Raw genomic sequence first — 230,686 nt, 5'->3', positions numbered from 1 at the left:
TGCATGGCGGGCATCGGGCACCGGTATCCTCAATAAGGAAATAGGTGTACAGGTATACCCTGACGGCCTTCAGTTTGAACTGTCGTTCAACTACCACATAGCCGCAATACAGATTTTCTGCCGGGCGCTGGAAATATTGCAGATCAACGGTATTGATGACCAGTTCCCTGCATCCTATAAAGCTACTGTAGAGAATATGATCATGGCCGTGACGGAATTCACCTTTCCGGACTACACCTATCCCATGTTCAGCGATGCCAAGCTGGAAAAAAAATCAGGCTTGCTGAGAAACTTTAAGGGCTGGGCCAAAGTATTCCCCCATAATGAAGTGATCCGTTATTTTGCGACCGGCTTCAAAAAAGGAATGCCGCCGGCACATGAGTCGAATGCCTTAAAAGACGGCGGTATCTACATCTTCCGCAACGGCTGGACACCCGATGCCACCATGATGGTACTCAAAGCCAGCCCGCCGGCCTTCTGGCACAGCCAGCCGGACAACGGCACCTTTGAACTGTACATACACGGCCGCAATTTCTTCCCGGACGCCGGGTGTTATGTCTACGGCGGCGACGAAGCCGTGATGAAGGAACGTAACTGGTTTCGCCAAACGAAGGTACACAATACCCTCACGCTGAACAACGCCGATATGGAAGTCAATGCAAAACGCCTGCAATGGAGCACTTCCCCCAAACTGGACCAGCTGGTGTATGAAAATCCAAGCTACAAAGGACTCACTCATCGCCGTTCCGTTTACTTCGTGGAGAAACGTTTCTTCGTGATCATCGATGAAGCTATCGGAGATGCCACCGGCGAGGTGGCACTCCACTACGGCTTCAAAGAAGGGCCTACAACCGCGGACCAGCAAACGCTGAAAGTGACGACAAACTTCAACGATCATAACAATGTGCTGCTACAGTGTTTTCCGGCACAACCTGCTACCATGGCCAAAGAAGACAGCTATGTATCCTATGCTTACCGGCAGAAAGAATCGCGGGACGCGTATGCTTTCCAATCTGCCAAACAAGATGGAAAGACGCTGCGTTTCATTACCGTGATATACCCGGTGAGCGGCAAGGCACCTGTTATCCAGGCTGCATTGAAGACCGCTGACGAAAACCGTGTAAGCGCTACCGTTACTATTGATCACCAATCCTACGAACTCGGATATAACCTGAAACCATAAACGAAACATATGCGATCAACGCTCCTTCGCAACGCCCTTGGCGCTTGTGCCGGGCTTGCCATGCTATGCAGTTGTCAGCCCAAAAAGCCGGCGAAACGGCCCAATATCATTTTTATCATGACAGACGACCACACCACGCGGGCAATGAGCTGTTATGACACCTCGCTGATCCGCACACCCAACCTGGACCGTCTGGCCCGCGAGGGCATGTTGTTCCGGAACTGCTTTGTGACCAACGCCGTTTGCGGCCCTTCCAGAGCCACTATTCTTACGGGCAAGTACAACCATATCAACGGGCTGACCGACAATGCCAAAATTTTCGATAGCAGCCAGGTAATTTATCCGCAGCTGTTGCACCAGGCAGGTTATCAGACAGCGATGATTGGCAAATGGCACCTGGGCTCTCTTCCGGTAGGGTTTGACTACTACAGCATCCTGCCGAACCAGGGGGAATATTATCAACCTGATTTTATAGAGAACGGCGATACTGTCCGGGAGCAAGGTTATGTGACGGACGTGATCACCGACAAGGCCATACGGTTCCTGGAGCACCGCGACAAAGAAAAGCCGTATCTGCTGATCTATCAGCATAAGGCCCCTCACCGCAACTGGATGCCTGCCATCCGTGACCTGGGCATATTTGACAGCGTCACCTTTCCTGAACCGCCTAACCTGCTGGACGATTTCCGCGATCGCGGCCGCGCATCCAGGGAACAGCTGATGAATATCAGTACTGATATGTGGGATGCCTGGGACCTCAAGGTGGCTGCAGCAGACACGTTACGTGCCGTGGAACAGCGGCCCGCACGCCGCACCTTCAAAGACTCCAAAGGCGATGACTACAAACAGGCGAACAATAAGGCGGAAGACCTGCATCGTTTTTTCCAGGTGTACAACCGGTTAACACCGGTCGAAAAAGAACAGTGGAACAAAGCCTACGCCGGCCGTGTAGCGGAATATAACCGGCTGAAGCCCCGCGGCGCTGACCTCTTACGCTGGAAATACCAGCAATACATGCGGGATTATCTCTCCTGTGTAAAAGCGGTAGATGACAATGTAGGGCGCTTGCTGAAGCACCTGGAAGCTACCGGGGAGCTGGACAATACGATCATCGTGTATACTTCTGACCAGGGTTTCTTTCTGGGAGAGCATGGCTTTTTCGATAAGCGGATGATGTATGAAGAATGTTACCGTATGCCGCTGCTGGTGCGTTATCCGCCGGGCATCCGGCCGGGCAGTGCCAGCGATGCATTTGCTATGAACGTAGATTTTGCGCCTACCCTGCTGGACTATGCAGGTGTGCGTGTCCCGGCAGACATGCAAGGCAGGTCCTTAAAACCGGTGCTGGCCAACAACGGCCAGGCGCCTGCCGGCTGGCGTACCGCCACTTACTACCACTATTACGAATACCCGTCGTGGCATATGGTCAAACGGCATTACGGTATCCGTACGGCACGTTACAAGCTGATTCATTTCTACAACGATATCGATGAGTGGGAACTGTACGATTTACAACAGGACCCGCATGAAATGAAAAACCAATATGGCAACCCGGCCTATGCGCCGGTGACCGACAGCCTGAAACAACAGCTGCTGGCTTTACAGCAGCAATACAAAGACACTAATCCCTCAGAAAAATGAACAGGATCTTTCAGCAATGGTTATGGTGCCTGGGAGTTGTCTGGGGCCTGCATGCCACCGGGCAAACGGTCACGCCTGCACGCCCCAACATCCTTTGGATCATCACCGACCAGCAGACCGCGCAAGCCATGAGTATTGCCGGCAACAAGGAGCTGCATACGCCGGCGATGGACCGTCTCGCTGCCAGAGGCGTGCGTTTCACCCGTGCCTATTGCGCACAGCCGCTTTGCACACCATCGCGCATCAGTATGTTCAGCGGCCGTATGCCACACCAGATGCGGATCACCACCAACGCGTCCGATAAAGAAAACCGTTGGCCCGACACCGTAATAATGGCCGGCCGGCTGATGAAAGCAGCTGGCTACCGCACGGGTTATGTCGGCAAATGGCATATCCCGCTGCTGACAACCGACAGCGCACGACACGGCTTTCAGTATATGAAAAACATCCGGATGCGCGACTGGATGGATGCTGCCACGCCCGCTGACTGTGCCGCATTTATCAAACAGAACAGCCGTCAGCCTTTCTTCCTTGTAGCCTCTTTTGTAAATCCGCATGACATCTGCGAATGGGCGCGGGGCGACGACATGAAAATGGACATGCTGCCCCCTCTGCCCGACAGCAGCCATTGGCCGGCCCTACCCGCAAATTTCAATATCCCTGCACAAGAGCCGCCCGTTGTACGGGAACAGCAGCATTCCAACTACCGTACCTATCCCACCCTTCAATGGCAGCCGGAACAATGGCGCGCATACCGCTGGGCCTATAACCGGTTGACCGAACAGGTGGACCAGTATGTGGGCATGGTACTGGAAACGCTCCGTAAATACAAGCTGGAAGACAATACCATCGTGATCTTTACCAGCGACCACGGAGACGGCTATGCGGCGCACCGCTGGAACCAGAAGCAGGTGCTGTACGAAGAATCTGCCAGCGTGCCCCTGATCATTGCCGGACCGGGTGTTCGCAGCCGCATTCTCAACGATCAACTGGTATGCAATGGTACCGATATCATCCCTACGCTCTGCGATTATGCCGGTGCGGCCAAACCTGCCTACCTGGCGGGCCGCAGCCTGCAACCACTGCTCAGCGGCCGGCAACAACAGTTCCGTGACACGCTCGTCATCGCCACCACCTTCGCCGACAATGAAAAGTCGCTCGATATTGACGGCAGGGCCGTTATCACCGCCCGCTACAAATACATTGTGTATGACAAAGGCCCTATCCGGGAGCAGTTGTTTGACTTACAGCAGGACCCGGGAGAGATGCACAGTCTTTCCGTTGACAAACGTTTCCGGCAGGTACAGGAACAGTTCCGGCGTTACCTCCGTCAGTGGTGCCTCGCAGCCGATGATCCTTTCACCCCCTTAAAACCATAAGATGCACCGTTCTTTTCGCTGGCCGGCCTTTTTTGCCGTGATGCTCTCCCTGAGCGCTACCGCGCAGCAGCTGCCCGATGCCAATCAGAATATCACCGCACCTTTTCTGCATATGCGGGAGCGCAGCTGGCCATTTCCCGCCAATGGCGCTACCGATCCGCAGGCGTTATTATGGCCAGCCGTAGCCGGCAGGAACACCCGCTATGTGGTCCGATACAGCCAGGACAGCCTCTTCCCTGCCGGCCGTACCCAACTGAGCGACACGCTTCCATGGGCGATGTACGCCCTGCACACACCGCTGCCTGCCGGCAAATGGTACTGGCAATATGCCTCCCGCGCATACGACAAAGATGAATGGCGCTGGTGGCCACGGCAATACTTTTTTGTGTCCGCTCCTACGGCAACGCCTACACTACCGCAAATGATGGAGAAAGCACGCAAGCCGCATCCCCGTTTGTGGAACATGCAGGCGCAGCTGACCGGTTTCCGTCATGCCAACCGCAACGATGCGGAAGCCATCGCCCTGCTGCGCTCCGCAGACAAACTGCTCAACGCCCCTCTCCCGGAAGAAAAGCCTACCCGGCCGCGTGATACCACCGGCATGACCACCCGGCAGCAGGAAAAAATGATAGAATTTATGTACCACGGCTTCGGTGAAAAAGTGGCGCAGCCTGTCCGTCAGCTCTGCATTGCCTACTGGCTCAGCGGCGATGCCCGTTACGCCACGGAGGCCGTTCGCCGTGCAATGCACCTGGCCAGCCTGGACCCTGCCGGCTACGGCACCCGCGATGATTTCAACAACGGCAACGTCATGGAAGGCATGGCCTGGGCCTATGATATGGCATACGACCGCCTCACCGCCGCACAACGGACAACGCTGCAACAAGCGATCCTCCGCCGGGGCAGCGGCATCTATCGCAACCTGACCAACCGCTTCGAGCTACAGCTCTGCGATAACCATATATGGCAACATATCCTGCGTAATTTCACCATCTCAGCGATAGCGCTGGCGCATGACGCGCCCCCGGCCAATCAGTGGCTGCAATACGCCTACGAAGTGTGGAGCGCCCGCTTCCCGGTGCTGGGCACCACCGATGGAGGCTGGCATGAAAGCAACGGCTACTTCCGGGTCAATTTCGTATCGCTCGCCTATCTCTCACTGCTGTTCGGCGACCTGAGCGGGGTGGACTATTTCACTGCCCCCTGGATGCAGAACCTGCCTTACTACCTGTTATATTCCTACCCGCCGGCATCCGCTTCCGTAGCTATGGGCGACATGCATGAAAATCTGTCCACTACCGCCCGCACACCGGCGGTATTTGCAGAAGCCCTGTCCCGCAAAGTGCATAACCCATATTTTAACTGGTACGTACATACGATACAGCAGCAATTCCCCGACTACTTCCGCAGAGACAAAGACTTTGTGCTGTTCCGACTGCTGGTGAAAAATACGCCGCGACCCGAAATCATCTCTCCGGCTGCCTTACCGGCCTCCCGTACTTTCCCGGATATAGGGCTGACCATGATGCACTCGCATATCGATGATGCCCGTAAAGACCTGATGGCCTCCCTCAGTGCCAATCCCTTCGGATCTTCCGGTCACGGCCATGCCAGCCAAAACGCTTTCAACGTCAACTACGGCGGTAAGCTGATCTTCGGTGGCAGCGGCTTTTACAGCAACTTCAGCGATGCCCACAACCTGCTGCATTACCGCAACACCCGCGCTTACTGTACCATACTGGCCGACAGCCTCGGACAACGGATCGGAGAAAACGGCTATGGCTGGATGCCGCGGCACATTGCCGGCAAACGGATACAGTACACGCTGGGCGATGCCTCCAACGCGTATGGCCCGGTAACGGCCCCGTTCTGGTTAGGACATTTCGAACTCAATCACCTGCAGCCTAACCGGCAAAACGGATTTGGCGACGCCGGCGTCACCCGCTACCGTCGTCATATGCTGATGCTCGACAGCAATATTATCGTGCTGTATGATGAGCTGGCGGCCAAACAGCCCGTTAAATGGACCTGGCAGGCCCATAGCCCATACACTATCCGGCAGGGCGACGGCAATACCTTCTCCGTCAACGAACCGAATGTAAAAGCCGGCGTACACGTATACGCCCATACGAAAACCAGTATGATCGTGCACCAGCGTTTTAACGCACCGGCCATTAACTGGAAAGGCAAGACAGACGACGAAGGCAACATCGTACCGTTTACCGATCAATGGCATTGCGGCATCACCACAGCACCAAGCCGGCAGGCACGCCTGCTGACTGTAATGCAGGTAGGCGCTCCCGACGTGGCCACCCTCTCCGTTACGCAACAAAACGGCGAATGGCGGGTAGGCCCATGGCACATCGTAGCGGAACTGGACGACAACAAAGCGCCACTGCTCTATATTTTCAACGACGATCAAACCACTGCCCTGCATTATGGCAGCGGACATTTCCCACAGGGTCAGCACCGCTACCAACACAGCACCGTGCTTACCGAAAACGGGCAGTCTGCCGAAACTATCGACGTACTGCCAGCTATTATAAAAACCCGATAACATGACGATAACTACGATCCGCAATCTGGCCGCCTGCCTGCTGTTATGTTTGCTCAGCGCCGCCTGCGCTCCCAAAAAAAAGAGGCCCAACATCCTCATGATCATGTCCGACAACCAATCATGGAACCATGCCGGTTGTTATGGCGATAAGACCGTGAGAACGCCCAACATGGACCTGATAGCCCGTCAGGGCGTAAAATTTACCAACGCCTTCTGCAGCTCTCCTTCCTGTTCACCGGCCAGGGCCGCCATGCTCACCGGTCAGGATATCTGGCGCATCGAAGAAGGTGCTAACCTGTGGGGCGTTCTTCCCACCAAACTTAAGCTCTATACCGACCTGCTGGAAGCCTCCGGCTATGAACTCGGCTTCCAGGGCAAAGGCTGGGGACCGGGCAGTTTTACAGCCAACCAACGCAAGCGGAACCCGGCCGGTAACGAATTCAATAACTTCGGCGACTTCCTCTCCGCCCGTAAAGGCGCGCCCTGGTGCTACTGGGTGAGCAGCCACGAGCCGCACCGGCCTTATGAAGTAGGCAGCGGGGAACGGTCAGGCATACACGCCGACAGCGTGCAGGTGCCCGGCTATCTGCCCGACTGCAAAGACGTACGCACGGACATCGCAGACTACTACGCCGCCGTGGAAACTTTCGACCGCGAACTGGGCGGTATCCTGCAACAGCTCCGGGAAAGCGGCGACCTGGAAAACACCGTTATCATCGTGTGCAGCGACAACGGCTGGCAGATGCCACGCGGGCTGGCCAACCTGTATGACTTTGGCACACATGTGCCCCTGATCATTTCCTGGCCCGGCAAATTCAGGGAGAATGAAACCACCGACCACCTGGTGACATTGAATGACCTGGCCCCTACCTTCCTGGAACTGGGACAGGTGGCGGTACCAAAAGAGATGACCGGCCAAAGCCTGTTGCCCGTAGTCACCAAAGGACAGGCAGCCCCCGCACGGGAGTATGTGGTGCTGGGCAGGGAACGCCACGCATTTGTACGGCAGCATGGACTGGGTTATCCCGGCAGGGCTATCCGTACACAGGATTATCTCTATATCCGCAACTACGAGCCAGACAGATGGCCGGCCGGCGACCCACCGCTGTATGGAGACATTGACCCTTACATGCTGCACTACCCCGGACTGGCCAAATGTTATATCATGGCCCATAAAGACAGCGCAGCCATCAAGCCTTTCTTTGAACTGGGTTTTGCTAAAAGACCGGCGGAAGAATTATTCGACATTAAAAACGATCCGGACGAACTGCATAACCTCGCGGCCGATCAACGTTATGCGAAACTGAAAGACTCCCTCGCCGCTAAAATGCAGGCACATCTTGTGGCCACCGGCGACCCGCGCGTTACCGGCGGGCGGCTGATCTGGGACACCACCGGGTATTTCTCGGAGATTGACAAAACGCCGCGGCCCAGCCCGGAAGCGCAACGACAGTTTAAACTGGACTCTGTATACAACTACCTGAAATAACAACGATATGAAAACAGGAAAATGGAGCTGGTGCATGTTGATCTGTTGCACCGCCATGAGTTACAACGGCAAAGCACAAACGAAAAATAGGGTCATGCCGCCTGCGATGAAACAGACCGTAGATTCGGCGCTGTCTTTCTCGGTACGGCAGTACAAACACATGATGACGGCGTTGCCGGACGACAGGTTTCCCCGTACCACCGCCAAAGACGGGACATTGATGACCGCCGAATCCCGCTGGTGGACCAGCGGCTTCTACCCAGGTACGTTATGGTATCTCTACGAATACAGCAAAGATCCGCAGATACTCGCAGAAGCAAATAAGCGCCTGCGACTGCTGGAAAAAGAGCAGTACAACCGGCAAACCCACGACCTCGGGTTTATGATGTACAACAGCTATGGCAACGCCCTGCGTATTGCGCCACAGGCGGCCTACCGGGACATCCTGCTGAACAGCGCCCGTTCACTGGCATCCCGCTTTAATGCCAGGGTGAATTGCATCCGGTCATGGGACCACGGCAACTGGCAGTTTCCCGTCATCATCGATAACATGATGAACCTGGAGTTGCTGACCTGGGCCACCCGTCAAACCGGCGACTCTACGTATTACAACATTGCTGTAAATCACGCCAATACCACGCTGCTGCACCATTTCCGTAAGGATTTCAGCACCTGGCATGTCATCGACTACGATACCCTCACCGGTAAACCTGTGGCCAAAAAGACTTTCCAGGGCGCAGCGGATTCGTCGGCCTGGGCAAGAGGACAAACCTGGGCGCTGTACGGTTACACTATGATGTACCGCGAAACCCGTAACCCACGCTATCTGCAGCAGGCGGTGGCCGTAGCAACTTTTCTGTTGCACCATCCTGCGCTGCCGAAAGACAAAATTCCTTACTGGGATTTTAATGCGGCAGATATCCCGTACGCTTACCGCGACGCTTCCGCGGCGACCGTCATGGCTTCTGCCCTGCTGGAACTGAGTACCCTCACCAAAGGCAAACAGTCGGACACCTATTGGAAAACAGCAGAGCAGATCATCGTCGTCCTTTCGTCCGATACCTACCGCGCAAAAGAAGGAGAGAATAACAACTTTATCCTGATGAAAAGCGTCGGTTCATTGCCGCATGGCGTGGAGATCAATGTGCCGTTGTCGTATGCTGATTATTATTTCGTAGAGGCGTTGATGAGATACCGCCAATATACCCGCCATTGAGAGATACAGCGGAAAGGAAAAGGCCCGGAACAAACTTTCCGGGCCTTTCTGATGCATTGTCAGTCTGTAACAGACACATAATACCCGTCAGGGTCCCTGAGGGAGAATTCATTTCTGTGGGAGTTGGCATTCACATGCGGCGGCTCTTCCACCGTTGCTTTCAGTTGCTGCGCTTTTTTCCAGGCCGCATCCAGGTCCGTCACCCGGAAAAAGAGGATCAATCCATTGCCGGCTGCCGGTGCAGGGTCCAGCATGGTAGGATGTCCGTGAGCGCCCCATTTGTGCAGGCATAACACAACCGTATCGTCTTCGGGATCGGCGAGAATTTCGAATGTACCGCCGCCGTGGCGGCTTTCACAACCCAGCAGTTGCTGATACCAGGCGGAACTTTTCTCCACGTCTTTTACTGCTATGATAATTTCAGGTCTGATCATTGGTATATTTTTTTGCCGGTCAGATTTCCCTGTTCCGTATTTTTTCCTTGTGCCCTATCCCCCACTGCACCAGTTCGTGCATCACATTGCGCAGCGAGTCTGCATAGGCGTTACGGACGTACAGCACGGTGCCGTTGTCGAGCGTTTTCCTCGAAACAAGGCCGTTCAGCTCCAGGTCTTTCAGCTCATTGGACAACACCCTCGCGGAGATGCCCGTCAACGTCCGTTGTAATTCATTAAAACGTTTATCGCCACTGGCCAGTGCTATAATGATACGCACTTTCCACTTTCCGGCGATGATGTATAGCGCGTCTTCCGCCGCCGGCATCACCGTCCGGCATTTGTCTGTGCATGTTGCTGTTTCCATATCTCTGGATTACTAACCCACAGGTTAGTGCTAACCTATGGGTTATGTTGATAATATAGCTTTTAATGACTGGTACATTTGTACCATCAAAAAAATACTCTCTGCAGAACCAAACAAAAATATTCAAAAAAACGGATCATGGGAAACATCTTGCATATCATATCGAGTGCGCGCGGGGAATCATCCAACAGCATACTGCTGGGCAACCGCATTGTAGAAAAACTGCGGCAACGGCACCCCGACAAGGAAGTGGTTGTCAACGACGTCGCCGGCCAGTCCTGGGAATGGTTACATACCAACCTGGTAAATGCCTACAGGACGCCACCCGATGCACTTACCAGCGAACAGCTGACCTTGCTGGAAACTTCTGATATGGCGGTAGCGCAGCTACAGGCGGCCGATATTGTTGTCATCGGCGTGCCGCTTTACAATTTTAACATTCCCGCCCCACTCAAAGCATGGATAGATCACGTGGTAAGACCTGCCAAAACCGTTACCTATAAAGACGGAAGACCTGCAGGGATGCTGTCGGGGAAAAAAGCCTATCTCGCCATTGCCTCCAATGGTATTTATTCCGAAGGGCCGATGGCTGCCTTTGATTTTGCAGCGCCTTACCTGCGGTATATGCTGGAATTTTTAGGCATTCCGGACGTTACCACCTACCGGATAGAGGGCGCCGGCATGACCGCCACCAGGGAAACGGCTGTAGAGAAGGGATTAGCCAGTGTGGAAAGTCTCTGATCTTATCTCTCCTAAAAATAAAGTTGGTTCTTTTTTTGGAGAACCAACTTTATTTATTCAATTTTGTTATGATAAAAGACGTCGGCATTGGAAAATTACAGAGACAGAATAGAGAAACTGAGCACGGCCATGGAAAACCTTGGCCTTACTCCGGTAGCAGCACGGGTGTATGTATACCTGCTGTTATGCGAAGGCCACCAGGCAACGTTCGAACAGATCGTAGAATACTTCGGAGTGAGTAAAAGCGCGGTGTCCAATGCCATTAAGATGCTTGAAGCAACAAAAATGATTTCTGCCAAAACGATGGGTGGGCAACGGAAACGTTATTTCTCCGCGAATGTCGTTAGTATGTTCAACGAGGATACTTTCACCGCGAAGATTAAAGTGTTTTTCCACACCCTGGACGAAATCAGGTCCATCCGCCAAACGGATGACGAACTTAACCAGGAACTGGAAGAGGTGTCCATGCTCTACAAAATGATGCTGGTGGAAATGCCGTTGATATTCGAGAGATGGAAACGGACCATCGCGCTCAACAAAGCCAGCTCTTAAGGCTTTTTTTTGTCGCGCTTGGTTCTTTATGTTCAGAACTAAAAGAATCATAATCACTTAAAATGAAAACAGGTATCCTTTTACTGTTGCTGGCCACTTATATCCGGGTGGCGGACGGACAGACCATGCCTGAAAAAGACACCGGTCAACCTACGACTACCCTGAGTCTGCAACAGTGCCTCGACTATGCCGGCACTCATCATCAGGAATTACTGGCCAAAGCCCAAACCGTCGCTGCCGCCGTGCAGGACCGCAAGGCCGCTATGGCCAAACTACTCCCGGACATTACTGTCACCGCAGCTGTGAACAACTACTGGAAAATACCCGTACAGATATTTCCCGGGGAACTGGCGGGCCAGCCTGCCGGCACTTTTGTACCGGTACGCATGGGCACCCCGTGGATGGGCAACTATGGCGCGGAAGCCTCCCTTCCGCTGGTAGACGTTAAAACATGGCAACAGATCAAACTGGCCAGGCTGCAACAGCAGTCCGGCGCCAGCGAATACCGGTCCCTGCAACGGTCCCTCCTGAAAAACGTACGCATGGCCTATTACAGCGCACAGCTGCAGCAGGACTATCTCACCGTAGCCCGGCAGTTGTACCGCAATTACCAGCAGATCCATGACCTTATCAGACTACAATTTGAAAAAGGCCTGACGGACAAAATTGCCTTTAACCAATCCGCCACCCTGTTAAAAAACAGGCTACAGGCGGCACAACAGGCAGACGTGTCTCTCCGGGAAGCATACCTCGACCTTAAATTCTGGATGGGCTTTCCGCTGGACAGCCAGCTGGCCACACAAGCCACCGACCCGTTGCCGCCGCTGGAAATCAGCCAATACAACAGTTCGCAGCTACCGGACTATGAAACGGAACAGCTGAAAGTGGCGGTCGCCGCACAACAGTACCAGCACACAAAAGCGACCTGGTATCCCAGCCTGCATCTCAAAGGTTCTTACCAGCAACTGGGCTTTGGCGATCAGTTGAATTTCATTACCCGCTCCCCCTGGTTTACTGTAGGCTACGCCGGTGTAGAACTGCGTTTCCCGTTGTCCTGGGCCAACTTCTCCGCCAAACCACGTAGTGCAAAAGCGCAATGGCAGGCAGCTTCCAGCCGGTTCAAACAATACGAATCCGAACAGGAAAAGAAATACAGACAGGAGCAAATGCTGCTGGAAAAAGCATCCGCCGACATACAGTTGCAAAAGGAAAACATCCTGCTGGCACAAGAGAATGAAACCCTGAGCACGCAAAAGATCAACAAAGGCATTATTGATATGGTACAGCTGAAAGAGATACAACAGGACCTTTACGACGCACAGGTCAAACTCAACGATGCCCGCACCGACTTTTACAAACACTTCACTGAACTTAACTATCTGCAACATCAATAAAGATCTGCATGAAAACATTGCTCTCCATCGCAGGGATGACGCTGCTGCTCATTGCCTGCAAATCCAAAACCGCTACCTACACGGTGCAGTCCCGTGTGTTGAATGAAGCGGTATATGCTTCCGGAGAAATCATGCCTGAAGCTTATTATTTCCTGAAAGCCAATTCCGCCGACCTGCTGCTGAACGTACTGGTGAAAGAAGGCGATAATGTCCGTCAAAATGAAGTCCTGGCCGTACTGGGTACCCCCGGTCAGCTGGAACAGGTGGATATCCTGCAACGGCAGGTGGCACTCGCCGGCAGCGATGCACAGGAGCATTCCGCCGCGCTCACAGAACTGAAAAGCCGTATCGCACTGGCAAAAACAAAAAAGGAACAGGACGCCCTTAACGCCGACAGATATACGGAGCTGGCACAAAGCAAAGCCGTGTCTGAAAAAGACGCAGAACAGGCCCGGGTACAGGCTGCCACCAGCGCTACGGAATACAAGACATTACAGGACCAGTACCAGACGCTGCAAAACAACCTGTCCGGCAAACTGCTGGAGGCCAGACAGCAGCTGACAGCCAGCACGCAAGGCCGCGAAGGAAAAGTGCTGAAAAGCCCTATCAACGGGCAGGTGTACAAAGTATACCTGAAAACCGGTGAGCTGGCGCAACTCAATGATCCGGTGGTGATGGTCGGGCTCCCCGGACAGTTCAAACTCGAACTGCTGGTAGACGAACGCGATATCAGCAAGATAAAAACCGGGCAGAAAGTATATTTCGAAACCGATGTTTACAAAGGCAAACAATTTTCCGCTACCATCAATAAAATCGTTCCCCTGCTGCAAAAGGAAAGCCGCAGTTTCCAGGTGGAAGCGGCCGTGCAGGACACTGTCCGCTTTTATCCGCAATCGTCGGTAGAAGCCAATATCCTTATACGGGAACGCATCAACGCACTGGTAGTGCCCTCCGATTACCTGATGAAAGGCGACAGCGTGTACCTGCAGCAAGGCAGTGAGCTTCGTAAAAGCGCCGTGGTTACAGGTGTCCGCAGTGGCGACTGGGTAGAAATCAAATCCGGTCTGAAAGCAGGCGATGTGATCGCCATAAAAGAAGCACGATGAAAATATTCACCAATATCAAACTGGCAGCGACCATTGCCTTCACGCATATGCGTGCCCGGTTGAAACAAACAGTGATCGCCACGGCAGGCGTCACGTTTGGTATCACGGTGTTCATCTTCATGGTCAGTTTTATACAGGGCTCCAACGATTTCGTACAGGCGGTAGCGTTTGAACAGTCGCCGCACCTTCGCCTGTATAACGAGATACAGACTGCTTCGTCCAATATCCTGGACAGGGCGGAACCTGACGCCATCAACGCCGTGAGTCATGTAAAACCCAAAGACATCCTGCTCAGCCTGAAGGACGGCCCTCAGATAGTACAGGAACTGCAGAAAGACCCGCGCGTGGCCGCTATTTCCGGCTCCGTGAGCTCGCAGGTATTTTACCGGCTTGGCTCCAGCAGTATCAATGGTACGATCAACGGTATCCGCTTTGAGCAGGAAAATGCGCTGTTCAACTTACAGGCAAAACTGGTAGAAGGCAGCTTCAAAGAGCTTTCCACATTGCCCAACAGCATCGTGACAGGCGTTGGGCTGGCCAGGCGGCTCAACGTTAAAACCGGCGACCGGCTGGAAGTGACCACCGAAAAAGGCAACAACTTCTCTGTAAAGGTAGTTGGCATCTTCAAGACCGGCCTTACCGACATCGACAAACAACAGAGTTACGCCAGCCTCAATACTGTGCAGCGTTTCCTCGAAGTGCCCGCCTCCTACATTACCGACATCAAAATAAAATTGCACGATATGGAACTGGCGCCGGCCATGTCCGGGGAATTGCAGGCCAAATACCACTTCCACGGCTCCGACTGGAAACAGGACAACTCCGCGCTGCTGGAGGGCGACGCCCTTCGCAAAATGATCGTATATGGCGTAGCCGTTACTATCCTGCTGGTAGCAGGATTCGGCATCTTCAACATTCTCACCATGATGATTTATGAGAAGATGAAAGACATCGCCATCCTGAAAGCCATGGGCTTTTCCGATACCGATATCCGCTGGGTATTTCTGATACAGGCGCTCATTATCGGGCTGACAGGCGCGCTGATGGGGCTGGTGTTCGGTTTCCTGGCAACGTATGGCATCTCCAAAATGCCTTATAAAAGCGATGTGATGATCACGCTGGACCATTTACCCGTGAGTTTCAGCCCCGTCTATTATGTGACCGGCTTCACCTTCGGTATTCTCACCACTACGCTGGCCGGTTATCTGCCATCCCGCAAAGCGGCCCGTGTAGATCCTATCACGATTTTAAGAGGATAACCATGAACCTGATAGAAGTAAGGAATATCAATAAATATTTTGACCAACCGACCCGGATGCAGGTGCTGACGGACGTGAGCCTCGATATAGAGAAAGGTCATTTTGTTTCCATTACCGGAAAATCCGGTAGCGGAAAATCCACGTTGCTGTACCTGTTGTCCACCATGGACACGGCTTTTGAAGGCAGCATCCGCATCAACGGTGAAGAGATGCAGGGCAAGCGCAACCGGTGGCTGGCGGATTTCCGCAATCATCATATTGGCTTCGTATTCCAGTTCCACTACCTGTTGCCCGAATTCAGTGTGCTCCGCAATGTGATGCTACCGGCGCTGAAACTGGCGCGCTACTCCCCCGCCGAGATTGAACAGAGAGCCATGGACATTTTAAAGTTACTGGGGGTAGATGGGCAGGCCACCAAGCGGGCTTCCCTGCTCTCCGGCGGACAACAGCAGCGGGTGGCCATTGCCCGCGCGCTGATCAACGAACCGCTGATCATTATGGGCGATGAGCCTACCGGGAACCTGGACAGCCAGAACGCCGCCATTGTGTTCGATCTTTTCCGTCAGCTTTCTTCGGAACGGGGACAAACCATCCTGACCGTCACGCACGATGATGATTTTGCCCGCCGTTCTGACAAGGTGATCCACCTGGTGGATGGCAGGATCGCCGGATGACAGGGTCACGCAGCTTTCTGTTGAGAAGAAGGCGTACCCAGGGCCACGCCGCCACCCCCTAATACACGGTCCCGTATCTTCAGTGCCGGCTTTTCAATCAACAGGCGGACCAGCCACGCCGCCAGGATGCAGGTTATCGTGCAACAGAACATCATCCAGCCGCTGTTTTTAGCCATGCCAAGGCCACCCAGCAGATCCTGCGTTACATGTATCACTCCCTTATGGCTCAGGTAGATGGCATAGGAAAGCGCCGCTATCAGCGTAGTGACACGGGATTGGATGCGATATAGCCAGCAACGGGGACAGACCGCCGCTGCGACGATCGCGCCATACCCGGCGGACACTAACGGGAAACCATATACGGTCGATACCGGAGAAAAACTGTTTTCCGTTACAAACCAAGTAGCAGTCAGTAATACCACACCTGCGATGAACAGACCGTTGGCATAACGATTGACCCATTCTTTGGCCAACGGTCTGAACTGAAACAGCGCGGCTATCGCCACGCCGGCAAGCAGCCCGTCCAGCCGGTTGTATACCGGATAATAGATGGCGCGGTACCAGATCACCCAAAAATTGGGGTCGTCGCCTGCAGGCGCTACCTGCCAGGTATATATCGACCAGCGGCAAAGAAAACCTCCTGCAAAAAGCACCGGTATCAGCCAGAAAGCTTTACGGCCAGCCTTCACATACAGCAACAGGGAGAGCAGGCAGGGAAACAAAATGTAAAACTGCTCCTCCACACAGAGCGACCAGGCATGAGAGAAAGTACCGTGTGTTTTGAGGTTTAGTCCGAAGTTCTGTGTAAACGTAAGAAATTTCCACAGGGGCGGCAACATTTCTTTCTCCCTGAAAACAGGTAGAAAAAAATACAAAGTTAGTACTAACAGGTATGGTGGAATGATGCGGAAAAAACGTTTGATATAAAACGGTTTCAGTTTAACCGTCCCCGTATCTGCCACTTCCCTGAACAGCTGGCCGGCAATGAGGTAACCGCTAAGGACGAAAAACAGGTCCACCCCTGTCCAGCCAAAACGAGCCGGCGTGTCCAGCCATTCAGGATGCGGAAAAATGCGGTAGTGATAATAGAAGACAAAGAAAATAGCGAATGCCCGCAGGTGATCGAGTGATGCGATCTTCTGTGGCAACGCGTGAACAGCGTTCCGGAATTGGGTGGACATAAACTTATGTTGGGAGATTTTTTGTATATGCCAAATGTAACAAACGATTTATTCTTTTTATTTTTTTTCTGCGGCAACTATTCCTGTAAATTACAAAGACGAGCCTCCGGTCGTAATTCGTAATTCGTAATTCGTAATTCGTAATTAATTATGCTTTCTACCCACCATCAGGTTTTTATTGAAGTGGCCCGGGAGAAAAGTTTCTCCAAGGCCAGCCAGACCCTGTTTATCTCGCAGCCGGCCATCAGCAAACATGTGAAGTACCTGGAAGAATATTACAGAACGCGATTATTTGAGCGGAAAGGCATCCAGATATCGCTGACAGACGCCGGCAGCTTTTTACTGAAACGGCTGTTGCAGGTCGCTAATATTCAGGCTGATACAGAGTTTGAGATGGCCGCTTTCAGTGACAAGCACCAGGCCAAGGGTTTGCTGAAACTGGGCGCCAGCACTACCGTTGCCTTATACATACTGCCCAAGGTGCTGTCTGCCTTTCAGCAGGAGTATCCGCAGGTGGAGATCAATCTGCTGAACCGTAATGCCGAAATCGTGCTGGCGGCCTTATTAAACCAGGAGATCAACCTGGGTATTATAGAAGGCCGGGGCAAGCTGACCAACGTGGTGTACCACCCTTTTATCAATGACCAGGTCATTGCCGTTTGCGGCAGAAAAAGCGGGTTATCCAAAACGAGACATTATCCGCTCAAAGAAGTATTGCGGATGCCTGTTGCCCTGCGGGAACGTGGCAGTGGCACCCTGGAAGCGCTGAAAGACGCGTTGCAGAAACACAAGACCGGCATTGATGAATTACAGATCAAAGCGCGGTTAGGTGGCACTGAGGCGCTGAAGAACTTCCTGATAGAGTCGGGCTGCATCGGATTCCTGCCCAAACGTTCTGTGTTCAAGGAACTGAAGCAGGGTGACCTGACAGAGATTTCTTTTGAGGGACTTCACATAGAAAGAAGTTTTTACTTCATTCAGCGGAAAGGCGAGACCAGTGAGCTGAATAAAAAACTGATCCGTTACGCCAGAAGCATATATAACCAATAGTTATAGGTTATAACAAAATCGACCATCTGTTTGTTATAGGTCATGCCTACATTTACAAGGAATGACACTCACGAAAAAGAACATATCGCATCTCACCACTTTGTTGTGCCCCCGCTGCGGAAAGTTATACGACGCCACCGTGTTGCAGTCGTACGCCACCTGCTGCCAGCAGCCGCTGACAGCTGCCTACACCTGCGACCTGCCTGCACCTGATTTTATGAAAGGCCGGGACCACAGCATCTGGCGGTACCGCGAAATGCTGCCGGTAGCTGACCCCCGTCATATTGTAAGCCTTGGGGAAGGCGGCACGCCGCTGACCACCCTGCACACGCTCAGCGCACGCGCAGGCGTACAGATATTACTGAAAGATGAAAGCGTAAACCCCACCGGCTCGTTCAAAGCCCGGGGCATCAGCGTGGCGGTATCCAAAGCACAGGAACTGGGTGTCAGCCATTGTATCATCCCCTCCGCCGGGAACGCAGGCGGCGCCTTAAGTGCCTATTGCGCCAAAGCAGGGATGAAAGCGACGGTGATCATGCCGCGGCATACGCCGGCAACCCTGCAGGAAGAGTGCCGCCTGTACGGGGCAGAACTGCTGCTCACCGACGGACTGATAGACAGCTGCGGCCGCAGGGCACGGCAGCTGGTACAGGAAACCGGCGGCTTCGATATGTCCACCTTAAAAGAACCCTACCGTCTGGAAGGAAAAAAAACGATGGGCTATGAAATCGCCGAACAGCTGCACTGGCAGTTGCCCGATGTGATTATTTACCCCACCGGCGGCGGCACCGGCCTGATAGGCATGTGGAAAGCCTTCCGCGAAATGCAGCAGCTGGGGTGGATTACCGGTAAGCTGCCCAGAATGATTATTATTCAATCTCAAAATTGTGCTCCCATGGTACAGTACATCGAAAACGGAAACCTACCGGATGACTTCAGCGGTTATCCGTCCATCGCTTATGGACTGGCTGTTCCACAGCCTTTTGCAAAAGACATGATGCAGGAAGTAATCCGGCAAAGCGACGGGAAAGCGCTGACCGTCACGGAAGAAGAAATGGAAGCCGGCATCTCCGAAATTGCCGAAGCAGAGGGCATATTGTTATCGCCCGAAGGCAGCGCCACCTATATGGGGCTGAAAAAACTGATTGAAAAGGACTGGGTACAGGAAGATGAACAGGCCTTGCTGTTCAATACCGGCTCCTGGTACAAATACCGTTGATCATGGAAGCCTTAGGGCTTTCCTGATCAACTCAGGCCTGGCCTTCTTCCCACCCCTGAAGAAGGTCGCGCAGGAACTTTCTGGATTTGTTGGCTTCATACCCGAAGCTCAGCCTCACCATCAGGTAACCGAATACCAGCATCGGAAAAGGTACCAGTAACTGTGGTTCAAATTTACTTCCCGCACGGACTCCATTAATGATCGCTCCTACGCACAACACCAGGCCCACCACCACAGCCCCAAACCATAGCGCCATAAATATCCGCACGAACAACGCCAGCTGCATGTTGATCCTGACAGCGGTATGTACTACCTCATGGCTGACTTCTCCCCTGATCTCCGGCAGAAAGGAATTACGATAGCTGATAATACGGCTGATGAAAAAACCGTCCATACCAACCGAACCCTGGTAAGGCTTGGCAGCCTTAGGTTTAGACCACCCGATCCGGATCTGCAGGTTGTTACTTTTAGGCTCCACATTCGCCTCCAGGCGTGTCTTTATTTCCCCCGGGGAGAGTTTGGTTAACAACGTATAACGTTCTATCGGTAAGAATTTCATGAATGATTATTGAGCTTGACTAATCTAATATTGTTGGCAGCCAGTTCATCCGTCTAAAGTAAGATTTTCACCCGATGTCGCAAATACCCCTTTACAAAGTCGCCTCATCCCCCCAGCGGAGCGGCAGGAGCGTTTTACCTTTGGGATGTTATCAAACATCTTCCATCCTTCGTTGTTAAAAAATAAATACTATGGCAAACAAAATCATCACCCAGAGAATTTCACCACACCTGTGGTTTGAGAACCAGGCTGAAGAAGCGGCCAGGTTCTATACGGCTATCTTTAAAAATTCTTCCATAGGCAACATCACCCATTACACCGAAGCCGGTCACGATATACACGGAATGCCGGCCGGCGCTGTGCTGACGGTTGACTTTACGCTGGACGGGCAGCATTTTATAGCGCTCAATGGCGGCCCGTATTTTAAATTCAACGAGGCCGTCTCCTTTATGGTCAACTGTGAATCACAGGAAGAGATAGACTACTACTGGGAAAAACTGCGTGCCGGCGGCGACCCCAAAGCTGATCAATGCGGCTGGCTCAAAGATAAATTCGGCCTGTCCTGGCAGGTAGCACCGGTACAAGTGAGCGAAATGCTCATGGATAAAGACAAAGAACGCCTCAGCCGCGTGATGAACGCTATCTTCAAGATGAAAAAGCTGGACCTTAAAGCAATAGAAGAAGCTTATGGTGCACCGGTCGGCGTCAAATAATCAATTACTTCTATATATCAAAAGCCTGCCGGTGAAAAATACATCGGCAGGCTTTTTTAAATCGTGGCAATACGATAACTTCCCTGTCACTATCGGAAGTAACCTTATGAAATACATCGGTTGCCTCTTTATCGCCCTGTGGCTGCTCCCCCACAGTAGCAATGCACAGCTGCCGGCATTAACCACGAAGCAGCAGGACGCCATCTCGCAGCACTACGTCAATGTCTGCTGCGGCTGCAACACAAAGTGGAAACACAGGCCGTCATGCAGAAAGCCTATGAAGATTTCAGACAGGGTTATACGTTTACGGAAGACAATAAAATATACGAGACGTACCCCTACCAGGTCAGCGCATGGATGTACCCCGCAACATTCAAAAAGTAACTTATCTCCTGGTGATTTTTCTGAAGACAATTTCGCGGCGGGTCGCAAAGCCCATATGCTCATAGAGCCTGATAGCACGCTCATTGGCCACAGACACGTGCAGCATGGAAGTAATCCCTTCCCCGGCATGCTGCCGGCACAAACGGGTAATCAATTGTTGCGCAAGCCCTCTGCCGGTATAGGCCGGATCGGTAACAATAGCACTCAGCTCCGAGAACCCTTTCATGCGCATCCTTTCGCCTGCCATGGCCACCAGACGGCCTTCCTGCCGGATGCCGTAATAGGTGCCGAGCAACGGTGTCCCGGGATTGAAATAACCCGGTTGCACGCGGTTCACCAGGTCGTACATATCAGCACCATCGGCTGCGGTCATCACAGAGATGTCCACCGGTGTTTTCACGGGCACGTCAGCCATGTCCTGCAGCACCATCTGCGCACAGGGCAGTTCATGTACCAGCTGCCAGTTCGCCGGCAGCGGGGGTAACGCTCCGATCAGGTAAAACGATTCGCCTTCGTGTATCCATGGCTGTAACTCGTCCAGCGAATGACCGGCTGCATGATCGCAGGCAATAAAAGAGAGAATTTCCTGCCGGTACCGTTTACAGTGATCGGTACCTTCCGCTAAAGGAGCCTGCACGGTTGTCAGCGCGCTCCAGGCAGGATTGTCCAGTGATTGTTCGGCTGTCGTTTCCAAAGCTGTTTATATTAATCTCTTACAAATTTAGCCATTTAGCCGAAACTCCCGGCAACGATCACATATACATTTTTACGGCTTTGGATAAACCTATCGGTCAAGACGAATACTGGTACCATCTTTCAACCTAACAGCGGATACTGTGTGATAATGATAGATCATAAGTACATCCGTCGCACTCGCTCCATATTAACTTAACGTTAAGATCCTGGCTAAACAGTCTGAATGCACGCAAAAGGCACATCAAGATAATTTAACCAGGATCTTTTTTCGGAGATCAGTGAGGTTCCCGAACAACCCTTTCTTTCAACAATATACTTGACAGACTAGAAGCTGTATCTACAACCGATCTGGAACTGGAAGGGGTTACCGGTGGGCTCTACGGACCCATCGGTATTCACACCGTAGTTAAACCGCTGGTTAACCACGTCAAAGCCTTCTCTTTTGTACAGGCCCTGGTTACCCAGGTTTTTATACGTTCCCCATTTTTTGTTGAAGACGTTGGCTACGTTAAACAAGTCTGCTGAAACTTCGAAGCCCTGCTTTTTGGTTTTTCCGAAAGAGAACTTCTTACTTGCCCGCAGGTCGAACGTACCATAGAATCCATTGATACCACCGTTTCTTTCGGCCATTCTGCCGGCATACCTGCGGATATAGTCCTTGATGCTGGGGCTGGCCTTGGGATTATCCAGCACTGCCTGCAGGCCGTCACGCACGTTCTTGGGCACTGCACTGCTGTTGGGATCGAAGATATATGCGAGATCGTTGGTGCCGTTTACAAAATCGCCGTTACTGTTCACGCCGGACAACAGGCTGTAACGGGTACCGCCTATACCGGAATAACGGATGCCCAGGTTAAACCCTTTCCAGGTGGGCGATACCGCGTAGAACACTACTTTGTGCCTGAACTGGTTATCTGAATAGGTGATATTACTTAGGTTGCGCGGATCATCTTTCACGGGCAGGGAAAGCGTAGCCGAGTTGGCCACGTTTCCATTGAAGGAGGTGTTGTCCTTCGTATCATTCCAGGTATAACTGAAGGACAGTTCACCGTCTTTGTAATAGTTATAGGACACATCCACTACCACTGCCATCTGGTTTACCTTTCCGTCACTGTTCAGTTCCAGCACACGGCCCAGGTTTTTGCTGATACGACCGTCTTTCCAGTTGGGAATTCCGTCTTTGGTCATTGTATTCAGCGGAACGAACACCCCGCGGTTATCTTCGTCTTTCAGGGTAAAGAAAGGTGTTTGCGCCATATTACGGTCTACATAGAAATAGTTGTTTCTTGCCAGCGTGAGGTATCCGGTAATGCCGGCCCTCAATCTTTCGGTAATAAAGCGTGTATAGGAAATGTTGGCTTTATATACGACCGGCACCTTTGCATCAGGGCCGTTCGTATTGATGGTAGGCAACTGGAATTGTGCCAGCGTGGGTTTTGACGCGGGGTTATCGCGGAAACCGATGAAGTCTGCCGCCGGAACATCAGCGCCTCTTACATCCACTGTCCCGAAGTGTTTGCCATCGAAAGTGAGATTATTGATCACTACATAGTTGTTGATGTCTGAAGCAAATACGCCCGCGCCTATACGAATGTAGTCGCGGTGATTTTCCTGCACGTCCCAGGTCAGCTGGAAGCGCGGCTGGATAATAAAGGAGCGCAATTTATGGTCCGTCCGCACCCCCAGTTCATCAAACACCAACTGGTTAAAAGGTGAGGTAGGATAATGTGCGTAATCTCCCCGGAGACCGGCTGTAATTTCCATACCGGTGGCGATTTTCGTCTGCAATTGTCCGTAAAAGCCAATGTTGAAAATATTGGACACCACGCTGGGATCATCCATCAGCGGCACCTCCCGATAGAAGTTGTAAGGTTTGTTGGCCATTAACCCGGAAATGGTGTTATAGTGAAAACGGCCGTTCACTTCACTGCCGTAAAGGGACCTGGCATGTGTGTACATGAAGTCCACCCCGAACGTATAGCGGATGCTGTTAGTATTGTAGTAGAGATTGTTCACCAGTTGAAAAACGTTGTTCCTGAAGAACTCCTGCGCAAAACGATGACCTCCGAACTCAACGTTGGTAGAACGGTTACCGGTAGCGGTAACGGAAGAAATATTTTCTACAATGGCTCTGGGAATATTGGATGCAGGCAGCTGATTGCCTGGTTCGCTGCTCTGGTAAGTGTACAGGTGCTGCACCTTCAGTTCGTTCGTTAATTTGGAATTAACAGAAGAACGAAGCGTTACCAGGAAACTGTTGTCAAAGTTAAAGTCATTCCCTGTCGACTCATAAAGATTGATGGGCGTGTTATCCACGAGTCCCAGCTTGTTATTATCATTGGTGAGATTGTTACGGATCGTCAGCAGGTTGTTTTTGTTGATCTGCCAGTCGAGGCGCAGAAATACGGCATCGGATGTACGTTTTTTATCGAAAGAGCCGTACTGTCGCTGGGTGGGTGAAATGCCATACTTTTCGCGCCCTATTTGCACCACTGAATCGAGTTTAGCCCGGGTGATCTTGAAAAAGTCTTCATCAGCCGCAGTTTGTATATCGGCAATCACCAGGGATCGCTTGTCCACCTGGCGGTCCCAGGTAACGAAAAAGTGCAGCTTATCCTTGATGAGCGGGCCACCCAGCGAGAAACCAAACTGATAGGTGGAATAGTCGTTAGCACGTTTGTTACCTTTGATGTCGTATTTACTGGTCAGCCAGTTGGCCCGGCCAAAGCCAAAGACGAAGCCGGTGAGCGTGTTGGTACCGGACTTGGTCACGGCGCTTACCGTACCGCCGCCACTGCGGCCGTAAGTCACATCGTACTGGTTGGTCACTACTTTAAACTCGCGTACCGCCTCAATGGAAATGGAATAAGGCGCGCCGCTGCGACTGGTAGTCGCGCCCGCAGAAGTAGGGTTCTTGGCCGTCATACCATCGATCGAGAAGTTGGTGGACGAGCCCAGCTGACCGGAAATATTGCCACCTCTGCTCAATGGGGAGAGGTCCATCAGGTTGGCGAAATTCCTGCCGTTAACCGGCATTTTGTTCATCAGCTTGGGGGACACGGACGTCGCAGCGCCGAGGTTCTCTACTTTTCCTTTTGCGTTGGCATTGCCCGTCACCGTGATACCCGCTATTTGTTTTACGCTGGAGCCCAATGTAAAACTGACACCGATCACATCGCCCTGGTTAAGGTTATAACCGTTTTTTTTCAGCTCTTCATAGCCCAGGTAACGCGCCACAATCGAATAAGGTCCTCCGAGTGGCAGCTCCTTAAATACATAGTCGCCTTTGGCATTGGAAACCGTCCGGCTGGTGAAACCGGTAGATTCGTTGCGGATCATCACCGAAGCACCGGGCACCGGTTGCTTGCGCTCATCGGTAATCGTGCCCTGTATGGATGCCTGCGTGGTCTGGGCCGCCAGGGGCTGCAGAAAAAGGCAATATGTCAATAAAGACAATAGAAAAAGAAAGTGACAGATAGGTTTCATATGGTTTTAAATTTTTTCAGGTGGACGAAAATATAGTTGGTATAATGAAAATCATACGCTTACGTCGATTCATAACGTAAAATTCACATTGCCACCTGTCTTCGGCTTTTCAATTTTGGTTGAATATGATTAGAAAAATAAGAAATAAAAACATAAAAAGAAAACAAACAAAACAAATCGAAACAAACTGATCATTAATTTTTTTTTAAAAAAATATAGGGAGATGATCACCGCCTGCTGTTTTACCTCTCTCCTGCTGTCCTAATTTTAAGTGGATTTATAATGATGTTTACTTTAAGCTTATGACAAGAGACTTTTAAACCCAAGCCCGACAAAACATGCTTATTGGCGCGACAGCGCCGTTACAACGAACAAGAAACCCTCAAAAACTATTGAAAATCTTATTTAATGCTGTCACATGTACACATCCACCCAACCCCGCATTACGACCCTCTTAAAGGCGCCCCTGCTGGCAGGTACCGCCGGCCTCACCAGCCCGGAAGAAAGACGCCCCGTGGTCCTCTCCAATTCACTGGCCCTTATCGTTACCCTGATGGTACTGGGCATCGGCTCTTATTTTTATGCATTGCATCCCACACCGTTTATCCTGGTGCCGGTGGTAACAGAAGCCGCCGGCTTTATGATAGTCATCCTGCTGAATCATTACCGGCAGTATTTCAGGGCCAGCCTGATCATGTTGCTGATACACGGCATCTTCGCCGTGTACTGGAGCTGCCTGCTGGAAGACGCCATCCCCACCGACCTGGTAGTCGCTTTCCTGGCGGTGATTGTCTTTCATCTTTGCAGTACCTTTTTTCTTAACAAGGAGCGTAAGGTGTTATTGTCCACACTGGTGATCACCCTGTCTTTGATAGCGCTGGTGCATGTCAACCGCAGGCATCCGGTGATTGTGCCGCTGCAGCTGAGCGACAACGCCGAGTATATGATGCACCTGCTGACATCCGCGGGCTTCGTGACCATGATGGTGCTGGTCATGTCGTTTTATATCGGTAAGATCCATGCCCTGCTGCAGTCGGAAAGAAAGGCTAAAGAGGCGTCCATCGCTAAAAGCACATTCCTGCGGGAAACCTACCACGAGCTACGTACACCCCTCAACGCTATTTATGGTATCGCCCAGTTGCTGCAACTGCGTAAAAGCGACCAGCAGAATACGGAAGAACGCCGCGAGATAGACGACCTGTATTCCGCCTGTTATATCGCGCGCAATATCATCAACAATGTGCTGGACATGTCGCGCATCGATGCGGGCAGGTTTAATACCGTTATCCGGGAATCGCTGGACCTGAAAGAGTGTGTAGGGCATTGTACAGCCATCAGCCGTTATATAGCGCACTCGCGGGGCATTATCATTCGTGAAAGCTTCGACCAGCAACTACCGGCCATTATCCGCAGTGACAAAATCATTCTCACAAAAATCATCAACAACCTCCTCTCCAACGCTGTGAAATTCGCTACCGGAAACAGTATCGTGTCTGTCACCTGCGAACGTCACGGGCAGCAGATTCTCTGTCGGGTCATCAATGAAGGCATTATTCACCCTGAAAAGGCGCAGCATATCTTTGAAGCCTTTGTATCTGAGCGTAACCAGATCACCGAGGCTACCGGGCTGGGACTGTCTATCACCAAACACCTCGTCACCCTGCTGGGTGGCCGTATCTACATAGAACCGGACGAGATGAGCACCCATACCATTATTGCTTTCACGCTGCCGCTGGAAACAGCCCGGGGAAGCAGTCATACCCCCATCAAACAACATTACCGGCGGAATGTATTTCCGGGAGCAACAGCGCTGGTCATAGAAGACGACCCTGTCAGCAGTGCGCTGCTCACCAAAATCCTGGCCCATATGGGCATCATTCCCTCCCTTTGCCACGACGGCGAAGCTGCGCTGCACCGGATACGGCTGGAGCGTCCGGACATTATTATCACCGACCTTCACATGTCCGGTATGAGTGGCCAGGAACTGCTGTGGCAACTGCGCCGCGACAGTTTTCTGAAAGACATACCCGTACTGATAGTATCGGGAGACGCTTTTGTCTCTGTAAAAGAAGAGCTGTTACGCGCAGGCGCCAGTGCCTATATTTCGAAGCCGGTACATTTCAACGAACTCTATCAGGCCTTGTCCGCGCACCTGCCCCGTTTTCAGACACCTGCCTGACAATGCCGTTCTGCCAATGTCCCCTGCCTCTTGCGGAGCCTTCTCCGTGCGTCATATTTTTTTCTGCATCTTCCATTAATTTCGTACTTTTTACGGCCCTCAACGCTTACGGATATAGGAAAAATAAAATTATTCAGCACTAAACACAATACTATGAAAACAGGATTATGGCCCATACGGTCAAACAAGCAGGTTTTCAGGACAGTAGCCCTGGGCCTTTTATTACCGTCTGCCATGCTGGTGCTCCACAGCTGTAACAACAACCCTGTCAAAGAGACGCCTAATGAGCCGGCCGCCGACACCGGGAATGTAGGCCTGGAACTGCCGCAGGGCTTTGGCGCACTTCGTTTTGCCGATAGCACAGGCAATGCCCGGCATCTGACCGTCAGCCCGAACGGGATAGTGTATGTAAAGCTGGAAAACCCGATCAACGGTAACGCCATCGTGGTACTGAAAGATAAAAACGGCGACGGCCGTGCAGACGAACGCTCGGCATTTGCACCTTACGGCGGCACCGGTATCGCCGTTAAAGACGGCTACCTGTACGCATCCTCCAACACCAGCGTATTCCGCTACAAGCTGAACGAGCAGCAGGAAGTTGCTGACCCGCATCATCCGGACACGATCGTCAGCGGCCTGATAGACCGCGGTCAGCACAATTCAAAATCTATTGCCCTGGACAATAACGGCAACCTCTATGTGAACATCGGCGCTCCCTCCAACGCCTGCCAGGAGAAAGACCGCACCAAAGGATCACCGGGCATGCAACCCTGCCCCCTGCTGGATTCCGCCGGCGGCATATGGCTATTCAAAGCCAATGAACTGAACCAGGGATACCATAACGGTAAACGTTATGCTACCGGCCTGCGTAACGTGGTGGGCCTCGACTGGAACAGCCAGGCCAACGCCCTGTTTGTGATGCAGCACGGCCGTGACAACCTGCACGACTTCTTCCCGGAACTATACGACGCCAAACAATCCGCTGAACTGCCTGCCGAAACCATGTACAAACTGCATGACGGCTCCAACGCAGGCTGGCCTTATATCTACTACGACCAGGTGCAGCAGAAAAAAATCGTTTGCCCGGAATACGGCGGCGATGGCAAGAAAGCGGTCACCGACAAATATGACGACCCGGTAGCCACCTTCCCCGGTCACCTGGCGCCTAATGCCCTCTTGTTCTATACCGGCAGCATGTTCCCCGAACGTTATAAAAACGGTGCGTTCATCGCCTTCCACGGCTCCTGGAACAGAGCTCCGGAACCGCAACAAGGTTTCTTCGTGGCTTTTGTGCCGTTTAAAGACGGCGCCCCTTCCGGTAAATGGGAAGTATTCGCCAAAGGCTTTGCCGGCAAAGAAAACATCGCCGCTCCCGGTGACGCTGCACACCGCCCCTGCGGCCTCGCCCAGGGCCCCGATGGTTCCCTGTACGTATCAGATGATAAGATGGGCACCATCTACCGCATCGTTTACAAACCATAACTACGCGCCTTGTCACTATAAAAGAAGAGTAGCTTTAAATGCAGGACCTCAAAAAAGTTAGACACTTTTTTGCGGCCCCGCAAAGAGTTGCTCTTTTTTTATTTCTTTGCCTTATCCAATTCCGTACCTTGCAAAGGTTAATAAAGGTTCTTCGTGTAGCCGCCAAACGTTATACCTATGTACGGCCGATCACTGCTTCCCTTACTGCTGTTACCCTGCCTTTCCATTGCGCAGGCCACCTTACCTGTAAAAGATTTCACCACTACAGACAGCCTCGCCAGGACCATCTCCTACTATGGAGATCTCCGCCAGCTTACCCATGAACCAACCGACGGCCATCGGGACCAGCTGTCAAAAACGAGAGCACTTTTTGTGTGGGTGACACATAACACACTGGCGGGCATTCCGGTATAAAGTCGTTATCGACAGGTCACCGCGACCATCAGCGGGTCAATAACCCTACCTTCCGGTCTTTCATTACCACCGCGATCTTGTTCCGCCCGCGGTGACAGGCAATCTGCGGCGCCTCGATATGGTGGATAATTGACGATACCTGTGCAGTCACCGGCAATTCGGACAACTGGTCTACGACCTCCCCCGTGCGGTAGTTGATGATACGGGGAAATCCTGCCAGGTCCCAGGTATAAGTGTCGTCTATAGGAAAGATATTGCCAAACACTCCCCTGACAGTCACAGGCGCCGACAGCTGATTTGTTTCCAGATTCCAGATGGCCAGTTGACCAGGCCGCAGCGCATCCGCATTTTCCGCTTCATCGTCCATCAGTTCCCCTTCTCCAATGGCGCCTATCAGCACTTCATGATCATTGATAAAGCCCGCCACGCCTACTTCGGCATTTACATCCGGATTTTTCCGGGCGTTGTCCAGCAGTAGCGGGTTTTGTATACAGGCTTCGATATTGAACGCCGCCACCATATCCCAGGGATGCCATACCCAACCCTTGCTGATCAGCCATTGGTTGTTGTCACTGACCTCCAGGCGGGAATAAAAATAATCATCGGGATTGCGGCCCTCGACACGTGTGATCACCTCTCCCGTTTCCACATCTTCAAAGTCAAGCTGGCAGTATGCTTGCGGACAATGAGCGAGGTAAGTTCTGCCGTTGGGCGCCGCAAAGAAAACCGCGGGATATTCGTATACCCCTGCCTGATAGTAAGAGCGGTTCACTTCCCGGAGCATCTGACCATTTTTCAGCAGCAGGCCTTTCGTGCCTTGCTTTGCAAAAAGCAACGCATATTGTCCATCGGCGGAAGTGATGGCTGCATCGAAGTCATAGGCGTAGTGTAACTGCTGCTCCGGCCATTCGCCGGCGCCATCAATCTTTTCTCCCGAAGCCCAGTCTACCAGATCGTTCCGGCGCCAGGATATCGTTTTCGCATATACGTCAATTATCTGGAGTTGCATAGCTGGCTGCTTTGGGGCAGCCAGCAAAGATACCAAAAAACCGTCAGCAGGAAATTACCGGGGGCGCTTACGCTGCAGATAAATACCAGCGGATTCGCTCATGGTGATCAATGCGCCGCCCATGATCACAACATCTTTCAGTACCATTCTCCCACGACCGGAGAGATAAGGGAACCCCCAGTGATGGTCTGTAAGATGCGGTACCCATGTTTCCGGCGTGGTGATTAAAAATGATAAGGTGCCTAACGACATGATAAATACCAATGCACTGCCGACGATACTGGCGAGCGGCGAGATGCGGTATATGGCCAGCAGAACGCCCAGTGTGATCAGGAAAATCCCCAGGCCCCGTGAAAACCCGTAGGTGTTGTTGTTCTCATGCCAGGTGTGGTTGGCTGCAATCAGTTCCCCTTCCTTATTCATATGGGGCTTATACTCGCCGGGCGTACTGTAAAAGAAAGACATAAAAGGGCTATTGGCCACAAAAGGGACGATGCCATCCGCTTCATAGGTCACGAATTTTAAGGCGCCTATCCAGACAAAGACGATAACGATGCCCCAGCGCACTACCTTTTTCCCCGGCCGGTCAAGATGAACGATGGCATGCAGGATTTTGTTCATGGTTTTCATTTGTTCGTTGAAGAATATATGACGATACAAATGTAAACCGGGCGCTGGCGGCAGACCATGGAGGGAAAATGCTATTGCATGGACAAATCTGCCACGATGGAAATGCCGGTACGGCGACGGAACGTCTGCGGCGACACGCCGGTATGTTTTTTAAAAAAGCGGCTGAAATAAAACTCGTCATCGAACCGCAGCGCATGGGCGATTTCCTTGACGCTCTTACGGGTGAGGTGTAGCTGTTTTTTGGCTTCCAGCACCAGCCGGTCCTGGATCAGGCGGGAAGGTGATTTTCCAAAATAGCGGTTACATTTTTTAGTGAAGTGGTTGGGCGAAACCGCCAGCAGTTCAGCATAGTCTGCGGGTTTATGCAGGGTGAGATAGTGCTGGTCCAGCAGTTGCCGGAACTGCTCCATTTGTTCATCCGCCGGAGGACCATCTTGGCCGGCTGCCAGCGTCTTCAGTTTGATAGCGCTGGATTTGGCCAGCAATAGCTGCAGATAAGCTTTGAGTACAATGCCTGAAGGTTCCGGCTGTTTAAATTCCGCCTGTAGCTGGGCTATCAGCTGGGAAAAGTCGCGCGCTTCCGCTGAAGAAAGCTGCACAAAAGGTTGCTGATAAATGTTGTTAAACAACAATCCGTTACAGGCCACTTCCGCGCGATGGTGCTCTATGCAATAAAAGTCGCCATGAAAACGCAGCAACGAAAAAGGCACCTCCTCTTTTGTCTCAAGGCGCAGCAGCTGAAACGGCGTGGCAAACAACAATACCGGCCCGCTGAAAGTAAAAGTGGTAAAGTCCGCATGAAATACACCTTTCCCTGCGGGAACAAACAACACCACATACTCTGCCAGCTGCAACGGTTGCGAAAAAGCAACCGACGACGCCTCTGTCAGGCTGAAAAGCAACTCCTTTGTGTCTGCATGTATAGCTTTCATCTATATTGATTTTATCGCCTGACAACATCTAAATAAAACAAAATCAATTGATTTTAAATAAAATTAAAAATTATTTAAAATTCATGTCCTAAATGGAAATATCAGGTTGTCATCTTATCAAAACAATATTATTCAAAATTAAAACGATAAAAAATGGAAGCAAGAATTTCTTTCGAAGATGTAAACAAAGGATTTATGGACGGGCTGTTTAAAACCGGTGCTTATCTGCGCCAGGGGCTGGACCCCAAGTTGCACGAACTGATCAACACCCGTATGTCCCAGATCAATGGCTGCGCCTATTGCCTGGACATGCATTATAAAGATGCCGTTCATCATGGAGAAAATCCGCAGCGACTATATTCTCTGCCGGCGTGGCGGGAATGCCCCTATTATTCTGAAGCGGAAAGAGCGGCATTGGCTTTTGCAGAAGCGCTAAATGCCAATCAAATGGAGGAGGAGATTTACAACGAACTGGCGCAGCATTTCAGCAAATCACAGATTGCTGACATTGCACTCTCAGTAGCCATGATCGGTACGTGGAATAAGCTCAACATCGCTTTCCATACGGTACCGGGCGGTTACACCGTAGGCCGGCATGGTTGATCCACAGATCGCGCTGTTCCTTGTTCAGCGGGCCGGACAAGGAACAGCGTTGATTTACATATATCCCTGGCCGTTATCCTGCCGGCATGGTCGCCGGCCAGCGCTGCCAGCCGTAATAACCTGCAGCCCCCGCAAAATAGGCGGCCACATCCAGCCAATCGCCGGTGTAACGGGCAGAAAACAGGGGCATAACCCCTTCAAATACGACTGATACATACACCGCAATAAACAGCACATATCCCAGCGGCAACCAGTAATCCTCCCGTTGTATCATCCAGCGCCGTACCACCACCAGGCACACCTGCGCTATCAGGGGTACCACCACCAGGTCGGTGAGGTGCCCGTTGACATAAGGCAGCGGCTGCCCCCACCATCGCGCGATGTGCACCGCCAGCCAAAAAAAGGCGCTGATGCCGGATAGGTACAACAGTCGTTTCATATCACAAGGCGAATGATACCGCAATCGCCAACAGGGCTGTTACCACGCCTGCTACACCCAGAAAAACCCCAAAGCCAAGCTGTTTCATCACTTTCTTCAGAACGGAATCCTCCGGTTTAATCGGCAATACACTGTCCCTCAGGCGTTGAATAAAAGACTTCTTATCATCTTCCTCTTCGTTCATGGTAGTATACTCGTTCATCGTTTTTTATTTTAGGTCAAATGTACTATTTTTTATAACAACTACCATGCTGGGAGAAGATTTTAACAATTGGTGCCCGCGAAGGGAAAGAGGAAACACCTGCGTTTATTTTGCAGGGCCACACGTACGGTCCGCCACGGCTATACCGGGATTTTTCCCGTAGTTGATAATTGTTGCTTCTTTTCCATTGCCATCCCCTTAAAATACCTTTACTTTAAGCCTCGTCCCTTTAACTGTCTCCAAACAACTATCTGTGAACTACAACCCAACATATGAAGGGACTATTCATTATTGCCATTACATTGACCATTTTCACCGGACGCTCTTTTGCCTACAACTATGGGGAGCATAAACTGATCGGCGACGCAGCCTTCCTTCGTTTTCTCCGGTCGCTGCCTGAAAACAACAAAGCACAATTGTTACATTACCTGGACATCCGCAGCGACGAAAAAGGCCGCTATTATTTTGGCGCCTTTTCAGGACCGGGCCAAAGCAGTATCTCCTATGGCATATTGAACGGCCTCAGCGGCGATCACGAACGCAACCCGTTGTTACTGGAGGAGCAGTTGCACTATCAGCATTCCGTAATGGAACAGATCATCCGGTTGCATGATCAATATATTGAAATGGGCTACACGGCAGCGCCGGATGCAAAGCTCTCCAAACTGGATTTCAGCTATGCCCTGAAAGCGGCGGTGAACCTCTCCCATTTTTATGAATACCGTAAAGGTTTTCCCGAGCAGCTACGGCATTTCAGCAAAGCGTCTGTCCGCCTCTGCGAAAAACCGGCACTGGTGGACAGCATCTTTAAAAAGCTGGGACGCACCAACGCCATCAACATGTATGTTACGCTGCATGTGCTGGCCATAGACCTGGCGGAACAAAGCGGATTCCTGTCCCGGCAAAACGAGGCAGCTTCCCGGCAGCTGCTGTTGTATGCTATGTTATTCAACGCGTTCGCAGACCATTTCCTGGAAGACGCTTTCTCCGCGGGACACCTGGTGGTAAACCGTACCGTATTTGAATCCATCACCAACAACAAATCACTGCACGACTTTTACAGCGCCAACGGCGCCACGGTAGTAAACCGCAAAGGCGAAATCTGGCATGCCTATGGCGACGGCCAGTTCAACAATCCACACCATAGCTGGCAGAAAGACACTACGCTGAAGGATATACGTTACGCTACTTTTACCCCCGAAGCAGAACGGATCATTCATGCTGTAACATTATCCCTGCAAGACCTCAGCGAGGCCTTTCAGCGCGGCGCGGCAGGAACAGCCTTCACGCCTTTCCTGGACAGAATTCCCGACAACAGGGCCGATCAGCCGTTGTACCTGATCCGCCATATTCCCAGCCTCACCTGGGTACCCATTCCCTACCGCTCCGATATGAACCCGCTGTTCGATCATCCCGGTACCATCACCGCCGCCATGCGACAAGCCAACGCACCGCTACGCTACCGCGATTTTGTTCGCAGCAGGGTGGGCAACTCCTTTGTGATAGGCCTCACCAGCGGCCCCGCCTTCATCGGTCATTATATACAGGGCCCGGAAATAAGGATCAATGCAGGCAACTTCCTCAAACATTTTGACTACAACAGCGACGGCGGCAAAAAAGGCCTGATGGACTACTGGCTCGGCTATACGGTGTCCGGCAGCTTCGCCAGCCTCAAAGACAGAAACGCGGAAAAGTCCACTACGACAGCGCAGCAGGTAAGGGCTGGCATTAAAGGAAACTTTGACTACTGGGTGAGCAACAAACGATTCATCGGGTTATATACTTACGTGGAAGCCGGCGCACAGTTCACCTCCAGCCGCACCACCTTTGTTTTTGTGCCCTCTCTCGGCATACAATTATCATCACTGTTAAACATTAACGTGGAAAATATGAAAAGCTGGGCCCGTATCCCGTTGCAATTCATCCTTCCGTTGAAACTACGGTACGGCGTGGTAGTTTCCGGACATGAAGTTCCCCGGTATTTCACGTCAGCAGACATAGACATCCTGCTATAACTACCGCGCCACCTTGCGGGCCAGCAAATGCCTGCAGGTGGCCGCTTCCTTCGGCCATATCTTCCCTGCGTCCAGCGAATCGTCTTCAAAACGGTTATGCCCCAACGTCGTATAATCGATCATCTTTTTACCGGAAAAATAATAGCGCCCTTCGAAGTTCCGCTCAAGAGAGTCTGTGCGGAGCTCCCCTTTCTTTTCATCATAAAAGAACAGGTCTGACTGCTCATATACAAACAGCAGTTCGTTGTTCTTAAAGTAAAACTCCACCACTTCCACCCCGCTGGAATAGCCGATCCAGCGAACTGCTTTCACCAGCGTTTTGTTTTTATAGTAGCCGGTCAGGCTGCCACCGCCGTCCGGCATTTCCGTCATCCACTCCTCGTTGGTGAGCGTTACCTGCTTCAACGCAGTATCGCGGTTGATCTCCCGAACCGCTTTTCTTATCGCCGGATGACCGGTCTGCCTGTTCTGAGCCACTATAACACAGGCGGCGAGTAATAGTCCCGCCAGCAGGCACTTTGTTTTATGCATAGCCTGATACAATTTTCCGGAAGATAAATAATTAGGATAACTTGCGGTAATGAATTCCATGCATAACCCGACAACGGAAACGCTGATGCAACTGCATGCCGCCGTACTGTTCACCTATAACACCACGGGCAGGATGCTGCAGGCCAATGAACCCTGGCCTGACCGAGGCCCTGCTCCCCGGTTCTTTTTGGGTGTTCCTGTAACAAGCACGCCTGTCCGCAGATACCGGGAAGATGTACCCGAAGCGCTGGTACAGGCCCTGGAAACCGTGGCAATTCCCGAAGCCACTGCAGGCGCGCCCGACGGCGCACCGCTGCAGGCTACGCCATACCAGCAGTTACTGCAAAGTGATCAATGGGAAGCCGGACCCTCTTTTCTTGTTCCCGCCACTTTCACAGCCGCTACGCCCGCTATTCACCTAACAACGGAGCATATACCAATGATAGGTCCTGAATTTCCGTGGCTGGCGCAGGAACTGGATATTGTACAACCCTGCGCCGCAGTGGTGCAAAACGGACAGGTAGTATCCGTATGCCGCAGCGTACGCATCACCACCGCTGCCCACGAAGCCGGCATCGATACGCTGGCACCTTTCCGGGGTAAAGGTTACGCCGCCGCTGCACTGGCCCTTTGGGCCGTCATGGTGCGCGATATGGGTGCGTTGCCCCTCTACAGCACCTCGTGGAGCAACAACGCCTCCCGCAACCTGGCCCGTAAAGCCGGCCTTATTTGCTACGGCAGCACCTTCTCTGTCAGCTGAGGGGTAACTTTCGTATTTTCGCAACACAATATCACCGCATGGCAAAACAAGACCGGAGAACACTCTCCCCTTTTCAGCAACGCTGGCATAACATTATTTTTGAGGCGGACACACCTGCTGGCCGCGGGTTTGACATCGCCCTGCTGGCAATGATCCTGCTCAGCGTAGCTGTGGTGATGCTGGAAAGTGTGGTCAGCGTACAACAGCGGTACGAACGGCTGTTCACCCTGCTGGAATGGGTGTTTACCATCCTTTTCACCCTGGAATACCTGTTCAGGATATGGTGCAGCTACCGCCCCAAAGCCTATATCACCAGCTTCTACGGTCTGATAGACCTGCTCTGCATCTTACCTACCTACGTGGAGTTTCTCTTCGGAGGCGCCCATTTCCTGCTCACCATCCGGATACTGCGGCTGATGCGGATCTTCCGGATCTTTAAACTGGTGCCTTTTCTCAATGAAAGCAGACAACTGGCACTGGCGCTGGAACACAGCCGCCGCAAAATTGCCGTCTTCCTTTTCTTTATCCTGCTGTTGACAGTAGTACTCGGCTCCCTGATGTATGTGATAGAATCGGGGCATAATTCGGGTTTCACCAGCATCCCTGTCAGCGTTTACTGGGCGGTAGTGACCCTCACCACGGTGGGTTATGGCGACATTGCGCCCATCACCCCTTTGGGACAGGCATTTTCGGCCCTGATCATGATTATGGGCTATGCTATCATTGCGGTGCCTACGGGGATTGTAACGGTGGAAATGAGCAGGCTGCGGGACAAAAACGAGGTGGATCAACGTATATGTCCGCATTGCATGCGTGAAGGCCACGATGCGAATGCGGACTACTGTAAATATTGTGGTACTAAATTGTAGATCAGTTAATGGAGAACAGCGGTTTTACGTCCAGCATCGCTTTGTGATAAGCCGCTTCAAAAACTTCCCATTTACCGGTGATGGCCATACGTATCGTGGAGCCGTCCAGCAGTTCAAACACCGCCACTTTTTTATTGAAGCCTTGTTTGCCCCTGCTGAAGTTGGTAATATCCGTCAATGGGAATTCTTTAATGACTTTTTTCCGGGTCAGCAACCAGCCGATGACGCCAAACAATAAAAATGCAGTCATCGATTTGCCTTCTACAACAATCCTTTCGTTGGTCAGGCACAGGGCTCCGGGTTTTGCCTGCCATTTGCTTTTGAGGTACGAGCCGTCTACTTTGAACAAAACGGTTTCTTGCGGGTTAAGTGCAAACTTTACTTTAATCTGTTTCATTATTATTAATTGGATATGATGATAAGCGCAAAAATATGGTATAATTGTTAATTAAACCGCAGTCTATGAAGCTGAATTCCATCCTGGACAACGATTTCTACAAGTTCACCATGCAGCACTGCGTGATCAAGCTGTTTCCGAAGGCGCGTGCCCGTTATAAATTCATCAACCGCGGCCATCATGCTTTCCCGCCGGGCTTCGACAAACTGTTGCGGCAGGCGGTAGACGATATGCAGTACCTGCAACTCAGCCAGGAGGAAAAAGAATTCCTCTCCGTTACCTGTCCTTATCTGGACCCAACTTACCTTGATTTCCTGCAGGGTTACCGCTACAACCCTTCTGAAATACATATCACCCAGCATGGCGACCAGCTGGAGGTACATGCCGACGGCCACTGGTACCGTACTATCCTCTGGGAGGTGCCGCTGATGTCGCTCATTTGTGAGCTCTACTACGAAGCCACCGGGCAGCAGCGGGTACCGGACGAAGAAGTGATGGCTATCACCCGTGCCAAAATAGAACAATACAAAGAACTGAATATTACCATCGCCGATTTCGGCACCCGGCGCAGGCATTCCCTGGCCGTGCAGAAGTTGGTGGTACAGACCCTCCGCGAGTACGGCGGCCATACTTTCATTGGCACCAGCAATGTGCACCTGGCCATGCGCAATGGCGTAAAACCGGTAGGCACCCATGCCCACGAGTGGTTCATGTTCCATGCCGCCAAATACGGTTTTAAAATGGCTAATATGCTGGGGCTGGAGCACTGGGTCCAGGTGTACCGCGGCGATCTGGGCATTGCTCTGTCCGACACCTATACCACACCGGTGTTCTTTGAACAGTTCGATAAAAAATTCGCCAAGCTGTTTGACGGCGTCCGCCACGATAGTGGCGACCCGCTCCGGTTTGCCGACGACACCATTCTCCACTACAAGGAAAAAGGTATCAACCCGCTCTCTAAGACCATCATCTTCTCCGATGGCCTCAACTACGACAAAGTGGCCGCCATAGCGGCTCACTGCCGGGGAAAAATCGGGATCTCGTTTGGCATTGGCACCAACTTTACCAATGATGTGGGGCTGACGCCGCTGAATATTGTGGTAAAGATGTATGAAGCCCGGCCGGAGGACGCTCCCCGCTGGACACCGGTGGTCAAGCTGTCGGATGAAAAAGGTAAATACACCGGCGATGAACATATGCTCACACTGGCCAGGGAGATGCTGGAACTATAACAAGATAGCCCGGAACGTAGGTCCCGGGCCATCTGCTTTTATGTGCTATTTTAATTATCGTCCTGCCTGTCCCAATCCGATGCCGGTATCTCCCTGTGACAGGTCGCCCGAATCGAATCCTTTTTTAAACCAGAACATTCTTTGCCGGGAAGTGCCATGCGTAAAGGCATCGGGCACTACGCGGCCGGTGGCAGCTTCCTGCAGTTTGTCATCGCCCACGGCGCTGGCTGCATTCAGACCTGATTCAATATCGCCGGCTTCCAGGATGTTACGCATCTGCTGCGCATGGTTAGCCCATAATCCTGCCAGAAAATCGGCCTGCAGTTCCAGCTTCACCGACAATTTATTGTATTCCGTTTCGCTCAGCCTGCTCCGCATCGCCTGTACCTGGCGGCTGATGCCCAACAGGTTCTGTACATGATGCCCGACCTCATGTGCTATCACATAAGCTTTGGCGAAATCGCCTTTCACACCGAAGCGGTCCTCCAGTTCCTTAAAGAAGGTGGCGTCGAGATACACCATCCGGTCGGCCGGGCAATAGAAGGGTCCCATCGCTGATTCGGCAGCGCCACAGCCAGAGGTGGTAGCATCCTCAAACAGCACCATTTTAGGACGCTCATACTCCATATTGAGCCGTCTGAATTCATTGGCCCATACGTCTTCCGTACTGGCCAGCACTTTAGAGGAAAACAATTCGATGGCAGAAGCATTCTCTTTGCTGAGCTGTTCTACCTTTTCAGTGCCGCCCGGGCCCTGCACCTGTTGCAGTACCTGGTTTACCTGGTTGGGGTCCTGTTTAAACAACAGTGCGAGCACAATGACGATGACGCCGCCGATACCGCCGCCAATCAAGGTGCGCTTTCCGCCTCCGGAACGCTTCTCGACATTGTCACTTAATCTTTCATCATCCAAACGCATAGACAGTTAGGGTTTAGTGGTTAATTACGGCCCTAAAATACATTATTACCCGGTAATTCCCATCAGGAGGTGTATATTCAAAATAGCTTAAACAAAAGTTGTTTTTGCCCGTTAAGAAAGATATACCGTCAATCCTTTTTTATGAAAATACAACAGATCCTTTTAAATGAGCGTCCCGAAGGCCTGCCTGCTGCCGATACCTTTAAAACTGTCGATGTGGAGCTTCCTGACCTGCGTAACGGCGAGGTGTTGCTCCAGCCGCTTTATTTTTCGGTAGATCCCTACATGCGCGGCCGCATGAGCGACGCCCGCTCCTACATCCCTCCCTTTAAAGTACAGCAACCGATAGAAAGCGGTGGCGTAGCCACCGTGGTGGAGAGCAAAGATACCCGGTTCGCCGCCGGCGACCTGGTCATGCCCGGTGGCGGCAAAAACTTCTTCCCCTGGGCTACCGGTTTCGTTTTCTCCGGTGACCATCTCCGGAAGATAGACGCCAGCATCCCTCCCAGCTACTACCTCGGCGTGCTGGGCATGCCCGGCCTCACCGCCTATTTCGGACTGATGGACATCGGCAAACCCAAAGCCGGCGAAACCGTCGTGATTTCCGGGGCCGCCGGCGCAGTAGGACTGGTAGCCGGTCAGATCGCCAAAATACTGGGATGCCGGGTGGTAGGCATCGCCGGCGGCGAAGAAAAAGTAAAGCTGCTGACCAGCGATTTTAATTTCGACGCCGCCATCAACTACAAAGGCAACACCCACCTGGCGGAGGCCGTGGCCGCCGCCTGCCCCAACGGCGTGGATATCTATTTCGACAACGTAGGCGGCGAAATTTCAGACGCCGTTATGGAGCACCTGAATTTTTTTGCCCGGATACCGGTATGCGGGCAAATCGCCTTGTACAATAGCACTGAAGTGCCCATAGGGCCTCGGATACAACCTACGCTCATCAAGTTCAGCGTCCTGATGCAGGGCTTCACCATCGGCAACTATGCCCATCGCTACCTGGAGGGCATGCAACAACTGGGGGAATGGATACGCGCCGGCAAGATAAAATATACCGAAACCGTCATCGAAGGGTTTGATCAGCTGCCCACTGCACTACTGGGATTATTTTCCGGGCAAAACAGTGGTAAGATGATCGTGAAAGTGTAATTTTAACTATGACAAATGCTGTTGTTCATACCCGTATTAAAAAAATCACCGCCGCAGGAGTAACCGATACCGAAGATATCCTGGCAGCAGAAGAACCATTGGAAATAAGACTGGAGCATGGGCCTACCCACAACCGCCGCCAACAGAACATTGCGGTGACCATGCGCACGCCGGGGCAGGATGAAGAACTGGCCACCGGCTTCCTGTTTACCGAAGGGATTATTCCTGGTCCGGCCGCCATCCGGCAGGTGACACTGACAGAGACGCCCGGTGGCAGCGTCGCTACCGTTGCGCTCAGGGAACAGGTGGTACCTTTCCTGGATAAAAGCCAGCGCCATTTTCAGGCTACTGCCGCCTGTGGTATGTGCGGAAAATCTTCCATCGAAAATATTCATACAGGCGTTAACGTTAGCCAATCTGCCCGGCGCATTCCCGGTCAATGGCTTCCACAACTTCCGGAACAGCTGCGGGCGCGGCAGGCGCTCTTTGAGCATACCGGCGGCCTTCATGCAGCGGCACTGGTAAATGAGAACGGCGAAATACTGTTGTTACGGGAAGACATCGGCCGGCATAATGCTGTCGACAAAGTCATCGGCGCAGCACTGACACAACAACTCCTCCTTTCACAAAGCCTGCTGCTGCTGAGCGGCAGAGCGGGGTTTGAACTGATACAGAAAGCCGCTATGGCAGGCATTCCCATCATCGCCGCCATCGGCGCTCCTTCCAGCATGGCCGTAAAAATGGCGGCCGAATGGAATATCACCCTGATCGGTTTTTTGAAAGAAGACCGGTATAATCAGTACACATAAACCGTAACTGTGATGGCCATGATTATCGCTGATTTTGCTGATCGGCACCATTGATTTTCCTGATAACCGGGAGAAAAACGTAGCTTGCCAGGAAAACAAAACGATAACTAAAACAATCATTTAAACACTAATTGACATAATAACTGATGGATAGCTTACATAACAGGCATTATTAAAACAAAGATCCAAATCAGAGAAATCAGCAATAATCATGTCTACCACGGGGTTACAGTTCACGCCGGTAAAATTCACCGGCCTCAGGCTCACTAAACCGGCCACAGTGGCCGCCGGTATTCCGGCGGTCGTTTCCAGTATGAAACATATGCTGGAAGCCATGAATGCCTTCAGGGCCATGAAAGCCCTGCTGGAACTGAACCAGAAAGACGGTTTCGACTGCCCCGGTTGCGCATGGCCGGACCCTGACGACGAACGCTCTCCGATTGCGGAATACTGTGAAAACGGCGCCAAAGCCATCGCTGAGGAAGCCACTACCCGTAAGCTGGACGCAGCCTTCTTTGCGACCAACAGCATAGATTCCCTCGGACAGCTTTCGGACTACGATATCGGCAAAAAAGGGAGGATTGCGCAGCCTATGTACCTCGCCCCCGGCGCCGAACACTACACGCCCATATCCTGGGATAACGCTTATCGTAAGATTGCGGAGCACCTGCAACAGCTCGATACGCCTGACGAAGCCGTATTTTATACTTCCGGCCGCACCAGCAACGAGGCCGCTTTCCTCTACCAGTTGATGGTCAGAGAGTATGGCACCAACAACCTGCCGGACTGCTCCAATATGTGCCACGAGTCCAGCGGCGTGGCCCTCAGCGAAGCGGTAGGTATCGGCAAGGGGTCCGTCACCCTGGAAGACGTACATCAGGCGGAAGTGATCATCATCCTGGGCCAAAACCCGGGCACCAATCACCCGCGTATGCTCACAGCACTGCAGAAAGCCAAAGCCAACGGTGCAGTTATCATCGCTGTCAACCCCCTGAAGGAAACAGGGCTGCTCAATTTCCTCAACCCTCAAACAATAAAGGGCATCCTCCAGGTGAAAACACCTCTCACCGACATCTTCCTGCAAATAAAAATCAACGGCGACATGGCTTTGCTGAAAGCACTGGCACTGTTGCTGCTGGAAGAAGAAGATAAACATCCGGGCACGGTATTCGATCAGTCATTTATCAATAGCAGTACCAGCGGATACAACGAGTATCTCGCCCACCTGCGGCAACAAAACCTGCCCGTCCTGGCTGCCGCCTGCGGTATCAGCGAAGCGCTGCTGCAGGAAGCTGCAGCGGCGCTCATGCATAAACAAAAGATCGTTGCCTGCTGGGCCATGGGACTTACCCAGCATAAAAATTCCGTTGACACCATCCGCGAAGTCGTCAACCTGCTACTGCTTAAAGGCAGTATCGGCAAGCCCGGCGCAGGTACCTGCCCGGTGCGGGGCCATAGTAACGTACAGGGTGACAGGACCATGGGCATCTATGAAAAACCGGGCGATGCCTTGCTGCAAAAACTGGAGGCAGTATACGGCTTTAAACCGCCGTACAAACACGGCCACGATGTAGTGCACGCCATCCACGCCATGCACCGCGGCGATGCCAAAGTATTTATCGCCATGGGCGGCAACTTTCTTTCTGCAACACCCGATACGGCCTACACCGCAAAAGCCCTGCGTAATTGCCGGCTTACCGTGCACGTATCTACGAAACTGAACCGCAGCCACCTCGTACACGGCAGAGAAGCCATCATACTCCCCTGCCTCGGCCGCAGCGATAAAGACATACAACAACAGCAGGCCCAGTTTGTCACCTGTGAAAACTCCATGGGCGTAGTGCAGATGTCTAAAGGCAACCTGCGTCCCATATCGGCCGACCTGAAAAGCGAACCGGCCATCGTCTGCGAAATGGCCAGGGCCATCCTCGGAGCACAGAGCAAAGTGCCGTGGGAGCAATACACGCAACACTATGATCATATCAGGGACGCGATAGAAAAAGTCATCCCCGGTTTTAACGACTACAACAAACGCGTACGCCATCCCGGCGGCTTTTACCTGCCCAACGGCTCCAGGACCGGCCAGTTCAATACCAATACCGGCAAAGCCAATTTTAACGTGGCTCCCCTTGCCTCCACGCAGCTGGCCCAGGGGGAATACCTGATGATGACCATCCGCAGCCACGACCAGTTCAACACTACCATCTACGGGCTGGACGACCGCTATCGCGGCGTACACCATGAACGGCGCGTCATCTTCATGAACCCGGAAGATATTGCCCGCGGCGGGTTTACAGCCGGACAGGTAGTGGACCTCTATAACTATCACGGTCAAACGGAAAGAATAGCACCCGGCTTTATCATCGTGGCATATGATATCCCGGTGGGATGCACCGCTACCTATTTCCCGGAAACCAATGTGCTCGTACCCGTGAACACGGTTGCCGACAAAAGCAATACACCCGCCTCCAAAAGCGTGATCATTCAAATTAAATCATCCATCATAAAAAGATAAATCATGGGACCAGTAGTATGGCAGGCCACCCAATGGCCAGCGACGGAATTTTTGACGGTGACAAAACAGGAACACAACAACCTGGTCAAAGGGATTATCAACGGCTGCACAGACGCAGAACCATTTTCCATTCAATACGAAATAGAGGTGACACCGGAATGGAAAGTGTCTTCCTTCCACATCCGGCGGGACGGCCTTCAGCCCACGGCGCTAAAGCTGACCACAGACCTGAATGGCCACTGGTTTGACAAAGACGGTAACCATATTGAAGCATTTGACGACTGTACCGACATCGATATTTCACTGACCCCTTTCACCAATACTTTACCGATACGCCGGCTGACGTTCGAACAGGGAGAGAGAAAACTATTGCAGATGTTGTACATCAAACTACCGGAGTTTGAGCTGCAAAAACTGACACAATACTACACCAAAATGGAGGACCGGCTGTACCTCTATGAAAACGGTGACAGCGGCTTCAGTGCAGAATTACCCATTGACGAAAATGGTATCGTGAAAGACTATCCGGGCATTTTCACGCGGATTTATTAAAATAACCGGAGCAAATACCCTGGTATAATGTGGCCGGGGCCTACAGCCCCGGAACTACCATATCTGGTACCATTCGTACTCCCGGCATTTAACGCCATAAAATTCCGGACAATATTTTTTCAGCGGCAGTCCGCATCGCTTCCATGATCACGGCAGCCGGCAGCGGTTTCGCCAGTTGCGCCGCCTGCCCTGCATACATAACAATGAAATCGGGGTTATCCAATTCCTTCGCTACCTTGCGGACAGCCTGCGTCAGCGCATCCTGAACAGGATAAACATTCAACGGCAGTCCTGAAGCCTCTATCCCATCCATCAGTATATTAGCAATCCCTCTGGCCCACCGCCCGGAGAAGGCCCGGGTAATCCGTGTGCCTGTTTCCGTAACAGCTCCCACCCTCTCTTTATGATGAGGCGTGGCCGCGCTCTCAGGACTCCTCAGCAATACGCTGCCACATTGTACGCCGCTGGCGCCCAGACAGAAAGCTGCGGCAGCACTGCGGCCGTCGGCGATACCGCCGGCAGCAATAACGGGCACGGTTACCCTGTCAATAATCTGCGGTACCAACGCCATGGTAGCTACCTGTGGCAACGGTCCGGGTAAAAAGGAACCCCGGTGGCCACCCGCTTCGATCCCCTGCGCCACAACAGCATCGCAACCGGCTGCCTGTAGCGCCAAAGCCTCCTCCACCGATGTGGCGGTACCCAGCAACAGGCAGCCTTTAGCTTTCAGCAGGGCAATACTGGCGTCGTCCGGAATACCGAATGTGAAACTCACCAGGGAGATGCCGGCCTCGAGTAATACGGGTAACTGCTCCTGGTAAGCATGTGTTTTTACCGTGTCAAAAGCGACCGTAGGCACCGTTAGTCCGTTTGTCCTGTACAGCTGCTGCAGGTACTGCTGCAGCTGGTCAAACCGTTCCGGTTGGTCAGCCGGCGGTACTTCATAGGTAAACAGGTTCACTGCGAAAGGTCTGGAGGTAAGCGCTTTCACTTCTGCTATCAACGCGGCCACCCTGGCAGGCGGCAGTCCCCCCACCGGCAGCGACCCAAGCCCGCCGCCATTACTCACGGCTGCTACCATCGCCGGTGTGGTAATACCCAGCATAGGCGCCTGTACAAAAGGATAATCGATGCCCAGCAATGATGCCAGTCTGTTTTTCCATTCCATAGTCTTCATTTGTTCAGTTAAACAGTCATTAGAAAAAATTCAGGAAAGAAGGGGCTTTCAATGCCGAGATGTCAAACCTGAAATCAACAATGGTGGTGATCTCCAACAAACTCTTCGGCTGCAGTGGGGGCGCGTTCGGGAAATAATATCCCGACACCTTGATGGTATTGAGCGAAAGGTTTTCGTTCTTCACACGGAAACCACCACCAATGCCCATATAAACAGGGTTACTGAACAGGTTGTCATCTTTGGCGGTAACCATAGCGGCCTGCAGGGAAGCGAAGAAGTTGAACTTAAAACCGAGAAACCGGAGCGGACTGTAATAAACGGTTTCAGAACCGAAATTCAGGCGCTGGTAACCATTCAGTTTGGTGTATCTGTATCCCCAGATACCGTTGTCGTTGTTGATATTAAGCGGTTTGTAGAAAAACGGGTTGGGACTTTCCAGGTAGTCTAAATTGAGGAACTGGCGGAAGCGGGCCTTTCTGATAGAGAACAACCGGCTGTAATATTCCGCCCGGGCATGAATAACGGCATCTTCCAGTTTGCCGCCCTGCCAGAAGGTGCTAACGCCGGCGGACGTATTAAAGAGGCCCTGCCTCCTCGTAGTCCAGTATTTCTGGGCCTCCAGGCCGGTATAAAGCCGGCGCCGGTCCTTCCAGGTCTCCCAGCCTGTGGCCGCCTTCAGGTTATAACCCAGCGGAATATCCTCCGTTCTGCCAAAGCCGAAGAACTGGCGGGTCTTAAAATAGTCCAGCCGGTACACCTGGAATTCCAGCAGGTAATAGCGATGATCGTTATATACCGGGTCTTCTTTAAACTGCACCTGGTCAGGCGTTCTGGAGAAGTTAAGGTTAAAATGCCGGAACAACACCGCGAAATTGGGCTTATGGCCTATAGTTCCGTTATGTTCATAATTGTTGATGAAGTTATAGCCTGCCCAACCGTCAATAACGGTATAGCGGTAATCGCGGTATAGCAGGCTGTCGATCGTCTGTTTTTCCCTGCCAAGGATGTTGATTGACCAGTTATTGGCCAGCGTCAGGCCTCCCACCCATTTTGCCGCGTTACGGTACAGTGGCCGGTTGAAAGTTACATAGATCGTACCTTCATATACGTTGGTATCCAGCGGCGTAGTATTGTTAAGGGTAGAGTACCCGACGCCTACATCCACGAAAGAGCCCAGGAGATTGTATTTGGTGTAACGGGCTTCTGTATTCCAGGTGGGCGTGTAGTCGCTGCGCCACTGAAACCCCAGCTGTAGTCCCTGGCCGGCGCCCAGCAGGTTATTGTTCGACACCCTGGTCTTGATATTGGTAGCGCTGAACTGCGACAGGTCTACACCATATTCAAATACATCTTTGGTGATCACCTCCACATCCACCGAATCGGAGTCCGGGTTGGCGTTCCGCACGTGAATACGGGCATCGGAGAAAAAGGGACGGTTACGCAGGTAACGTTCGTTATCGGCCAGCTCGTAAGGGTCTACACGGGTCCCCTCCCTGAAAAACAGCGACTGGCGGATCACCCATTCCCGGGAATCAAAATGCAGGCGGTTGGCCAGGTGAATCAGCTTCATGCTGGTGGTGAACGTAGTATCGTTGATATTCCGGGGACCGAACACCTTCACCTTCCGGTAGTAGATGTTCCTGATGACTTTTCCCACAAAGGGGGTAAAATATGCCTCACTTTTGGTGATGACGCTGTCAAGATTCTCGTCGGACGTTTCCACATCCTGCCTGGTAATACGGCGAATAAAAGACTGGCGGTATTCTTTATTCCGCAGTGAATCACGGTATTCTCCGATCTTTTTCATCAGGCCGTTACCCCGCTTCGGGACCGTGTCAGTCACGGGCTTATCCTGGGCAAACGTCAGCTGGCACCAGCAAAGGAGCCAGCAGGTAACAGAAATAGCAGCTAATATTTTTAGTTCCGTCCTCAAAGGTTACTCGAAGGTGACAAGTATATTAAAAAAAAATGGGATTGCGTGTAATGCAATTATTGTACTGGACCGGAATAATAATTGAATGAAGCAGAGCAGATAAGAAAGCTTATTGCAACCAGTATTATATATTGTTCACCTTAAAACCTTCTGCTATGTTACGTTGGGCATTGATATTCTTTATTGTGGCTATTGTGGCAGCGATCTTCGGGTTCGGCGGAATCGCCGCCGGCGCCGCCTCCATAGCCAAAATACTGTTCTTTATTTTCCTGGTGCTGTTCCTCATCTCTCTGTTGTCAGGACTGCTCAGGAAGTAAACAAAAAAAACAGGGACCACAAGGTCCCTGCTTTTGTTATTTTACGATGCTGGTCTCCCAGCCGTCATATTCTGCGTTCACCTGTTGGGCCAATTCCCAAAGGGTCATGACCACACTGTCTATCGTGGCTTCGCTGGCCTTGTCTGACCGCGACACACATAATTTGAACGGAAATTCAGGATTGTCATTCTTCATGTCATGGGCAATCTCAAAACCGTTCTCACGGATATGCTCCCAGTAGGTAGCCTTGTCTTCTTCTGTTCTGAAATGAATCCAGTGCTCAATAGGACGCTCCCGCTCTGACATGTCGCCATGCTGACGCAGCATCCGCAATACTTTCCTGTTTTGAATACGCTGAAATTCATACACGTCGGGAAACAGGAAGTCGAAATAGAGCTCCCAGTTATTATCTTCCTTTACCCCGTAGTCATAACGGTAGTCCGGGAACCTGATCATTGCATCCGCAATGAATTTATCATGCAGCAACAGGTCGCCTGTATAAAAATAAAAGTCGCGTACACCATTGGAAAAAGTACGGCCCACAAAATGTGCGTCCAGATTGGTTGTTAGCTGTTCTACCAGGCTGTCCTCTATCTCGCCCATAATGGCGAATTCATCGTTCTGTGGAAATCCGTCTTCCCGTGGATTGTTCAGGTATACCGTAATATATATCGCATTCGGCTTCTCCTTCAATGGTGCAAATCGTCTCAGATCAAGGTCAAGGCCTATTACTGCTGGACTTTCTTCAATATGGCACGTGTAAATATCCCAGTCCGGTCGGTAATCCTTATGCATATAAAAAAATTAAAATAACGCAACAGCTGGCTGTAAAGATACGTAGCTATCTGTTACCATTGAAATCATTTTCTCGCAAAGATGAATATAAGACCTGCGTTTTTTTGGTAAGAACGCAAAGAACCGGAGATCGCTTGTTATTTCTTTGTAAGCTTACCGATATCTTTTTATGCTTTGCGTTCTTACCAAAAAAGCACAGGTCTTATGCCGCTTTGCGAGAGCTTAACACTATTTAACACTCGTGGATTTTCAGGCACACCCTTTGTAAAACCATTACCTGTAAAGAATTCTGTAAGATCCCGAGGTCAGAACATGTTACTGTGGTGGATTCTGACACACCTTTCATCCTAAAAAAACGTTTTTCTTCCGCCATTACAACTAAATTTACCGCCGCTATAAATTGTTGGACGCTAGTAAAAGAAATTATGAGAAAAGTTGTATTGCTATTGACAGGATGGATGTTCTTGTTTAACCTGACATTAACGGCACAACAGCACGGTAACAAACCGCCTGCTGGCAATGCCGGAAATATCTACGGAAAACTGCTCGACGCACAAACAGGAAAACCGGTAGAATATGCTTCTGTGGCCCTGCTGCGCCCGGATTCCTCCGTGCTCACCGGTATGCTTTCCAAACCCAACGGTGATTTTAACTTCGAAAACCTCGCGCTCGGAAAATATATCCTGAAAATAAACTTCATCGGCTATGAAGTTTTCTATAAACCAGCACAGCTCAACGCCAAAAGCACCACGCTCGATGCAGGCAATATTAAACTTCGCCCTAATGTAAAGTCACTCGCCGCTGTCAATGTAGTAGGTGAGAAACCAGCCTTTACCATGGCTATTGACAAAAGGGTGTTCAACGTGGAAAAGAACCTCGCCAGTATCGGCGGCACGGCCACGGACGTACTGAAACAGGTGCCTTCTGTCAGTGTGGACATAGACGGTAATGTGAGCGTACGCAACGGCGCCCCCACCATCTTCGTGGACGGGCGACCCACCACCCTCACGCTGGACCAGATCCCGGCAGACGCCATCGCCAATATCGAAGTGGTGACCAATCCGTCGGCCAAATACGATGCAGAAGGGATGAGCGGTATCTTAAACATCGTCCTGAAAAAAAATAAAAAAGCAGGGGTCAACGGACAGCTCAGCGGCGGCGTGTCCTCTCTGGGCAGCACCAACACAGGCATCGATTTCAACCTGCGCCAGGATAAATTCAACTTCTTCATCAACTACGGCACCCGTAACCGTAAATCCCCTATGACCAGCCGTCTCTCCAGGAAAAATATCCTGTCAGACACCACCAATTACATCGATCAGCTGCAGGACGGGGATTTTTACCGCAACTTCCAGAACGGCCGTATCGGCGTGGACTGGTTCATGGACAACCGTAACACCCTCACCATTTCCCAGGGTATCACCGGCGGCAACTTCAACCGTTACAACGATCAGACCCAGAACGAATTTGACATTCACCGGGAGCTGGTCCGTTACGGTACCGGCATCAACAACAGCAAAAACGGGTTCCGCAACTACTCCACCCAGCTGGGCTATAAACACACCTTTGCACGCGAAGGCGAAGAACTGACGGCAGACCTCACCTACAACCGTGCCACGGGCGACAACAGCTCCGAATATTCGCTGCAATACTATAACCTGAAAGGCGATACCATCAACAGCCCGGTAAAGCCGCAATACCGCTATGGCAACGGAGAAGGTAAAACGACTTATCTCACCGGACAGGTGGACTATGTACGCCCCTTCTCAGATAAATCGAAAATCGAAATGGGCCTGCGCACCAACATCCGTAAGTTCGACAACTTTACCAACACCTACGGGCAGAACTACCCCAGCGGTACGTTCACCATCGACTCCGCGTTGTCCAACAGCTACCACTACCAGGAGCAGATCAACGCTGGCTATGTCAGCTATAGCGGCGCCCAGGGCAACTTCGGATACCAGGCAGGCCTGAGAGCGGAGCAGTCCAACTATTCCGGTGAAACCCGCTTCGGCGACAAGGCTTCCTACAAGATCAACTACCCGATCAGCCTTTTCCCCAGCGTGTTCCTGTCCCAGAAATTTAAAGGCGATCATGAGCTGCAACTCAACTACAGCCGCCGTATACGCCGCCCCTGGTTCCGCGATCTGCTGCCCACCATCGAGTACAGCGGACAGAATGCCAGCCGCGGCAACCCGGACCTGCGCCCGGAATTCACCAATTCCTTTGAGCTGTCTTACCTGAAAGACATCGCACATAAACACAACGTACTGGTATCATTGTACTACCGCAATACCGATAATGCCATCACTGACTTTTATGTAGATACCACCCTTAACCTGAACGGACAAACGCAAAGAGTGCTGCTGTCTTACCCGATCAACGCCAGCACCCGCAACTCCTTTGGCGCTGAGTTTACCGTAAGAAGCCAGCTCACCAAAGACTGGGACCTTACCGCTAACGTCAACCTGGCACAGACAAAAATCAGTGCCGCCAACCAGGAGAATAATTTCAGTAACTCCGGCTTTACATGGTTCGGGAAACTCAACAGCAATACCAAACTGCCCTGGAACCTTACCCTGCAGATCACCGGCGAATACGAATCCCGCCAGATCCTGCCGCAGGGCGAAAGAAAACCCCAGTACTCCATTGACGCAGGTATTAAAAAAGATATGCTGAAAAATAAAGCACTGTCCATTTCCCTCACGCTGAACGACATCTTTAACTCAGACCGTAACCTCAGCTATACCAGCACGGCCTTCTCTGAAACAGAGAACTACCGTAAACGCCTTACCCGCGAGCTTCGCCTCAATGCCACCTGGCGCTTCGGAAAAATGGACTACAACCTGTTCAAACGAAAAAACAACAGGTCCGGTAAAGACAATAACAACGAGATGGGCGGCGTCGACAAAGGCGAGTAGCTCACGCAAAGAAGCAAAGCAGCAAAGCCCGCAAAGGGAATAATAAGAAACAAAGAAAGCAAAGGAGCGAAGATCTATCCAGATGGATCTTCGCTCCTTTGCTTTCTTATTAGTCTTAAAAAAATCTTTGCATGCTTTGCTGCTTTGCGCCTTTGCGTGAACTTATTACATTCGTGCTACAAACAACTTTACATGGACTCTATTTATCATACCATTACCCTGCGTTTCCTCGCCGAACCTTCTGACGTTAACTTTGGCGGTAAAGTTCACGGCGGCTCCGTGATGAAATGGATAGACCAGGCGGGTTATACCTGTGCCGCCAATTGGAGCGGGCAATATGCAGTTACCGTATATGTAGGCGGCATCCGCTTTTTCAAACCGATTGCCATCGGCGACCTGGTGGAAATTACCGCTACCATCATCTATACCGGTAACACCAGCATGCATATCTCCATTGATGTTTTTGCCGGCAATCCGCGGCAACAGCACAAACAGAAAACCACACACTGTGTAATGGTGTTCGCTGCAGTAGACGATAACGGTAAAACCATACCGGTGCCTAAATGGACACCACGTACGGCCAATGAGATCAGTATGGAGAGTTATGCTAAAAAACTGATGGACCTCCGCAAGGACATCGATGAAGAAATGAAACCTTATATGTAGCCCGCTAGTGGCTGAACTGCATCTCGCTCAACATACGGTACAGCCCTCCGTCTACCCCTATCAGTTCCGCGTGGGTACCTTGCTCCACGATGTGCCCTTTGTCCAGCACAATGATTTTATCTGCCTGCCGGATGGTAGACAGGCGATGCGCAATGACAATGGAGGTACGTCCTTCCATTAGTTTATCCAGCGCGTCCTGTACCAGTCTTTCCGATTCAGAATCCAATGCGGAGGTAGCCTCGTCGAGGATCAGGATACGCGGATTTTTAAGTACCGCCCTTGCGATAGCGATACGCTGACGCTGACCACCGGACAGCTGAATGCCCCGTTCCCCTACGACCGTCTCCAGGCCGAGCGGGAAATGTTTGATAAACTCCCAGGCGTTGGCCTGGCGGGCAGCCGCCTCTATTTCCCCGTCTGTTGCATCCGGCTTGCCATAAGCAATATTCTCACGGATGGTGCCTCCGAAAAGGAACACGTCCTGTGGCACTACCGCCATCTGAGAGCGAAGTACCGACAGGGGTATGGAAGCACCCGGTTTGCCATCGTATAATATGCGGCCTTCCACCGGATCGTACAACCGCAGCAACAGCGACACGATAGTGCTCTTACCTGCGCCGCTGGGGCCTACCAGCGCCACTTTCTGGTCTTCCTCCACCTCAAAGGAAATATTTTCAAGAATGGTCAGGTCGGGCCGGGATGGATAATGGAAAGAGATATTACGGAAAGAGATCTGTCCCTCCAGCTGCTCGCCCGGCGCTATCTGCACAACTTCCGTAATCGCCTCTTCCGGTTCATCCAGTATTTCAAGAAGATTTTCCGTAGCGCCGATGCTTTTCTGCAGGCTGGTATATATCTCCGCCAGCCCTGCGATAGAACCGCCAATAAATACCGAATACAGGATAAATGACAGCAGCTCGGGCGTGCTCATGCCCATTGACACCCCTCTCCAGATCACCGCCACCAGGGCGCCGAAAATACCGAGAATAATAAAGGAAGAGAAGGCTCCGCGGTATTTACCGCTTTTCATGCCGATGCGGGCTGCCTCATTGGTACGCTGCCGGTACCGGGCTATCTCAAAAAACTCATTGGCGAAAGCCTTCACGTTCACAATCCCCTGCAGCGTTTCTTCCACCACCGTGTTGGCCGCTGCCACCTGCGTTTGTACCTGTTTGGAGAACTGCCGGATGAACTTACCGAAGAAAACGGCAGCCACCATCATCACGGGCAGAATGGCCAGCATAAAGGCGGTCAGTTGCCATGAGGTGATCAGCAGAATGATCACGCCACCGATGATGATCACCATCTGTCGGATAAACTCTGCCAGCGTGGTGGTGAAGGTGTCCTGCAACAGGGTGATATCGGAGGAAATACGGCTGCTTAACTCTCCCACCCTTCTTTCCAGGAAAAATCGCATCGGCAGCCGGATCATATGACTGTACACATGCTGCCGCAGCGCCGCCAGTGTTTTTTCAGTGACGTTCACAAACAGGATGGTGCGGAAAAAAGAAAAGATGGCCTGTCCTATCAGGACTGCCACCAACAGCAGCCCTGCTCTGTTGAAGCCATGGAGAAGGTCTGTGACACTTTTGGGATCAACCAGGTCGCCCAACAGACGGGGAAACGCCAGCCCTGCCAGGCTGGAGATCAGCAAAAAGACGAACCCCAGGGCGAATTCAACCCAATAGGGTTTTACATAACGGAACAAACGAAAGGTTTTTTTAAGGGATGTCCATTTCAGACTAGGTTTGGGAGCCGGGACGGCGGCAGTGGTTTCATTTTGCATTAGGATATATACTTTGTTAATGGGGACGATATACCGGCAAATATATTGTATAAAGGAATGCCTTACTTCGGATAAAAGCAATTTTTATTCCGTAGTAAGGCATCAGTAGGGCTACAGGTTATTGTGATTTGTGCCCTGGATTTCTGGAGGAATCTCCGGCGCCGGTACCAAAGCGGGCTGAATCTTCGCCCGGATTAATGGCTCCCGGAGGAATTTGTGCGGCCGGCGCAGTGTCCGGAATGATAGCGGCTGTGTCTGTAGTGCCGCTGCTGTTCAGGTTCATCGAATCCTGATTGTTGTTTTGTGCGCCATTGCCGCAGGCCGTCAACATAGCCACAGCGATGCCGGCAGCTAACAGCAGGTGAGATACTTTCATGGTCCAGTGTTTAAAGGGTGAAATAAACAGTTACATGGTATAAACAAATTTCATCCCTTTAAAGGCTTTACTGGCGTGAAGTATCCGGTTTGGTCATGGTGCTGTCCACTGGCATGACACTGGTGCTGTCTACCCTGGGTACGGTTACCGCAGCTGAATCTGCTTCGCGGGAAGCCTCCTTACTGCTGTTACAGGCAAACAAAAGGATACAAAGGATTCCTGTAACGCAAGTCACCATAAAAAATTTATATACGAAAGGCTTCATATGGCAGGTATTTATTGTTCTTAATCAGGTAGATGCAGGAAAGAATTGTGCCAACCCTTACATTTGTAAGGGTATATTTCCCCTTTTCGATATGAAACATCTGTTACAAACAATAGAGGAAGACCAGATCCTGAAAGTATGCATCGCCCTGCTGATCGGCGCTATCCTGGGGCTGGAGCGGGAATACAAAAGAAAGGCGGCAGGCATGCGTACCATGACCCTCATCTGCCTTAGCAGTACCATCTTCACGATCCTGTCTGCTGAACTGGGCTACCCTAACAGCTCCGACCGTGTAGCATCCAACATCCTCACCGGTGTCGGTTTTATTGGCGCGGGCGTGATTTTCAAAAATGATTTTACCATCGATGGCATTACCACTGCCGCCTCCATCTGGATAGCCGCGGCCCTCGGCATGGCCATCGGCATGAGCCAGTATGTGCTGGCAATAGGCGGACTGGCAGGCGCTTTGATCGTGCTTATCCTGATGGAGTTCACGGAAAGAAGTATTGCGGAAGTCAATGACAAACGTTACTACACGATCTATTTTCATGAAGAGAAATTTCCACAGGTAGACGTTGAGCATATCCTCAATACTTTTGGATTAAAATACAAGCGGATGCAAACCGCCCGCAAAGGAGAACTGATCGAAGTCAATTACACAGTCCGTGGAAACCGTAGCAAAATGGAACGATTAGATGAATTTTTGCTACAGAACAAACATATATCACAATTTCAGGTACAACTAAACCCACTGTAACCCTACCATGCCCTCTTATGCAGACATGCCGCTACATTATGGTCACGTACCGCCCTGGCTGGCCAAACGGATGGCCCTCCTGGGTGGCGCCATTGTAGAGGCTATTGTGACAGATTACGGAAAAAGTGAAGTGATAAGGCGGCTGAGCGACCCCTGCTGGTTTCAGGCGCTGGGATGTGTGCTGGGCATGGACTGGCACTCTTCCGGCATTACCACCAGCGTGATGGGCGCCCTGAAAAAGGCGGTCAATCCACGTTCGGAGGAACTGGGTATTTATATCTGCGGCGGCAAAGGCCGGCACAGCAGGGAAACACCGGCCGAACTGATGCGCATCGCCGATAAAACCGGCCTCCCCGGCGATCAGCTGGTGCACAGCAGCAAACTCACCGCCAAAGTAGATAACACCGCCATCCAGGACGGCTTCCAGCTATACCTGCATTCCTTCGTTTTATCGACCAATGGCGACTGGGCTGTGGTGCAACAGGGCATGAACGACGCCAGCAGCATGGCGCGCCGCTACCACTGGCACTCCTCGGCTTTCACTTCTTATACCGAAGCACCGCATACCTTTATCTACGGCCGCAACCAGGGCATGATCCTCAATCTCACCGATACGCAGGCAGCAGCTACCAAAACCGGTATCCTGCAACTGCTGGAGGAAAAACCTGCACACCTGTTGCCCGAAATACGCAACCTGGTGATGCCCTCCCATCACGAGGTACGCGCGGAAAATGTCAATCTCAAACGCCTCGGCAGCGTGCTGGCGCTGGCGCATGAGGTGCATCCCGTCAACTTCGAATCCCTCCTGATGCTGGAAGGTGTGGGGCCCCGCACCCTGCAGTCCCTCACCCTGGTCAGTGAAATAATACACGGCACCCCCTCCCGCTTTGAAGACCCGGCACGGTTTTCTTTTGCGCATGGCGGAAAAGACGGACACCCGTTTCCCGTGCCCACCCGCATCTATGACGAAACGATCGAGACGCTGCGGGACGCGCTGAACAAAGCGAAAATAGGCCATACCGACAAACAGGAGGCTATCCGCAAGTTGTCGACGTTAGCGCAGCGCATAGAGCAGGATTTTGAGCCCAACGCCAATTTCGAAAAGGTGATAGAACGGGAAAAACAGGACTCGTGGAAGTACGGCGGCCGTACCGTATTCGGGAAAGCTGCTCCGCCGAAAGACGGAGAACAATTATCTTTATTCTGAAGCAACAGCGGATATCCATGAAAGATTACAACACCCTTAGCGTACCCGAAGCCACCCTGTTACAGCAGGAGATGCGCCATCAGGTTGTCACCGCTCCTTTTAACGGGAAAATACAACTGATTGCCGGAGCGGACATCTCTTTTAATAAGTTTAGCACCACCGTTTATGCGGGTATCGTACTGATGCGGTTCCCCAGCCTGGAGCCAGTGGGCTATAGCCTTGTTGTGAAAGAGGTCACTTTTCCTTATGTGCCCGGATTTCTGGCTTTCCGCGAAGTACCGGCCCTGCTGGACGCCTGGCAGCAACTGCCACAGAAACCGGACGTGCTGGTGGTGGACGGCCATGGTATTGCCCACCCGCGACGCATGGGTATCGCCTCCCATTTCGGAGTGCTGGCCGGCCAGGTGACTGTTGGCAGCGCCAAGAAAAAATTGTACGGCACCTATAAGGAACCCGGGGAAGAGAAAGGCGCACACACCCCGCTCACCGACAAACAAGGCGTCGTTATCGGCACGGTGCTGCGCAGCAAACAAAAAGTAAAACCCATCTTCGTCTCCCCCGGCCATCTCATCGATGTGGAAGGCAGCCTCTCACTGGTGGAACAATGTGTCCGGAAATACCGGTTGCCCGAACCTACCCGGCTGGCGCATAATGCGGTCAACCAGTTCCGGCTCGGCACCCTTGCTGCCGGTTATACGCCGGCGGACGTTTAAAACTGTATCCATGCCACTGCCGCTTTTTTCTCCGTGCCCTTACGGCTGATCATCACGGTAGCGTATACACGTTGTGTCACGTCATAACAGGAAGCCCCCATCATACAGTAATACCCTTTCGTTACTTCCGGCGCCCCGAACAGGAAAAGCCGCTCCATCTTACCGTTGTAAAAACGGTAACATACAAAGTTAGCGTCTGCTGCGTACTTCAGCGGCTTCTTCACTTTATCCTGTCCGCCGGTTTCCAGGTATTGCAGATAATCGTTGAATAGCACAAAGGTAGCGTTGGGAATATTGACATAGTCGTAAGACAGGTAGGTGTTGGTATTCAGCGCGGCAATCTTGTTACGAAACACCCATTCACTCTTCATTCTGCGGTGCAGGGAAAAAGGTTCACATACACCGGTGATGGACTGGTATTTGGAAACCGCCATCGTTTCATTCTCCCTCCCGCTGCTGTCCAGCAAAGCCACTGCTATATCGCCCATGTTGGTATGTAGCTTGTTGATCTGTGTATTGCCTTGTTTGTAGCGGGTAAGGGCTTCCAGCAACAACGTACCGCTGCCGTCACCATGCCAGTACACCCGCTGCGGCACGCCCTTATAATCTTCTTTGTAACCAAGGTTGATCTGTACATTTTTGCCCAGCTCAGGAAAAGACAACTGCTGATGTTTTCGCGGTTTACCCGAAGCCAGCAGGGTATTGAGGAAAATGCCACTGCTGCCGTCCGCCCGTTGTCCGGGCACGTAGAGCATCAGCTTCACTTCATTGCGTGCCGGCAGGAACTGCTGATACCCGCTCACATCGCCGAAGTTGGCCGTATAGTCAAGCACGTGGTGGGCGAATGTAGCGGAATCGGGCGACAACGCTGAAAAAATGACCTTCGACCAGGGCTCGTTTCCCTTCCTTTTCGCATTAAACCCTACGGTACTCATATACACTTTCTCTTTACCATGCACCGACAGGCTGATGTAACTGAAATAGCTATACGCCGTATCCGGCAGATAATAAAGCCCGGTATTGATCAGCTCATGGTCCGGAGAGAAATGCATGACACGGATGCGCTCCCGGATGCTGTCGTTGCGCTGTATTTCCCCGCCGTTGAAAAACGCCACAGCATAGTAATCGCTGTCAGGGTCTTTCTCCACGTAACAATCATGCGATGCCAGGTTTTCCTGGACATACACGCTGCGGTGCTGCACCGTGGGCAGCTCCCCCAGCCTGTCCTCCCGCAGTAGTTTGCCCGTTTGCGGGTCCAGCACCAGCCTGAAAAACACCGGAACATATTTCACCAGCTGCTGCAGGAAAATCACCGGCTGACCGTTGATTTCATAAATACCGTCAATTTCGGTGGACTCCAGGTCTGCCGCGTTCCACAGGCTGCCTGCCACAGCATCGGCCGCTACCTGTTCCCGTTGAGGGTTGTACACCGTTACCCGCAACCCCTCCTTTTTGGAGAAATGTAACCAGAAGGTATGCCCGTTTTTTAACTGCATGAGTTTGTCCCATCCGTCCAACGGCTCTGCCACGGCGGGCCCCAGCGTCACAACAGGTACCTGTGCCCACAGGCCCGCAGGAATGAAAAATATGCACCAACAAACAACTGATCTGATATAGGACATCATCTTCTTATTAATTATATATTTCAAATATATGTAATTATATATAATTATTTATTTGTCAAATATGTTATCTGTTTTTTACCCTCCATCCGTAGAAGATGGATATCTTTACAGCATGAGAACTGTTTTTCCCGCCACTTATTCCACCCTCTGCCCCACTGCCTTATCAGCTTTCCTTTCCGAAAAATACGCGCTGAAAAACGTACAGTGTGAGCTGCTGGTGCGCGGCGTAGGCGACACTTATCTGGTCCAGTCACCGGGCGACCGTTTTATACTACGGGTGTACCGCTCCTCTCACCGCAGCCTCCCGCAGATACAGGAAGAAGTAGCCCTGCTGCAGGCACTGAAAGCCGCGGAAGTATCTGTGTCCCACCCCCTGCAGGATAAAGCCGGAGAAACGGTCCAGCGGCTGAACGCCGTGGAAGGAGAAAGATGTGCAGTGCTGTTCAGCTACGCTCCCGGGCACCCGGTGAGGATGTTAAACGATCAGCAGTTATACCTGCTGGGCAGGGAAATGGCACGCTTTCACCAGGTATCCGCTGCCTTCGGCGCCGGAAAAACCAGGTGGACGTTTAATGAAGACAGTATGTTCGTCCGCCCGCTTGCCCAGCTGCAGCCTTTTTTTGCCAATAACGCAGCAGATTATACGTGGTTGCAGCAGGCCGCTGCCACCGCCGCGGCAAAACTGTCTGCCACGAAAGGTTTGTCAATGGGATATTGCCACTTTGACTTCCTTCCGAAAAACATGCATTTCGATACTAACGGCATCACGTTGTTTGACTTTGACTTTATGGGATATGGCTGGCTGGCCAATGATATCGCTTCCTTCTGGCAGTACCTCGCGCTGGAGGTGTACACCAAAAGAATGACGCAGGAGGAAGCCGACCGGCAGTACCACCTGCTGCTGGACGCCTACCGTGAACATCGCCCGCTGAATGAAAGAGAGCTGGAAGCAATCCCTTTCATCTCGCTCGGATGGTGGCTCTTTTATATGGGTTTTCATACCACCCATGACCAGTTTCACGCTTTCGTACAACCGGGACATTTAAAGCTGTTCACCGGTTTGCTGCGCCACCTGGCCGATACGCACTGGAAATAATCAGGGCTTCTTGCCGAAGAAAAAATCGATGGACTTGCCCTCACCGGAAATGGTCACCTTCAGTTGTTCATCCGTCTTTTGATACACGATCTTTTGGGGGAAATCATGCGCCGGGTTTTCACAGGTAAAGCCACCGGCAGCGATGGCCGTAATTTTAAACCAGACAAGCCCTTTATTTTCGGCCACGTCGGCTACATAATACAATGCATTATCTTTCACCAGCAGTTGCAGCCCTTCTTTAAAGAGGGTGTCGTTATCCTTCATGGTGACGCCGATGCCTTTCATTGCTGCAGCGGAAGTCTGTTCCCATTGCTCCAACCCTGTCCTGCCAGGCCTGGATACCTTTTTTATCCAGGTACCTTCCAGCCAGTGCAACTTTGGAAAATCGGCGGCTGTGGGGATTTGGGCATTAACGGTAGTCATCACCCACAGCAGCAAACCGGATAAGAGAAAAGCTTTCATCATACCATAGGAATTTGTTCCCGGAATATACAACAAAACCAGGCGAAAAAAACTGCGCTCCCATTGCAGAGCGGATGATTTTATATTATCATTTGTTCCTAAATTAGCCGCATGAACTGCCTGATAGTAGACGATAATAAACTCGCCCGCACAGCCATGAAACAGCTGGCCAGCCATGTGGAACAGCTGCATGTGACCGGCGAGTGCAGCAGCGCCATGGAGGCTTACAACCTTATCCGGAAGGAAAAAATCGACCTGCTCCTGCTCGATATCGAAATGCCGGGCATGAGTGGTCTCGAACTGACCCGCAACCTGGGTAAAAAGCGGCCCCTGATTATTTTCACGACGGTCAACAAAGACTATGCAGTAGAAGCTTTCGAGCTGAACGTGGCTGATTATCTCATCAAACCGGTCAGCCCGGCGCGTTTCATCCAGGCTATCGAAAAAGCCCGCGAAATCATCGACAGCCACCACCGCGAGATACAGGTGTCCGATACCGAGTTCGTTTTTATCCGCGATAATGGCATCCTCAAAAAAATACGGACTGAAGATATCCTCTTCCTCGAAGCCATGGGCGATTATGTAAAGCTGTACACCGCGCAGAAATTCCACGCCATCCATACCACGCTCAAAGCACTGGAAGAAAAATTGCCGGCCAATAAATTTATGCGCGTACACCGCTCCTATATGGTGGCGCTGGACAAAATAGAAAGCATAGAAGACGGTAATATCATCATCCTGAAAAATGCCATCCCGGTAGCAGACACCTACAAAGCGACCCTCAATAATAAATTAAACTTTCTTTAACAGTTGAACGACCATTTCCCCGTTTTGACCGATACCTATTGCCCGTTGAACCATAAATTAAATACGCCGACCTTTATTATCGTATTTTGAACCGCCTTTCCTTCATCAGCGTTAATAATGTCATGCAGCCGAAAAGAATAAAATATTACCTGTTAGGCCTGTTTATCACAGGAATGATTTTATTCGTGGTATTGCAGTTCAATTCGGCCAGGAATATCCGGAAGCTTATTTCCGGTAATGAACAGCTGCTACAGGAACTCAACGTAAAAAACGAGATCCAGAAGCTGCAAACCTCCCTCGCCAAAACAGACAGCAAAGTGCGCGGGGCCGTCATCTCCCGCGACACCACGCATATCACCGGCATTGAGGTGGAAATCGCCATCATTAAATCTGACCTGAAGGAAATCAATAAGATCGTTAAAAATGACAGCACCGAAAAACTGCTCACCCAGCTCAACTACCTGGTGGATGAGAAGAACAGCTTTAACCTGCTGATACTCGATACCTTTTACAGCAGCGGGAAAAGCGCCGCCGAGAAAATGATCAACAACCAGCGGGGCAAAAGGCTGGGAGAAGCCATCACCAGCATCCTCCATCAGCTGGACACCACGCGGCAGACAGAAGTGAACCGCACCACCCGCCTCATTGATACGAGCGGACAGAAAGCACAAAGCTGGGGCACCGTGCTGGTGCTCTTTGCCTGCCTCACCAGCCTGCTGGCATTCCTCTATATCACCAGCCGCATCCACCGCCAGGAGCAGCTCATTGAAGCACTGGATGAATCGCAGCGCCAGGAGAAAAACCTGGCCGCCGTAAAAGACCAGTTCCTCGCCAATATGAGCCATGAGATCCGCACGCCTATGAATGCCGTGCTCGGCTTCACGCACCTGCTGCAGGCCCAGCCACTGAATGACAAATCAAGAGAATACGTTAACGCTATCTCCGGCGCCGGTCGTAATCTCCTCGAAATCATCAACGATATCCTGGACATCTCCAAAATAGAGTCCGGCATGATGCGCATTGAAGCCACTTCTTTCAGTCTCCGCGGCGTACTCCATTCCATCGACACCCTCTTCCGCGCCAAAGCCGAGGAAAAAGCACTGCAACTTAATATCAGCATACAGGAAGAAGTGCCGGACATTCTCTACGGCGATGTCATGCGTCTCACACAGGTGCTGGTCAACCTCACCAGCAACGCGATCAAATTTACCGCTGAAGGCGAAGTGAATATTTACGTGACCAGGACATGGTCGGAGGATAAAAATGTTCGTTTACTCTTCACCGTGAGAGACACCGGTATTGGCATCGAAGCTGCCCAGCTGGACAGTATCTTCGACCGGTTCAACCAGGCGGAAGCCTCTACCACCCGCAAATACGGCGGTACGGGCCTCGGGCTTACCATCGTTAAACAATTGATAGAACTGCAGAATGGTTTCATCTCCGTGGAAAGTACACCGGGCAAAGGCACCGCCTTTAAAGTGGAACTGCCTTATCTGCTGGGCGAAACGATGCCGGAAAATACCGATATCCTCTGCACCGAAAAAGACCCGCAGCCTATACATCCTAATATCTGGCTGCTGGTGGCGGAAGACAACCGCATGAACCAGAACCTGCTGCGGCATCTGCTCAGCAGCTGGCAATTGCAGTACCGGGTGGTCAACAATGGCAGGGAAGCGCTCCAGGCGCTGGAAAAACAGGTCTTCGACCTGGTGCTGATGGACATACAGATGCCCGAAATGGACGGCTATTCTGCCGTCACCCACATCCGCAGGGAGATGCATTCCAATATCCCCGTCATCGCCATGACAGCCCATGCGATGGAAGGGGAACGGGAGAAATGCCTGCAGATGGGCATGAACGATTACATCTCCAAACCGATCGACGAGAATACACTCTATCGCATGATCCAGGTATATACCGGCAAATTCTCGTCCCGGGAGATGCCGCCCGCCGCCGCTCACCCGGCCGAAAACGGGCATTCCCACCTACTGAATATGCAATACCTGCAGGACCTTTCCAAAGGCGACAAGGCCTTTGAAAAAAACATGCTGCAACAGTTTATCACACAGCTGCCGGAAGACCTGGCCATGCTGAAAAACGCAATCGTCATCAACGACCCGGTAAGCATCAGGGCTACTGCCCACAACCTGAAGACCACGGTGTCTTTTACCGGGCTGGAAACACACCTCTACCCTATACTGGAGCAGCTGGAGCAAACCGATGAAAATAACTACAACGCAGATACGGCCAGCGAACTGTTCTATACGCTGAAACAGCTGTGTTTACAGGCTATACAGGAAGCTATCGACATCACTATTTAAAGCGGCCATCCTCCGGTACGACCGTTCATTTTTCCTTTTTCAACGACAGTAATACCCGGTTCACCGAAACGCGCCCTTCCTGCGTCGTTACCGGCATTATTTTTACATCACAATACTGAACAAAACATCATTAATCATTTAAAAAGACAATCATCATGAAAAAAATTATCGCTGCCGCACTGGTACTGAGCATTTCTGCTGCTGCTTTTGCACAGGCTCCTGCTGCTAAACCTGCAAAGAAAGAAAAAGCGAAAACTGAAGCTAAAGCTGAAGCGAAAACTGAAGCTAAACCAGCTGCTGACGCTACCAAAAAAGCACATCACGAACACAAAAAAGCGGAAGCTAAGCCTGCTGCTAAGAAAGCCGCTTAATTTACCATTATACAGCGTTTGAGTTAAAGAATAGCTCCGGGTAGCCCCGGAGCTATTCTTTTTTTGCCCATGACTTCAGCGTCCGGGATGCAGCCATGCAGGCACAAAAAAAATCCGCCGTTGCCGGCGGACTTTTTCTCAATTATAATGTATATGCTATTTACTATTTCAGTGCCTCCAGTTTCTTTTTCACTTCTTCTACTTTCGCAGTCTGGTTTTTGATAGCGTAGATTTTCTGCAGGGCATACAGGCAGCTTTCGTAAGTCTGTTTATCGCCGGCATCCAGGCTGCTGGCTTTAGCAGTGAAGCTGGCGTCAGCTTTCTCGAAGAAAGGCAATGCCTGGTTCATGAGGCCTTCTACTTTAGTCTGCAGTTCTTTTGCTTTAGGAGAAGTCTGTTGTTTGCTGTCCAGTTCGTTCAACTGTTTGTTGAACACAACAGCTTTGTTGAAGTACAGTGCGCCCAGCTGGAAGTTGGCAGTAGCGTCGTTAGCGTTCAGCTCCAGTACTTTTTTATAGGCGCTTTCTGCTTTACCGATCAGCTCTTCGTAGTTAGCCGGTTTCGGAGCATCGTTACCTTTTTCGTCGCGGGGATTAGCGAGGTTGTCTACACGGATAGCGTAGTCCAGCACAGCGGCTTCGTCGTTAGGATTGTCAGTCATTTTCTTTTCCAGCATGGACAGTAATTCGTTGGTTTTACCGGTTTTGCTGTAAAAAGCCATTTCCATATCGTTGAAGCGTTTATCCTTAGGGAATAAAGCTTTACCCTGTTCGATGGTTTTGAGCCAGTTAGCCTGGTCGCCTTTTTCTTCATACAGCTGACCCAGTACTACGTAAAGTGCAGGTTCGCCTTTGAATTGCAGGTCGGCGGCTTTTTTCAGGTAAGTGAAAGCGTCATCTTTCTTGTTAGCCTGGTTAGCAGCGTAACCGGTGTAGAAAGTCAGTGCGGTATCGGTAGGGATAGTGGTACCCAGGTTTTTGCTGTTGTAGAATTCAGCGATTTCAAAGGCGTTTTTGAAATCCACCAGGGAGGAGTCCCATTTCTGTTCGTTGAGGAAACCGTAACCAGCGTTGGCTACAGTAGCGTATACGTTGAACATTGGTCCGCCCATCTCCAGGATGGCTTCTTTCATTTTAGGATCGATTTCCAGTGCTTTTTTGAAAGAAGCGTAGGCTTCGAGGGCAAGGTTTGCGCTTTTTTGTTTGGTGCCCATCGCTTCCAGGATCTTGCCGTTTACCAGCCATGTCTTTGCATCGTTTTTGGTTTTATCATGCTGTAACGCTGCATCGATATCTGCTTTGGCTTTCTCCAGATCTTGTTTCTTCAGGTTCTCATCTGCGCTGCTTACTTTTGCTCTCTGGGCCATCACCGATACGCCGGCCGTACAAAAGAGAAGAGATACCAATAATTTTTTCATGTCTCTAGTTTTTAGTTGCTGATTACAATAAGAGTATGGTGCTCCCAATAATCCAATACAATCGGACTCATCGTTACCACTAAAGCCGGCCGTACTTTTTTTATCAGTTTAGGCAGGAGACACCTTTTGAGGGGCACCTCCTGCCATGAGCGGGTTAATTTTTTCCGTCTGTTGTGAATACTATTCCTGCGGAGTTTCAGGTTCTTCCGCTACAGTATCCTGTTCGGTGTCAGTGTCGTTGGCGGAAGTGCTGTCGTTGGCTACAGTGCTTTCTTCCCCTTCCACTCCTTCTATGGTTTCTTCTTCTTCCTGTTCGTCCAGGCGGGCTACTGCTGCGATTTCGTCAGCGTCGTCCAGGCGGATCAGGCGAACGCCTTGTGTGGCACGCCCTGCTTCGCGGATATCGGCCACCGCCATGCGGATGGTGATGCCGGACTTACAGGTGATCATCAGGTCGTGTTTCTCTGTTACGTCCAGGATGGCGATCAGGTTACCGGTTTTTTCGGTGATATTGATGGTTTTCACTCCTTTACCGCCTCTGTTGGTGATACGGTATTCTTCAATATTGGTCCGTTTACCGAAGCCTTTTTCAGAAACCACCAGCACTGTCCGTGATTCGTCGTCTTTGTTAACACAAATCATACCAACTACCTCGTCCTTTTCGCTGTCCACCTCAATACCTCTTACGCCGATGGCGCCGCGACCGGTGTCACGCACGGTATTTTCGGGGAAGCGGATGGCGCGGCCGCTCTGGATGGCCATCATGATCTGGCTGTCGCCGGTGGTCAGCTTGGCTTCCAGGAGCTGGTCCCCTTCGTTGATGGTGATAGCGTTCACACCGTTCTGGCGCGGACGGGAGAATTCTTCCAGCAGCGTTTTCTTGATGATACCTTTTTTGGTACAGAGAACGATATAATGGTTATTGATAAAGTCTTTATCGCCCAGGTCCTTGATGTCGATGATCGCGCGGATCTTATCGTCGCCAGGCAGCTGGATCATGTTCTGGATAGCGCGTCCTTTGCCGCTCTTCTCGCCTTCCGGTATTTCGTATACCTTCAGCCAGTAGCAGCGTCCTTTTTCGGTAAAGAACAGCATGGTATGGTGCGTAGAGGCCACGAACAGGTGTTCGATGTAGTCCTCGTCGCGGGTCCTGCCGCCGATAGCGCCGCGGCCGCCGCGTTTCTGCTGGCGGTAGTCGTAAGCAGAGGTGCGTTTGATATAACCGAGGTGGGAAATGGTGATCACCACGTCTTCTTCCGCGATGATATCTTCGATTCTCATTTCGCTGGCGAGGTACTGGATTTCGGTTTTACGTTCGTCACCGAATTTCTTCTTCACCTCTTCCAGTTCTTCCTTGATGATCTTCATACGGAGCCCTTCGTCATTGAGCACGTCTTTCAACCAGGCGATGAGTTTCATCACCTCGTCGTATTCCGCGCGGATCTTATCGCGTTCCATGCCGGTCAACCGTTGGAGACGCAATTCCAGGATGGCTTTGGCCTGTATTTCAGAAAGTCCGAACTGGCTCATCAGGCCGTCTCTCGCTACGTCCGGTGTATTGGAGGCGCGGATCAGGGCGATGACTTCGTCCAGGTGGTCCAGTGCGATCAGGTAGCCGGCGAGGATGTGCGCCTTCTCTTCTGCTTTGCGGAGGTCGAAGCGGGTCCTTCTTACCACTACCTCGTGGCGGAAGTCGATGAATTCGGCCAGCATCTCCTTCAGGTTGAGGATACGCGGACGGCCTTTCACCAGCGCCACGTTGTTGATACCGTAAGAAGTCTGGAGTTCGGAATATTTATACAGCTGGTTGATGATCACGTTGGAAATAGCTTCCTTCTTCAGATCGATCACCAGGCGCATCCCTTCACGGTCACTTTCGTCACGCACGTCGGTAATACCTTCAATGATCTTATCGTTGACCAGCTGCGCGATTTTCTGGTGCAGTACCGCTTTGTTGATCTGGTAGGGCAGTTCATAGATCACCAGTCTTTCGCGGCCGTTTTTAGCCGTTTCCGCGGTGATTTTACCTCTTACCACTACTCTGCCCCTTCCGGTCTCGAAGCCCTGCTTAACGCCTTCAAAACCATATATAGTGCCACCGGTGGGGAAGTCGGGGGCTTTCACGTGTTTAATCAGTTCTTCGATAGTGATTTCCCGGTTGTCGATATAGGCTATGGCGCCGTCCACCACCTCAGTAAGGTTATGGGGCATAATGTTGGTAGCCATCCCTACCGCGATACCGGAAGCGCCGTTCACCAGCAGGTTCGGGATGCGGGTAGGCAACACCGTGGGTTCTTCCAGGGTGTCGTCGAAGTTGTTGGTAAAATCCACCGTTTCTTTCTCGATGTCTTCCAGCATCGCTTCTGCAATACGCTGAAGACGGATCTCGGTGTAACGCATCGCCGCGGGCATGTCACCGTCTACGGAACCGAAGTTACCCTGACCGTCCACCATGGGATAACGCATGCTCCAGGGCTGGGCCAGACGTACAATGGTGTCGTAGATAGAGGCGTCACCATGCGGGTGGTACTTACCCATTACCTCACCCACCACACGCGCTGACTTCTTGTAGGGCTTGTTGCTGTGATTGCCCAACTCGTTCATTCCAAATAAAACGCGGCGGTGTACAGGCTTTAAACCATCTCTCACATCGGGCAAGGCACGACCCACGATCACTGACATTGAGTAATCGATGTAGGCCGTCTTCATTTGTTCCTCGATATTAATCTGGACAATTCTCCCTTCCTGCTGATTTTCCGTGTGCTCTGTCATTTTGTGTGTTGATTTACAGTTTTTTCTGCTGAAAACAGATAAGGGCAAATATAGCCATTTCGGCCCTTATTATGGCCTAAAATCGAAGAAATGTGAATAAAAACATCATTGTGTTATTCAATTATATAGCGTATTGCATATATGACTGATTTTTCCCATAAAGAACAACCATTTTTTACTTTTCTGCGTTAGTATGTGTAACGGGTTAATTTTACTTTATCTAAAATATGTATAAATAGGGAAATATATCGAAATTTAAATATTGGCAAAGTATTTGTTTTTAATCGACTGATAATCAATAGATCAAATCACCCAAAGTTAGCTATTGGGCGGAATATGCACCGAAATTTACTGTCTGTTCGAACATAAACATCAAAAATGCTGTTATTCCCCTGATTCTTAACCTTTTCTTAAAGAAACTATGAAGAATATTCTGTTGTTTGGGGCCGGAAAATCGGCGACCAGTCTGATAGATTATCTGCTGGCGAACGCACCTAGACAAAAATGGCATATCACGGTGGCCGACCATGACCTGATGCTTATCAAATCAAAAACCGGCAAGTCATATTACGCCACCCCGGCCGCCATCGACATCAAAGACCAGACCGCCCGGCAGCAGCTGATTCAGGAAACAGACCTGGTCATCTCCCTGCTCCCTCCCCACCTGCATATCACCGTGGCTAAAGACTGCCTCCAGTTCCGGAAAAATCTCCTCACTGCCTCCTATATAGACCCCGAAGTACGCAAACTCGAAAAAGACATTGAAAAAGCCGGCCTCCTGTTCATGTACGAAATGGGCCTCGATCCCGGGATCGATCATATGTCTGCCATGAAACTCATTCACTCCATCGAGAAAAAAGGCGGACAGATTTTTTCGTTTAAATCCTACTGCGGCGGACTGATTTCCCCCGAAAGCCTGGACAACCCATGGCAGTACAAAATATCCTGGAATGCCCGCAATGTGGTGATGGCCGGCGCTTCCGGCGCCATCTACCGCGACAAGGGCAAAACCCGGGAGGTTTCCTACGAACAGCTCTTCGATCATAATAAAACCATACAGGTACCCGGACTGGGAAAACTTGCCTACTATCCCAACCGCGACTCCCTTGGCTACATGGAATCCTACCGGCTGGAAAATATCGCAACCTTTATGCGCGCCACCCTGCGCTTCCCCGACTTCTGCGAAGGCTGGAACGCCCTGATAAAACTGGGCCTCACCGGTGAAGACGGCAAAGTACAGACAGACCAGCTCACCTGCTTCGACTGGGCCACGCGGCATATCGACGGGGCCGACAAACAGGCCGGCCATGAAGAAGTGATGGCCCGCTTCCTCGGCGTCAGCAGTAAGTCGAAAGTTATCCGGCAACTGAAATACCTGGGGCTGCTCAACGGAGATCAGATCAACCTTGGGGAAAAAACAGACGCTGAAGTACTGCAACACCTGGTGGAAGACAAACTGAAGATGGAACCGTCCGATAAAGACATGATCGTGATGATGCATGAAATAGAATTCGAACGCCGCAATATGGCCACCCGTATACACAGCTATATGATCACACAGGGCGAAGACAACGTCCGCACCGCCATGGCCAAAACCGTGGGCCTGCCGCTGGGCATCCTTGCCAAACTGCTGTTACAGGAAAAAATAACGCTTACCGGACTGCACATCCCGGTGATGCCGGAAGTATATAACCCGGTATTAAAAGAACTGGAAGAATTTGATATCCGTTTTGAAGAGAGTTTTGAGTAACACGATATGGTTATCCTGTGATAAACACTAACGGAGAAGAAAGGACTGGTGAGAGCTCCCCGCATTCGCCGGGGAGCTTTTATTTTTTACAAAAGGGTAAGCAGTTCCGCCACGCCGGCCGTAGCCGGCTTTTCTATACAGACAAGGTTTTCGTAGTCCTCTACGGACGGCAGCTTTTTATCGATCACGTAAACGCTGGCCTGCGGCCGGATGTAGTTCAGCAGGCTGGCAGCCGGATACACCTGTAACGAAGTACCGATCACCACAAAAATATCGGCCCACATCACCTCCCGTACGGCCTGTTCTATCATCGGCACCGCTTCGCCAAACCACACAATGTGCGGACGCAGCTGGCCGCCGTCTTCCGCCACGTCGCCCAGGCGGATATCTTCCCGGATATCGAAGATGGTCTCTTCGTTTTTCACACTGCGCATCTTAAATATTTCCCCATGCAGGTGCAGCACACGGGAAGAACCGCCGCGCTCATGCAGGTCGTCAATATTCTGTGTGATGACGCGCACATCATACTTTTCTTCCAACTGCGCCAGCCCCGTATGGGCGGCGTTTGGCTGTGCATTTTTCACATCCCGGCGACGGCTGTTATAAAAGTCCAGCACCAGTCCGGGGTTCTTCTGCCAGCCCTGTGGCGACGCCACTTCATAGACATCATAACCCTCCCATAACCCGTCAGTATCACGGAAGGTCCGGAGGCCACTTTCAGCGCTGATGCCGGCTCCGGTCAGCACCACTAATCTTGGTTTCATATGTTTTCGTTGTTTAAATGAATCAGGCAGTTGTGAGGGATTGTTTTTTTCTCCAACGCCTTCTGATAAATATAAAGAGAAAAACGCCAACCGCCATCAAAGGCCACCAGCCCATCAGGTCGATCATAAGTCCCAGTACATTGTTCCAGCCGTTACGCAGCGCCAGCCAGGCGCGGGAGAAGAAGCCCGGCGCTTCCGGCATGGAAAGGGCCAGCACCTGGTAGTATTCGAGATGGATAGTGCTGTAGCTCACCAGGCGGTCCATATACAGCAGCCGGCCTTTGGCCGCCTCTATCTCCTCCCGGATGGATTTCAGCTGCGCTTCCACTTCCAGCACGTCTTTTACCGTACGCGCCTGCTTCAGGATCTCCAGGTAACGCTGTTCTGTAGCCACCCGTGTGGTCATGCGGGCGTTCAGGTCCACATATTCCGCCGTGACGTCCTGGGCGTTGATGCTTTTTTCGTCCAGTCGCGTTACGCCACTGGTGAGCCGGTCCACACAGCTGTCGAAAGCCGCGGCCGGCACTTTAATATCCAGCTGGTTACGTTTCTCCGTCCCGTCTCCATGTTGTGATTCGGCTAAAATGTACCCACCGGACTGACTAACGATGCCGGCTACACGTTTTTTTGCTGCCGCAAAATCTTCCACGGAATAAATGATACGGGCTGTTTTAATAATCTTCTGTTCGGGGGAAGGCTTTTCGGGGGAAGGCTGACCGGGAGGAACCGCGTCTGCGGACAGGAATGCTTTTTCGTCTGCGGGCGCGTCCAGCGCAACAGGCGCGGCTTCATTAGCTGTAACGGCCGGAGACGCACTATCCACGGTGGCTTCGGATTGGGGTTTATGACTACAGGCAGTCAGCAGCCAAATAGCAGAGATAAGGGTTATATACTTCATTGTGATGGAATTTCCGGTATGATGCGGACATTTCAGAAACTCCATAATCATTTCGAAATTTTTTGATTTGGGGATTTGGGGATTTGGGGATTTTTTGATTTTGGGATTTTTTGATTTTGAGATCACCTTACCTGGTCACAAATCCCGAAATCAAAAAATCCCAAAATCCCAAAATCTCAAAATCAAAAAATCAAATCCTATTTCATCCCGCCCATTTCGAGGATCACGTTGAACTGGTCTTTGGTGACATCGCATACCGACAGGCGGCCCTGGCGGATCAGCGAGAGGTCGGCGAGCCTTTTTTCTGCTTTCATTTCAGCGAGGGTAACGGGTACCTTCAGGGCTTTGACAGGTTTCAGGTCCACCACTACCCAATTCGGGTCCGGTGTGGTAGGGTCCTGGTAGTGTTCTTTGGCCACTTCAGCAATGCCCACTACGGCAAGGCCTTCATTGCTGTGGTAGAACAATACCTGATCTCCTTTTTTCATGGCCTTCAGGTTATTGCGCGCCTGGTAGTTGCGCACGCCGTCCCAGAAAGTCTTTTTATCTTTTACGAACTGTTCCCACGAATATTTGAAGGGTTCCGATTTAACAAGCCAGTAGTTCATGTGTAACGTTTTTTGTTTACCATCCACTCGCCAGTACATCGGCGATGTGCATCACTTTAATAGGAGTTCCGTGTTTACGGATATAACCATCGAGGTGCATGAGGCAGGAAAGATCGGTGGAAATGAGGAAATCGGCGCCGCTGTTGACAGCGTTATGTACTTTTTGTTCGCCCATTCCTATGGAGATGGGTTCAAATTTCACCGCGAAGGTGCCGCCGAATCCACAGCAGACTTCACAGTCGTTCATTTCCTTCAGCTCCAGGCCTTTCACTTTCTCCAGCAGTTTGCGTGGCCCTTCCTTGATACCACATTCACGCAGGGCGCCGCAGGCGTCGTGGTAGGTACCTACCCCGTTGAGGGTGGCGCCCAGGTCTGTCACATGCAATACGTCCGTCAGAAATTCGGTGAATTCGTAGAGGTTTTTGCGCAACAGTTTCACGTCGTTATGGGCAGCGGAATTATCAAACAGTTTGCTGTAGTAGTTGCGGACAAATCCTGTGCAGGAGCCGCTGGGGGCCACGATATAATCGAAAGTCTTAAAATCCCTGACAAATTTGGTGGCTACTGTTCTGCATTCATCCTGATAACCGGCATTGTAGGCAGGCTGGCCACAGCAGGTCTGCTCCGGGTTATACATCACATTACATCCAAGCTTCTCCAGTACCTTCACCATATTGAAAGCGGTTTCCGGGAACAGCTGGTCTACGAAACATGGTATAAATAACTGTACATTCATCTTAAAATCTTTTAGCGGTGGACCGTTGGTTGTGCAGAGGGCCGGTTACGCCGGGGGCATGGACAAATGACAACCATTGGTATGGTGCTAAATTCCTCTCGCCAGGTCTCTTTGTAACGCGATCATCTTCAAAGCGGTGATAGCGGCTTCTTCTCCTTTATGTCCATGTGCGCCGCCCAGTCTGTCGAGCGCCTGCTGTTCATTGTCTACCGTCAGTATACCGAATATAACGGGAACGGGTAACTGAAGGTTCAGTTGCAGGATACCTTCCGTTACAGCTTTACACACATAGTCAAAATGCGGGGTTTCGCCGCGGATCACGCAACCGAAAGCAATAATAGCGCCAGGCTGCTGACCGGTACCTTTGGTGTTCTCCCAATACTGTTTACAGGCGTAAGGCAATTCAAATGCGCCCGGCACAATGATCTTATTGGTTTTGGACACTTTGTACTGTTGCAGTGATCTTTCACAACCGGCTACCAGTTCATTCACAATGGCATCATTCCATTCGGTATATACCATAACAACACTGGCATCCTCCAGGTTGAGAATGCCAGCATCATTTAACAAGCTTTTATTGTGCTCAGACATACGTTCAATTTGGAATTACGAACAACGGATTACGAAGTCCGTAATCCGTTATTCATAATTGATTAGTTTTTTACATCTCCCAGTCTCGCCAGGTACTTGTCCATTTCACGGCCTTCGTTGGTGAGGGGGAATTTCTCTTTAATTTCTTTATAGATGGAAACGGCTTCCTGTGGTTTGCCTGCTTTTTCCAGGGCCATACCGGCGCGGAACAGGTAAACGGGGGAAGTCAGTTCATTATCATTATAGTGACCTGCTTTTTTATACGCTTCGATACCTTCAGCGGTTTTGTTGAGCTCCATGTAAGCGTCACCGATCAGGCCCAGAGCGGTAGGCTGCAGCAGCAGATCGTCAGAACTGAAGGATTTTAGCATATCGATACCTTTCTGATATTCGCCCATGCGGATGTAGCATACGCCGGCGCTGTATTTTGCAAGGTTACCGGCCTTGGTGCTACCGTATTTGTTTACCACCTGCAAGAAACCGTAGTTGTTACCGTCGCCGTTGAGCGCCAGTTTGAAGGAATCCACTGCAAAGTAGTTCTGTGCATGGAAAACCATTTCCTGGGCTTTGTTTTCGTTGGGTTGTTTAACGAAACGGTTATAGGCGAAGAAACCGCCTACCCCTACTACTACTGCCAGCACGGCGATAGTAATAACATTTTTATTTTTAACGAAGAAGTCTTCCGCTCTGTGCATGGACTGTTCCAGGTCAAAATTAGTTGCAGGTTGCGGCGTGGTGGCTTTATCTTTAGTTTCTGCCATTTTAAAAGGTAATTGTGATTGCTTGGTTATTTAATAGGTATCAATGAGCAACAGTTAGCTTTCAGCCTTTCAGTAAAAAGGTTAAAAGCTAACTGCTGCGTACTATTAAGCTTTAGTCAACGATGAAAGGATAATCCTGCTGAACATACACGTCTTTCAGCAGCTCATCGTCAGACGGCCAGGGGGATTCTTCAGCGAACTGAACGCATTCTTCCACTTCCGCTTTTACGCGGTCATTGATCGCTTCAATTTCCGCTTCAGTTGCCCATTTGTTTTTCTGAATAACAGCCAACACCTGGTTGATCGGATCTTTCTGTTTGTACTCTTCCAGCTCCTCTTTGGTACGGTATTTAGCCGGATCGCTCATGGAGTGGCCGCGGTAGCGGTAAGTTTTGATTTCCAGGAGGGTCGGGCCACCGTTTTCACGGGCGCGTTTTACCGCTCTTTCCACTCCTTCGTGCACCGCTTCGCAGCTCATACCGTCGATAGAATCGGCCGGCATTTCGTAAGCATCAGCAAGCTTATAAATATCCAGTACGTTGGAGGTACGTTCTACGGAAGTACCCATCGCGTACATATTGTTTTCACAAATAAAGATCACCGGCAGTTTCCAGGTCATCGCCATGTTAAAGGTTTCATGGAGCATACCCTGACGGGCGGCGCCATCACCGAAGAAACACAGCACTACGTTGTCAGTACCCTGGTACTGCTCCGCCAGCGCCAGGCCCGCACCGGTACCGATCTGGGCACCTACGATACCATGGCCGCCAAAGAAGTTGTGCTCTTTGGAGAAGAAGTGCATACTACCTCCCTTACCTTTTGAACATCCGGTTGCCTTACCGTACATTTCAGCCATACAAGCCTTGGCAGAAATCCCTTTGGCGATAGCCAATGCGTGGTCACGGTACGCAGTGATGAATTTATCTTCCGGTTTCGTCGCAGTCATCGCACCAGCAGCAATTGCCTCCTGACCGATGTACAGGTGACAAAAGCCACGGATTTTTTGCATTCCGTACAATTGGCCTGTCTTCTCTTCAAAGCGGCGCAGCAAAAGCATCAATTCATACCAGTACAGATATGTCTCTTTGGTGAATTTCGTCTTCACGTCTGTTTTAGTTTGCACTCTTTCTAAATTTGTTGGCAAATATAACAGGAAAATCCTAAAATGTAAATATCAAATCCAATTAGTATTAAATTATGCAAATTCATCAATTTCAAACAGTTTTGCATTTAATTGCAGTTTATTGGCAGATAAAGGCCCAGTGACACGGATGTTTATCAGTTATAAATATTGCAGAATTTGCATATTTTTTTATACACATAATTATTTTCTTTGCTACATATCCGGAAAATATCGCTCACCCAGTTTAAAAATTATACCCGGCAGGACTTTCGGTTCGACCAGCGGGTGGTAGGCATCACCGGCAGAAACGGCTCCGGCAAAACCAACCTGCTGGACGCCATCTACTACCTCTGCTTCACCCGCAGTTACTTTACCAGCAACGAAAGCCAGAACACCCAGTACCAGACCAACGGCTTCCGGCTGGAAGGCTATTTCGAGAAACAGGGACAGCCGGCTAAAATTGTCAGCACCGTTAAAGACGGGAAAAAGGAAGTGGCCCTCAACGACGAGAAGTACGACCGCTTCTCCCGGCATATCGGGCAGTTTCCGGCGGTGATCATCGCCCCCGACGATGCCGAAATCATCCTTGGCGGCAGCGAAGAACGCCGCAAATGGCTGGACACCCTCCTCTCCCAGCTGTACCCCGACTATCTCGAGCATCTGATCGCCTATCAGAAAATACTGGTGCAGCGCAACACACTGCTGAAAAATATCACCGGCTCCGGCCAGGAACAACACAGCCTGCTGGACGTGTTTGACGAACAACTGGTCCGCCACGGCATCCCCGTCTTCGAACAACGCAAAGCCTTTCTCACTGATTTCATTCCGCAGGTGCAGCAGCTGTACGATTATATCGCCGGCACCCACGAGGTGGTGAATATCCGCTATCAGTGCACGCTGCAGGAAGAAGATTATGCGGCCCAGCTGCGGGCGGCCCGCTTTAAAGATCTCCAGCTGCAACGGACCTCCACCGGCATCCACCGCGATGACCTCCAGTTCCTGCTCAACGACCATCCCATGAAAAGCAGCGCCTCGCAGGGACAACGCAAGAGCTCTCTGTTTGCCCTGAAGCTGGCCCAGTTTGAAGTGATCAAACAGTTCAAACAATTTGCGCCGCTGCTGCTGCTGGACGATGTGTTTGAAAAACTGGACCAGGAACGCGTCACCCGCCTGATCGCCCTGGTGGCCGGTCCCTCCTACGGCCAGGTATTCATTACCGACACCCATGCGGAAAGGCTGCAACACAGCTTTGAAGGAACAGATCAAACTATACAGCTTATAAATATTTAGGGATTTTTTGATTTACGGATTTTTGATTTACGGATTTTTTGATTTTGGGAATATAAATGAGCGTAGTCCAAATCAAAAAATCCCCAAATATTCGTAGCTTTGGCCCCATGCGCCACGGAACTACCAGTATCGGAGATGCTCTCCGGGAATTTATGAACAAAAGCCGCCTCAAACCCCGTCTTACTGAAGTCCGTATTCAGGAGAACTGGGAGAAAATTATGGGCAAAACCATTGCGCGTTACACACAGGGCATCCAGCTGATTGAGCATAAGCTCATCATTACAACTTCGGTAGCACCGTTAAAACAGGAATTAACTTACTCGAAAGACAAGATCATCAAACTGGTGAATGAAATGCTGGGGGAAAATGTGGTAAAGGAAGTGATGATCCACTAGTAAAATATCAGTTGGAGGCAAACTGATTGATCAGTCGGTTGATATCTGCAATTTTGAGATTCGTTTCCAGGTTCACCATCGTAAATTCATTGGTATCCTGTATCAGCATCACCACATGGCCCAACTCGTCGTCTTTCCCTTTATTCAGAATATGTACCAGGCTGCCTTTGTCCCGCACTTCCATCAGGGTTTCAAAATGATCGCGGTCCTGTAACCTGCGCTTGAGCGTGGCCACATCATCGCTGCTGATACTGGCGCCATGCAGGTTTTCAATGGTATGCACCTTTACTTTCCGGATATCCCTCAGCAGCGCGCGTACATTTTTAACATCTTCATCTTCTTTGTCGAAAGACATGACCCATCCGGCCAGGCGCAGGGACATACCGCCTAATTTGATATGGGTTGTTTCAGCACAACCGCTGTATTTATGCCGGAATTCACGCAGTGATTTTTCTTGTGCGACAACGGTGGAAACACTGGCCAGCAGTAAACAACCACCTAACAATAGCTTTTTCATGTGTGCAGATTTCTGGGTTACTTCTTTTTAAGGTTCTTGAGTTTGTCCATCCCCTGGATGTTGACGGAGCTGGCGATCTGTGAGATTTCATTCAAATCGATGTCCCCCACCAGGCTCATGGCCATAAAGTCATTGGTACCACCAACGATCATGATCAGCTCGTTGATGTTTCCCCTCGCATTTTCTTTTACCATAAACTTCAGGTCGCTGTCCTTGTCCCTGACGGTCATCAGCTCTTCGAAGTCTGAAGTCAGGAGCACGGCGGCTTCCTTGTACAACCGCTGACCGTCTTTCGTGTTGTCTTTCGCCAGGATACGCAATCCTTTCAGCTTCTGTACCACCCTCATCAGGTTTTTGGCATCGGGATCGTTCATATCCAGTTTGGAAAACATGGAGAACATCTTGGGCGTAATACTGACCAGGGTAAAATTCCGGTCATTTTCGTACTTCTGGAAAAAGCGGTCAATGCTACTCTGCGCAAAGAGGTGCATACTGGCAAAAACCGCGACCAGCAATAAAAGTGAACGTTTCATCGTCTCTCAATTTTTATATCAGGTTTTAAAATGGGCCTTGTTAATTGGTGCCGGCAATGATGCCGGTCGCTTCGTTGAAATAAGACAGCTTCTGCATCTTCTCTGTTCCCTTGTTCAGGTTCTTTGCCAGCAGCTGCAACGCTTTCTTCGTTTCCAGGTAAGCCATCCTTGTCTCCTCCTCCATTTTCTTTTGCTGTACCTCGGCCAGGCGGGCTTTGGTTTCCGTCCGCTGGAACTGTTTCATGGCATAGCCCATGCCCACGGCCATCAGCAGTACCGCCGCATATTTCATCCAGTGGCGGAATGGTGACAGGGCCACTACTTTGGCGACAGGGCTGGCTTCTACCCTTACCGACAGCGTTTCTCCCAGCATCTCTTCTCTTTCCATTTCCTCCCGGAAGAACCCAAACAACGGGGCTGCTTCCTGCAATGGCTCCGGCATATCGGGATGGGACTCGCTGAAAAACCGGCGTAACAACGCCTCTTCCTCCAGGGTGGTTTCCCCTTCCCAATAGCGCTCCAGTAACGCGATGATGTGGTTATAATCCATATACCTGTATATTTTGAAGTTTCTCCCGCACGGATTTACGTGCCCGGTGCAGGTTGACTTTTACGTCGTTCATGTCCAGTTCGAGGATGTCGGCAATTTCCTGGTAAGAATAGCCGTCCATGTCTCTCAGCTGAATGATGGTCCGGTATTTCTCCGGCAGTTCGTTGATGACGCGCCTCACTTTTACCATCACATCGTTTTTCTCTGCCATGGCGTGCGGGCTCTGCTGGCTGGCCGGAACTTCCCCTGCCCTGTCCAGTTCATCGGCGAGGCGGTACTTGCGCGACTTGATTTTGTCCAGCGCCAGGTTACGGGTGATCCGCATACACCAGGCTTCCATGTTCTGCAGCTCCGTCATTTTCTCCTGTTGGCTCCACACCTTCATCAGCGCGTCCTGCGTAATATCCTGTGCGTCTTCTTCGTTGCCCAGCAGACGGTATGCAAAGCGGAAAAGCTTTTGCCTGACGGGAACGACCTGGTTAAGAAATAAGTCCAATGACATGCGGGATATTGCGTTTTATAATGAGAAGACGACTCACTAAAGACGATGTTACAACATTTCTAAAAAAAATTCCCAGGGCGGTGACCCTGGGGCAAGATATTATTACAGACACCTGGTTATAAGCGGGTCACAGTTTAATTCTGGGGTCTACCACCGCATACAACATATCGGCCAGAATGTTGACCAGCACAAAGATACCGGCGGTAAACAGGATGGCGCCCATCACTACCGGGAAATCAAACTTGTCCAGCGCATCTACCGTTACCTTCCCGATCCCTTTCCAGCCGAAGATATATTCCACAAAAAAAGCGCCGGCGAGCAGTTCGGCAAACCAGCCGGTGATAGCGGTGATCACCGGGTTGAGCGCATTCCTCAGCGCATGACGCCAGATCACCACGCGGCGGGACAAGCCTTTCGCATAGGCGGTACGGATAAAGTCCTGGTGCAGCACATCCAGCATGGCGCTGCGGGTAAGCTGCACAATGATCGCCAGCGGCCGTATGCCCAGCGTCAGCGCCGGCAGGACCAGGTTGCGCAGGTTCAGCACCCTTCCGCGGAACGGATCTATATCGAACAGGCTGCCGGTCATATGCAGTCCTGTGTAACTGCTGAATACAAAACCCAGCAGGTAAGCCAATACGATACCGGCAAAAAAGGAAGGCGCCGAAATACCGATCACACTGGCGAATACCGCGCTGGTATCCATCCAGGTGTTTTGTTTTACGGCCGACAGTACGCCCAGCGCGATGCCCGCCACGGTAGCGAAGAGCATGGCGGCCACAGCCAGCAACAAGGTGCCTGGCAGCGCTTCCGTCAGTATTTCCCACACCGGCTTTTTGCCCTGGTAGGAACGGCGCAGATAGGGTGTTTTAAGTACCAGCACCTTTTCACCCGACAGCGGGGCCAGGGTGACATAATGCAGGTTCTCCCGCGCTTCGGTCAGCGGATGCACGCCGATGGGCGAGAGATCGTTGATATAAAGCAGGAACTGCACCCCTACCGGCTGGTCGAGGTGCAGTTCTTTACGGACGTTTTCCAGGGAAGACACATCTGCCCGCTGGCCGAGCGTCAGCCGGGCCGGATCGCCGGGCAGCACGTTGAACAGGAAAAACACCAACACTACCACGCCCAGCAGTACCAGTAACCCATATCCTGTTTTCCGGAGAAGAAAGCGCAACATAGTGTCTTACGGAATATCGTTATAATGCCATTTGCCTTTGATGGTCCCCTGTTTCACCTCGATCAGGCATGGATTGCTTCTGCCGGCGGTTTTAATCGCCACGCCATCCATCTGTACAAAGGGGAATTCCAGCCCATGCTGCTGCCTGAACGCAGCGATCTGGTCTTTGGTAGAAGCAGAAACGCCATAAATCAGTATTTCCTGGTTCTTCCACTTCTGCTGCAGGGCTTTCATTTTGTTATCCCAGCCCTCACCGGCTTTCTCCACGTTTTGTACCAGGAAAAGGAATACCGGTTTGGTTTCACTAAGGATCGCTTCCGTTTGATTTACACCATCCAGATCGGTAAGGATGAAGTCTTTGATGGCCGGTTCAGCATTTCCTTTTTTGATCAGTTTATCCTTACGGTCTACAAACACCCAGGTGCTGTCTGACCAGGGATAGTTATCGGCGGTGAATTCTTTCTTCTCCCCGTTCTTCTCGTAGATGAAGATCATCTCGTACACGTCCGGCGTAGCACCCGGGGGCAGCTTCATTTTCTCCGGTATATTATTGCCTACTTTGTAAGGCAGGCAATCGATGAACGGCAGGTGGCGGAGCGTATACCATTGTATACCAAACGAAGCGATGGCAGCAAGGAGCAGTACCAGGCCCGCTCCTTTGAACAGAGGCTGTACCCGGTTACGGTACACATATATTACGAGGATCATCACCAGCAGGGCTACGTCTTTCCAGAAAGTCTGCTCCGCCGTGAGTTTGATACAATCACCAAAGCAGCCGCATTCCCGGATGGTGCCACTGAAAAGAGCATAACCCGTGAGGAAGGTAAAGAACAGGATCAGCAGCAGCAACAGTACAGAGAAGATACGCATCCGGTACCCGATCAGTACCGCCACGCCGGCAATGATCTCAAAAGCGTTCATGATCACGGAAAAGGCAAGGGAATAAGGCGACAGAAAAGTGAGGTGGAGCACCTCGAAGAACTCTTCCATCTTATAACTAAGGCCCAGTGGATCATTAGCTTTGATCAGGCCCGAAAAGATAAATAGTACGCCAACAATAATCCGCAATAGGTTCAGGACAACTTTCATAAAATAGTTTAATGGTTAATGAATTGGATATTCCGGGGGCTGAAGCCCCTGGCGGCTAGTGGCCCGGGCTTTCCTCGCCGATCCTGATCAGCGCAAACAGTGCATAATTAATGATATCAGTATAGTTAGCATCGATCCCTTCCGAGATAAGGGTCTTCCCCTGGTTACGGAGGATTTGTTTAATACGCAACAGTTTCGTCAGGATGAGGTCTACAAAAGACTCCTGGCTCATGTCCCTCCAGGCTTCGCCATAGTCGTGATTTTTAGCCTCCATCACGGATTTCACCTGCCCGATGTAATGTTCATAGAGCCGTTCCACTTCTTCCACCGGCAAATCCGTATAGGGGTTGCCGTGCTGCTCCATCTGTATGAGGCCGATCACGCCATAGTTAACGATCCCTTTGAACTCCCCTTCTATATTGTCTTCTACTTTCTGTACGCCTATCTCCTGCAGGTTGCGGATACGCTGCGCTTTGATAAAGATCTGATCTACCACTGAAATGGGACGTAATACCCTCCAGGAAGTACCGTAATCTTTCGTCTTTTTGATGAAAATGTCTCTGCATCCCGCCAGCGCGGCGTCGTATTGTGCTAATGTATTCATGGTCCTATAACGTAACAGTTCATTACACCCGAAGGAGCAATCTGATAAAGATCGTAAACAAAACGTACAAAACAAAGTCTGTGATCTTTAACCATTTTGCTGCTTTACATGTGTAATTCCTTTATTTTGCATTACTTAAATTTGTGAACAGCGATTCAGGGGGCAAAATAAAGAATAAAAACCATTAAATGAGATCACACCATATCAATACCATAGGGGAACCGTCCATCAATTGCCGGGGACAGCTGTTATCGCTGGCCACGCCGGTGGTGATGGGTATTATCAACGTAACGGATGATTCTTTCTATGAAGGCAGCCGGATGCACGGACTGCACCAGGTGGTGGAGAAGGCAGGGCAACATTTACAGGAAGGCGCCGCCATACTGGACCTCGGGGCGCAGAGCTCCCGTCCCGGCGCTACCATGCTGGGCCCGGAAGAAGAGCTGAACCGGCTCCTGCCGGCCATTCATGCTATTCTGAACCATTATCCTGAAGCGATCCTTTCGGTTGACACCTGGTACGCCGCCGTGGCAGAAAAAACGGTCCACGCCGGCGCGGCCATCATCAATGATATCAGCGCCGGGGAGCTCGACAAAGAGATGATTCCTGTAGCGGGAGGCTTGCAGGTGCCCTACATCGCCATGCACATGCAGGGTAAGCCGGCCACCATGCAACATAAACCGCAGTATGAAGACGTAGTACGGGAAGTCCTTGATTATATGGTGGCCAAGCTGGCCGTCTGCCGCGCCGCCGGTATCCGCGATTTCATCGCAGACCCCGGGTTCGGTTTCGGAAAAACGCTGGAACACAACTATGCACTGATGAAAGACCTGTCGCTTTTCCGGGACATACTGGGCGTACCGGTGCTGACAGGCATTTCCCGCAAGACCATGATTTATAAACTATTGGACATCACCCCGGCGGAGGCGCTGAATGGCACCACTGTTCTTAATACCATTGCGTTGCTGCACGGCACCCGCATCCTACGGGTCCATGACGTAAAAGCGGCTGTAGAAGCAGTCAGGATCACAGAGAAAATGAAAGGCAATTAAATCTTAGTATTTTTACAACTATGAAGGAAGTAATACAATTTTATGGATATGAGTTTCGCTGGCTGAACGTTCTGGACCTGCTGATCGTAGTTTTTCTGATTATACAGTTATACCGGTTGCTGAAAGGCAGCCTGGCCTTCAACATTTTCGTGGGCCTGCTGATGGTATATGCTGCCTTCTTCCTGGTACGCGCCCTGCAAATGCCAATCCTTACCAGTATCCTGCAAAACTTTATCAATGTCGGCATCATCGCCATCATTATTATTTTCCAGCCGGAGATCAGGAAGTTCCTGCTGGTACTGGGTAAAAAAACACCATTGAGCAAAGACAGCTTTCTCACCAAGTTGTTCCTGCCCGATAAATTCAAAAGCTATAAAGACGAGGAGAACATCATCAATGAGGTGATCATCGCAGTGAGTCATATGCAGGCCACCTTTACCGGTGCGCTGATTGTGATTGCCACTACCTATCGCCTGAAGTTCGATACCGCTTCCAGCATCACCATTGAAGGGAACGTAAGCGCCAAACTGATAGAAAGTATTTTCGATAAACACAGCCCCCTGCACGATGGCGCGCTGATTATTGTGGGCAATAAGATACTGGCTGCCAAGGTGATCCTGCCGGTTTCCGAGAATCCTAACCTGCCTACCCGGGTGGGACTGCGTCACCGTTCTGCCGTAGGTATCACCGAACATAGCGACAACCTCGCTATTATTGTTTCGGAAGAAAGAGGCACCATTTCCTATGCTCAGGACGGGAACCTGGTGACCAACGTGTCGCTGGAAGATCTTAAAGTAAAACTGTATGAGGTGCTGATCGATGGTTATGCATGAGGCATTTAACGTAAACGGCACAACGATTTAACCGATGGACATTATCTTATTTGATGGGGTCTGCAACTTCTGCAATGCCAGTATCAATTTTGTGATACGGCACGACCGGCAGGGCCATTTCCGCTTCGCGCCTTTGCAGTCAGCCACGGCGGCCTCACTGGGTGCTGCTCATCAGATAGATACGAGCCAGCTTGCCTCCTTTGTGCTGGTGCAGCACGGAAAAGCGTATACGAAAAGTACGGCCGCACTCAAGGTGGCCCGGCAGCTGCCCTTTCCCTGGAAACTGCTGTATGCCGGCATCGTTATCCCCCGTTTTGTCCGTGACGGTGTTTATGACATCATTGCGCGTAACCGTTACCGTTGGTTCGGCAGGAAAGATAGCTGTATGATTCCCACGCCGGATGTCCGGAGCCGGTTTCTCGATTAGTATATTACCGTTCGCCCCGACATATACAATAACTACACAGGTATAACCATAAAAAAAGCCTCCCTTTTTCGGGAGGCTTTATAATTTACTGCCGGAGCAGGATGATTATTTAGCAGGAGCCGGAGTTGCAGGAGCTGCAGGTGCCGGAACGCCGGATTTAATGTCTACCAACTGTACATCAAAGATCAGGATAGAGTTACCCGGGATTGCCGGAGGGCTGCCCTGTAAACCGTAAGCCAGTGTGGACGGAATCAGCAGGGTAGCTTTGGTGCCTTTCTTCAGGTCTTTCAGACCGGAGTCCCATCCTTTGATCACGAAGCCCATGCCGATCGGGAATTTGATAGGCTCTAAAGGCATACCCGGACGCAGGGTGGAATCCTGGCTGGAATCAAATACTTTACCGGAAGTCAGTTTACCGGTGTAGTGAACCACTACGGTATCGCCGGCGTTGGGAGTTGGACCGGTACCTTCCTGCTGGATAGCGATGTAAACACCGTCCGCATTTTTGGTAGCTTTGATTTTGTTTTTGTCCATGTATTCCTTGATCGCTTTCTCATCTTTATCTTTCTGGGTAGAAGTAGAGAATTTATTTTCTACTGCGAAAGTGATTTTCAGCTTATCGCCTTTTTTACCGAAGGGAGGACGTTCGTTAGCAGGTAATGAATCCCAGGGAATTACGAAAGTAGCACTGTCACCTTCGTGCAGCAGTGCAAGCCCTTCCATCAGGTCGAACTTATTCTGAGGTTTGGAAATCAGAACAGGGAGAGCAGCACCAACGATCTTGCGGGATTCACCCAGAATGGAATCATTGATACGCTGCGTCACATTCATCAGGGCAGTATCTCCCAGCTTCAGTTGTGCTCCGCTGCCGGATTTGTGAACGATATATTCAATACCGCCTGGTGTCTTTTTAACGCCACCCGTTCCGCAGCTGGCTATCAATAAGCCGAACGCTGCAACTAATAACTGATTGTTTCTTTTCATTTGATTGTATTAGTAGTTGATATACTTCTTGTAACAGTCGTCTTATTGTAAAAGTGTCTCGTTTTCTTCCACGGCCTTGATGAACCGGTTCACCGTTTTCTCCAGGGAGTCGACGCTTCTGCCGCCGGAAGCATTGAAGTGCCCTCCCCCGTCGAAATACTTGCGGGCGAAGGTATTAACGTCGAAATTGCCTTTGGAGCGGAACGACAGTTTCACCTCCGAGTTCCGGTCGATGATCAGTGCGGCCATCTTGATTCCCTGGATAGACAGCAGGAAATTGACCAGCCCTTCCGTGTCACCGGTCTGCAGGTCGAAGCGCTTCAGATCGGAATACGGGATGGCGAGCATTGCCGTGTTATACTCATAAAACACCTCCATCCGGTTCAGCAGGCTGTGCCCGAGGAAGCGGAGACGGTTCTCCAGGAAATTGTCATAGATCTCCTGGTGGATGATCTCGTGACGCAGGCCCCTGTCCATCAGGTCAGCCACCATCCGGTGTACCCGGGCGGTAGTGGACGCAAAACGGAAAGAACCGGTATCGGTTACCGTACCGGCATATATACACTGGGCAATGTCCAGGTTAATCAGTTTTTCGTCACCCAGCTTGTAGATGGTTTCATACACCAGTTGCGCAGTAGAACTGGCGGACGTATCACTCACCCCATATTCAAAATCAGGTTGTGGCTCCAGGTGGTGATCAATCAGTATTTTAGTGCAACCAAGGGCTTCCAGGTGCGGCGCCAGGTTCTTTGTTCGGTATAACGCGTTGAAATCGAGGCAGAAAAGCAGTTCAATACCTTTCAGCGCTTCCAGCGCTTTGTCTGTAGAAGATTCAAAATCAATCACGCCCTCCGCTCCTGGCATCCATTTTAAAAAGTCCGGGAAATTAGTAGGAGAAATGACCGTCACCAGATGACCTTTCTGAATCAGATAATGATATAATGCCAGTGAAGATCCCATCGCATCTGCATCGGGTTTCTGATGCATCGTAATGACTACTCTCTTGGGCGTGTCCAGTAAAGGCTTAATTTCCTCGATCGGCTTCATTCAAAAACTGTAATGTTAAAACTAAATTCTTGTCACAACCAATAAATTGCGGCAGAAAATGAAGTGCGAAGATCTTTATTTGAGCCAGAATTTCAAAATTTTTTACCACTAAAGAAAATGTAATTATTTTTGCGGCCTAATCTGTAATTCGGAATAAAACAAATATGAGCAACAGAACATTTACAATGATCAAGCCTGATGCGGTAGCAAACGGGCATATTGGTGGCATCCTGAACATGATCAATGCCGCAGGTTTCCGCATCGTAGCCATGAAAATGACGCAGCTGTCTGCAGCCAAAGCGGGTGAATTTTATGCAGTGCATAAAGAAAGACCTTTCTACGGCGAACTGGTAGAATTCATGAGCAGCGGCCACATTGTAGCAGCTATCCTGGAAAAAGAGAATGCAGTGGAAGATTTCCGTAAACTGATCGGTGCCACCAACCCTGCCAACGCAGAAGAAGGTACCATCCGTAAAAAATACGCAGAGTCTATCGGCCGTAACGCCGTTCACGGTTCCGACTCTGATGAGAATGCTGTTATCGAAGGCGACTTCTTCTTCAGCGGCCTCGAAAAATTCTAATCTCCGTTCATCGGAAAGCAAAAATAGCCTGGCATTTGCCAGGCTATTTTTTTGTCTTATAAATTATAATTAATCAAACACAACAAATTGATCTTGATATAATTAAACACCATTAACAAAAGTAAAACTTTACACAACCGGACATTTGGCGATATCTATGCGACAAAACGGAAAAACAGCTTGATTCTCAAGCGTCCAAACACCGTATTTCTCCCCCGCAACGCCTATTTTTCAGTTAAAACAAAATAAATATAATAGATTGATTTTAAAATATTTACATCCACTCTATTAAACCAACCTGATAAATAGAAGCCTATTTCTCCATTTCTACCACCAAATCGTCCTGCTGGACCATACTTCCCTCCCCTAACAATACCGCCTTCACTATCCCGTTTCGGGTAGCCGTTACCGTTGTCTCCATCTTCATCGCCTCTATAATAAACAGCGGCATATTCGGTGTTACCGTCATCCCGGCACCCACCAGCACCCGTGACAAACGACCGGGCAAAGGCGCCCCGATCTCCACCGCAGGGTCAGCTACCTTCCGGTTCACCACCGCCACACTCTTCACGGCATGGTCCCGCACCTGCACCCGCCGGGCATACCCGTTCAATTCAAAGACCACCGTCCGCATCCCGTGCTCATCGGCCGGCAATACGTACAACAGCTTCACAATGATGGTCTTGCCTTTGCTCAGGGTGATCAGTATCTCTTCTCCCTGCTTTAACCCATAAAAAAATGCCGGCGTAGGGATAGCCTCCACATTGCCAAATACCATAGCATGCTGGTAGTACTCGTCAAACACCTTAGGAAACATCTGGAAGCTCAGGTAGTCCAGGAACTCCGCATGGGGGTACTTCTCCCGGAACGCCATAAAGTCCGCCTCAAAATCTACCGGTGGCAGCTGCGCATTGGGACTGCCCTCTAGCTGCTTGTCGCCTTTCAGCACAATCCGTTGCAACTCAGCGGGAAAACCACCGTAAGGCACGCCCAGCTCTCCCCGGAAAAATCCCTTCACCGAAGCAGGGAACGCCAGGTTGCGCGACCCGTCGAGCACATCCTCCGCTGTCAACTGGTTGCTGGTCATAAACAAGGCCATATCGCCGACCACCTTGGAGCTCGGCGTCACCTTCACAATATCGCCAAAGAGCTGGTTGACCACCGCGTAATTGCGTTTGATCTGCTCCAGTTTATCCCCCAGGCCCAGCGACTCGGCCTGCTGCCGCAGGTTGGAATACTGTCCCCCGGGAATCTCGTTCTCATAGATCTGCGCGGTACCGGCTTTCATATCTGACTCAAAAGGATAATAATACTCCCGCACGTCTTCCCAATAGTTGCTGTGCTGGTTCAGCGAAGCAAGGTTCATCTCCCGGCCACGCGGGTGTCCATCCATGATGGCAATCAACGAGTTAAGATTAGGCTGCGACGTTAGTCCGCTCAGCGAGGCGATGGCCGTGTCCACTACATTCACCCCGGCCTCGATGGCTTTGAGGTAGGTGGCCGACTGCACCCCTGCGGTGTCGTGGGTATGCAGCACCACCGGCAGCCGCACCGCCTCCCGGAGCGTCCCGATCAGCACCGCCGCGGCTTCCGGTTTCAGCAACCCTGCCATGTCCTTCACCGCCAGCATATGGGCGCCGGCATCCTCGAGGCGACGGGCCAGGTCCGTATAATATTGCAAAGTGTATTTATTGTTGCCCGACCGCAGCACATCGCCGGTATAACTGATGGCTGCCTGCGCAATGGCGTTGGTACGTTCCCGTACGAAACGGATACTCGGCGCCATGGCTTCCACCCAGTTGAGCGAATCGAAAATGCGAAATACATCGATGCCGTTCTCTGCGGCCTTTTCGATAAAGGTGGCGATCAGGTTTTCGGGATAGGCCGAGTAGCCGACAGCGTTAGACCCGCGGAAAAGCATCTGCAGCAGCATGTTAGGCATCGCCCTGCGCAGCAACTGCAGCCGCCGCCACGGGCACTCATGCAAAAAACGCATGGCCACATCAAAAGTCGCCCCGCCCCATACCTCCATGGAAAATATCTCCGGGTTGGTTTTGGCGTACGCTTCGGCTACAGCCAGTAAATCCTTCGTGCGGACACGGGTAGCCAGCAAGCTCTGATGCGCGTCCCGGAAGGTGGTATCTGTATAATACACAGGCTTTTCTTCGCGCAGCCACTGCACAAACGGCTCCCGTCCCATTTGCTGCAAGCGGTCTTTCATTCCGGGAGGGTAAGGCGGCAGCGGGTCGCTGACCGGGACCACCGGCGTGCGGAACAACCTATTCTCCGCTTTGCCTTTTATGTCGGGGTGACCGTTCACTGTCACATCGGCCAGGTACATGAGCGTCTTGGTGCCCCGGTCCCTGATCTGCGACAGCTTGAACAGCTCGGGATGATGGTCAATAAAGGCGACGGTACAGTTACCTTTCCTGAACACATCATTAGTGATCACGTTCTCCAGGAAACGGATATTGGTCTTCACGCCGCGGATGCGAAACTCCCGCAGCGTACGATGCAACCGGCTGGAGGCGCCCGACAGGGTGCGGCCCCAGGCCGTCACCTTCACCAGCATGGAATCAAAGAAAGGAGAAATCTTCACCCCTGAATAAGTGCTGCCTTCGTCCAGCCGTATGCCGAAGCCGCCGGCATTCCGGTAGGCGATCACCGTGCCGTAGTCCGGTTTAAAATTGTTCTCCGGGTCTTCTGTCGTGATACGGCACTGGATAGCAAAACCATTGAGCCTTACATCCTCCTGTCCTTTGAGGAATATTTCAGGATCAGACAGCCGGTGCCCCTGTGCAATCAGTATCTGCGACCGTACGATGTCGATACCCGTTACCTCTTCGGTAACGGTATGCTCTACCTGGATGCGGGGGTTCACTTCTATAAAATAGATATGATGTGCCTTGTCGACCAGGAATTCTACCGTGCCTACGTTGTTGAAGCCTACCTTATGCGCAAGGCGTAAGGCATACTCATACAGTTTATCGCGGGTAGGTTGCGGCAGGTTGGGCGAGGGCGCTATCTCCACCACTTTCTGAAACCGTCGCTGCACGGAGCAGTCACGTTCGTAAAGATGTACGATGTTGCCATGCTGATCGCCCATCAGCTGCACTTCGATATGTTTGGGCTCTTCGATGAATTTCTCGATGAAGATGGTGTCGTCGCCGAATGCTTTGGCGGCTTCGCTGCGCGCCTCCAGGAAAGCTCTTTCCAGCGCCGATGCTTCCGTGACCATGCGCATCCCGCGGCCGCCGCCGCCGGCGGCTGCTTTCAGCATCACCGGAAAGCCTATACGCTGCGCTTCCTGTAAAACGACGGCCACGTCCGTAAGCGGTACCTGGCTGTCGGCGATCAGGGGCACTTCCGCTTCGCGGGCGATGATCTTCGCTGCTACTTTATCCCCCAGCTGCGCCATGATCTCCGGCGAGGGCCCAACGAAGATGATCCCTTCTTCCCGGCAGCGGCGGGCGAACTGCACATTTTCACTGAGGAAGCCGTAGCCGGGATGAATGGCATCCACCTGTTGCGTTTTCGCCAGGTTGATGATCGCCTCAATATCGAGATAAGGCTTCAGCGGTTCATCATCACGGCCAATCTGGTAGGCTTCGTCTGCTTTGTAGCGGTGCAGCGAATAACGGTCTTCATACGTGAACACGGCGATCGTCCGGATACGTAGTTCGGCAGCGGCCCTGAGCACCCGCACGGCGATTTCGCCACGGTTGGCCACTAGCAGCTTGTTTATTTTTCTGAAAGCGGGGGCAGACATAACAAGATTTGGTAGTGATAAATGACTGGGTATGAATAAAGATGGTATCATTAAAAATAGGATAAAACTTTTAACTTGCCTTCAATTATGTGGGAATCATTCCGGAAACTATTTAAGGGATATATGAAGCTGGAGCGGTCGCTATCGGATAATTCCATAGAGGCCTATCTGCGCGACGTAGAGAAACTGGAGCAGTACCTCCAGGCGCATGGCGGGGAGAAACTTCGGCCGCAGGACATCACCCTGGCAGACCTGCAGGGCTGTATACAATGGGTGTCCAAACTGGGCATGACGCCTGCCTCCCAGGCAAGGACCATCTCCGGCATCAAGGCATTTTATAAATTCCTGTTGCTCGAAGACATGACCAACGAAGATCCTACGCAGTTGCTGGAAGCGCCCAAGCTGCAACGCAAGCTGCCCGACGTGCTGAGTTTTGAAGAGATCGAAAAAATTATCGGGCAGGTAGATCTCAGTACCCCTGAAGGCCACCGCAACAAGGCCATCCTGGAAACCATGTACAGCTGCGGCCTGCGTGTCAGCGAAGTCATTAACCTGCAGATCACCCAGCTCCATATGGACGTGGGCTTTATCCGCGTAGTGGGTAAAGGCAATAAGGAAAGGATGGTGCCTATCGGCCGGGATGCGATGCGGCATATAGACACCTATCGCCGGCATGTTCGTGTACTCCTGCCCGTTAAGTACGGCGAAGAAGATACGCTGTTCCTTAACCGCCGCGGCGGCCCCCTCAGCCGCGTGATGATTTTCCTGGTGATCAAGGAGCTGACCCGGCTGGCTGGCATTGAAAAGAACGTGTCTCCCCATACGTTCCGTCACTCTTTTGCCACCCACCTGGTGGAGGGCGGCGCCGACCTGCGGGCGGTGCAGCAGATGCTCGGGCATGAAAGCATTTCCACCACGGAGATCTATACCCATCTGGACAGGGAGTACCTTCGGGACACTCTTTCCCGCTACCATCCCCGGTTCTAAAACAAACAGCCGCCTAAAGGCGGCTGGTACACGATAAAAAAGGGGTCAAACAAAATACTTTGAGGGGGATTAAAACAATGCGTCGCTCAGATGCCACTGTTCGCGTTTCTTCCGGCTTTTGCCGGTGAACATTTTCATATCCTGGAGCCATCCCTGTACCTGGCCCGAGGCCCATTTCATCACGGAGGACCGATAAACCAGGTTAACACAGCTACAGGGCGGCAGGTCCTGCCTGTCGGGCGCGGTGGCGTGTATTTCATTTTCTGCCAGCACAATCCTGTCATTACTATATATGCGGAAATAGACGTCTGGCCCCATATGCCGGCGGCCTTGTTTAATAAGCTGTAACGCGCCATGGTACAGGTCTTTCCGCGAAAAACGCAGGGTATAGCGGCCATACTCGTTGGTAAAGGCGGTCCCGATCATTTTACCGGAGAGGGCGTTGTAGGCTTCCACCCGAAGCTTCGGCGGCTCCTGGCCTGTTTCCCGGTGTTGTTTGACGGTACCGGTGATTACCCAGGCGCCCGCTTCACCACGGATAACATTCCAGATATCGGAAGGCACCACATAGGCATATGCGCCGATATAACCGGTCGCGCTGCGCTTCCAGTGCAATACCGCTGTACAGAGATGAAAATTGCGGGGTAGCCGGACGCCGGTCTTGCCCGGGAGCGTATCCAGGCAGAGGTCCAGCTCAAGGGGCTCTGTAAAAAGATGTTCCTGTTTCCAGGACAGGGTGAAATTGCCCTGATCGTCCAGTGCAGCTTCCGCCAGCAGGCGGTCCGCTTTCATCAATACCTCTTTGGCTGACAATGGTTGCAGGTCGCTGAAAATTCCTTGGGAGCTGGCAGCCGGGTAACGGATGTCCGGCAGGTAAACACGTATCCGTGCATTTGCGAGCGGCTCAATGCAATCGTCACAGATAAGTGCAGAGATGTTTCCAATTAACAGGTAACTCATGTTTTTCAGTTTTATTGGGGTGGTGACAGAACCCGCTGCATACTAAACTTAAAAACAAACATGGTAGAAAGGCCCTATAGTGCTGACTGATCCAACGCGCGTATAACGCCGGCGCGTATCATTCGATCCGGTTGCTGGTACAAAGATTAACAACATCAGGATGGTAATCAAGCGTTGTAAACCTGAAAAAACGGAATGCGTATTTATACGCATTTTTTAGTGGCTGTTACGTTATTTCAGTGTTCACCGTTAACCTCTTTTTTATCTTATTCCCCGCCCCTGCTGCTTTTTCCATTCCAGGCCCGTTTTAGCCGTAAAAAGCGGGTTGCTCAAACGATCTTGCAAACATGTAATATTGTGATAATTTTACCCCAAAACCTTAAACTACCCACAATTATGAGCGATTCTACAAAGAGACCAGTTCCTGCCGATGCAGGAGGCTTCATTTCCCGGGCGGAAATGGAGGAATTATGTAAGAACCATGACGACGAACATGTCCAGCAGAAATCGATGGGCACGCACGTAAAAGCCATGTGTTTTGGTAAGGACAAAGTGTTGGAACTGCTGAATCAGCCGGATTGCACTGCACTGAGGATTTACTACGGTCTGAAGATCGACACTGACGGTGATGGTATCAAAGAAAAGAAAATGGTGCTGGTGGCCGTTGACAGTGAAGGTAACGATATTCTTCCGCCAGCAGGAGATCCTGCTACCGGTTCCGTTGCCAAAAGCATGTCCAGCGCCCTCATTCTCGACCAGGGCCTTCCCTGCCCTAACTACTGCTCCGGCGGCGGTACTAAACCACCCACTCAATAAAGGAACATCGTGAATCTGAATATATTCCTTGGTATATTTTACACTATGATGGGGATCGAAGCATTAATTTTGATCCCCTTCCTGTTAAAATTCAAGACGTTGGACGCTCCCGGCAGATGGATGTGCTACTATATCATCAGTAGCGTCTTCTTCGCCCTGGCCTCGTCCATAATGGCAAACCTCAAGATAAACAACATGTGGTTGTTCAGTGTGATGAACTTCGTACAGTTCGTCATTCTGTCCTTCTTTTACTGGACGATCATTAAACACCCTACCGTCAAACTAATTATTACCTGGCTTCCTATTCTGGTACTGGGACTTTGTATTGCCGACATCCTGAAATTTGAAGGCTTTAAATCCTACAACTCTATCAGCGCCGGGCTAAAATCCGGTATCATCATCGCCTACGGCGTCATCTTTTTTCTGCAGCTGCTGACAGACAAGGAAATCATGGAAAATGCGGTGTATATCAATACCCTGTCGGTATTCTGGTATAATTCAGGCATCTTCATTTATTTCTGTAGTTCCTTCCTCTTCTCCATCAGCTATAACCTCATCCAGGCGCAGGAAGCAGAAGCGGCTATCAAACAGAGCATGGTACTTACGCTGATCAGTATCAATTATGTTGTTGCTATAATTAACATGTTTCTGCTGTATATTGGCCTCACAAAAACTAAAAGGTTAGGGTATGCAGACAATTGATATTATTGTAATCGGTACTACAGTAATGTTAATCCTCGGGGTGATTGTGATATTGCTCGTGATGTTTCAGCAAAAACAGGTCATACAACATAAACTGCTGATCAGGGACAAAGACCTCCAACTGCAACGGGAGCGGCTGGTGGCTGTATTACAGGGCCAGGAGCAGGAACGCAAAAGAATTGCAGAAGACCTGCACGATGAAGTGGGCGCGCAGTTGTCTGTACTGAAACTGAGTATCGGTGGACTGATGCCCCTGCTCAAAACCGGCAACGGCGAAGCAGAAAGACTGAAAGAAACCAAAGACTTTACCGACATTATTATACAGCAACTCCGGTTCATCTCCCAAAGCCTGCACCCCCAGGCGCTGGAAAACCTCGGCCTGGCCCATGCGCTGGATTCGTTCTGCAGCCTGATGAACAAAAACAAAGCGGTGAAAATCCATTTCCGGGTAGCCGAAAACCACCACCCGGTAGAAATGGAAAAAGCGCTCAACGTATACCGCGTGGTACAGGAACTGATCAACAATATCCTCAAACATGCAGCAGCAACGGAGGTCACCATCACCTACCAGACCACCCCTTCCCTGCTTACCATCACTGTAGCAGACAACGGCAACGGGCTGTTGCTGCCATCACTGGACGCCAACAAAAAGAAAACCGGAAGCCTTGGCCTTAAAAACATCGAAAGCCGCCTTAATATAATCGGCGGAAAGATTAACTTCGCCGCGGGCGATCCGAAAGGCACACTCGCCACTATTACCGTAGAAAATTATCAGGCTTAAGTACAGAATAGTGAATGGATATGTTGTTTTATTACTAAATTGCCATCCGGTTTTGTTGTACCCATATGTAACAACATGACTTACAGTAATTTATTAACAAAAAAATAATTTATTTCTCTATAAACTGTTCACTATGGCACACATTAAGGTGGCCATTGCTGACGATCACAAGATCTTCCGCAGTGGGGTGATCAACACGCTGGTACCGTATGATAATATCCGTTTCGTGTTTGAAGCGGATGACGGTTTGCATTTGTTGCAGCATATGGAACAGCATCAACCGGATGTGATACTGATGGACCTGAAGATGCCTAACATGGACGGCATCGAGGCCACCATTAAAGTAAAGGAGAAGTATCCCGACGTGAAAGTGATCATCCTCACCATGTACGAAGATGACAATTTCATTGTTCACCTTGTGGAGAACGGCGCCAATGCCTATTTGCTGAAAAATGCCGATCCGGAAGAAATTTATGAAGCCATTTGCACCACTTATGAGAAAGGCTTCTATTTTAATGAAAACGTAAACCTGGCCTTATTAAAAAAAGTTCTACACAAGAATAAACAACAGTTTAAACCGACACTCAAAAACGAAATACAGCTCAATGACCGCGAACAGGAAGTGCTGAAGCTGATCTGCCAGGAGCTCACCACGCAGGAGATATCCGAACAGATATTCCTCAGCCCCCGCACCGTGGAAGGCATCCGTCAGAAACTGCTGGAGAAGCTGAACGTCAAAAACAGTGTGGGCCTTGTGTTATACGCGTTCCGCAGTGGACTGATTGAATAACGCCGGTCCTTTTCCTTTGCCACCAATTATACACTACATATGAAAACTTTCAGAAACCTTACGGCATCAGCCGCTGCCATGCTGCTGTTATATGCCGGTACCACTGTAGCGCAAGGTATTAAAATGCCTGCACCCAGCCCGGGCCAGACTGTAAAACAAGACTTCGCCCTTTCCAGCGTGGAACTGAACTATTCCCGCCCGGCAAAAAAAGGCAGGGTGATCATGGGCGATATTGTTCCCTACAACAAAGTATGGAGAACCGGCGCTAACTCCCCTACCGTTATCACTTTCGGAGAAGATGTGAACTTCGGTGGCAAACCGGTAAAAGCCGGTAAATACGGCCTGCTGACCATTCCGGGTGCACAGCAGTGGACTGTTATCCTGACCAGCAGCCTTGATGTAAGCAGCCCCGCTGCCTACAAACCTGAAAACGACATCGCCCGCGTGCAGGTAAAACCCGTAGCACTGGCGGCGCCGCAGGAAAGCTTCACCATCGGCTTTGAAGACGTGAAAGAATCTGCCATGAACCTGGTGATCAGCTGGGACAAAGTAAAAGTACCGGTAGCCATCACCGCGGACATCCAGGACAAAATCCTCGGCCAGATCGACGCTGCCATGGCTGCCCCCGGCGAGAAAAAACCTTACTTCCAGTCTGCCGTTTATTATCTCGAGCACAACCTCGACATCAACAAAGCCAAAACATGGATAGACGCTGCTGTAGCACAGAGCCCTGAAGCATTCTGGGTTTGGCATCAGAAAGCAAAAATCTACGCGAAAGCCAAGGACAAAAGCGGAGCTAAAGAAGCTGCCCTGAAGTCCATCGAACTGGCGAAAGCTGCGAAAAACGACGACTACGTAGCACTGAACAACAAACTGCTGGCCACTATCAAATAATTTTGATCCGGCTAACAATATGCGACTTATAAAAAATGCCCCGGGTAACCCGGGGCATTTTTTATCGCCTGATAACAGGAATGATGAATGCCTAGCCGGCGATTGTTTTTTGTTTCACAAACGGTTGTATCATCAGGGCAAATATCACTACAAGCACACAGCCGATGGCGTTGAGCCAGAGGAAAGACACTTTCTCGGCCCCGTACATCGCCAGCACTACCGCTTCTGCAGCAATGGCCGCCCAGAAAGTAGCAGTGCCGCCCACCCGCTTCAGGTAAAAGGCCACCATAAAAATGCCCAGCGTAACGCCATAAAACCAGGAGCCCAGCACATTCACCACTTCAATCAGGCTACCCAGCCCGCTGGCAAACTGCGCTACCACAATACAGAACACCCCCCATATCAGCGTCCATAATTTGGACACCTTCAGGTAGTGCTCCGGAGAGGCATGACCGTTATACAACCGCTGGTAGATATCGATCACCGTGGTAGATGCGAGGGAGTTGAGGGCCGCCGCAATGCTTCCCCATGCGGCCAGGAAGATAATGGCTATCAGCAGTCCCACCAGGCCTTTGGGCAGGTTATTGACCACAAAATGCAGAAAGATGTAGTTGGTATCGTTGGTATCTGCCGCCGGATCGGCTTCTTTCATCAGCGACAGCGCCGCCGATCTCACGGCCTGCGCCTGGTCATCGGTCTGCTGCAGTGCTTTTTTGGCCGTTGCCGCTGCTGCAGCATCTTCCTGTTCCAGCGCCGTCGCCAGCTCTTTTACCTGCTGCTGTTTCCGGGTGGCCAGCTGGTTGTACCGGCTTTCCAGTTGCTCCAGCGCCGGCCCCTGTGCCGTCCCCCGTACCCGCGCCAGCTGCGCTTCGTTAAAAAATATCGGTGCCCGGAAATACAGGTAAAATACAAACACCATAGCGCCAATCAGGAGGATGAGAAACTGCATCGGCACCTTCACCAGTCCATTCATGAGCAACCCCATACGGCTTTCTTTTACAGACCGTGCGGTGAGATAACGCCCCACCTGCGACTGGTCGGTTCCGAAGTACGACAAGGCCAGGAAAAAACCTCCTATCACCCCGCTCCAGATATTGTATTTGTCGTTCCAGTCAAATTTGGTCACGATGACATTCAGCTTCTCCATTTTACCGGACACCTGTAACGCCTGTTTGAAGCCAATATCCGCCGGCAACAGGTGGACCACCATCCAGCCGGCGAGGAACATACCGCCGAAGATAATGGCCAGTTGCAAGGTCTGCGTATAAGCCACCGCACGGGTACCACCCGCCACGGTATAGATGATCAGCAGCCCGCCCATGATCATGTTGGTCCAGTACAGGTTCCATCCCAACAGCGAAGAAAGGATAATAGATGGCGCACAGATACTGATACCCGTAGACAGCCCCCTTTGTATCAGGAACAGGGATGATGTCAGCGTTCTGGTCTTGAGATCAAAACGTTTCTCCAGGAACTCGTAGGCGGTATATACTTTCAGCTTATGAAAGATCGGGACAAAAGTGATACAAAGCACCACCATGGCCAGTGGCAGACCAAAGTAGTACTGTACAAAACGCATCCCGTCGGTATATGCCTGGCCGGGAGCGGAAATGAAAGTAATAGCACTGGCCTGTGTGCCAATGATAGACAACAGTACAATGTACCAGGGCATGGACTGGTTGCCAAGGAAGTAGCTTTCCATATTCTGCTGCCCCCGGCTCTTCCAGACCCCATATAATATAATGATAGCGAGTGTGGCAATCAATACCACCCAGTCTAATGAACTCATGAATATGTTTTGGTGAATAGATAGAAGAGTATGATCAGTAAAGCCAGCCAGGCGATCACCAATACATACCAGTAACCCCAGGTGGGAAACAGTGGTGGTTTCTCTTCTTCCGGACCTATAGCCATTTGGAAATTTTAAAAATGTTAAACCGGATTATTTGTCTGAGCTCCTGGACCAAAGGCTCCCGGTCAGCAGCCCCAGGCCGATGCCAATCACAAGTCCGACATGGACTCTTTTTATTCCAAATCCAATGAACAGCCCCAGCAGAATACAAAGGATCGCTGCTATTCTCATCCGGGGGCGGTTCTGTTCGTGTTTTTCAGCCATTGGTTTTAATGTTTCGCGGAAATCAGGTTCACGAACAAACGGTAAGCGCCCGGCACACCAGCGGGAAGCTCGCGGAAAAACGCCAGCCCGGTATATACATACCTGCCTTTGCCGTACTGCGCCACAATAGTGGAACCCTCCATTGGTGATTCGCCTTTATCGTTCATCGCAAATAATTTCTCGTATGCTTTGTCAATGTTTGCAGGGAAATATAAACCTCTTTCCTGCACCCAACCGCTGAAATCCGCGCTGGTGATCTCATTGGGGTAATGCATCACCGCGTTGTCGGGACGAAGGAAGGTCACCGCTGCATTTTCGTCTGTCACGCGGTCACGGGAAAGACTAAACGGAAACGGCCCCAGGTTTGTCGTCACCAGCGGATTGTTCACATTATACTGTACCAGCAGGGTGCCGCCTTTGTGAACATAGTCCATCAGCTGGCTTTGCCAGTATTTCATGCGGGGATTGGTATTATAGGCCCTCACCCCTACGATAACAGCATCGTATTGCGACAGCTGGTTGCCCATGATTTCCTTTTCGCCCAGCTCTGTTACGTCATAGCCTACCTGGCGTAGGGAAGCCGCCACCATATCACCGGCGCCGGGAATATATCCCAGTTTGTTGCCATTGTGTTTCAGGTCTACTGTCACCAGTCTGGCGGAAGCCTCGGGGAACAGCGTGATCAATGGAATATGATCATAACGGATATGCCGGATGCTCTGCGTATATTCCTTACCGTTACAGCTGACCACTACCGTGAACGTATCTACGTGATTGGCAGCAGTAGCAGCAACGGGATGAATGGTAAAGCGTAATTCCTGCTCGTCGCCTTTCTTCTCCATCCGGAAGGCCTGGTTACCTTCTTTCACGGCGAAGCCGGCAGGCAGCCGCAGCCGAACATTGCCGGTAACGCCGTCGGCAGAAGCGGCGAGTTTCACCGGTACCGTTTGCGGTTGGTTGTTGGTGAAGATATATACCTGGTTGTTCAGGTTGGCCACCACCGGAGGAGTTATCACCAGCGGTTCATACAGCTCCCCTTTTACCGGATCGGTGTATTTATACTGCAGGGGACGTTCTATCAGGAATTCCTGTCCGCCTATTTGCAGGTAAATTCGTGCCGTCAGCGGAGGCGTATTTTCCGGGTTGCCCACCTGCAGCGGATCAGGGATTGCATAAGTACCCAGGGGATGGGCTTCTGCCAGCCAGTAAGGTTGTGAGATTTTTGTATCGGCAGGCACGGTCAGCGACTGGGAGATGCTGTTGAATTTGTTGTAGGACAGCTCTCTGGCACCGGCAGCGTCCGGTTTACCAGGCAAGTCCACCTTACGGAGCTGTACGGGGAAATGTCCGCGGTTGATCAGCTGTACGGTGGCTTCCATATTGTATCCCGGCACTACGGTGGGCGTAGTACTGTAGGCTTCTGCCCACAGCCCTGCGCAGGCGTATATCAATTGTTCGGTCTCTTTCAGTTTCAGGTTGCGCCAGTAGCCTTCCGGCAGCGCCTGGATGGCTTTGCGGATGCTGAGCAGCGCCGGCACGGAGGCAGCCGGATCTTCCATATTGTAATCGCGGATGGCCTTGTCTACCATAGTGCCGATGGCTTCACCGCCGGTAATGCGGGACCAGGATGTATTAACGCCGTCGAGCAGCTGCTGCCGGGGGGCGTCTCCCTTGATAGTCATGAAATACTCCATACTGGAGCCTCTGCCGGCGGGTACGCCAAAGCCCTGGCTCTTATGCTGGGAGCGGCTTTCTGCGGCAATTTCGCCGTAACCTTTACCCAACAGGTAGTTATAGGCGCCCACGTCTATTTTGAACTGGTCATCCGAAATGGTGTTGGCGGAACCGAAATTGAAAGTGTTCCACAACAGCCGTGTCGTCTTCCAGGGTTTTACGTATTGGAGTTGCTCAGGGTATTGTTTGGGATCTGCGGCGGCGGCGAAGGCTTCAGCGGCCAGCATGGCGGAGGCGGTGTGATGCCCGTGGCCGGCGCGGCTGTCGGCCGGAAAGCGGCAGATGATCACATCCGGCCGGAATTTGCGGATCATCCATACTACGTCGCCGAGGATTTTTTTCCTGTCCCAGATGGTGAAGGTTTCAGCAGGATTTTTGGAGAAGCCGAAATCCTGCGCCCGGGTGAAAAACTGTTCGGCCCCGTCAGTACGACGGGCAGCCAGCAGCTCCTGCGTGCGGATAAGGCCCAGCAGCTCGGACTGTTCATTACCTACCAGGTTCTGGCCGCCATCACCGCGGGTGAGTGACAGGTAACCGGTACGGTACAGTTTTTCTTTGGCCAGGTAGGCCAGCAAACGGGTGTTTTCATCATCAGGATGGGCTGCCAGGTACAACACGCTGCCCAGCGTGTCCAGCTTTTTGAGTTGAAGCTTAATGTCGGCTGCATTCCAGACAGGCGACGGCTGCGCCATGGAAGGGACGCCGGCTGTCAGCGCGATCAGTAAAGCCAGTGCGGTGCGGATTTTTAGAAACATGTAGTCAAACGTGATTTACAGGTCGCCAAAAATAGGAATAAATTTATGCGGAGGAAACGTTTATTGGTTGAACGGTGAATAAATAAAAAAAGGTCCCGGTGTGTAACCGGGACCCTACAAGCAAAAACCAACCAGCTTGCAAAAACCAATTGTCAACAAAGGCGGTTTAGATTAGTTGTATCCTTCGTTTTGCTGGTGGCGTATATTCGGATTGGCATCCAGCTCCCTTTGAGGGATGGGTAAGATTATTTTCGGACCGGGCAAAGCCACGGAGATGGTTCTGTCACTAGCCAGGAATTTTACAAAGGGTGTCCCGGTGCGGGCAAGGTCAAAAAGCCGGTGGCCTTCAAAGGCAAGCTCTTTGCGCCTTTCCAGGGCGATGGCATCCAGCAGCGCTTTTCCGCTGGCGGTTACCGGCGCTGTGCCCGGATTAGCCCGTAATACAATGCTGTTGAGCGCCTGCCGTGCATCTCCCTCCCTGCCCAGACGGCCAAGGGCTTCTGCCCGGATCAGGTACAGCTCTGCGAGCCGCATCACCTTGATGCTTTCCGCAAAAGTGGTGACGTCTTTATACTTCGTGATGATATTGGCAGGATTCTCTCCCCCATTGCCTGCCCTTTTATCGCGTTTGATAAATCCGAGCCGGACATCTTTCTCGTTGTATACGTTCCGTAAATCATCGGTCGCCAGCACGTCTCCATAGGCCGTTTGGTTGAACATGGCACTCAATGCGTCTGTGCTGCGGTTGTCTACCGATGTGTTGATCACTTCAAAGATCGTTTCGCTGTTACCCGCCTGGTTAAAATCGCTCACGGCCTTGTCTGTCGGCAGCAGTTCGTATTTACCGCTGCTGATTACCTGACCGGCGGTAATTTCCGCCCCTTCCCAGTCGCCTTTATAAAGCAACACTCTGGCCAGCAGGGCTTTGACGCTGTAGGCATTGATCCGTCCGGAACTGAAAGCGGTGCTTCTGCTGTCGCTAAACAGGCGGATGGACTGGCGGAGGTCCCGGATGATCTGCGCATAGGTGTCTTTTACACTGCTGCGGGATGGGGACTGCACCTCCTCTATGTCTGTGAAGATGGCCAGCGGTATGCCCATATGCGACGCATCGGGTGTGTAATTGTAGGCCTGGGCGTACAACCGGGCGATGTCGAAGAACACGAGCCCGCGCACGGCGTAGGCTTCAGCTACGATCTGCATCGCTTCCGTACTGTCGGCTACAGAAGGCGCCAGCGCTACGGCCGGTCCTTTCTGTATGACCATGTTGGCATTGGCTACCACGGCGTACAACTGGTTCCAGGTATCCGTGATGTACGTATCATTTGCCGTCACAATGTACTGGTCCAGATTACGGTACCTGTTACTGTTGAGCACACTGATGTATTCATTGTCTCCCCGCAGGTCGGGCAACAGTAACATGGTACGTCCGTAATAGTTTTCATTTTGCATCAGTGAATACACCCCGTTAATGGCGGCGCGAAGGCCTGCCAGATCTTTAATAGCATGGCGTGTTTCCGTTGCTGCCGCAGGGTCCTGGTGGAGGAAATCCTTACTGCAACCGGTAACCAGTGCAGTAACCAAAACCCAGGCAATATGTTTATATCGTTGCAACATGCGTGTTAAAAGTTAACGTCTACTCCAACGAGAAAGGTTTTAAAAATCGGTGGCCGCTGATCGTAGTCACCAGTGACGGGAACTTCCGGGTCCATGGTCAGCTGTCCGTCTTTTACGAAAGTCCATAGATTATTTCCCCTGAAGTATATGCGTGCTTCGCTCAGTCTCGCTTTGGACAACCATCCTTTCGGCAGGTTGTAGGCCAGTAGCAGGTCTCTCAGGCGGATAAAGCTGCCATCGTAGAGGAAACGGGAAGACGCCTGGTTGCTAAGGCCTGTCTGTGTACCGCCATAGACGACTTTCGGGATGTTGGTCACGTCTCCCGGTTGCTGCCAGCGGTGTTCGTAGATCCGCCGCGAGAGTTTGGAGGTAGCGCCAAAACCGCCGCTGCCATCCGATTCTGTAAAAGAGCCCCAGTTGTCGTACACCAGGTTACCCCAGTTATAAAAGAACTGAAAGCTAAGTTCAAAACCTTTATAGGCAAAGTAGTTGGTAAGTCCTCCGTAGAATTTAGGAAGGGCGCTTCCCTGGTTAAAACGTTGCGCCTCACCATATACCTTCGTGGTAGCCGTTTTAGTGGCATTGGTATACCAGAGCGCCTCGCCTGTCTGCGGGTCTGCGCCGGCGTAACCCACCAGGTAGAACTGATAAAAATCACCGCCGACTTCCCTTTTATAGATGCTGGTCATCGGGTTGTCCAGCCGGGTGATGGTATTCTTTAAGGTAGAGAAGTTAAAGTCCGTGCGCCATGAAAATGATTCCGGATTGTCCGGCAGTATATTTCGCGTGGTGAGCGTCACTTCCCATCCGCTGTTACGCATCTCGCCGTTGTTACGGAATACCGTGGTGATCCCGTTGGTGGAAGATACTGGTACGTTCAGCAGCAGTCGGGAGGTAACCCGGTTATAATATTCAACGGTACCGGATATACGATTTTTTAATACCGCGAAATCAACGCCGGCATTGAAGGGTTTGTTCTGCTCCCATGTAAGATAGGGATTGGGGTATTGTCCTAACACATACCCCGGTTTTCCCTCATAATCATTAGCCGGATTGTACAGCGACAAAGAGGCGTAATTATCAATAGCCTGGTTTCCGTTGCTGCCGTAGCTAGCACGTAACTTTAATTCGTTGATGCCGGGAATATCATGCATGAAGCTTTCTTTATAGATATTCCAGGCGATGCCGACGGACCAGAAATTGGCACCGCGTTTCTGCGCGCCAAACCGGGAAGATGCATCCCGTCTGATGGAGCCGGAGAGATAATATTTTTGCTGATAGTCATATCCGGTGTTGAGGAATACGCCTGTCAGAGAATTGGCGACGTTGACCGAACTAATGGATTCGGGCTTGGAGGCATCAGCAAGTTCGCTTTTACCGGGCAGGAAGTTGGTGGCCGAAGCGGTGTTGCCGGTATTACCGGTGCTTTGCGCTTCAAATCCTGCAAAGGTGTTCAGGCCGTGTTGGCCCCAGCGGTGCTGGTACCGCAGAATACTGGTGGATACCCAGTTGTTCCACAGATTATTGTTGACATAAGCCCTGCCATTGGTATTTCTGCCGTCGCCAAAAGCGGGCGGATAGAAAGAGTGGCTACGGGCATAGTTCAGATCAAGGCTGATCTTGGACTCAAGAGACAGGTCGCTGGTGATATTATATTTAGCGCCTGCGCCGGCCAGCAGTCCGTAGATGGAACCGCTCCGGGTCACCTCCGTGAGTACCGCGATCGGGTTGAAACTATTGTTGTAGCTAAAATCGTACGAGCCGTCCGGGTTGTACACTTTCAGCCAGGGCTGCATGCGGGCGAGTGAGCGGACCGGGTTGGCCAGTAGTCCCACATCCCCTACTGCATTGGCTTTCTGGTATACCAGCGACAGGTTGACATTAAAAGAGAACCTGCTGGTGGCCTGATTGCTCAGATTGAGTTTGCCGGTCATCCGCTGGTAGTCGACCCCGCGGAGTGCGGATTTGGAATCATAAAAACCGCCGGACACATAAAACCGGGTTTTGTCTGTACCGCCGGCAGCAGAGAGATTGGCCTGCGTGTAGCTGCCGGAGCGGGTCAATAACTTTATCCAGTCGGTATTGACGGTGCTGTCGATGCCACGGGCCTGTAGTTCCCGTATAAAACCGGCTTCCCCGGTACCATCGTTTTTGTTGTACCAACCTTCCCGCAGCAGTTCCATCATCTCACGGTTATTGAGCGGATAGTTGCTTTTGGGGATGGTCAGGGTGTTCACGCCCTGTTGTGCGCTGAGGCTGATCCGCGTGCGTCCCGGACTGCCGGTTTTGGTGGTGATGAGGATCACGCCGTTGGCGGCGCGGGAGCCGTATATAGAAGCTGCCGCAGCGTCTTTGAGCACAGAGATGGACGCGATATCAGCGCTGTTGATACCGGCTAATGAATTCACATTAAAGTCGGTGAGGTCGTCTGTCACTACCGGTACACCATCCACTACGTATAGCGGGGTGCTGCCGGCAGTGATAGAGCCTATGCCACGGATACGGATGCTGGGCACCGATCCGGGCTGACCGGAACCATTCAAGGATTGAAGTCCCGGGACATTTCCCTGTAAACTTTCCTGGAAGCTGCTACGGGGGGCTTTGTCGTACAAGGCCGAATTAACCATAACAGCTGAACCTGTCAAAGAACCTTTTGTTTGAACGCCATAAGCCACTACCACTACTTCGTTCAGTCCCCTGGCGTCGTCCTTCAGGACGATATTCAACATCGATCTGTGACCGATCGCTATTTTCTGTTCTTCATAACCGATAAAAGAGCAAACCAGTGTTCCCGTTGGAGGGGCCATCATCCGGAACTGCCCGTCAGTACCGGTGGTTGCGCCTTTATTGACGCCGGCAATCCGGATGCTTACCCCTGGCAGCGGGTGACCGGTATTATCAGTCACCTGACCGCTGACGACGATATCCGGGATAGCTGCCTGCGTACCGGGTACGATGGCAATAAGGCCATTGGTCAGCGGTTTGTAAGTGAGCCCTGTTCCCTGCAATATCTGCCGGAGGGCTTCCTCTGCTGGTTCCTCTTTCAAGTCGATAGTAACCCGGACATGTGCGGGTATCAGATCGTTGCGGTATACGAAACGATAACTACTTTTTTTCTCCATCAATTTTAACAGGCGTGTCAGCGGCATTTGATCTGCTTTCACCGATATCCGCTCACTTTGACCAAATACGCGGCCTGTTATATGCAAAGAGGTAATCAGAATAATAAAGGATACCAGTTTCATTAGCAGTACAACATTTTCCTTATGTATGTGCAAAAGGATGACAAAATGTATGTTTTTTTTGCATACATTTAGGTTGTTAAAGGTCAATAAAACGACGACAGTACTACATTGCCAAGTGAAGCTACCTGCCGTTGGATCTGAACTAAAGGGTAAATGTTTGCAGCATTTGCCCTTTTTTTATGCCAATGGTATCTTTTCTCTTTTGTCAGACATAATTATGCTACTGGTTGATAAATACCTCGTTGCCTTTTATCTCGCAACGGAAAGATGATGTAACCTTCAGCGCTTCCAGAATCTGCGGAAGCGATTCATTTTTAAAGGTACCTGTAAACCGGTATGCCTTCAGTTTTTTATCTGTCAGATAGACCTTCACGCCAAACCAGCGTTCCATTTTCAGTGCCACGGACCCGAAGTTTTCGTTGTCAAAAACCAGGATGTTGTCGCACCAGGCGGTTTCGTTGATAAGGTCGTTCTGCCCGTTCATTCTCACCTGTTCCACACTGTAACCCAGTGAGGGTCTGGCATTGCCGTCCTGTGTATGTCTGATAATAAATTTCTGATTGGGTTGCAGCTGTACACGGCGTTCCTGGTCGTTGGCCGGTACTACTTCCACCGATCCGGAGATCAGGGATGTTTCCGTTTGCTCTTCATTGGGGTAGGCTTTTACATTAAAAGCGGTCCCCAGTACATTGACCTCCAGGCGTTCGGTTTTCACCACAAACGGGTTCTCCGCGTCTTTGGCCACTTTAAAGTAAGCCTCCCCGGAGAGGTACACTTCCCTTTTCTGCTGTGTGTTCATATCGCGCTGGTAGGTGATACGGCTGCCGCCGTTGAGCCAAACTTCAGTACCGTCCGGCAAGGTGGCGCGGGACCGGGAGCCATTCCTGGTCTGAATCTCCGCCATTTCCGCCGGCACTTTCGGCGTCGTTTTGCTGTTGAGCAGGAAAAGACAATACCCGCCCAACAATACCACCAGCGACGACAAGGCTACCAGTACGCCTGCCCTGCTTTTCCGGTGACGGACGTTGTTTTCTGCCGGCTGTTCCGCTGTGCCCAGATCGCTACCGATCCTGAGCAGGTGTTTTTCCAGCGCCAGTTCGGTTTTTTCTGTCCACGCTGGTGTCGTTTCCGGCACGGGCATACTGCTGAGCACCGACACCTGGTACCGTAACTCCGGATATTGCACCAACAATTCCTCCAGCTCGCGCAATTCAGCCATAGAGGCTTCGCCCGATACCTTTCTTCCCAGCAATAACCAAATTCTTTCCTGTTCCATGTCGTTGATGCAAAAGCATGATTGTAATAGAAGGACATGCAGATTTTCAAAATCTACTATTCCCTCCTGAAATTTTTTTTATTTTTTTTTAGCGGGAGAAATGAAGGTGGATGACTTCACTGATTTTTTTGAGCGCCTGCGCCATGTGCACATCGATGGTGTTCACGGAAATGTCCAGTATCTGGGCCACTTCCTTGTACTTCAGCCCGTCTTCCCGGATCAGTTTGAAGATCATCTTCCGTTTGGGAGGAAGTTGGTTGATGGCCGCCTCTATTCTTTTGACCATTTCCCCGGAGATAAATATTTGTTCCGGCGTGGCATAGCCGCCGCTGACATCCACTTCCAGTTCGTCGAGACTGAAATGCTGGGTCCTGGAGGCACGGGTGAGGTAATTCAGGGAGATATTTTTAGCGGAGACGTACAGGTATACTTTAATATTCTGCACCTGCAGCAGCCGTTCCCGGTTTCTCCATATATTCATGAACACGTCGGAAGCCACTTCTTCGGCCGATTCCCATGATTTAACAATGGAGAAGGCAAACTGGCTCAGTGGTTTATAGAACAGCCGGAACAGGGCCTTGTAAGCCTGTTCGTCGCCCAGCGACGCTATGCGTTCCACCAGCAATTGTATATTCGCTTCCTCCCTCAATTTGGATGGCCGGTTATTTTCAGGTTGATTGAGATGCAATGGCTAAAGATAATCAGGAATCGCGAAAATCCCGCTACTTTTTAAACATAAAATACACGGCGCCGATAAGAAAAGCAAAAGAGACCAGGTAATTCCAGCGAAGCGGTTCCTTCAGAAAGAAGACGGCGAAAACGCTGAAAACGGTGAGGGTGATGACTTCCTGAATGGTTTTAAGCTGGAAGCCGCTGAAACCTTCCTGTGCGCCCAGACGGTTGGCCGGCACCATAAAACAATATTCAAAGAAAGCGATGCCCCAGCTGATCAGTATTACCTTCCACAGGGCAGTATCCTGATGTTTGAGATGTCCGTACCAGGCGAAAGTCATAAAGGTGTTGGAAATAAGCAACAGGATAACCGTGCGCATAAATTAGCTGTTAATTTTTTTATCTTCTGTGAGGGAGCCCGGTGTGATCAGCGGTAACAATGCATGATGCAGGAAGGTACCTCTGAAAGTGGCGAACATAACGCCTCGCGCGGTAGAGAGTGCGGTACTGTGAAGCGTTTCGACGAGATCATCCGGCATATCCGGCTGTCCGGCCGCATTGAGCCTTACCACGTCTGCAAAATTACTCATGGTAAAAGTGCAGTTGATGGTGAGGCTTCCCAGTTGACTGGCAATGGTTTCGTGGTGCACACCGATGGTCACTACCACCAGTACCTGGCTTTTTTCATCGTCTGCTTTACTGGTGATATGCACATCAAAATGAAAGCTTTCGAACGGCGGATGGTCTCCCGGATAGTGCAGAGAACTGTCCAGCAGGTCTATCGATAGCAGGACCAGGTGCTGCGGTCCTGTTTTTGCCGGTGAAGATCGTTTAGTCATGAGCGTAAATTGGCAATAAATTCGGATAATGCCACTCTTCCGTTTCAGGTGGTTCCGTTAAAATGTTACTGCATGGCAGCAAACATCCGCAACGATCGGCCTTATCAGCGAATGTTTGTCACCGGTGAAAATGAAATGATGTCTTTCGGGATATTTCCCGAGCGGACAGTCAGCCGCACATCCCTGACTACGCGGGGTTGTGCCGGCGAAAAGAAAGTCGCCACCGGCACTTCCAGCGCAATGGCAATTTCCGACAGCGTATCCAGGGTAAAGTTATGGGTACCGCTCAGCCAGCGCGAAATCTCAGAAGGGTTTTTGCCCATCCGGGACGCCAGCTCCTTGTTGGACATATGCCGACTGTCCATGATCCCGGCGATACGGCCCGCCAGCGCAAAGCGGGTTTCCACCTGAAGGCTCTCCAGCGGCGTGATGCTGGCCATCACATCGGCGATAATTTTACTGCTGTATTTCCTGGCGCCCTGATGATTGTTTTCCATTTGTTCAAATTATTTTCCGTCTGTTCTAACCGATAACGATGTCCTCAGTAGCGGCTGCTTCCCGCTGCTCCTGTTATTTTTCTTCTGTCCTGAACACCAGATCTCCACACAGCCGGGCTTCCTGCGCCGACCAGTAAATATCTCCTGCCCGGATTTTGCGGCGGATATCCTGCGAGATACTGGCCAGCATTTTTTCCGGCACTCCCTCCCCGCCCCTTCTGCCTGGCCTGGGCATGCCTCCTCCTATAATCAGTGCTGCCGTGCCCACCCGGTAACAATATAACCGGAGCTTTTTCTCCGGGTGATCAAACAAAACACAAACCCCGTCCTGGGGCATCCCCCGATCCACTTTAAAGAACCTGCTCTGCATCCCGTACCGGTTTCCAATATAAGAAAGATACTGGGTAATGCTCCTTACTTCCAGGGCATAATCCCTTACATGCGCTTTCACAAAATGCTCAAACAATGTCAGATTGTCGTCCGCAATCATAACAGAATAAATACCAGCGCGCTTCCCGGAGAACTGCTGCATCTCGATGATTTCGTAATTCACTTAGATCAGTTGGGTTTAACGATGTCAGATAATGGTTGGTTGATGTGACAGCTATTATATATGACAGCTATATGTAACCTGTAAAATAACCTTTAAGTGCATTTGCTCCAATCCGTCAAAAACCAGGGTTTGGAAGAAAGAGCCGTTTCCGGCTCTTTTTCTGGGGCTTTAACAAACGGACATGGATAAAATAAAAAATTCATTCCGATGCGAATACAGGAACAAATGTAGGAAAGTTTTTCAAACTGAAAAAATAATTATTGCATTATAACTCATTTTTTTATTCAATTATATAAAATAAATCCACAAAATACACATATAACTAAATTATTTCCACTTATGGGCATAAAAAAAGGGGGGCCGAAAAAGCTCCCCTGAGATCAAACCAAAATGGGTTTCCATTTTAGGATGCTATTGAATTGTTGGATGCTATACAGATTTATTGTTCCAGCTTAATTTCGCCGAGATCGGTAGCTTTACCATCCTCTACTTTAACATCCTTGATAATAGCGCTTTTATAAGGCGCTTTACCTACGATGGTGATGGTATAAGTACCAGCTTTGGCGGCCGGAATTGCGAAAGCGCCCTGTGCAACGGCACCTTTCAGTTTTTCAGTACCGTTGTCCGCTTCTACTTCAGCAGCGCCGTCGGCAGGTGTAACTTTACCGCTAATGGAGCCGCCTTCAACAGTACGGAGAGAATCCATACCTTTTACGGAATCCATACGCAGGGAGTCGTTACGGAAAAGAGAGTCCATCCTGGACACAGAATCAATACGGGAGAAGGAATCTACGCGGGTAAAAGAGTCTACGCGGGCGAAAGAATCGATGCGGGCCACTGAATCAATACCGGCAATGGAATCCAGACCCATCAGCGAATCTATCCCGGTGGAAAGGGAATCAAAACGCGCTACTGAGTCAACAGACATCAGTGAGTCCATTCTAACTGAAGCGCTATCCAAAGACTTTACAGTCGTTGCATCAGCACTCTTAAACGAAGACATCCCTACTACCATTGCAGCTAAAGCGAGCATTCCTGTGATTGTTTTTTTCATGGCATTCAATTTTTTGTATGGTTAAAATAATGATGACAACCGTGTAACCAGTTGATTGTGCATGATTTTTGCGATACTGCAGCAATTCATTAACCGGCTGTATACTAACAATACATTCGACAATGCACTTACCATTAGTGAAAGAAATGTTAAAGACAAAAAATTCCGGAAATACTGAATGCGAAGTGATTAAAATTTATCTTCGCACTGGCGGAAACAAAAGATCAAAGCATGTTGCAACTAAGTAACGACGAAATAGTAAAAGGCATCAGAAGCAGGAATAAAGCGGTGTTTGAAGCAGTCTTCAAACAGTTCGCTCCTTCTATGTATAATATTGCCTTTCGCTATGTAAAAGATGAAGATGATGCCAATGACATGGTGCAGGATGTATTCCTCAATTTGTGGAAAGGTGCGGAAAACCTGGATGAAAGGGCCCCCATCAATCATTACCTGGCCCGCGCGACAGTCAACACCTGTCTGAACCGCATCAAAAAGGAACAACGGAAAGAAGTATATGCAAAGGAACAGTTACTGACAGCCGCTCCGGCAGAGACCTCCCATTCCATGCTGGAACACAAGGAGCTGGAAGCCCAGTACCGGTCGGCTCTCGACAAGCTGCCGGACCAATGCCGCCGCGTGTTTGAAATGAGCCGCCTCAAAGGCCTGTCCCCCGCGGAAATCGCAGCGCAACTGAACATCTCTATTAATACAGTATATGCTCACCTTACTACCGCGCTGAAGAAATTACGGGTGGTGCTGATCAACAAAGAATAAAAACAACCAGAATTTTTTTGGGGTTCCACTAATGGTAACATCTTTTCCGATTGTATAGTTAATAAGTAGCCATGAATAAGAAAACTGATATAGATATAGTGATCCGTTACCTGGAAGATCCGGACAACGAGCAGCATAAACAGCAGCTCAATGACTGGATACAGCAGGACACCGCTAATCTGGATATTTTTCTGGATATGAAAGCGATGTGGCAGGGAGATCCGCTCCCGGCAGCATCTGCCTTCGACACCCAGGGCCAGTGGCTACAGCTGAATGCTACCCTCGACGCCCTGCCATCCACCACTACTACCAGCGCCACAGCTACTGCCGCCTCCCGCAATACACGCGTCTTTCAGATGAAAGCCCGTTACTGGTGGGCCGCTGCAGCCGTACTTGCCATTGGCCTTACCTGGACCTGGCTCGGCCCCGGCAGCTATAAAACCATTACCACCGCACAAAACCTCGACAGCCTCCACTTGCCGGACGGCTCTATGGTATATATTAACGCACACAGCACCGTCCGCTACTCCCGTACTTTTGGCAAAAACAACCGCCATATCAAAATAGACAAGGGAGAGGCTTTCTTTGACGTCGTGAAAAACGATGCCCTCCCCTTCACCGTAGACGCACCCGACGTAGAGGTGGAAGTACTGGGCACCGCTTTCAACGTAAAAGCAGCCGGTTCCGGTGTGAAAGTGTTCGTACAGTCCGGGAAAGTAAGCGCCGCCTACAAGGGCAAAGGCTCCGATAAAAAAGTTATCCTGACACCCGGTCAGGAAGCTTCCCTCGCCCGCCATGGCAGCACCATCGACACCCGGTTTTATAAGAAAAACAATAACATCCTGGCCTGGAGAACAAGGACCCTCACCTTCGATGATGCCCCGCTCACCGAAGTAGCCGCGGCCTTGTCCGATTTTTACCATGTACAGGTAGACATCAGCAATCAGCAGCTGAACGACAAAAAATTGCTGGCCACCTTCCCCAATATGCCGCTGGAGGAAGTACTGGACATTATGCGGAAAACACTTCAAATCAACATCACCCATAAAGACAACCTGGTAGAAATCTACTAACCGGCGCCCGACCCTCTTGCTTATGCAGCATGCTATGCTACAGGTGCCGCGCTCTTATACCAGGTCAAGGTGCGTGCCTGTCTTCCTCTTATACTTTGTTATCCTGGTTTTTACCGGCTCCCTCGCAGCCGCTCAAACCCCTGATGCCCAACCGAAAAGAATTTCCCTTCAATATGTCAATGCCAGCCTGAAGACAGTTATCCGTGACATCGAAAAACAAACCCGCTATACCTTCGCCATTTCCACTGATGAACTGGAGACCCGCAAAGGCGTCAGCATTCACGTACACCACGCACTCCTGCAGGACGTACTGCGCCAGCTCTTCCCTACCACCCGCTATAAAGTGGAAGTCAGAGACGGACAAATCATCGTCATCCCACAGAATGCAGTACATACAGACGTACCCGTTACCAACGACCGGCCGGCCAACAGCAACCGGTGGCTCGTTACCGGTGTCGTGACGGACGGGCAGGAACCCCTCAGCGGCGTGTCCCTGCGGGAAAAAGGCACCTCCAATGGTACCGCTACCAGTGAAAACGGCAGCTTCAAAGTAGAACTCGCCTCCGGACAAGCGGTCCTCTCTGTGTCGCTGATCGGCTTCGAAACCAAGGAAATCGCCGTTCGCGACCGCCACAACATCTCCGTCACCCTGCAACCCGACCTGAAAAAACTCAACGAGCTCGTTGTGCTCGGATACGGCCTGCAAAAACGCGCCAACATCACCGGCGCCATTGCTCAGGTAGACGGCGCCCGGCTAAAAAGCAGGCCGGTCCCCAACGTCATTGCGGCCCTGCAGGGCACCGCCACCGGCCTGGTGGTTACCCGCAGCAACGGTCAGCCCGGCAAAGAAGGCTTTAACATTCAGGTGCGCGGCGTCAACTCCGGCAGCAACAACACGCCCGTCATCATCGACGGCGTCCCCGGCTCACTGGCTGTCCTGAACCCCGATGACATTGAATCCGTTTCCATCCTGAAAGACGCTTCCGCCGCGTCTATCTATGGCGCCCGCGGCGCCGGTGGCGTAGTATTGGTGACCACCCGCACCGGTAAACCCGGTAAACTGGCGATCGACTTCAATACCCTCGCAGGCTTTGAAACGCCCATCCGCATCCCGCACCGCCTTTCTTCCGCCCAACAGGCGCGCATGGAGAATGAAGCCACCACCAATGCCGGCGGCTTTGCCCCGTGGCAACCAGGAGAAATCGACCTGATGGAAAAAGGTAACTATTACGCGGAAGACTATACGAAGCCGGGATACTACCGTTACTACTATAATTTCGATCAGCTATCGCTGCTTTCCAAAAAGAAAACCAGCGTACAGAACTATAACCTCTCAGTGAAAGGCGGTGATTCGCTGAACCAGTTCTCCGCTTCCTTCGGCTATTTCGGCCGGCAGGGACTATTTGTGGAAGGCCCCGACAGGACCCGCCGTGTAAACGCCCGTTTTAATCTCAACAATCGCTTCAGTAAACATATTAGTCTCGAAACACGCCTGTCTTACGCGCAAACCAACACGTTCTCCCCGTCTCAACCCGTAGAAGGGCCACAGGGGCTGCTGGCAGGACTTTATCGCGGACCGGGCAACGTCCCTGTTTTTGTACCAGGCACCAACCACCTCGCCTTCGGTGGCGCACCTGTCTACGCCATGCTGCACGACGGCGGCATCCGCGAAGAAAAAAACAACTACGTCGACGCCGTCTTCACCCTGCGGGCCGACAGCCTGCTGGCCAAAGGGCTCACCCTCCGGCTGGTATACAGCCCGCAGCAACACACCCTGAACGACAACCTGGGGCGTAACAGCATTCAGCTGTGGAACCAGGTAGCCCCGGTGGAAACCCTCCAGGAGCACAGCCTGCTACAGAAAAGCAAACTGCAGGGCAAAGGCGGCAACCTTCAGTTACTGGCCGACTATGACACCAGGCTCAATAAACACAACATTCATATCCTTGGCGGCTATACGCAGGAAACCTATAACACCGACCAATACACGGCCGCGTCTTACGACCTTTCTCCGGATAACGTCAACGCCTATCATTTTAACGGCGCGCCGCAATACAGCATGACCCGCTTTACCAACGGTACGTTGCTGTCATTGTTCGGCAAGTTCAACTATAACTACGACAACCGCTACCTGCTGGAAGCCAACCTGATCGGCGGCCGCCTGTCGCAGCGCAGCAGCGCCTTTCCGGCAATGGAACAGTGGCAGGCCTTCCCCTCCTTCTCTGCCGGATGGCGGCTCAACAACGAGGAGTGGTTTTACCATGCCTTTCATTTTTTCAATGAATTCAAACTTCGCTGGTCCTGGGGCCGGCTAGGCAATGTCAACAGCTGGAACAGCATCGACAATGACGAACGGTTGAGTACTTTCACGTTCGGATATAACCGTCCTTTTACACCATTTGTCTATAAGAACCCCATTCCGCAAGCATCAGGCTGGGAGAATATATCCACTTACAACTACGGCTGGGACGCTACCCTGTTCCGTGGGAGGCTCACCCTATCTGCAGATTATTTTGTGAAACACAACCGCGATATGCGTATCCCGGTACAGTTGCCTTCCACTGCCGGTGCATGGCCGCTGCGCTTCAACTCCGGAGAAATGAGGGCCTGGGGCTGGGAGGTAAATGCAGGCTGGCGGAGCAGCCATGGGCCTTTTACCTGGTACCTGAACGCCAACCTGTTCAACAACCAGACGAAAGTACTGGCCAATGAAGGCGTAACGCCACAGGCTGGCTGGAATGTGGGCATTCCCGGTTACCCTTACGCATCCCTGTTTGGTTATATAGCAGAAGGCTATTTCCAGACGGCCGGCGATGTACAGCAGCATGCTTTCCAAAACGCCCATGCCGCACCGGGTGATATCAAATACCGCGATATCAATGGCGACCAACAGATTGATAACCGCGACCTGGTTTACCTCGGCAGCACCGATCCGCAACTGGCCTACGGCATCGATGCCGGCTTCTCCTGGAAAGGCCTGGAGTTCTCCATCTTTTTCCAGGGGGTCAGCAACCGTAAAGTGATGCCTGATCCCCGCTACAGTATTCCGTTTACCGATGGCTGGCAGCAACCCTGGGACATCAACCAGGATTACTGGACACCAGAGCGCCCCCATGCATTGTTTCCACGCCTCTATCTGCATGATGAACAGAATACCGTCCCTTCCAGCCACTGGGTAATGAACGGCTCCTACATCCGCCTGAAGAACCTGCAGCTGGGTTACAATCTGCCGGCAGCATGGCTGAAACGCGTCCCTGTCAAGAGCCTTCGCTTCTATTTCTCCGGACAGGACCTCTGGGAAAACACAAAGATGAAAATCCGTTATTACGATCCGGAACAAGCCGGAGGTTATAACGGTAATGTATATCCGTTCTTCCGGTCTTATACGATCGGGCTGAATGCCTCCTTTTAACAACGAAACAGGCCGTCTCACTTGAGACGGCCTGTTTCGTTCAGTCTGTATCGTTTGTTTACTTTATTGAAGGTCTTGTTTTTTGCCCGCCAGCAGGTACAAAGCGGCCATTCTCACTGCAACACCGTTTTCTACCTGGTCCAGTATGATGGACTGGCCGGAGTCCGCCACATCGGAGTTCAGTTCCACACCACGGTTGATCGGTCCGGGATGCATGATCAGGATCTCCTTATTGAGGCTGTCCAGCAGCTGACGGTTAACCCCATATGCCAGCGAGTACTCCCGGAGGGAAGAAAACAACGGCGTGTTTTGTCTTTCCAGCTGGATACGGAGCACGTTGGCCACATCGCACCATTGCAACGCTTCCCGGATATTGTAGCTTACATTGACGCCGAGGGCCGCGGCGATGTGTTTGGGAATAAGTGTGGGCGGACCTACCACGGTAACTTCCGCACCGAGTTTTTTCAGACAGTAGATATTGGAAAGGGCCACACGCGAATGCATGATATCTCCGCAGATAGCGACTTTCTTTCCTTCCACAGCACCGAGCTTTTCCCGGATGGAGAAAGCGTCCAGCAAGGCCTGTGTGGGATGTTCGTTGATACCGTCACCTGCATTCAGAATGGGCACCTGTATATGGCGCGACAGGAAATGCGGCGCCCCGCTGGCGGAATGACGCATCACCACCACGTCCACTTTCATGGACAGGATATTGTTGACCGTATCGATCAGCGTCTCCCCTTTTGACACGGAAGAACCGGAAGCAGAGAAATTGATGGTATCTGCGCCCAGCCTTTTTTCTGCCAGTTCAAAAGAAATGCGGGTTCGGGTTGAGTTCTCAAAAAATAAATTAACGATGGTAGTGTCGCGCAGCGTGGGAACTTTTTTAATCGGCCTTTGTAAAACCTCCTTAAACTGGTCGGCTGTTTGAAAAATAAGTTCTATATCCTGGCGCTGCAGATCGCGAATTCCGAGTAAGTGTTTTACAGAAAGTGACATTAATGTGCAAATATAAAGGGTGAAATCCGATTTGAAAAATCCGGTTTATGTTAATCAACCAGAATGACTTCATCTTTGCCATCCCTTTGCTCCCATAATACCCTTACTTTCTGGGAAATAAGAGCATCGATGGTACGCCCGGTATAATCGGGCTGAATGGGCAGCTGACGGCTGAACCGGCGATCTATCAACGCCAGCAGTTCCACCGAGGCCGGCCTGCCGAAGTCGAGCATGGCATCCAGTGCCGAACGGATCGTTCGTCCTGTATACAATACATCGTCGATCAGCACCACCTTTTTATTTTCTATGGAGAAATTAATGTTGGTTTCACTGGGCACATGGAGTGTTTTGCCCTTATTGTAATCGTCCCTGTAAAAGGTAATGTCCAGTTTGCCGTAGTGAATAGCAGTACCAGGCAACAGTTTTTTCAACGTTTCATAAATCCTGTCTCCCAGGTAAATGCCACGCGGCTGCAAACCTATCAGCACTGTATTTTCAAACTGTAAATGATTCTCGATCAGCTGATGGCAAAGCCTGTCTATCGTAATAGCCAGCTGTTTGCCGTTTAGTATGGTCTTCAAAACTATACGCTTTTAGTCGCCAAAAATACGGATTAATGCCACACTTAAAAAGATGAATATCAGAAAGTCGCAAGATAAATATCTGCCTCTTTCATTTTTCCGCCTGAAAGATTTCGTTTATATAGCAACAAATTCATATTCAATCATCCCGTTTTATGAAAAAAGTTATCATCCCTCTGCTGGCAGCTGCCGCCTTTCTGAACAGCGGTCAGCTGTTTGCCCAGCAAAAGAAGAATTTTATCAGTGTCGCCGCCGGATATTCCGATGCAAGTAACATCTACGACTATGGAACCGGTCTGACCAAAACAACTACCCGCTCGCTTAATATCGGTCCTGCTTATGGCTATTACTTCCGGGAAAGATGGGCCGTCGGCATTCAGGGTAGTTATAATAACTACGATAGTGATAATGCTGTTCCTATGAAAAGCAGCGTATGGAATGTGGGCCCTTTTGTGCGGTATGAGCAACCTATATGGGATAACCGCTTGTCCGTGTATACCGATGGTTTTGTCTATGCAGGTTTTGGTAAGACAGATAGCTATTCTGAGGCAGGCGGCGCACGTTATTACAGAGAGCGGACGACCACCAGCTTTGACCTTAGTATCACACCAGGACTCCTTTTCCATTTAACGCCGTCTTTTTCGTTGATTGCCAACATGGGCCCTGTTTTCAGGGCAGGCGTACAGACAGAAAAAGTAAGCGAGGTAAAGGCCAACTCCTCCAATGTAGGTCTGTTTAAGGGTTTTGGGTTGAACAACGTCATGTTCGGGCTCAACTTCCACTTCTAAAACAACAGCGGGAAATTAGTTGCACTGATTTCCCGCTATCTGTTGTACTTTAGTTGTACCAAACTATTTGGTATGAAAACACTCAAGCTAATCATTGCCATGGCCGCTTTTTTACAATTCTGGGGTCCGTCTGCCGAAGGGCAACTCAAAGTTGGGGACAAAGTCCCGGTATTCAGTCTGCAGGACCAAAACGGGAAAACATTTGACATCAGCACTGTATTGGGAAAACAGCCCCTCGTCATCTATTTTTATCCGAAAGACGAAACCAGCGTATGTACGAAAGAAGCCTGTTCTTTCCGGGATTCTTACCAGGACTTTCAGCGCTACGGCGCCATGGTGATCGGTATCAGTTCCGATAATGTAGCTTCCCACAGGAGCTTTGCCACCCACCATAACCTTCCCTTCACTTTACTCAGTGATCCTAAAAACGAAGCCCGCAAGCTGTTCGGCGTGCCTAAAACATTCGTGATTCCCGGGCGTGTTACTTATATCGTAGACAAAAACGGTGTAGTGGTACATACGTTTAATAGTCTCCGCGATGGCGAAAAGCACGTTACAGAAGCGCTGGCGGCGCTAAAAAAAATGTAGGGATCAGCGCTTACGGAGATCTCTGAACGAGGAGATTTCTTCCTTCAGCTGGAACAGGTGTATGCTCCAGATAAGTCCCTGTACCAGGGTATAGGCGGTGAGTGCGAGGAAAACGGAAAGCTCTTTCACGTTGCCCATTTTATCTGCCATCATGAGTATTCTCACCAGGAAAATCGCCGCTAATGCCAGGAATATCAGCACTTTGGTGCCTTTTTTCTTCAGCTGCCGGCGGAAATAGGCATCATAAGCCAGACATGCCTGTTGCGCCGCTTCCTGCGGGGCATAGCCGCCGGCGATGAGGCGTTGTTCCAGGTCGGCCACCCGCCACTGTTTATGTGGTTCCCCGAAGTATTGTTGTGCGATCGTGCTGACGGCTTCTTTTCCTGTCTCCATGTCTGGTCATTTGTTTCATTTACAAAATAAGTAAAAGGCGATGAATAAACATTCATCGCCTTTTGTTTATCATGAACATTTGAAGTTCTTATGCTTCTTTCAGGAACGGGTACCGGTAGTCGGTAGCCGGAACGAAAGTCTCTTTGATGCTTCTGGCGCTGAGCCAACGGTACAGGTTCAGCATGGAGCCGGCTTTGTCGTTGGTACCGGAAGCACGGGCGCCGCCGAACGGCTGCTGGCCTACTACTGCGCCGGTAGGTTTGTCATTGATGTAGAAGTTGCCTGCGCTGTTTACCAGTTTCCGGGTAGCCAGTTCCACGGCGTAGCGGTCCTGCGCGATGATAGCGCCGGTGAGGGCGTATTCGGAGGTACTGTCTACCGTATGCAGGATGTCTTCAAATTTCTCGCCATCATAAACATAGATCGTTAACACGGGGCCGAAGATTTCTTCGCACATGGTCACATAGTTGGGATCAGTAGTTTCGATGACAGTAGGCTCAATGAAGTAACCTTCTGATTTGTTGTAGTTACCGCCGGCGATGATTTTCGCCTTGGGATCTTTTTTCGCGTTATCGATATACTGCGCGATCTTATCGAAAGAGCGTTCATCGATCACCGCATTGATGAAGTTGCTGAAATCCTCTGTTGTGCCCATTTTCATGGACTTCAGATCAGCAACCAGTTTGGATTTTATCTGGTCGGCAAGATTGTTTGGTATGTATGCGCGGGAGGCGGCAGAACATTTCTGGCCCTGGTATTCGAAGGCGCCACGGGCGAGTGCGGTCGCGGAGGTGTCCACATCGGCTGATTTGTGTATCACAACGAAGTCTTTACCACCTGTTTCACCTACGATACGGGGATAGGTTTTGTATTTGTGGATGTTTTCGCCGATGGTTTTCCACATGGTCTGGAAGACGCCGGTGGAGCCGGTGAAGTGGATACCGGCAAAGTGAGGATCGGCAAAGCAGATATCGCCGATCAGCGGGCCACCTGCGTAAACGAGGTTGATCACGCCTTCAGGCAGGCCTGCTTCGATCATGATTTTCATGAACATGCTGGCGGCAAACACCTGGGTGTTAGCGGGTTTCCACACCACTACGTTACCGCACATGGCAGCAGAGGTCGGCAGGTTACCGGCGATGGCGCTGAAGTTGAAAGGTGTTACTGCCAGTACAAAACCTTCGAGTGGGCGGTACTCCACGCGATTGTGGGTCAGCGGGGCGCTCACAGGCTGCTGACGATATATTTCGCTCAGGAAGTGAACGTTGTAACGGAGGAAGTCGATCAGTTCGCAGGCACTGTCGATCTCAGCCTGGTAAGCGTTTTTACTCTGGCCGAGCATGGTGGCCGCGTTCATGTGGAAGCGGTATTTGGTGGCGATCAGGTCGGCAGCGCGCAGGAAGATGCCGGCGCGTGTTTCCCAGTCCATGTTCGCCCATTTCTCACGTGCTTCCAGTGCAGCAGCGATGGCAGCTTTCACATGGGAAGCGTCTCCCTGATGGAAATGACCCAACTTGTGCTTGATTTCATGCGGCGGGCGCAGGTCTACCGTGTTACCGGTACGAACTTCTTTACCACCGATATACATCGGAATATCTGCCACTTCAGCTTTAAATGCTGCCAATTGTTTTTTCAGCGCAGCTCTTTCCGGGGAACCGGGTGCATAACTCAACACGGGCTCATTAGCAGGTGCAGCGTATTGAAAATATCCTGTATTCATTTCCTCAGATTTTGTTGGTGTATCTATTAACAAAAAAGTTTCCGCTGCAAATTTACGGTCAAATTTGCAGCAGAAACCTATTAATTATTTACCTATCATTATCAATTATTGTCCTCTTCCTTCTGCATCATCAGGTAAGCCTTGATAAAACCGTTCAGCTCACCGTCCATTACAGGTCCCACGTTACCCACTTCAAAATCGGTGCGGTGGTCTTTGATCATTTTGTAAGGATGGAACACATAAGACCGTATCTGGGAGCCCCATTCGATCTTACGTTTGTTGGCGTTGGCAGCGTTTTTCAGTTCTTCGCGTTTCCTGAGTTCCTCTTCGTACAGGCGTGATTTCAGCATGGTGAGCGCTTTTTCGCGGTTCTCCCCTTGCGTACGTGCCTGCTGGCATTCGATAATGATGCCGGAAGGGATGTGTTTCAGGCGCACGGCAGTCTCCACCTTGTTCACGTTCTGTCCGCCTTTACCGCCCGACCGGTAGAATTCCCATTCCAGGTCGGCAGGGTTAACAGCGATTTCGATCGTATCGTTCACTAACGGGTATACATACACGGAAGCGAAAGAGGTGTGCCTGCGGGCGTTTGAGTCGAAAGGCGAAATACGTACCAGCCGGTGTACACCGCTTTCCGCTTTCAGGTGTCCATAGGCAAAATCGCCGTCGAACTCCAGGGTGGCGGATTTGATGCCAGCGCCGTCGCCATATTGCGTGTCAATTTCCGATACTTTCCATCCCTGTTTTTCTCCATACATGCGGTACATTCGCAGCAGCATTTCAGCCCAGTCCTGGCTCTCCGTACCGCCGGCGCCCGAATTGATGGTCAATACTGCCGGCATTTCGTCTTCCGGCTGGTTCAGGGTGGATTTGAATTCAAGGTCTTCCAAAGCGGTCAACGCAGTGCCGTAGGCCTGCTCCACCTCCTCTTCCGTTGCCTCTCCTTCTTTAAAGAAATCATTGAGCACGCTGCTGTCTTCAATGGCGGTATGCACATTGTCGTACAGATCTACCCAATATTTGTTTACCTTAATTTCCTTCAGGATAGAAGTCGCTCTGGCATTGTCATCCCAGAATCCGGGGGCCAGGCTCAGTTGTTTGTCGTTTTCGATTTTAGCTATTCGGTCAGGGACGTTAAAGAAAACCTCCCAGGACATAAAGACGGTCCCTCATAGCTTTAAGTTGCTCTGCTGTCATAGCGGGCAAATGTATGTAAAAATGTGCAATTCTGCTAATGTATTCACAATTCTACGGAACGTCACTGCTATCCTTTAACATACCTTTAGCATAATTTTTGTAGTAGGAGCGGGGAAACCACATCGGTAATATTTTAAATAATATTAAAAAAAGTTCCTATTACAATGATGGTAGCCCATGAAACCCTTCATTACAAAAACAAATCGGTATTCAACACCCTCGCTTTTGTGCTTATGATAGCTACCAATGCGCTGTCATGGTTGCTGCCCATCAACGGTAAAAATACCGGGGAAATATCCGATGAATACCCCAATCTCTTTGCACCGGCGGGTTTCACTTTCTCTATCTGGAGCCTGATTTATCTTTCGTTGTGCAGCTTTGTGATTTATCAGCTGTGGCTGGCCTTCTCTGGTAAACGTCCCGGCACGCTGGCACGCGTGATGAGCGCTATGAAGGAATGGTTCCTGGTCAGCTGTGTAGTGAACGCCACATGGCTCTTCGCCTGGCATTATGAACTGATACCAGTCACCGTAGGGCTCATACTCATTTTGCTGGCAGCGCTTTTTATCATTCACATAAACTTCGGCATCGGCCGCAGTAATCCCGGCATGGCGGAAAGACTGTTCATCCATGTGCCCTTCAGTATTTATCTCGGCTGGATCAGTATCGCCACGCTTGCCAATATCACGACACTGCTGGTGTACGCAGGATGGACCGGCAGCGTCACCTTCCAGGTATGGTGGACCATCAGCATGATCGCGCTGGGCACGCTGATCAGCATAGGGATGATATTGCGGCGCAACAATATCCTGCACGCGCTGGTGGCGGTATGGGCATTTTACGGCATTCTTATTAAAAGACGGGAAGCAGGTATTCCTGAACAACAACCCATCATTCACAGTTGTATAATAGCTATGGGTATTATCGCCATTGCAATTTCCTGGCATTTATACAGGAAGCCTAGATCTTAAAAAGTAAAAGATTATTTTTGAGGCGCAATTAACTAAAGCTATTATATGTTTCCATCTACCAGTCCAGTAGCCACCAAAGCGTGGCAGGCATTGCAAAAACATGCCGACGAAATGAAAAAGGTACAGATGCGTGCCTTGTTTATGGAAGACCAGGAGCGTTTCAAAACGTTTTCGCTTCAACTGGAAGACACCCTGTTCGACTATTCCAAGAACCTGATCACAGAAGATACGCGTGCCCTGCTGCTGTCACTGGCCGACGAATCCGGCGTAAACGCCGCCATCAAAGCGATGTTCGGCGCAGAGAAGATCAACTTCACGGAAAACCGCGCCGTGCTGCATACCGCGCTGCGCAATTTCTCCGGCAAACCGGTAATGCTCGACGGCCGCGACGTAATGCCGGACGTACTGGGCGTACTCAATAAAATGGACCACATCTGCCGGCAGGTACACTCCGGCGAATGGAAAGGTTATACGGGCAAGCCTATACGTTATATCGTCAACATCGGTATCGGCGGTTCCGACCTCGGCCCGGTAATGGTGACCGAAGCGCTGAAACCTTACTGGAAACCAGGCATACAACCTCACTTTGTGTCCAATGTGGACGGTACGCACATCGTGGAAACGCTGAAACAGGTGACGCCCGATGAAACGCTCTTCCTCATTGCGTCCAAAACATTCACCACGCAGGAAACCATGACCAACGCACACACGGCGCGCAACTGGTTCCTCGAACACGCACAAGACGAAAAATTCGTTGCCAAACATTTTGTGGCGTTGTCTACGAATGAAAAAGCGGTGACGGCTTTCGGTATCGATCCCAACAACATGTTTGAGTTCTGGGATTGGGTAGGCGGCCGCTACTCCCTGTGGTCCGCTATCGGCCTGTCTATTGCGCTGACCATCGGTTATGAAAATTTCACAGCACTGCTCAACGGCGCACATGCGGCAGACAACCACTTCACCCAGACACCACTGGACCGCAATATACCTGCTGTCATGGCGCTGGTGGGACTCTGGAACGGTAACTTCCTCGGCGCAAACACAGAAGCCATCCTGCCGTACGATCAATATATGCACCGCTTTGCGGCCTATTTCCAACAGGGCAATATGGAAAGCAACGGTAAACATGTGGACCGCAACGGTGCCCCTGTGCAGTATGAAACCGGCCCGATCGTATGGGGCGAACCCGGCACCAACGGCCAGCACGCTTTCTACCAGCTGATCCATCAGGGAACCCGGCTCATTCCCTGCGATTTTATCGCACCGGCTATCAGCCACAACCCTATTGGCGATCATCACGTGAAACTGCTGTCTAACTTCTTCGCACAAACGGAGGCGCTCATGAACGGCAAAACCGAGGCGGAAGTGTTAGCAGAACTGCAGAAGGCCAACACCTCCGAAGAAGAAATCAAACGGGTGTTGCCTTATAAAGTATTTACCGGCAACCGCCCGTCCAACTCCTTCCTGCTGAAGCAGATCACACCACGCTCCCTGGGTATGCTGATCGCATTCTATGAGCACAAGATCTTTGTACAGGGTGTTATCTGGAATATCTACAGCTTCGATCAGTGGGGTGTGGAACTGGGTAAACAACTGGCTGGCAAGATACTTCCGGAGCTGCAGAATGAAGATTACATTGCTAACCATGACGCCAGTACGAATGGTCTGATCAATGCCTTCAAAGCTTACCGCAAATAGACATAGTATAACCATCTGAAAAAGAGAATCGCCCACTGAAATATTCAGTGGGCGATTCTCTTTTATAACTTAATACGACGGTGACTCCTTCATCATGTAATCAATGGGAATCATGGAAATCACAGTTACCATTTGTCTACCTCGTCAGCGCTATGTGAAGCCTGGGCGGAAGCCGCAATCGGAGCTGCAGTGGCAACTACTTCAGCGGTACGGGTTACCTCGCTGTCGCCTTCTGTTTCGTCCTGGTCTTCCTGCACATAATCGTGATTGTAGGCATCAAAATCAAAATCGGGCATCAACTCAGTTTTAACGTAGTTGATAGTTTCGGTCAGTGCGTTCAGGAACTTGTTGAAGTCTTCCTTGTACAGAAATACTTTGTGCCTGTCATAACCGTTGTCATTAAAACGTTTTTTACTTTCTGTGATGGTCAGAAAGTAATCGTTTCCCCGAGTGGTCTTTACATCAAAGAAGTATGTCCTTCTTTTGCCCGCTTTCAATCGTTTAGAAAAGATGCTATCATTGTTTCTTTCCTGTTGATTGGTGTTTTCGTACGCCACAGTTGATAGATTTAAGTGTTAACGAATCAAATCCTGTTACAATAAGGAACAAATATACTATTGTTTTACAAATATCAAAATATTTTTAAATGATTTTGAAAAATCATAAAACCGGGCTGTAACAGGCCGTGGCAGAGACTATACAAGAGCGTGATTGTTATTCAGTTACACTTTCTTCGTCACCGGATTGCTGTCTTGTGTACAGTTCAGCATAGTATCCATTCAATGATAATAATTCTTCATGTGTCCCCTCTTCCACGATGCTGCCTTCATCCAATACGATGATCTTGTCAAACTCAAACAGGGAGAAGATCCTGTGGGTAATGATAACGGCCGTTTTGTTTTTCAGGTAGGCGTACAGGTTGCCGATGATCTCTTTCTCCGTACGGGCGTCCACGGCAGAGAGACAGTCATCAAAAATCATGATGTCCGGGTTCTTGATCAGCGCCCGGGCAATGGATATACGTTGTTTCTGCCCGCCGCTGAGCGTAACGCCCCGCTCTCCTATCGCTGTATCAAACCCTTCATTGAAGCCGAGAATATCCTTCTCCACCGAAGCCTGCCGGGCAGCCTGCTGCACTGCCTGCAAATTGGCCGCAGGATCACCGAAACGGATGTTATTGGCAATAGAGTCTGAGAAAAGGAACACATCCTGGGGCACATAACTGATCTGGTTGCGCAGCTGTTCCAGATGCATATAACGGACATCGTGCGTATCCAGCATCACCCGGCCCTGCTGCGGATCGTACATGCGTATCAGTAGTTGCGCCAGCGTACTCTTCCCGGAACCGGTGCGGCCGATCACCGCCACTTTCTGGCCTGCGGCTATATGCAGGTTGATATTTTTCAACGCGGTTATACCGGTATGCGGGTAGGTGAAGGTAACATTCTCCAGCCGCACCGCTCCCTCCAGCTGCACCGTATGGGCAGTGGGTTCGTCTTTGATCTCCGGTTCAATTTTCAAAAATTCGTTTATCCGTTGCTGTGAGGCAGCGGCACGCTGTACCATCGTAGCCACCAGCCCGATGGACAAGAAAGGAAACATCAGCATGTTCACATAGATCACAAACTCAGCAAGGTTGCCAACGGTGATATTTCCCTCAATCACCTGGTAGCCTCCGATGAAAATGGTCAGTATCACGCTCAGCCCGATCATCAGCGCCATGACAGGCTGAAACAACGCGTCGGTTTTGGCAAGGCTGATGGAACTGAGCTTATACGCTTCGCTGGCACTTTCAAAATGACGTCCGCTGGCTTCCTCCTGAACGTAGGATTTGATCACCCGGATACCGGAGTATGATTCCTGCGCGATGGAAGTAATGTTGGATAACTCTGCCTGTATCCTTTCACTTTTACGATGAATGATTTTGTTTACATAGTAGATCGTCAATGCCAGGAAAGGCAGCGGAGACAAGGTGTACAGCGTCAGCAGCGGATTTACGTCCAGCATCAGGTAAACGATGATGACAATCAGGAACAGGGTGCGGGAAGCGTACATAATCGCCGGGCCAACGTACATGCGCACACGGGATACATCCTCCGTGATGCGGCTCATCAGGTCCCCTGTGCGGTGCATCTTAAAGAAGTTAAGGTCCAGCTTCTGATAATGCTGGTAAATTTCATTCTTGAGGTCATATTCAATATGCCGGCTCATCACAATGAGCGTTTGCCGCTGGAGGAAGAGGAAAAAGCCGCTCAGCAGCGCAAAGATCAATATGCTCACCCCGTAAAAAGCGAGGATATGGGAGAAGTCAGACCGGAAAGCACTCTTAAGGCCGGTATCACTGAGCAAACGGTACTCGTCCAGATTATGCGACAGCAGGTCGAAGATCTGCCGGACCATGATGGGCTGAAAAACGCTGAAGACTATCGATATGGCCGTAAACAACAGCCCAAGGATCAGGCGCCATTTGTTGGCCAGAAAATATTTATTAAGCGCAGCAAGATGTTTCAATCGGAAAGTTTTGCCACAAAAATAAGCCAAAGTAGCTTACGAAAAAGAGCGGAGGTCAAAGCTAATGCTCCGGCCTCCGCTCTTGTATACTTCAATTGTACTGATTACAGCTGTTTCAGCGCTTCGATAATTTTCGCTTCTGCTACTTCCGGTGTTACATCTTCTTTCACGAACTTGCGGCCGGTAATGTTTTCAAACAGTTCGATATAACGTTCGCTCACGCTGTTGATGAACTCGTCGGTCATTTCAGGCACCTGCTGGCCATCTTTACCCTGGAATCCGTTTTTCATCAGCCATTCACGCACAAACTCCTTGCTCAGTTGTTTCTGTTGTTGCCCGGTTTTCTGGTTCTCTTCGTACCCTTCTGCATAGAAGTAACGGGAAGAGTCCGGCGTGTGGATTTCGTCGATCACATAGATGGTATCGCCGATTTTTCCGAATTCGTATTTGGTATCTACGAGGATCAGGCCACGTTCTGCCGCCATCTCTTTACCTCTCGCAAAAAGGGCCAGGGTGTACTTTTCCAGTTGCTCGTAGTCTTCTTTGCTCACCAGCCCCCTAGCGATAATTTCCTCACGGGAAATGTCTTCGTCGTGGCCTTCATGTGCTTTGGTCGTAGGTGTGATGATCGGCTGGGGAAAGAAATCATTTTCTTTCAGCCCTTCCGGCATGGTAACGCCGCAGAGTACACGCTGACCGGTTTTATAGGTCCTCCAGGCATGCCCGGTAAGATTGCCGCGTACCACCATTTCCACGGGGAACGTTTCGCATTTCAAACCTATTGTTACATTCGGCAGCGGCGTGGACTTCACCCAGTTAGGTACGATGTCTTTGGTAGCTTCCAGCATAATGGCGGCCACCTGGTTCAGTACCTGCCCTTTGTAAGGAATAGGACGGGGCAAAACTACATCGAACGCAGAGATACGGTCGCTTACTGTCATGACCATGAGTTTGTCCCCGATGGTATATACATCACGTACTTTCCCTTTGTAGAAGGCGGTCTGGCCCGGAAATTTGAAATTTGACTCTAACATGAATTATGAACTTAAAAATGAGTTATCACTGATTTGCGTGCAAAAGTAAACCATGAATGGCATGATTTCAATTTTTTTCCGCCATTCATTTTGGGGAGGATGCCAACTGTTGCCCGTTGCCGGCATACGGCCGCAATAAACCGACGATGATTTCATTCTCGGGGTACTGGGTAAGGTGCGGCCTTAGTAGTTCGGCATCGGTTGTTTGGAGGTGCACTGGCACATAGCCCATACCATAAAAACGGCCTTTCTCCATGAGGATGCAACTCTGTTCCCCGGTGTTACGGCCCTTGTCCAGTATCACCACGGAAGGCTGCTGTTCCTGCAGGAAGGCTATCGCCGCTTTTACACGTTCATTATAAACAGCCGGCAATTCCGCCTTTTCACAGGCGCCATGACAGGTAGCGGCTGTTTTTCCGGCACAGGTGCCCCCTCCCTTCTGCAGAAAACACAGTTTGGGGCACAACTCAAACTGCCGGATCAGGGCCCGTAGCAGCCGGTGCCCGTCTATCAGCAGGTTAAAGGCATGTACCGGGTGGCTGAACTTACGCTTCTTCTCGATGGCGAGACGCAGGTATCCCTCCTGGTCTTCAAAAAGGTAAAAACCATAACGGAACTCCACCCGCTTCTGTGCTGCATTAAAAGCAGGCCACAGCCGTTTGATCTCCACCGACTCGAGGATACAGGCCATCAGGTCCGTGGCGGTTTCCTGGAAGGTGATATTATAAACGGTATGCAGGAAATTCTGCCGCTGACGGCTGGCACTATGCCCCGTAAAGTGGCTGTTAACACGCTTTTTCAGGTCTTTAGCTTTCCCCACGTACACTACTTTTCCTTTGATATCATGGAAATAATAGACACCGGGCACCTCCGGCAGTTGTTTCACTACTTCCGGTTGCAGGTTCGGCGGCAGGAACTGTTCTTTCGAACCCGCTTTCAGCGCTCCGGCAATGGCATTCTCTTTGTCATGCTGTAACAGCAGGGAGAAAAGCTTTGTAGTCGCCTCCGCGTCGCCGCCTGCACGGTGACGGCCGTTGATCGGGATTTCCAGATGACGGCAGAGGTTGCCCAGGCTATAAGACGGCAGCCCGGGGAAAATTTTCCTGCCCAGCCTGACCGTGCACAACTTCTTACACTGAAGCTCCAGCCCGGCAGCCGCCAGGTGATGTTTTACGAACGAATAATCAAAGTTGACATTATGCGCCACGAAAATTTTATCGTGCAACAGTTCATAGATCAGCGGCGCCACTGCTTCGAACGGCGGAGCTTCTGCCACCATGCTGTTGGTGATACCCGTCAGCGACGCTATGTAATAGGGAATGGGCACCCCAGGATTGACCAGCGTCTGGTAATGCTGCGTGATTTCCCGGCCATCAAACAGGTAGATGGCGATTTCGGTGATGCCGTTGGCGCTGGCGTGCCCCCCGGTAGTTTCTATATCGACGATTGCGTACACCTTACAAAGATATAGGTTGTTGCTTTTTATTCAATCGTTTTAATCCCCATAATGCCATCAAAAGGTAAAACATCCATAACAGCAGCAGGTGTATCACCGATCCGGCGTGGTCCTGCAGGGTGCCCCCGGTCTGAACGATGGACGTATACACCTTCACGAAAGGTGTCAGCGGCAGCAGGGACGACAGTCCCTGTAACAACGGCGGCATCGACTCGAATGGCCAGGCATAACCGCATATAAGGAAAAAAGGATATGTCGAGAAGGCCATCAGCTGGGCGGCCAGCAGCTGACTTTTAAACAACGTCCCTATCCATACGGCCATAGGAATGAGGGTCGCAACAAACAGGAACAACAACACAGCGAGGTCCCGGTAACTGCCCCGGAAAGGCAGCTGCAGCACCTGGTAGTTGACCGTCATAAAAAACGCAGCATAGGCCAGGTACAGCAACAGGTAAAAAGCCGCTTTGCCATACAGCATGCCCGACAGTCCCCCGCCCACCTTTACCAGCCGGCCGATTTCCCCGTTCTCCCTTTCCAGGGCAACGCTGCCGGAAAGGCCCAGCAGCAGTGTCTGCTGGAGGATCAGCACCAGCAATACCGGCAGCAGAAAACCGCCATAGCTGGCCTGCGGGTTATAGAGCGGGCGGTAGTCTATATTGACCGGCATCGCTTCCTGCAAGGCCATAGCGGAATTCAGGCCCATTTTTTCCTGGTACTGCAACCGCACCCCCGCTCCGATCGTCAGCCCCAGCTGGGTGATGGCGCCGGTCAGCTCACTGGACGGCAGAAAACGCGCGCCATTCACCGCCAGCACCACATCAGCCTGTTGCAGGGAGAGCACCTTGCTTTGCATGCCTTTGGGGATGTAAAAGTACCCCTGCGCTTCTCCCCTGTACATCCGCTCCTGTGCCGCCTCCAGCGACGAAGCCCGCAGCACGGACACTACCTGCATATTGTTCATCTGCTCCACAAACATGCGGGACATTTCACTGCGGTCATCATCGGCAACGGCCAGTACCACTTTCTCCTCTACCTTGTAACTGTAGATGGTGCCGTAAAAAAACACATAGAACAACGGCGCGAGCAACAGCGTGAGCAACAGGCTGTGATTGCCGGCTATCAGCTTTATTTCCCGGAGGAACAGCTGTCCCATATTATTGTTACGCCCGTCACGCATGTTGCACAGTTGAAGGTTGAAGGGTACGCTGGAAAAGCAGGATGGCCACCGGCAGCCCTACCACGGTAAACAGCAGCATGTGCGCCATTTCCAGCCTGACATAACGCAGCGGCAGGTCCATAAAATACACTTTGAAGAACGCGTCCACAAAAGGCGTCAGCGGCATGATCATCGCATAATACTGATCGTACCAGGGCATGCCCCAGCGCGGAAAGGTAAAACCGCTGAACACAAAGGCCGGCGAAGTGTAGAAGATGCCTACGTCACAGGCCAGCAACAGGTCTTTGAAAATGGCCGACACCATCATGCCTACACTGATACAGGCCAGCATCAGCAAAGTAAAAATCGTAAACAGTCCCCAGCTGAACAGCTGTGCCCCGGAGGCAAACAACGGGTAGATAATCAATGTAATGATCATATAGTCCAGCCAGGCGACACCAAGATAGGCGAGCGACTTCCCCATGACGGCGTTGGAAGCCGATCCGTTGCTCGCTTCGTATAGTGCTTCCAGCGACCCTGTTTTCTGTTCATAGTTCAGCGCCAGCGCCACCACCATGATCATCATCATCTGCATGGCCACTGCTATCACGCCCGGCACGAGGTACTGCTGATAATCGTACCGTGGATTATATAAAGTAAACGACTGTAGCTGTACCGGCATTACCAGCGCCATAGCCTTCCCTGCGGGCATGCCCGTTTTCACCAGCTTTTGCAGCTGCACCCCTGCCGCGGCGGTAAGCAGCACCTGGGCCGCATCTTTGTACAATAACTTGGCCGGTACCAGGTAGGATACATTGGTATAGATGGTGACATACACCGGGCGACGGCTTTTAATATGTTCATCCATCCGGCGGGGGAAGTGGATAGCGCCCATCACGGTGCCGCTGTGCAGCATAGCCTGTAGTTCCCCTTCGCTGTGCACCTGCTGTGTGATGTGAATGCTCTCCGTTTGTTCCAGCATAAAAGTGAACTGCCGCGACAGCGGCGAATTAGCTTCGTCCCAGATGGCCACCGGCAGGTCTTTCGCGAAATGTTTATTATAGATGCCCGCATACAGCAAACACAACACCGGCGGCAGCACCAGCATGGCGATGTAATACACCGGGAACGTAAGGATACGTTTCCATTCCCTGATCATAACCTTGAAGATGGCGGGTCTCATGGCATTTGCAGCGAGGCCGTCATGCCGGGGCGCAATCCCTGCACGTCGGACGGGTTAACGGGTTTAAGGTCCACGGTAAAGGTGCGCAGCTCGAATTTGCCTTTTTCCTTTACCGGTATCCAGTTCGCGAACGTCAGCGACGGCGCCGCTTTATAGACCACCGCCTCAAATTTCCCGGGGGTGCAGCCAGGAACATCAAGCCGGACTTTGGCGCCGACCGGCAGCCTGTTCATATCATCCTGCCGGATATTAAACCGTACATGGTACGTATTGGGCTTCTGCAGGGTCATCAGCGGGTAACCGATAGACACGATCTCTCCTTCTTCTATGACCATAGAAGAGATAATGCCGTCGGACGGCGCGTGGAGGTAGGTGTTATCCGATAACGCTTTAGTAAGATTATAACCTTCCTGCGCCTGTTTGAGGATAGCGGATGCCGCCTGCAGCATTTCGGGGCGGGTACCTTGTTTCAGCATGTCCATATTCAGTTTGGCGGTTTCCATTTCTTTTTTGGCAGCCTGTAGTTTAAAATACACCAGGTCTTTTTCCTGTCCGGATATCACCTCATCGCTGAAGAGGTTTTCCATCCGCTGATAGGTTTTCTGCATGAGCTTATATTGCTCCTGTGTGATGTTATAGAGATTATCGGCCGCTTTGATGGCTTCCGGACGGGCACCTTTCTCCAGCAGCTGCAGCTGGCTCTGCGCCGCCTCTATGGCTGCCAGCGCCTGATTACGGATGGCATTGATCTCAGTGGACCGCAACACGCCCAGCAGCTGCCCCTTTTTCACCGTGTCCCCCTGTTGCACCAGCAGGCTGTCCAGCCGGCCGGGGAATTCAGCGGCCACGTCCACATAATCGGCGTCCACCATGCCGATCACCGTATTGTCCGCGGCGGCCGGTTTCCTTAGGAAAAAAATCAGCGCAATGATCAGTACCACTAAGGGTATCAGCAATGCCCAGTAATTTTTTAGTACGGCTTTCATGTATATGACCGGTTTTAATTGTTAACGTATGTGGCGAAATATTCCGGTGTGCCTACCACGTTCCAGTACTCGGCCAGCGCGAGGTAGTAGCCCAGTACAGCGGTGTAGTATATTTTATGCATCTCTTCTTCCAGCAGCAGCGCATCATTTACGTCTTTCACGGAGGAGAGCTGGTTCTCCATGCGGTCAGTCACCAGTGAGGTAGTGAGGCGCGCCTGCTGCCGGGCGCTGTCCAGCGAAGCCACATCATGCTGTAGTGCCTTCACTTTATTGGCGGCCACACGCAACTGCAGCTCAAGGGACGTTTTGGTATTTTCAGCAGCCATGGCAGCTTCTTCTACCAGCAGTTTGCTGGCTTTGGTACGCTTATTACGCTGAAAGCCGTCGAACAACGTCCATTGCAGCTCCACGCCTATCAGCCATGGCGGTACCGTCACCGGCAGGTCCTTCTGATAGAGTGATACATTGCCGATGGCGAACAGGTTGGGCAGCGACAGGGAGCGTGTAGCCTTTACCGCTACCCTGGCCAGGTCTGTCTTGCTTTCCAGCAGGCGGTACGACGGATTGTTGCGCCAGAAGGCACTCTCCTCTTCTGCGGTGACATTCGCCTGTTCATACCGCAGCGTATCGCTGATAACGATGGCGGTATCTATGGGTCTGCCCAGCAGCTGGTTCATTTCAAGCAGCGCGTTTTCTTTTTCCAGTTCCAGGTTGCTGTAGCGGTTCGTTGCCTGGGTGTAGGACACCTTCGCCCAGTTGAGCAGATAAGGCGGTAGTATCTGGTTGTCTTTCAGCGACACGGCGTAATCCCTGTTTTTCCGGAAAGCCTCCACCACAACCGCTTCATGGGCCAGGATGGTATTAAGGTACATGATGCGCAGGTACTGGGCGCTGATCAGAAAATACAAGCCTTTCTCCACCACCTGCCTGTTGAACTCCCCGGCGGTTACCTGTGAGCGGGCCAGGTCCTGCGCAGCGGATATTTTTCCACCAAGATAGATGGGCTGGCGCACGCCTACACCTGCCACGAAATAGGATTGTTTGGCCAGCTGCGGGTTATAGTTGGGGTAAAACGCGTTGATCAGTCCTTTTGTGGCATTGGAGATAGCGTCTTGCACATTTTGTGGCAACGGTTGCCCGGTGATCTGCTGAAAGACGGTGTTGGCGGTGTTAACACTCTGCGCCGCCGATCCGTTCACCACCCCGTCTTTTACCTGCTGCAGATTGATTTCAAGCGGTTTTCCAAGGTAGTTGTAACCGGCCAGCAAATCTACTTTGGGGAACCAGGCACGATTCTCGGCCTGCAGGGAATATTCTCTCGCCTGCAGCGAGCGTTCCGCCTGTTTTACCAGCGCATTACGCTGGCGGGCGAGTTCATAACAATCTTTTAAAGTCAGCTGTTGTCCTTTCTCCTGCGCCAGGGCAAACATCGGCGGCAGGATGAGTGTTAATAACAGGAGATGTTTCATAAGATATCTTTTCGTCCGGATTTTCCTGAGTACCAACACACTTAAACAATTTTTCATGCTTAATGTTTATATTATTCAAAAAAATCGTATATAATCTGATAATGAGTAAATCCCGGGGCAATCGTTATCTTCAGATAGAATAAAAAAAAGTACATCGTTATATTTATTTAATCCATTTCCGTCCCCTGTGCTTTAACGGACATTTGCATCAACAAACATCATCCTATTCATAAAAAATAAAACATCTTCATCTATGGCAAAACAAAAATGGGTCTCCGACGCAGCACACAGCGAACTTACTTTTAAGATCAGGCACCTGATGATCACCAATGTTACCGGGCGGTTCAACAGCTTCCAGGTGGAAGCAGAAACAGACGGGGACAATTTCCTCAACGCCATCGCCACGGCCACCGTAGACGTAGACTCTATCACTACCGCCAACAGCCAGCGCGATGAGCACCTGCGCTCCCCGGATTTCTTCGATGTGAACAAATTCCGCAACATCACCTTCAAAGCCACTAAAACAGAAAGCGTGGACAACGATGGTTCCTATACGCTGTACGGCGATCTGACTATCCGCGACGTGACGAAAAACATCAAACTGGATGTGGAATTCGGCGGCGTGGTAGCTGACCCCTGGGGTAATACCAAAGCGGGCTTTACTATCCATGGTAAAATCAACCGCAAGGATTTTGGACTGAACTGGAATGCTGTCACCGAAGCCGGCGGTGTGATGGTGAGTGATGAAGTGAAAATTCAATGTGAAGTACAACTGCTGAAACAACAATAACCGAAGGGTATTTGGTTATTCAGGCAGATCGTTTAACGGGCGCCTGATGCACCTGTTCTCCGGAATATCTGGATAACCAAATATCAGCATAAAAAAGTGAAAGGTATGGACAACGCAATAACAGGACTGCATCATATTACCGCTATTTCCGGTAATGCAAAGAAGAATTTTGATTTTTACACGAAGACGATGGGGTTACGGTTTGTAAAAAAGACTGTAAACTTTGACGATCCGCATACCTATCATTTTTATTATGGCGACCAGACCGGCACGCCCGGAACGATCCTTACGTTCTTTCCATGGCAGGATATTATGGCCGGCCGCAGAGGCACGCACATGGCTACGGAAGTGGGTTATTCCGTTCCCGAAGGCAGCCTTGATTTCTGGCTCAAACGACTGGACGCCGCGAACATGATTTACAATAAACCGTCTGCCAAGTTCGGGGAGATCTACCTGACCTTCCTTGATCCCGACGGTATGAAAGTAGAGCTGACCGTCCCTGAAAAGACGGACGACCGGGTACCCTGGGAGACCGCCGAAGTGAGCGCAGCTAATGCTTTACGGGGATTCCATCACGTAACGCTGACCCTGGAAGATATTCAACCTACGGCTGATCTGCTGGTATCCGTTTTTGGTTACCAGCTGGAAAAAAACCTTGCGAACCGTTACCGCTTTAAAGCGCCTGCCGGCGATACCGCCAATTACATCGACCTGGTGGAAGCCAAAGGAGAACAACGCGGGCATGTAGCTGGCGGCAGCATCCATCACATTGCTTTCCGCATGAAAGATGATGCACAGCAGGCATACTACCGGGAGAAAATCGAAGCGCTGGGCCTGCACGCCACACAGCAGCTGGACCGCAAATATTTTCGCTCCGTCTATTTCCGGGAGCCCGGCGGCGTATTGTTTGAACTGGCCACAGACACTCCCGGTTTTGCCGTGGATGAGCCGGTGGACCAGCTGGGTACGCATCTGATGTTGCCCTCCCAGTTTGAATCGCAGCGGGCGGAGATAGAACAGAAACTGATAAAACTGGATTAAGATGGATTTTAAGCACATGAAATGGCACACTTCCTGAAAGAGCTGTCGGTTTTAACGTCAGCAGCCATCACATCAACACCGGACATAATTTAATTCAACAGGATATTGACCTGGCCGCAGGCTGGGTGAAAGAAAATTTCAGGTAATTACCACATCATGGACGAAGAAGTAAAAGTAAGCATCGAAGGAATACCGTACCAGGTTTCCATTTCCGCGAGGGACCACCGCTGGCTGGCAGACGAACCAACTGATATCAACGGCGGCGATACCGGGCCCAATCCCGGGGAACTACTGCTGAGCAGCCTCGGTTCCTGTACCGCCATCACGCTGACGATGTACGCCGCGCGAAAAAAATGGCCTGTAGAGAAAATAGATATCGACCTGCGGTTCGACAGTGCCGCCAAACCGGACCCGGCTACCACCGTAATAGAATGCCTCGTGCGCATCAGCGGTAACCTGGATGAAGCACAGCGGAAAAGGCTTATGGAGATAGCCCATGCGTGCCCCGTTCATAAACTGCTTACCAACCCCGTTATTATCAATACTAAAGAAGATTGATATGAAAGACATTACCAAAAAATACAGCAACGGCGAAGTCACCATCGTATGGAAGCCGGAGGTATGTAAACACTCCGAAATATGCTTTCATGGCCTACCCGAAGTATTCGACCCAAAGGCCAAACCATGGATCAACGCTGACGGCAGCACGACTGACCGGATTATGCAGCAGGTAAAAAAATGTCCTTCCGGCGCACTGACTTTTTATCTGAACGATGAAGCAGATAAAGCCACAGAGATCACTGCCAGCAGCCTCTCGGAAACAGTTCCCAACGGGCCGCGCCTGATCTACGGCAACGTACTGATCAAAAATGCCGCCGGAGAGGAAACGCCTTTTCACATGGTAACTGCCATGTGCCGCTACGGCAGCTCCTCCAACATGCCGTATTGCGACGGTACCCACATCACTAACGGATATAAAGACACTCAATAATTATGGACCTCACCATTCTGCAAAACACCGAAAAACACCAGTTTGAAACAACGGTCGACGGCCACACCGCCTTTATCGTCTACAAGCTGTTCCCCGGCGGGATCGCGTACATTCACACAGAAGTGCCGCCTGAACTGGAAGGCAAAGGCATCGCCTCCCAAATGGCCAAATACGTCCTCGACTACGCGAGGGAAAACCATTTAAAGGTAAAGCCGTTGTGCCCTTACGTACACGCCTATATGAAAAGACACCCGGAATACAACGATCTTCTCTGAAATAACAAATGACGAATCCGGGCGCCCTCGCCGACACCCGGATTTGTCATTTATTATCATTGATTTATTTAAGGGCGGATTTGATCGCCTTCGCGGAATCCTGGTGAGTCCTTAGCGTAGGCAAGGTTTTGCCGGCCCATGATTTTAAATCCGCGTCTTCCAGGTTGTTGGCAGCCTTATCAAATTCGTTTACGTCTTTGTCATGGTCGTCTACCATCATGTCCATATAATCTTTGTCGAAGTCCTTTCCGGTTTTCTTAGCCAGTTTGTCCATATGCTCCTTGGTTTCTGTAGATAGCTCTGCCGGCAGGGCAATGTTCTTTTTGCCGGCTAATTCTTTTAGTTCATCGTTTGCTTTTGAATGATCATTGACCATCATGGTGGCAAACGCTTTCACTCTGGGGTTCTGTGCTTTCTCCTGTGCCAGTTTGCCCATTTCCACTTCCATCATGCCACCGTTGGCAGCCTTTACAGCGAATTCAGAGGAATTGTTATCGACAGGCTTTACTGCCTCGTTCACATCCTGCGCAGAATCTACCGGTTTTTCGCTTTGCGGGTTGTTTGCATTGTTGCACGAGGACAGTATCCATACGCCCAGTACGGCCGTGGCCAATAAGATTGTTTTCTTCATAGCTGATGAGATTTATTGGGTTTAATGTTTGATTTCGGCTAATCATCTGACAAAAAAAATACCATGCGAACGCATGGTAAGGGTAAGATAACAGGGTAGCCGGTTTACACGGAAGAGATCACCTCAATGGATAAACCGTCGTGGATGCTTTGTCGTAGAGGCTTTTCCCCAGAATGTAAAAAAACAAACCGGGTGTCCTTCCATACGCAAATGCATATATGAAAAGTCACCCGGAACAGGAGGGTTTCTGTAGGATGAATAAACTACTGCGAGTTCCTGATCGCCCTGGCGGAGTCCAGATGTACCATTATTACCGGTAGTGCTTTCCTGGCCCATTCCCGCAGGCTTACGTTGCCCAGGTTATTGGCAGCATCGTCAAATCGCTTCAGGTCCTGGTCATGGTGGTCTACCATTTCGGCAATGTATTCTTTTTCAAAACGTTTCCCGCTTTTCTTACCGAGCTTTTCCAGGTGATCCTGTGCGGCGGCTGACAGCGTGGCCGGCAAGGCGATCTTCCATTTTTCCGCAATCAGTTTAAGCCGTTCATTTCCCCGGGTACGGTCGTTGACAGACATGGTGGCAAAGGCTTTCACCCGTGGGTCTGTCGCCTTCTCCATCGCTAATTTTCCCAATGCCACCTCCATCATGCCGTCATCGGCCGCATTTACCGCAAAGGAAGCAGACAATGAGTCAACTGTTTTATCTGCGTTATTGATAGCTTCCGCCGAATCGGCCGGAGTAGCCTGCCGGGCATTACTTCGTATATTACCGTTACCACAGGACATGAGCCACCACATGCCCGTCATTACCACTGCAAAAAAGGTTGTTCTTTTCATAAGCTATAGCAATTTATCGGGGGGTTAAAAACCAATCTGCCACAAATGAACTGACAAAAATCCTTATGCAAACACATGCTTTTAATAACCCTGCAGTGCGCAGGAAAAAAGGAAGAGCTCCTTGAGAAGGGAATAGCGGCGAAGGCTTTGATGTAGAGGGTTTTCCCCAGTATGTAAAAGAAAACTGCCGGCAGTTTTTCCGGCAGTTTTCGGCATTTATTCAGGTTGAGCGAAGCACACATACAAGACCCATACAATGGCGATGATCAGTACGATCAGCCCGACGATCTTGGTCCAGCTGTAGGGCCTGTCGCCCGTGACTTCCCCGGTATTGGCGTTCACCACAAAATGATACAGCTTGTTATTATAGCGATAAGCGCTCAGCCACACGGGTAAAAGGATATATTTTAGCCCGAGTTCGTTGTAAGCCACCTTGTAGCTGTCTATCGACTGTTCATCACCGCCGATATCGTTACATATTTCATCCCGGATGATGGGGTCCATTCGTTTTTTGGCGATGAGCAGCCCCTGTTCTGCGTCTGTCTGGTACAATTCTGCCCGGAAGCCGCTCAGGTAGCGCCCATCATAGGCTTTCAGCTGGTCCAGGTGCCAGGGTTCCAGTATTTCAGCCATTTTGCGGGGTAAAGAAGGGCTGGCAGATACCAGTACGTCCCGGAAAGTATTGTCTACCACCCCGGAAGTGTTGTACCAGGCGGTATGGCGCACCTGGCGGGTGCGTGTTTCTGTTCTGCCGTTCACCTCCTCCGTATAGGTTTCAGTGGTATAATAGTATTCTCCACGCTGTCCGCTGTAGGAAGTTACGGTGTCTGTATCGTAGCTCCAGTGAGGGATATAGATACCTTTCAGCTGATGATAGGACCTATCCTTCACTTTCTTTACCAGGTCAGACGGTGCAAACCACAGTTTACTCATCCACTGTTGGAAGAATTTACCGGCTTCTTTATCATCCACGGCAAAGGGCAGCACATAGTGCGGCTGGAGGACGGCCGTAGCGGCTCCCTGCTGTACCACCAGCGGTGAAGCGCAGAAAGGGCAGGCATCTGCCGTCACGTTGGGCAACATGGTGGTAGAAGCGCCGCAACTGGTACATTTTACCACAACGGCCTGTTCGGTGTGTTCGGTATGGCGTTGCAGATCGGTGATGAAAGCATCGTAGTCGAAAGCATGAATGCCTTGCGGCGTAGCTTCTTCTTCAATGGTGTTAACGGTCCCGCAGTACTCGCATTTCAGGCTGTTGGTGCCGGGCGCATAATGCAGGATGGCGCCACAGTTCTGACATTTCAGCGAGGATACCGTCTCTTTGGTTTTTTCCTCAAAAGACATAGGAATATTATAATGAGTTACGCATGATACCAGCGGCTGTTGAAGGCCCGGGTATCATGCGTATAAGAAGATTAGTTTCAGGGCAGTGGCGGTGGTATGGTAGCCAGCACCGGCGCCAGTTCAGGCACCGCAGAAGCGGCAGTCCAGGCGGCCATACCGGTTTTCCATACCAGCGTCTGGTGCTGGAGACTGCCGGAAGCAGCCAGCTGACGGAGCTGGTCCATGTTGTAAGGGCCGGACTGTTTACCTTCCACAGCCACGAAGAAAGGCGCTGTGCCGGGCAGTGGCGGCGGAACACCCGCGCCGCCGGCCGCAGGCTGCTGGTTGGCCTGGTTGTTCTGGAACACGTTACCTACCTGGCCCATCATGGCGGCGCCCATGCCGGCGCCAAGACCAGCAGCTGCCAGTCCGCCTCCGGACGGATTTTCGGCCGCCTTTTCCATGGCATTGGCAGCCTGGAACTGTGCATACGCGCCGAGGTTGCCCACGATACCCATGCTGCTGCGTTTGTCCAGCGCTTCCTCCACTTCGGGTGGCAGGGAAATATTTTCAATCAGAAACTTGGTCAGTTCGAGGCCCAGTTCATTAAACTCGGGCCGTATTTTTTCGGTGATCAGCTGCGATACCTCATCATATCTGGCAGCCAGGTCCAGCACCGGGATTTTTGCTTCTGCAATGGCGTCCATACCGCGGGAAACGGCAAGGTTCCGCAGTTGTTCGTTGATACCGTCGACGGTATATTCAGGATTGGTGGCGGCGATCTCCTTCAGGAACTGCGCCGCGTCTTTCACGCGGAAAGCGTAGCTGCCGAAAGCACGCAGCCGCAGCGGGCCGAACTCGGCATCGCGCAGCATGACAGGGTTTTTGGTGCCCCATTTCTGGTTGGTGAACTGCCGCATGCTGATGAAAAACACATCGGCCTTAAAGGGGCTGTTAAACCCATATTTCCATCCCTGTAACGTAGTCAGAATAGGCATGTTCTGCGTTGTCAGCGTATACATGCCAGGCTGAAAAACATCCGCTATTTTACCTTCGTTCATAAAAACAGCCACCTGCGATTCTCTTACCGTCAGCTTGGCGTTCATTTTTATTTCATTCTGGTAGCGGGGAAACTTCCACACAATGGTGTCGGCGGACGGGTCTGTCCACTCAATAATGTCAATAAATTCATTCCGGAGTTTATCAAATATTCCCATAGTAACAGGTTTTAAGAAACATCTGCACCAAATGTATAGAAATATTTACTGGAAATGCTAATAATGAAACGTTATAATTTCAGCAATCTGGCGTTGATAGCTACTATGACGGTGCTCACCGTCATCAGTACCGCACCGGCGGCGGGACTTAAAAGTACGCCCCAGTGATACAGCACACCGGCTGCCAGCGGCATGGTGATAACGTTGTAACCGGTGGCCCAGGCCAGGTTCTGGATCATTTTACGGTAGGTAGCCTTGCCAAAACGCACCAGGCTGACGATGTCCTGCGGGTTGCTGTTGACCAGCACGATGCCTGCTGTTTCTGCGGCGATATCTGAACCGGAGCCGATGGCGATACCAATATCCGCCTGGGCCAGCGCCGGGGCGTCGTTGATACCGTCGCCGGTCATGGCCACGAACTGACCCGCGTCCTGTAGCTTTTTGATTTCTTCCAGTTTCTGATGCGGCAGTACCTCTGCGATATAGTTATCCAGCTGGAGCTGTTGCGCCACGGCAGCCGCCACTTTTTTGTTATCGCCGGTGAGTAGTACGCTGGCGATATGTTCTTTTTTCAATGCCTGGATAGCAGGCAGCGACTCCGGCCTGATTTCATCCGCCAATACAATATAACCGGCCGGCTGGCCATCCACGACCACAAAAGACAGGGTGCCGGTATCCGTTTGTCCTATCGTCGACTGCTGCGGGAATTGTTCCTTCACATAAGCAGGACTTACCACCTGTACTTTTTTCCCGTTGACGGTGGCGCTGATCCCTTTACCGGCCAAGGCCTGCATGTCGCTGGCGGCGGGTATCTGCAGCCCTTCGGTGCGGGCCCTTTCTACGATGCCGGTAGCGATGGGATGCTCCGATTGTTGTTCCACCGCCGCCGCCAGTGTCAGTATTTCCTGTTGGCTGTAGCGGTTGTCGAGCGTTTCCAGCTGCACTACCTGGAACTTACCCACGGTGAGCGTGCCGGTTTTATCGAATACCAGCGTGGTGATTTTACGGGCATTTTCGAAGGCGGTCCTGTTTTTGATCAGCAGGCCGTTTTTGGCAGCCACAGTGGTGGAGCGGGCCACTACCAGCGGTACCGCGAGGCCCAGGGCGTGCGGGCAGCAGATAACGATGACGGTCACCATCCGTTCCATAGCGAAGGAGATGGACTGTCCGTCGATGCGCCAGTAGGCGAACGTAGCGATACCTGCTACGATGGCGATAATGGTCAGCCACCGGGCGGCCTTATCGGCCAGCAATTGTGTATTGGATTTGGCCTGCTGCGCGTCGTTGACCAGTTTGATCACCTGCGACAGGTAAGAAGCAGCGGCGTTATGGGAGACTTTGATATGCAACGCCTGGTTGCCGTTGATCGACCCGGCGATCACCCTGTCGCCGGTACTTTTTTTCACCGGTTTGGACTCTCCCGTCAGCATGGATTCATTGAGATAGCTGCTGCCCTCCGTCACGATACCGTCGGCCGCCACCTTTTCTCCCGGCTTTATCAGTACCATGTTACCAGGTTGCAGGCTGTCGGTTTTTACTTCGCGGATATTGCCGCCTTCCACCAGGTGGGCTTCCGCCGGCATGAGTTGTACCAGCATTTCCAGTTCGCGCGAAGCGCCGGCTACAGACTTCATTTCAATCCAGTGTCCCAGTAACATGATGAGGATCAGTGTGGCCAGTTCCCAGAAAAAGTCCATGCCCTGCAGGCCAAACAGCGTAGCCACGCTGTATACAAAAGCTACGGTGATAGCGAAGCCGATCAATGTCATCATGCCGGGGTTGCGCATCCGCATTTCGGACCACCAGCCGGAAAGGAAAGGCCAGCCGCCATAGAGGAAAATTACGGCCGACAGCGTACACAGGAGGTAATTATCACCCGGGAAACTGATATTCAGTCCCATCCAGTGCTGGATCATTTTTGACAACAGCATGACCGGTATAGTGAGCACCAGCACTACATAAAACCGTTGCCGGAAATCACGGATCATGGCCTGATGATCATGTCCGGCATGACCTCCGTGGCCTGTATGACCGGAGTGGTCATGCCGGGAATGGTCCGTATGGTCATGCACGTGACCGGTGTGCGCGTCGGCCTGTGGCTCCCGATCGTGATGATCGTGGTCCATGTGCATATGCATATGCTGATGTTTCTCCATAGCGATATCCGGTTTTAAGTATTACAACTGTGTGTTTTAATTGTTGTAAAGTTGCCGAATATATCGCCGGGAGATTTATATAATCCGGGGAGAGATTTACAGGATTATCGTGTACCGGCGTGCTCCAGCCATTTGGCTGCCAGCGTGGGCCATACTTCTGCGGCGCTGTTGCCGGGGCGGAGTCCGTAACCATGGCCGCCTTTGGCATAAAAATGCAGCTCTGCCGGAACGCCGGCATCGCGCAGCGCGCCGGCCATAACGAGGGCGCTGTTGCCATAGGTATCGTCAGCAGTAGCAAAAAGGAACATGGGAGGCGTCTGTTTGTCAATGTGCAGTTCCGGTGTCAGCGTACGTCCTTCTCCCCTGTCGAGATAGGCAGGATAGATCAGCATGCCGAAGGCAGGGCGGGCGGACAGCGAATCTGCTTTATCAACAGGCATATATGCTTTTACGTTATACTGCGTTGCTGTCCGCGCGGTAAGGCTTCCGCCGGCTGAAAAGCCCATCATGCCTATTTTTTCCGGGTCCAGTTTCCATTCTTTGGCCCGGCTGCGAACAATACGCATGGCACGCTGCGCATCCTGCAAAGCGCCGGCTTCTTTTTTGGGTACCCGGTACTGCAGCACAAAAGCGGTATAACCCAGCTGATTGAGCCACTGCGCAATTTCATAACCTTCCAGGTTAATGGCGAGGATATTGTAACCACCGCCGGGGCATATGATCACGCCCACGTTTTTGGCGTGCGCCGGATTGGCCGGATATACCTCCAGAATCGGGTCTGTCACGTCCGTGAGACGTACCACACCGCGACTGGTATCCGACGTAGGAACGGCTGCGTGGCGTGCGGTGGTTTCACCGGGTACGGCATCCGGCCATAAATGAATGGTTTCCCTGTGTTGCGCATGTGTTATAGCGTATGGTGCAAGCATCAGCATGAAGATAATAAATGGTTTCATAACGGGAATTTCGTGTATCAACAAATGTAATAAACGTTTCCCGCAAATAAAAGGGACAGTCTTCCTGTGAAGACCGTCCCTCCCTCTAATCACCACTGAACCTTTTTTCTTATCCCGTCTGTTTAAATGGCTTTAAACGTAAGCACCACGGTGCGCGGCGTCGGATCATCGTTATAGTGTCCGGTGCCGGTTATTTTGTAACTGGTGTTGCTGATTTTTTCCGCACGGTAGGTGCCGGTAAAATCATCATCGTCCCCGCGGCCTTCCAGTGTGCCATCCGCCTTGAGGTCCCAGTTAAAGGTGCGTCGCTGGGGACTTGCGGGGGCACATTTCGTCGGACCTTCATCTTCCGCGGCTGTTCCATTTGCGAAATACTCCGTGAAGTCGTCTTTGATACAAGCGGGGAATACCGCGTAGAGATCTGTGACCACCCGGCCTTCACCGTCCTCAATACCGGGATTGGCGGTGTAGGCGCTCAGCTGCCATTTTTTTCCGATCAGGAATTCTTTGAAGGCAGGATCTTTGGGGTTATCCTTTTTGTCTTTTTTGCACTGGGTGAACAAGAGCATCCCGGAAACGGCACATAACGCCATCACTGCTTGGGGGAACCATTTTTTCATGACTAAGTGTTTGTTTATTCTGACGCAAACCTACTACAGGCGGCCTGTTGAGGTTTCAGTAGAAACACTTAATTGAAAAAACAGGGAGTTTATGCAGGCAGTGTAGCTACTACCCTGCCTGCATTATTCTTTATTTAACGCACCGGAGCCAGGCTTCCGCCATAAGCTGTGCACCGGCTACGCTGGGGTGTACGCCATCGGGCGTCCAGTAGGCTGCCGGCGCCGCCTGCAATGCTTTGTCATAGATCGCCTGGTAAGGAATGAAGACAGCCTTGTATTTGTCTGCCAGTTCGCGGGCGGCAGCGCGGTATTCGTTGAACGTCGGATACCATCTGTCGTCCACGGCTTTCACTCCTTTCACAGCATACGGTTCTCCGATGATGAGCTGTACATCCGGCAACGCTTGCCTGGTGCGGTCCAGCAGCTTGTCATAATCGTCGTGGTACACTTTGGAGGTGCCTTTGTAGTTGCCATTAAGCGTATGCCAGAAGTCATTCACGCCCACGAGGATGCTCAGCACATCGGGCTTTAGTTGCAGGCAGTCTGCATCCCAGCGGTCGGCCAGCTGGAACACCTTGTTGCCGCTGATGCCCTTGTTGTAAAACTTCAGGTTATCGCCCGGCCGTTTCAGCAACAGGTGAGCGGCGGCGAGGTGTGGATAGCCTCCACCCAGGGCAGAGCCGTTATTGGCCTCCATGGCGTCGCGCTTGCGGCCCACGTCGGTAATGGAATCGCCCTGGAAGAGGATGACGCCCTCTTTCTTCAGGGTCACCTTTTTACCTTTGTCAGCAGACACGGCAGCAGACACAATATTGGGAATACTAATGGCAGCGAGGCTTCCCAAGGATACATTTTTCAGGAAATTTCGACGGTTCGATGAATTCATAACGGATTTTTAAAATAATAAAGGGCTCCGCCCATACCCGGGGAAGCCCTTAAATCTATAAAAAGATTCTGATTTTTTATACAAAGGCGCTGGACCCGGTAATGGCCCTGCCGACGATGAGCGAGTTAATTTCTTTAGTGCCTTCATACGAATAAATAGCCTCTGCATCGGCAACAAAGCGGGCCACGTTGTATTCCAGCAGGATGCCATTGCCGCCCATCACCTCGCGGGCGCCCCGCACCACGTCGCGGGTGCGCAGCGTACAAAACACCTTGGCCAGCGAGGCGTGTTCATCTTTCAGCCCTCCCTCGTCCTGGATCTCCGACAGCCGGTAGACCATAGTCTGCATAGCGGTCAGGTTGGAGAGCATCTCCACGAGGTGGCCCTGTATCAGCTGAAAGGATGCAATCGGTTTTCCGAACTGCTCACGGGTACGGGTATACGCCAGGGCATTTTCGTAGGCGCCGCGTGCACAGCCTACCGCTTCCCAGGCTACGCTGGCGCGTGTCATGCGGAGCACCCTGCTGGTATCGCGGAAGTTATTGGCCCGCTGCAGCCTGTCAGTTTCCGCCACACGGCAGTCTTTCAGGCTAATCAGGCCGTTCTGCACGATACGCAGTGCCATCTTATCATGCATCTTTTCTACTGACAGTCCCGGGGTGCCTTTCCTTACCAGGAAACCTTTTACCTGGTTATCGTCCACGTCCCGCGCCCAGATGACCGTTACGTCCGCGAAGGTAGCATTGCCGATCCATTTTTTCTGGCCGTTCAGTACCCAGGTATCGCCTTCCCGTTTAGCCGTGGTCGTGAGACCTCCGGCGGCGCCGGAACCAACCTCCGGTTCTGTAAGGCCGAAAGCGCCGATAATATTAAGCTGCTGCATCCCCGGCAACCATTCATCTTTCTGCGACTCCGATCCCAGCATATAGATAGATCCCATGGCCAGCCCGCTTTGCACACCGAAAAAAGTGGCGATGGAAGCGTCTACCCGAGCCATTTCCATAGCGACAATGCCTTCCATAAGGTAGCTGCGGTTAGGGCAACCGTAACCATCGTACGTGACACCACAGATATTCAGCTCCCTGAATTTGGGGATGATCTCAAACGGGAATTCCGCTTTGAGCCAATATTCATTAACGATAGGCTGTATCTCTTTTTCCATAAAGGCCCTCACCTTCAGCTGCAGTGCCCGGTCTTCCGCCGTGAGCCGGCTGCTGATATCATAAAAATCACCATCTATCGGCGGCAGCTTCTTTTTGGAGCCTCTGCTGGTAAGCATTTTCATCAGTCCATTCAGCTGGTTGTCATCCATTTTGGCTACTGAGGCCATCACCTGCGACAGGTCCACCTTCTCCGACAGTTTGGCCAGCATTTTAAAATCGATGCTTTTCAGCAGCTGATAGGCGTTCTTCAGTTTTGTGAAAGTTCCGGACATACTACATGGTTTTATGTGAAAATACGAATTGCGGGCCAAAGCAGGAACGATACAAGTATCATTCCCGCTTTGGCCCGCTGTCAACTGGATATTGACTATTTTTAGGATCTGACGAACTTCCCTTCCCGCGTAATTTGTAAGGTGGTACTGCCCAGATGTAGCGTCACCGGGCCTTTCCAATCGCTGACACGTTGCTGATCAAGTGTTCCTTTCGGTGCATCCGGCAAACGAACGCCCCGCGGATTGAATAAAACATAACGGTCAACAATTTGGTCTTTTTCATTGAAGGTGAGCAGTTCCGCCACCTGTGCGCCTTCCCAGTGGTAAAACGCAGCTTTTACACTGAACCCCAAGGGAGAACGGTCCCGCAGGGAAAACAGTTCCTCCCGCAGCTGAAGATCTTCTTTTTCAGCAAAGTTGTCCTTGTTTGATTGAAAAACTTCCTGTATAGCCGCGTCGGAAAAACCGGGAACGGTGTAGGTGACCCCGTGTATTTCCGCCTCGAATTTCCCGCCGGCGCCGATATGGTAGGCTTTGAGGCGGGACACAGTGCTGCCCAGCTCCCACAACGTCATGTCTGCTACGTTACTGCTTGACTCTTCCAGCATGACACTGCCATCTTGCCGGACAACCGCATTCCGGCTGCGTTGCACGTTGCCCTCCCCTGTGATCGTGGTGTATAGCGGCAGCTGGTCGATCGCAGTTCCATCAGTTTTGCAGGTAATGAGCTGTAATGTCGTGTCCAGTTTTTCTCCGTCATCATAGCTTGTCGGTCCATAAGCGTATAACAGCAACAACGGCTTGCCTGGAAGCTGTATCTTGCCGTAGTGATACATATCCAACTGATCATATCCTATCACCCAGCGGTAGGAATACCAGGGAGAAAAACGGGAAACGCGCTTCAGTGTTGTTATTTCCGGCCGGCCGGCGGCAAATGGCGCCTGTAGGTCCGGAAACCGGGCGGCATAAGTTTCAAAGGATGTTCGCTCTAACGGCAACGCATGTATTTGTCCCGCGGCTGTCAGTGTAAAATACTGCACCTTCGCTTCATCGCCTAAAGACCTGGCCCAGCGTTCTTCCCGGACCTCCACCACCGTATCATTGAGCAACATCGGCCACCGGTGTATCCACCGGGGACTTTCTTCGCTCGCCGGATGCTGAAGTCCCACTTCCTGCCGGGCAATCTCTTTTCCATCAGGCGTAAACGTCACCAGCAGCATCCTCGTAGTGTCTCCCTCACTGATTTGATATTTCACCAGTACAGGAACAAAATCCCGTTTGCCCGGCAACTTCCCGGCGAAGAGTTGAAAAGGCTTCAGTATAACGAAAGGACCGGGATCTGCGTTCTCGTTTACGTCCAGATATGCGTGGCTACAGCTGACGGCCGGCAACTTGTCCAACCAGGACTTTACCGCTGTGGTATCGGCATGACTACTATCGGTTCCTGTTTGCCGGTGACCGGCTTCCGGCGTACCACAGGCAAACAGGAACAACAGGGCTAACAAAAATAACAGGTCTCTCATGGGCGAATTATTGTGCCTGGAATTTTCCTTCCGGCGTAATCAGCAACACTTTATCTTTCAGGGTAATAGTAACAGGTCCGTTCACAGGCAGTTTATGAACGGTATCGTCTCTTTCAATTTCACCATCCACAGAAACATTATCACGCGCCGACACTTTCTCGTAAGGTGTTTTCTTCAGGTTGTTGTACACCACATAACGGTCCAGCACCCGCAAATCAGTACCTACGGTATAGATCTCCACCAGCTGTTCACCGCCGTTGTCATAAACGTGCATCCGTACATATATGGTTTCATCCCGCAGTACGCTGAAGAGCGACTGTTCAAATTCGGTATCCAGGGAAGCAGCGTCGTAGTTACTTCTCCTGGTAGCCAGCAGTTCTTTCATGTCCGCCGGATTAAATTCGGCACTGTTAAAGTTTTTTCCTGCCAGCTCGCGCTTGAATTTCCCGCCGGCTTCAGGTGTGTACACAGCCAGTTCTTCCGATTTGAAGATAAAGCCGACCTCACCGCCAACACCATCTTCGTCATTGGATTCTTCTGTCACCCGGATGGTACCGTCTGCGGCAACGACTGCGTTTTTAGATGCGCTGTAATATCCTTCGGAGCCAATATAGCCGTTCAGCCGGATACTGCTGCTTTCCTTTCCGTCGGTGGTATGGTATACCAGTTGTACAGTGGAATCCATTACGGATTCTCCGCCCTCCAGGGAGCCGACAGCATACAATAAATACATTCCTTTTCCCGGGACCGGTATTTTACCGTAGTGGAATAACTTGATTTGTTCGAAATAAATCAGGTCGCTGAAATCAAAGTAAGGCGTCAGCAGTGACACCGGCTGCAGGCCTGTCAATGAATAGGTGGCGGTAAAAGGCGTTGCGAGCGTCTTAAAACGTCCTGCATAGGTGTCGAAAGGTACCGTTTCCTGGGGAACAGCATTTATCTGTCCCTGGTAACTGATACGGTATTGTTTGATACGCGCCTTGCTTTCGCCGTTGGTAGCGCCTTTCTTCAGGGTGTACCAGGTTTCTTTCACCCAAAATGTACTGTCGTTAAGAAATTCCGGCCATTTGTGAATGGAATTGCTTTCATCGCCCCTGGTTTCTTCTTTGCTCATACCAACTTCCTGCCGGCCAATCTCTTTTCCATCGGGGCTATAGATCAACAGCAGCATCACGGAAGAGTCGCTGTCTTTTTTATAAAAGCCCTGCGCCGCAATGGCAAGATAGTTTTGCTGCCGGGCCACAATACCTGCCGACACGCTGGCAAAACCGCTCTGGGCAAAAGGGCCCAATGCACTGTCTATGCTTTCCAGGTCATAACCATGTACCGGGTGCGGGATCGTTTTCAGGTGTTTCAGCCAGCCTTTAAAATCAAAAGCAACGGTTTTTACACTGTCGGCAACAGGCTCTTTGGCCGCACTGCTACTATGGTTACATGAAAAGAAGGCCATCGCTGGCAACAGGATTAACAAGCTTGCTAATCTTCTCATAGGGAAGTTTTTTGGGGTGGCAAGATAGTAAAATATGTGATATGTCCGTCTAACCGGAAACCGCGAACGAAATATAACGGAAAACCCTGAACGAAACCTGTTGATGGCGGTCCCGTTCAGGGCAAGTATTTTATCAGGGAACGATGGTAAAGTCTTTCCGCAGGCGGATATCTTCGGAAGAGCTGCCCATCAGCACTTCAAATTCTCCCGGCTCTACAGTGTATTGCATGTTTTTATCCAGCAGCGCCAGATGATCGGGATGCAGGGTGAACTGCACCGTTTTCTTTTCGCCCGGCGCCAGCGTGATCCTTTCGAAGCCACGCAGCTGCATCACGTAGGTGGTCACGCTGCTGACTTTATCTTTCACATACAGCTGCACCACTTCATCGCCTTTTCGTTTACCCGTATTAGTTACTTCCAGGCTGACCCTGATATCGCCCTGCGGGGATTGTTTTTCGGGAGATACCTGCAGGTTGCTGTAAGTGAAAGCTGTGTAGCTGAGGCCGTAGCCAAAAGGATAGAGCGGGCCATTCACGCTGGTGCGCCCGAAGCCGTTATTCCCCGAAGAAGGCTGGCCGGCATGAGATCCGGGCTTATAGGGGAAGTTGAGTTCTATCTGCCCCAGTGATTTGGGGAAAGTAACCGGGAGGCGGCCGCCGGGGTTGTAATCTCCGAAGAGCGTTTCCGCGATGGCCGTGCCTCCCTGCGGACCAGGGAACCAGGCTTCGAGGATGGCGGGCAGGTTTTGTTGTTCCCAGTTGATGGTCAGCGGTTGCCCGTTGATCAATACCGCGATGACCGGTTTACCGGTGGCATGCAGCGCCTGTAGCAGTTGCAGCTGGCGGCCCGGCAGGGACAGGGCCGTGCGGGAAAGGCTCTCCCCCACTCTCTTTTCATCTTCTCCTACCACCGCGATGATCACGTCCGACTGGCGGGCCATGGCTATAGCTTCGGCGATACCTGCCTGTTCGGTGCTGTCCAACGGCGTGGGTATTATTTCGGTGCCGGGCCATCCGGGATTGACGATATCGCAGCCTTTGGCATATTGTACGTTGACAGACGTGCCCACATGCCGGCGGATGCCGTCCAATACGGTGGTCACGGGGTTGTTGGACGGGCCGTAACGGCTGACGGCGTGCGTGGAGGCGGCGGCCAGCGGGCCGGTAACGAGTATGTTTTTGAGCTGCCCTTTGTCGAGCGGCAACGTTTCCTTTTCATTTTTAAGCAGCACCAGCGATTCGCGGTTCAGCTGCAGGGCGAAAGCCTCGTCGGCTGCGGTGTGTACGCCCTTATCAGCCAGTTGGGGATCGGCATAGGGCTTGTCAAACAGGCCCAGTCTGAATTTCACGCTTAAAACATCCGCTACGCGGCTATCGATTGTTTTCATGGAAAGCCGTCCTTCTTTCACCAGTTCCCTTAACGGCAGGATATACTCTTCCGGTGGCGTAAAATTGGTGCGTACGTTCAGGCCGGCTTCCACCGCCTGTCTTACGGCATCTTTATAGTCTGCCGCCACATGGTGTTTACTGAAAAGGTATTCCACTGCCTCACTGTCGGACACCACATAGCCGTCGAACCCGAATTCCTGGCGGAGCAGCTGTGTCAGGAAATAGTAGCTGCCTGTCACCGGTTCCCCGTCCCAGTCATTATAGCTGCTCATAACGCCCATGGGCCGCGCTTCCTGTATCACGCGGCGGAAGGGATATAAAAATACCTGGTGCATTTCGCGGGGCGCCACGTGGGGATCGGTGCGGGCATCGCCATCGCGGCCGCCTTTGGGTACACTGTATACCGCGTAATGCTTTAATGTGGCGGCGACTCCTTCGCTTTGTACGCCGAGGGTCATCTGTTTGCCGAGCTCAGCAATCAAAAACGGGTCTTCCCCGTAACATTCCACTACGCGGCCCCAGCGGGGATCGCGGGCGGGATCGAGGATGGGCACGTAGATGTTGGTGTAGCCAAGCAGGCGGGCTTCACGGCCGGCAATGTGCCCCGCACGGGCCACCAATGTTTTGTTCCAGGTACTGCCAATGCCTATGGGTGCACAAAACGGGGTTGCACGGTCGTGGCACAGTCCGTGGATGGCTTCGTTGGTGAAATCCACCGGTATACCGAGGCGGGTTTCTTCGATGAACCAGCGTTGTATGGTGTTAATGGCTCCAGTGTGTTTGCTGTAGGGAAATGACCACTGCGTTTGTGCTTTCCGGTTGAAGGGAAGGCTGTTCAGCTCCTCGTCGATATTGGCAATACCGTCTTTCCACACTTTATTTTTCCAGTCCGGGGTGGGCATTTCGTCTTTCAGCACCCGTCCGTAGCCGTAGAGGGTTGCCATCTGGCAGGTCTTTTCGTCGAGGGTCATCTGCGAGAGGAGGTCGGTCACCCGGCTATTTACCGGCTGAGCAGGATCTTCAAAGACATCCTTCTTTCCGTTTTTGTTAAAATCGATCCAGCCCTGGCGGTAAATAGCCGGCTGCTGGCCGCGGGCCTGTCCTCCCAATAATGCAAGGGCGATGGTCGCCATGGAAAAATAACTGATTTGTTTTTGCATATTCGATACGCCCGTTCATAGGCCGGGCCTAAAATAAAGGGCGCAGGGGCCGATTGCAAATAATGCCGAAAATTGCACCAGTATCGGGTAAGATTATAGAAAAGTCAAAAAAAACGGTTGCATAGAGAATATGCAACCGGTGGTAACTAAAAAACACAAACTAAAAACTAAAAAGGACATTACAGCATATAGATTAAAGGACGATAACGCATATAGGCTTAGGCGTTATACTAAGAATAAGACGCAGTTTTTCTCATATCCCCCTATTGGCTGAAAAATAAAAAATTGCCTTACATTAGCGGCGATCATTTCACTACTTAAACGCTATGAAGGCTAAATGATAACATCACCTTCTTATCAAGCCTATAATGAGCTTTTCCATTCTCTGTACAGTGAGCTGTGTAACTATGCCGCCAGTTTTCTGAATGATGATGCTGCAGCCGAGGATGTGGTACAGGAAACATTTATACGCTTATGGCAGAAGCACCGCGAGCTGATTGAGATACCGAATATTAAAGCCTATTTGTACAGGGCAGTACGTAACAATTCTATTTCAGTATTGCGCAAGCGTACCGCGGAGGAAGCGGGCAATAAAGGCTTTGAATGGGTAGCCGACGTCAGTGAAGATCCGGGTGCACGGGAAATATCGGAGGCCAAGCCCTTTTACGAGCAGCTGATTTACGAGGCTATTGCCAATCTTCCGCCACAATGCCGGGAGGTGTTTACCTGTTGCCGGCTTCAGGGCATGACCCACCAGCAGACCGCCGAAAAGCTGGGCCTGTCAGCCAAAACCGTGGAAAACTATATGGGAAGGGCACTCAAGCTGTTGCGGAAGTACCTGGGCCAATATGGGTTACCCGTATTTTTATTTTTTCTGTTAAATTTTTTTAACAATTAGTAGAGGGCGCGAGCGGTTCTTTACGTTTTAATATCAGAGCACACACTGTACAATATGGATACCTACATATATGAAATAATTGCAAAGCAACTGTCATCTGTCTCTACCCCCGAGGAGGATGCCATCCTCCGGGAATGGCGGGAAGCCTCCCCGGACAACGAAACCGCTTATATCAAAGCAAAGCAGATATGGCAGGATGCGCCCCGCAGTCTGCCCGTTTCCCGGCAAAAGCAGTTCAACGCTGCAGCGGCATGGAGCAAGGTAGACCAGTTGCTGCAGCAGCAAGAGGCGCCGGCCGCCAAAACGGTACGGATGCCTGTTTTCAGGATCGCCGCCGCAGCGGTATTGCTCATTATGCTCAGCGCCGGCGCCTGGTGGCTGGCCAGCCGTCCTTCGCTGAAAGTCCGGGAAATGGCGGCCAACGAGGGCAAAATCAAAAGCGTGGAATTATCCGATAAGTCGGTGATCACGCTGCGCCCCGGCGCCAAAATCAAATATTCAGAAGGTGCTGAGCGGGTGGTGACCCTGGAAGGTGAAGCTTTTTTTGAAGTGGCAGCAGACCCGCGTCATCCTTTCCTGGTGAAAACGCCCAACCAGTCCGTCGTGGAAGTGCTGGGAACTTCTTTTACCGTAAAAACAGCCGATGCCCATACCACCGTTATCGTTTCCACCGGTAAGGTAAAACTGGGCAGGGCAAACGATACTTCCTCCGTTATCCTTACCAGTGGCCAGAAAGGCGTTTGGGGAAATGGTCAGCTGAGCGCAGCCGACAACGACGACCCTAACTTTATGGCATGGAAAACAGGAATTTTGCAATTTAATGATCAATCACTTCTTGAAATATTGCCGCAATTAGCCGATTTTTACGGCAAAGTCATCAGGATTGAGGATGGCTATCAGGCTACTGCGGCACAGCAAAAAGCTACGATCAGCTTCCAGGACCAGTCTTGCGACGAGGTTTTGCATGAATTACAACTTTTGCTTGGTTTCAATTACAAACAAGAGGGCGATACGATCGTCATCGGCAAGTAGACTGATAAACTACTTTTTTACAGGCCTATTTTACTGTTTGCTGGTGCTGGCACCGGCAACGGCTTTATATGCACAATCCAAAGAGGATCCCATTCTCCAGGCGTCTTATGCCCCTCCCTTCCGGGAAGGCTCTATCCTCTTCTTTATCCAGGACATCCAGCGGCAGACCGGCATTCCTGTCTCCTACAGTTCCAGCTTCCTGCATCTCAACAAAAAAGTGCAGCTAACCGGCAGCGAACGCAGTACCGGCCAGGTACTGAATACCATCCTGCAGGGAACCGGCATACAGGCGGCTGCGATCAACGGAAAAATATTCCTGCTGCGTGAATCCTCCCAGACCCAGTATTATACCATCAGCGGTTTTATCAAGGAAGAAAACAGCAAAGAAGTGATCATCGGCGCTTCCGTATATGATCCTGTCACCCGGCGCGGCGCCATCAGCAACCCCTACGGCTTTTTCAGTGTGCAGGTGCCCGACAGCTGCACCAGCCTGGTGTTCTCGCACGTAGGCTATGAAATGCTGATCCAGCGGCTTCCCCTTCCGGACGACCGCCAGCTCGAGATCCATATGCAGCCCCGGAACCCATTGCAAACCGTGGTGGTAACGGGCGACCAGGATTCTGTAACCCTCCAGGCCGGCTACATCAAAATGCCGGTAGGCTATGTGGCTAATTTCCCTGCCCTGCTGGGAGAAAAAGACGTGCTTAAATCGCTGCAGCTGTATCCCGGCACCGGCAGCTCACTGGAGAGCAGCAGCAACCTGCTGGTCCGTGGTGGTGGCGCCGACCAGAACCTCTACCTGCTGGATGGAGTTCCCCTCTATCATACCGGGCACCTTTTCGGCCTCTTCTCCGTCTTCAACGGAGACGCCGTCAAAGACGTGTCATTGTATAAAGACGCCTTCCCCGCCCGCTATGGCGGCAGGCTTTCCTCTGTGGTAGACATCCGCACGCGCGACGGCAATATGAAAGCATGGCATGGTAAGGTCACCCTCAGCCCCGTATCTGCCAGCACCGAACTCGAAGGACCGCTGGCAAAAGATAAAAGCGCCATGTTCCTCTCCTTCCGGCGGTCCCTGATCGACGGGCTGTATGGTAAACGGTTCAACCAGCAGTACGGCAAGTATGCGCTCTACGATGTTAACTTCAAACTCAATCAGATCATCGACCATAAAAACAGGGTCTATATCACCTTTTACAAAGGGAAGGACAACATGTTCATCCCGAAAGACAATTCCCCCTTCCCGCTGTTGGACGATTATAAGTTCGCGTGGACCAATATCACGGCAGCCTTGAAGTGGACCCGTGTCATCTCCCCGAAAGTCTTTACCAATACCACTGCCACCTACAGCCGGTTTTATAATTTCTTTTCCCAGAGTTCCGATTTCAAACTGTCGGCGATCGCACCTGTTTCGCTGAACGGCAAAGGCGTATCCCGTGTCAGGGACATTGCCCTTCACAACGAAACGGAATTTACAATCAGCAACATTCAAAAGCTCTCTTTCGGCGGCGGTTACACCTATCACAACTTCGCCCCTACCGCCTATAGCACGAATGTGGATCGCGGCGACGCCATTCAACGTCCCGCTCCCAAATATTACATGTCAGAGTTTATGCTCTATGGTGAAGATGAACTGCGCCTGTTCGACAACCGGCTGACACTGCGCCCCGGCGCGCATTTCGGTATGCTGGCCCAGCGCGGCTCCCTCTATGCCAGCCTGCAGCCCAGGTTCATGGTCCGCTGGGACCTGCCCAACCAGCAGTATGTACAGGCTTCTTTTGCGCAGATGACGCAGTTTATGCACCAGCTGACCACCCCCGTGATCAATCTTCCCACTGATCTCTGGGTGCCCAGCACAGAAAATATCAAACCGGAGAAAGCCTATTCCTATAGCCTGTCTTACCAGAAACAATGGGAGAGCGACTGGCGGTTTAATATCAACCTGTATTATAAATTGCTGAAAGATATTGTGACCACCAATACTGTCCTTAACATCTTTGACAATTCCGACCTCTGGGAGAAAAAAGTGATCAACGGCAACGGATTTAACTATGGGAGTGAACTGCTGCTGGAAAAAAATACCGGCAGGCTCACCGGTATTTTCAGCTATACGCTGGCCTGGGCCTGGCGGGAATTTGGCTGGATCAACGGTGGTAAAATGTTTCCCTATAAAGAAGATCGCCGGCACAATATATCTATGGCGCTTAAATACCGCCTGAAACCGGGCTGGAGCCTCTCCGCTTCCTGGAAGTTCTCCAGTGGCGCCCCTTTCACCCTGCCCACACAAATTTTCCCTGATTATGACTGGGGCCGTAACATCAACGGTGAACTGGACGAACGTTATTCCCCGTTTGCCAATAACCAGATTAACTATCTGCCTTATATTACCAGGCTCAATAATTTCCGGCTCAGGCCCGTACACCACCTCGATCTGGGCACCACTGTCTACCTGGGCGCCACCCGGTCTATCCATCATATACTGACGGCCGGCGTCTATAACGTGTACTCCCGCAGCAATCCTTTTATCGTCAGCTATGACCAGTTTGTGACCATGTCTTACGATGAAATTTATCCGCTGCAGTTATATCAGTATAGCCTGTTCCGAACGTTACCTTATATCAGTTATACGCTTAAATTTTAGGGATGAAGTATCTGTTTCATATAGGATGTATTTTCAGCGTGGCTGCATTGACAGGATGTATACACGAACTTCCTGTGCCTCCTTCCAGTGGTAAACCCAGGGCAGTTGTGTACAGTGAGCTGGTCGCCGGCAAAAAGGCGGAGATGCGGGTAGGCAAAAGCAAACCCGTTGGTCCGGACATCAACAATTTTTTTGCACCGGTGACCAATGCGACAGCGCAACTGCTGAGTGCCGACAGCCAGCTGCTGGAACAGCTGCATTACGTAAAAGATACCGCCTCCAATATGGCCTTTTACAGGGGCAATACCCGGATTGAGTCTAACAAAAGCTATATTATCCAGGTGAAAGTGCCCGATACCAGGGACGTCACCGCCAAAACCACCATTCCGCTTCCCATCAAAGTGGACCTGCTGGACACGGTGCGCACCACGCTGAACGGCCGGCCGGTATTGCGGTTTCATTTTAATGTACAATCACCGCCCGCCAATTCGCGGCAGTTTGTGGTGATGGAAGCGCTGAAACAACTGGTACAGCTGGATACCATCTTCATTTACCGGAATGTGCGTTACCGGGTGCGGGATAAGCGCGCGTTGTATGAACAGGTAAAGAATGAACCAGGCATCAAAACATATAAAGACACCGTGTACCTCAACAGTTACCTGCGTATTCCCGTGTACACGCAGGACGAAAACGCCGACAACAACCAGGTAGGCGGACTGAATGAAAACTACAACAGTATACTCTTCACGCAGCGGGCCAACAAGCCCCTGAACACCCGGTTATATATCAACGCCACCGCACTGACCGCCGGCAGCATCGATGCAGACGTGCCTATCGGCCGGGTGCTGGTATTTGTGAAATCCGTCACGCCGGAATACTATGCTTTCCTGCTTACCTATGAAAAAGTAAGGCGCAATCCCGGCCTGAACAGCCTGATACAGGCCATCCAGATACGGAGCAACGCTTTCGGCGGGCTGGGCGTGATCGGCGGCTGCAGTCAGGTTGCATACTATCTCTATTACGACGAATTATAGTCACGCAAAGGAGCAAAGAACGCATAGGAGCGAAGATCAAATGATTGTTCTTCGCGCTGGTTCTTATATTTTCTTTGCGTTCTTTGTTGCTTTGCTCCTTTGCGAGAACAATTCCGTATTTTTGGGATATGATACCAGCATTTACGATAAGCGAAAGGACGCAGCATTTTCTCGGATTGGAAGAACAGTATGGCGCTCACAACTATCATCCGTTACCGGTGGTATTGGAGCGCGGCGAAGGTGTTTTTTTATGGGATGTAGATGGTAAACGTTATTACGATTTTCTTTCCGGATACTCCGCCGTTAACCAGGGACACTGCCATCCCCGGATTATTGCGTCGCTGATAGAACAGGCGCAGAAGCTCACCCTGACCTCGCGGGCATTTCACAGTGACCTGCTGGGAGAATACACACAGTATATCACCGGTTATTTCGGTTATGATAAAGTATTGCCCATGAATACCGGCGTGGAAGCGGTGGAAACAGCGCTGAAGCTCTGCCGGCACTGGGCCTATATGGTAAAAGGCATCCCGGAGAACAAGGCGAAGATCATTGTCTGCGCCAACAATTTCCATGGCCGTACCCTCAATGTTATTTCCTTCAGCACCGACCCGGTGGCCCGCAATAATTTCGGGCCGTTTATGGCGGGCTACGAAGTGATCCCCTACAATGATCTGGCCGCGCTGGAACAGGCGCTGCAAGACAAGACCGTGGCGGGCTTCCTGGTAGAACCCATTCAGGGCGAAGCCGGCGTGGTCGTTCCGGACGACGGTTACCTGTCCAAGGCGCGCGCCTACTGCCAGGATGCCAACGTACTGTTCATTGCAGATGAAATCCAGACAGGGCTGGCCCGTACCGGCCGCATGCTGGCCTGTGACCACGAGAATGTACGTCCTGACATCCTGATACTGGGCAAAGCCCTCTCCGGCGGCGTATTGCCGGTGAGCGCCGTTCTTGCCGATGACGAGATCATGCTGACCATCAAGCCCGGAGAACATGGCTCTACCTACGGCGGCAACCCGCTGGCCTGTAAAGTAGCCATCACCGCGCTGGAGGTACTGAAAGATGAGAAAATGACGGAAAATGCAGCCGCTATGGGACAACTGCTGCGCAAGGGACTGCAGGACCTGCAATCGCCCTATATCAAAACCGTGCGCGGAAAAGGCCTGCTGAATGCCATCGTGATCAGCCATACCGATCCCGAAGCAGCCTGGGACCTCTGCCTGACTTTAAAAGAAAACGGACTGCTCGCCAAGCCCACTCATGGCGACAAGATCCGGTTCGCACCACCACTGATCATGAACGCTACCCAGGTTTCTGAATGCGTACAGATCATCCGGAAAAGCATCGAAAAAGCGTTTAGCTAACAGCAACGTATGACAGCACCACACAAGGCCATCCGCAGCTCCGGATGGAAAACTGACTTCCTGATCGGCTTTCCGGACGGATTGTTCCTGTTGTTTTTTGCCACACAGGTCATGCAAACCTTCCCGCTGGAAGTGCAGACCTTCTATAACATCCAGCTCGGTATCCTGCTGGCAGGCAGCCTGCTGGTGATGTACAGCGCCTACCAGGCCAACAAGGGCGACGCCCAGCATGACAGCGCCCTGCTCTCGGACGATGAACGCCGGAAGCTGGAACATCTCGACATCAACGACCATACCATCGCCCATATCGCCGATGAAATGCAGAAAGATGCCGTGATGTGGGAAACAACGCTGCAGCAGGAACAGGTGGAGGAAACTACGTTTAGCCGTCCCCGTGCTATCCGCAGTGCACTGTTTGCCGCTTTCTTCTTTTTATTGGGAGGCGTGTTGTCGGTAGGGCCTTATTTATCGAACGAGAACTTTACGGCGGCTTCTCAAACCAGCATACTGCTGGTTTTCCTGGGGTTGACCGTATTCAGTTTTATAAAAGCGAGGGTAACCAACCAGCGCCCATTACCTATTGTCATTCGATATTGGCTAATGGGCGCCGGTATATGGTGCGGGGCCTGGGTATTACATAAAATATTCTGACCCCGGCAGATATTCTGCGATTTCGTTATTTAGAGATTTCGTTATTTTTTACGACCGGATTACGGGTAAGCAGCACGCAGACGAAAACCACCACGGCCGCTACCACTGAAATATACAGCGCGATACCTGTCTGCGGGCATATGCCGGCTTCACAGCGGGAAAACAGCAGCATGTTACGGAAAGACCATGCCAGCAGGAAGCCTGACACAAAAAGGTTCATCCGCATTACCCATTTATTCTTCACCAGAAAAATAATCACGGCCAGTACCGCCAGGAAAATATTCAGTTTCCCCGGTTCCCCAAAACGGGAGCCCGTCGTGTTTAATCCTGTAAATACCAGCTGACGGCTTTCAATCGCCGCCCACGGGAAAAATGTGCAAACAATCGCTACCACCGCGGCAATAATTCCGATAACAGAAGTCTTAGACATGTAATTCAGTTTAATAAGGAGCGCAAGTTAGAGATTTTTTGATTTTCGATTTTTTGATTTTCGATTTTTGGAGGTGATCGAAGCTCCTTTATTCCCGAGATCAAAAAATCGAAAATCAAAAAATCGAAAATCAAAAAATTCCGGAATTATTTCCCACCCGGTTCACAATGCTCCCGCAGGTATTTGGTATACAGGGTAGACAGGTGGGTGAAAGTACCGTCTCCTTCTGAAATGCTGTGGGTGCGGTTGGGATAAGCCATGAACTGGATTTGTTTGTTATACCTGATCAGTTCATTGAGCAACATTTCCGCGTTCTGGTAATGTACATTGTCATCTCCGGTACCGTGTATATACAACAGGTTACCCTGCAGGTTTTTTGCATAGGAAATGGGGGAACCTTTTACGAAGTCTTCCCTGTTTTCTTCCGGCAATCCCATATAACGTTCCTGGTAGATATTATCGTAGGTCAACTGATTACCTACGGCGGCAATAGCGATCCCTGTTTTGTAGATCTCCGGGTACTGGAACATCAGGTTGAGCGTCATGGAGCCACCGCCGCTCCAGCCCCATACAGCGGTACGGGCGGGGTCGATAAAAGCGTATTTTTTCATAAGCGCCTGTGCGGCCTGTGCCTGGTCGCGCGCGTTGAGCACTCCTACTTTGCGGTAGATACTTTTACGCCAGTAGCGGCCTTTGGGCAGAGGCGTGCCCCTGTTGTCCAGGGAAGCATAGATATAACCATCTGCCGCCATGTCGCCGTCATAGAGGAAGTTACGGCCGGTGCCGGCTACATCCCGGGTGGTGGCCCCGGCAGGTTCGCCGTATACATAAAATACGATAGGATATTTTTTGGCAGGGTCGAAATTTTTAGGCTTGCGCATCCAGCCGCCGATGTTAATGCCGTCGGCCGTTTGCACTTCGAAATAGTCGAGGCATTTTCCGCCATCAACGGATTGTTTGAGTGCCTGTGCCACTTTCGCGCTGCTTTTATGGGCAGGCAGCTCCACATTTTCGCTCACGGGGTACATGCACGCGTTGCTGAAAGCGTGTACAGCCCAGTTGCTATACGGGGAAATGCTGTACTCATGCGATCCCGGCTGGTCTGCCGGTGTGATGCGGGTAGCTTTACCGCCGGCCAGCGGTACCCGGTAAAGATATTCCTGCACGGGATTGTCCGGCGAAGCGGTGAACCAGATCTGTCCGCCGGCTTCATCTATTTTGGAGATGGTGATCACATCGTAGTTGCCCGGTGTAAGCAGCGTGGCTTTGCCGGTTTCCATGGAGATGCTGTACAGGTGGCGCCAGCCGTCCTGTTCGCTCACCCAGATAAAGTCCTTACCGTTGCGGAGGAAGTCCCATCCGGCGATGTTGTCATCGTCCCAGCGGGATTTCACGTCGATCCAGGCGCTGTCTTTTTCCTCGTACAACGTATGTACTTTACCGTTAGCCGCGTCACAGAGCATGATTTTACTTTCGTTCTGCTTGCGGTTGAGCTGCTGGATAATCAGTTGTTTTTTGCCTGGCACCCATTCCATACGGGGGATGTAGTGCTGTTGCTGATCACCGGGAACGTTCATCCAGCGGGTATTGGCGGTGGCGATGTCCACTACCCCTATGCGGCAGGCAGAAGGACTTTCGCCCGCTACCGGGTATTCTACCGGCACGTTGAAGGAATAGATGGAGTCCGTATTGTTGATCATGAGGAAGTCGCGGATTTTGGTGGCGTCTATCTGCCAGTATGCGATGCTTTTACCGTCGGGGCTCCAACGGAAGCCGTCGCGGCAGCCAAATTCTTCTTCATAGGCCCAGTCGAAGGTACCATTGATGAAACGGCGGGTACCGTTGGTGGTGAGCGCTTTGATGGCACCGGTGGCCAGGTCTTCCACATAGAGGTTGTGGTCACTCACATAGGCCACTTTGCTGCCATCGGGCGACAGTTTGGCGAACATCAGGGAAGATACGGCACGCCCTTTGCCTAACTCCTGCAGTTTGCCGGTGGTAAGGTCCAGCAGCCAGTAGTCGCCGCGGGTGTCATAGCGCCATACTTTTTTTGCATTGGTGTAGAGGAGCAGTTTTTTTTCATCTGCCGAAAAGGCGAAGTCGCGGATCTCCAGTGCTTTGCCGGCGCCGGGGAGCGTGTACTTTTCCGCCGGCACTATGATGGCAGGCTGGGCGCCGGACAAGGGAATAGCGGTAATGCCCATGGGTTCTGCCTTTAATGTGGCCCGCCCATCGCGCGACCATTTGATTTTTTTGCCTGGTTGTGCGAACACGGTGATGCAACTCACCGCCAACAAGGCAACCAATAGTGTTATTTTCTTCATTGTGGATATATAAAACACAATGGTAACCAAATTTTTAAAAGTAGAAAGGAAGATTATGGCCAGCGGAGCAGGGAGGGTATCGGAAGGTCAACTTCTGAAGATATAACCTTTTTTAATCTTTTTTGTCCAATGTGGATAAAAAACAGAACATATAGGAAAAAAATTATTTCTTTTTTTCTATTTTTATGCAAATATTAATAATTAATTAATGATTATCAGTTGGTTAGTACGCTTATCAACAACGCTAAAAACTATCTCAAATCCTGGAAAAACCATTTGTTATGATACAAGTTACCTTATCTTATAAAAACCGCGAATTCTTTCATTTTGAAGATACTTTTCTGGCCCAGATAGCAGAAAATACCCGGAAATTGCTCTACGCCCTGCTGGAAGACATTTACGACCTCCTGGCGCTTGAAAAAGGCCGGTTCCGTATCAATCTTGACCATCAACCCAAGATCGAGGTAGAAGGTTTCAGCAGCGATCTCCGTAATCAGATAGAGCGTACGCTGCGTGGCGAATACGACTACGATTATTGATTGCCCGCCGGCAGCGCGGATATTCCTGCAGACTGATTATCTTAGCGCGAAAATCAGACAGGGGCATGTCACTGACCTTTATACAGGGGCTGGAGCTATCCGGCACCTTTGCTTTTGCCGTCTCCGGCGCAACGGCAGCCATCAATAAATCCTACGACGTCATAGGCCTGCTGGCCCTGGCTTTTATTACCGCTATCGGCGGCGGTACCATCCGCGATCTCCTGATTGGCGCTACCCCGGTAGCCTGGATGACGGATGAACTCAGTAATACCGCCATTATTGCGGCAGCCGTTATTGCGGCCCTCTTCTTCTCCTACGTAAAAATACTTCAACGCTGGCTGAACATCTTCGATGCCATCGGCCTCGGCATGTTTACCATCACCGGTATCAATAAAGGCATCGCTGCCGGGCTGCCAATTCCCGTATGCATAGCCCTTGGCGTTATTACCGGCGCTTTCGGCGGCCTGCTCCGCGATGTGATCACCGGCGAACAACCCGTGCTCTTCACCCGGGAAATATATGCGGTAGCTTCCATCGCCGGCGGTGCGCTCTTCGTGCTGGCAGGCTTCTTCACCCATCTGCCGGCCGATCTCACTCAGAGTATATCCGTTACCGTTATAGTAGGCATACGTTTGTTAAGCCTCCGTTATAACTGGCAGCTGCCCCGCATCCGGCAGTAAAAATAATCTTCCGGGAAACTGAAATTTGGGAAATTACGAATTAATAAATTTCCTATATTGAGGTATGATGTCTCTGTTCGATAACTACTTTGCATTTGCCACTACTGTGTTCATGGGATTGCTGGCGATCGTGAACCCTATTTCCGCGATACCGGTTTTCATGGAGCTGACTTCTTACATGGATAAAAAAGCCAAACGCAACATCGCCACCAAATCGGTGCTGATAGCCTTTTGTATTATTCTTGTCTTCAGTGTGGCCGGCAAACTGATCTTCCACGTATTCGGCATCACGCTGGCGGCACTGCGGGTTACCGGCGGTATACTGGTATTTGTTATCGGTTATGAAATGGTCAGAAGCAAGGAGGAAAGCGCGCAGGCGCAGAAGCTGGGCGACCAGCCGGTGAAGGCCGACCAGGGCATCAGCGTGGCTATTACGCCGCTGGCGATGCCTTTGCTGGCAGGTCCCGGCGCTATCACCACGTCCATGAGCTATTCCGCTGCCAAAGACCTGACCCATCTCGCCATTGTTATGGGCGTATACGCCATTATATGTTACATCACCTATCTGCTCTTCATCGCCGGCGAGCGTATTGTACGGGTCATCGGCACCAATGTAATGATGGTGGTGACTAAAATGATGGGGCTGATCCTCGCTGTAATCGGCGTCCAAATGCTGGCCCTCGGCATCAAAGAACTGTTCAATCTGTAATTTTTATTTCTTGTCAACAATTTCAAAACGTTTCTTGTTATTTAAGCAATGACGCTGGCGAGACAGTTTTGTAATTATTCTGTGATTTGATAAACAGCTATTGGCGTTGACCACTTTGAGTTCATCCATACATATCATCCAGGGGCTTGTTGACCCGGTGTCACAAAATTTTAATTATTGCAGGGCAGTCTGACTTAACCACTCCTCCATTATTTCAGTTATACAACGATTCCATGCCAAAAGGCATGTCAGGATATTCATGTAAAATTTTTAGTTGAACAACAGGTAAATATCCGTTATTGATTACTAGGTGGATGTTACCGTTCCCTTTTTTCAATAGGAACAGAAGAAATCAATATAGACGGAACAGTTAGCAAAAAGCCGTCCCGAATCATCGGGACGGCATGTTTTTTTTCAGACAGGAGACATCAATGAATGGCAATACCATCCTTGATTTCATCGGTCGCCCGCACCACCACTTCTTCACCCGCTTTCAGGTTACCGAATACCTCTGTGGAATCGTTATGATGATTTCCCTCCTGTACATCTACCCATTGCGTACGGTGATCTTTTACCACGATGACATATTTTCTTTCTGTAGACATTACCACCGCAGATGCGGGGACCACCAGCGCCGATGCGGAGCCGTTGACCGGCATCGTAATTTCCGCATACATGCCCGGCTTCAATTCGCGGGAAGTATTTTGCACGTCTACCTCTACCGCTTCGGAGCGGTACCGGTCGTTCAGCGTGCCTGCCTCGCGGGACACAGCGCCTTTGAACACCTTGCCCGGCATAGCGTTAACGCTGAAGTTCACCACTGACTGACCCATCAGCTGACCGCTGTAAATTTCCGGCACCTGCAGCACCAGCCTGAGTTTATCTTCCTGTTCCAGCATCAGCATGGGCTTGTCCCCTACTTTGGTATCCGGTCCTACCAGTGCGCCAGGGTGGATATTACGCTCTGTGATAACACCATCGAAAGGGGCCGTCACGGTGAGGTAATCCCGCATCACCCCACGGGCGCGGAAGTTGGCCTGTTCGCTGTTCATCAGCGCACTGTCGCCCAGCATACGGGCTTTGGACAACTCGAGGTCATGCGCCGAAATCGTACCCGGCGTTTCGTCGGCCGTGGCCACCGTCCGCTCGTAGTTGTCTTTGGTAGCGGCGTACATGGCAGCGGCCTGTATGTATTTGGATTGCGCCGCATAATACTGTTGCGTAATTTCCGGCGCTTCCAGTACCAGCAGCACCTGTCCTTTTTTCACACGGGAACCACGGTCAACCATTATACGGCTCACAAAACCGTTGACCCGCGGATAGATGCTTACTTTCTGAAATGCTTCCAGTGTGCCCGGCAGGCGGATACTGCCTGACAGTGGTTGCTGTACCACTTTGGCCAGCTGGTACTGCCGCTCATGCGCCGTCGCTTTATATTCGGGTGCAGCCGCCGAATGGCAGGCCGCCAGCCCCGCCAGCAGTCCCAACATCATCCAATTAGCAGTCATATTTTTCATATATATTGTTTTTATTTTGATTAAAGATCTTCAGGCATTAAAGAGGGAGATGCCAGCGTAGCTTTCTTTTGCATCCGTGCGTATACCAGCGGCAATATCAGCAGGGCCGCCAATGTGGAAGCGATCAGCCCTCCTATCACGGCACGGCCCAGCGGCGCCGTCTGGTCGCCGGCCTCGCCCAAACCGGTGGCCATAGGTATCATGCCGGCTATCATGGCCAGGCTTGTCATCAGGATAGGCCGCAAGCGGATACCCGCGCTGACCACCGCTGCCTTACCGGCATCGTTGTAGGACAACCGCAGTTTTTCCGCATTGGTGACAATCAGGATGGCGTTGGCCACTGACACACCAGTAGACATGATCATGCCCATGTATGACTGCAGGTTGAGCGTGGCGCCTGTCATCAGTAAAGCCAGCAATGCGCCGGCGATCACCGCGGGTACGGTCACCAGCACGACCAGCGACAGTTTAAATGACTGATAATTGGCCGCCAGCAGCAGAAAAATAACAACCACCGCCATGGCCAGCCCTCGTTCCAGGCTCTCCAGCGTATCCACCAGCAGGCTCGACGCGCCCTTCAGCTCCACGATCAACCCTTTGGGCGGCGTACCTGCCTCACGCACGACTTTCTGCACTGCGGCAGTAGCGGCGCCCAGATCTTTACCGGTGATATTGGCACTAACGGTCACGAACCTACGCGGACCGGCGCGGTCGTATTCCCCCGGCATTTCAGTGGTCCGGAAAGAAGCCACATCGGCCAGCACGGGCCGCGGCCGTCCGGGCACCAGCGGAATCTCCTTCAGGTCGTTGATGGCCGTCATGCTGTATTCCGGCACCTGTACCTGCACCTGGTAGGTATACGCCACTTTCTCATCCAGCCATTGGTTTTTTTCTGTAAAACGGCTGGAAGATGTGGAGGCTGTCACCGAGCGCGCCACCTGGTAGATGTTCAGCCCCATCTGCGCCAGCTTAAGCCGGTCGATCTCAATACTGATCACCGGAAAATGCAGCGGCTGCGCAATCTGCACATCGCGCAGAAAAGAAATCTGCTTCAACCGCGATACCAGCCCTTCGGCATATCCTGCGATCTGCTTCATGTCCTTACCTGCCACCCGCAGCTCTATCGGCGTGGAAGCACCCTGCGCCATGATCTTCTCGGTGAGGTCTATCGGTTCAAAAGACAGGCGCATCTCCGGTATCTTCTCCGTAATGTTGGCCCTCAGCTGGTCTTTAAGTTTTTCTATGTCTGTTTTGTAATCCTCATCGAGGTTCACCTGCAGCACTGCCTCGTGCGTGCCGCTATTGAAAATGTAGAGGTTACTGGTGCCATAGCTGCTGGGGATCAATCCCACATAAGCCGAGCTGATGGCCACATGGCCATCGACGGTACTGTCGATAATATTCAGTACCTCGTGCAGTCCCGCCTCGGTACGCTCCAGCCGGGTGCCGTCGGGCATACGCAGGCGCAGCTGAAACTGACCCGCATTCACATGAGGCATGAGGTCTTTCCCTATCCACCAGTAACAGCCGCCAGCCAATAGTAGTGAACCGATGACGTACACCCCGACGATAAGCCCGGAACGTTTCATGGCATTTTCCAGCACACGGACAAAGCCTCCCTTGAAGCGCTCGAAGCCTTCTTTCTTTACTTCCGGTATCGACGCTTCCTCTTTCAGATGTTCATTAACCTCCTTCACCTCCGCATTGTCCAGCGCCAGGCCCACATGACTGTGACCGTGGCTGAATTTCTCCGCTTTCAGCCACCAGTTAGACACCACGGGCACCAGCGACTGCGCGGCAAAGAAAGAAGCGATCATCGCAAAACCGATGGACAGCGACAAGGGCAGGAACATGGCACGAGGTACGCCGGTCATGATAAAAGACGGTGCAAAAACAGCGAGAATACACAACAGGATCAGCACCAGCGGGAAAGCAATTTCCTCGCAGGCGTCATAGATGGCACGCCGTACCGGCTTGCCCATTTCGAGGTGCTGGTGTATGTTTTCTATCGTCACCGTAGCCTGGTCCACCAGGATACCGATGGCCAGCGCCAGTCCGCTCAGCGTCATCAGGTTGATGGTTTGCCCTGCCAGTTGCAGTCCCAGCACCGCACACAATACTGCGATCGGAATGGTGATCACCACTACAAGGCAGCTGCGCAGGTCTCGCAGGAACAACAACACCATCAAACCGGTGAGCAACGCACCGAGCAATCCTTCTGTGATCAGGCTTTTCACAGCGTTGATCACGAACACGGACTGGTCGAATTCATAAGAGACTTTTACATCGTCGGGCAGGAGGCTTTGCATCTCCGGCAGCTTGGATTTCAGCGTTTTCACTACTTCCCAGGTGGAGGCGTCTGCGGTTTTTACCACAGGGATGTATACAGAACGTTTCCCGTTGATCAGCGCATAATCCACCGTCACGTCAGTAGCGTCGGCCACACGGGCCACATCTTTGATGAATACGGTGGCATTGCCGTTGGTCACAATCGGGATCTCTCCGAAATCTGTCACTTCCTTTTCGAGGGAGTTGATGGTAGTGACATACATGGTATTATTGATACGGATATTGCCGGACGGCGTCATCACGTTGTTCCTGGCGATGGCTTCCACTACCTGGTCGGCCGACAGGTTGAAGGCCCGCAGGCGCTGTGGGTCTACGTTCACCACGACCGAGCGGGAATTGGCGCCAAAAGGCGGCGGCGCGGACAGCCCCGGTACCGAAGCAAACATGGGCCGGATGCGGGTGGCCGCCAGATCATAGATCTCTTTAAGTGATTTATTGGGGCTGCTGAAAACCAGTTCCCCTACCGGCAGCGACGAGGCGTCGAAGCGCAGCACCTGTGGCGGCAGGGCCCCTGGCGGGAAAAACTTCATGGCCCTGTTCACCTGCAAAGCCACCTGGGCGGAAGCTTCCGCCATATCGGTATTTTCGTAGAAGGTGAGTTTTAATAACGTTAACCCTTGTATGTTTTTAGTGGAAATATTTTTTACGCCGTTCACATACAGGAACTGGTCCTGCAAACGCGTGGCAAAAAAGCCTTCCATCTGTTTGGGCGACATGCCGCCGTAAGGTTCTATTACATAGATTGTCGGCAGGTTTAGTTTGGGAAATATATCGATGGGTATGCTGAACATAGCCAGTAATGAAAACAGCAGCAGACCGGCAGTGAGTACCACTACCGTTACCGGCTTTTTCAGGGCTGAAGAGACTAAAGACATAAGCGTTACTTTAAAATGAAAACCGGTATCCTGCTCAGAGGCTGCTGATCAGCTGTCCGAGGTTATTGTCGGCATAGGCTGCACGGAACAATGCTTTCCAGGCTTCGTCGTGAGCCTGTACCAGGTCTGTTTCCGCCCTGTTGAGCACAAACAGCGCGTTGGTGACTTCGATGATGCTGGTGAGACCATGTTTATACAGCGCCATTTTCTGTTTGGCTGCAGCTTGTGCAGCCATCAGTTGCAGGGGCAGCTCTTTCAGTTTAGCCTGCGCCGTTAGTATGTCGGCCTGCGCCTGCTGATAAAGGCTTTGCAGGTTGGTCCGCGAGGTTTCCAGTTCCTGCGCAGCAGCGGCAGATTTCTGCTTTTGCACCGCCATCCTGTCGCGTGTATGTTTCAGGTCGGCCACATTCCAGGTGATGCCCAGTCCGAGGAGGTAATTGTAGCGGCTGTAACCGAGGCCGCTGAAGAGGTTTTTATCATACACATCATTGAAGCTGCCGCTGGACCCGCGCATCCATCCGGCCGCCATCAGGTTTACCTTCGGCAGTTGTTGTTTGCGCACCACCTGTTCCTGTGCCTGCTGGCGCTGGTAGAGCGCGTGATAGTATTCCAGCAGCGGGTGGCTGTCTGCAGGCCGCAGTGAATCAGGCTGCAACAGTTGCGGCAGCGCTGCGCCGCTGCCGAATACAGGCAGCACCTGTGCCGTGTCCAGCCCGGTAAAGGCCGCCAGTTCTATACGGACCTGGTTGTAGCGGTTAGACACCTCGAGGAGACCGAGTCTTGCTTTGGACAGTTCCGCCGCTGCGATGGCGCTGTCTACCCCGGGCTTCAAGCCATGCAGCACGATAGCTGTCACCGCGCGGGTCATTTCGGCGTTACGCCGGATATTATCTGACTGTATTTGCCGTAGTTCGTTTAGCCGTAACAGTTCGAGGTAGTCCCGGATAACGGTTACGGTAAGCTGGTTGGTGGTATTGTTAAGGTCCGCTTCGTTCACATGCAGATCCTGGCGGGCGGCTGCCTGCTGCGTGCCATAGGCGCCGAAGTTGTAGATCTCCCACTGCATGGAAGCCATGGCAATATTGCCGCTCATGAGGGCGGCGTTGTTGTCTGCCCGGATACCGCCGGAGGTGGACGGGATCATGCCCATGGTGAAATAGGAACCGTAAATACTGTTATCGGTACCTGCATCCACCTGTTCATGCAGGCGAAGCGCGGGATACCAATTGTGTTTTACATCGGTGATATTGGCCTGTCCTGCTTTCACAAGCGCCTGTTTCGCCTTCACGGCAGGATAATGGGTCAGTGCCAGGTCTACGGCCTGCCTGAGCGAAAGGCTGTCCGCGACCGGGCCGGCGAATAAAGAGGAGAAAGGCAACAGACATAGCAATAGCCCATACCTCTTTTTCGCGGTCATATGTATACGCATAACTCGCTGAAAAGATTAGTAAAAAAGATTTACGGATTTTACGATTTACAGATTTTGTGATTTTGTGATTTCGTGAAGATGAACAGGAATACCTTTCAATCTTCGTTTTACCAAAATCAAAAAATCGAAAATCAAAAAATCTCAAAATAAGAGTTACGCTGTAATTGGCGGGCCTCGCCAGCTTCGGAGGGGAACGGGTACGCTGAGATAAGGGTTACAATGATATCCTATGCGGGTATCATCTACATAAATAAAATAAGGAGGAAGGGAGGCGCAGTAGATGGAACATACCTGGCTATGACTGTCGTTAATACCTACCGGACGGCGCTTCAACTTTTTGATGGTCGACTTGTACCGGGGGGTATGTTTCAGCACATACTGCGTGATACCGACGGTATGTTGCTGCTGGAGGGAGCGCACATAACCATCGCTGTGCTCCACTTGCGGGAGCACGCAGACAGTAATGAGTACAAGGAATAGCAGCCTTAATATTTTCACATCCAACCAACTTAATGCCCACTAAGATATTGAATGCGACCGGCTTTTGCCAGACCACTCATCACATTTTAATCACATTTTAATTCTTGCGAAATCAGAAAAAGCAGACCAGGCACAGTTCTTCCATCTTCAGCACCGCGTTGGCGAGGCGGAAGTCCTGCATGGGGAAACAGGAGAATGACTGGTATTCATCCAACGCAGGCCCGATGGCGACAATCTTCAGGTCAAAGGCTTCGAGCTGTTCGTTAAAATAGTCCAGCAGTGCTTTGGCAAAATCTTCCGCGGCCAGCATCGCTTCATAGTCTTCCGGCGTGGGGGCTTCCAGGATGGCACCTGTCCGCACCAGGGGCGACAGTTCATTGAGGGCAAACACGCCTTCATCAGACAAAGCTCTCCATTCAAAATCCGTGAGGTTGCCCGTTTGCTGCAATGCCACCTGCAGTTCTTCCCAGATGGCCGTTACGTTAGCGGGAACGGTTTCCGGCAGGTTATTGATCTGCTCTTCCGCCTCGTCTTCTTCGAAAATATCGAGGTAAAGCTGGGACAACAACTCACGTGCATTACCCTGTGCCTGGAGTTTATCGAACATTTTCAGTTCACGCAGCACAGCGTTCCAGCGCAGCGTCAGCTCTTCCACATCTTCTGCGTCCAGTTCATCCGCTATCATGTGTGCGGCGTCGCCCAGTTGGTAATCGTCCAGCCGGCTTTTTTTCACCACCAGCGTCGTTCCTTCGAAAGACAGTTCATAGGTAGCGCAGTTCAAAAAGCGTGTCCCGATTACTACTTTGTCCGGAAATATCTCGTGTATAACATCTTCTTCCGTATCAATACGGGAGTTACCGCCCTGTTGGCCGAATTTATTGGTCAGCCAGTTAAAATCCGCCTGTGATATACCTGTTGGCATCATCATAAAATGAAATTGATCACCAAATGTAGTGAAATTAGCTGAGGGCACGCAGGTCCATAAAAGTCCTTACATTTAGAGTAGGAATTATTGAGTGCAGCAAGACTGGAAGAAAGCCTGAAAGCCGGTGGCCATAACGGAATGGCGCGATATGACACGTTCCAGCCGGAATACAATCTATACGACCGGGCCGGTTTCGAAAAAACGTATATGCCTCTCTGTGAGCTACTATTCGCTGGCCAGTGGTTTCCTCAGCGATAAATACCGCACCGAGGCCAATATCACCAAAAGCAGCGCCCGTGGCAGGAAAGCGCTTAGCAACCTCAATGACCGGGGCCGGCGTATCCTTGCCGCCCTTGATACCGTAGCTTCCCGCTATGACAGTAGGCCGATCGCCGGTATAATACTATTTCAGATTTTAATGAAGAAGCCGGTTAAACTGTTGGGGCACTACAATAAAAGTGGCGGCTTCTTCATTAAAAATCCAGGTGTGGTATGATTCAGATGGCGGAGGATGATATTCATCTTCCCGCATCAGGCGAATCAGCAACAATCATGACCATCACAGTTTTATTTTGATGCCTGCGTTCGCGCCTAACCCACCGATATTGATATACGATTTCAGATCGTTGGACGGTTCGTTGTCGTTACGGTAAAACACCTTACTGCCGATCTGGTTGACTGGCGTATTGGAGTTTTTATCCAGCGTAGTCACGTATTTGGTGTGTTTTTCCGCTACGCTCAGGTCGCTAAGGCCGCGGGTAGGTTGCGTAGGCAATGGCGCCACTACCGCGCCGGTAGAGGCGTTGACGATATTATTGGTTTGCTCGAAGGCAGTGACTTCTTTTTCTTTACTTCTTACCGGCACATTGCGATATTCCCCTTCCACGAAGATGTCGATACGGGGGCTCACGTAAAAGGATACACCGATAGCACCCTGGAAGCCGATGGTGATATTGGGTTTTACTTCTTCCTTGCGATGGATAACGGTATGGACCATGGTGCCGGGCGGAATACCGGCAGGGCTGGTCAGCTGGTCCACATCGGTATCGATGTACAGTCGGCCCCAGAGCGGTAACACCATACCCACACGAACATAAGGGTTCACCTTTTCGAAACCCGGATTCAGTACGAGGGCCGGCGCGAAGTCCACCGCATTTACATATCCGCGTGACTCCACACTGGTGAGCTGTTTACCACTACCCGCCGCCGTGGTGAGGTTTTTCGTCATCAGGTTTTTACGGCTGTGGTAGTAATTAAAAGAAGCTTCCACTGCCATGTATTTATTGATATTGTACCCTACAGCGATACCACCTCTCGCACCTTCACCGTATGAGCCTGTAAGTACTTTACGGCTGATGGTGTCCAGCGGGTTGGGACGCGTGGGATTGTATTCAGTATGCAGGTCCTGTGGTGGAAATGGGCCAACATTCGGGAACTGTCCCGGGAAAACGCTAAAGAAGTAACCACCCGTTACTTTAAGATAAAACTTGGATGGAGAAGCAGCACTGGAATGGTCCTGGGCCCGGACGTTTCCTGCGAGTGCCAACGCCAGCATGGTGGCTGAAAACAGGTGCACTTTTTTCATAAACAGTGGTTTTGGTGAGATGGTTTCGTCGTTATCGGAAGTTAACGATTTGTTATCAAATAACAATCAGCTCACCAACTTGTTTAGAAAGCTTCCGCCAGGGACAGGTATAATCCTTTCTGCCTGCTTTCACCACTGCGCTGCTCACCAACGGCATAGTCTATACGAATTGTGAGTTTGGCATTTTCATCGTAGAAGTAACGGATACCTCCGCCGAAGCTGGGCTTAAAGCCATTGAGCGCAAAATTGTGGTTATTGAACACGGAGCCTGCACCGGCAAAGGCGGCGAGCGCAAATTTAGGCCGGATGTCCACAAACCATATTTTAATATGCATTTTAGGGTCGATGAGGTAACGGTATTCCGCCTGTCCCGCCAGATAGTTCTGATCGCGGTAACGGCCGGTGTAGTAGCCGCGCATCATATTATCATTTCCCATTTCGGGCAGCAGGTAAAAAGGCAGCTTATCACCCTGGAGGCTATTAAACACACCATTCAGGCCGATGGTGCTTTTCGGCGACAGGGAGATAAAGTGGGAACCCTGTGCTTCCAGCTTGAACAACGGTTCTGAGCTGATGAAGGCAGGCGCATAAGCCGCATTTAACCGAAGCCACCAACCTTTGCGGGTGTAGTTCTGGTTATCGCGGTTATCGAAAATGCCCGTGAGGCCGATAAACGTCACATGGCCACCCTCCTTCCCTGTCAGCGACATGGTGTTGTAAATTCCTTTATCGTCCTTACTGCTATAAGCATCATTCTGATATAACAGGGAAGCGCCGGCGTAAAAGTGGCCGGTAATGCGGCGTTCCGCCTCCAGTTGAGCCTTATAGCGGGTATTGTTTAACAGGGAGCGGTCGTCGTGACGGGTTTCATTACCGATCCCGAAAAAATACAGCGGGAAGTTATGATACCGCAGGTTGCCTTTGTAATGCCAGGTATTGCTCCGGGTCCAGATGTTGGCTTTCAGGTCAATTTTAAACTGACTTTCGGTGGTAATGGCCGGTATCAGGTTGAGCGTAGAGTTACGCGTCGTGATGTCCGGATTTTTATTGTCTGTATAAAAAGAATACAACATGGCGGCGCCAATCTCCAGTCCTTTCTCCTGGGAATACCCCAGTACCGGCAGCGGGAAAAAGCTGCGCTTCCGGAAGGCAAGGCTGTCTTCCCGGGGAGGGGTATTACCGTTAGCAAGCGTATCCTGCTGCGCCTGGGTACCGATGGCCAATGAAACGAACAACGCCGTGATAGTAAGTGCTTTATACATGGGCGCAAATGTACTAATCAATTACGAATTACGAATTAGGAATTGTGCCCCCGATTATCCTGGTTACTAAAGTGACCCGCCACCGGGCAGCGCTCAATTCGTAATTCGTGATTGGCTACCGGTCGGAATGGCCCAGTTGTTTATCGGGTGCTACCAGGTCCCGCACCAGCTGCTTCAGGAATTTTATTTCCGGGAAATGCCCGGCCTCTTTCCGGTCAAAAACCTGCTGATCGTTCAGAAAGATGGTATAGGTACCGGCGGTTTCGCTGGGCTTCAGGGTAACCCCTCCCAGTTCAGCGGTGAAAGTGGTGAGCAGTTCCTGCGCCATATAAGCTGCGCGGAGGAGCCAGCCGCACTTCGGGCAATATTCGATAGTAATGACAGGTTTCATGTTAATGAACTGATGTTTAAGATTTTAAGCGGCCTGGCCGGCTCGACAAGTTTATCCGTCACCGGTAGTACGGCTGCTGCCCTGAAAGATACAACTGTATTCGGATTTCAGGGAGCATAACACAAAAATCACACGTCCTGCGCCACAATTTATTGCCGGTTCTTTTGAATCGTCCGGCTTTATCTTTACTTTTATGGCATAATTAAAGCGTACGTCCCCGAATCGCTCTACTATGTCACAGCCAACAACAATACCTTATGCTGCCGGCCATACCTTTGAAAAAATGTATTTTTATTCCACTATGTTTATTGCTGCTGTCTCCTTCTACCAGAGCGCAACAAAGCGGAATCGACAGCCTGCAGCTCAACCTTAATGCACATACGCAGCGGGACACTATCAGGGTGGACCTGCTGAACAAACTATCACGCCTATACTTTACCAAAGATGCGGGCATTGCAGCGCGTATGGGTGAAGAAGCCCTGAATATCAGCAATGAGCTGGGATATGTGAAGGGGAAGATATGGGCTACCCGCAACCTCGCCCTCGTGGAAAACACCAAAGGCAACCTGGACAAACAACTGCAGCTTACGCTGACTGCCCTGAAACTGGCGGAGGCGGAGGGAGAACCACGCACCCTCGGCATTCTGAACAATGATGTGGGCAACATTTTCACGGAGCAGAACAGTCCCAGGGACGCATTGATTTATCTGCAGAAATCCCTCCAGATAAAAGAACAACTCAACGAAATCCCCGAAATCAGCAAAACCCTTAATAATATAGGCTCTGCCTATATAGCCCTGAAACAAACCGATTCCGCCTTACTGTATTTAACCAGGTCCGAGAAGCTTAAAATATCACTGCGCGATGAGCGCGGTCTGGCCTACACCTATGAGAACATGGGCATTGTAGCCATGCTGGAGCACCGGTATGAGACCGCCCTGCGCTACCATCAGCTGTCGGCCCGGTATTACAAGGACACCGACAACCAGCCCGGTATCACCAAAGCCAGCCTGAACCTGGCGGAGGTGCAGACCATACTGGGAGATCTGAAAAGTGCGGAAAAAAACCTGGATACCGCCAGGGCCATCAATGAAAAGCTGGGCAACTTCAAAAACGAGATGATCTACTATAAGATCCGCTCCAAGCTGGACTCTGCGCGGCATGACTATGCCTCGGCCCTGAAACACTACCAGGCTTTCAGTGAACGCAACATCGATTACTTCAACATCGAGAAGAGCCGTCAGATCAACCGCTCCGCCACCAAATACGAAGCAGAGAAAAAACAGCGGGAAAATGTGATGCTCAAAAAGGAACAACAGCTGCATCTGGCCACCATCCAGCAGCAGCGTGTGCTGGTACTGTCCGGCGCCGCCCTGTTCCTCGCACTGCTGCTGATCACGGCCATGGTATACCGGTTATACAAACATCAGCAGGAACTGTACCAGCAGCTGAACAGCAAAAACCAGGAAGTGTCCCTGCAAAACCGTATCATCCTGGAACAGAACGCCACCCTGGAAAATCTCAACCAGGTAAAGGATAAAATTTTCTCCGTGATCTCCCACGACCTGCGGTCTCCGCTGGCCATCCTGGAAGGGCTGCTGTTCCTGCTGAAAGATGATAAGATCGATGCCCGGCAGTTCAGCTTCTATACCGATGAACTGTGGCGCGACGTAAAAAACACCGCCTATATGATGGATAACATGCTGCAGTGGGCCAGCAACCAGATGAAAGGCATCAGTGTAAAAGCAGATGATTTCGACCTCACACTGCTGCTCAACCAGGAGTTTGAGCTGTTGCAGACCATGGCCAGGCAGAAAGACGTGAAGCTCACCCACGAGCTGAAAGGTGCTATCCTGGTGTATGCCGATCCCGATATGATCCGGCTGGTGCTGCGTAACCTGATCAACAACGCCATCAAGTTTACGCCCGGCGGTGGAGAAATTGTGCTCCTGGCGCAGCTGGAAAAGGGAGAAGCGCGGGTGTCCGTAAAAGATAACGGTACCGGTATCCCTACAGAAGATCAGCATCGTATTTTCTCCAATATCTATTACTCCACCACCGGCACCCGGAACGAAAAGGGTTGCGGGCTCGGACTGCACCTGTCCAAGGACTTTGTGGAGCGCAACCATGGCCACATCTGGTTTGAAAGCAAACCCGGTGAAGGCAGTTGTTTCATTTTCACCGTTCCCCTTTCCGATGAACAGGATATTAACGCCCGCGGTTATACGGTTGTATTACAGGACAATCCTGTCAGCGGCATGAGCGTGCTGCGGCGGTAGTTACACCAGGCCGAAGGCCGTTGTATGTTTGATCTCCGTCATTACGAAGGAACTGTGCACCTGTGCAATGTTTTCGATGGCCGCCAGTTTATTGGTCAGAAACTGCTGGTAGCTGCGCATATCGTCCACCACTACTTTCAGCATATAGTCGAATGTACCGGCTACGTGGTAACATTCCATCACTTCTTCCATCCGGCCGATGGCCGCTTCAAATTTTTTCAACAGTGGCTGCGAGTGCAGCTGCAGGGTGACACTGCAGAACGCCATCAGTGTTTTACCGATTTTCTCCGGATGCAACAGGGTGACGTAATTCCTGATAACACCCATTTTCTCTATTTTCTTCAGCCGTTCGTAGGTTGGGGTAACGCTCAGGCCTATACGGTGCGCTATCTCTTTGGTATTGAGGCGGGCGTTTTCCTGGAGCACTTCCAGGATGCGGCGGTCTGTTTTATCGAGTGTGTCCATGACAGAAAATTTTATCTGAAAAAGCGGGCGCTGGCAGGAGCTTTTAGTTCAATTAAACTACAAAAAAATCGAAAATAGTATATATTTTCCAACTTTACTACAACGACAGTTAAATTCAATGGCATTTGCATAGCTTCGCAGCATCATACACCTGTAATTGCCGATTATGAAAGATCACCCGTTACCTGCCGCTGATGCGGCCATGCTGGACCGTTTGCTGACCGAAGTACAGGACCACACCCGGCATTTCCTCGGATACCCGGTATCCAAAGATTTTGACTACAGTCCGCTTTTCCCTTTTTTACAATATCCGCTTAACAACCTGGGAGATCCCTTTGTGGATGCTACCTATACCGTTGGTTCCCGGGAGATGGAAAAATATGTGGTGGAGTTTTTTGCCCGGCTGTTCCGTGCCCCGGCCAACGACTGGTGGGGGTACGTGACCAACGGCGGTTCGGAGGGCAATCTCTACGGGCTGTACCTGGCGCGGGAGCTGTATCCCAAAGCGATGGTCTATTATTCCGAGGCTACCCACTACAGCGTACAGAAGAACCTGCACCTGTTGAACATGCCCAGCATTATGATCCGGACGTTGCCCAACGGGGAAATTGACTATGATGACCTGGAGCAGACGATGGGCATGAACCGGCATATGCCTGTGATCATGCTGGCCAACATTGGCTCTACCATGACCGAAGCGCGGGACGATATAGGGCGTATTAAAGATATACTGAAACGACTGGCCATCCGGCATCATTACATCCATGCTGACGGTGCGCTGTCCGGCAGTTATTGCGCTTTTTTAGACCCGAGGCCTGCTTTTGACTTCGCTGACGGGGCAGACAGCATCGCCATCAGCGGACATAAATTTATAGGCTCCCCTATCCCCTGCGGCGTCGTGGTGGCCAAAAAGTCTTACCGTGACAGGATTGCCCGTTCTGTTGCCTACATCGGCAGTATGGATACCACCATCACCGGTTCAAGAAACGGCCACAGTCCGTTGTTTCTATGGTACGCGCTGAAAAGCCTGGGCCTGGCCGGCCTTGAGAAAAGGGCCCGGCACAGCCTGTCCGTAGCCGCGTATGCAGTTGACCGATTCAGGGAAAACGGTATCAACGCCTGGCGCAACCCCGATTCCATCACGGTGGTATTTCCGGAGCCGCCCGGAAATATCCGCCGGAAATGGCAGCTGGCCTGCGAAAACGGCTGGTCGCATATTATCTGTATGCCAAATGTGGAAACGTCACAGGTAGACGCCTTGCTGGCAGAGATGACTGCTGCTTCGGTGCTGGTTTAACCTTTGCCACCTTCTGCAATAGCGATGATTTCCGTATTGAGCGCCCGTTTAATGAGGCGCTCTTTTTCTTTGTCGGGGTGCGGCACCAGCAGCTGCAGTTTGAACTGTACAAAATCTTTTTTGATCTCGAGGGTTTTGAGGGAGAAGCTTTCCTCGCGGTAGTAGCGTTCGTAAGCTTCAATAGATCTGCGTAAGCGCGCGTCCAGCTCTTCCAGGGTGAACTTGTGTTTATGGTCCAGCTCAAATTCGAGCGTCAGTTTTTTGATGTTTTGTTTGGACTGGTTCACGATAATGCTGGTAAACACCACAGAGTTAGGAATAATGACGATATCGTCGTCATCATTCTGCAGCACCAGGTTGATCAGGGTGATATCCATGATCCTTCCCCTGAACTCTCCTATCCTGACCTGGTCGCCCAGCGAGAGCTGATCGGAAAACATGACGATCAACCCGTTGATCATATTGGAAATATAGTCTTTTGTCAGCAGGGCGATGGCAGCCGCCACGATGGTGATACTGGTGATGAGCTGCATCAGGTCTTTCCCGAAAAAGATGGGGATGGCCAGCAGGAAAAAGAGGGTATTTAACACAGAGGTGATGCGGTTAATCCCCAATATGAAGTTATCTTTCTCCAGTGGCTTTGTACGGTGGCGGCGGGTATACCAGGAGAGGATCACGAGCCACGCAACGGAAATGAGGATATTGGCGCCCAGGAAAAAGGACAGGGCATTGGTGACTTTAAACAACCATGGAAAGTTGTCATAAAATGCCGGATGTTCGAGGTTGAAGTATACGATGCCGGAGTAGATCAGCAGTTTAACAACAAATATGATCCGCTCCCGGCGGTTGGTGTTTTTATAGGTTTTATCGGTTACCATCATCATAATGATCCCACACGCTTTTCCGCAAAAGTACAAAAGGCGTGCGGCTAAAAAAAGGGGATCATGAGAGGAGACTTACAGATCTTCCATTTTATTGAGTATTTCCGTCCAGATGATGCGGGCAATTTGTTCACTTTCCACAATACGCAGATTCACTTCCGGGGTGTCTGTGTGATCGATCATAAAGGTTTGGGAATGGGGTTGAAAATCGTCCAGCACATGTTCGCGGACATCGGGGATCACTTCATAAATCGTTTCATAAGCGACCCTGTTGATGCTAATGGTCAGGCCGTATGGTTTTCCTTTAATCATCACCGTTATACTATGTTTTTCCATACAAACTGGTTTTGATCCACTATTAAAACTGCAAGGCCTGTGCCACATAAAAAAGACCGGTGACACGCGGTTACCGGTCTTTTTTTGTATATAAATGGAAGGATAAAACGGTCTGTTTCAGGCAGTAGCCATGGCGCGGCGTCCGGTAGTTTTCTTGCGGGCGGCAGCGCCTTTTTTGGCGGTGGATTTTTTAACAGATGTTTTACGATGGGTCGTCTTTTTTGCCGCGGTTGCTCTTTTGGCAGTTGTCTTTTTGGCAGTTGCCTTCTTAGCAGTAGCGCGTTTTGCCGTCGTTTTTTTCGCCGTCGTTTTTTTGGCGGCTGATTTTTTCGGCGCCGATTTTTTAGCGGCCGTTTTTTTGGAAGTTGTTTTTTTTGCTGCCGCTTTCTTCGGGACTTTCGCCCCTTCTTTTCTTGCTTCAGACAATCCGATGGCGATAGCTTGTTTGGGGTTCGTTACTTTTCTACCGCTACGGCCACTTTTTAGTTTGCCTTCGTGCATCTCATGCATGGTTTTTTCCACCTTCTCCTGAGACTTCCTGGAATACTTTGCCATGATTTGAAGATTTAAATGGGTTAAAAAAAGAAGTAACAGGTGTATGGAAAACAAATTACACGCCAGCTGACAGCAGGCAAAATCGGTCGGAAATATGGGGAAACAGGGCTGAAACTGTGTTAAAAATTCTATGCATTGTGGAACGAATTGCCCCATCAACAGGTGGACGCAAACCGAAAATCCCCTGTACACGGCCATTCGGGCGGTGGCATGTATATTGATCGACTTCTACGCAATATTGTTCACTAAACTATTAAAATCCAGGATTATGGAACACATCAGGTATCAACAACTCGCACCGAGTGCCGAGAACCACGAGAAGAGTCCTACAGACAAACCCAAACACAGTAAACGGGGATTTGCATCCATGGACCCTGAACAACAACGTGCTATTTCGAGGGAAGGCGGCAGAGCAGCCCATCAACAGGGCGTTGCACACAAGTTTACCTCCGAAGAAGCTCGTGCGGCCGGTAAAAAAGGTGGCGAGGCTGTTAGCCGCAACCGCGAACACATGGCGGCAATAGGCAGAAAAGGTGGCACTAACCGCGGTAAAAAGAAGAATAATGCGACCACTGAAGAAAATAACTTCTAGAGAATTGAGGGATGGCGGAAGGTGAATGAGATTCTCAGCTCAAAATTCGCTTTCGTCATCCGCAATTCGTCATAATTCTTCTTATATTTAGCATAACCATCAAATTCAAGGTTATGCTAATACTGGCCAAGTTCCTGATCGCATTCGTCATGCTGGAACACCTCTACATCATGTGGTTCGAAATGTTTGCCTGGACCACCAAAGGGCCTAAAATCTTCCAGAAATTCCCCAAAGCACTATTCCCTGCCACCAAACCACTCGCTGCCAACCAGGGCCTGTACAACGGCTTTCTGGCGGCAGGATTGTGTTGGTCATTGCTCATTTCAGATCCGGAATGGGCACGGCATACGGCGGTCTTTTTTCTCGGCTGCGTGGCGGTAGCCGGTATTTACGGTGCGCTGACAGCCGAGAAAAAGATCTTCCTGGTACAGGCACTGCCCGCACTGGCGGCCCTGTTATTGCTTCACCTGGCGTAAATTGCGACCCAATGATCGACGAAGCAGATATCAGGATTGGTAATTATGTGTCTTATTTTGACTACAACATGGAGGAATCAGTCTTTGTAGTGGAAGGCGTACTGGATGGTTATATCTATAATTCCGGGCTTCCCCGCAGCAAAATTTCCTGTGAAAAGGCCAATCCCGTCCTGCTCGACCTCTATCAGCTGATTAAATTCGACTTTATCCGCGGCGTTCCTGAAGAAGGGGAAGATGAGAACATCTACTCCCTGAAGTACAACCGGCTTAACAGCCTGCATATCCGCTATGAGAAAGGTTGTTTCCAACCGGTCACCGAATCGCCGGCCGGATTTGTTCCCTACGGGCGCCCATTGGTACATGTACATCAGCTGCAAAACCTGTTTCATGCCCTCAGCCGCGACGAACTAACCCTCTGACACCTGTGACGGCACAAACACCGCCAGGGCGCGGGGCATTACTTCCGCAGCCACTTCATTCACCTTGCCCATATACTCCCCGTCAATCTGAAACTCAGCCTTCCCGGGTGTGTGGATATACACCTTCCGCGCCCGGATGATCTCTGTCTTATGCGGGTTAAAAGGGCGGCGGACAAACAGCATCTTCAGCGTTTCCAGCAGGGAAAGTTCCTTTATCAGCACCACCTCGAAAATGCCGTCGCTCAGGTCACTGACAGGGTTGATGCAAGCACCTGTACCATATTTACCGGCATTGGCCAGTACGATCATAAACGCTTCGCGCGATAATTGGTCAGCTCCGTTGTCTATCTCCACGGCAAAACGCTGCCGGTACCAGAATGTCTTCAGCACTACCCTGGCATACCCCGTCATTCCCCTCACCCCCGACCGCTGAAAATATTTTACCAGCAAAGCATTCAGCCCGATATCACTCAGGTGGATGGAAATATCGCGGCCATTGATACGTATCACGTCTATTTTACGGACATGCGCCTGCATCACCAGCTCCAGCGCCGCCTCCCACGATTCCGGGATACACAGGTCGCGCGCCATGCCATTGGCCGATCCTGCCGGCAGGATGCCTAACGGGATCTCCTTATTCAACAAACAAGTGGCCACCATCTTCACCGTGCCATCTCCGCCGGCAGCCACCACCCCACTCCATCCTTCTTCCTGCAACAGCTGCTGCAAACGCGCTTCATCGCCGGCAGGATCGCCTGTCAGCAACAGCAACTCCCCCCGGACTTCCGGCCGGTGCGCTAAAAAACGTTGGACTGCTTCTTGCGGGGCAACTTTCCGGGCAGCTCCCGCAGCAGGGTTAATGACAAATAATAATCTTAATTTCTTTTCCATTTCAGTAGCATGCTATGCATTCTTCCGGCAAACGCAAATATGACGCCGTAAAAGACAACCGCTCCCGGCGATGGTGGGCGCGCACCGGCGTCAACACCAGTACCGTCGTAAAAGTTTATCGCGGATACGGCCATACCGGCGAGTTACAGGTATTTGGACATGTACTTTCCCGCAGCCCTTTTCCGGAGGGGCGTACCCGTTATCATCTGCTCGGCAATATCCGGGCGCTGCTCCGGCTCTTCATGGTAAAATCCAAGCCACTGGCGGAGGTCCAGCTTCAATGGCAGGGACAGACCATTCACACGCGGACAGCAGACGACGGCTTTTTCCACTTCCAATGGAAACCGGAATACCCCACTCCTGCAGGCTGGCATCCGGTAACGGTCACGCATACACAAAACGGGGAAAATATCGCCGAAGGCACCGGTGAGGTATATATTCCCCACCCTACCCAGTTTGGGTGCATCTCAGATATCGACGACACCTTTCTGATCTCTCATTCGGAACATGTCTTCAAAAAACTCAAAGTACTCTTTACACATAATGCCTCCAGCAGACGCCCTTTTGAAGGCGCCGTGCTGCACTATCAGCTGCTCAGCCACGGGCATACCCTGCCGCTCATGCCCAATCCCTTCTTTTATGTTTCCAGCAGTGAATGGAACCTCTATGACTACATCCGGGAATTTTCGGACGCATGGCAGCTGCCGCAGGGCGTTTACCTGCTCAACCAGCTGAAACATTTTTCCCAGCTGTTAAAAACAGGACGAGGGAAACACCACACCAAATTCACCCGCATCGCCCGTATCCTGGAAAGCTATCCCCATATGCGTTTCGTACTCCTGGGAGATGATACCCAGCAAGACCCTTACATCTACGAAGCTATTGCCAGCCATTTTCCTCAACGGATCATCAGCGTGTACCTGCGACATCTCTCTGACGAGAAAAAACCGGCGGTGCTGGCCGTCATCCGTAAACTGGAAGCATTAGGTATCGCCTGCTGCTACTTCAGGCACAGTGAAGAAGCTATTTCCCATTCGCGGCGGCTCGGACTCATCGCCCGCCTGCCGGCGTCTTCGTAGCCACGATGCAGGAGATGTTGCAGGTTCCGGCTATCAATGCTATGGCGGAAGAGGGCGGAAATCATACTGCGATACAGGGCAAAAAAAGCAGTCAGGCCGCTGACCTGACTGCAGGAAATGATAAACGGTAAAGTATATACGAAATGTTAGTTTTTATTGCCGTGCATCAGCTGGTCTACCACCTGGTGGAAAGACCCTGCGTTCGTAACGGCGCCGTCGTTGACAAAAAAGATCTCATCGGCGTTTTCGATAGTATTCAGCCGGTGCGCAATAATGACCCGCGTAGTAGTGGCAGGCAGCTTATCCAGTATCTCGCCCAGCAGTTTTTCCGTCACGGTATCGATATTGGCCGTAGCCTCGTCCAGTATCAGCAGGTCCGGCTTTCGCAGTACCGCCCGCATAAAGGCGATCAGCTGTTTCTGGCCCAGGCTGACACCCTCTCCCGCCGACTGCACCGGGGTTTCCAGCCCTTTTTCAAAGAGGCCCAATAATTTTTCCAGGTTAGCTGCCCGGAGCACTTCTTCCAGTTGGTCGTTGGTGTAGTTTTCGTATTCCTCGTTGCCATACAGGATATTCTCCCTGACCGTACCGGTGAACAGGATGGGGTCCTGGAGGATGAAACCTATGCGGCGCGTACGTTCCGCGGCATTGTAGGAACGGATGTCTTTCCCGTCCAGCAGCACATTGCCTTTCACCGGATCATAGAGGCGGGCTATCAGCGACGCCGTGGTGGTTTTGCCACCTCCGGTGGGGCCAACCAGTGCGTAGGTTTTTCCCTGTTCCAGGCGGAGATTGATGTTATGCAGGATTTCGCGGTCTTCCGTGTAACCGAAATGCACCTGTTGCATTTCCAGGAGGGGTGCGCCTTCCTGCCTTGCATGCGTTTCGATGGTGCCCATGTTATTTTCCAGCACTAATATTTCAGAGATCCGTTCCCATCCTGCCATCGCCGTCTGGAAGTTGGCCCACAGCGCCGCCAGTTGCCGCAGCGGGCTATAGAAATAATTCGCATAGGCGATGTAACTGACCAGCAGTCCTATCGTAAAAGAGCCGGTGCTGATCAGGTATACGCCATAGGCGAGTATCATCAGCTGTGCGAGGCTGGCCATCAGGCTGTAAAACGGCATAAATACGTTGTTGGCGATGCCCATCGCCGTCGCTGAGGTGTAGTTTTTCTCATTGGCTTCATTAAAGCGCTGCATGAAATAATCCCTTCTGCCGAAAGCCACTACGACTTTGAAGTTGCTGAGGCTTTCCTGGATTTCGGCACTCAATCCGCCAACCGTTTTCAGGTTTGCAGCGTTTTTCTTTTTCACCCAGGGCGATAGCAGCCGCGTGAATATCAGCGACAGCAAAGCGGGTATCAACGCCACGGCGCCCAGTTTCACATTGAGCGAGAACAGGAAAATACCGGCGCCGGTCATGGAGATGATGCTTCCAACGAACTGCATCAGGGACTGGGAGAAGAACTGGTTAAGTTTGTCTGTATCATTGTTGACACGGGAGATCAGGTCTCCGGCTTTGTTCTGGTTAAAGAAGGCCACCGGCAGCTGCTGCAGTTTGTGGAAGACAGCGTTGCGCAGGGTATAGAGTGTCCGTTGCCCCACTGTGCCCATTAGTTTTGTCTGCAGATAGTTGATGCCGAAGGATGCGAAGTACACAGCCAGCAGGATGCCGGAATAGACCAGTACGCCGTGATACTGTTTTTGCATCACATAGGTATCGATCGCGTAGGCGGTGAGCAGCGGCCCCAGCAGGTTCAGCCCGGAGGTACCGATGGTTGCCAGCAAAGCTACTGCCAGCTTGCTTTTTTCGTGCGAAATGAGCCGCAACAAACCTTTGAAGGCCGTGTAGTTAGACACTCCTTTTACCGTAGCGGGTTTATTAAGATTGTAATTCATAGTTGCTGGTGCTTTGCTGGGAGTTAAAAATCTGTACGTAATCCGGGCTCTTTTCCATCAGTTCTTCATGGGTGCCCGCCGCGATCATTTCGCCCTGCATCAGCAGGATGATCTGATCGTAATGGGTAACGGCGCCTATTTTCTGGGTCACAGACACCAGCGTGAGGTCCGGGTAATTGCGATGCACATTGGCCAGGATTTTTCTTTCCGTGCGGGTGTCTACACGGGCGGTGAAATCGTCCAGCAGCAATATTTTAGGATTGAGCGCCAGTGCGCGGGCCAGCATGAGGCGTTGTTTCTGGCCGCCGGAGAGGCTGGTGCCCCGTTCGGAGACGGTGGTGCTGAGTTTTTCCGGCAGCTGGTCGGTAAACTCTTTCACTTCCGCGGTGGTGATGGCTTTTTCCAGTGACGCATCGGTGACGACATCGCTAAAGGCGATATTTTCCCGGACGCTCATGTTAAACACCACGCTGTCCTGAAATACAAAGCCCACCTGCTGGTGAAAGGACTCGCTCTCATAGGCGGCGATGTCTTCTCCGTCCATCCGGATGGTGCCTTCATCGGGTTTGATCAGCCGCATCAGGAGATAGAGGAGCTGTGTTTTACCGGCGGCCGTGGGGCCGATGATCGCAATTTTGGACCCGGCTTTTACGGAGAAGGAAATGTCTTTCAGGACGGGCTTTTCACCATAGCTGAGCGATACATGTTCGCAGGTAATGTCGCCCTCCAGGTTTTTAACGAGGGAGCCTGTTTCCAGCATATCCGGGGAGTGCAGTACGCCGCTGATGCGCTGGTAGGAAGCCGTTGCCTGTGCTATGACGTTGCTCATAAACCCGATCACGAGGATAGGAAATATCAGCAGTGTCAGGTAGCTGTTGAATGCCGCGAAGTCACCAATGGTCATGCTGCCATCTATCACAAAACGGCCGCCCAGGGCAAGTATTGCCAGACCGGTCATATTGGCCGTAAAAACGATTACCGGGATCAGGCCGGCGAACAGTTTCAGGATTGAAAGGCCGAAGTCCAGCGCTTTCCCGTTGGCATCGAGGAATTTCTCATACTCCCGTTGCTGCGCGTTCACCACATTGATGAGTGCTGCGCCCAGGATGCTTTCGTTGATCACTTTATTGAGGCGGTCCATGATTTCGCGGCTTTTCATGAACAGCGTTCTTACTTTCTTCAGCACGAAGAAAAACGCGGTGCCCATGATGGGAATGGCGGCTATCACTACCAGCGCCAGCTTCCAGTCGATGGTCAGCAGCAGGATACTGGCGCCGATAATAATAAAGATCGACGATACCAGTGATACGATGGCCTGGGACACGAACAGCTTAATGGAATCCACATCTGCGGTGAGATTGGTGAGCAGGCGGGATGGGTTGGACTGCTCCATCCAGGCGTAACTCTGCCGGGATATTTTTTCCGCCAGTCGTTCACGCAGGTTTTTAGCCACCTTCTCGGACGCGTACGTCTGAATAATGTTTTGGAGGTAGGTAAAGACGAAGATCAGCAAAGCGGCCAGCCCGAATTTGATGATCAGCGGCTTATAGACGAAGTGACCGTGTGAAAAGTCATCTATCCCCTGCCCGATGATTTTAGGCAGCCACAGATTCAGGCTGTTGCCCATGAGGGCAAACAACACGAGCAGGGTTATTAAACCTTTGTATGGCCGTAGCAATGTAAAGATACCTGAGGGTTTTTTCTCCTTTCCTGAAGGTTGTTTCATATAGTTGGGCGGTGATTAAAGTATGAGGTGCATGGTAGCGATCATACAAACTTAAAAACTTAAACTTTTAAAGTCAATACTCAGACGAAGACGAATTGCCTGGCGAAATATTGCAGTCACCAGTACTTTTTTTGACAGCACAAAAATATTGAACAGTGTTCAAATTTTTAAACAATATTATAAATTATTTAAAAAATTATATTTTCTTCAGCGGTGGAACTTATGATCGGGTACCGGGGAAAGCAATACTACCGGGCAATTTTGCGTACCGGGCAGGGGCAGTTGTCCATTTTGTGCGATCAGGACCTCGCCGGTGAATACATTTATCCATTTGAGCGGTGCATTGGCCGGCAGGGTCAAGGGGGCCAGGTCGTGTTTGCCGAAGTGCGCAGCCGGCAGCAGCGGTGTCACTATAATACACCAATCCTGCCGGTACCTGCGGGCATAGGCAATCTGGTTGTTTCGTTCCCCGCTGGACAGCGGGATATATTCTCCCTGGATAAACAGGGAGGCATGCGCATTCCTGAGTTGTAACGCTTTATTTACCAGGTAGAGCTTTGCTTTTCCTATTCCGGCATGGGCGCCGGCATGTTCTTTCGGCCAGCCCGGGGCGTGATCATTGTCCTGCCAGGTAGCCAGCAGCTTCCGGCGAAGGGGGTAGTTAACGGGGTGATGCCCGTCGTTGTTACCCGCACTGAAATCCCAGAGTTCGCAGCCCTGATAAATATCCGGTATACCGGGGGCCGTTATTTTAATCAGCGTTTGTGCCAGGGAAAAGATATGGTCGTGTGTGCCGAGTTTTTCTGCCAGCTGGTGCATTCCCTCAAGAAAAGCGCTGCCGGGCGTTAGTATCTTTTCGATGAACTGCAGGCAGGCCAGTTCGTAGGCGGTATCCGGCATCAGCCATGAGCTGTGCACTTTAGCCTCCCGCACCACCTTCAGGAAAGTGGCGGCGATACGAGCAGAAAAACCGGTGTCTGTTTCCCCGGAAGCAGGCAGGCAGGCGAAAACCGTCTGGTAAATAAAATATTCGTCGTTGAGGTCCGGCGCCGGTTTTTCATCGATCAGCGCGATGAGGTCGTGATGGGCGGTATGCCAGGCCTGTACCTGTTGTATCCACAGGTCCGGAATGATGGTCAGCGCGTTGAGCCGGACACGGGCATCTTCTCCCCAGCGGGTGTCGTGGGTAGCGGTGGTATTGAGGGAGAAAGGCGACAGGTACTGCCGTACGGTCATTCGTTCGTGGAAGTCGTCGAGCGTGCATTTGTTTTGCACCGGTGAGTCGCCGGCTTCGTTGTGCGACAGCAATGCATTGTATACGTAGAACAATGTCTCCTCGATGCTTTCCCGGTATAGTTGTCCGGCGAACTGGGTAATTTTTTTCAGCAGCAGCAGCGCTGCCGCCGTCTGCAGTTGTTTTTTATCGGGGTCCCAAAAAGAGCGGATCAACTCCAGTGCGGTACCGGTAGCGGGATTGCGTAAGATGGCATCTTCTATGGCCTGGTCCAGCTGCCGTATATCTGCTGCCGGCAGGGGCCATCCTTCCGGATAGATACGATTGGCAGGCAGGCATACTATAAATTCGCTCATGGCCATTTTCAGCCGGCCCTTATCCGTCTCCGGCGGCGCCAGCTTCAGACGGAAGACTTCCCGTACCAGGTTGTCCCATTCGCCGTTCATATGTTTTTCCAGCACCAGCTGTTTTTTACTGCGGGCCAGTTTCGAATATAGGGCAAGGCCCGGGAAATGGGTGCGGTAAAAGCGGCCCAGTTTCTCCATGCCCTCTCCGTCGGTCAGCAGCTGGCTTACGCCAGCCAGGAAATCGTAGCCGGTGCTCCCCTGCAGCGCCCATCGCTCAGGCAGGTTTTCATGACCGGCCAGTATTTTCTCTGCGATAATGTAACAGTTATTGCCGAACAGTTCCCGGAGATGATAAATATACCGGGCAGGGTCCAGCAGCCCATCGACCTGGTCGATGCGTAGTCCCTGGATAATGCCTTCCTGGTATAGCCGATGCAGAAACCCATGGTATTCCTCAAACACTGCTTTGTCTTCCATACGCAGCGCGATATGTTCGTTCACACCAAGAAAGCGGCGGTAGTTGATACGAAAATCTGCTTCACTTCTCGCTGTAAAAGTATAATGCTGTATCTCCAGCAGTTCCTGCAGGAGCGCTGTATGATTGTTCACCAGGTCCAGCAGTGGCAGGAACGTTTGCTTACGGGGTGGTTTCAGCAGGGACTTCATCGCTTCCCAGTCCGACAGGGAGCGGCGTTGTAAGATATTCCCCTTCATCTCCGTCAGCCAGTTTTTCACCGCGTCCATGCCCGGCGGCAGCACGCTGAGCAGCCATTGATAGCTTTTGGCAGACAGCGGGTAGCACTGTCCGCCGGTAGCCATGCTCAGCCCCAGCGTACTGTAACTGAGACGGATGCCGCCGTCAGCGATGGTTTCACGGAGATTTTTTTTCAGAAAAGGCACCATCAGCTTTCCATGCAGATCGGGGTCCGGATGATGCCAGTCGATATCGAAGTAATTATAATAAGGGGAAGCCGTGCCTCTCTCCAGGGCGTCCATCAGTCGTGCATTCTGGCAATGGAACGCCATATAATTGGGCACGATGTCCTGTATCCAGCTCATGCCCAAAGAGCGGAGCCTTACATGCAGCTGCCGCATATGCGCCAGCGAGCCGATGGCGTTGTTGATTTCGCGGGGATTGGTGATATCGTAGCCGTGGCGGCTTCCGGGCGCTGTTTCAAAAACCGGGGAGGCATAAATAGTGGTAATACCCAGCTGGTGCAGGTAATCCAGTTGTTTTTCGAGGTCCGTAAAGGTAAAATCCCTGTTAAACCGAATGCGGTAGGTGGCTACCGGGGTAAAGAAATCACTCTTCATGATGCGCCATTTCATATACGACAGCCGGGAAGGGCTGCAGCAAAATCGGTTCATTTTCCAGTATCTCATCAGCAGCTTTCTCACCCGGGCCGTTCCACATTTCATGTGCGGAATCAAATATTTTCTTTAATGGTGTCGGGGCCACATGATGATAAGTTTGCATTCCCTTATCAAAATTCAATAATATCAACACCGTATCCTGTCCGCTGGTTCGTTTTATGACGAGTAATGGCAATTGAACGACAGGATGTATCTGTAGCGCGTCTTTTGAAGTTGCCCGCATAGCGGGCCGATGATTGCGGAAAGCCATCAGAAAAACGGTAGCAGGCCAGCAGGGCGGTAGCCGCGCTGTTGAAGTGTTCCATTGCAGACGGTTGCGCAGGAAGGCGTCCGGTGTTAGCGGAAAGCACGGCTACTGGTACGTTATACCAACACCGCAGCAGGCTGCACTTCCGGAACCGAAGCCGGCTGTTTTCCGCTGACCGTCTCAAATATCAGCTTCAGCCCGTCACGCAGCGCATGCAGATTGGAAGGTTTAACCATCCAGTCGGTAGCGCCCATAAATTTCATCCGTGTCATATCTTCCGGGTTAAAAGAGGCTGCATAGAAAATCACCGGAACATCTGCCAGCAGCGGAGACTGCTGAAGCGCTTCCAGTTGGCGGACGCCGTCTAAGCCCGGTTGGCGGGTATGCAGGAAAATATAGTCCGGTTTGCCTCCCTTTTGGGCGGCATAGGATAATGCATGGGTGGCGTTATCAAAACAAATACAGGCCCGGGTTGCCTGTAACAGATCGAGTGCAAGGAAAAACTGGTTTCTGTTGTCACGAATTTCATCAATCAAAAAGCAGGAAAACTTCTGTTTCATTGTAACGGATAGTTTATTCACATGGTAAACAAAAATGGTTAACAACCGGCAGGTCTCAAAAGAAATGCCGGCGCAAAATTACGGTATAATCGCTATCTTATTTTCTTTCCTGTAGATAAAAATCCCGTTTCGTGTAACGTACGTGTAAAATCATCGCGAAGGGACCGCCCGGAGGCCGCCAGCAGGGAAAATAAAATGGAAAATAAAAAACCGGCAGTCATTTTTTGATGACCCCGGTCATGTGCCGGATAAGATCCGTTATCCCATTGCGCTGCTGTAAATATCTTCCTGCTGCGCCGGATGATGATTCTGCCCGAATATTTTTTCTTTCGTATGTGTATCATCTTCCATAACACCGGCAGAGCGGTCAATCATCCTTGCCTTCCCTTTTCTGACCAGGTAGAGAATTAAACCTGCCGCCGCAGTTCCTACAATGGTGGACGCTAACAATATCTTTTTCATGGTGATGAGTTTTAATACTGTAGTTGTCCGCCAAGAGTTGTGCCATGAAACCGCGGTACGGCAGGATTTAACATTTTGCTGGCAAACGGGGCGCCGCCTGTTTATTTCCCGGCGGGTATCAGCCGGATGCGCTGCAGGTTCATGACGCCCAGTCCTGGTTTCGTCAGGGCTTTTACCAGTACTTTATTCACGCCTTTTTGGGGCAACGTGACAGTTCCCAGGTCCCAATCCTGATACGCGCTCCAGCTGTTGTCCGTACCTTTCACCACGCCGGTCAGCTTTGTTTTCCCGGCGCTTACGGCCACCTTTGCACCGGCCGAAGCGTCCGTACAGGCAAAACGCAGCACCATCCTGTAGCGGCCCGGTTGTTTCACCTGGATGTTCCAGGCTGCCGTACCATCGACAGACATCCAGTTGTAGATAGTGGCCTGCTCCCCCACCGACAGCCCTACCCCATTGGTAAGCACCGCGTCGCCGGCCACCAGCTGGTAGCTGCCGTCCGCTTCCGGGAAAACGCCCTGAGACACCAGGGAGGTGCCGGTAACCTCCAGCTCCACCACCGTTGCAGCACTATTTTTAAATGGAGCATTACCGACATCGATAAACAGCCCGCGTTCGTCCGTGGTTATTTTTAGCGGCGTACGCGCTGCATCAGCCAGGAAGAAGGCCTGTGGCGATATACCGGCGTCGGGCAATAACGGTACATGCAGTCGGTTATCCGCCGGCCAGTTGAAAATATGCAGGAAAAATTTCCCCGGCGCAGTGGTGATACGTCCCCAGTTGACCCTGCCGATGCTATTGGCGCGCGTACCATATATGGATTCCCCGTTGACCCTCATCCAGTCGCCGATGCCCTTCATCAGCGCTACGCTCGTTTCCGGAACGGTGCCATCTCCCATCGGGCCCACGTTCAGCAGGTAGTTCCCTCCTTTGGAAACAATATCGATCATGTTGCGTATCAGCTCTTCCTTCGTGTGCCATTTCTGGTTGTTACGGCTGTATCCCCAGGTACCGTTCATCGTCATGCAGGACTCCCAGTCCATCCCTTTAAAGCCGGTTTCCGGGATGAACTGTTCCGGCGTCACCAGGTCGCCATGCGCGCGGGTATATTCGCTGTTATTATCAAAGGCGTACAACCGGTTGTTCATGATAATATTGGGATGATGTTTTTTCAGCATCGCCACCAACGCATTAGCGCCCCATTTTTCGCCCTGTATCTCTTTGGAGCTGTAGTCCCACCACACCACATCGATAGGACCGTAATTGGAAAACATTTCCTCCGCCTGCTGGTGCATGTAGGCGACATACTTCGCGTTGTCGCGGCCCTCATTTTTCACACCGCCTGGCGTGGGCATTCCGTGTTCCACATATGCGTCCGGGTGATGCCAGTCCAGCAGCGAAAAGTAGACCCCTATCCGCAGTCCCTGTTCATGCAAGGCGTTGACAATTTCGCGGAACAGGTCCCTGCCGGTTACGTCCATCCCATCGAAGGTGGTGGTTTTACTGTCGTGCAGCGCAAACCCTTCGTGATGCCGGCTGGTGAAGATCACGTAGCGGCAACCGGCGTCTTTGGCCATTTTCGCCCATTCACGGGCGAAACCTTTTTTGGGTTTAAACAGGGGCGTCAGTTTGGCGGCATATTCCGCTGACGGCACGTTGGCCATGTTCTGTATCCATTCCACACAGCCATCATAGTCTTTCCCGTTCCATTCTCCGGCGGCGGCACTGTACAGACCCCAGTGGACAAACATGCCAAAGTGGGCATCGCGGAACCAGCGCATGCGTGCGTCGCGCAGGGCTTCCGGTTCGTTGGCGTTGGCTGCCAGTCCGGCGTCCTGCTGTGCGGTGGCGGTGGCGGCTGAAAACAGTAAGGCCCCGGAAAAACATATCTCTAAAAATCTTCTTTTCATTTGTTCAAACGATTAATGTTGCTATCGGTTTACCAGTTCGGATTTTGTATCATGTTGGGATTGGTGTTCATTTCAATCAGCGGGATAGGCCACACATAATCGCGGCGGGCGTTGAACTTCCGTTGTTCCACGACCACCGCCTTTCCGGTGGCGGGGTCTACGGCGCCCTTAGCGGCCTGGTTCAGCAGCACCTCTGCGGTTTTCCATCTACGGATGTCAAACAGCCGCTGTCCTTCGAATGCCAGCTCCACCTGTCGCTCCCGGCGTATTAATGTGCGGAGCGCCGCCTGTGAATTGTAGCGGCTTACGTCCACGTCCGGCATGCCTGCGCGGCGCCGGATCTGGTTGAGATACTTTACGACGTCCGGATGCTGCCACTCATTTTTTTCTACCAGCGCTTCCACATAATCCAGCAGGATTTCCGCATAGCGGATGATCATAAAATGGAGGGAGCCGCTCCATGGCGCGCCGGCATCCTGGACATCCAGGTATTTCCTGGTCCAGAAACCGGTCTGGGTGGACTGAGTGAGCCCTATCTGGTCGGCGTTGCCGGCGGTGAACGGCTCCAGCTTGCGGTTGACGAACGTTTCGCCCGGCACGATCACGCTGGCGGCTAAACGGGGATCACGGTTATTGTTATACCGTGGGTGGGCCTGGTAAATAGCCAGGCTGTCCGGTCCCAGCTCTTCCAGCGTTTTACCCTGCAGGGTTTCATAGGCATTGACCATCGCAGCGGTAGGATTGGTGGTCGCTTGTCCACCAAGGCTTTTAGGCGCGTTGCGGAAAAAAGCTTCGTTTTGCCCGCCCCTGCGGAACAGGATACGTTCTTTATTGACCATACCGCTGTAGGAGAACAGCGATGCATAGCTGGACACACCGGGTTGTGCGCTTTGATAGAGTTCATATACATTGAGGTCGATCACTTTTTTTGCTGCTTCCGCACATTTGGCGTAGTCGCCTGCATTCAGGTAAAGCACGGTTTGCATAGCGTAGCAGGTGCCTTTGCTCATACGGTATACGTCGCTTTCGGGGTAAGTGGCCGGTAATTCTGCTGCCGCAGAATCCAGTTGCGCAGCAATGAAGCTGACCACCTCTTCTTTCGTATTGCGTTTTACGAACTGCAGTTCCGGCGGTAATGAGTGGCTGACAATGGGAACAGGGCCATACAGCAGGAAAAGGTCCAGGTGGTACCATGCGCGTAAAGCGCGCGCCTCACCGGCATAACGAGCTTTACGGGTAGCATCTTCCACATAGGCGCGGTTATAATTTTCCAGGAACCGGCAGGCGCTGCGGATATAGGAATAGTGTTTTCTGTATATCTCTGTCACGGAATTCGTCTGACTGGTGGCCAGTCCCACGGGGAAAGTCTGCCAGTCGCCGTAGTTCCCGCGGAACACTGCCTCGTCGGTCGTACCGGCCAGGTGCATCCTGCAGTTGGACATAAAGCCATAATCACTCAGCGTACCTGAGGGCAAGCCGCCATATATATCCCCCAAAGCATTTTGCAGGTCTGATTCGAGGTTCCACCATTTTTCATCGGTGGTGGCGGTAGGATTATCCCGTACCAGGAAATTTTTCTTGCAGGCCGTAAAGCCCAGCAGCAAGCCGGCCGCAATGATATAGTATTTCTTCATCGTCATGTTTTTAGGATCAGAAACTGATATTTAAGCCGGCGGTATACATTTTCATGATGGGGTATTTTGTTTCATCTCCCCGTGTTTCCGGATCGCTGACTTCCATTTCCGTTATCGTCAGCGGATTCTGTGCATTCAGGTATACCCGTATGCTTTTCAGCTTGATGCGCCCGGTTTGAGATACGGGCAGTTGATAACCTATCTGGATATATTTGACGCGTGCATAGGCGCCGTTTACGCTCCAGAAATCAGACACTTTTTCGTTAGGCCCCGGTGATGGCAGCAACCGGGGGAAACGGGCGCCCGGGTTTTCCGGCGTCCAGTAATCCATATGCCATGTAAGCGGCGTCCCTCCTTCACTGGCAGCGTTGAAGGGGATCGCTATGCGCCCATTGTAGAAATTAACGACCTGCCCGATACCGGTGATCATCGTTTCGAAATCGAAACGTTTCCATTTAACGGAGATACTGCCGAAGTAGGAACTGTAGGGTTCTGTGGCGCCTAGTTTTACTTTATCGTTGTCGTCGATGACACCGTTGTTGTCGATGTCTGCATAACGGATGTCACCTGCCGCCTGTCCCGGGATGATGGCGATGCCTTTTTCTATATCTCCCTGTTGGATCAGCCCCAGGCTTTTAAACCCATAGTATTCCGCGAAGGCGCCCCCCACTTCGCGGATGGTGTTGCCCTCGATCAGCGGCAGCGTTTGCGCCATCTTCAGCAAGGTGGATTTATTACGGGAATAACCGGCGTTAACAGCGATGTTGACATTCTTTCCTACGTTGGTATTGTAGGATAGTTTCACTTCCCAGCCTGCGTTTTTCATGGTACCTATGTTTATAGGGGTAAGGCCGATAGCGGAAGTAAGCGTCGGTTGCGGCCGGAGTATCAGGTCACTGGTTTTTTTGTTGTACCAGTCGAACGTAACGTCCAGTTTATTTTTGAAGAGACTGATATCGGCGCCGATATCGAGAATCGCTACTTTTTCCCAGGTGATATTGGGGTTACCGAACGTGCTTTCTTTACCATTGCCCGGGTCTACGGTCGACTGGTACATATAGGGATCGATCGCGTTGTTGCCCAGCCGTCCGTAGGAGCCCCGCAACTTGAGCTGATCGAGGAAAGTCAGCGGTTTCATAAACGCCTCGTTGCCCAGGTTCCAGCCCACGGCGATGGAAGGGAAATTGCCCCACTTTTTGCCGGGAGCAAAAATGGAGGAGCCGTCTCGCCGCATTCCCGCTTCCAGCAGGTACCTGTCGGCATAGCTGTAATACACTTTCCCAAAAACCGATGCCAGTGTTATTTCCTTCCACGGGTCGGGGTTGTTCATTTCTTTTGAATAGCCCAGTACCGCATTTACCCGGTGTTTTCCGAATGATTTATTATAGTCGAGGTTACCGCCGGTATAATAATAACCCGAGCGGTTGCTGGGGCCGGCGGATTTTATGTCTGTGAAATCGCGGCCTGTTTTCTGGTTAGTGAAGTAATCGAAAAAAATATAGGCGTCCCGGTTAGTTTTGTCTGCGCCGGAGGAGACACGATAGCTGAACTGTCCTTTCAGGGTGAGGCCGGGGATGATCTCCCATTTGGGGCGCAGGTTGATCAGTATTTCATCCCGGACCCTGTTGGAAACACCTCCCCTTTCTGTATTGGCCACCGGGTTCCAGCTTTCGCCATAGGTACCGTAATAGGTGTATCCCGGCCGCTCGGGCTTATCCGGGTATTTGGCAGCGATGTTAGGCGGAGCCGTATAGGCCCATCCCAATATACCTCCCGCCCCTCTACCTAATGCGTAGGGCTGATTTTGTTCCTCGCGGGAGGCGAAGAGGTCCATAAACACCACGATATTTTTACTGAGGTCCACGCTGGTGTTCGCCCGTACGTTTCCTTTGTTGAAAGAGGAGTTTTTCACCATCCCTTGTTGGCTCAGGTAACTGGCAGTTAAGGCGAACCTTGCCGCGCTGTTACCACCAGACACCGACATGGAGTGTTGCTGGATCTGGGATTGCTGGTGTATTACCTCGTCTTTCCAGTTGGTGGAAGGGTATTTTACCGGATCGGACCTGTCGGCGGTTTGCCGGATCACGTCTTCTGAATACAACGGATCTCCCCCATTGTTCCTGATGGCTTCATTGGTCATGCGCATATAGGTAGCAGCATCTACGAACTCCGGTGAATACACGGGTGTCTGCGTACCGGCGTAACCGTTATATTGCACATTAACCACGCCGGGCACCCCTCTTTTGGTGGTGATGATAATAACACCGTTGCCGGCGCGGGCGCCGTAGAGGGAAGCAGCCGCTGCGTCTTTCAGCACTGAAATGCTTTCGATGGTATTGGGGTCCAGTTTATTCATATCGAAGGGAACGCCGTCTACCAGCACCAGCGGGTCTGAGCTGAGGAAGGTGCCCACGCCCCTGATCTTGATGGCGGCAGCGTCGCCACCGGGCAGTCCTGAGCCCTGGTTGACATTGATGCCGGTGACGCCTCCCTGTAAAGCCTGTGACAGTTGCGTGATGGGTTTGTTGTTTACATTTGACAGATTCACTGTAGCAACGGAACTGGCCATGTGTTTTACCTTCTGCTCCGAGAAGCCTGTCACCACCAGTTCATTGAGGCCGCTGACATTTTCCTGCAGCGAAATCACGAGATTACGTTGGTTCCGTTGCACCGTATATTCTTTAGGTTTATAGCCGATGACGCTAAATACCAGTACTTCATTCGCTTGGGCTTTCACTTCGAAAAAGCCGTCCGGGTCGGTGATCACCCCTTTGGTGGTGCCTTTTACGGCGACGGTAGTACCGGGGATAGGTTGCGGCGGCTCTTCCTGTGTGAGGACCCTGCCTCTGAGCACAAAGGAGTCGACAGCCGGTTTACCCGCCGCTCCGGTGTTTACGGAGATCATAATGTTATTCCCTCTTTCTTTCCAGGCATAACTTCTTTTCACCAACAATGTATTGAGCACGTCTTCCAGGGGCGTGTCGTTAAAAGCGGCGTTCACCAGCTGGTTACCATTCACCTGTGTGGCGTTGTAGGCGAAACGTAAAGGGGTGGCCTGCTCTATTTTACGCAGTACCTGTATCAGGGGCTCGTTCCTCGCCTGCATGGTCAGTTTTAACGCCTTCAGTCGCTGGGCGGCGGCCTCCTCCGCCTTCAACGCAGACACGGCGACGGTCAGTAACGCCAGTAATAGAGATGAGATTCGCATGACGGCAACTAGATTTTGGCTGATAGCACGGCGTGGCAGGGCGTTCCGGCCATAGAGCGGCCGTGCTATTTCATTTACGTGAAATTGCATTAGATTTGTAGTGGGTTTTATGTTACGCAAATAGAACTCCGTACAAGCCGTCCTGTCTGATCACGGGACGGCTTTTTTGTTGTTTGTTTTCTCTTCTGTTGTTCGCTGTTTTATTTAGAGATTGATTGATATCGTTTTATTTCCTGGTCAGCATAATTTGTCTGCTCTTTTTGTCTACTTCATAGTTGATATGGTTTACTTCACAAAGTATGGCCAGCAGCTCTTCCAGTGTTTCATGACGGTTAAGACTGCCGGTGTAGCGCTCTTGCAGGATGGTAGTATCGCTGGCCTGAATGGTATAACCATACCATTGTCCCAGCAGGGCCATGATCTCCTGCAGGGTCTGATTGTTGCATTGCACTTCACTATTTTGAATATGGTACCGGGCCACCGCGCCTGTGGGTATGTTGTACACCAGCCTGTCTTCCGATCCCAGTGTTCCGATGACCTGTTGTTGTTTGCTTACCTGCACTTTCCCCTCCAGTACAGTGATGCTGATACTGTCTGTATCCGGGTAAGCCTGAATAGTAAAGACGGTGCCCAGTACACAGGTGGAGAGTTGCCCGCTGGAGACGACAAAGGGATGGGCGTGTGCCGTAACGTTGAACTGTGCGCCGCCTTCCAGTAATACCTCACGGCGGTCGCCATTAAACTTTTTATCATAGCGGATACTGCTGCCTGCCTGTAACAACGCCACAGAGCCGTCCGGCAAAGCCACAGTCCGCGGGCCGGCCCCGGCGACCACTGTTTCCATTATGCCTGCCGGCATCAGCAACCGGTATAACAATACGCTGCTTCCGAGCAACAACACAATGGCCGCAGCCCATAACAGGCGACGGTTCCGCCTCAGGGAAAACACCTGTTTATTTACGGCCTTCAGCTGTGCTGCACCCGCCAGTTTGCCCTGCAACGACTGTTTCAGTTCGGCCGTTATTTCCATTGCCTCTGCAGCGCCTTCCCTGAGCCAGTCGGCGCTGTTGTCAAAGGAAGCGTACCAGTTCTCCAGCCATTTCCTCTCTGTCGCCGTCGCTTCGCCATTTAAGTACTTTTCGATAAGGATCAACAGATGATCATTGTCCATATAACAGCCCTTTATCTGATTAACGAACAACTGGCCCACTACCGCCATCCGGTTTAAAAAAAGTTAATATTATCTCATTCTGAGGGAAGATAATATTACCGGGCAGCGCTTTAAATAGTTAAGTTTGAGTACTTTAAAATCTTCACTATCAGCAAACAGCCACTACACGACCAGGACATGCTTTTCCGCTTACTGCTGGAAGGCCGGGAAGAAGCCTTTGAGGCTATCTACGATGAATACGCCCTTCCGCTACTGAATGCCGCCTACAAACGGCTGAGGTCAAAGGAGGAAGCAAAGGAAGTGGTGCAGGAAGTATTTATCAGCCTGTATCTGAAGAAAAACGACATCAGGCATGCCGGCAATCTCGCGGGGTATCTTTTTACAGCATTGAGAAACCGGATACTGGATATTATCAGGACAGACCTTATTCATACCACGCATCATCATCAACTGGGATTACTACAGGAGAAACATGCCGACATGGAAAACCAGCTGGAACAAAAAGAGCTGGAAACCATGCTTCATAAAGCGATCGGGTTACTACCCGATAAATGCCGGGAGGCATTTTTACTAAGTCGCTATGAGGGGTTATCGCACAAGGAGGTGGCGCAACAGCTCAACATCTCTGTCAACACCGTTGAAAAGCATATCGGGAAAGCGTTGCGGTTGTTACGGATGCAGCTGGGGGGAAACGGTATGCTGTTGTTACTGCTGCTACTGGGGTTCAGACAAGGATTATAATTAGAGTATGTCATAAAAGCAAGGCCGCCTCCTTATCCGGGAGGCGGCCTTTTGTCATCCATCATTCCTGAATTTGTTTGGGCTTTATTTCCTGATATCAGCCCAATAAGTACCGTCCTTATCTTTACCGATAGTCAGTACATTACCTTTCTCCAGCTGTTCATTACACCATTTGGCGAATTTCAGCTTGTCTTTGGTGGAGTAAGAATGTTGCCTTACAGCAACGAGTTCTGTGGTGCTGCTGATCGTCGTAGAAGCGCCGACAATGTAAATTCCTTTGCCGCGCTCTAACGCCAGGGTGTATACGTTGCCCTGGTCCAGAGATGCCTCGTAATGTGCCAGAAATTCTTCCACATCGTGGAAATAGACCTGCTGCCGTACAGTTGATGAGGAAATAGGGTCAAGATGGTTTGCCACCGCAGCGGCAATCACAGTACAGTTAACTAAAACGCCTCCTATCAATAAGGAGAAAAACAGTTTTTTCATATGGGTAACATTTTTGGTTGCCTTAAAAATAAATCCGTTTACTGCCACGAAAACACAGGCCTGTCGCTGTTTTGCAGCATTTAAAAATTTCCATCAAAGCAGCAAGGCAGGCCATATGTGTTTGGACGCCCATGGCAGGATACACCCGATGAGGCTGGTGAGAACTTTACCTTCATAATAAATTGCCTTTGTCTGGTAAATATGGGTTAAATTGATATGGATATATACCCAACACGATGGAATACACAGACCTCACCCCGTCTTTACAGGCAGCCATTGCTAAAGCCGAGAACATTGCCATTGAGCAGATACAATTGCAGCGGGATTTTGAACCTTTCATTCTTTCCGGGGACCCGCTCGATGCCATCCAGCGTATAAAGACCCGGGACATGGACGGGATATTGGATATGGCAGAAGAACTGCTGTCAGAAACAGATGACAGTGAAACCGCCGTACTCGCCTATAAAGACAGGATTACCCTCAACGATGGCGCTTTTGATGCTATTGTCTGCCAGATTTACAACGTGGAGGAAGATACCGGTTATAGTTTTGGGCAGTTGTACCAGATCGGGGACGGCAATATCCACTTTCTGAACAAACGGGTGTTTCTCGGAAAGGTTCGGAACCTGCTGATTTTTTAATTTCCGGCAGCGATTGTGGTCGCATTTTTGTGGTTGACTTTCACATCCAAACCGCTACTATATGGTACGAGAATCCCATAAAAGCCTGATTGAAAAAGGGCATCAGCTGGAAAAGGAAGGAGCGCCGGACAAGGCCATACAGGTTTATCTGGCGGCGGTAAAAAAAGATCCATTAAATGCAGCTGCCTATAACCGGCTGATGGTCCTTTACCGCAAAAAGAAGGAACCCCGCAAAGAAATGGCGATCATCAATGAAGCCATCAAGGCGTATGAAGACAACGTGAAAGCGGAACAGTCTTCCTGACTGAAAAAAAACAGGAAGGCAGCAGGCATCAGCCGGGAACTGGTAAAAGCCCTTGGCCTGGCGGACAAAAAGGGTATCCCTGTTAATCAGCCTATACAGATTGTCACCTGGAAAAAGCGGAAAGAGAACCTGCACCACAAGTTATCCCACTGACAACCATTCTTACCGGAGCACATCAAACGCGCGCATAAAGTCGTCGAAGTAGCGACGGCTGAAAAGCAGGGAGCGTCCGTCTTCCAGCACAATTTCATTATCTGTCAGGTTTACCTTTGCCACTTCGCGGATATTGACAATATAATTGCGGTGTACCCTGACGAAACGGATGGCCGGCAGCCGGTCCAGTATAAGTTTCAGCGGCTGCTGCACCAGGTATTTGTCTTTGCTGCAAACGATTTTACTGTACTTCCCTTCTACTTCGATATACTGTATATCATCCAGTGATATTTTGGCCAGCACGTTTCCTCTTTTAACAAAAAAGATATCCTGCAGCATGATGGTATTCTTTTCCTCCATGGCGAACATGCCTGCGGGAGCGCCAGTAAACTTCTCCACAGCCAGTTCAATGGCGTACTCCAGTTCCAGCTCATTAAAGGGTTTCAGCAGGTAGCTGAACGGTGCGGTCAGCTTGGCCGCCTCAAAGGTGATGCGATCTGCCGCGCTGGTAAGAAAAATAAAGGGTTTACGGGTATCTTCATCGTTACTGATCTGTTCCGCGAAGACGAGGCCGTCTTTTTTCCCATGTAAAAAGATATCGATGATCACCAGGTCGGGTTGTTGCACATGGAAGAGTTGCAACGCTTCCGGCAACGAGGTGGCGATACCGCCTACCTCGTACCCATGGTCCCGCAACATACCTTCCAGCAGGCTTGCATCCTGCCGGTCATCTTCGATGATCAATATTTTCACTCCTTTCATGATGCTTCCGTTTGAAGAAAAATCGTTACGGTGGTGCCTATCCCCTGCCGGGCAGAAATCAGCATTTGTGCGCCATTTCTTTCCGCCAGTGTTTTACAGAGCCAGAGGCCCAGTCCGGTGCTTTGTCTTCCGTCGGTATCCGTTTGGTTTCTCACGTGGTTATCTGTCATAAATGCGTGCAGCAGCTGTTGGTCCATCCCTACGCCTGTATCGCTGACCGTCAGCTGGCAGCCGGTGGTTTGCATTGCCGCGGAGATGGTGATAACGCCTCCTGCCGGCGTGTATTTGATCGCGTTATCGATGATATTGCGCACCATGATCCGGAAAGTGTTCAGATCGGCGATGAAAAACACCGGTTCCGGTATAGACCGGTGGACGACGATATTTTTGTCTTCCGCTATTGGCAGCAGATCAAAGCAGATCTGGTTGATTACGCTGCGGAGGTGCAGTTTCTCTTTACGGAAGAACAGCTGTCCTGTCTGGCTGAGCGCCCAGTGCAACAGGTTATCGAGCAGCGCGTAGGTGCTGCCTGCGATTTTTTCGTTGCTGGAGGCCAGCACATCCGCTTCTTCGTTATGGGACTGCTGTATGGCTTTTCTCAGTCTTCCGAGGCTGATTTTCATCCGGTATACCGGTGACCGCAGGTCATGCGCCACGATGGAAAACAGGCGGTCTTTCGTTTCATTCAGCACATGCAGCGTTTCCCGCTGTTCAGCCACGATACGCGTATTCCTTTTCTGTTGCCGGTAGGCATACCCCGCCAGGGCAGACAGGCACATCAGCGCCAGTACCGCCACCAGCAATGTATTCCGTTGCCAGCGTTGGGCAGACAATGCTGCTGACTGCAGGCCGGCCTGTTGTTCCAGTACCCTGATCGCCAGCTCTCTTTTTTCCACGGCCAGTTTTTTCTCCAGTTTCGCCATCTCCCAGATATGGTCCCGGTTCCAGATGCTGTCCTGCAGCGTTTCGTAATGCTTACGGTACTGCAATGCGTCGTAATATCTTTTCCTGTTTTCTTCCACCACCGCCATGTTACGATAGGCATTTCTGCGTACGGCCAGGTCGCCGGACTTCCGGGCAAAGCGCAGACCTGCCTCAAAATACGGGATCGCTTTGCTGTCGAGGTACTGTTCGTAATACAGGTTGCCGATGTCCATGTTGGAAATGGCCAGGCCGGTGGTGTCTTTCAGCTGCCTCTCCATGTCCATGCTTTGCAACAGGTATTTTTCTGCTTCCTTAAACTTCCCCATGTGAAAGAAGCAGAGCCCTATATTATGGCAGACGCTTTTTCTGACCTGCAGATCTGCCAGCGGCATAAAGCGGCTTTCCCATTTATTGAAATATTGCAGCGCCCTTCTGAAGTGCCGTAATTCGAGGTTGATCTCCGCTATATTGATATAGCAGGCTGCCAGCAGCTGCGGGTCCAGGCCTTTGGTACCGCTGAGCCGGAGAAAATCCTGCAGCGCTTCGTTGTATAGTTGTCTGTTATACTGTATGCCGGCACGTAGAAAAAAAGCGTAAGGGTAAAGAGGATGTGTTGGCGCGTTGTCAATGTCTTCCAGTGTTTTCAGGATATACCGGTAGGCATTGTCCGGGTCCCTGTTCCGCAACGATACATGGCTGTTGTGAAAGTGGACCAGGTAAGGCGCCGGGTATTGGCTATATAAAATCAGGCTGGCGGAATCGGAGGGCTTATGCGAGCAAATACTGCATCGCTGCCGCAGTAGGCTATATATCGGACCGGGTGCAGGACCCGGCGATGCCAGCAACTGTGCCGCCCAGAGAAGAGCGACAACAGGAACAGCAAAGAACCGTTTCATGCAACACCTATGCGGGTCTCTTTACGGTAGTAACGGTACCCCTGGATGTTTCCGGGTCCCCGATCCGGTACATTACGCGGATCGCCTGGGCCTGATCACCTTTTACCGCGTAATCGATGATGACCTTCCACAGTGACCAGGTATGGTCCTCCGCCTCGTTTCTCCGGTAGTCAATAATGATCTGCCGTACCCACAAGCGCCCGGCCTCCGTCTCCTCTTCTCTCATATCATCGAAGTTATCATTGATCTCCGGTTCTTGTCCGTCCGGAATATACAGGCTCATTACCAGGTGGTACATATTTGGGAATTCCGCATCCGGGTAAACCGCCACCAGCGGTTCTGTAGACAGCCTTTCGGCCAGCCCGGTCCCAAACAGTTTCTTTTCCTGGTTTTTAATGGTCACAAAAGAGAGCGGAGCAATCTGGCTCATAGAGGATAGTTTGAAAAAGATGAATGGTAATTGAGTTTCGAAAAAGATTATGGCAATTGAGTTGAACAAATATAAGATTAATCTGCATTCCTTTTTTCGCTTATACCTTAAATCCCACCACTTATTCCCATCAACAGCGCGCTTATGCCATGCGCGCCAAACCGGGGCCATGACGGTCCTACCTTTACTTCACATCACCGGTGATACACTTCAGACAACCCTTTTCAATTATCCTTAAAACGCTTATTTATGGCAGACATCAGGTTAAACCTTATCAACCGGTCTAATGACCGCAACAACTCCAGCATCGTTATTTTCCAGCGCAACGAAGCCTCTTCTTTCAATGAGCTGTGTGTTGCCTGGCAGGTAGTTAAAAACCTTGGACAGGGCTGGAACCATCCCTTCTCTTACCCAATGGCGATGTCAGTTTCCGCCAGTGACAGCTGGGGCAACTACAGCCCGCTGAAGACAGCGGAAAACGGTCAGCAATTCCAGGTAGTAAGAGATCCTTCCGGCGACATCCTGAAATACGCCGGCCAGTCCAGCAGCCAGAATGAAGTGGAAGTGCTGAATGCGCTGGACCAGGGCGCCGTGAACGCCAACGTATACCGTGACGGAAAACTGCTGGCCACCAAAACATCGATTGCACCAGGCCAGAAAGCGACCTTCCAGTTCAGACCTACTATCTGGATAGGCGTGGTTTCACAGGTAGTGGAAGGTCAGCTGATCAACAGCGCCATCCTCCAGCAGATCAACACGGAGTTGTCATTATTTGGCATTGCCAGCGCAGACATCGTAATGACCGGCGGCGGCCCCGGCCCTACCTCCACTCCTTTTGAATTCACTTTGCAGAATATCCTGTATGCATAACCGTTACGCCCCATTCCCGCTTCCAACGCCAACAGCCGAGTGAAACGGGGTGGGGCTTCCTTTCACCTTTCAAACTGTAAGCGATGGTTGAGACGACTATTATCAATAACACGTTCAAGGTGGTGTCTGAGCTGCTTGCTTTAGACGGAGAGCTTTCCCCCAAAGGAGTACCGGTGGTAAAATACGAATTTCACTACCCCGTAGACGCACCGGTACCCGTAATTGCCGGATATATCAGCGCCCGGCAGCAGCGGGAAGTGCAGTACTCAGGTACCGACGCGTTCCGGATAAAAGGCCAGCTGATGCTGACAGTGAAAGAAAAGGAAGTCATACTCAACGGCAACCTGTATTACGGATATAATGAAAATCCGGCGCTGCAGCATCATTTCGACGGCACCCTCGCTTTATTCCGGCAGCTACCACCGGCGCCTCCGCCACCACCGGATGATGACGAAAACACGGGCGACTTACCGCCACAGACCGCTATAGATGCTCCGCTTTTCCCTTATATCAACGTGCAGCCATGGCCGGAGGAGGTCCCGGCAGACAGCTGGCTGCATTTCTTTTCCTACGATCCGGCACATACCGGCGCCGGTTCGCTCTACAGTCAGCTGGCAGCTATAGCGCCGCAAAAAGACCGTAAAGCCATGGAGCAGCTGTGCATACAGTTTCTCCAGGACGATGCTCCTTTCACCGGCCAGTACTACGGGAGCCTGCAACAGGTGCCTGCACCGTTCAACAGCTTTCCCGACCTGTATGACGAATGGGTGAAGATGGCGGACTACTGCGAAGGAGATGACGATATCAGCGCAGGCATGGACACCAGTTCCTGGCTGCCCATCATTGACCAGTTATGGCAGAATTATTTTGCGCTCGCCATCATCACGGGCTTCAATGAATCTTTCGCCCTTGCGGTCAATAAGATACTGCTGATCTGCAACGTGCTGGAAACACAATACAGCACACAGCCGCCGCGGGAACTTACCAGCGCCGGCATCAGCAGCCTGCTGCACGCCAACGTGATACTGCCTCCGGAGATATTTCCGCTACCACCTTATGCTACCGCTACGCTGCCCAAAGACAACAGCTGGATAGCGCCTTATGCCATCGGGCAACTTAAAATGTCCCGCTATCGTTTGCTGCGCTACCAGCCCGGGGAAATTGCCGGCATTCAGAATGTAATGAAGGGCGAGCAGAAAAAAATCATGCAGCGGCAACTGAGCAGCGATGAAGAAAAAGTCAGTGAAAGATCTTCCGAAAACACGGACAACCTCAGCAGATACCAGCAGGTAAGCAACGACCTGCTGCTGGAAGCGAAGAAAACGCTGGCCGGCTTTACACAAAGCACCAGCTACGATAATTTCACCACCACCTATGGTCCGCCCACACAGGCGGTGCTTAACGGCAAATGGTCGTCCACCCTGAAACCTGACAGTGATGGCATACAGTCAGACAGCGGGTTTGTGAGCCGTATCCTGAACAGCACCGTAAACCGTATCAGCGAGAACGTTACCAGGACCCGGTCTTTCAGTAAGTACAACGAGCACGAATCAGTGACCAGCAGCCTGTTTGATAACCGTCATGGCGACGGTCACTTCAGGGGGATCTACCGGTGGCTGAATAAAATATACCGTGTATCGGTGGAAAACTACGGGCATCGTTTTTTGCTGGAGCTGAGCATAGAACAACCAGCGCGGGAATATATCCAATCGCAGCAATCGCTGAACGCGACAGACCTGCAGGCGCCGCTGTCGCCGGCGGAAATGGGCATCAGGACTTACACGGACATTACAGCTGCCAATTACGCGCAGTTGCTGAGTTATTACCAGATAGACATTATCCGGCAGCCGCCGGAACCCTATACCTATGCCGCTGTGATACTGAGCCCGGGAGAAACGGAGAAGTATGCCGCCATACCCGACCACTATTTTGCCGTACAGGCTACGGTAACGGGGATCATCGCCAGCGGAGCACCGGTAAGGTCTGTGAGCGGTATTGTGGGCAGCGCCCTTTTTGAACTGACAGATACCGTCCGCACGCAAACGCTGGACATGGACGGCGAGAAAGGTCAGCTGCCTGTTTCCGTTATCGGGCCCAATACGCCCGACGCCCCTCCTTATAAGCCCAATGACTTTACGCTCAACGTCCGCATTAAATGCAGCGTCACCGAAGAGAAAATGAACGAATGGAAAGCGCAGGTGTACCGCCAGATCAACGAAGCATGGCAAAAACGTTTATCCGTTTACATTAGTACGCTCAGCAGGCTTGCCGGTGAAGGCGAACAGAGTAACCCGGAGTTGCTGCGCAATACCGAAAGGTCAGCGCTTCACCGCCGCTGTGCCGCCTTACTGATGCAGGTGTTCTACGTTAAAGTCGGCGACCCCGCCTCAGCAACCTTTCAAATCAACGAGCCCCGCTACTATCAGTTTCTACGCGAGGCGTTGGAATGGGATGAGATGACGTGGTTCTTTGACGACAGCCCCTCCATTTTCAGTTACGCCCTGCAGGGCCGCGACGATTCGCTGCGACCTTTCCTGCAGGCACAGCGGGCACGGGTACTGCTGCCGGTGCGGCCCTCCTTCAACTTCCAGCTGTTGTACTACCTGTCGTCCGGTATCATATGGCCTGCGCCATATCCTTTTGTGCCTGTCAATTCCACAGACACCCGGATAGCCGCGCACCTGAAATCAGCTTATAACGATGACCCTTATACGAAGATCGAGTACACCTGGGAGATAGCCTTGCCTACCGCGATGCAGGTGGTGCAGGAAAGCAGCGAGCTCCCGGAATTCACTTCACCCCATCATCCGTAACACAATGATACCAGCGCCTTTGTATCCCGGCCATTTGCCGGTAATGCCTTCCTGTGTCCCACCCGGAGCCGTGATGGCCTTTGCGGGGAAGATAACGGAACAATATGCTCAGCCGGCAGATTTTGAGAGCATGGTCAATACGTATGGCTGGATGCTTTGCGACGGCCGGACCTTATCACAGCAGGAGTATCCCATCCTGTATCATGTACTGGGGAAGCAGTATAACACCGGTGACGAGAAAGACGATGAATTTTCAGTCCCTGACTACCGGGGGTATTTCTTTCGCATGACCGATATGGGCAGTGCCCGTGATCCTGACGCTGGCAGCAGGAAGCTGGCCAACGGCAATACCAGCAGTGAAGTAGGCTCTATACAGGAAGATGCCCTGCAATCACATCAGCATATCTACAAAGAACCAGGGAAACCGCCCGTGCCCATCGGCAGCAGTGGTACGGGAAGTCCCATCACTGCAGGTGACAGCCTCACCGGCAATCCCACCGACAGCATGGCGCCTCCGGGCAATGTACGCACCAGCACAGAAACAAGAGCTAAAAATGTCTACGTGTATTATATCATCAAATTTCTCTAACAACTAAAACCTTATCTTATGGCTTTTAATGCTTATCATGGCGTACAGCAAACCACTACCAACAGCTGTGGCGCCTTCGCACTGTCCGCTGCCTTAACCCATCTGGGCAGCGCCACGCTCCCCGACATTCTGAATACCGGCAACCTTGCACAGCGTTATACTGCGCCCGGGCCTGCCGCGCTTGCCCAGCGTATTTACCAGATAACCGGTAATCTGCTGCTCAACCTGCTGGCGCCCACGCCTACGGCCACCTACCGGTACCAGGCGCCGGTAAATGATTACAACCCGCCGTCGGCGCTGGCTTTTGTGGCCAGACAGTTTGGGCTGGCAGTCAACAACATCATCGTGTATTACAATAACAACGCCGCCGGTATCCTGCAGCATATACAGGTGACAAATGTGGGCGCAGGCACAGACCTGCTGGCGACAGAGATCGACCTGATCACCACACAACCGGCGTACGGACTTGTTAACGGGCCTGTGAACTATACCCAAAAACCCGGCCCCAAAGAAGCACACCTGGTAGTGGTGGAGAATTTAAACCACACCATTGCGCTCAACGAAACGGAACTGTATGACTCCGCCTACGGCTATGTGGGACCTTACACCCTTAACAACAATGGCCCTCTTCCCCTGACACAGATCAGTTTTACGCTTCCGAGCGGACCGACGGTCAACTATCAGTTCAGCGGCGTGTGGATTAAATTAAACGTATAAAAAAAAGAGGTTGATTCGCTCGTCGAACCAACCTCTTTATGTTGCTATCGTTATGAATAAACTACTGTAATACGTCCAGTATCGGATGGTCCAATCCCTGTACCTGGTTTTCACCAGGTTTAATCAATTCGAGTACGGTAATTTTATTTCTGCCTGTTTTCAGCCATTCCGCAGGCACATACAGCGTTTGCTGTGGGCCTACCTGCCAGTAACGGCCCAGATGATGACCATTGATCCACACTACGCCTTTTCCCCATTTGCTCATATCCAGGTAGGTATCGCCTTTGCTGCTCAATGTAAAACTACCCTCCTTCAGCACCGGCGCGTCTGCTACTACTGTTGAAGGTTTAATTACCGGTTGCTGTTCATACGGCAGTTTGAATTGTTGCCACTGCTGAATGGCCTGCCCGTTAAACAGTACCTGTCCATCTATTCCCTTCCTGTTTTTCAGAAGATAAGGACCGAAGTTGATACGTCCGAGGTTTTCGACCAGGATCTCCAGCGTTACTTTACCCGCAGGCAGGGTGATGGTCGTACTATCCTGTTTCAGGCGCCTGTCGAGAACAGCCACTCTTTTCCCGTTGACGAACACCAGTCCGTAATCACGGAGGTCTTTGATTTTTAAGGTACCGCTGGTACCGCCTTTGAGTGTGGTACGATATAACACAAAACCATAGGCCTGTTTCAGGTCTTCGAACGTTAACGGCTGTACGCTTTTTACGGCAGCGGGCAATTGGCTGAACATCGCACAGCTGCGTTCAAAAGTAATGACGGGTGTTGTTATCACCGGTTTTTTAGCCGGCACTTCCGGCAAGCTCGCTCCCGGCGCCAGATGCCGGGCGATCACTTTTCTGAACTCCATGAATTTAGGCGTGGCGTTGCCGGCTTCATCCAGCGGTGCATCATAGTCGTAACTGCTGATCTGTGGCGAATAGGGAGCAGCATCGCTGTAGTTGGCGCCGTTCATGTAACCACGGGTGGTACCTCCGTGGAACATGTACATATTGATGGAGATACCAGCAGCCAGCACACGGTCCAAACGGGTAAGGAAGTCTTTGTAGGGGACGGTATGGTGTTTCTCACCCCAGGAGTCGAACCAGGCGGGATACCATTCTGCGATATAGAAAGGTCCTTTCCCGTTGTGGTTTTCTCTGACCAGTTGTTTCACTTTTTCGGGATCGTCTACACCGTTCACTGCCGGCAGCAAGCCCGGTAAGTGGCCTTTGGCCACGTCCGCGGCAGGATCACAGGTATACAGCAGTCCGTCGAAGCCCGCATCTGCGAACATTTTGCGATTGATCTCCAGATAAGACTTATCGTTGGAATAGGAGCCGTATTCGTTTTCCACCTGCACCATCAGGATATTGCCGCCGTGGTTGATCTGCAGAGGCGCCAGTTGTTTACCTACCGCCTTAATATAATCATTATAGGCCTTCAGGTACTGTGGTTCTTTACTTCTTACCTCCAGTCCTTTAATTTCCTGCAACCAATACGGGTAGCCACCGAATTCCCACTCGGCACAGGCATAAGGACTGGGGCGCAGGATCACCCACATCCCTTCTTCCTGGCATATTTTTACAAAGGCGGCCACATCGTTGTTGCCGGAGAAATTGTACTGCCCCTGTTCCGGCTCATGCATGTTCCAGAAGACATAGGTACCGATGGTATTCAATCCCATGGCTTTGGCCATCTTTATCCTGTCACGCCATGATTCGCGGGGCACGCGCAGATAATGGATTTCACCGGATATCATCTGAAACGGTTTCCCGTCCAGCAAAAAGGTGGAGTCCCCCAGCTGAAAAGTATGTTGCGCGCTGAGCTGCAGGCAGTATAATATTATACATATTATAACGCTGATTTTTTTCATTGGTTACTGTTTATAGATATTTAATTGTTGTGTTACTGTTACGACAGCGCGCGCCGGCACTATCAGCGTACGACCGTTTACGTTACCCGGCCGCAGGTTGCTTTTTGTATTGGTGGTATAGCTGCGCATACCTCCATGAGGCACACCTTTACCCCGCACCTCGATGGCTGCATCGGCCGCGCCGCTGTTGACAATCACCAAAGCGAGGGTATTGTCTTTATTCCTGTAGGCCGACAGGCAGATATCCCGCGTGGTGTCATCTCCTTTCCACTGCACCGCTACCCTTTGGGCACCGGGTCGTACAAAGCGGCTATAGTTACCCAGTACCCATAACATTTTAGTATCGCGTACCTGACCACCTGCTTTATTTTTATCTATATAAATCAAACCATCTTTATAATCATAGGGTGATATGGCCAGCCACCATTGCCAGGATGCGGCATTGGCGACGGTAAGGTCGGTATGGATCACCCTTGCCACATACAGCGCAGCATCCATACCTAGGTCCACCTTACTGCCATTCATCTCCCCGGCGTTATCGCCCAATATACAATATTCTGACTGCCAGAAAGGAATGCCCTGCAGTGCGGCATACAGCTTTTTACGTATAGCCACGGCCGTATCCTGCGGAGAGGTAGTGAAATAACTGTGTCCGGCTACCGCCTTGTATACATGCGATCTATCGCCCAGGTAGGTGGGACTGTGCGGGTCAAAGAAAGCCGCCGTCTGTGTACCTTTGGCGGGCTTGTCTTCCCCCGCGTAGAGATAATTGAGTTTACCGGCTTCGGGTATTAAAATCCGCGTGGGGAGCTGATATTGGTGAAACGTTTGGTCGATCGATTTTACAAGACCGTAAATTTGTTCGTTGTTATAAGGACAACCTTCCTGGCCGCCATCGCTCCAATCCCACTGAGGCTCGTTCACAGGACTTACAAAATCGAAGGTAATGCCGGTCAACCGCTTAACGCCCAGTACTACGTCTTTCAGAAAACCGGCGACGGCGGAGTATTTTTCGGGTGACAGGTTACATTGTCCTTTGTCGGCAAACGCCTTACCATTGCGGGTAAAAGTGACCGGCGGGCTGTTCAGGAAGCCGAGAAACTGCTGTACGCCCCTTGCTTTGGCGGCATTCAGGAACCATACCTGGCCGGCAGCCTGCTGCCAGTCGTACTGATGGTCTGTACCTAAAAAACAGTCAGCACGGCGCCATTCGTCGCGGATACCGCTGGCATCGCCCTGACCGGCGCTACCGGCGCCTATATTAAACCGCCACATGGATAAACCGATGCCTTTGGGTTGGCCGTCTGCCGTGGTATCGCTGCTAAACAGCCAGTCGGCCAGCTGGTTTCTTTTATCATCCGGCCAGGTGCCGGTAAACTGGCAGGACCAGGCATCGGATGCCGCAAAATTGTGAATGGTCTGTGCCTTCACTGCGAGGTCGATATTTACCCGTATTACCGGATGATGCTGGGATATGCCCTGCTGAAGGACCATACAGCCCAGCAAGGCGCCTGTTATTTTTTTCATGTTCATCATAAGCGGTTGCACGCAAAGCCGCAGGGTATGCAAGGCTTCTTTTGATTAAGCAGTACGATGGCAAGCCTGTAAAGTAGTAAAATAGTTGCTGATTATTTTCCAAATCGCGCGCAACGATATTACTACCTCACAGCAGGCTTGTCGTTGTTATATTATGCGGAGGCCTAGTAGCCCGGGTTTTGCTTCAGGGTAGCGTTGGACGCCAGGATATCTGCTCTTGGAACAGGCAGCCAGTAATTGGCTTCCTTAAACAGGCGGTTGTCTAACGCTACTTTGCGGGCGTAAGTGTAGCTGCCGTTGTTGTTACGCGTAATGCTGATGCCGTAAGCCGGTATATTTTCTGTAACGTTAGCCACTTTCCATCTGCGGACGTCATAGAAACGATGTTCCTCATAGGCCAGCTCCACCTGTCTTTCTCTCCTGATGGCGTCGCGCATCTGGTCTTTGGTCAACCCGGGCGTTAATGCCGGCTGATGAACGCTGGCACGCTGCCGGACCTGGTTAACAGCATTGTACACGCTGGCGTCCGGGCCTGCGGCTTCATTTTGCGCTTCTGCGTAGTTCAGCAATACTTCTGCGTAACGGATATAAATCCATGGCTGTAAACCGGCTACATCCCAGGGATTGTCGATCGGGTTTTTATCGTCCATGAATTTGCGCAGGTAATAGCCTGTTTTGGAAGCATTCCAGTTGGATGGTCCATCTTTACTGTCCTTACCGCCGGGAGTATAGGTTTGTATCACAGATCCCCTGTAGGAGGCGCCGTTATAGAGAATAGTAGCATAGAAACGGGGGTCCCGGTTTACATAGGGATTTTGCGGATCATAACCAGAAGCGGGGTCCGTAATAGGTTTACCGTTGCTCATTTCATAGGCATCCACCATGTTCTGCAAAGGCGTATTACCCGCCCATCCGCCATAGCTGTTGGGGCCGTTGGAGATTTCGAGGCATACGTGGCGGGCGCCTATGGCAAACTGCCGCGCAAAGATGATTTCGTTGTTATTGTTGTTCAGGAACAGCTGCGTATAGTCCGGCGCGATGTTGTATTTAGCGAGTGACATCACTGCTTTGGCCGCATCGGCCGCTGCCTGCCAGGTGCCTGCATTGTAGAGCGGACTGGCGGCATATAACAGCAGGCGGGCTTTCAGCGCCAGCGCGGCTCCCTGGGTGGCCCTGCCGGGCAGCCAGTCGGTGCTGTTATTATCGGCCGGAAGATCTGCCGCAGCTGCTGTCAGTTCAGCGACAGCATAGTCCATTGACTGCTGTAAAGTAGCCCTGTTGAACAAAGCAGGATCGTTGAGATTGTCCTGTAAGCTGTATTCCCGGTCTCCCATCATAACGACGCCGCCGTAATTGCGGATCAGGTCATGATAGCGGTAGGCGCGGATAAAACGCAGTTCAGCCTTCAGTCGTTTGCGGTGCGCAGTACTCATGACAACGCTGTCAATATTATTGATCCCATAGTTGCATTCCCGGATGCTACGGTAGCTTCTTCCCCAGATGGTGCCGGTGATGCCCATATTTTCGGGCGCCAGCTGCCCTTGCTGCACTACCCATGTATTATCGTCGTTGTTGTAAATAGATTCATCTGTGATAGAGCTCCACAGGCCATATTCAAATCCTCTTCCAAATCCGGGGTTACTGCCCTCCCCTTCTTTGTCCTGCAGCCGGATGCTCAGGTAGCGGTTGATCACGTAGTTTTCAAACAAAGCCGAATCAGCCAGTATGGCGTCTCCCAGTATTTTATCAGTGGGCGTCACATTGAGAAAATCTTTCTGGCAGGCGGAAAACAAGCCTGCCGCCACTAACGCTACTCCGTATACGATATTTTTCGTTTTCATGATTTGGTTTTTGTGTGTTAGAACTTAACATTTACACCGAGGTTCACAATGCGCTGTTGCGGATAAAACTGTCCGCTGCTGCTGAAGCCTTCCGGATCGTAGTCTTTTACTTTGGTGATGGTGAAAAGGTTAAAGGCATTGGCATATACGCGAAGGCCTGCTATCCTGGCGCGTGACAGGACAGCTGACTGAATGGTATAGCCGAGAGAGATGTTTTTCAGACGGAGGAAGGCGGCATTGTTCAGCCAGAAAGTATTGGGCCGGAGGCCGCCATTGACAGAGGAGGAAGCGCGTTCATCTACCCGCGGATAAGAACCTTCCGGGTTGGAAGGGCTCCAGCGGTTGTCCGCCCAGCTGCTGTAGAAGTTGCCGATAGTACCGGATTCAGGAAGTACATATTGACTAACATGTGTTTGCCCGGCAAACAATACCGACAGGTCAAATCCTTTGTAATCGGCAGCCAGGTTGATGCCATAGGTGATCTCAGGGATGTTGCCATATTTAGTTCTTACCATATCATCGGCCGTGATCTGCTTATCACCGTTATAGTCTTCATAAATCAGGTCGCCGGGCTTGGCATTGGGCAGATGCGGGTATTTGGCCAGGTCGTCGGCGTTTCTGAAAATACCGATCGCATTGTACAACAGGTAAGTATTCATGGGGCCGCCGGTTTCCCGTTGATACGGCAAGGTGCCCACTGCTTCGTCTTTGAAGATGATTTTGTTTTTGGCATAGGTTACGTTACCCGAAACGTTGTAGTGGAAGCCGCCATCGGTGGTATTGTCGTATCCCAGGGTAGCTTCAATCCCCTGGCTGTTGACCTTCCCGATATTTTCTGCGGGCACCAGCGGATTGTTTTTGTCAAAGGGATTCACGATACCGGAAGTCTGTGTCAGAGAGGTCCGTGGTGTTAATATTTTCATGCGGTGTTGCTGGAAATAGATGAACTCCAGGGAGAAGTGTTCGAAGAGCGTAGCATTCAGCCCCAGGTCCATTTTCCGGGCCACTTCCCAGGTTATATTGGGATTGGCCAGTTTTACCAGGTCGATGCCACTCTGCATTTGCCCGTTGAGCACATACTGGTTATAAAAAGAATAATTGTCGAAGTACTGGAACAATCCCACATTATCATTCCCCAGCGTACCATAGGAACCACGGAGCTTCAGGTTATTGATGAAGGCCACCGGCTCAAACCAGGATTCTTTGGACACCACCCAGCCGGCAGACACGGAAGGAAAGAAGCCATATTGTTTGCCTTCCGGGAAAGTGGAGGACCCGTCCACACGGGCCTGTACTTCCAGCAGGTATTTTTCCAGGTAATTGTACGCGATTCTTCCGAAATAACTTTTCCGGGTGAAGTTGTAGCTGCTGCCGAAATTGGTCCTGTCAGTCGCCGCAGCGCCGCCCTGTGACAATTCCGGGGTGAGCGGGGTTGGGAAATTGATACGGCCGGCGCTGAAGGTATCTACCATGTTTCTGCTTTGCTCATATCCTACCAATGCACTGATATCGTGGGCGCCAAAACGGCGGGCATAATTCAGTTTGATGTTGGTCGTGAGCAGGGACATATTCCGTTGTTGCTGTACCAGTGACGCTTTTCCGTTGGAGCCTCCTACTATCTTCGGCAAATAGGTGTTGGTGGCTGCGTCGAAGGTATATTCCTTATAGGGGGTGGCGAAAGTCTTGGCAAAATTCCAGGCTTTATCGGCCGAGAGGAAACCATCCAGTGACAGCCCTTCTACACCGGGAATAGCGTAGGAGCCTTTCAGGATGCCGTTAAACACCTGGACAGGATTGCGGGCGAGACCGCCGGCATCTGTTACCTGCATCACCGGGTTATTGTTTTCGATGCCGGTGGTTGGCAGGCCGTTGGGATATCTGTCCAGCACCGTCGGGTAAGCGCGGTAAATGCCGCGGAAGATATCTCCTGCCGAGGTGGTGGGATACTGGCGGTCTTCCTGGCGGCCGGACAGGTACAGGCTTACTTTCAGCCGTTTAGTAATGTCGGCGTCGATGTTGGACCTGAAATTGTACTGGTGGTATTGGGTGGCGCCGTTTTTATACAGGCCATTTTGCCCGATCATCCCCAGGGAGACATAATACCGTACGTTTTCCCCGCCGCCATTTACAGACAGGCTGTGCTGTTGCTGGGTGGTTGTTTTCCTCAGGGTGGCTTTCTGCCAGTCGGTGTTAGGATAATTTACCGGATCGGAGCCGTCTCTGAACTTCTGTAATTGCTCTTCGGTGTAGAACTGGTTCATGCCACCGGCGCTATTATTATAATAGCGTATTTCGTTCATGATCTGGCCGTAGGTATAGGCATCGGCCATTTTAGGCAACCTGGTGGGAGAAGAAAACCCCTGGTTGAAGCTATAGTTGATAACAGGTTTGCCTGTTTTGCCTCTTTTGGTGGTAATGAGCATCACGCCATTGGCCGCCCGGCTGCCATAGACCGCTGCGGAGGCGTCTTTCAGGACTGAAATGCTTTCGATGTCGTTCGGATCGAGGCGTTCGAGGCCTCCGATCTGCCCTGGCACCCCGTCCACCACGATCAGTACGTCGTTGTTGCCGGTGGTGGCCAGGCCACGGATGGTAACAGTGGAGCCGTCGTAGCCGGGCTCGCCGGAGCGGTTATTGGCAATAACGCCGGAGAAGCGGCCGGTCAGCGCATTGGACACGTTGGGCTGCGGGCTTTGCACAATATCAGCGCCCTTCACCACAGAAATGGAGCCGGTGAGGGTGGCTTTCTTCTGGGTACCGTATCCTACCACCACCACTTCATTCACTGTTTTACTGAGGGCTGTCAGTACGATCCGCAGGGGTGCTCCCCCTTTTACGGCTATACGTTGCTCATTATATGACATATGATTAAATAACAGGGTATCACCGATGGCGGCGCTGATACTGAATTTTCCGTCACCGTCGGTCAATGCCCCCCCTGTTTTATTCTTTACGCGGACTGTGACACCAGGAACGGGGGCGTTATCGGCCGATACCGTGCCTGTTACAACGGCCTGTTGCGCCTGAATGGCTCCGGCCAATAATAACAGGGGAAGAAAAAGTAAGCAGATAAAAACTGGTTGGCTCCGTAAAGGGACAAATAATCCACGGTCCGTTCCGGATGGAAGTTTTTTCATAACGTAGCATTTAAATGAGTGAATCGGAATGCCGGCGAAACAATTTTGGTTGATTGGACTGTTTCATTTCCAGCCCCTTATGATGACCGCAATGTAATATGAGGTACACAGATGCCAGAGGGGGTAAATCATTTAAAAAGAGGGGTAAAATCGTAAATTATCACAGGGGGCAAATATTGCCCCCTGCGCTCAAAGTCAATATGGTGGCGAATAGAGGACCATTATGCCTCCTCCTGGCCTTCTGTGATATTAAAGTCCCGGTTAAAGGAGTGCCGGTATTTTTTGACGTAACTGGAGGGATTCATTCCAAACAACTTCACGAACTGTTCACGAAAATATTTAATATCTCCTATGCCTACCTGCATGGCTGCCTGGGTAATGGAGTAGTTTTCCCTGAGCAGGAGAACTGCCGCTTTCCGGAGCCGGATAGACCGGATAAAGGAATTGATGGTTTGCCCGGAGATGGATTTTACTTTCTTGTACAGGCTGGAATGGCTCATGCCTATTTCCAGGGTGAACTTTTTAATGGAGAAGGTTTCGTCTTCCAGGTTGTCTTCTATGATTTCGATGCAACGTTTCAGGAAGTCCTGGTATTCCGCCGGCACCCGGATATTAGTGTTTTTGAGGGTGATCCGGTCAAAAAAGTACTGCTGCAGCAGGTTTCTGTTCCTGATGATGTTATTGACCTTTGCCATCAGCAGGTCGTTGTCGAACGGCTTGGTGATGTAATCATCGGCGCCGCTTTCCAGGCCCCTGAGGCGGGTATCTGCGGCGGAGGTGCCGGTTAGCAGGATCACCGGAATATGACTGATGGTGTCCGTCTGTTTGATCTTCACGCATAATGCCACCCCGTCCATTCCCTCCATCTGGATGTCGCTGATCACGAGGTCGGGCATGTAACGTTCCACTGCGGAAAAGCCATTGATGCCGTTGTCTGCTTCATATACCACGAACTTGTCTTTGAACAGCTGCCGGAGGTACTGCCTGATTTCGGCATGATCATCGATCAAAAGGATGGACTTCTTTTCTGTGATGGTTGTAGAAGGAACATCTGCGTCCACGGCGGGAGTTTCCCGGGGCTCCAGGTTCACTTCCGCGCTGAGCTCTTCCAGGAAGGCCGATTTATGCCTGCTGTTTTCCAGCAGCAGGGTGCCGGCAAAATGAGCGCTTCCCTTTTTCAGGGAGAGCCGGAAGGCGGTACCTTCTTTAATCTTGCTTTCGTAACGGATGTTTCCGTGATGTTTTTCGATAAAGTGTTTTACCAGATAGAGCCCGATTCCGAATCCCGTCTGTAGTGATTCCTGGCGGTCCTGTGCCTGCCGGAACTTTTCAAAGATCCGGTCGCCGGCGCCACTGTCGATACCGCAGCCGCTGTCTTTGATCACGATGGTCACCGAGTCCGCCTCCTCGTCTACCTCAAATATGATGGTACCATTGTCGGGGGTAAATTTAAATGCGTTGGACAGCAGGTTAAAAATGGCGATCTCAAGCTTCTCACTGTCTCCGTATATCGTTATCACCGGTGAGGCAGCCTTGAAGTCATATTGAATATTTTTAATCTTTGCCTGTTGGGAGAAGCAGAGATACACCTCCTGGCAAAGGCTTACGATGTCCAGAGGGGCAATCTTCAGCTGCTCGCCTCCCTGGTCGGCCTTGCGGAACAGCAGGAGCTGATCGACCAGGCTAAGCAGGCGCCTTGCATTGCGGTATACGGTCCCCAGGTCCCGGTCGTTTTTATGCAGCAGTTCTTTCAGCGGATTAATAATCAATGTAAGCGGTGTCCGGAATTCATGGGAGATATTGGTAAAGAAAGACAGTTTCTTTTCATTGAGTTCTTTTTCTTTTTCCTTTTCGAGGTAGGCCAGCTTGATTTCATATTTCAGTCGCTCCTCACGGGCTTTATACCGGATATACAGATAGATGGCCGCCAGCGTGGTGCTGATATACAGCAGCCAGGCCCACCAGGTGCGGTACCAGGGCGGCAATACGACCAGGGAGACCGTGCGTATTTCCGGGCTCCAGAACCCGTCGGCATTACTGGCCTTTATTTCGAATGTGTAATGTCCTTCCTGCAGGTGGGTATAGTTGGCCGTCCTGGTTTGACCTACATAGTTCCAGTTGTTATCCCAGCCCCGCAGCCTGTAGGCGTAGCTGATTTTATCAGGCAAGGTATATTCCAGCGCCACAAAATCGAAGGCGATGGTGGCTTTGTCGTAGGGCACGGTCATTTCCTTCACCTCGCCTTCCGGTGTTCTGCCGGATACGTAACTGTCCAGTTCCGTCACCGGCGTATGGTTGATTCTGATACCGGTTAACCATACCGGCGGAATATCTGTGGTGGCGTTCACACTGTCAGGATAAAAGATATTGAAGCCTTTGATACCGCCAAAGGCGAACTCGCCCGAGCGCAATGCCAGCGCTGCGTTGAAGCCGAACTGATTGCTTTGTAAACCGTCGGATGCGGAGAAATTGCGAAATGTGTTCTTTACCGGGTCAAATTTTGAAAGCCCGTTGAAGGTACTGATCCAGATGTTGCCGCTGTTGTCTTCCAGCATCCGGAGGATAGAATTGCTCGGTAGTCCTTCGGTCATCGTGTACCTGGTATAGGCGCCTGTTTGCCGGTTAAAGCGGAGCAAGCCGCCCCCGTCGGTGCCTACCCAGAAATTATTTTTTTTATCGTGGTAGATAGACCGCACCGTATAACCGATATCGAAACGCCGGTGGTGCAGGTGCGCTTTATCTATCCGGATAAGCGCAGTATAACTCCCTCCCCATAGTTCGCCATCACGGTCTTCCGCCAGGCACTGTATGTTGACCAGGCTGCTGTCGAAAAGGCCGAAGCGGTTTTCGCGGGGATCAAAACGATACAGCGTGCCGTTGTTGGTAGTACTGGCCCAGAGTTGTTGTTGCCGGTCCTCATACACCAGCCATACATTGTTTTCCGCTGTACGGGTATACGGATTAAAACACGTGTAGTGTTCAAACTTCCCCGTGGCGGCGCGGTAGCGGTTTACGCCGCCAAACCAGGTAGATATCCATAAGTCGCGGTGTACATCATGAATAATGGACGTAACAAAATTGCTGCTGATACCTTGTGGCTGATGCGCGTCATGATGGTAGGAAGTAATGACGCCGGTTTCTCTGTTCCAGCGTTTCAGTCCTCCTCCATCGGTGCCGATCCAGATATTTTTTTCATCTTCTTCACAAAAGGAAAAAATAAAATTATCGATGGCCCTGGCGTCGGGACTGCGGTTCAGCACATTCAGTTCAAACGGGTTACGCCTGGGCTCTACGATATTAATACCGCCACGCAAGGTGCCTATCCATTTGCGGCCCTCGCGGTCTTCATAAATGGAATATACAGCATTGCTGCTTAACTGCGCCCGGCTGCCCGGACCAGTAAACGAACGGGCCGGCACATCAGCGCCGGTTATCAGGTAAAGACCGTTACCATCGGAGGCGCACCAGGTGACGCCTGCTCTGTCGGTATACAAATGAACGATCTTGCTGTTTTCAGGTAAAGCGTTGTTGGAAAATTTGTTGGTGGCGGTGATGTACCGGAACACGCCGGTATCTGTTCCCAGCAGCAGGTTACCGGCCTTATCGATATTAAGGCAGTTGGCCCTTGGAATTTCGGCGGAAATAACCGTCAATGCCAGCTGACCGGCTTCATACCTGCACAGGCCAATATCCTGCACAAATATCCAGGCGGATTTCCCGGTAAACCTGATACCAGTCACTTCGTAGTCCGTAATGGTTTTACCATTTTGATGTATGGCCATCTGCCGGCCGTTGTAAAGGCTGTTATCAAATACCAGCAAACCATTTTTTTCTGTGCCCACCAGCACAAGCCCGTTTTCATCCGCCTTGATGATATGTATATTTTCATTGACTTTATGCCATGTACCGCTATTTACCGGCCGGTATACCGGCATAGAAAATTTTTCGCTGGCAGGATTAAACACGCTCACTCCTCTCCGGCCGCCCACCCAAAGCTGGTGATGGCTATCGTCCGCCATGGTGTAAATGCCATTGTCCGCAAGAGAGGTGCTGTCACCTATTTTATTTCTGTAGATTTTAAACCTGTACCCGTCGTACCGGTTCAACCCATCGTAGGTACCGATCCACATAAAACCTTTGTGGTCCTGGTATACCGAGGTAACGGCATTATTGGATAATCCGTCTTCGATACCGAGGTATCTGACAGGATAACCGACGGCAAAGGTGGTGGTGGCGATTATCGTCAGCCATAAAATAAAACAACATGTCCTCACAGCGTGCATAGGCTTGATCTTGTCCCAGGAATTCTTTTCCCTTGGATATTAACTTAAAAAACAATCAATATATTGCAATATATAACCAAACCTCAATATCTCCCTATCAAACCAAAATCGACCTCCATCAAATGAAAAAAGTACTGTTTCTATTGCTGGCTGCAGGCACACAGCTAACTGCCGCTGCACAGATTATCAAAATGCCCAAGCTGGAATTCGATACCATCTTGTCTAAGACGAAAGATTCCCTTATTAAGGGGATTAACAACTCAATTGGTAAAAACGGTAAGCCAATTCACCGATTGGTGTCTGAATACACCTTCAGACGGCAATTGCAGAATGATTTCTCTACCTTGCTGACCGGCGATAAGAGTAAGACTACAGTCGGCCAATATGCTGCCGTAGACTTCAATGAGTCGGAACAAATAGTGGCTGTGACACCTTACGCGTTAATTCACCAAAAAGACCCGTTGAAAGGGCCTTTTAAATCCATATTTCAGGTGGATGCCAGCGCATCCACCAGCGGCAATAAGATTTTTGATTTTAAGAACAGATTTAAGGCTACCCTTGGGGTAAGCGCCACGCTCCTTCATTTCGCTGGATACCGCTTCGAGCCACAAGGGAGTACAGCTCCTGTACGAAAACCAGATTCGACGATTTACGCACAACTATACACTAATCTGGCAGACGACTTCAAGCAAAAATTCAGAACCCTCGCCACTACTGTCGATTCTATCGACTTCAAAGATATCGCCGAATCTGAAACCACTGTGAAAAAAGCTTATATAGAGAAAGTAGCTGATTATGAAACGACCCTCACCAAAAAAGTATGGACAAGTAAATTACTGGTTTGGTCTAAATGGTCGGTAAATTTTCTATCCTTTGACAATTTGAATGTGATTGCTGACAGTGATACGGCTAGTTACAAATCGCCTATAGAGAAAAACATATACAATCCATCCCTCCAGGGATCTGGAAGCGGTTATTGGATATTCAGCAACGGTTGGGAATTTTATGGTTCCCTGTGGGCTAAGATAGGCATCAAACATACACTTTCTGAAATATTTACCACCAGCGAATGGAAAAAAATTAAGCCCCTACGGGATTCTGCGATCATTATTGATGATAGTAAGGATGTTTATCAGATAAAGAACGCTGACATAAAAACAAAGTTACGACCTGACTTCGGAGGGCAGTTCATTGTATTCCATAAAATATCGAAAAAATCAAAGCTTGGCCTGGATCTTTCATATACTATGGCCAGCTTCCTGTCGTCAACGGAGGACAATACACCCTGGAGTAATGCCTTCGCTGTGGGCCTGATCATAGGTCTGCAGGATAAGGAGGGCAATACCACAGTTAATATCGAGCCATATTATCAAAGGAAACATTATCTCAACTTCGATAAAGAATCCAGAGACTTAGGAGGCGTAAAATTCAGTATTCCTTTTACGAGCCTCATGAATTAATGACCGCCCGCTCTCTTGCCTGTAAAGCAGCAACAAGCACAATAAGGCTATTTAAAAAATCTAAACCGGGAAATCATCCAGCTAAGAGTGCCATTGGACTTACTGCTCCGCCGGATCTTCCTGCGCGGATAGTATAACTCGGATGGCAGGCTAAAACCAGGATCAGAATCTTGACTTTGTAGGCATTCAACGGAAATATATGAGAAAATTTCAGACTTATTAAAACACATCAACCTGCTGGATTCATTTGATTCCAGACGATAATCAGATCGGTTGGCACAAAGATTATTCAAAGCTATCTTAGAGACCTCTAACTATCACACCTTACTAAGACTACAAATGAAACATTCACAAAGCTCCACATTCAATAGACTATACAACCATTTCAATTCTTTACTAGAAAAAACAATTAAAGAATTCATTTCTTTAGGGGGTGAAATACCACAGCGTTTTCTTACTCTTAAAGAAAAAATTAGACAAAAGCACCTGTTTCTAAAAAAGCGCCTTTCTTATTTTTTATTTTGGTTTAAAGAAAGATTCATTAAAGGTCCTCTGGCAGCAGTCAGTTGCCTATTATCGCTGGGGCTTTTCTTTCTGTTTGGGTTATTTTTAGCGCCATCATATTTGGAAATTTTGGATATACCACTTGATTCCGCTAAAACGCTGTCCTCGGGATTATTTTCCGCTTTTATCGGATCGCTAAGTGCTGTAGTGGCCATTGCAGCATTCATTATGGCAATTTTACAGTTAATCAATAGAAGGATATCAATCAGTGAATTCATTTTTAAAAACACCTACTTTATTCTATTTACTTATTGGGGGCTTTTTTGCATCTCCATTTTAGGTATTCTTCAATTGGTTACACCAACTACTGAATCGAGCGATTTGATCCAATTCCGTTATATCCGATCACTCAATATTATGGCGTATACTTTTGTAATATTTATAACATTTGGATTTATTGTTTTCACCCGCATCTTCCGTTATTTAAACTTCAGTTTACTAATCGAGGATTATCTCCGCCTCATACCTTATCTCTTACTCGAAGAAGGAGAATCTAAAGATTCCAAAGGGGCCAAAAAATTAAGCAAAATAGGCAATGAGATATACGCTGAAATACATAATCTCATAGGCAGTGGAGAAACCATCTTACTTGATCAATACTTGAAGTCACTCCAGGACGTCTTTCGTCGCAAACCAGTCACACTTCTTCTGCAAAATCTGTCCTGGCACATGGTTGAATGGCATTCCAAAGCAATCATTACTCAGGGCAACATCAGTACAATGGAACAATATTGGACGTTACAATCATCCTGGCGGGAATTAAGGAACACGGCAGTGTCATCTGACAAAACTGAACTACGCTCCTATTTTGCAGGAATACCAGGGGCAATATTGGAAAAACTTTATAGTATTAAGTGGAACAGCAGGTCAATAGAAAAAATTGCTGAATCCTACAGTATGAATCTGAAGGAAATGGCAGTTTATCCAATCTGGTTCTCTTCTCAAAAGGAACAAAAATACTCCTTTTACAATCAGATCGAATGGATTCTGGAGGATTTCATTATAATTTTAGAAGTGGCCGCAAAAGAGAACGACTCAAAAACAATTGAGAAGGTACTGATCCAATTGGATCAAATACCAGAAAGGATTTCATTAGACGAGGCTTTCAAATCTAGCAGCGACTTCGCATCCGAAGAAGCTCCTGTAAATGATGAATTTGCCATTATAGGAAACAAACAATTACAAGCACTCAGAACTAGGGTCGAAAACCTACGCTACGCTATTGCTTGCAGATATTTGTTTCCTTTTTATTACCATGGGAACTACACAAGCTATAAACATGAAACTTTTTTAAGACTGCTACCGGATCGATTTAAGTTTGTCAATGCTGTAAAGTCAGATATTCTTGAACCTATTAGCTATAGTTTCCTATACTGGCAACGCTATATCTGGGGACTTGAAGAAATAGAAGATGGGAAATCCTATAGGCTTCCAACTGAAAGTGATGTCCTTTCATTGGGCATCATTGCCATACTCTTAAACTCCAACAGAACTTTTGAAAGCCTTAAACCACACCTGGATTTTGATAACATCAAACACTTTGCAAAGTCGACCCTAGAAACATTGGAAAAGCATTCGAAGATTCATTTCAAGATTATGAATGAAAAGCGACCTTTTGAATTGACAATGGCCGCTCAACGTGTCTTAGAATACTTCCGAGAGGCAGAAATATTAGATAAATGGGATTACAGCCTTCAACTAAGTAATGCAACCGTATCTCCCGAAAAAGTGGATGAATTCAAACAGTTGATGGTCTCCCAATGGAAAAGAAGCAGAAACCTCTACACTGTATTTAAACACTACGATGCCGTAGTTCAAAACCCAGAAGAAGAACTGCTTCAGGTAGGCCCTCCGAGAATGCATCTTCAGAATGGGAAAATGATGTTTGTCAACGAACCCTTGACCAGGAAAATCTATAACATTAATTGGGCGGCTAATGTAAATGTCCTTATTGAAAAAGTTTTCACATCCGTAGTTACAACAGTCTTTAAAAGACGGGGAAGCGATCAGAGTAAAATCACAGATGCCCTAGAGCAAGCGATCAAGAAAAGTAATTTCAAAAATCCGGTAGCTTTTGTCGGCCGAAGATCATTTTCCAAATGGTCAGTAGACCTTTATAATTCCGGAAACTATCGAAGTTCGAACGGTGAAGATGACATTTATCCTTATTCGTATTTCGGAATATACAAGGAACATATTCCCATTGTCGGCATAAGCGATACAGGTTTTACTGATTCTGTCGTGATAATAGATATGGGTAGCGGGATGAATTATCTTCAAAGGACAAATCCCGTTTTCATCGAAAGCCAGCTTCAATTGGAAATTTTGTTTATTGACGATGCTGAGGCCGAAAAAATAGTTAAGGGAGATCCAGAGTTATTAGCTATGAGTAAAAAAGAACCTAACAAAGCAATGAAAATTGCAAAAGCAAACTGCCTTATATTAATTCAAGAGATAATGAATTTCAAAATCATAAAGGAAGAAGCTTTTTTAGTCTTTCATATCGTTGATTAAGAGTAATATATACATAATAAATCAGTTTCATTTTTCTTCAGTTTTTTTGTACCGAAATATTTATCATCTGCTTATCAAAATTGTAAAACTGGATGATTTTTGCGAGGCCCCACAAGCGATCGCTCTAGAACTGCAAGGCTACGGGCAGAGCGACAGACACGATAGATCAGCGTAAGTTTGCTCACCTACTATCTTGTCAATGAGATTTGGAATGCTATGAGTCAGTCTGAGGTAGATCTGGGAAAGAATAGATTTTCCTGTTGTGCTTACAAATTTTCAAAAAAGAGGCAAAATAGATGCAAATTCTAATTAAGTACGATTTGTAGGATCAAGTTGAAAAGTTGGGGGATAGCGTAAAAAATAGTTTTTTTGCGTCCAATTAAGATTGATAGCCGTGGATAAGAATTTTAGCCTTCTGATTGAGGCCCTGCTCCCAGAAGGGATTTTATATTATTTTGAGATAACTGATGCTTCTCAAAATGAGACTGAGATTAGTATTTATTTAGAAGAAAAGAATATTGTTCCCGCTGAGCATCAGCATAAAAAACTTCACGCCAAGGACTTCCTTCCTCCCGTTGCAGTCCAGGATTTTCCTATCCGCAGAAAGAAGGTTACTTTATATGTAAAACGCCGCCGGTGGGAGGTTGTAGCTACCGGAGAAACAGTAACAAGAGATTGGGAAATAGTAAAAAAAGGGACGCGAATGACATTGGA

The 230,686-nt window shown here is 51.0% G+C and carries 200 protein-coding genes and 2 pseudogenes (1 of these 202 cut by a window edge); 88 read left to right on the top strand and 114 right to left on the bottom strand.

The features are described 5' to 3' along the window. The 6 genes in view from hepC to B5D63_RS29930 are tightly spaced (at most 9 nt apart) and all read left to right on the top strand, a layout consistent with a single transcriptional unit that may run on beyond the window. A protein-coding gene (gene hepC / locus B5D63_RS29955) for a heparin-sulfate lyase HepC (protein WP_078672564.1) crosses the window boundary here: on the top strand, positions 1–1,183 show its 3' portion. The gene continues 770 nt to the left of window position 1, outside the view; 1,183 of the gene's 1,953 nt are visible here — the last part of the coding sequence; its start codon lies off the left edge, out of view; it ends in the stop codon at positions 1,181–1,183. 9 nt (positions 1,184–1,192) lie between these two features. After that, complete coding sequence (locus B5D63_RS29950; RefSeq protein ID WP_078672563.1) at positions 1,193–2,824, top strand: sulfatase family protein; 1,632 nt, start codon at positions 1,193–1,195, stop codon at positions 2,822–2,824. Further along, positions 2,821–4,203 (top strand): sulfatase family protein, encoded by a 1,383-nt coding sequence (locus B5D63_RS29945; protein WP_078672562.1) that lies wholly within the window; start codon positions 2,821–2,823, stop codon positions 4,201–4,203. Before B5D63_RS29950 ends, B5D63_RS29945 begins: the two co-directional genes overlap by 4 nt. A gap of 1 nt (position 4,204) precedes the next feature. Further along, positions 4,205–6,760, top strand: a complete 2,556-nt coding sequence (locus B5D63_RS29940) for a DUF4962 domain-containing protein (RefSeq protein WP_078672561.1) — start codon at positions 4,205–4,207, stop codon at positions 6,758–6,760. A gap of 1 nt (position 6,761) precedes the next feature. Then, positions 6,762–8,249, top strand: a complete 1,488-nt coding sequence (locus tag B5D63_RS29935; RefSeq protein WP_078672560.1) for a sulfatase family protein — start codon at positions 6,762–6,764, stop codon at positions 8,247–8,249. Positions 8,250–8,256: 7 nt separating this feature from the next. Then, positions 8,257–9,465, top strand: coding sequence for a YyaL domain-containing protein (locus B5D63_RS29930; RefSeq protein ID WP_078672559.1), 1,209 nt, complete (start codon positions 8,257–8,259; stop codon positions 9,463–9,465). A 59-nt stretch (positions 9,466–9,524) separates the two neighbouring features. Here B5D63_RS29930 and B5D63_RS29925 read toward each other — a convergent pair whose 3' ends face one another. Together B5D63_RS29925 and B5D63_RS29920 are read right to left on the bottom strand one after the other, a co-directional pair. Next, on the bottom strand, positions 9,525–9,899 hold the full coding sequence (locus B5D63_RS29925) for a VOC family protein (RefSeq protein ID WP_078672558.1): 375 nt from the start codon (positions 9,897–9,899) through the stop codon (positions 9,525–9,527). 19 nt (positions 9,900–9,918) lie between these two features. Then, positions 9,919–10,266, bottom strand: a complete 348-nt coding sequence (locus B5D63_RS29920) for a winged helix-turn-helix transcriptional regulator (RefSeq protein ID WP_078672557.1) — start codon at positions 10,264–10,266, stop codon at positions 9,919–9,921. 138 nt (positions 10,267–10,404) lie between these two features. Here B5D63_RS29920 and B5D63_RS29915 point away from each other — a divergent pair, with 138 nt between their 5' ends. The 6 genes from B5D63_RS29915 (at position 10,405) to B5D63_RS29890 (ending at position 15,992) form a co-directional block, all read left to right on the top strand. Continuing rightward, positions 10,405–11,007 (top strand): FMN-dependent NADH-azoreductase, encoded by a 603-nt coding sequence (locus B5D63_RS29915; protein ID WP_078672556.1) that lies wholly within the window; start codon positions 10,405–10,407, stop codon positions 11,005–11,007. A gap of 87 nt (positions 11,008–11,094) precedes the next feature. Continuing rightward, complete coding sequence (locus B5D63_RS29910) at positions 11,095–11,559, top strand: GbsR/MarR family transcriptional regulator (protein WP_078672555.1); 465 nt, start codon at positions 11,095–11,097, stop codon at positions 11,557–11,559. 62 nt (positions 11,560–11,621) lie between these two features. Continuing rightward, entirely contained in the window at positions 11,622–12,953 is a 1,332-nt protein-coding gene (locus B5D63_RS29905; RefSeq protein WP_078672554.1) for a TolC family protein, read from the top strand. Between the two features lie 8 nt (positions 12,954–12,961). Next, a complete protein-coding gene (locus B5D63_RS29900; protein WP_078672553.1) occupies positions 12,962–14,059 on the top strand; it encodes a permuted SH3 domain-containing protein in 1,098 nt (365 codons plus the stop codon). Continuing rightward, entirely contained in the window at positions 14,056–15,318 is a 1,263-nt protein-coding gene (locus tag B5D63_RS29895; protein WP_200817124.1) for an ABC transporter permease, read from the top strand. Before B5D63_RS29900 ends, B5D63_RS29895 begins: the two co-directional genes overlap by 4 nt. A 2-nt stretch (positions 15,319–15,320) precedes the next feature. Continuing rightward, positions 15,321–15,992: an ABC transporter ATP-binding protein gene (locus B5D63_RS29890; protein WP_078672552.1), complete on the top strand. Its 672-nt coding sequence runs from the start codon at positions 15,321–15,323 to the stop codon at positions 15,990–15,992. A 5-nt stretch (positions 15,993–15,997) separates the two neighbouring features. Here the strand turns inward: B5D63_RS29890 and B5D63_RS29885 are convergent, their stop codons facing one another. Beyond that, positions 15,998–17,173 carry an acyltransferase family protein gene (locus tag B5D63_RS29885; protein ID WP_078672551.1) on the bottom strand — a complete coding sequence of 392 codons (1,176 nt, stop codon included), beginning with the start codon at positions 17,171–17,173 and terminating at the stop codon, positions 15,998–16,000. A 150-nt stretch (positions 17,174–17,323) separates the two neighbouring features. Here B5D63_RS29885 and B5D63_RS29880 point away from each other — a divergent pair, with 150 nt between their 5' ends. Both B5D63_RS29880 and B5D63_RS29875 read left to right on the top strand, forming a co-directional pair. Continuing rightward, a complete protein-coding gene (locus B5D63_RS29880; RefSeq protein ID WP_078672550.1) occupies positions 17,324–18,223 on the top strand; it encodes a LysR substrate-binding domain-containing protein in 900 nt (299 codons plus the stop codon). A gap of 61 nt (positions 18,224–18,284) precedes the next feature. Further along, entirely contained in the window at positions 18,285–19,442 is a 1,158-nt protein-coding gene (locus B5D63_RS29875) for a threonine synthase (protein WP_078672549.1), read from the top strand. 31 nt (positions 19,443–19,473) lie between these two features. On the opposite strand, the gene B5D63_RS29870 is transcribed toward B5D63_RS29875, so the two are convergent. After that, positions 19,474–20,001, bottom strand: a complete 528-nt coding sequence (locus B5D63_RS29870; protein ID WP_078672548.1) for a hypothetical protein — start codon at positions 19,999–20,001, stop codon at positions 19,474–19,476. Between the two features lie 191 nt (positions 20,002–20,192). Between B5D63_RS29870 and B5D63_RS29865 the strand changes: the two genes are divergently transcribed. Next, positions 20,193–20,714: a VOC family protein gene (locus B5D63_RS29865; protein ID WP_078672547.1), complete on the top strand. Its 522-nt coding sequence runs from the start codon at positions 20,193–20,195 to the stop codon at positions 20,712–20,714. Positions 20,715–21,099: 385 nt separating this feature from the next. Here B5D63_RS29865 and B5D63_RS29860 read toward each other — a convergent pair whose 3' ends face one another. After that, complete coding sequence (locus B5D63_RS29860) at positions 21,100–21,792, bottom strand: GNAT family N-acetyltransferase (RefSeq protein ID WP_078672546.1); 693 nt, start codon at positions 21,790–21,792, stop codon at positions 21,100–21,102. A 326-nt stretch (positions 21,793–22,118) separates the two neighbouring features. Then, positions 22,119–25,280, bottom strand: coding sequence for a TonB-dependent receptor (locus B5D63_RS29855; protein ID WP_078672545.1), 3,162 nt, complete (start codon positions 25,278–25,280; stop codon positions 22,119–22,121). 418 nt (positions 25,281–25,698) lie between these two features. On the opposite strand from B5D63_RS29855, the gene B5D63_RS29850 reads away from it, so the two are divergent. The 3 genes from B5D63_RS29850 (at position 25,699) to B5D63_RS29840 (ending at position 29,355) form a co-directional block, all read left to right on the top strand. After that, positions 25,699–27,459: a hybrid sensor histidine kinase/response regulator gene (locus B5D63_RS29850; protein ID WP_078672544.1), complete on the top strand. Its 1,761-nt coding sequence runs from the start codon at positions 25,699–25,701 to the stop codon at positions 27,457–27,459. 153 nt (positions 27,460–27,612) lie between these two features. Further along, positions 27,613–28,941 (top strand): PQQ-dependent sugar dehydrogenase, encoded by a 1,329-nt coding sequence (locus B5D63_RS29845; RefSeq protein ID WP_235021658.1) that lies wholly within the window; start codon positions 27,613–27,615, stop codon positions 28,939–28,941. A gap of 177 nt (positions 28,942–29,118) precedes the next feature. Further along, on the top strand, positions 29,119–29,355 hold the full coding sequence (locus tag B5D63_RS29840) for a hypothetical protein (protein WP_078672543.1): 237 nt from the start codon (positions 29,119–29,121) through the stop codon (positions 29,353–29,355). 28 nt (positions 29,356–29,383) lie between these two features. Here B5D63_RS29840 and B5D63_RS29835 read toward each other — a convergent pair whose 3' ends face one another. From B5D63_RS29835 to B5D63_RS29825, 3 genes are all read right to left on the bottom strand, one after another. Next, positions 29,384–30,364: a hypothetical protein gene (locus B5D63_RS29835; protein ID WP_078672542.1), complete on the bottom strand. Its 981-nt coding sequence runs from the start codon at positions 30,362–30,364 to the stop codon at positions 29,384–29,386. A gap of 54 nt (positions 30,365–30,418) precedes the next feature. Further along, the gene (locus B5D63_RS29830; protein WP_078672823.1) at positions 30,419–30,985 is read right to left on the bottom strand and encodes a DUF417 family protein; all 567 of its coding nucleotides are present in this window, start codon (positions 30,983–30,985) and stop codon (positions 30,419–30,421) included. An 80-nt stretch (positions 30,986–31,065) separates the two neighbouring features. Then, positions 31,066–31,926 (bottom strand): helix-turn-helix domain-containing protein, encoded by an 861-nt coding sequence (locus B5D63_RS29825; RefSeq protein ID WP_078672541.1) that lies wholly within the window; start codon positions 31,924–31,926, stop codon positions 31,066–31,068. A 153-nt stretch (positions 31,927–32,079) separates the two neighbouring features. Here B5D63_RS29825 and B5D63_RS29820 point away from each other — a divergent pair, with 153 nt between their 5' ends. Next, the gene (locus tag B5D63_RS29820; protein ID WP_078672540.1) at positions 32,080–32,529 is read left to right on the top strand and encodes a carboxymuconolactone decarboxylase family protein; all 450 of its coding nucleotides are present in this window, start codon (positions 32,080–32,082) and stop codon (positions 32,527–32,529) included. 73 nt (positions 32,530–32,602) lie between these two features. On the opposite strand, the gene B5D63_RS29815 is transcribed toward B5D63_RS29820, so the two are convergent. Together B5D63_RS29815 and B5D63_RS29810 are read right to left on the bottom strand one after the other, a co-directional pair. After that, positions 32,603–32,968, bottom strand: coding sequence for a hypothetical protein (locus tag B5D63_RS29815; protein WP_078672539.1), 366 nt, complete (start codon positions 32,966–32,968; stop codon positions 32,603–32,605). Position 32,969: 1 nt separating this feature from the next. Then, positions 32,970–33,170: a hypothetical protein gene (locus tag B5D63_RS29810; protein WP_078672538.1), complete on the bottom strand. Its 201-nt coding sequence runs from the start codon at positions 33,168–33,170 to the stop codon at positions 32,970–32,972. Between the two features lie 272 nt (positions 33,171–33,442). Between B5D63_RS29810 and B5D63_RS29805 the strand changes: the two genes are divergently transcribed. After that, a complete protein-coding gene (locus B5D63_RS29805) occupies positions 33,443–35,185 on the top strand; it encodes a hypothetical protein (RefSeq protein ID WP_078672537.1) in 1,743 nt (580 codons plus the stop codon). Here B5D63_RS29805 and B5D63_RS29800 read toward each other — a convergent pair whose 3' ends face one another. Further along, complete coding sequence (locus tag B5D63_RS29800; protein WP_078672536.1) at positions 35,186–35,716, bottom strand: hypothetical protein; 531 nt, start codon at positions 35,714–35,716, stop codon at positions 35,186–35,188. Positions 35,717–35,765: 49 nt separating this feature from the next. Between B5D63_RS29800 and B5D63_RS29795 the strand changes: the two genes are divergently transcribed. Both B5D63_RS29795 and B5D63_RS29790 read left to right on the top strand, forming a co-directional pair. Further along, complete coding sequence (locus B5D63_RS29795) at positions 35,766–36,476, top strand: GNAT family N-acetyltransferase (RefSeq protein WP_078672535.1); 711 nt, start codon at positions 35,766–35,768, stop codon at positions 36,474–36,476. Positions 36,477–36,514: 38 nt separating this feature from the next. After that, entirely contained in the window at positions 36,515–37,345 is an 831-nt protein-coding gene (locus B5D63_RS29790) for an ion transporter (RefSeq protein WP_078672534.1), read from the top strand. 1 nt (position 37,346) lies between these two features. On the opposite strand, the gene B5D63_RS29785 is transcribed toward B5D63_RS29790, so the two are convergent. Continuing rightward, complete coding sequence (locus B5D63_RS29785; protein WP_078672533.1) at positions 37,347–37,742, bottom strand: PH domain-containing protein; 396 nt, start codon at positions 37,740–37,742, stop codon at positions 37,347–37,349. A gap of 65 nt (positions 37,743–37,807) precedes the next feature. Here B5D63_RS29785 and pncB point away from each other — a divergent pair, with 65 nt between their 5' ends. Next, a complete protein-coding gene (gene pncB, locus B5D63_RS29780; protein WP_078672532.1) occupies positions 37,808–38,974 on the top strand; it encodes a nicotinate phosphoribosyltransferase in 1,167 nt (388 codons plus the stop codon). 54 nt (positions 38,975–39,028) lie between these two features. Here the strand turns inward: pncB and ypfJ are convergent, their stop codons facing one another. Next, positions 39,029–39,892: a KPN_02809 family neutral zinc metallopeptidase gene (gene ypfJ, locus B5D63_RS29775; protein ID WP_078672531.1), complete on the bottom strand. Its 864-nt coding sequence runs from the start codon at positions 39,890–39,892 to the stop codon at positions 39,029–39,031. A 141-nt stretch (positions 39,893–40,033) separates the two neighbouring features. On the opposite strand from ypfJ, the gene B5D63_RS29770 reads away from it, so the two are divergent. The 4 genes from B5D63_RS29770 to B5D63_RS29755 all read left to right on the top strand — a co-directional run bounded on the left by B5D63_RS29770 (position 40,034) and on the right by B5D63_RS29755 (position 44,920). Continuing rightward, positions 40,034–41,044, top strand: coding sequence for an NADP-dependent oxidoreductase (locus B5D63_RS29770; protein ID WP_078672530.1), 1,011 nt, complete (start codon positions 40,034–40,036; stop codon positions 41,042–41,044). An 8-nt stretch (positions 41,045–41,052) separates the two neighbouring features. Beyond that, complete coding sequence (fdhD, locus tag B5D63_RS29765; RefSeq protein WP_078672529.1) at positions 41,053–41,853, top strand: formate dehydrogenase accessory sulfurtransferase FdhD; 801 nt, start codon at positions 41,053–41,055, stop codon at positions 41,851–41,853. A 211-nt stretch (positions 41,854–42,064) separates the two neighbouring features. Then, positions 42,065–44,368, top strand: a complete 2,304-nt coding sequence (locus B5D63_RS29760; RefSeq protein WP_078672528.1) for an FdhF/YdeP family oxidoreductase — start codon at positions 42,065–42,067, stop codon at positions 44,366–44,368. A gap of 3 nt (positions 44,369–44,371) precedes the next feature. Continuing rightward, positions 44,372–44,920 carry a putative glycolipid-binding domain-containing protein gene (locus B5D63_RS29755; RefSeq protein ID WP_078672527.1) on the top strand — a complete coding sequence of 183 codons (549 nt, stop codon included), beginning with the start codon at positions 44,372–44,374 and terminating at the stop codon, positions 44,918–44,920. Between the two features lie 88 nt (positions 44,921–45,008). On the opposite strand, the gene B5D63_RS29750 is transcribed toward B5D63_RS29755, so the two are convergent. Further along, entirely contained in the window at positions 45,009–46,097 is a 1,089-nt protein-coding gene (locus B5D63_RS29750; RefSeq protein WP_078672526.1) for an NAD(P)H-dependent flavin oxidoreductase, read from the bottom strand. Between the two features lie 19 nt (positions 46,098–46,116). Further along, positions 46,117–48,030, bottom strand: a complete 1,914-nt coding sequence (locus tag B5D63_RS29745; RefSeq protein WP_235021657.1) for a BamA/TamA family outer membrane protein — start codon at positions 48,028–48,030, stop codon at positions 46,117–46,119. A 155-nt stretch (positions 48,031–48,185) separates the two neighbouring features. Here B5D63_RS29745 and B5D63_RS29740 point away from each other — a divergent pair, with 155 nt between their 5' ends. Continuing rightward, entirely contained in the window at positions 48,186–48,347 is a 162-nt protein-coding gene (locus tag B5D63_RS29740) for a DUF1328 family protein (protein WP_078672524.1), read from the top strand. 36 nt (positions 48,348–48,383) lie between these two features. Here the strand turns inward: B5D63_RS29740 and B5D63_RS29735 are convergent, their stop codons facing one another. Then, on the bottom strand, positions 48,384–49,142 hold the full coding sequence (locus B5D63_RS29735; RefSeq protein WP_078672523.1) for a DUF695 domain-containing protein: 759 nt from the start codon (positions 49,140–49,142) through the stop codon (positions 48,384–48,386). Between the two features lie 425 nt (positions 49,143–49,567). On the opposite strand from B5D63_RS29735, the gene B5D63_RS29730 reads away from it, so the two are divergent. Beyond that, the gene (locus B5D63_RS29730; protein WP_078672522.1) at positions 49,568–52,063 is read left to right on the top strand and encodes a TonB-dependent receptor; all 2,496 of its coding nucleotides are present in this window, start codon (positions 49,568–49,570) and stop codon (positions 52,061–52,063) included. A gap of 192 nt (positions 52,064–52,255) precedes the next feature. Continuing rightward, on the top strand, positions 52,256–52,729 hold the full coding sequence (locus B5D63_RS29725) for an acyl-CoA thioesterase (RefSeq protein WP_078672521.1): 474 nt from the start codon (positions 52,256–52,258) through the stop codon (positions 52,727–52,729). Between the two features lie 4 nt (positions 52,730–52,733). Here B5D63_RS29725 and B5D63_RS29720 read toward each other — a convergent pair whose 3' ends face one another. The 3 genes from B5D63_RS29720 to B5D63_RS35180 all read right to left on the bottom strand — a co-directional run bounded on the left by B5D63_RS29720 (position 52,734) and on the right by B5D63_RS35180 (position 55,156). Further along, the gene (locus tag B5D63_RS29720; RefSeq protein ID WP_078672520.1) at positions 52,734–54,515 is read right to left on the bottom strand and encodes an ABC transporter ATP-binding protein; all 1,782 of its coding nucleotides are present in this window, start codon (positions 54,513–54,515) and stop codon (positions 52,734–52,736) included. Between the two features lie 118 nt (positions 54,516–54,633). Further along, entirely contained in the window at positions 54,634–54,891 is a 258-nt protein-coding gene (locus B5D63_RS29715; RefSeq protein ID WP_078672519.1) for a hypothetical protein, read from the bottom strand. A 67-nt stretch (positions 54,892–54,958) separates the two neighbouring features. Beyond that, positions 54,959–55,156 (bottom strand): hypothetical protein, encoded by a 198-nt coding sequence (locus B5D63_RS35180; RefSeq protein ID WP_159456219.1) that lies wholly within the window; start codon positions 55,154–55,156, stop codon positions 54,959–54,961. Positions 55,157–55,247: 91 nt separating this feature from the next. Between B5D63_RS35180 and B5D63_RS29710 the strand changes: the two genes are divergently transcribed. Genes B5D63_RS29710 through nfi form a run of 3 tightly spaced genes read left to right on the top strand, consistent with a single transcriptional unit; the run spans position 55,248 to position 57,833 of the window. Next, the gene (locus B5D63_RS29710; RefSeq protein ID WP_159456218.1) at positions 55,248–55,913 is read left to right on the top strand and encodes an MgtC/SapB family protein; all 666 of its coding nucleotides are present in this window, start codon (positions 55,248–55,250) and stop codon (positions 55,911–55,913) included. Between the two features lie 7 nt (positions 55,914–55,920). Beyond that, complete coding sequence (locus B5D63_RS29705; RefSeq protein ID WP_078672517.1) at positions 55,921–57,120, top strand: DUF763 domain-containing protein; 1,200 nt, start codon at positions 55,921–55,923, stop codon at positions 57,118–57,120. A 17-nt stretch (positions 57,121–57,137) separates the two neighbouring features. After that, positions 57,138–57,833, top strand: a complete 696-nt coding sequence (gene nfi / locus B5D63_RS29700) for a deoxyribonuclease V (RefSeq protein WP_078672516.1) — start codon at positions 57,138–57,140, stop codon at positions 57,831–57,833. Here the strand turns inward: nfi and B5D63_RS29695 are convergent. Further along, the gene (locus B5D63_RS29695; RefSeq protein WP_143313195.1) at positions 57,830–59,458 is read right to left on the bottom strand and encodes a hypothetical protein; all 1,629 of its coding nucleotides are present in this window, start codon (positions 59,456–59,458) and stop codon (positions 57,830–57,832) included. The genes nfi and B5D63_RS29695 overlap by 4 nt on opposite strands. Before the next feature lie 112 nt (positions 59,459–59,570). On the opposite strand from B5D63_RS29695, the gene B5D63_RS29690 reads away from it, so the two are divergent. Then, positions 59,571–60,554, top strand: coding sequence for a phosphotransferase enzyme family protein (locus tag B5D63_RS29690; RefSeq protein ID WP_159456217.1), 984 nt, complete (start codon positions 59,571–59,573; stop codon positions 60,552–60,554). Here the strand turns inward: B5D63_RS29690 and B5D63_RS29685 are convergent, their stop codons facing one another. After that, complete coding sequence (locus B5D63_RS29685) at positions 60,555–61,019, bottom strand: DUF6265 family protein (RefSeq protein WP_078672513.1); 465 nt, start codon at positions 61,017–61,019, stop codon at positions 60,555–60,557. It abuts the gene before it with no gap. A 108-nt stretch (positions 61,020–61,127) separates the two neighbouring features. On the opposite strand from B5D63_RS29685, the gene B5D63_RS29680 reads away from it, so the two are divergent. The 3 genes from B5D63_RS29680 to B5D63_RS29670 all read left to right on the top strand — a co-directional run bounded on the left by B5D63_RS29680 (position 61,128) and on the right by B5D63_RS29670 (position 64,515). After that, complete coding sequence (locus B5D63_RS29680) at positions 61,128–61,823, top strand: LytR/AlgR family response regulator transcription factor (protein ID WP_078672512.1); 696 nt, start codon at positions 61,128–61,130, stop codon at positions 61,821–61,823. Positions 61,824–61,945: 122 nt separating this feature from the next. Further along, positions 61,946–64,144 (top strand): response regulator, encoded by a 2,199-nt coding sequence (locus tag B5D63_RS29675; protein ID WP_143313193.1) that lies wholly within the window; start codon positions 61,946–61,948, stop codon positions 64,142–64,144. A gap of 155 nt (positions 64,145–64,299) precedes the next feature. Beyond that, the gene (locus B5D63_RS29670) at positions 64,300–64,515 is read left to right on the top strand and encodes a hypothetical protein (protein ID WP_078672510.1); all 216 of its coding nucleotides are present in this window, start codon (positions 64,300–64,302) and stop codon (positions 64,513–64,515) included. 163 nt (positions 64,516–64,678) lie between these two features. Here B5D63_RS29670 and B5D63_RS29665 read toward each other — a convergent pair whose 3' ends face one another. Further along, a complete protein-coding gene (locus tag B5D63_RS29665; RefSeq protein ID WP_078672509.1) occupies positions 64,679–65,932 on the bottom strand; it encodes a tetratricopeptide repeat protein in 1,254 nt (417 codons plus the stop codon). A gap of 180 nt (positions 65,933–66,112) precedes the next feature. After that, positions 66,113–68,704: a DNA gyrase subunit A gene (gene gyrA, locus B5D63_RS29660; protein WP_078672508.1), complete on the bottom strand. Its 2,592-nt coding sequence runs from the start codon at positions 68,702–68,704 to the stop codon at positions 66,113–66,115. Between the two features lie 421 nt (positions 68,705–69,125). Here gyrA and B5D63_RS29655 point away from each other — a divergent pair, with 421 nt between their 5' ends. Further along, a complete protein-coding gene (locus B5D63_RS29655; RefSeq protein ID WP_078672507.1) occupies positions 69,126–70,454 on the top strand; it encodes a saccharopine dehydrogenase C-terminal domain-containing protein in 1,329 nt (442 codons plus the stop codon). Between the two features lie 86 nt (positions 70,455–70,540). Here B5D63_RS29655 and B5D63_RS29650 read toward each other — a convergent pair whose 3' ends face one another. The 7 genes from B5D63_RS29650 to pdhA form a co-directional block, all read right to left on the bottom strand. Then, entirely contained in the window at positions 70,541–71,218 is a 678-nt protein-coding gene (locus B5D63_RS29650; protein ID WP_078672506.1) for an SIR2 family NAD-dependent protein deacylase, read from the bottom strand. A 22-nt stretch (positions 71,219–71,240) separates the two neighbouring features. Continuing rightward, on the bottom strand, positions 71,241–72,116 hold the full coding sequence (locus B5D63_RS29645) for a DUF4349 domain-containing protein (protein ID WP_159456216.1): 876 nt from the start codon (positions 72,114–72,116) through the stop codon (positions 71,241–71,243). 197 nt (positions 72,117–72,313) lie between these two features. Further along, positions 72,314–72,724 carry an EVE domain-containing protein gene (locus B5D63_RS29640; protein WP_078672504.1) on the bottom strand — a complete coding sequence of 137 codons (411 nt, stop codon included), beginning with the start codon at positions 72,722–72,724 and terminating at the stop codon, positions 72,314–72,316. Positions 72,725–72,740: 16 nt separating this feature from the next. Beyond that, positions 72,741–73,460 (bottom strand): (Fe-S)-binding protein, encoded by a 720-nt coding sequence (locus B5D63_RS29635; RefSeq protein WP_078672503.1) that lies wholly within the window; start codon positions 73,458–73,460, stop codon positions 72,741–72,743. An 87-nt stretch (positions 73,461–73,547) separates the two neighbouring features. Continuing rightward, positions 73,548–74,051, bottom strand: coding sequence for a 6,7-dimethyl-8-ribityllumazine synthase (ribH, locus tag B5D63_RS29630; protein ID WP_078672502.1), 504 nt, complete (start codon positions 74,049–74,051; stop codon positions 73,548–73,550). 62 nt (positions 74,052–74,113) lie between these two features. After that, the gene (locus B5D63_RS29625; protein WP_078672501.1) at positions 74,114–74,812 is read right to left on the bottom strand and encodes a tetratricopeptide repeat protein; all 699 of its coding nucleotides are present in this window, start codon (positions 74,810–74,812) and stop codon (positions 74,114–74,116) included. A 112-nt stretch (positions 74,813–74,924) separates the two neighbouring features. Then, positions 74,925–75,935, bottom strand: coding sequence for a pyruvate dehydrogenase (acetyl-transferring) E1 component subunit alpha (gene pdhA / locus B5D63_RS29620; protein ID WP_235021656.1), 1,011 nt, complete (start codon positions 75,933–75,935; stop codon positions 74,925–74,927). 210 nt (positions 75,936–76,145) lie between these two features. Here pdhA and recF point away from each other — a divergent pair, with 210 nt between their 5' ends. Beyond that, positions 76,146–77,225, top strand: coding sequence for a DNA replication/repair protein RecF (gene recF / locus B5D63_RS29615; protein WP_078672499.1), 1,080 nt, complete (start codon positions 76,146–76,148; stop codon positions 77,223–77,225). 107 nt (positions 77,226–77,332) lie between these two features. Continuing rightward, a complete protein-coding gene (locus B5D63_RS29610; RefSeq protein WP_078672498.1) occupies positions 77,333–77,620 on the top strand; it encodes a DciA family protein in 288 nt (95 codons plus the stop codon). A gap of 7 nt (positions 77,621–77,627) precedes the next feature. Here the strand turns inward: B5D63_RS29610 and B5D63_RS29605 are convergent, their stop codons facing one another. From B5D63_RS29605 to B5D63_RS29575, 7 genes are all read right to left on the bottom strand, one after another. Next, complete coding sequence (locus B5D63_RS29605; RefSeq protein ID WP_078672497.1) at positions 77,628–78,137, bottom strand: DUF4252 domain-containing protein; 510 nt, start codon at positions 78,135–78,137, stop codon at positions 77,628–77,630. Between the two features lie 17 nt (positions 78,138–78,154). Next, positions 78,155–78,670 carry a DUF4252 domain-containing protein gene (locus B5D63_RS29600; RefSeq protein WP_078672496.1) on the bottom strand — a complete coding sequence of 172 codons (516 nt, stop codon included), beginning with the start codon at positions 78,668–78,670 and terminating at the stop codon, positions 78,155–78,157. Positions 78,671–78,710: 40 nt separating this feature from the next. Beyond that, positions 78,711–79,220, bottom strand: coding sequence for a hypothetical protein (locus B5D63_RS29595; protein ID WP_078672495.1), 510 nt, complete (start codon positions 79,218–79,220; stop codon positions 78,711–78,713). Further along, a complete protein-coding gene (locus tag B5D63_RS29590; RefSeq protein WP_078672494.1) occupies positions 79,210–79,722 on the bottom strand; it encodes an RNA polymerase sigma factor in 513 nt (170 codons plus the stop codon). Before B5D63_RS29590 ends, B5D63_RS29595 begins: the two co-directional genes overlap by 11 nt. Positions 79,723–79,849: 127 nt before the next feature. Further along, positions 79,850–80,902 (bottom strand): ABC transporter permease, encoded by a 1,053-nt coding sequence (locus tag B5D63_RS29585; RefSeq protein WP_078672493.1) that lies wholly within the window; start codon positions 80,900–80,902, stop codon positions 79,850–79,852. Positions 80,903–80,908: 6 nt separating this feature from the next. Continuing rightward, positions 80,909–81,991 carry a BT_3928 family protein gene (locus tag B5D63_RS29580; RefSeq protein WP_078672492.1) on the bottom strand — a complete coding sequence of 361 codons (1,083 nt, stop codon included), beginning with the start codon at positions 81,989–81,991 and terminating at the stop codon, positions 80,909–80,911. A gap of 55 nt (positions 81,992–82,046) precedes the next feature. After that, a complete protein-coding gene (locus B5D63_RS29575) occupies positions 82,047–82,595 on the bottom strand; it encodes a DUF1599 domain-containing protein (protein WP_078672491.1) in 549 nt (182 codons plus the stop codon). A 188-nt stretch (positions 82,596–82,783) separates the two neighbouring features. Here B5D63_RS29575 and folP point away from each other — a divergent pair, with 188 nt between their 5' ends. From folP to B5D63_RS29560, 3 genes are read left to right on the top strand one after another with little or no spacing between them, the layout of a single operon-like run. Continuing rightward, entirely contained in the window at positions 82,784–83,647 is an 864-nt protein-coding gene (folP, locus tag B5D63_RS29570) for a dihydropteroate synthase (RefSeq protein WP_078672490.1), read from the top strand. A gap of 20 nt (positions 83,648–83,667) precedes the next feature. Beyond that, positions 83,668–84,480: a diadenylate cyclase gene (locus tag B5D63_RS29565; protein WP_078672489.1), complete on the top strand. Its 813-nt coding sequence runs from the start codon at positions 83,668–83,670 to the stop codon at positions 84,478–84,480. A gap of 34 nt (positions 84,481–84,514) precedes the next feature. Further along, positions 84,515–84,907: a thiol-disulfide oxidoreductase DCC family protein gene (locus B5D63_RS29560; protein ID WP_078672488.1), complete on the top strand. Its 393-nt coding sequence runs from the start codon at positions 84,515–84,517 to the stop codon at positions 84,905–84,907. Positions 84,908–85,012: 105 nt separating this feature from the next. On the opposite strand, the gene B5D63_RS29555 is transcribed toward B5D63_RS29560, so the two are convergent. Beyond that, a complete protein-coding gene (locus B5D63_RS29555; protein WP_078672487.1) occupies positions 85,013–85,891 on the bottom strand; it encodes an FKBP-type peptidyl-prolyl cis-trans isomerase in 879 nt (292 codons plus the stop codon). A gap of 42 nt (positions 85,892–85,933) precedes the next feature. After that, positions 85,934–86,938, bottom strand: a complete 1,005-nt coding sequence (locus B5D63_RS29550; protein ID WP_078672486.1) for a DHH family phosphoesterase — start codon at positions 86,936–86,938, stop codon at positions 85,934–85,936. 164 nt (positions 86,939–87,102) lie between these two features. Between B5D63_RS29550 and B5D63_RS29545 the strand changes: the two genes are divergently transcribed. Next, positions 87,103–87,519, top strand: a complete 417-nt coding sequence (locus B5D63_RS29545; RefSeq protein ID WP_078672485.1) for a nucleoside-diphosphate kinase — start codon at positions 87,103–87,105, stop codon at positions 87,517–87,519. Positions 87,520–87,832: 313 nt separating this feature from the next. Here the strand turns inward: B5D63_RS29545 and B5D63_RS29540 are convergent, their stop codons facing one another. Then, on the bottom strand, positions 87,833–91,288 hold the full coding sequence (locus B5D63_RS29540; protein ID WP_078672484.1) for a pyruvate carboxylase: 3,456 nt from the start codon (positions 91,286–91,288) through the stop codon (positions 87,833–87,835). A 75-nt stretch (positions 91,289–91,363) separates the two neighbouring features. Between B5D63_RS29540 and xerD the strand changes: the two genes are divergently transcribed. Then, the gene (xerD, locus tag B5D63_RS29535) at positions 91,364–92,275 is read left to right on the top strand and encodes a site-specific tyrosine recombinase XerD (RefSeq protein WP_235021655.1); all 912 of its coding nucleotides are present in this window, start codon (positions 91,364–91,366) and stop codon (positions 92,273–92,275) included. 69 nt (positions 92,276–92,344) lie between these two features. Here the strand turns inward: xerD and B5D63_RS29530 are convergent, their stop codons facing one another. After that, positions 92,345–93,235, bottom strand: a complete 891-nt coding sequence (locus tag B5D63_RS29530) for a hypothetical protein (protein ID WP_078672482.1) — start codon at positions 93,233–93,235, stop codon at positions 92,345–92,347. Positions 93,236–93,631: 396 nt separating this feature from the next. Here B5D63_RS29530 and B5D63_RS29525 point away from each other — a divergent pair, with 396 nt between their 5' ends. The 5 genes from B5D63_RS29525 (at position 93,632) to B5D63_RS29505 (ending at position 97,218) form a co-directional block, all read left to right on the top strand. Continuing rightward, a complete protein-coding gene (locus B5D63_RS29525) occupies positions 93,632–94,051 on the top strand; it encodes a hypothetical protein (RefSeq protein ID WP_078672481.1) in 420 nt (139 codons plus the stop codon). A 45-nt stretch (positions 94,052–94,096) separates the two neighbouring features. After that, positions 94,097–94,753, top strand: coding sequence for a hypothetical protein (locus B5D63_RS29520; protein WP_143313191.1), 657 nt, complete (start codon positions 94,097–94,099; stop codon positions 94,751–94,753). Next, the gene (locus B5D63_RS29515; protein WP_078672479.1) at positions 94,740–95,534 is read left to right on the top strand and encodes a sensor histidine kinase; all 795 of its coding nucleotides are present in this window, start codon (positions 94,740–94,742) and stop codon (positions 95,532–95,534) included. Before B5D63_RS29520 ends, B5D63_RS29515 begins: the two co-directional genes overlap by 14 nt. 133 nt (positions 95,535–95,667) lie before the next feature. Then, positions 95,668–96,324, top strand: coding sequence for a response regulator transcription factor (locus B5D63_RS29510; protein WP_078672478.1), 657 nt, complete (start codon positions 95,668–95,670; stop codon positions 96,322–96,324). A gap of 39 nt (positions 96,325–96,363) precedes the next feature. After that, complete coding sequence (locus tag B5D63_RS29505) at positions 96,364–97,218, top strand: DUF2911 domain-containing protein (protein ID WP_078672477.1); 855 nt, start codon at positions 96,364–96,366, stop codon at positions 97,216–97,218. Positions 97,219–97,309: 91 nt separating this feature from the next. Here the strand turns inward: B5D63_RS29505 and B5D63_RS29500 are convergent, their stop codons facing one another. The 12 genes from B5D63_RS29500 to B5D63_RS29450 all read right to left on the bottom strand — a co-directional run bounded on the left by B5D63_RS29500 (position 97,310) and on the right by B5D63_RS29450 (position 111,576). Then, a complete protein-coding gene (locus tag B5D63_RS29500; RefSeq protein ID WP_078672476.1) occupies positions 97,310–99,007 on the bottom strand; it encodes a sodium:solute symporter family protein in 1,698 nt (565 codons plus the stop codon). Beyond that, positions 99,004–99,132, bottom strand: coding sequence for a hypothetical protein (locus B5D63_RS35615; protein ID WP_262488178.1), 129 nt, complete (start codon positions 99,130–99,132; stop codon positions 99,004–99,006). Before B5D63_RS35615 ends, B5D63_RS29500 begins: the two co-directional genes overlap by 4 nt. 207 nt (positions 99,133–99,339) lie before the next feature. Then, complete coding sequence (locus B5D63_RS29495; protein ID WP_078672475.1) at positions 99,340–101,823, bottom strand: PIG-L family deacetylase; 2,484 nt, start codon at positions 101,821–101,823, stop codon at positions 99,340–99,342. Positions 101,824–101,994: 171 nt separating this feature from the next. After that, on the bottom strand, positions 101,995–103,407 hold the full coding sequence (locus tag B5D63_RS29490; RefSeq protein WP_235021654.1) for a RagB/SusD family nutrient uptake outer membrane protein: 1,413 nt from the start codon (positions 103,405–103,407) through the stop codon (positions 101,995–101,997). 38 nt (positions 103,408–103,445) lie between these two features. Next, on the bottom strand, positions 103,446–106,562 hold the full coding sequence (locus B5D63_RS29485) for a SusC/RagA family TonB-linked outer membrane protein (protein ID WP_235021653.1): 3,117 nt from the start codon (positions 106,560–106,562) through the stop codon (positions 103,446–103,448). A gap of 343 nt (positions 106,563–106,905) precedes the next feature. Further along, positions 106,906–107,961, bottom strand: a complete 1,056-nt coding sequence (locus tag B5D63_RS29480; protein WP_078672472.1) for a FecR family protein — start codon at positions 107,959–107,961, stop codon at positions 106,906–106,908. A gap of 88 nt (positions 107,962–108,049) precedes the next feature. After that, complete coding sequence (locus B5D63_RS29475) at positions 108,050–108,649, bottom strand: RNA polymerase sigma-70 factor (RefSeq protein WP_143313189.1); 600 nt, start codon at positions 108,647–108,649, stop codon at positions 108,050–108,052. Between the two features lie 34 nt (positions 108,650–108,683). Then, positions 108,684–109,013, bottom strand: a complete 330-nt coding sequence (locus tag B5D63_RS29470) for a DMT family protein (RefSeq protein WP_078672471.1) — start codon at positions 109,011–109,013, stop codon at positions 108,684–108,686. Between the two features lie 3 nt (positions 109,014–109,016). After that, positions 109,017–109,472: a hypothetical protein gene (locus B5D63_RS29465; RefSeq protein ID WP_078672470.1), complete on the bottom strand. Its 456-nt coding sequence runs from the start codon at positions 109,470–109,472 to the stop codon at positions 109,017–109,019. Positions 109,473–109,576: 104 nt separating this feature from the next. Further along, positions 109,577–109,969 (bottom strand): helix-turn-helix domain-containing protein, encoded by a 393-nt coding sequence (locus B5D63_RS29460; RefSeq protein WP_078672469.1) that lies wholly within the window; start codon positions 109,967–109,969, stop codon positions 109,577–109,579. 73 nt (positions 109,970–110,042) lie between these two features. Beyond that, the gene (locus B5D63_RS29455; protein ID WP_143313187.1) at positions 110,043–110,522 is read right to left on the bottom strand and encodes a hypothetical protein; all 480 of its coding nucleotides are present in this window, start codon (positions 110,520–110,522) and stop codon (positions 110,043–110,045) included. A gap of 439 nt (positions 110,523–110,961) precedes the next feature. Continuing rightward, positions 110,962–111,576, bottom strand: a complete 615-nt coding sequence (locus B5D63_RS29450; protein WP_143313185.1) for a carboxypeptidase-like regulatory domain-containing protein — start codon at positions 111,574–111,576, stop codon at positions 110,962–110,964. 231 nt (positions 111,577–111,807) lie between these two features. On the opposite strand from B5D63_RS29450, the gene B5D63_RS29445 reads away from it, so the two are divergent. The 3 genes from B5D63_RS29445 to B5D63_RS29435 all read left to right on the top strand — a co-directional run bounded on the left by B5D63_RS29445 (position 111,808) and on the right by B5D63_RS29435 (position 116,835). After that, the gene (locus B5D63_RS29445) at positions 111,808–112,350 is read left to right on the top strand and encodes an RNA polymerase sigma-70 factor (RefSeq protein ID WP_078672466.1); all 543 of its coding nucleotides are present in this window, start codon (positions 111,808–111,810) and stop codon (positions 112,348–112,350) included. A gap of 71 nt (positions 112,351–112,421) precedes the next feature. Next, entirely contained in the window at positions 112,422–113,423 is a 1,002-nt protein-coding gene (locus tag B5D63_RS29440; protein ID WP_078672465.1) for a FecR family protein, read from the top strand. Between the two features lie 22 nt (positions 113,424–113,445). Next, positions 113,446–116,835, top strand: coding sequence for a TonB-dependent receptor (locus B5D63_RS29435; RefSeq protein ID WP_078672464.1), 3,390 nt, complete (start codon positions 113,446–113,448; stop codon positions 116,833–116,835). A gap of 63 nt (positions 116,836–116,898) precedes the next feature. Here the strand turns inward: B5D63_RS29435 and B5D63_RS29430 are convergent, their stop codons facing one another. Together B5D63_RS29430 and pyrR are read right to left on the bottom strand one after the other, a co-directional pair. Continuing rightward, positions 116,899–117,834, bottom strand: coding sequence for an aspartate carbamoyltransferase catalytic subunit (locus tag B5D63_RS29430; protein WP_078672463.1), 936 nt, complete (start codon positions 117,832–117,834; stop codon positions 116,899–116,901). Between the two features lie 50 nt (positions 117,835–117,884). Then, complete coding sequence (gene pyrR / locus B5D63_RS29425; RefSeq protein WP_078672462.1) at positions 117,885–118,415, bottom strand: bifunctional pyr operon transcriptional regulator/uracil phosphoribosyltransferase PyrR; 531 nt, start codon at positions 118,413–118,415, stop codon at positions 117,885–117,887. A 155-nt stretch (positions 118,416–118,570) separates the two neighbouring features. On the opposite strand from pyrR, the gene B5D63_RS29420 reads away from it, so the two are divergent. Together B5D63_RS29420 and B5D63_RS29415 are read left to right on the top strand one after the other, a co-directional pair. Continuing rightward, positions 118,571–119,203, top strand: coding sequence for a hypothetical protein (locus tag B5D63_RS29420; protein ID WP_078672461.1), 633 nt, complete (start codon positions 118,571–118,573; stop codon positions 119,201–119,203). 72 nt (positions 119,204–119,275) lie between these two features. Continuing rightward, positions 119,276–119,791, top strand: a complete 516-nt coding sequence (locus tag B5D63_RS29415; protein ID WP_235021652.1) for a peroxiredoxin — start codon at positions 119,276–119,278, stop codon at positions 119,789–119,791. Between the two features lie 3 nt (positions 119,792–119,794). Here the strand turns inward: B5D63_RS29415 and B5D63_RS29410 are convergent, their stop codons facing one another. The 3 genes from B5D63_RS29410 to prfB all read right to left on the bottom strand — a co-directional run bounded on the left by B5D63_RS29410 (position 119,795) and on the right by prfB (position 123,101). Continuing rightward, positions 119,795–120,184, bottom strand: coding sequence for a hypothetical protein (locus tag B5D63_RS29410; protein WP_078672459.1), 390 nt, complete (start codon positions 120,182–120,184; stop codon positions 119,795–119,797). Positions 120,185–120,272: 88 nt separating this feature from the next. Next, positions 120,273–121,904, bottom strand: coding sequence for an L-glutamate gamma-semialdehyde dehydrogenase (pruA, locus tag B5D63_RS29405; RefSeq protein WP_078672458.1), 1,632 nt, complete (start codon positions 121,902–121,904; stop codon positions 120,273–120,275). A gap of 101 nt (positions 121,905–122,005) precedes the next feature. Continuing rightward, a protein-coding gene (gene prfB / locus B5D63_RS29400) for a peptide chain release factor 2 (RefSeq protein WP_143313183.1) occupies positions 122,006–123,101 on the bottom strand; the annotation gives its coding sequence in 2 pieces (ribosomal slippage) (positions 122,006–123,040 and positions 123,042–123,101; 1,095 coding nt in all). Between the two features lie 164 nt (positions 123,102–123,265). Here prfB and B5D63_RS29395 point away from each other — a divergent pair. After that, entirely contained in the window at positions 123,266–124,072 is an 807-nt protein-coding gene (locus B5D63_RS29395; protein WP_078672457.1) for a hypothetical protein, read from the top strand. 45 nt (positions 124,073–124,117) lie between these two features. Next, positions 124,118–125,770, top strand: a complete 1,653-nt coding sequence (pgi, locus tag B5D63_RS29390) for a glucose-6-phosphate isomerase (RefSeq protein ID WP_078672456.1) — start codon at positions 124,118–124,120, stop codon at positions 125,768–125,770. Between the two features lie 125 nt (positions 125,771–125,895). On the opposite strand, the gene B5D63_RS29385 is transcribed toward pgi, so the two are convergent. The 8 genes from B5D63_RS29385 to B5D63_RS29350 all read right to left on the bottom strand — a co-directional run bounded on the left by B5D63_RS29385 (position 125,896) and on the right by B5D63_RS29350 (position 135,565). After that, a complete protein-coding gene (locus B5D63_RS29385; RefSeq protein WP_078672455.1) occupies positions 125,896–126,327 on the bottom strand; it encodes a DUF3276 family protein in 432 nt (143 codons plus the stop codon). Between the two features lie 157 nt (positions 126,328–126,484). After that, the gene (locus tag B5D63_RS29380) at positions 126,485–128,281 is read right to left on the bottom strand and encodes an ABC transporter ATP-binding protein (RefSeq protein WP_078672454.1); all 1,797 of its coding nucleotides are present in this window, start codon (positions 128,279–128,281) and stop codon (positions 126,485–126,487) included. A 104-nt stretch (positions 128,282–128,385) separates the two neighbouring features. Beyond that, entirely contained in the window at positions 128,386–129,315 is a 930-nt protein-coding gene (locus B5D63_RS29375; RefSeq protein ID WP_078672453.1) for a phosphoribosylaminoimidazolesuccinocarboxamide synthase, read from the bottom strand. A gap of 85 nt (positions 129,316–129,400) precedes the next feature. Next, the gene (locus B5D63_RS29370; RefSeq protein WP_078672452.1) at positions 129,401–130,771 is read right to left on the bottom strand and encodes an exonuclease domain-containing protein; all 1,371 of its coding nucleotides are present in this window, start codon (positions 130,769–130,771) and stop codon (positions 129,401–129,403) included. Between the two features lies 1 nt (position 130,772). Next, on the bottom strand, positions 130,773–131,948 hold the full coding sequence (locus B5D63_RS29365) for an ABC transporter permease (RefSeq protein WP_078672451.1): 1,176 nt from the start codon (positions 131,946–131,948) through the stop codon (positions 130,773–130,775). Beyond that, the gene (locus B5D63_RS29360) at positions 131,941–133,110 is read right to left on the bottom strand and encodes an ABC transporter permease (RefSeq protein WP_078672450.1); all 1,170 of its coding nucleotides are present in this window, start codon (positions 133,108–133,110) and stop codon (positions 131,941–131,943) included. Before B5D63_RS29360 ends, B5D63_RS29365 begins: the two co-directional genes overlap by 8 nt. Continuing rightward, positions 133,107–134,096 (bottom strand): HlyD family secretion protein, encoded by a 990-nt coding sequence (locus tag B5D63_RS29355; RefSeq protein ID WP_078672449.1) that lies wholly within the window; start codon positions 134,094–134,096, stop codon positions 133,107–133,109. Before B5D63_RS29355 ends, B5D63_RS29360 begins: the two co-directional genes overlap by 4 nt. A 14-nt stretch (positions 134,097–134,110) precedes the next feature. Continuing rightward, the gene (locus tag B5D63_RS29350; RefSeq protein ID WP_200817123.1) at positions 134,111–135,565 is read right to left on the bottom strand and encodes a TolC family protein; all 1,455 of its coding nucleotides are present in this window, start codon (positions 135,563–135,565) and stop codon (positions 134,111–134,113) included. A 253-nt stretch (positions 135,566–135,818) separates the two neighbouring features. On the opposite strand from B5D63_RS29350, the gene B5D63_RS29345 reads away from it, so the two are divergent. The 5 genes from B5D63_RS29345 to B5D63_RS29325 all read left to right on the top strand — a co-directional run bounded on the left by B5D63_RS29345 (position 135,819) and on the right by B5D63_RS29325 (position 138,662). After that, on the top strand, positions 135,819–136,355 hold the full coding sequence (locus B5D63_RS29345) for a YceI family protein (RefSeq protein ID WP_078672448.1): 537 nt from the start codon (positions 135,819–135,821) through the stop codon (positions 136,353–136,355). Positions 136,356–136,460: 105 nt separating this feature from the next. Continuing rightward, complete coding sequence (locus B5D63_RS29340; RefSeq protein ID WP_078672447.1) at positions 136,461–137,396, top strand: ring-cleaving dioxygenase; 936 nt, start codon at positions 136,461–136,463, stop codon at positions 137,394–137,396. Positions 137,397–137,552: 156 nt separating this feature from the next. Next, the gene (locus tag B5D63_RS29335; protein ID WP_078672446.1) at positions 137,553–137,954 is read left to right on the top strand and encodes an OsmC family protein; all 402 of its coding nucleotides are present in this window, start codon (positions 137,553–137,555) and stop codon (positions 137,952–137,954) included. Position 137,955: 1 nt separating this feature from the next. Further along, positions 137,956–138,387: a (4Fe-4S)-binding protein gene (locus B5D63_RS29330; RefSeq protein ID WP_078672445.1), complete on the top strand. Its 432-nt coding sequence runs from the start codon at positions 137,956–137,958 to the stop codon at positions 138,385–138,387. A 2-nt stretch (positions 138,388–138,389) separates the two neighbouring features. Next, complete coding sequence (locus B5D63_RS29325) at positions 138,390–138,662, top strand: GNAT family N-acetyltransferase (protein ID WP_078672444.1); 273 nt, start codon at positions 138,390–138,392, stop codon at positions 138,660–138,662. 64 nt (positions 138,663–138,726) lie between these two features. Here B5D63_RS29325 and B5D63_RS29320 read toward each other — a convergent pair whose 3' ends face one another. The 12 genes from B5D63_RS29320 to B5D63_RS29265 form a co-directional block, all read right to left on the bottom strand. Continuing rightward, entirely contained in the window at positions 138,727–139,293 is a 567-nt protein-coding gene (locus tag B5D63_RS29320; RefSeq protein WP_078672443.1) for a DUF4142 domain-containing protein, read from the bottom strand. Between the two features lie 263 nt (positions 139,294–139,556). Continuing rightward, on the bottom strand, positions 139,557–140,129 hold the full coding sequence (locus B5D63_RS29315; protein WP_078672442.1) for a DUF4142 domain-containing protein: 573 nt from the start codon (positions 140,127–140,129) through the stop codon (positions 139,557–139,559). Positions 140,130–140,345: 216 nt separating this feature from the next. Next, a complete protein-coding gene (locus tag B5D63_RS29310) occupies positions 140,346–141,473 on the bottom strand; it encodes a TFIIB-type zinc ribbon-containing protein (protein WP_078672441.1) in 1,128 nt (375 codons plus the stop codon). Between the two features lie 77 nt (positions 141,474–141,550). Then, positions 141,551–142,669, bottom strand: coding sequence for an SPFH domain-containing protein (locus B5D63_RS29305; RefSeq protein ID WP_078672440.1), 1,119 nt, complete (start codon positions 142,667–142,669; stop codon positions 141,551–141,553). A gap of 71 nt (positions 142,670–142,740) precedes the next feature. Further along, positions 142,741–144,825 carry a copper-translocating P-type ATPase gene (locus tag B5D63_RS29300; RefSeq protein ID WP_078672439.1) on the bottom strand — a complete coding sequence of 695 codons (2,085 nt, stop codon included), beginning with the start codon at positions 144,823–144,825 and terminating at the stop codon, positions 142,741–142,743. Between the two features lie 104 nt (positions 144,826–144,929). Then, entirely contained in the window at positions 144,930–145,781 is an 852-nt protein-coding gene (locus B5D63_RS29295) for an alpha/beta hydrolase (RefSeq protein WP_078672438.1), read from the bottom strand. Between the two features lie 122 nt (positions 145,782–145,903). Continuing rightward, entirely contained in the window at positions 145,904–146,401 is a 498-nt protein-coding gene (locus B5D63_RS29290; RefSeq protein ID WP_078672437.1) for a hypothetical protein, read from the bottom strand. Between the two features lie 130 nt (positions 146,402–146,531). Beyond that, positions 146,532–147,287 (bottom strand): SGNH/GDSL hydrolase family protein, encoded by a 756-nt coding sequence (locus tag B5D63_RS29285; RefSeq protein WP_078672436.1) that lies wholly within the window; start codon positions 147,285–147,287, stop codon positions 146,532–146,534. Between the two features lie 76 nt (positions 147,288–147,363). Beyond that, complete coding sequence (locus B5D63_RS29280) at positions 147,364–148,722, bottom strand: acyl-CoA dehydrogenase family protein (RefSeq protein WP_078672435.1); 1,359 nt, start codon at positions 148,720–148,722, stop codon at positions 147,364–147,366. A gap of 101 nt (positions 148,723–148,823) precedes the next feature. After that, on the bottom strand, positions 148,824–150,245 hold the full coding sequence (locus tag B5D63_RS29275) for a hypothetical protein (RefSeq protein WP_078672434.1): 1,422 nt from the start codon (positions 150,243–150,245) through the stop codon (positions 148,824–148,826). A 7-nt stretch (positions 150,246–150,252) separates the two neighbouring features. Then, a complete protein-coding gene (locus B5D63_RS29270) occupies positions 150,253–151,734 on the bottom strand; it encodes a hypothetical protein (protein ID WP_143313181.1) in 1,482 nt (493 codons plus the stop codon). 133 nt (positions 151,735–151,867) lie between these two features. Next, complete coding sequence (locus tag B5D63_RS29265) at positions 151,868–154,282, bottom strand: glycoside hydrolase family 3 C-terminal domain-containing protein (protein ID WP_078672432.1); 2,415 nt, start codon at positions 154,280–154,282, stop codon at positions 151,868–151,870. A gap of 337 nt (positions 154,283–154,619) precedes the next feature. Here B5D63_RS29265 and B5D63_RS29260 point away from each other — a divergent pair, with 337 nt between their 5' ends. The 6 genes from B5D63_RS29260 (at position 154,620) to B5D63_RS29235 (ending at position 161,905) form a co-directional block, all read left to right on the top strand. Next, positions 154,620–155,180 (top strand): RNA polymerase sigma-70 factor, encoded by a 561-nt coding sequence (locus B5D63_RS29260; protein WP_078672431.1) that lies wholly within the window; start codon positions 154,620–154,622, stop codon positions 155,178–155,180. Between the two features lie 54 nt (positions 155,181–155,234). Further along, positions 155,235–156,212, top strand: a complete 978-nt coding sequence (locus tag B5D63_RS29255; RefSeq protein ID WP_078672430.1) for a FecR family protein — start codon at positions 155,235–155,237, stop codon at positions 156,210–156,212. Between the two features lie 43 nt (positions 156,213–156,255). Next, entirely contained in the window at positions 156,256–158,853 is a 2,598-nt protein-coding gene (locus tag B5D63_RS29250; RefSeq protein WP_235021676.1) for a TonB-dependent receptor, read from the top strand. Between the two features lie 2 nt (positions 158,854–158,855). Further along, positions 158,856–159,887 carry a DUF4249 domain-containing protein gene (locus B5D63_RS29245; protein WP_078672428.1) on the top strand — a complete coding sequence of 344 codons (1,032 nt, stop codon included), beginning with the start codon at positions 158,856–158,858 and terminating at the stop codon, positions 159,885–159,887. Positions 159,888–160,015: 128 nt separating this feature from the next. Next, positions 160,016–161,254, top strand: coding sequence for an ornithine--oxo-acid transaminase (rocD, locus tag B5D63_RS29240; protein WP_078672427.1), 1,239 nt, complete (start codon positions 160,016–160,018; stop codon positions 161,252–161,254). A 9-nt stretch (positions 161,255–161,263) separates the two neighbouring features. Beyond that, the gene (locus B5D63_RS29235; protein WP_078672426.1) at positions 161,264–161,905 is read left to right on the top strand and encodes a VIT1/CCC1 transporter family protein; all 642 of its coding nucleotides are present in this window, start codon (positions 161,264–161,266) and stop codon (positions 161,903–161,905) included. Positions 161,906–161,930: 25 nt separating this feature from the next. Here the strand turns inward: B5D63_RS29235 and B5D63_RS29230 are convergent, their stop codons facing one another. Both B5D63_RS29230 and B5D63_RS29225 read right to left on the bottom strand, forming a co-directional pair. Beyond that, a complete protein-coding gene (locus B5D63_RS29230) occupies positions 161,931–162,335 on the bottom strand; it encodes a hypothetical protein (protein WP_078672425.1) in 405 nt (134 codons plus the stop codon). 146 nt (positions 162,336–162,481) lie between these two features. After that, on the bottom strand, positions 162,482–164,659 hold the full coding sequence (locus B5D63_RS29225) for a S9 family peptidase (protein ID WP_143313179.1): 2,178 nt from the start codon (positions 164,657–164,659) through the stop codon (positions 162,482–162,484). Positions 164,660–164,940: 281 nt separating this feature from the next. Between B5D63_RS29225 and B5D63_RS29220 the strand changes: the two genes are divergently transcribed. The 3 genes from B5D63_RS29220 (at position 164,941) to B5D63_RS29210 (ending at position 166,587) form a co-directional block, all read left to right on the top strand. Further along, on the top strand, positions 164,941–165,198 hold the full coding sequence (locus tag B5D63_RS29220; RefSeq protein ID WP_078672424.1) for a hypothetical protein: 258 nt from the start codon (positions 164,941–164,943) through the stop codon (positions 165,196–165,198). A 65-nt stretch (positions 165,199–165,263) separates the two neighbouring features. After that, the gene (locus B5D63_RS29215) at positions 165,264–165,878 is read left to right on the top strand and encodes a trimeric intracellular cation channel family protein (protein ID WP_078672423.1); all 615 of its coding nucleotides are present in this window, start codon (positions 165,264–165,266) and stop codon (positions 165,876–165,878) included. Between the two features lie 64 nt (positions 165,879–165,942). Beyond that, on the top strand, positions 165,943–166,587 hold the full coding sequence (locus B5D63_RS29210; protein WP_078672422.1) for a MarC family protein: 645 nt from the start codon (positions 165,943–165,945) through the stop codon (positions 166,585–166,587). Between the two features lie 428 nt (positions 166,588–167,015). Here the strand turns inward: B5D63_RS29210 and B5D63_RS29205 are convergent, their stop codons facing one another. From B5D63_RS29205 to B5D63_RS29185, 5 genes are all read right to left on the bottom strand, one after another. Next, positions 167,016–168,104, bottom strand: a complete 1,089-nt coding sequence (locus B5D63_RS29205) for an efflux RND transporter periplasmic adaptor subunit (protein ID WP_078672421.1) — start codon at positions 168,102–168,104, stop codon at positions 167,016–167,018. A 20-nt stretch (positions 168,105–168,124) separates the two neighbouring features. After that, positions 168,125–171,328, bottom strand: a complete 3,204-nt coding sequence (locus tag B5D63_RS29200; protein ID WP_078672420.1) for an efflux RND transporter permease subunit — start codon at positions 171,326–171,328, stop codon at positions 168,125–168,127. Between the two features lie 34 nt (positions 171,329–171,362). Continuing rightward, positions 171,363–172,745, bottom strand: a complete 1,383-nt coding sequence (locus tag B5D63_RS29195; protein WP_159456214.1) for a TolC family protein — start codon at positions 172,743–172,745, stop codon at positions 171,363–171,365. Positions 172,746–172,910: 165 nt separating this feature from the next. After that, positions 172,911–173,255, bottom strand: a complete 345-nt coding sequence (locus tag B5D63_RS34835; RefSeq protein WP_143313177.1) for a hypothetical protein — start codon at positions 173,253–173,255, stop codon at positions 172,911–172,913. A 94-nt stretch (positions 173,256–173,349) separates the two neighbouring features. Beyond that, positions 173,350–174,165, bottom strand: coding sequence for a DUF6630 family protein (locus tag B5D63_RS29185; protein WP_078672417.1), 816 nt, complete (start codon positions 174,163–174,165; stop codon positions 173,350–173,352). 145 nt (positions 174,166–174,310) lie between these two features. Between B5D63_RS29185 and B5D63_RS29180 the strand changes: the two genes are divergently transcribed. Then, a complete protein-coding gene (locus B5D63_RS29180; protein ID WP_078672416.1) occupies positions 174,311–174,658 on the top strand; it encodes a hypothetical protein in 348 nt (115 codons plus the stop codon). A gap of 63 nt (positions 174,659–174,721) precedes the next feature. Here B5D63_RS29180 and B5D63_RS29175 read toward each other — a convergent pair whose 3' ends face one another. The 3 genes from B5D63_RS29175 to B5D63_RS29165 all read right to left on the bottom strand — a co-directional run bounded on the left by B5D63_RS29175 (position 174,722) and on the right by B5D63_RS29165 (position 177,400). After that, entirely contained in the window at positions 174,722–175,747 is a 1,026-nt protein-coding gene (locus tag B5D63_RS29175) for an outer membrane beta-barrel protein (RefSeq protein ID WP_078672415.1), read from the bottom strand. Positions 175,748–175,830: 83 nt separating this feature from the next. Continuing rightward, the gene (locus B5D63_RS29170) at positions 175,831–177,009 is read right to left on the bottom strand and encodes a BamA/TamA family outer membrane protein (protein ID WP_078672414.1); all 1,179 of its coding nucleotides are present in this window, start codon (positions 177,007–177,009) and stop codon (positions 175,831–175,833) included. A gap of 115 nt (positions 177,010–177,124) precedes the next feature. Beyond that, entirely contained in the window at positions 177,125–177,400 is a 276-nt protein-coding gene (locus B5D63_RS29165) for an Rdx family protein (RefSeq protein ID WP_078672413.1), read from the bottom strand. A 275-nt stretch (positions 177,401–177,675) separates the two neighbouring features. On the opposite strand from B5D63_RS29165, the gene B5D63_RS29160 reads away from it, so the two are divergent. Beyond that, the gene (locus tag B5D63_RS29160; RefSeq protein WP_159456213.1) at positions 177,676–179,679 is read left to right on the top strand and encodes a tetratricopeptide repeat-containing sensor histidine kinase; all 2,004 of its coding nucleotides are present in this window, start codon (positions 177,676–177,678) and stop codon (positions 179,677–179,679) included. Here the strand turns inward: B5D63_RS29160 and B5D63_RS29155 are convergent, their stop codons facing one another. After that, positions 179,680–180,144, bottom strand: a complete 465-nt coding sequence (locus B5D63_RS29155; RefSeq protein WP_078672411.1) for an Lrp/AsnC family transcriptional regulator — start codon at positions 180,142–180,144, stop codon at positions 179,680–179,682. A gap of 166 nt (positions 180,145–180,310) precedes the next feature. Between B5D63_RS29155 and B5D63_RS29150 the strand changes: the two genes are divergently transcribed. Then, the gene (locus tag B5D63_RS29150; RefSeq protein WP_078672410.1) at positions 180,311–181,441 is read left to right on the top strand and encodes a histidine decarboxylase; all 1,131 of its coding nucleotides are present in this window, start codon (positions 180,311–180,313) and stop codon (positions 181,439–181,441) included. Here B5D63_RS29150 and B5D63_RS29145 read toward each other — a convergent pair. The 3 genes from B5D63_RS29145 to B5D63_RS29135 all read right to left on the bottom strand — a co-directional run bounded on the left by B5D63_RS29145 (position 181,438) and on the right by B5D63_RS29135 (position 183,411). Continuing rightward, positions 181,438–182,325: a mechanosensitive ion channel family protein gene (locus B5D63_RS29145; protein ID WP_078672409.1), complete on the bottom strand. Its 888-nt coding sequence runs from the start codon at positions 182,323–182,325 to the stop codon at positions 181,438–181,440. The genes B5D63_RS29150 and B5D63_RS29145 overlap by 4 nt on opposite strands. A 72-nt stretch (positions 182,326–182,397) precedes the next feature. Next, positions 182,398–182,658, bottom strand: coding sequence for a hypothetical protein (locus tag B5D63_RS29140; RefSeq protein WP_078672408.1), 261 nt, complete (start codon positions 182,656–182,658; stop codon positions 182,398–182,400). Between the two features lie 117 nt (positions 182,659–182,775). Beyond that, on the bottom strand, positions 182,776–183,411 hold the full coding sequence (locus tag B5D63_RS29135) for a DUF6496 domain-containing protein (RefSeq protein WP_235021651.1): 636 nt from the start codon (positions 183,409–183,411) through the stop codon (positions 182,776–182,778). 70 nt (positions 183,412–183,481) lie between these two features. On the opposite strand from B5D63_RS29135, the gene B5D63_RS29130 reads away from it, so the two are divergent. From B5D63_RS29130 to B5D63_RS29120, 3 genes are all read left to right on the top strand, one after another. Beyond that, entirely contained in the window at positions 183,482–183,805 is a 324-nt protein-coding gene (locus B5D63_RS29130; protein WP_078672819.1) for a KGG domain-containing protein, read from the top strand. 113 nt (positions 183,806–183,918) lie between these two features. Further along, on the top strand, positions 183,919–184,281 hold the full coding sequence (locus B5D63_RS29125; protein WP_078672406.1) for a DUF1304 domain-containing protein: 363 nt from the start codon (positions 183,919–183,921) through the stop codon (positions 184,279–184,281). A gap of 11 nt (positions 184,282–184,292) precedes the next feature. Continuing rightward, positions 184,293–184,700: a hypothetical protein gene (locus B5D63_RS29120; protein WP_078672405.1), complete on the top strand. Its 408-nt coding sequence runs from the start codon at positions 184,293–184,295 to the stop codon at positions 184,698–184,700. Here B5D63_RS29120 and B5D63_RS29115 read toward each other — a convergent pair. Continuing rightward, positions 184,689–185,591 carry a diacylglycerol/lipid kinase family protein gene (locus B5D63_RS29115; protein WP_078672404.1) on the bottom strand — a complete coding sequence of 301 codons (903 nt, stop codon included), beginning with the start codon at positions 185,589–185,591 and terminating at the stop codon, positions 184,689–184,691. The genes B5D63_RS29120 and B5D63_RS29115 overlap by 12 nt on opposite strands. A 14-nt stretch (positions 185,592–185,605) precedes the next feature. Between B5D63_RS29115 and B5D63_RS29110 the strand changes: the two genes are divergently transcribed. After that, positions 185,606–186,670, top strand: a complete 1,065-nt coding sequence (locus B5D63_RS29110) for an App1 family protein (RefSeq protein ID WP_078672403.1) — start codon at positions 185,606–185,608, stop codon at positions 186,668–186,670. Between the two features lie 146 nt (positions 186,671–186,816). Here B5D63_RS29110 and B5D63_RS29105 read toward each other — a convergent pair whose 3' ends face one another. From B5D63_RS29105 to B5D63_RS29060, 10 genes are all read right to left on the bottom strand, one after another. Next, positions 186,817–188,571, bottom strand: coding sequence for an ABC transporter ATP-binding protein (locus tag B5D63_RS29105; RefSeq protein WP_078672402.1), 1,755 nt, complete (start codon positions 188,569–188,571; stop codon positions 186,817–186,819). Further along, complete coding sequence (locus B5D63_RS29100; protein WP_078672401.1) at positions 188,555–190,297, bottom strand: ABC transporter ATP-binding protein; 1,743 nt, start codon at positions 190,295–190,297, stop codon at positions 188,555–188,557. Before B5D63_RS29100 ends, B5D63_RS29105 begins: the two co-directional genes overlap by 17 nt. Before the next feature lie 207 nt (positions 190,298–190,504). Next, a complete protein-coding gene (gene treY / locus B5D63_RS29095; RefSeq protein WP_159456212.1) occupies positions 190,505–193,192 on the bottom strand; it encodes a malto-oligosyltrehalose synthase in 2,688 nt (895 codons plus the stop codon). Next, positions 193,182–193,502 (bottom strand): DUF3459 domain-containing protein, encoded by a 321-nt coding sequence (locus B5D63_RS34830; protein WP_143313175.1) that lies wholly within the window; start codon positions 193,500–193,502, stop codon positions 193,182–193,184. The genes treY and B5D63_RS34830 overlap by 11 nt, the downstream gene beginning before the upstream one ends. A 113-nt stretch (positions 193,503–193,615) precedes the next feature. Further along, positions 193,616–194,059 carry a response regulator gene (locus tag B5D63_RS29085; RefSeq protein ID WP_078672398.1) on the bottom strand — a complete coding sequence of 148 codons (444 nt, stop codon included), beginning with the start codon at positions 194,057–194,059 and terminating at the stop codon, positions 193,616–193,618. Positions 194,060–194,317: 258 nt separating this feature from the next. Beyond that, positions 194,318–194,521, bottom strand: coding sequence for a hypothetical protein (locus B5D63_RS29080; RefSeq protein WP_078672397.1), 204 nt, complete (start codon positions 194,519–194,521; stop codon positions 194,318–194,320). Between the two features lie 101 nt (positions 194,522–194,622). After that, positions 194,623–196,431, bottom strand: coding sequence for an alpha-L-fucosidase (locus tag B5D63_RS29075; RefSeq protein WP_078672396.1), 1,809 nt, complete (start codon positions 196,429–196,431; stop codon positions 194,623–194,625). A 29-nt stretch (positions 196,432–196,460) separates the two neighbouring features. Continuing rightward, complete coding sequence (locus B5D63_RS29070; protein WP_159456211.1) at positions 196,461–198,065, bottom strand: RagB/SusD family nutrient uptake outer membrane protein; 1,605 nt, start codon at positions 198,063–198,065, stop codon at positions 196,461–196,463. Between the two features lie 16 nt (positions 198,066–198,081). Next, entirely contained in the window at positions 198,082–201,273 is a 3,192-nt protein-coding gene (locus B5D63_RS29065) for a TonB-dependent receptor (RefSeq protein WP_159456210.1), read from the bottom strand. Positions 201,274–201,499: 226 nt separating this feature from the next. After that, complete coding sequence (locus B5D63_RS29060) at positions 201,500–202,444, bottom strand: FecR family protein (RefSeq protein WP_159456209.1); 945 nt, start codon at positions 202,442–202,444, stop codon at positions 201,500–201,502. A gap of 177 nt (positions 202,445–202,621) precedes the next feature. On the opposite strand from B5D63_RS29060, the gene B5D63_RS29055 reads away from it, so the two are divergent. Next, a complete protein-coding gene (locus tag B5D63_RS29055; RefSeq protein WP_078672392.1) occupies positions 202,622–203,185 on the top strand; it encodes an RNA polymerase sigma-70 factor in 564 nt (187 codons plus the stop codon). Between the two features lie 84 nt (positions 203,186–203,269). On the opposite strand, the gene B5D63_RS29050 is transcribed toward B5D63_RS29055, so the two are convergent. Further along, complete coding sequence (locus B5D63_RS29050; RefSeq protein WP_143313173.1) at positions 203,270–203,671, bottom strand: calponin homology domain-containing protein; 402 nt, start codon at positions 203,669–203,671, stop codon at positions 203,270–203,272. 236 nt (positions 203,672–203,907) lie between these two features. On the opposite strand from B5D63_RS29050, the gene B5D63_RS29045 reads away from it, so the two are divergent. Together B5D63_RS29045 and B5D63_RS29040 are read left to right on the top strand one after the other, a co-directional pair. Continuing rightward, on the top strand, positions 203,908–204,312 hold the full coding sequence (locus B5D63_RS29045) for a hypothetical protein (protein WP_078672390.1): 405 nt from the start codon (positions 203,908–203,910) through the stop codon (positions 204,310–204,312). Between the two features lie 61 nt (positions 204,313–204,373). After that, positions 204,374–204,616: a tetratricopeptide repeat protein gene (locus tag B5D63_RS29040; protein WP_078672389.1), complete on the top strand. Its 243-nt coding sequence runs from the start codon at positions 204,374–204,376 to the stop codon at positions 204,614–204,616. A gap of 162 nt (positions 204,617–204,778) precedes the next feature. On the opposite strand, the gene B5D63_RS29035 is transcribed toward B5D63_RS29040, so the two are convergent. Genes B5D63_RS29035 through B5D63_RS29025 form a run of 3 tightly spaced genes read right to left on the bottom strand, consistent with a single transcriptional unit; the run spans position 204,779 to position 207,781 of the window. Further along, entirely contained in the window at positions 204,779–205,531 is a 753-nt protein-coding gene (locus B5D63_RS29035; protein WP_078672388.1) for a LytR/AlgR family response regulator transcription factor, read from the bottom strand. Next, entirely contained in the window at positions 205,528–207,351 is a 1,824-nt protein-coding gene (locus B5D63_RS29030; protein ID WP_078672387.1) for an ATP-binding protein, read from the bottom strand. The genes B5D63_RS29035 and B5D63_RS29030 overlap by 4 nt, the downstream gene beginning before the upstream one ends. 7 nt (positions 207,352–207,358) lie before the next feature. Then, positions 207,359–207,781, bottom strand: coding sequence for a hypothetical protein (locus B5D63_RS29025; RefSeq protein WP_078672386.1), 423 nt, complete (start codon positions 207,779–207,781; stop codon positions 207,359–207,361). 249 nt (positions 207,782–208,030) lie between these two features. Between B5D63_RS29025 and B5D63_RS29020 the strand changes: the two genes are divergently transcribed. The 4 genes from B5D63_RS29020 (at position 208,031) to B5D63_RS29005 (ending at position 212,770) form a co-directional block, all read left to right on the top strand. After that, positions 208,031–208,651 (top strand): hypothetical protein, encoded by a 621-nt coding sequence (locus B5D63_RS29020; RefSeq protein ID WP_078672385.1) that lies wholly within the window; start codon positions 208,031–208,033, stop codon positions 208,649–208,651. Between the two features lie 83 nt (positions 208,652–208,734). Beyond that, a complete protein-coding gene (locus tag B5D63_RS29015) occupies positions 208,735–211,464 on the top strand; it encodes a hypothetical protein (RefSeq protein ID WP_078672384.1) in 2,730 nt (909 codons plus the stop codon). A gap of 4 nt (positions 211,465–211,468) precedes the next feature. Continuing rightward, the gene (locus B5D63_RS29010; RefSeq protein WP_143313171.1) at positions 211,469–212,053 is read left to right on the top strand and encodes a phage tail protein; all 585 of its coding nucleotides are present in this window, start codon (positions 211,469–211,471) and stop codon (positions 212,051–212,053) included. Positions 212,054–212,071: 18 nt separating this feature from the next. Beyond that, entirely contained in the window at positions 212,072–212,770 is a 699-nt protein-coding gene (locus B5D63_RS29005) for a T3SS effector IpaJ family cysteine protease (RefSeq protein ID WP_078672383.1), read from the top strand. A 61-nt stretch (positions 212,771–212,831) separates the two neighbouring features. Here B5D63_RS29005 and B5D63_RS29000 read toward each other — a convergent pair whose 3' ends face one another. From B5D63_RS29000 to B5D63_RS35845, 6 genes and pseudogenes are all read right to left on the bottom strand, one after another. Further along, positions 212,832–214,637, bottom strand: a complete 1,806-nt coding sequence (locus B5D63_RS29000) for a glycoside hydrolase family 35 protein (RefSeq protein WP_078672382.1) — start codon at positions 214,635–214,637, stop codon at positions 212,832–212,834. 3 nt (positions 214,638–214,640) lie between these two features. Further along, on the bottom strand, positions 214,641–216,164 hold the full coding sequence (locus B5D63_RS28995; RefSeq protein WP_159456208.1) for a glycoside hydrolase: 1,524 nt from the start codon (positions 216,162–216,164) through the stop codon (positions 214,641–214,643). A gap of 173 nt (positions 216,165–216,337) precedes the next feature. Next, positions 216,338–218,014 carry a RagB/SusD family nutrient uptake outer membrane protein gene (locus tag B5D63_RS28990; protein WP_078672380.1) on the bottom strand — a complete coding sequence of 559 codons (1,677 nt, stop codon included), beginning with the start codon at positions 218,012–218,014 and terminating at the stop codon, positions 216,338–216,340. A gap of 17 nt (positions 218,015–218,031) precedes the next feature. Next, complete coding sequence (locus B5D63_RS28985; protein WP_078672379.1) at positions 218,032–221,151, bottom strand: SusC/RagA family TonB-linked outer membrane protein; 3,120 nt, start codon at positions 221,149–221,151, stop codon at positions 218,032–218,034. A 221-nt stretch (positions 221,152–221,372) separates the two neighbouring features. After that, a pseudogene (locus B5D63_RS35850) lies at positions 221,373–223,724 on the bottom strand (response regulator); the annotation flags it as partial. A gap of 744 nt (positions 223,725–224,468) precedes the next feature. Further along, a pseudogene (locus tag B5D63_RS35845) lies at positions 224,469–225,434 on the bottom strand (ligand-binding sensor domain-containing protein); the annotation flags it as partial. A 122-nt stretch (positions 225,435–225,556) separates the two neighbouring features. On the opposite strand from B5D63_RS35845, the gene B5D63_RS28975 reads away from it, so the two are divergent. The 3 genes from B5D63_RS28975 to B5D63_RS28965 all read left to right on the top strand — a co-directional run. Next, entirely contained in the window at positions 225,557–226,894 is a 1,338-nt protein-coding gene (locus B5D63_RS28975; protein ID WP_078672377.1) for a hypothetical protein, read from the top strand. Between the two features lie 339 nt (positions 226,895–227,233). Continuing rightward, positions 227,234–229,972 carry a hypothetical protein gene (locus B5D63_RS28970; RefSeq protein ID WP_078672376.1) on the top strand — a complete coding sequence of 913 codons (2,739 nt, stop codon included), beginning with the start codon at positions 227,234–227,236 and terminating at the stop codon, positions 229,970–229,972. Positions 229,973–230,366: 394 nt separating this feature from the next. Continuing rightward, positions 230,367–230,686 (top strand): ISAon1 family transposase N-terminal region protein (locus B5D63_RS28965; RefSeq protein WP_235021649.1); only part of this gene is annotated, 320 nt, incomplete at its 3' end.

This window comes from Chitinophaga eiseniae (assembly GCF_900167135.1).
In the GTDB taxonomy this organism is placed as follows: domain Bacteria; phylum Bacteroidota; class Bacteroidia; order Chitinophagales; family Chitinophagaceae; genus Chitinophaga; species Chitinophaga eiseniae.
This window is presented reverse-complemented; position numbering and strand designations above follow the sequence as displayed.

Bases quoted from the DNA above. Each gene is read 5' to 3' on its own strand.
- B5D63_RS29950 (WP_078672563.1), top strand. From the start codon at position 1,193: ATGCGATCAACGCTCCTTCGCAACGCCCTTGGCGCTTGTGCCGGGCTT.
- B5D63_RS29945 (WP_078672562.1), top strand. From the start codon at position 2,821: ATGAACAGGATCTTTCAGCAATGGTTATGGTGCCTGGGAGTTGTCTGG.
- B5D63_RS29940 (WP_078672561.1), top strand. From the start codon at position 4,205: ATGCACCGTTCTTTTCGCTGGCCGGCCTTTTTTGCCGTGATGCTCTCC.
- B5D63_RS29935 (WP_078672560.1), top strand. From the start codon at position 6,762: ATGACGATAACTACGATCCGCAATCTGGCCGCCTGCCTGCTGTTATGT.
- B5D63_RS29930 (WP_078672559.1), top strand. From the start codon at position 8,257: ATGAAAACAGGAAAATGGAGCTGGTGCATGTTGATCTGTTGCACCGCC.
- B5D63_RS29925 (WP_078672558.1), bottom strand. From the start codon at position 9,899: ATGATCAGACCTGAAATTATCATAGCAGTAAAAGACGTGGAGAAAAGT.
- B5D63_RS29920 (WP_078672557.1), bottom strand. From the start codon at position 10,266: ATGGAAACAGCAACATGCACAGACAAATGCCGGACGGTGATGCCGGCG.
- B5D63_RS29915 (WP_078672556.1), top strand. From the start codon at position 10,405: ATGGGAAACATCTTGCATATCATATCGAGTGCGCGCGGGGAATCATCC.
- B5D63_RS29905 (WP_078672554.1), top strand. From the start codon at position 11,622: ATGAAAACAGGTATCCTTTTACTGTTGCTGGCCACTTATATCCGGGTG.
- B5D63_RS29900 (WP_078672553.1), top strand. From the start codon at position 12,962: ATGAAAACATTGCTCTCCATCGCAGGGATGACGCTGCTGCTCATTGCC.
- B5D63_RS29895 (WP_200817124.1), top strand. From the start codon at position 14,056: ATGAAAATATTCACCAATATCAAACTGGCAGCGACCATTGCCTTCACG.
- B5D63_RS29890 (WP_078672552.1), top strand. From the start codon at position 15,321: ATGAACCTGATAGAAGTAAGGAATATCAATAAATATTTTGACCAACCG.
- B5D63_RS29885 (WP_078672551.1), bottom strand. From the start codon at position 17,173: ATGTCCACCCAATTCCGGAACGCTGTTCACGCGTTGCCACAGAAGATC.
- B5D63_RS29880 (WP_078672550.1), top strand. From the start codon at position 17,324: ATGCTTTCTACCCACCATCAGGTTTTTATTGAAGTGGCCCGGGAGAAA.
- B5D63_RS29875 (WP_078672549.1), top strand. From the start codon at position 18,285: ATGACACTCACGAAAAAGAACATATCGCATCTCACCACTTTGTTGTGC.
- B5D63_RS29870 (WP_078672548.1), bottom strand. From the start codon at position 20,001: ATGAAATTCTTACCGATAGAACGTTATACGTTGTTAACCAAACTCTCC.
- B5D63_RS29865 (WP_078672547.1), top strand. From the start codon at position 20,193: ATGGCAAACAAAATCATCACCCAGAGAATTTCACCACACCTGTGGTTT.
- B5D63_RS29855 (WP_078672545.1), bottom strand. From the start codon at position 25,280: ATGAAACCTATCTGTCACTTTCTTTTTCTATTGTCTTTATTGACATAT.
- B5D63_RS29850 (WP_078672544.1), top strand. From the start codon at position 25,699: ATGTACACATCCACCCAACCCCGCATTACGACCCTCTTAAAGGCGCCC.
- B5D63_RS29845 (WP_235021658.1), top strand. From the start codon at position 27,613: ATGAAAACAGGATTATGGCCCATACGGTCAAACAAGCAGGTTTTCAGG.
- B5D63_RS29840 (WP_078672543.1), top strand. From the start codon at position 29,119: ATGTACGGCCGATCACTGCTTCCCTTACTGCTGTTACCCTGCCTTTCC.
- B5D63_RS29835 (WP_078672542.1), bottom strand. From the start codon at position 30,364: ATGCAACTCCAGATAATTGACGTATATGCGAAAACGATATCCTGGCGC.
- B5D63_RS29830 (WP_078672823.1), bottom strand. From the start codon at position 30,985: ATGAACAAAATCCTGCATGCCATCGTTCATCTTGACCGGCCGGGGAAA.
- B5D63_RS29825 (WP_078672541.1), bottom strand. From the start codon at position 31,926: ATGAAAGCTATACATGCAGACACAAAGGAGTTGCTTTTCAGCCTGACA.
- B5D63_RS29820 (WP_078672540.1), top strand. From the start codon at position 32,080: ATGGAAGCAAGAATTTCTTTCGAAGATGTAAACAAAGGATTTATGGAC.
- B5D63_RS29815 (WP_078672539.1), bottom strand. From the start codon at position 32,968: ATGAAACGACTGTTGTACCTATCCGGCATCAGCGCCTTTTTTTGGCTG.
- B5D63_RS29810 (WP_078672538.1), bottom strand. From the start codon at position 33,170: ATGAACGAGTATACTACCATGAACGAAGAGGAAGATGATAAGAAGTCT.
- B5D63_RS29805 (WP_078672537.1), top strand. From the start codon at position 33,443: ATGAAGGGACTATTCATTATTGCCATTACATTGACCATTTTCACCGGA.
- B5D63_RS29800 (WP_078672536.1), bottom strand. From the start codon at position 35,716: ATGCATAAAACAAAGTGCCTGCTGGCGGGACTATTACTCGCCGCCTGT.
- B5D63_RS29795 (WP_078672535.1), top strand. From the start codon at position 35,766: ATGAATTCCATGCATAACCCGACAACGGAAACGCTGATGCAACTGCAT.
- B5D63_RS29790 (WP_078672534.1), top strand. From the start codon at position 36,515: ATGGCAAAACAAGACCGGAGAACACTCTCCCCTTTTCAGCAACGCTGG.
- B5D63_RS29785 (WP_078672533.1), bottom strand. From the start codon at position 37,742: ATGAAACAGATTAAAGTAAAGTTTGCACTTAACCCGCAAGAAACCGTT.
- pncB (WP_078672532.1), top strand. From the start codon at position 37,808: ATGAAGCTGAATTCCATCCTGGACAACGATTTCTACAAGTTCACCATG.
- ypfJ (WP_078672531.1), bottom strand. From the start codon at position 39,892: ATGCGTTTGGATGATGAAAGATTAAGTGACAATGTCGAGAAGCGTTCC.
- B5D63_RS29770 (WP_078672530.1), top strand. From the start codon at position 40,034: ATGAAAATACAACAGATCCTTTTAAATGAGCGTCCCGAAGGCCTGCCT.
- fdhD (WP_078672529.1), top strand. From the start codon at position 41,053: ATGACAAATGCTGTTGTTCATACCCGTATTAAAAAAATCACCGCCGCA.
- B5D63_RS29760 (WP_078672528.1), top strand. From the start codon at position 42,065: ATGTCTACCACGGGGTTACAGTTCACGCCGGTAAAATTCACCGGCCTC.
- B5D63_RS29755 (WP_078672527.1), top strand. From the start codon at position 44,372: ATGGGACCAGTAGTATGGCAGGCCACCCAATGGCCAGCGACGGAATTT.
- B5D63_RS29750 (WP_078672526.1), bottom strand. From the start codon at position 46,097: ATGAAGACTATGGAATGGAAAAACAGACTGGCATCATTGCTGGGCATC.
- B5D63_RS29740 (WP_078672524.1), top strand. From the start codon at position 48,186: ATGTTACGTTGGGCATTGATATTCTTTATTGTGGCTATTGTGGCAGCG.
- B5D63_RS29735 (WP_078672523.1), bottom strand. From the start codon at position 49,142: ATGCATAAGGATTACCGACCGGACTGGGATATTTACACGTGCCATATT.
- B5D63_RS29730 (WP_078672522.1), top strand. From the start codon at position 49,568: ATGAGAAAAGTTGTATTGCTATTGACAGGATGGATGTTCTTGTTTAAC.
- B5D63_RS29725 (WP_078672521.1), top strand. From the start codon at position 52,256: ATGGACTCTATTTATCATACCATTACCCTGCGTTTCCTCGCCGAACCT.
- B5D63_RS29720 (WP_078672520.1), bottom strand. From the start codon at position 54,515: ATGCAAAATGAAACCACTGCCGCCGTCCCGGCTCCCAAACCTAGTCTG.
- B5D63_RS29715 (WP_078672519.1), bottom strand. From the start codon at position 54,891: ATGAAAGTATCTCACCTGCTGTTAGCTGCCGGCATCGCTGTGGCTATG.
- B5D63_RS35180 (WP_159456219.1), bottom strand. From the start codon at position 55,156: ATGAAGCCTTTCGTATATAAATTTTTTATGGTGACTTGCGTTACAGGA.
- B5D63_RS29710 (WP_159456218.1), top strand. From the start codon at position 55,248: ATGAAACATCTGTTACAAACAATAGAGGAAGACCAGATCCTGAAAGTA.
- B5D63_RS29705 (WP_078672517.1), top strand. From the start codon at position 55,921: ATGCCCTCTTATGCAGACATGCCGCTACATTATGGTCACGTACCGCCC.
- nfi (WP_078672516.1), top strand. From the start codon at position 57,138: ATGAAAGATTACAACACCCTTAGCGTACCCGAAGCCACCCTGTTACAG.
- B5D63_RS29695 (WP_143313195.1), bottom strand. From the start codon at position 59,458: ATGATGTCCTATATCAGATCAGTTGTTTGTTGGTGCATATTTTTCATT.
- B5D63_RS29690 (WP_159456217.1), top strand. From the start codon at position 59,571: ATGAGAACTGTTTTTCCCGCCACTTATTCCACCCTCTGCCCCACTGCC.
- B5D63_RS29685 (WP_078672513.1), bottom strand. From the start codon at position 61,019: ATGATGAAAGCTTTTCTCTTATCCGGTTTGCTGCTGTGGGTGATGACT.
- B5D63_RS29680 (WP_078672512.1), top strand. From the start codon at position 61,128: ATGAACTGCCTGATAGTAGACGATAATAAACTCGCCCGCACAGCCATG.
- B5D63_RS29675 (WP_143313193.1), top strand. From the start codon at position 61,946: ATGCAGCCGAAAAGAATAAAATATTACCTGTTAGGCCTGTTTATCACA.
- B5D63_RS29670 (WP_078672510.1), top strand. From the start codon at position 64,300: ATGAAAAAAATTATCGCTGCCGCACTGGTACTGAGCATTTCTGCTGCT.
- B5D63_RS29665 (WP_078672509.1), bottom strand. From the start codon at position 65,932: ATGAAAAAATTATTGGTATCTCTTCTCTTTTGTACGGCCGGCGTATCG.
- gyrA (WP_078672508.1), bottom strand. From the start codon at position 68,704: ATGACAGAGCACACGGAAAATCAGCAGGAAGGGAGAATTGTCCAGATT.
- B5D63_RS29655 (WP_078672507.1), top strand. From the start codon at position 69,126: ATGAAGAATATTCTGTTGTTTGGGGCCGGAAAATCGGCGACCAGTCTG.
- B5D63_RS29650 (WP_078672506.1), bottom strand. From the start codon at position 71,218: ATGAAACCAAGATTAGTGGTGCTGACCGGAGCCGGCATCAGCGCTGAA.
- B5D63_RS29645 (WP_159456216.1), bottom strand. From the start codon at position 72,116: ATGAAGTATATAACCCTTATCTCTGCTATTTGGCTGCTGACTGCCTGT.
- B5D63_RS29640 (WP_078672504.1), bottom strand. From the start codon at position 72,724: ATGAACTACTGGCTTGTTAAATCGGAACCCTTCAAATATTCGTGGGAA.
- B5D63_RS29635 (WP_078672503.1), bottom strand. From the start codon at position 73,460: ATGAATGTACAGTTATTTATACCATGTTTCGTAGACCAGCTGTTCCCG.
- ribH (WP_078672502.1), bottom strand. From the start codon at position 74,051: ATGTCTGAGCACAATAAAAGCTTGTTAAATGATGCTGGCATTCTCAAC.
- B5D63_RS29625 (WP_078672501.1), bottom strand. From the start codon at position 74,812: ATGGCAGAAACTAAAGATAAAGCCACCACGCCGCAACCTGCAACTAAT.
- B5D63_RS29610 (WP_078672498.1), top strand. From the start codon at position 77,333: ATGCGCCACGGAACTACCAGTATCGGAGATGCTCTCCGGGAATTTATG.
- B5D63_RS29605 (WP_078672497.1), bottom strand. From the start codon at position 78,137: ATGAAAAAGCTATTGTTAGGTGGTTGTTTACTGCTGGCCAGTGTTTCC.
- B5D63_RS29600 (WP_078672496.1), bottom strand. From the start codon at position 78,670: ATGAAACGTTCACTTTTATTGCTGGTCGCGGTTTTTGCCAGTATGCAC.
- B5D63_RS29595 (WP_078672495.1), bottom strand. From the start codon at position 79,220: ATGGATTATAACCACATCATCGCGTTACTGGAGCGCTATTGGGAAGGG.
- B5D63_RS29590 (WP_078672494.1), bottom strand. From the start codon at position 79,722: ATGTCATTGGACTTATTTCTTAACCAGGTCGTTCCCGTCAGGCAAAAG.
- B5D63_RS29585 (WP_078672493.1), bottom strand. From the start codon at position 80,902: ATGTTGCGCTTTCTTCTCCGGAAAACAGGATATGGGTTACTGGTACTG.
- B5D63_RS29580 (WP_078672492.1), bottom strand. From the start codon at position 81,991: ATGAAAGTTGTCCTGAACCTATTGCGGATTATTGTTGGCGTACTATTT.
- B5D63_RS29575 (WP_078672491.1), bottom strand. From the start codon at position 82,595: ATGAATACATTAGCACAATACGACGCCGCGCTGGCGGGATGCAGAGAC.
- folP (WP_078672490.1), top strand. From the start codon at position 82,784: ATGAGATCACACCATATCAATACCATAGGGGAACCGTCCATCAATTGC.
- B5D63_RS29565 (WP_078672489.1), top strand. From the start codon at position 83,668: ATGAAGGAAGTAATACAATTTTATGGATATGAGTTTCGCTGGCTGAAC.
- B5D63_RS29560 (WP_078672488.1), top strand. From the start codon at position 84,515: ATGGACATTATCTTATTTGATGGGGTCTGCAACTTCTGCAATGCCAGT.
- B5D63_RS29555 (WP_078672487.1), bottom strand. From the start codon at position 85,891: ATGAAAAGAAACAATCAGTTATTAGTTGCAGCGTTCGGCTTATTGATA.
- B5D63_RS29550 (WP_078672486.1), bottom strand. From the start codon at position 86,938: ATGAAGCCGATCGAGGAAATTAAGCCTTTACTGGACACGCCCAAGAGA.
- B5D63_RS29545 (WP_078672485.1), top strand. From the start codon at position 87,103: ATGAGCAACAGAACATTTACAATGATCAAGCCTGATGCGGTAGCAAAC.
- B5D63_RS29540 (WP_078672484.1), bottom strand. From the start codon at position 91,288: ATGTCTGCCCCCGCTTTCAGAAAAATAAACAAGCTGCTAGTGGCCAAC.
- B5D63_RS29530 (WP_078672482.1), bottom strand. From the start codon at position 93,235: ATGAGTTACCTGTTAATTGGAAACATCTCTGCACTTATCTGTGACGAT.
- B5D63_RS29525 (WP_078672481.1), top strand. From the start codon at position 93,632: ATGAGCGATTCTACAAAGAGACCAGTTCCTGCCGATGCAGGAGGCTTC.
- B5D63_RS29520 (WP_143313191.1), top strand. From the start codon at position 94,097: ATGATGGGGATCGAAGCATTAATTTTGATCCCCTTCCTGTTAAAATTC.
- B5D63_RS29515 (WP_078672479.1), top strand. From the start codon at position 94,740: ATGCAGACAATTGATATTATTGTAATCGGTACTACAGTAATGTTAATC.
- B5D63_RS29510 (WP_078672478.1), top strand. From the start codon at position 95,668: ATGGCACACATTAAGGTGGCCATTGCTGACGATCACAAGATCTTCCGC.
- B5D63_RS29505 (WP_078672477.1), top strand. From the start codon at position 96,364: ATGAAAACTTTCAGAAACCTTACGGCATCAGCCGCTGCCATGCTGCTG.
- B5D63_RS29500 (WP_078672476.1), bottom strand. From the start codon at position 99,007: ATGAGTTCATTAGACTGGGTGGTATTGATTGCCACACTCGCTATCATT.
- B5D63_RS35615 (WP_262488178.1), bottom strand. From the start codon at position 99,132: ATGGCTATAGGTCCGGAAGAAGAGAAACCACCACTGTTTCCCACCTGG.
- B5D63_RS29495 (WP_078672475.1), bottom strand. From the start codon at position 101,823: ATGTTTCTAAAAATCCGCACCGCACTGGCTTTACTGATCGCGCTGACA.
- B5D63_RS29485 (WP_235021653.1), bottom strand. From the start codon at position 106,562: ATGGAGAAAAAAAGTAGTTATCGTTTCGTATACCGCAACGATCTGATA.
- B5D63_RS29480 (WP_078672472.1), bottom strand. From the start codon at position 107,961: ATGGAACAGGAAAGAATTTGGTTATTGCTGGGAAGAAAGGTATCGGGC.
- B5D63_RS29470 (WP_078672471.1), bottom strand. From the start codon at position 109,013: ATGCGCACGGTTATCCTGTTGCTTATTTCCAACACCTTTATGACTTTC.
- B5D63_RS29465 (WP_078672470.1), bottom strand. From the start codon at position 109,472: ATGACTAAACGATCTTCACCGGCAAAAACAGGACCGCAGCACCTGGTC.
- B5D63_RS29460 (WP_078672469.1), bottom strand. From the start codon at position 109,969: ATGGAAAACAATCATCAGGGCGCCAGGAAATACAGCAGTAAAATTATC.
- B5D63_RS29450 (WP_143313185.1), bottom strand. From the start codon at position 111,576: ATGAAAAAAACAATCACAGGAATGCTCGCTTTAGCTGCAATGGTAGTA.
- B5D63_RS29445 (WP_078672466.1), top strand. From the start codon at position 111,808: ATGTTGCAACTAAGTAACGACGAAATAGTAAAAGGCATCAGAAGCAGG.
- B5D63_RS29440 (WP_078672465.1), top strand. From the start codon at position 112,422: ATGAATAAGAAAACTGATATAGATATAGTGATCCGTTACCTGGAAGAT.
- B5D63_RS29435 (WP_078672464.1), top strand. From the start codon at position 113,446: ATGCAGCATGCTATGCTACAGGTGCCGCGCTCTTATACCAGGTCAAGG.
- B5D63_RS29430 (WP_078672463.1), bottom strand. From the start codon at position 117,834: ATGTCACTTTCTGTAAAACACTTACTCGGAATTCGCGATCTGCAGCGC.
- B5D63_RS29420 (WP_078672461.1), top strand. From the start codon at position 118,571: ATGAAAAAAGTTATCATCCCTCTGCTGGCAGCTGCCGCCTTTCTGAAC.
- B5D63_RS29415 (WP_235021652.1), top strand. From the start codon at position 119,276: ATGAAAACACTCAAGCTAATCATTGCCATGGCCGCTTTTTTACAATTC.
- B5D63_RS29410 (WP_078672459.1), bottom strand. From the start codon at position 120,184: ATGGAGACAGGAAAAGAAGCCGTCAGCACGATCGCACAACAATACTTC.
- pruA (WP_078672458.1), bottom strand. From the start codon at position 121,904: ATGAATACAGGATATTTTCAATACGCTGCACCTGCTAATGAGCCCGTG.
- B5D63_RS29395 (WP_078672457.1), top strand. From the start codon at position 123,266: ATGATGGTAGCCCATGAAACCCTTCATTACAAAAACAAATCGGTATTC.
- pgi (WP_078672456.1), top strand. From the start codon at position 124,118: ATGTTTCCATCTACCAGTCCAGTAGCCACCAAAGCGTGGCAGGCATTG.
- B5D63_RS29375 (WP_078672453.1), bottom strand. From the start codon at position 129,315: ATGTTAGAGTCAAATTTCAAATTTCCGGGCCAGACCGCCTTCTACAAA.
- B5D63_RS29365 (WP_078672451.1), bottom strand. From the start codon at position 131,948: ATGCGTGACGGGCGTAACAATAATATGGGACAGCTGTTCCTCCGGGAA.
- B5D63_RS29360 (WP_078672450.1), bottom strand. From the start codon at position 133,110: ATGAGACCCGCCATCTTCAAGGTTATGATCAGGGAATGGAAACGTATC.
- B5D63_RS29355 (WP_078672449.1), bottom strand. From the start codon at position 134,096: ATGAAAGCCGTACTAAAAAATTACTGGGCATTGCTGATACCCTTAGTG.
- B5D63_RS29350 (WP_200817123.1), bottom strand. From the start codon at position 135,565: ATGAAACATCTCCTGTTATTAACACTCATCCTGCCGCCGATGTTTGCC.
- B5D63_RS29345 (WP_078672448.1), top strand. From the start codon at position 135,819: ATGGCAAAACAAAAATGGGTCTCCGACGCAGCACACAGCGAACTTACT.
- B5D63_RS29340 (WP_078672447.1), top strand. From the start codon at position 136,461: ATGGACAACGCAATAACAGGACTGCATCATATTACCGCTATTTCCGGT.
- B5D63_RS29335 (WP_078672446.1), top strand. From the start codon at position 137,553: ATGGACGAAGAAGTAAAAGTAAGCATCGAAGGAATACCGTACCAGGTT.
- B5D63_RS29330 (WP_078672445.1), top strand. From the start codon at position 137,956: ATGAAAGACATTACCAAAAAATACAGCAACGGCGAAGTCACCATCGTA.
- B5D63_RS29325 (WP_078672444.1), top strand. From the start codon at position 138,390: ATGGACCTCACCATTCTGCAAAACACCGAAAAACACCAGTTTGAAACA.
- B5D63_RS29320 (WP_078672443.1), bottom strand. From the start codon at position 139,293: ATGAAGAAAACAATCTTATTGGCCACGGCCGTACTGGGCGTATGGATA.
- B5D63_RS29315 (WP_078672442.1), bottom strand. From the start codon at position 140,129: ATGAAAAGAACAACCTTTTTTGCAGTGGTAATGACGGGCATGTGGTGG.
- B5D63_RS29310 (WP_078672441.1), bottom strand. From the start codon at position 141,473: ATGTCTTTTGAGGAAAAAACCAAAGAGACGGTATCCTCGCTGAAATGT.
- B5D63_RS29305 (WP_078672440.1), bottom strand. From the start codon at position 142,669: ATGGGAATATTTGATAAACTCCGGAATGAATTTATTGACATTATTGAG.
- B5D63_RS29300 (WP_078672439.1), bottom strand. From the start codon at position 144,825: ATGGAGAAACATCAGCATATGCATATGCACATGGACCACGATCATCAC.
- B5D63_RS29295 (WP_078672438.1), bottom strand. From the start codon at position 145,781: ATGAAACCATTTATTATCTTCATGCTGATGCTTGCACCATACGCTATA.
- B5D63_RS29290 (WP_078672437.1), bottom strand. From the start codon at position 146,401: ATGAAAAAATGGTTCCCCCAAGCAGTGATGGCGTTATGTGCCGTTTCC.
- B5D63_RS29285 (WP_078672436.1), bottom strand. From the start codon at position 147,287: ATGAATTCATCGAACCGTCGAAATTTCCTGAAAAATGTATCCTTGGGA.
- B5D63_RS29280 (WP_078672435.1), bottom strand. From the start codon at position 148,722: ATGTCCGGAACTTTCACAAAACTGAAGAACGCCTATCAGCTGCTGAAA.
- B5D63_RS29275 (WP_078672434.1), bottom strand. From the start codon at position 150,245: ATGAGAGACCTGTTATTTTTGTTAGCCCTGTTGTTCCTGTTTGCCTGT.
- B5D63_RS29270 (WP_143313181.1), bottom strand. From the start codon at position 151,734: ATGAGAAGATTAGCAAGCTTGTTAATCCTGTTGCCAGCGATGGCCTTC.
- B5D63_RS29265 (WP_078672432.1), bottom strand. From the start codon at position 154,282: ATGCAAAAACAAATCAGTTATTTTTCCATGGCGACCATCGCCCTTGCA.
- B5D63_RS29260 (WP_078672431.1), top strand. From the start codon at position 154,620: ATGATAACATCACCTTCTTATCAAGCCTATAATGAGCTTTTCCATTCT.
- B5D63_RS29255 (WP_078672430.1), top strand. From the start codon at position 155,235: ATGGATACCTACATATATGAAATAATTGCAAAGCAACTGTCATCTGTC.
- B5D63_RS29245 (WP_078672428.1), top strand. From the start codon at position 158,856: ATGAAGTATCTGTTTCATATAGGATGTATTTTCAGCGTGGCTGCATTG.
- rocD (WP_078672427.1), top strand. From the start codon at position 160,016: ATGATACCAGCATTTACGATAAGCGAAAGGACGCAGCATTTTCTCGGA.
- B5D63_RS29235 (WP_078672426.1), top strand. From the start codon at position 161,264: ATGACAGCACCACACAAGGCCATCCGCAGCTCCGGATGGAAAACTGAC.
- B5D63_RS29230 (WP_078672425.1), bottom strand. From the start codon at position 162,335: ATGTCTAAGACTTCTGTTATCGGAATTATTGCCGCGGTGGTAGCGATT.
- B5D63_RS29225 (WP_143313179.1), bottom strand. From the start codon at position 164,659: ATGAAGAAAATAACACTATTGGTTGCCTTGTTGGCGGTGAGTTGCATC.
- B5D63_RS29220 (WP_078672424.1), top strand. From the start codon at position 164,941: ATGATACAAGTTACCTTATCTTATAAAAACCGCGAATTCTTTCATTTT.
- B5D63_RS29215 (WP_078672423.1), top strand. From the start codon at position 165,264: ATGTCACTGACCTTTATACAGGGGCTGGAGCTATCCGGCACCTTTGCT.
- B5D63_RS29210 (WP_078672422.1), top strand. From the start codon at position 165,943: ATGATGTCTCTGTTCGATAACTACTTTGCATTTGCCACTACTGTGTTC.
- B5D63_RS29205 (WP_078672421.1), bottom strand. From the start codon at position 168,104: ATGAAAAATATGACTGCTAATTGGATGATGTTGGGACTGCTGGCGGGG.
- B5D63_RS29200 (WP_078672420.1), bottom strand. From the start codon at position 171,328: ATGTCTTTAGTCTCTTCAGCCCTGAAAAAGCCGGTAACGGTAGTGGTA.
- B5D63_RS29195 (WP_159456214.1), bottom strand. From the start codon at position 172,745: ATGACCGCGAAAAAGAGGTATGGGCTATTGCTATGTCTGTTGCCTTTC.
- B5D63_RS29185 (WP_078672417.1), bottom strand. From the start codon at position 174,165: ATGATGATGCCAACAGGTATATCACAGGCGGATTTTAACTGGCTGACC.
- B5D63_RS29180 (WP_078672416.1), top strand. From the start codon at position 174,311: ATGACACGTTCCAGCCGGAATACAATCTATACGACCGGGCCGGTTTCG.
- B5D63_RS29175 (WP_078672415.1), bottom strand. From the start codon at position 175,747: ATGAAAAAAGTGCACCTGTTTTCAGCCACCATGCTGGCGTTGGCACTC.
- B5D63_RS29170 (WP_078672414.1), bottom strand. From the start codon at position 177,009: ATGTATAAAGCACTTACTATCACGGCGTTGTTCGTTTCATTGGCCATC.
- B5D63_RS29165 (WP_078672413.1), bottom strand. From the start codon at position 177,400: ATGAAACCTGTCATTACTATCGAATATTGCCCGAAGTGCGGCTGGCTC.
- B5D63_RS29155 (WP_078672411.1), bottom strand. From the start codon at position 180,144: ATGGACACACTCGATAAAACAGACCGCCGCATCCTGGAAGTGCTCCAG.
- B5D63_RS29150 (WP_078672410.1), top strand. From the start codon at position 180,311: ATGAAAGATCACCCGTTACCTGCCGCTGATGCGGCCATGCTGGACCGT.
- B5D63_RS29145 (WP_078672409.1), bottom strand. From the start codon at position 182,325: ATGATGATGGTAACCGATAAAACCTATAAAAACACCAACCGCCGGGAG.
- B5D63_RS29140 (WP_078672408.1), bottom strand. From the start codon at position 182,658: ATGGAAAAACATAGTATAACGGTGATGATTAAAGGAAAACCATACGGC.
- B5D63_RS29135 (WP_235021651.1), bottom strand. From the start codon at position 183,411: ATGGCCGTGTACAGGGGATTTTCGGTTTGCGTCCACCTGTTGATGGGG.
- B5D63_RS29130 (WP_078672819.1), top strand. From the start codon at position 183,482: ATGGAACACATCAGGTATCAACAACTCGCACCGAGTGCCGAGAACCAC.
- B5D63_RS29125 (WP_078672406.1), top strand. From the start codon at position 183,919: ATGCTAATACTGGCCAAGTTCCTGATCGCATTCGTCATGCTGGAACAC.
- B5D63_RS29120 (WP_078672405.1), top strand. From the start codon at position 184,293: ATGATCGACGAAGCAGATATCAGGATTGGTAATTATGTGTCTTATTTT.
- B5D63_RS29115 (WP_078672404.1), bottom strand. From the start codon at position 185,591: ATGGAAAAGAAATTAAGATTATTATTTGTCATTAACCCTGCTGCGGGA.
- B5D63_RS29110 (WP_078672403.1), top strand. From the start codon at position 185,606: ATGCATTCTTCCGGCAAACGCAAATATGACGCCGTAAAAGACAACCGC.
- B5D63_RS29105 (WP_078672402.1), bottom strand. From the start codon at position 188,571: ATGAATTACAATCTTAATAAACCCGCTACGGTAAAAGGAGTGTCTAAC.
- B5D63_RS29100 (WP_078672401.1), bottom strand. From the start codon at position 190,297: ATGAAACAACCTTCAGGAAAGGAGAAAAAACCCTCAGGTATCTTTACA.
- treY (WP_159456212.1), bottom strand. From the start codon at position 193,192: ATGAAGAGTGATTTCTTTACCCCGGTAGCCACCTACCGCATTCGGTTT.
- B5D63_RS34830 (WP_143313175.1), bottom strand. From the start codon at position 193,502: ATGGCTTTCCGCAATCATCGGCCCGCTATGCGGGCAACTTCAAAAGAC.
- B5D63_RS29085 (WP_078672398.1), bottom strand. From the start codon at position 194,059: ATGAAACAGAAGTTTTCCTGCTTTTTGATTGATGAAATTCGTGACAAC.
- B5D63_RS29080 (WP_078672397.1), bottom strand. From the start codon at position 194,521: ATGAAAAAGATATTGTTAGCGTCCACCATTGTAGGAACTGCGGCGGCA.
- B5D63_RS29075 (WP_078672396.1), bottom strand. From the start codon at position 196,431: ATGAAAAGAAGATTTTTAGAGATATGTTTTTCCGGGGCCTTACTGTTT.
- B5D63_RS29070 (WP_159456211.1), bottom strand. From the start codon at position 198,065: ATGAAGAAATACTATATCATTGCGGCCGGCTTGCTGCTGGGCTTTACG.
- B5D63_RS29065 (WP_159456210.1), bottom strand. From the start codon at position 201,273: ATGCGAATCTCATCTCTATTACTGGCGTTACTGACCGTCGCCGTGTCT.
- B5D63_RS29060 (WP_159456209.1), bottom strand. From the start codon at position 202,444: ATGGACAATGATCATCTGTTGATCCTTATCGAAAAGTACTTAAATGGC.
- B5D63_RS29055 (WP_078672392.1), top strand. From the start codon at position 202,622: ATGCTTTTCCGCTTACTGCTGGAAGGCCGGGAAGAAGCCTTTGAGGCT.
- B5D63_RS29050 (WP_143313173.1), bottom strand. From the start codon at position 203,671: ATGAAAAAACTGTTTTTCTCCTTATTGATAGGAGGCGTTTTAGTTAAC.
- B5D63_RS29045 (WP_078672390.1), top strand. From the start codon at position 203,908: ATGGAATACACAGACCTCACCCCGTCTTTACAGGCAGCCATTGCTAAA.
- B5D63_RS29040 (WP_078672389.1), top strand. From the start codon at position 204,374: ATGGTACGAGAATCCCATAAAAGCCTGATTGAAAAAGGGCATCAGCTG.
- B5D63_RS29035 (WP_078672388.1), bottom strand. From the start codon at position 205,531: ATGAAAGGAGTGAAAATATTGATCATCGAAGATGACCGGCAGGATGCA.
- B5D63_RS29030 (WP_078672387.1), bottom strand. From the start codon at position 207,351: ATGAAACGGTTCTTTGCTGTTCCTGTTGTCGCTCTTCTCTGGGCGGCA.
- B5D63_RS29025 (WP_078672386.1), bottom strand. From the start codon at position 207,781: ATGAGCCAGATTGCTCCGCTCTCTTTTGTGACCATTAAAAACCAGGAA.
- B5D63_RS29020 (WP_078672385.1), top strand. From the start codon at position 208,031: ATGGCAGACATCAGGTTAAACCTTATCAACCGGTCTAATGACCGCAAC.
- B5D63_RS29015 (WP_078672384.1), top strand. From the start codon at position 208,735: ATGGTTGAGACGACTATTATCAATAACACGTTCAAGGTGGTGTCTGAG.
- B5D63_RS29010 (WP_143313171.1), top strand. From the start codon at position 211,469: ATGATACCAGCGCCTTTGTATCCCGGCCATTTGCCGGTAATGCCTTCC.
- B5D63_RS29005 (WP_078672383.1), top strand. From the start codon at position 212,072: ATGGCTTTTAATGCTTATCATGGCGTACAGCAAACCACTACCAACAGC.
- B5D63_RS29000 (WP_078672382.1), bottom strand. From the start codon at position 214,637: ATGAAAAAAATCAGCGTTATAATATGTATAATATTATACTGCCTGCAG.
- B5D63_RS28995 (WP_159456208.1), bottom strand. From the start codon at position 216,164: ATGAAAAAAATAACAGGCGCCTTGCTGGGCTGTATGGTCCTTCAGCAG.
- B5D63_RS28990 (WP_078672380.1), bottom strand. From the start codon at position 218,014: ATGAAAACGAAAAATATCGTATACGGAGTAGCGTTAGTGGCGGCAGGC.
- B5D63_RS28985 (WP_078672379.1), bottom strand. From the start codon at position 221,151: ATGAAAAAACTTCCATCCGGAACGGACCGTGGATTATTTGTCCCTTTA.
- B5D63_RS28975 (WP_078672377.1), top strand. From the start codon at position 225,557: ATGAAAAAAGTACTGTTTCTATTGCTGGCTGCAGGCACACAGCTAACT.
- B5D63_RS28970 (WP_078672376.1), top strand. From the start codon at position 227,234: ATGAAACATTCACAAAGCTCCACATTCAATAGACTATACAACCATTTC.